206 protein-coding genes, 1 tRNA gene, 2 rRNA genes and 2 pseudogenes (1 of these 211 running past the window's edge) are annotated in these 229,952 nt (G+C 60.6%); 115 read left to right on the top strand and 96 right to left on the bottom strand.

Annotated features, from left to right (window positions below; translation table 11 throughout):
* Positions 1-493 precede the first annotated feature (493 nt).
* The 3 genes from FFM53_RS17680 to FFM53_RS17690 all read left to right on the top strand — a co-directional run bounded on the left by FFM53_RS17680 (position 494) and on the right by FFM53_RS17690 (position 3,817).
* A 23S ribosomal RNA gene (locus FFM53_RS17680) occupies positions 494-3,308 on the top strand.
* A gap of 184 nt (positions 3,309-3,492) precedes the next feature.
* Positions 3,493-3,607, top strand: a 5S ribosomal RNA gene (gene rrf, locus FFM53_RS17685).
* A 133-nt stretch (positions 3,608-3,740) separates the two neighbouring features.
* A tRNA-Met gene (locus FFM53_RS17690) sits at positions 3,741-3,817 on the top strand.
* Positions 3,818-4,038: 221 nt separating this feature from the next.
* Here FFM53_RS17690 and FFM53_RS17695 read toward each other — a convergent pair.
* The 4 genes from FFM53_RS17695 to FFM53_RS17710 form a co-directional block, all read right to left on the bottom strand.
* Positions 4,039-5,238, bottom strand: coding sequence for a mandelate racemase/muconate lactonizing enzyme family protein (locus FFM53_RS17695; RefSeq protein WP_138386728.1), 1,200 nt, complete (start codon positions 5,236-5,238; stop codon positions 4,039-4,041).
* A gap of 17 nt (positions 5,239-5,255) precedes the next feature.
* On the bottom strand, positions 5,256-6,617 hold the full coding sequence (locus tag FFM53_RS17700) for a mandelate racemase/muconate lactonizing enzyme family protein (RefSeq protein WP_138386729.1): 1,362 nt from the start codon (positions 6,615-6,617) through the stop codon (positions 5,256-5,258).
* Positions 6,618-6,685: 68 nt separating this feature from the next.
* Positions 6,686-7,852 carry a mandelate racemase/muconate lactonizing enzyme family protein gene (locus tag FFM53_RS17705; RefSeq protein ID WP_138386730.1) on the bottom strand — a complete coding sequence of 389 codons (1,167 nt, stop codon included), beginning with the start codon at positions 7,850-7,852 and terminating at the stop codon, positions 6,686-6,688.
* 54 nt (positions 7,853-7,906) lie between these two features.
* On the bottom strand, positions 7,907-8,617 hold the full coding sequence (locus FFM53_RS17710) for a GntR family transcriptional regulator (RefSeq protein WP_138330096.1): 711 nt from the start codon (positions 8,615-8,617) through the stop codon (positions 7,907-7,909).
* 206 nt (positions 8,618-8,823) lie between these two features.
* Here FFM53_RS17710 and FFM53_RS17715 point away from each other — a divergent pair, with 206 nt between their 5' ends.
* From FFM53_RS17715 to FFM53_RS17750, 8 genes are all read left to right on the top strand, one after another.
* Complete coding sequence (locus FFM53_RS17715) at positions 8,824-10,302, top strand: ABC transporter substrate-binding protein (protein WP_138330097.1); 1,479 nt, start codon at positions 8,824-8,826, stop codon at positions 10,300-10,302.
* A gap of 73 nt (positions 10,303-10,375) precedes the next feature.
* A complete protein-coding gene (locus FFM53_RS17720; protein ID WP_138330099.1) occupies positions 10,376-11,335 on the top strand; it encodes a carbohydrate ABC transporter permease in 960 nt (319 codons plus the stop codon).
* Positions 11,332-12,222 (top strand): carbohydrate ABC transporter permease, encoded by an 891-nt coding sequence (locus FFM53_RS17725; protein ID WP_138330101.1) that lies wholly within the window; start codon positions 11,332-11,334, stop codon positions 12,220-12,222. Before FFM53_RS17720 ends, FFM53_RS17725 begins: the two co-directional genes overlap by 4 nt.
* An 11-nt stretch (positions 12,223-12,233) precedes the next feature.
* A complete protein-coding gene (locus FFM53_RS17730; protein WP_138386731.1) occupies positions 12,234-13,331 on the top strand; it encodes an ABC transporter ATP-binding protein in 1,098 nt (365 codons plus the stop codon).
* 33 nt (positions 13,332-13,364) lie between these two features.
* On the top strand, positions 13,365-14,528 hold the full coding sequence (locus FFM53_RS17735) for a mandelate racemase/muconate lactonizing enzyme family protein (protein ID WP_138386732.1): 1,164 nt from the start codon (positions 13,365-13,367) through the stop codon (positions 14,526-14,528).
* Positions 14,529-14,548: 20 nt separating this feature from the next.
* Entirely contained in the window at positions 14,549-15,298 is a 750-nt protein-coding gene (locus FFM53_RS17740) for a ribonuclease activity regulator RraA (RefSeq protein ID WP_138330107.1), read from the top strand.
* 258 nt (positions 15,299-15,556) lie between these two features.
* On the top strand, positions 15,557-16,360 hold the full coding sequence (locus FFM53_RS17745) for an SDR family NAD(P)-dependent oxidoreductase (RefSeq protein WP_138386733.1): 804 nt from the start codon (positions 15,557-15,559) through the stop codon (positions 16,358-16,360).
* Positions 16,361-16,380: 20 nt separating this feature from the next.
* Entirely contained in the window at positions 16,381-17,775 is a 1,395-nt protein-coding gene (locus tag FFM53_RS17750; protein ID WP_138386734.1) for an FAD-dependent oxidoreductase, read from the top strand.
* A gap of 41 nt (positions 17,776-17,816) precedes the next feature.
* Here the strand turns inward: FFM53_RS17750 and FFM53_RS17755 are convergent, their stop codons facing one another.
* The 3 genes from FFM53_RS17755 to FFM53_RS17765 are packed head-to-tail and all read right to left on the bottom strand — an operon-like array spanning position 17,817 to position 20,222.
* Entirely contained in the window at positions 17,817-18,152 is a 336-nt protein-coding gene (locus FFM53_RS17755; RefSeq protein WP_138386735.1) for a hypothetical protein, read from the bottom strand.
* Positions 18,152-19,018 (bottom strand): DUF6772 family protein, encoded by an 867-nt coding sequence (locus FFM53_RS17760; protein WP_138330663.1) that lies wholly within the window; start codon positions 19,016-19,018, stop codon positions 18,152-18,154. Before FFM53_RS17760 ends, FFM53_RS17755 begins: the two co-directional genes overlap by 1 nt.
* A gap of 58 nt (positions 19,019-19,076) precedes the next feature.
* On the bottom strand, positions 19,077-20,222 hold the full coding sequence (locus tag FFM53_RS17765; protein ID WP_138386736.1) for a mandelate racemase/muconate lactonizing enzyme family protein: 1,146 nt from the start codon (positions 20,220-20,222) through the stop codon (positions 19,077-19,079).
* A gap of 160 nt (positions 20,223-20,382) precedes the next feature.
* Here FFM53_RS17765 and FFM53_RS17770 point away from each other — a divergent pair, with 160 nt between their 5' ends.
* The 6 genes from FFM53_RS17770 to FFM53_RS17795 all read left to right on the top strand — a co-directional run bounded on the left by FFM53_RS17770 (position 20,383) and on the right by FFM53_RS17795 (position 26,144).
* The gene (locus FFM53_RS17770) at positions 20,383-21,141 is read left to right on the top strand and encodes a FadR/GntR family transcriptional regulator (protein ID WP_138386737.1); all 759 of its coding nucleotides are present in this window, start codon (positions 20,383-20,385) and stop codon (positions 21,139-21,141) included.
* A complete protein-coding gene (locus FFM53_RS17775) occupies positions 21,138-21,929 on the top strand; it encodes an SDR family NAD(P)-dependent oxidoreductase (protein ID WP_138330119.1) in 792 nt (263 codons plus the stop codon). The genes FFM53_RS17770 and FFM53_RS17775 overlap by 4 nt, the downstream gene beginning before the upstream one ends.
* 133 nt (positions 21,930-22,062) lie before the next feature.
* Positions 22,063-23,310 (top strand): ABC transporter substrate-binding protein, encoded by a 1,248-nt coding sequence (locus tag FFM53_RS17780; protein WP_138330121.1) that lies wholly within the window; start codon positions 22,063-22,065, stop codon positions 23,308-23,310.
* Positions 23,311-23,318: 8 nt separating this feature from the next.
* On the top strand, positions 23,319-24,242 hold the full coding sequence (locus FFM53_RS17785; RefSeq protein ID WP_138330122.1) for a carbohydrate ABC transporter permease: 924 nt from the start codon (positions 23,319-23,321) through the stop codon (positions 24,240-24,242).
* Positions 24,239-25,081: a carbohydrate ABC transporter permease gene (locus FFM53_RS17790; protein WP_138330124.1), complete on the top strand. Its 843-nt coding sequence runs from the start codon at positions 24,239-24,241 to the stop codon at positions 25,079-25,081. The genes FFM53_RS17785 and FFM53_RS17790 overlap by 4 nt, the downstream gene beginning before the upstream one ends.
* A 13-nt stretch (positions 25,082-25,094) precedes the next feature.
* Positions 25,095-26,144 (top strand): ABC transporter ATP-binding protein, encoded by a 1,050-nt coding sequence (locus FFM53_RS17795; RefSeq protein ID WP_138386738.1) that lies wholly within the window; start codon positions 25,095-25,097, stop codon positions 26,142-26,144.
* A gap of 60 nt (positions 26,145-26,204) precedes the next feature.
* On the opposite strand, the gene FFM53_RS17800 is transcribed toward FFM53_RS17795, so the two are convergent.
* A complete protein-coding gene (locus FFM53_RS17800; protein ID WP_017961842.1) occupies positions 26,205-27,203 on the bottom strand; it encodes an ABC transporter permease in 999 nt (332 codons plus the stop codon).
* Positions 27,204-27,243: 40 nt separating this feature from the next.
* On the bottom strand, positions 27,244-27,984 hold the full coding sequence (locus FFM53_RS17805) for an ATP-binding cassette domain-containing protein (RefSeq protein ID WP_012758785.1): 741 nt from the start codon (positions 27,982-27,984) through the stop codon (positions 27,244-27,246).
* 259 nt (positions 27,985-28,243) lie between these two features.
* Between FFM53_RS17805 and FFM53_RS17810 the strand changes: the two genes are divergently transcribed.
* The 5 genes from FFM53_RS17810 to FFM53_RS17830 all read left to right on the top strand — a co-directional run bounded on the left by FFM53_RS17810 (position 28,244) and on the right by FFM53_RS17830 (position 32,519).
* A complete protein-coding gene (locus tag FFM53_RS17810; protein WP_138386739.1) occupies positions 28,244-29,224 on the top strand; it encodes an NAD-dependent epimerase/dehydratase family protein in 981 nt (326 codons plus the stop codon).
* A gap of 48 nt (positions 29,225-29,272) precedes the next feature.
* Positions 29,273-30,259 (top strand): substrate-binding domain-containing protein, encoded by a 987-nt coding sequence (locus FFM53_RS17815; RefSeq protein WP_012758783.1) that lies wholly within the window; start codon positions 29,273-29,275, stop codon positions 30,257-30,259.
* Between the two features lie 194 nt (positions 30,260-30,453).
* Positions 30,454-31,236, top strand: a complete 783-nt coding sequence (locus tag FFM53_RS17820; RefSeq protein WP_138330129.1) for a FadR/GntR family transcriptional regulator — start codon at positions 30,454-30,456, stop codon at positions 31,234-31,236.
* Between the two features lie 133 nt (positions 31,237-31,369).
* Entirely contained in the window at positions 31,370-31,963 is a 594-nt protein-coding gene (locus FFM53_RS17825) for an ankyrin repeat domain-containing protein (protein ID WP_138386740.1), read from the top strand.
* Positions 31,964-31,976: 13 nt separating this feature from the next.
* Positions 31,977-32,519: a YHS domain-containing (seleno)protein gene (locus tag FFM53_RS17830; RefSeq protein ID WP_138386741.1), complete on the top strand. Its 543-nt coding sequence runs from the start codon at positions 31,977-31,979 to the stop codon at positions 32,517-32,519.
* Here FFM53_RS17830 and FFM53_RS17835 read toward each other — a convergent pair.
* From FFM53_RS17835 to FFM53_RS17845, 3 genes are all read right to left on the bottom strand, one after another.
* Entirely contained in the window at positions 32,498-34,669 is a 2,172-nt protein-coding gene (locus tag FFM53_RS17835; RefSeq protein WP_138386742.1) for an adenylate/guanylate cyclase domain-containing protein, read from the bottom strand. The two genes, FFM53_RS17830 and FFM53_RS17835, sit on opposite strands and share 22 nt — an antisense overlap.
* A gap of 195 nt (positions 34,670-34,864) precedes the next feature.
* Positions 34,865-36,652 (bottom strand): adenylate/guanylate cyclase domain-containing protein, encoded by a 1,788-nt coding sequence (locus tag FFM53_RS17840; protein ID WP_138386743.1) that lies wholly within the window; start codon positions 36,650-36,652, stop codon positions 34,865-34,867.
* A gap of 147 nt (positions 36,653-36,799) precedes the next feature.
* Positions 36,800-39,118 (bottom strand): membrane-bound PQQ-dependent dehydrogenase, glucose/quinate/shikimate family, encoded by a 2,319-nt coding sequence (locus FFM53_RS17845; RefSeq protein ID WP_138386744.1) that lies wholly within the window; start codon positions 39,116-39,118, stop codon positions 36,800-36,802.
* Between the two features lie 254 nt (positions 39,119-39,372).
* Between FFM53_RS17845 and FFM53_RS17850 the strand changes: the two genes are divergently transcribed.
* Both FFM53_RS17850 and FFM53_RS17855 read left to right on the top strand, forming a co-directional pair.
* Complete coding sequence (locus FFM53_RS17850) at positions 39,373-40,482, top strand: acyltransferase family protein (protein WP_138386745.1); 1,110 nt, start codon at positions 39,373-39,375, stop codon at positions 40,480-40,482.
* 519 nt (positions 40,483-41,001) lie between these two features.
* Positions 41,002-41,298 (top strand): hypothetical protein, encoded by a 297-nt coding sequence (locus FFM53_RS17855; RefSeq protein ID WP_138330138.1) that lies wholly within the window; start codon positions 41,002-41,004, stop codon positions 41,296-41,298.
* Between the two features lie 149 nt (positions 41,299-41,447).
* Here the strand turns inward: FFM53_RS17855 and FFM53_RS17860 are convergent, their stop codons facing one another.
* Positions 41,448-42,104: a sugar transferase gene (locus tag FFM53_RS17860; protein ID WP_138386746.1), complete on the bottom strand. Its 657-nt coding sequence runs from the start codon at positions 42,102-42,104 to the stop codon at positions 41,448-41,450.
* A gap of 452 nt (positions 42,105-42,556) precedes the next feature.
* Here FFM53_RS17860 and FFM53_RS17865 point away from each other — a divergent pair, with 452 nt between their 5' ends.
* Entirely contained in the window at positions 42,557-43,306 is a 750-nt protein-coding gene (locus tag FFM53_RS17865; RefSeq protein ID WP_138386747.1) for a Crp/Fnr family transcriptional regulator, read from the top strand.
* Between the two features lie 286 nt (positions 43,307-43,592).
* Here FFM53_RS17865 and FFM53_RS17870 read toward each other — a convergent pair whose 3' ends face one another.
* Together FFM53_RS17870 and FFM53_RS17875 are read right to left on the bottom strand one after the other, a co-directional pair.
* Positions 43,593-44,615, bottom strand: a complete 1,023-nt coding sequence (locus tag FFM53_RS17870) for a glycosyltransferase family 2 protein (protein WP_138386748.1) — start codon at positions 44,613-44,615, stop codon at positions 43,593-43,595.
* A 133-nt stretch (positions 44,616-44,748) separates the two neighbouring features.
* Positions 44,749-45,660, bottom strand: a complete 912-nt coding sequence (locus FFM53_RS17875; protein WP_138386749.1) for a glycosyltransferase family 8 protein — start codon at positions 45,658-45,660, stop codon at positions 44,749-44,751.
* 308 nt (positions 45,661-45,968) lie between these two features.
* Here FFM53_RS17875 and FFM53_RS17880 point away from each other — a divergent pair, with 308 nt between their 5' ends.
* Positions 45,969-46,268, top strand: coding sequence for a hypothetical protein (locus FFM53_RS17880; protein WP_138386750.1), 300 nt, complete (start codon positions 45,969-45,971; stop codon positions 46,266-46,268).
* A 188-nt stretch (positions 46,269-46,456) separates the two neighbouring features.
* Here FFM53_RS17880 and FFM53_RS17885 read toward each other — a convergent pair whose 3' ends face one another.
* The 5 genes from FFM53_RS17885 to FFM53_RS17905 all read right to left on the bottom strand — a co-directional run bounded on the left by FFM53_RS17885 (position 46,457) and on the right by FFM53_RS17905 (position 53,044).
* Entirely contained in the window at positions 46,457-47,923 is a 1,467-nt protein-coding gene (locus FFM53_RS17885) for a hypothetical protein (protein WP_138386751.1), read from the bottom strand.
* A gap of 123 nt (positions 47,924-48,046) precedes the next feature.
* Positions 48,047-49,432 carry a polysaccharide biosynthesis/export family protein gene (locus FFM53_RS17890; protein ID WP_138386752.1) on the bottom strand — a complete coding sequence of 462 codons (1,386 nt, stop codon included), beginning with the start codon at positions 49,430-49,432 and terminating at the stop codon, positions 48,047-48,049.
* A 6-nt stretch (positions 49,433-49,438) separates the two neighbouring features.
* A complete protein-coding gene (locus FFM53_RS17895) occupies positions 49,439-50,461 on the bottom strand; it encodes a glycosyltransferase family 2 protein (RefSeq protein ID WP_173883603.1) in 1,023 nt (340 codons plus the stop codon).
* Complete coding sequence (locus tag FFM53_RS17900; protein WP_138386753.1) at positions 50,458-52,224, bottom strand: GNVR domain-containing protein; 1,767 nt, start codon at positions 52,222-52,224, stop codon at positions 50,458-50,460. Before FFM53_RS17900 ends, FFM53_RS17895 begins: the two co-directional genes overlap by 4 nt.
* 118 nt (positions 52,225-52,342) lie before the next feature.
* On the bottom strand, positions 52,343-53,044 hold the full coding sequence (locus tag FFM53_RS17905; RefSeq protein WP_011653258.1) for a sugar transferase: 702 nt from the start codon (positions 53,042-53,044) through the stop codon (positions 52,343-52,345).
* A 467-nt stretch (positions 53,045-53,511) separates the two neighbouring features.
* On the opposite strand from FFM53_RS17905, the gene FFM53_RS17910 reads away from it, so the two are divergent.
* The 5 genes from FFM53_RS17910 (at position 53,512) to FFM53_RS17930 (ending at position 59,265) form a co-directional block, all read left to right on the top strand.
* A complete protein-coding gene (locus tag FFM53_RS17910; RefSeq protein WP_138386754.1) occupies positions 53,512-54,249 on the top strand; it encodes a Crp/Fnr family transcriptional regulator in 738 nt (245 codons plus the stop codon).
* A complete protein-coding gene (locus FFM53_RS17915) occupies positions 54,246-55,595 on the top strand; it encodes a glycosyltransferase family 4 protein (RefSeq protein ID WP_173883604.1) in 1,350 nt (449 codons plus the stop codon). Before FFM53_RS17910 ends, FFM53_RS17915 begins: the two co-directional genes overlap by 4 nt.
* Positions 55,592-56,836 (top strand): glycosyltransferase family 4 protein, encoded by a 1,245-nt coding sequence (locus tag FFM53_RS17920; RefSeq protein WP_138386756.1) that lies wholly within the window; start codon positions 55,592-55,594, stop codon positions 56,834-56,836. The genes FFM53_RS17915 and FFM53_RS17920 overlap by 4 nt, the downstream gene beginning before the upstream one ends.
* Positions 56,837-56,905: 69 nt before the next feature.
* Positions 56,906-58,387 (top strand): lipopolysaccharide biosynthesis protein, encoded by a 1,482-nt coding sequence (locus FFM53_RS17925; RefSeq protein WP_138386757.1) that lies wholly within the window; start codon positions 56,906-56,908, stop codon positions 58,385-58,387.
* Positions 58,388-58,437: 50 nt separating this feature from the next.
* Positions 58,438-59,265, top strand: coding sequence for a glycoside hydrolase family 16 protein (locus FFM53_RS17930; RefSeq protein ID WP_138330151.1), 828 nt, complete (start codon positions 58,438-58,440; stop codon positions 59,263-59,265).
* 244 nt (positions 59,266-59,509) lie between these two features.
* Here FFM53_RS17930 and FFM53_RS17935 read toward each other — a convergent pair whose 3' ends face one another.
* From FFM53_RS17935 to FFM53_RS17960, 6 genes are all read right to left on the bottom strand, one after another.
* Positions 59,510-60,583 carry an ABC transporter ATP-binding protein gene (locus tag FFM53_RS17935; RefSeq protein ID WP_138386758.1) on the bottom strand — a complete coding sequence of 358 codons (1,074 nt, stop codon included), beginning with the start codon at positions 60,581-60,583 and terminating at the stop codon, positions 59,510-59,512.
* Positions 60,580-61,509: a PfkB family carbohydrate kinase gene (locus FFM53_RS17940; protein ID WP_138386759.1), complete on the bottom strand. Its 930-nt coding sequence runs from the start codon at positions 61,507-61,509 to the stop codon at positions 60,580-60,582. The genes FFM53_RS17935 and FFM53_RS17940 overlap by 4 nt, the downstream gene beginning before the upstream one ends.
* Positions 61,510-62,532 (bottom strand): SIS domain-containing protein, encoded by a 1,023-nt coding sequence (locus FFM53_RS17945; RefSeq protein WP_138386760.1) that lies wholly within the window; start codon positions 62,530-62,532, stop codon positions 61,510-61,512.
* On the bottom strand, positions 62,529-63,374 hold the full coding sequence (locus tag FFM53_RS17950) for a carbohydrate ABC transporter permease (protein WP_138386761.1): 846 nt from the start codon (positions 63,372-63,374) through the stop codon (positions 62,529-62,531). The genes FFM53_RS17945 and FFM53_RS17950 overlap by 4 nt, the downstream gene beginning before the upstream one ends.
* A complete protein-coding gene (locus tag FFM53_RS17955; protein WP_138330156.1) occupies positions 63,374-64,258 on the bottom strand; it encodes a carbohydrate ABC transporter permease in 885 nt (294 codons plus the stop codon). Before FFM53_RS17955 ends, FFM53_RS17950 begins: the two co-directional genes overlap by 1 nt.
* Positions 64,259-64,330: 72 nt before the next feature.
* On the bottom strand, positions 64,331-65,569 hold the full coding sequence (locus tag FFM53_RS17960; RefSeq protein WP_138386762.1) for an extracellular solute-binding protein: 1,239 nt from the start codon (positions 65,567-65,569) through the stop codon (positions 64,331-64,333).
* A gap of 223 nt (positions 65,570-65,792) precedes the next feature.
* Between FFM53_RS17960 and FFM53_RS17965 the strand changes: the two genes are divergently transcribed.
* From FFM53_RS17965 to FFM53_RS17985, 5 genes are all read left to right on the top strand, one after another.
* Complete coding sequence (locus FFM53_RS17965; protein WP_062942759.1) at positions 65,793-66,998, top strand: ROK family transcriptional regulator; 1,206 nt, start codon at positions 65,793-65,795, stop codon at positions 66,996-66,998.
* Between the two features lie 362 nt (positions 66,999-67,360).
* Positions 67,361-68,716 carry an extracellular solute-binding protein gene (locus FFM53_RS17970; RefSeq protein WP_138386763.1) on the top strand — a complete coding sequence of 452 codons (1,356 nt, stop codon included), beginning with the start codon at positions 67,361-67,363 and terminating at the stop codon, positions 68,714-68,716.
* A gap of 232 nt (positions 68,717-68,948) precedes the next feature.
* Positions 68,949-69,833 carry a carbohydrate ABC transporter permease gene (locus FFM53_RS17975; protein ID WP_003542466.1) on the top strand — a complete coding sequence of 295 codons (885 nt, stop codon included), beginning with the start codon at positions 68,949-68,951 and terminating at the stop codon, positions 69,831-69,833.
* A gap of 10 nt (positions 69,834-69,843) precedes the next feature.
* Complete coding sequence (locus FFM53_RS17980; protein ID WP_138386764.1) at positions 69,844-70,758, top strand: ABC transporter permease subunit; 915 nt, start codon at positions 69,844-69,846, stop codon at positions 70,756-70,758.
* A 12-nt stretch (positions 70,759-70,770) separates the two neighbouring features.
* Positions 70,771-71,880 (top strand): sn-glycerol-3-phosphate import ATP-binding protein UgpC, encoded by a 1,110-nt coding sequence (locus FFM53_RS17985; RefSeq protein ID WP_064652204.1) that lies wholly within the window; start codon positions 70,771-70,773, stop codon positions 71,878-71,880.
* 86 nt (positions 71,881-71,966) lie between these two features.
* On the opposite strand, the gene FFM53_RS17990 is transcribed toward FFM53_RS17985, so the two are convergent.
* Positions 71,967-72,440, bottom strand: coding sequence for a cupin domain-containing protein (locus FFM53_RS17990; protein ID WP_027683319.1), 474 nt, complete (start codon positions 72,438-72,440; stop codon positions 71,967-71,969).
* A 129-nt stretch (positions 72,441-72,569) separates the two neighbouring features.
* Here FFM53_RS17990 and FFM53_RS17995 point away from each other — a divergent pair, with 129 nt between their 5' ends.
* A complete protein-coding gene (locus FFM53_RS17995) occupies positions 72,570-73,112 on the top strand; it encodes a carboxymuconolactone decarboxylase family protein (RefSeq protein WP_138386765.1) in 543 nt (180 codons plus the stop codon).
* Positions 73,113-73,116: 4 nt separating this feature from the next.
* On the opposite strand, the gene FFM53_RS18000 is transcribed toward FFM53_RS17995, so the two are convergent.
* From FFM53_RS18000 to FFM53_RS18035, 8 genes are all read right to left on the bottom strand, one after another.
* Positions 73,117-75,219 carry a beta-galactosidase gene (locus FFM53_RS18000; protein WP_138386766.1) on the bottom strand — a complete coding sequence of 701 codons (2,103 nt, stop codon included), beginning with the start codon at positions 75,217-75,219 and terminating at the stop codon, positions 73,117-73,119.
* Positions 75,220-75,327: 108 nt separating this feature from the next.
* Entirely contained in the window at positions 75,328-76,203 is an 876-nt protein-coding gene (locus FFM53_RS18005) for a 2-hydroxy-3-oxopropionate reductase (RefSeq protein WP_138386767.1), read from the bottom strand.
* Complete coding sequence (otnI, locus tag FFM53_RS18010) at positions 76,200-76,994, bottom strand: 2-oxo-tetronate isomerase (RefSeq protein WP_138386768.1); 795 nt, start codon at positions 76,992-76,994, stop codon at positions 76,200-76,202. Before otnI ends, FFM53_RS18005 begins: the two co-directional genes overlap by 4 nt.
* A 10-nt stretch (positions 76,995-77,004) precedes the next feature.
* A complete protein-coding gene (locus FFM53_RS18015) occupies positions 77,005-78,732 on the bottom strand; it encodes an ABC transporter ATP-binding protein (protein WP_138386769.1) in 1,728 nt (575 codons plus the stop codon).
* 10 nt (positions 78,733-78,742) lie between these two features.
* The gene (locus tag FFM53_RS18020) at positions 78,743-79,933 is read right to left on the bottom strand and encodes an ABC transporter permease (RefSeq protein WP_138386770.1); all 1,191 of its coding nucleotides are present in this window, start codon (positions 79,931-79,933) and stop codon (positions 78,743-78,745) included.
* Positions 79,934-79,943: 10 nt separating this feature from the next.
* The gene (locus tag FFM53_RS18025) at positions 79,944-80,930 is read right to left on the bottom strand and encodes an ABC transporter permease (RefSeq protein ID WP_072637375.1); all 987 of its coding nucleotides are present in this window, start codon (positions 80,928-80,930) and stop codon (positions 79,944-79,946) included.
* A gap of 104 nt (positions 80,931-81,034) precedes the next feature.
* Positions 81,035-83,143 (bottom strand): alpha-amylase family protein, encoded by a 2,109-nt coding sequence (locus tag FFM53_RS18030; RefSeq protein WP_138386771.1) that lies wholly within the window; start codon positions 83,141-83,143, stop codon positions 81,035-81,037.
* Positions 83,144-83,229: 86 nt separating this feature from the next.
* On the bottom strand, positions 83,230-85,155 hold the full coding sequence (locus FFM53_RS18035; protein WP_138330167.1) for an ABC transporter substrate-binding protein: 1,926 nt from the start codon (positions 85,153-85,155) through the stop codon (positions 83,230-83,232).
* Positions 85,156-85,332: 177 nt separating this feature from the next.
* Between FFM53_RS18035 and FFM53_RS18040 the strand changes: the two genes are divergently transcribed.
* The gene (locus FFM53_RS18040) at positions 85,333-86,352 is read left to right on the top strand and encodes a LacI family DNA-binding transcriptional regulator (RefSeq protein WP_138386772.1); all 1,020 of its coding nucleotides are present in this window, start codon (positions 85,333-85,335) and stop codon (positions 86,350-86,352) included.
* Here FFM53_RS18040 and FFM53_RS18045 read toward each other — a convergent pair.
* Entirely contained in the window at positions 86,349-87,119 is a 771-nt protein-coding gene (locus tag FFM53_RS18045) for a TIM barrel protein (RefSeq protein WP_138330169.1), read from the bottom strand. The two genes, FFM53_RS18040 and FFM53_RS18045, sit on opposite strands and share 4 nt — an antisense overlap.
* A gap of 142 nt (positions 87,120-87,261) precedes the next feature.
* Here FFM53_RS18045 and FFM53_RS18050 point away from each other — a divergent pair, with 142 nt between their 5' ends.
* The gene (locus FFM53_RS18050) at positions 87,262-88,050 is read left to right on the top strand and encodes an SDR family NAD(P)-dependent oxidoreductase (protein ID WP_025395731.1); all 789 of its coding nucleotides are present in this window, start codon (positions 87,262-87,264) and stop codon (positions 88,048-88,050) included.
* A 176-nt stretch (positions 88,051-88,226) separates the two neighbouring features.
* Positions 88,227-88,691, top strand: coding sequence for an RrF2 family transcriptional regulator (locus FFM53_RS18055; RefSeq protein WP_033180647.1), 465 nt, complete (start codon positions 88,227-88,229; stop codon positions 88,689-88,691).
* Between the two features lies 1 nt (position 88,692).
* On the opposite strand, the gene FFM53_RS18060 is transcribed toward FFM53_RS18055, so the two are convergent.
* A complete protein-coding gene (locus tag FFM53_RS18060) occupies positions 88,693-89,820 on the bottom strand; it encodes a monooxygenase (RefSeq protein WP_138386773.1) in 1,128 nt (375 codons plus the stop codon).
* Positions 89,821-89,984: 164 nt separating this feature from the next.
* Between FFM53_RS18060 and FFM53_RS18065 the strand changes: the two genes are divergently transcribed.
* Positions 89,985-90,761 carry a metallophosphoesterase family protein gene (locus FFM53_RS18065; RefSeq protein WP_173883605.1) on the top strand — a complete coding sequence of 259 codons (777 nt, stop codon included), beginning with the start codon at positions 89,985-89,987 and terminating at the stop codon, positions 90,759-90,761.
* A gap of 30 nt (positions 90,762-90,791) precedes the next feature.
* Here FFM53_RS18065 and FFM53_RS18070 read toward each other — a convergent pair whose 3' ends face one another.
* The 3 genes from FFM53_RS18070 to FFM53_RS18080 all read right to left on the bottom strand — a co-directional run bounded on the left by FFM53_RS18070 (position 90,792) and on the right by FFM53_RS18080 (position 96,960).
* Entirely contained in the window at positions 90,792-93,980 is a 3,189-nt protein-coding gene (locus FFM53_RS18070) for an efflux RND transporter permease subunit (RefSeq protein WP_138330171.1), read from the bottom strand.
* On the bottom strand, positions 93,977-95,152 hold the full coding sequence (locus FFM53_RS18075; protein ID WP_138330172.1) for an efflux RND transporter periplasmic adaptor subunit: 1,176 nt from the start codon (positions 95,150-95,152) through the stop codon (positions 93,977-93,979). Before FFM53_RS18075 ends, FFM53_RS18070 begins: the two co-directional genes overlap by 4 nt.
* 263 nt (positions 95,153-95,415) lie before the next feature.
* The gene (locus FFM53_RS18080; RefSeq protein ID WP_138330173.1) at positions 95,416-96,960 is read right to left on the bottom strand and encodes a cation:proton antiporter; all 1,545 of its coding nucleotides are present in this window, start codon (positions 96,958-96,960) and stop codon (positions 95,416-95,418) included.
* A 244-nt stretch (positions 96,961-97,204) separates the two neighbouring features.
* On the opposite strand from FFM53_RS18080, the gene FFM53_RS18085 reads away from it, so the two are divergent.
* The 3 genes from FFM53_RS18085 to FFM53_RS18095 are packed head-to-tail and all read left to right on the top strand — an operon-like array spanning position 97,205 to position 100,425.
* Entirely contained in the window at positions 97,205-97,669 is a 465-nt protein-coding gene (locus tag FFM53_RS18085) for a MarR family winged helix-turn-helix transcriptional regulator (protein ID WP_003562008.1), read from the top strand.
* The gene (locus FFM53_RS18090; protein ID WP_138330174.1) at positions 97,662-98,891 is read left to right on the top strand and encodes an HlyD family secretion protein; all 1,230 of its coding nucleotides are present in this window, start codon (positions 97,662-97,664) and stop codon (positions 98,889-98,891) included. The genes FFM53_RS18085 and FFM53_RS18090 overlap by 8 nt, the downstream gene beginning before the upstream one ends.
* Positions 98,884-100,425 (top strand): DHA2 family efflux MFS transporter permease subunit, encoded by a 1,542-nt coding sequence (locus FFM53_RS18095; RefSeq protein ID WP_138386774.1) that lies wholly within the window; start codon positions 98,884-98,886, stop codon positions 100,423-100,425. Before FFM53_RS18090 ends, FFM53_RS18095 begins: the two co-directional genes overlap by 8 nt.
* On the opposite strand, the gene FFM53_RS18100 is transcribed toward FFM53_RS18095, so the two are convergent.
* The 3 genes from FFM53_RS18100 to FFM53_RS18110 are packed head-to-tail and all read right to left on the bottom strand — an operon-like array spanning position 100,426 to position 102,359.
* Complete coding sequence (locus tag FFM53_RS18100; RefSeq protein ID WP_138330176.1) at positions 100,426-101,043, bottom strand: DNA-3-methyladenine glycosylase; 618 nt, start codon at positions 101,041-101,043, stop codon at positions 100,426-100,428.
* Between the two features lie 53 nt (positions 101,044-101,096).
* Positions 101,097-101,411, bottom strand: coding sequence for a hypothetical protein (locus FFM53_RS18105; protein ID WP_012758722.1), 315 nt, complete (start codon positions 101,409-101,411; stop codon positions 101,097-101,099).
* Between the two features lie 39 nt (positions 101,412-101,450).
* Positions 101,451-102,359, bottom strand: a complete 909-nt coding sequence (locus tag FFM53_RS18110; RefSeq protein WP_138386775.1) for a LysR family transcriptional regulator — start codon at positions 102,357-102,359, stop codon at positions 101,451-101,453.
* A 119-nt stretch (positions 102,360-102,478) separates the two neighbouring features.
* Between FFM53_RS18110 and FFM53_RS18115 the strand changes: the two genes are divergently transcribed.
* Both FFM53_RS18115 and FFM53_RS18120 read left to right on the top strand, forming a co-directional pair.
* A complete protein-coding gene (locus tag FFM53_RS18115; protein WP_138386776.1) occupies positions 102,479-103,222 on the top strand; it encodes an SDR family oxidoreductase in 744 nt (247 codons plus the stop codon).
* 87 nt (positions 103,223-103,309) lie between these two features.
* Positions 103,310-104,212 carry an SDR family oxidoreductase gene (locus FFM53_RS18120; RefSeq protein ID WP_138386777.1) on the top strand — a complete coding sequence of 301 codons (903 nt, stop codon included), beginning with the start codon at positions 103,310-103,312 and terminating at the stop codon, positions 104,210-104,212.
* 279 nt (positions 104,213-104,491) lie between these two features.
* Here the strand turns inward: FFM53_RS18120 and FFM53_RS18125 are convergent, their stop codons facing one another.
* On the bottom strand, positions 104,492-105,403 hold the full coding sequence (locus tag FFM53_RS18125) for a LysR family transcriptional regulator (RefSeq protein ID WP_138386778.1): 912 nt from the start codon (positions 105,401-105,403) through the stop codon (positions 104,492-104,494).
* A 164-nt stretch (positions 105,404-105,567) separates the two neighbouring features.
* Between FFM53_RS18125 and FFM53_RS18130 the strand changes: the two genes are divergently transcribed.
* From FFM53_RS18130 to FFM53_RS18160, 7 genes are all read left to right on the top strand, one after another.
* Positions 105,568-106,380 (top strand): alpha/beta hydrolase fold domain-containing protein, encoded by an 813-nt coding sequence (locus FFM53_RS18130; protein WP_138386779.1) that lies wholly within the window; start codon positions 105,568-105,570, stop codon positions 106,378-106,380.
* Between the two features lie 46 nt (positions 106,381-106,426).
* Positions 106,427-107,617: an efflux RND transporter periplasmic adaptor subunit gene (locus FFM53_RS18135; RefSeq protein ID WP_138386780.1), complete on the top strand. Its 1,191-nt coding sequence runs from the start codon at positions 106,427-106,429 to the stop codon at positions 107,615-107,617.
* A gap of 119 nt (positions 107,618-107,736) precedes the next feature.
* Positions 107,737-110,937, top strand: coding sequence for an efflux RND transporter permease subunit (locus FFM53_RS18140; protein WP_027663841.1), 3,201 nt, complete (start codon positions 107,737-107,739; stop codon positions 110,935-110,937).
* 161 nt (positions 110,938-111,098) lie between these two features.
* Positions 111,099-112,010 carry an NAD(P)-dependent oxidoreductase gene (locus FFM53_RS18145; RefSeq protein WP_138386781.1) on the top strand — a complete coding sequence of 304 codons (912 nt, stop codon included), beginning with the start codon at positions 111,099-111,101 and terminating at the stop codon, positions 112,008-112,010.
* Entirely contained in the window at positions 112,007-113,791 is a 1,785-nt protein-coding gene (locus tag FFM53_RS18150; protein ID WP_138386782.1) for an IlvD/Edd family dehydratase, read from the top strand. The genes FFM53_RS18145 and FFM53_RS18150 overlap by 4 nt, the downstream gene beginning before the upstream one ends.
* A 131-nt stretch (positions 113,792-113,922) precedes the next feature.
* Positions 113,923-115,746 carry a putative bifunctional diguanylate cyclase/phosphodiesterase gene (locus FFM53_RS18155; RefSeq protein WP_138386783.1) on the top strand — a complete coding sequence of 608 codons (1,824 nt, stop codon included), beginning with the start codon at positions 113,923-113,925 and terminating at the stop codon, positions 115,744-115,746.
* Between the two features lie 359 nt (positions 115,747-116,105).
* Positions 116,106-116,954, top strand: coding sequence for a GNAT family N-acetyltransferase (locus FFM53_RS18160; protein WP_138386784.1), 849 nt, complete (start codon positions 116,106-116,108; stop codon positions 116,952-116,954).
* A 25-nt stretch (positions 116,955-116,979) separates the two neighbouring features.
* Here the strand turns inward: FFM53_RS18160 and FFM53_RS18165 are convergent, their stop codons facing one another.
* Positions 116,980-117,897: a DMT family transporter gene (locus FFM53_RS18165; RefSeq protein WP_138386785.1), complete on the bottom strand. Its 918-nt coding sequence runs from the start codon at positions 117,895-117,897 to the stop codon at positions 116,980-116,982.
* A 191-nt stretch (positions 117,898-118,088) separates the two neighbouring features.
* Here FFM53_RS18165 and FFM53_RS18170 point away from each other — a divergent pair, with 191 nt between their 5' ends.
* Both FFM53_RS18170 and FFM53_RS18175 read left to right on the top strand, forming a co-directional pair.
* Positions 118,089-119,387, top strand: coding sequence for an adenylosuccinate synthase (locus FFM53_RS18170; RefSeq protein ID WP_138386786.1), 1,299 nt, complete (start codon positions 118,089-118,091; stop codon positions 119,385-119,387).
* A 60-nt stretch (positions 119,388-119,447) separates the two neighbouring features.
* Positions 119,448-122,015, top strand: a complete 2,568-nt coding sequence (locus tag FFM53_RS18175; protein ID WP_138386787.1) for a hypothetical protein — start codon at positions 119,448-119,450, stop codon at positions 122,013-122,015.
* Positions 122,016-122,121: 106 nt separating this feature from the next.
* Here FFM53_RS18175 and rpoH read toward each other — a convergent pair whose 3' ends face one another.
* The gene (rpoH, locus tag FFM53_RS18180; RefSeq protein WP_003542378.1) at positions 122,122-123,030 is read right to left on the bottom strand and encodes an RNA polymerase sigma factor RpoH; all 909 of its coding nucleotides are present in this window, start codon (positions 123,028-123,030) and stop codon (positions 122,122-122,124) included.
* Positions 123,031-123,220: 190 nt separating this feature from the next.
* The gene (locus FFM53_RS18185; RefSeq protein ID WP_138386788.1) at positions 123,221-124,246 is read right to left on the bottom strand and encodes an RluA family pseudouridine synthase; all 1,026 of its coding nucleotides are present in this window, start codon (positions 124,244-124,246) and stop codon (positions 123,221-123,223) included.
* A 42-nt stretch (positions 124,247-124,288) separates the two neighbouring features.
* On the opposite strand from FFM53_RS18185, the gene FFM53_RS18190 reads away from it, so the two are divergent.
* Together FFM53_RS18190 and FFM53_RS18195 are read left to right on the top strand one after the other, a co-directional pair.
* A complete protein-coding gene (locus FFM53_RS18190) occupies positions 124,289-124,675 on the top strand; it encodes a hypothetical protein (RefSeq protein WP_003542374.1) in 387 nt (128 codons plus the stop codon).
* Positions 124,676-124,682: 7 nt separating this feature from the next.
* Positions 124,683-125,507, top strand: a complete 825-nt coding sequence (locus FFM53_RS18195; protein WP_138330190.1) for a TrmH family RNA methyltransferase — start codon at positions 124,683-124,685, stop codon at positions 125,505-125,507.
* Between the two features lie 74 nt (positions 125,508-125,581).
* On the opposite strand, the gene FFM53_RS18200 is transcribed toward FFM53_RS18195, so the two are convergent.
* Together FFM53_RS18200 and FFM53_RS18205 are read right to left on the bottom strand one after the other, a co-directional pair.
* Positions 125,582-126,745 (bottom strand): coiled-coil domain-containing protein, encoded by a 1,164-nt coding sequence (locus FFM53_RS18200; RefSeq protein ID WP_138330191.1) that lies wholly within the window; start codon positions 126,743-126,745, stop codon positions 125,582-125,584.
* Between the two features lie 116 nt (positions 126,746-126,861).
* Positions 126,862-127,449: a DUF1134 domain-containing protein gene (locus tag FFM53_RS18205; RefSeq protein WP_003542368.1), complete on the bottom strand. Its 588-nt coding sequence runs from the start codon at positions 127,447-127,449 to the stop codon at positions 126,862-126,864.
* 194 nt (positions 127,450-127,643) lie between these two features.
* Here FFM53_RS18205 and chpT point away from each other — a divergent pair, with 194 nt between their 5' ends.
* Together chpT and FFM53_RS18215 are read left to right on the top strand one after the other, a co-directional pair.
* Positions 127,644-128,291, top strand: coding sequence for a histidine phosphotransferase ChpT (gene chpT / locus FFM53_RS18210; RefSeq protein ID WP_003542366.1), 648 nt, complete (start codon positions 127,644-127,646; stop codon positions 128,289-128,291).
* Positions 128,292-128,412: 121 nt separating this feature from the next.
* Positions 128,413-128,775: a response regulator gene (locus FFM53_RS18215; RefSeq protein WP_003542364.1), complete on the top strand. Its 363-nt coding sequence runs from the start codon at positions 128,413-128,415 to the stop codon at positions 128,773-128,775.
* A 221-nt stretch (positions 128,776-128,996) separates the two neighbouring features.
* Here FFM53_RS18215 and ctrA read toward each other — a convergent pair whose 3' ends face one another.
* Positions 128,997-129,698, bottom strand: a complete 702-nt coding sequence (ctrA, locus tag FFM53_RS18220) for a response regulator transcription factor CtrA (RefSeq protein ID WP_003542362.1) — start codon at positions 129,696-129,698, stop codon at positions 128,997-128,999.
* Between the two features lie 436 nt (positions 129,699-130,134).
* Between ctrA and FFM53_RS18225 the strand changes: the two genes are divergently transcribed.
* Positions 130,135-130,485, top strand: coding sequence for a hypothetical protein (locus tag FFM53_RS18225; protein WP_003542353.1), 351 nt, complete (start codon positions 130,135-130,137; stop codon positions 130,483-130,485).
* Between the two features lie 206 nt (positions 130,486-130,691).
* Here FFM53_RS18225 and FFM53_RS18230 read toward each other — a convergent pair whose 3' ends face one another.
* Positions 130,692-130,970, bottom strand: a complete 279-nt coding sequence (locus FFM53_RS18230; protein WP_138386789.1) for a GNAT family N-acetyltransferase — start codon at positions 130,968-130,970, stop codon at positions 130,692-130,694.
* Positions 130,971-131,025: 55 nt separating this feature from the next.
* Between FFM53_RS18230 and FFM53_RS18235 the strand changes: the two genes are divergently transcribed.
* Positions 131,026-131,592 carry a paraquat-inducible protein A gene (locus FFM53_RS18235; protein ID WP_017961758.1) on the top strand — a complete coding sequence of 189 codons (567 nt, stop codon included), beginning with the start codon at positions 131,026-131,028 and terminating at the stop codon, positions 131,590-131,592.
* A 23-nt stretch (positions 131,593-131,615) separates the two neighbouring features.
* On the opposite strand, the gene sciP is transcribed toward FFM53_RS18235, so the two are convergent.
* On the bottom strand, positions 131,616-131,891 hold the full coding sequence (gene sciP, locus FFM53_RS18240; protein WP_007533628.1) for a CtrA inhibitor SciP: 276 nt from the start codon (positions 131,889-131,891) through the stop codon (positions 131,616-131,618).
* A gap of 398 nt (positions 131,892-132,289) precedes the next feature.
* On the opposite strand from sciP, the pseudogene FFM53_RS18245 reads away from it, so the two are divergent.
* Positions 132,290-133,135, top strand: a pseudogene (locus tag FFM53_RS18245) (LuxR C-terminal-related transcriptional regulator).
* 215 nt (positions 133,136-133,350) lie between these two features.
* Here FFM53_RS18245 and FFM53_RS18255 read toward each other — a convergent pair.
* Together FFM53_RS18255 and cysQ are read right to left on the bottom strand one after the other, a co-directional pair.
* Positions 133,351-134,076, bottom strand: coding sequence for a sugar transferase (locus FFM53_RS18255; protein WP_026158830.1), 726 nt, complete (start codon positions 134,074-134,076; stop codon positions 133,351-133,353).
* Between the two features lie 651 nt (positions 134,077-134,727).
* Positions 134,728-135,525, bottom strand: coding sequence for a 3'(2'),5'-bisphosphate nucleotidase CysQ (gene cysQ / locus FFM53_RS18260; protein WP_138386791.1), 798 nt, complete (start codon positions 135,523-135,525; stop codon positions 134,728-134,730).
* A gap of 544 nt (positions 135,526-136,069) precedes the next feature.
* Between cysQ and FFM53_RS18265 the strand changes: the two genes are divergently transcribed.
* The 6 genes from FFM53_RS18265 to FFM53_RS18290 all read left to right on the top strand — a co-directional run bounded on the left by FFM53_RS18265 (position 136,070) and on the right by FFM53_RS18290 (position 141,601).
* Positions 136,070-136,972, top strand: coding sequence for a branched-chain amino acid ABC transporter permease (locus tag FFM53_RS18265; protein ID WP_003542342.1), 903 nt, complete (start codon positions 136,070-136,072; stop codon positions 136,970-136,972).
* Positions 136,973-136,976: 4 nt separating this feature from the next.
* The gene (gene livM, locus FFM53_RS18270) at positions 136,977-138,368 is read left to right on the top strand and encodes a high-affinity branched-chain amino acid ABC transporter permease LivM (protein ID WP_138386792.1); all 1,392 of its coding nucleotides are present in this window, start codon (positions 136,977-136,979) and stop codon (positions 138,366-138,368) included.
* Positions 138,368-139,243 carry an ABC transporter ATP-binding protein gene (locus FFM53_RS18275; protein WP_012758697.1) on the top strand — a complete coding sequence of 292 codons (876 nt, stop codon included), beginning with the start codon at positions 138,368-138,370 and terminating at the stop codon, positions 139,241-139,243. Before livM ends, FFM53_RS18275 begins: the two co-directional genes overlap by 1 nt.
* Complete coding sequence (locus FFM53_RS18280; RefSeq protein WP_003542336.1) at positions 139,243-139,986, top strand: ABC transporter ATP-binding protein; 744 nt, start codon at positions 139,243-139,245, stop codon at positions 139,984-139,986. The genes FFM53_RS18275 and FFM53_RS18280 overlap by 1 nt, the downstream gene beginning before the upstream one ends.
* Before the next feature lie 19 nt (positions 139,987-140,005).
* Positions 140,006-140,359: a DUF6867 family protein gene (locus FFM53_RS18285; RefSeq protein ID WP_138330195.1), complete on the top strand. Its 354-nt coding sequence runs from the start codon at positions 140,006-140,008 to the stop codon at positions 140,357-140,359.
* Positions 140,360-140,479: 120 nt separating this feature from the next.
* On the top strand, positions 140,480-141,601 hold the full coding sequence (locus FFM53_RS18290; RefSeq protein ID WP_138330196.1) for a branched-chain amino acid ABC transporter substrate-binding protein: 1,122 nt from the start codon (positions 140,480-140,482) through the stop codon (positions 141,599-141,601).
* Between the two features lie 316 nt (positions 141,602-141,917).
* Here FFM53_RS18290 and FFM53_RS18295 read toward each other — a convergent pair whose 3' ends face one another.
* Entirely contained in the window at positions 141,918-142,835 is a 918-nt protein-coding gene (locus FFM53_RS18295; protein ID WP_138330197.1) for a response regulator transcription factor, read from the bottom strand.
* Positions 142,828-146,214 carry a hybrid sensor histidine kinase/response regulator gene (locus FFM53_RS18300; RefSeq protein ID WP_138330198.1) on the bottom strand — a complete coding sequence of 1,129 codons (3,387 nt, stop codon included), beginning with the start codon at positions 146,212-146,214 and terminating at the stop codon, positions 142,828-142,830. The genes FFM53_RS18295 and FFM53_RS18300 overlap by 8 nt, the downstream gene beginning before the upstream one ends.
* A 179-nt stretch (positions 146,215-146,393) precedes the next feature.
* On the opposite strand from FFM53_RS18300, the gene FFM53_RS18305 reads away from it, so the two are divergent.
* The 19 genes from FFM53_RS18305 (at position 146,394) to ureG (ending at position 163,424) form a co-directional block, all read left to right on the top strand.
* Positions 146,394-148,298: an acid phosphatase gene (locus FFM53_RS18305; RefSeq protein ID WP_138386793.1), complete on the top strand. Its 1,905-nt coding sequence runs from the start codon at positions 146,394-146,396 to the stop codon at positions 148,296-148,298.
* Positions 148,299-148,483: 185 nt separating this feature from the next.
* Complete coding sequence (urtA, locus tag FFM53_RS18310) at positions 148,484-149,776, top strand: urea ABC transporter substrate-binding protein (protein WP_017961750.1); 1,293 nt, start codon at positions 148,484-148,486, stop codon at positions 149,774-149,776.
* Between the two features lie 114 nt (positions 149,777-149,890).
* Complete coding sequence (gene urtB / locus FFM53_RS18315; RefSeq protein ID WP_138386794.1) at positions 149,891-151,513, top strand: urea ABC transporter permease subunit UrtB; 1,623 nt, start codon at positions 149,891-149,893, stop codon at positions 151,511-151,513.
* Positions 151,510-152,673 (top strand): urea ABC transporter permease subunit UrtC, encoded by a 1,164-nt coding sequence (urtC, locus tag FFM53_RS18320; protein ID WP_138330202.1) that lies wholly within the window; start codon positions 151,510-151,512, stop codon positions 152,671-152,673. The genes urtB and urtC overlap by 4 nt, the downstream gene beginning before the upstream one ends.
* Before the next feature lie 5 nt (positions 152,674-152,678).
* Positions 152,679-153,434, top strand: a complete 756-nt coding sequence (gene urtD / locus FFM53_RS18325; protein WP_026158829.1) for an urea ABC transporter ATP-binding protein UrtD — start codon at positions 152,679-152,681, stop codon at positions 153,432-153,434.
* 76 nt (positions 153,435-153,510) lie between these two features.
* Positions 153,511-154,029, top strand: a complete 519-nt coding sequence (locus FFM53_RS18330) for a hypothetical protein (protein ID WP_138330203.1) — start codon at positions 153,511-153,513, stop codon at positions 154,027-154,029.
* An 18-nt stretch (positions 154,030-154,047) separates the two neighbouring features.
* A complete protein-coding gene (gene urtE, locus FFM53_RS18335) occupies positions 154,048-154,743 on the top strand; it encodes an urea ABC transporter ATP-binding subunit UrtE (protein ID WP_138330204.1) in 696 nt (231 codons plus the stop codon).
* Positions 154,744-154,891: 148 nt separating this feature from the next.
* A complete protein-coding gene (locus FFM53_RS18340) occupies positions 154,892-155,713 on the top strand; it encodes an urease accessory protein UreD (protein ID WP_138387470.1) in 822 nt (273 codons plus the stop codon).
* Positions 155,714-155,746: 33 nt separating this feature from the next.
* The gene (locus FFM53_RS18345) at positions 155,747-156,049 is read left to right on the top strand and encodes an urease subunit gamma (protein WP_003542318.1); all 303 of its coding nucleotides are present in this window, start codon (positions 155,747-155,749) and stop codon (positions 156,047-156,049) included.
* Positions 156,050-156,059: 10 nt separating this feature from the next.
* Positions 156,060-156,311, top strand: coding sequence for a DUF1272 domain-containing protein (locus FFM53_RS18350; RefSeq protein WP_138386795.1), 252 nt, complete (start codon positions 156,060-156,062; stop codon positions 156,309-156,311).
* 10 nt (positions 156,312-156,321) lie between these two features.
* Complete coding sequence (locus FFM53_RS18355; protein WP_003542314.1) at positions 156,322-156,627, top strand: urease subunit beta; 306 nt, start codon at positions 156,322-156,324, stop codon at positions 156,625-156,627.
* Positions 156,628-156,649: 22 nt separating this feature from the next.
* Positions 156,650-157,057 (top strand): lysozyme inhibitor LprI family protein, encoded by a 408-nt coding sequence (locus FFM53_RS18360; protein WP_138386796.1) that lies wholly within the window; start codon positions 156,650-156,652, stop codon positions 157,055-157,057.
* Between the two features lie 16 nt (positions 157,058-157,073).
* Positions 157,074-157,697, top strand: coding sequence for a Urease operon accessory protein (locus FFM53_RS18365; RefSeq protein ID WP_138387471.1), 624 nt, complete (start codon positions 157,074-157,076; stop codon positions 157,695-157,697).
* A gap of 3 nt (positions 157,698-157,700) precedes the next feature.
* A complete protein-coding gene (gene ureC / locus FFM53_RS18370; protein WP_138386797.1) occupies positions 157,701-159,413 on the top strand; it encodes an urease subunit alpha in 1,713 nt (570 codons plus the stop codon).
* A gap of 31 nt (positions 159,414-159,444) precedes the next feature.
* Positions 159,445-160,116, top strand: coding sequence for a TIGR02117 family protein (locus FFM53_RS18375; RefSeq protein ID WP_138386798.1), 672 nt, complete (start codon positions 159,445-159,447; stop codon positions 160,114-160,116).
* Between the two features lie 331 nt (positions 160,117-160,447).
* Positions 160,448-161,311, top strand: a complete 864-nt coding sequence (locus tag FFM53_RS18380; protein ID WP_138386799.1) for a GGDEF domain-containing protein — start codon at positions 160,448-160,450, stop codon at positions 161,309-161,311.
* Between the two features lie 148 nt (positions 161,312-161,459).
* Positions 161,460-162,044: an urease accessory protein UreE gene (gene ureE, locus FFM53_RS18385; protein ID WP_138386800.1), complete on the top strand. Its 585-nt coding sequence runs from the start codon at positions 161,460-161,462 to the stop codon at positions 162,042-162,044.
* Positions 162,045-162,050: 6 nt separating this feature from the next.
* Positions 162,051-162,722: an urease accessory protein UreF gene (locus tag FFM53_RS18390; protein ID WP_138386801.1), complete on the top strand. Its 672-nt coding sequence runs from the start codon at positions 162,051-162,053 to the stop codon at positions 162,720-162,722.
* 90 nt (positions 162,723-162,812) lie between these two features.
* Positions 162,813-163,424: an urease accessory protein UreG gene (gene ureG, locus FFM53_RS18395; protein WP_138330212.1), complete on the top strand. Its 612-nt coding sequence runs from the start codon at positions 162,813-162,815 to the stop codon at positions 163,422-163,424.
* Between the two features lie 165 nt (positions 163,425-163,589).
* Here the strand turns inward: ureG and FFM53_RS18400 are convergent, their stop codons facing one another.
* From FFM53_RS18400 to FFM53_RS18430, 7 genes are all read right to left on the bottom strand, one after another.
* Entirely contained in the window at positions 163,590-164,273 is a 684-nt protein-coding gene (locus FFM53_RS18400; protein ID WP_138386802.1) for a Crp/Fnr family transcriptional regulator, read from the bottom strand.
* Between the two features lie 164 nt (positions 164,274-164,437).
* On the bottom strand, positions 164,438-167,764 hold the full coding sequence (locus FFM53_RS18405; protein ID WP_012758677.1) for an efflux RND transporter permease subunit: 3,327 nt from the start codon (positions 167,762-167,764) through the stop codon (positions 164,438-164,440).
* A 12-nt stretch (positions 167,765-167,776) separates the two neighbouring features.
* Complete coding sequence (locus FFM53_RS18410; RefSeq protein ID WP_138386803.1) at positions 167,777-168,967, bottom strand: efflux RND transporter periplasmic adaptor subunit; 1,191 nt, start codon at positions 168,965-168,967, stop codon at positions 167,777-167,779.
* 505 nt (positions 168,968-169,472) lie between these two features.
* The gene (locus FFM53_RS18415) at positions 169,473-170,444 is read right to left on the bottom strand and encodes an ABC transporter substrate-binding protein (protein WP_003542286.1); all 972 of its coding nucleotides are present in this window, start codon (positions 170,442-170,444) and stop codon (positions 169,473-169,475) included.
* A 58-nt stretch (positions 170,445-170,502) separates the two neighbouring features.
* On the bottom strand, positions 170,503-171,630 hold the full coding sequence (locus tag FFM53_RS18420; protein ID WP_138330218.1) for an ABC transporter permease: 1,128 nt from the start codon (positions 171,628-171,630) through the stop codon (positions 170,503-170,505).
* A complete protein-coding gene (locus tag FFM53_RS18425) occupies positions 171,627-172,556 on the bottom strand; it encodes an ABC transporter permease (protein WP_138386804.1) in 930 nt (309 codons plus the stop codon). The genes FFM53_RS18420 and FFM53_RS18425 overlap by 4 nt, the downstream gene beginning before the upstream one ends.
* Before the next feature lie 241 nt (positions 172,557-172,797).
* Complete coding sequence (locus FFM53_RS18430) at positions 172,798-173,574, bottom strand: ABC transporter ATP-binding protein (protein WP_003542281.1); 777 nt, start codon at positions 173,572-173,574, stop codon at positions 172,798-172,800.
* Positions 173,575-173,668: 94 nt separating this feature from the next.
* Here FFM53_RS18430 and FFM53_RS18435 point away from each other — a divergent pair, with 94 nt between their 5' ends.
* Positions 173,669-174,082 (top strand): cupin domain-containing protein, encoded by a 414-nt coding sequence (locus FFM53_RS18435; protein ID WP_138386806.1) that lies wholly within the window; start codon positions 173,669-173,671, stop codon positions 174,080-174,082.
* A 58-nt stretch (positions 174,083-174,140) separates the two neighbouring features.
* On the opposite strand, the gene hydA is transcribed toward FFM53_RS18435, so the two are convergent.
* The 3 genes from hydA to FFM53_RS18450 are packed head-to-tail and all read right to left on the bottom strand — an operon-like array spanning position 174,141 to position 177,194.
* On the bottom strand, positions 174,141-175,595 hold the full coding sequence (gene hydA, locus FFM53_RS18440; RefSeq protein WP_138386807.1) for a dihydropyrimidinase: 1,455 nt from the start codon (positions 175,593-175,595) through the stop codon (positions 174,141-174,143).
* A 25-nt stretch (positions 175,596-175,620) separates the two neighbouring features.
* Positions 175,621-175,941 carry a hypothetical protein gene (locus FFM53_RS18445; RefSeq protein WP_246412992.1) on the bottom strand — a complete coding sequence of 107 codons (321 nt, stop codon included), beginning with the start codon at positions 175,939-175,941 and terminating at the stop codon, positions 175,621-175,623.
* Positions 175,941-177,194, bottom strand: a complete 1,254-nt coding sequence (locus FFM53_RS18450) for a Zn-dependent hydrolase (RefSeq protein ID WP_138386808.1) — start codon at positions 177,192-177,194, stop codon at positions 175,941-175,943. The genes FFM53_RS18445 and FFM53_RS18450 overlap by 1 nt, the downstream gene beginning before the upstream one ends.
* Positions 177,195-177,494: 300 nt before the next feature.
* Between FFM53_RS18450 and FFM53_RS18455 the strand changes: the two genes are divergently transcribed.
* Positions 177,495-178,145 carry a TetR family transcriptional regulator C-terminal domain-containing protein gene (locus tag FFM53_RS18455; protein ID WP_138386809.1) on the top strand — a complete coding sequence of 217 codons (651 nt, stop codon included), beginning with the start codon at positions 177,495-177,497 and terminating at the stop codon, positions 178,143-178,145.
* Positions 178,146-178,150: 5 nt separating this feature from the next.
* On the opposite strand, the gene FFM53_RS18460 is transcribed toward FFM53_RS18455, so the two are convergent.
* The 3 genes from FFM53_RS18460 to FFM53_RS18470 all read right to left on the bottom strand — a co-directional run bounded on the left by FFM53_RS18460 (position 178,151) and on the right by FFM53_RS18470 (position 182,289).
* Complete coding sequence (locus tag FFM53_RS18460; protein WP_138386810.1) at positions 178,151-180,718, bottom strand: HWE histidine kinase domain-containing protein; 2,568 nt, start codon at positions 180,716-180,718, stop codon at positions 178,151-178,153.
* A complete protein-coding gene (locus tag FFM53_RS18465) occupies positions 180,715-181,251 on the bottom strand; it encodes a biliverdin-producing heme oxygenase (protein ID WP_138386811.1) in 537 nt (178 codons plus the stop codon). The genes FFM53_RS18460 and FFM53_RS18465 overlap by 4 nt, the downstream gene beginning before the upstream one ends.
* A 138-nt stretch (positions 181,252-181,389) precedes the next feature.
* Positions 181,390-182,289, bottom strand: a complete 900-nt coding sequence (locus FFM53_RS18470) for a LysR family transcriptional regulator (protein ID WP_138386812.1) — start codon at positions 182,287-182,289, stop codon at positions 181,390-181,392.
* Positions 182,290-182,391: 102 nt separating this feature from the next.
* On the opposite strand from FFM53_RS18470, the gene FFM53_RS18475 reads away from it, so the two are divergent.
* Positions 182,392-183,414, top strand: coding sequence for a zinc-dependent alcohol dehydrogenase family protein (locus FFM53_RS18475; protein ID WP_138386813.1), 1,023 nt, complete (start codon positions 182,392-182,394; stop codon positions 183,412-183,414).
* Between the two features lie 58 nt (positions 183,415-183,472).
* Here the strand turns inward: FFM53_RS18475 and FFM53_RS18480 are convergent, their stop codons facing one another.
* Positions 183,473-183,883 (bottom strand): rhodanese-like domain-containing protein, encoded by a 411-nt coding sequence (locus tag FFM53_RS18480; protein ID WP_138386814.1) that lies wholly within the window; start codon positions 183,881-183,883, stop codon positions 183,473-183,475.
* A 70-nt stretch (positions 183,884-183,953) separates the two neighbouring features.
* Here FFM53_RS18480 and ftrA point away from each other — a divergent pair, with 70 nt between their 5' ends.
* Complete coding sequence (gene ftrA / locus FFM53_RS18485; protein ID WP_138386815.1) at positions 183,954-184,955, top strand: transcriptional regulator FtrA; 1,002 nt, start codon at positions 183,954-183,956, stop codon at positions 184,953-184,955.
* A gap of 75 nt (positions 184,956-185,030) precedes the next feature.
* Here the strand turns inward: ftrA and preA are convergent, their stop codons facing one another.
* From preA to FFM53_RS18505, 4 genes are all read right to left on the bottom strand, one after another.
* Positions 185,031-186,344, bottom strand: a complete 1,314-nt coding sequence (gene preA, locus FFM53_RS18490; RefSeq protein ID WP_138330231.1) for an NAD-dependent dihydropyrimidine dehydrogenase subunit PreA — start codon at positions 186,342-186,344, stop codon at positions 185,031-185,033.
* Positions 186,345-186,359: 15 nt separating this feature from the next.
* The gene (locus FFM53_RS18495) at positions 186,360-187,721 is read right to left on the bottom strand and encodes an NAD(P)-dependent oxidoreductase (protein WP_138386816.1); all 1,362 of its coding nucleotides are present in this window, start codon (positions 187,719-187,721) and stop codon (positions 186,360-186,362) included.
* 408 nt (positions 187,722-188,129) lie between these two features.
* Positions 188,130-189,125, bottom strand: coding sequence for a sensor histidine kinase (locus FFM53_RS18500; RefSeq protein ID WP_171598589.1), 996 nt, complete (start codon positions 189,123-189,125; stop codon positions 188,130-188,132).
* Between the two features lie 193 nt (positions 189,126-189,318).
* A complete protein-coding gene (locus FFM53_RS18505; protein ID WP_003542253.1) occupies positions 189,319-190,113 on the bottom strand; it encodes a response regulator in 795 nt (264 codons plus the stop codon).
* Positions 190,114-190,370: 257 nt separating this feature from the next.
* On the opposite strand from FFM53_RS18505, the gene FFM53_RS18510 reads away from it, so the two are divergent.
* Both FFM53_RS18510 and FFM53_RS18515 read left to right on the top strand, forming a co-directional pair.
* A complete protein-coding gene (locus FFM53_RS18510) occupies positions 190,371-190,577 on the top strand; it encodes a NepR family anti-sigma factor (RefSeq protein WP_003542250.1) in 207 nt (68 codons plus the stop codon).
* A gap of 9 nt (positions 190,578-190,586) precedes the next feature.
* A complete protein-coding gene (locus FFM53_RS18515) occupies positions 190,587-191,144 on the top strand; it encodes an RNA polymerase sigma factor (RefSeq protein WP_003542247.1) in 558 nt (185 codons plus the stop codon).
* 349 nt (positions 191,145-191,493) lie between these two features.
* Here the strand turns inward: FFM53_RS18515 and FFM53_RS18520 are convergent, their stop codons facing one another.
* From FFM53_RS18520 to hemP, 7 genes are all read right to left on the bottom strand, one after another.
* Positions 191,494-191,895: a hypothetical protein gene (locus tag FFM53_RS18520; RefSeq protein WP_138386817.1), complete on the bottom strand. Its 402-nt coding sequence runs from the start codon at positions 191,893-191,895 to the stop codon at positions 191,494-191,496.
* 9 nt (positions 191,896-191,904) lie between these two features.
* Entirely contained in the window at positions 191,905-192,249 is a 345-nt protein-coding gene (locus FFM53_RS18525) for an ElaB/YgaM/YqjD family protein (RefSeq protein WP_138330234.1), read from the bottom strand.
* A gap of 148 nt (positions 192,250-192,397) precedes the next feature.
* Positions 192,398-193,192 (bottom strand): heme ABC transporter ATP-binding protein, encoded by a 795-nt coding sequence (locus tag FFM53_RS18530; RefSeq protein ID WP_138387473.1) that lies wholly within the window; start codon positions 193,190-193,192, stop codon positions 192,398-192,400.
* A gap of 36 nt (positions 193,193-193,228) precedes the next feature.
* On the bottom strand, positions 193,229-194,341 hold the full coding sequence (locus FFM53_RS18535) for a FecCD family ABC transporter permease (RefSeq protein ID WP_138386818.1): 1,113 nt from the start codon (positions 194,339-194,341) through the stop codon (positions 193,229-193,231).
* 2 nt (positions 194,342-194,343) lie between these two features.
* Entirely contained in the window at positions 194,344-195,273 is a 930-nt protein-coding gene (locus FFM53_RS18540) for a heme/hemin ABC transporter substrate-binding protein (RefSeq protein ID WP_138386819.1), read from the bottom strand.
* Positions 195,274-195,284: 11 nt separating this feature from the next.
* Positions 195,285-196,334, bottom strand: a complete 1,050-nt coding sequence (locus FFM53_RS18545) for a hemin-degrading factor (RefSeq protein ID WP_138386820.1) — start codon at positions 196,332-196,334, stop codon at positions 195,285-195,287.
* 8 nt (positions 196,335-196,342) lie between these two features.
* On the bottom strand, positions 196,343-196,525 hold the full coding sequence (hemP, locus tag FFM53_RS18550) for a hemin uptake protein HemP (protein ID WP_012758649.1): 183 nt from the start codon (positions 196,523-196,525) through the stop codon (positions 196,343-196,345).
* 177 nt (positions 196,526-196,702) lie between these two features.
* On the opposite strand from hemP, the gene FFM53_RS18555 reads away from it, so the two are divergent.
* From FFM53_RS18555 to hmuQ, 5 genes are all read left to right on the top strand, one after another.
* A complete protein-coding gene (locus tag FFM53_RS18555; protein WP_138386821.1) occupies positions 196,703-197,125 on the top strand; it encodes a hypothetical protein in 423 nt (140 codons plus the stop codon).
* Positions 197,126-197,181: 56 nt separating this feature from the next.
* On the top strand, positions 197,182-198,501 hold the full coding sequence (locus tag FFM53_RS18560) for an energy transducer TonB family protein (RefSeq protein WP_138386822.1): 1,320 nt from the start codon (positions 197,182-197,184) through the stop codon (positions 198,499-198,501).
* A gap of 107 nt (positions 198,502-198,608) precedes the next feature.
* Positions 198,609-199,016, top strand: coding sequence for a DUF2325 domain-containing protein (locus tag FFM53_RS18565; protein ID WP_138386823.1), 408 nt, complete (start codon positions 198,609-198,611; stop codon positions 199,014-199,016).
* The gene (locus FFM53_RS18570; protein WP_003542206.1) at positions 199,013-199,285 is read left to right on the top strand and encodes a hypothetical protein; all 273 of its coding nucleotides are present in this window, start codon (positions 199,013-199,015) and stop codon (positions 199,283-199,285) included. Before FFM53_RS18565 ends, FFM53_RS18570 begins: the two co-directional genes overlap by 4 nt.
* Positions 199,286-199,294: 9 nt before the next feature.
* Positions 199,295-199,609: a heme-degrading protein HmuQ gene (gene hmuQ, locus FFM53_RS18575; RefSeq protein WP_027663899.1), complete on the top strand. Its 315-nt coding sequence runs from the start codon at positions 199,295-199,297 to the stop codon at positions 199,607-199,609.
* Positions 199,610-199,883: 274 nt separating this feature from the next.
* Here the strand turns inward: hmuQ and FFM53_RS18580 are convergent, their stop codons facing one another.
* Positions 199,884-200,255, bottom strand: a complete 372-nt coding sequence (locus tag FFM53_RS18580) for a DUF423 domain-containing protein (RefSeq protein ID WP_138386824.1) — start codon at positions 200,253-200,255, stop codon at positions 199,884-199,886.
* Between the two features lie 2 nt (positions 200,256-200,257).
* The gene (locus FFM53_RS18585) at positions 200,258-200,677 is read right to left on the bottom strand and encodes a group II truncated hemoglobin (protein ID WP_138387474.1); all 420 of its coding nucleotides are present in this window, start codon (positions 200,675-200,677) and stop codon (positions 200,258-200,260) included.
* 177 nt (positions 200,678-200,854) lie between these two features.
* Between FFM53_RS18585 and FFM53_RS18590 the strand changes: the two genes are divergently transcribed.
* The 5 genes from FFM53_RS18590 to FFM53_RS18610 all read left to right on the top strand — a co-directional run bounded on the left by FFM53_RS18590 (position 200,855) and on the right by FFM53_RS18610 (position 204,375).
* Complete coding sequence (locus FFM53_RS18590) at positions 200,855-201,418, top strand: TetR/AcrR family transcriptional regulator (protein ID WP_138330243.1); 564 nt, start codon at positions 200,855-200,857, stop codon at positions 201,416-201,418.
* 18 nt (positions 201,419-201,436) lie between these two features.
* On the top strand, positions 201,437-201,778 hold the full coding sequence (locus FFM53_RS18595) for an SMR family transporter (RefSeq protein WP_138330244.1): 342 nt from the start codon (positions 201,437-201,439) through the stop codon (positions 201,776-201,778).
* Positions 201,779-201,972: 194 nt separating this feature from the next.
* A complete protein-coding gene (locus FFM53_RS18600) occupies positions 201,973-202,758 on the top strand; it encodes a ThuA domain-containing protein (RefSeq protein ID WP_138386825.1) in 786 nt (261 codons plus the stop codon).
* Positions 202,759-202,767: 9 nt separating this feature from the next.
* Positions 202,768-203,811 (top strand): Gfo/Idh/MocA family protein, encoded by a 1,044-nt coding sequence (locus FFM53_RS18605; RefSeq protein WP_138330246.1) that lies wholly within the window; start codon positions 202,768-202,770, stop codon positions 203,809-203,811.
* A 126-nt stretch (positions 203,812-203,937) separates the two neighbouring features.
* The gene (locus FFM53_RS18610) at positions 203,938-204,375 is read left to right on the top strand and encodes an EamA family transporter (RefSeq protein ID WP_138330247.1); all 438 of its coding nucleotides are present in this window, start codon (positions 203,938-203,940) and stop codon (positions 204,373-204,375) included.
* Between the two features lie 102 nt (positions 204,376-204,477).
* On the opposite strand, the gene FFM53_RS18615 is transcribed toward FFM53_RS18610, so the two are convergent.
* The 6 genes from FFM53_RS18615 to FFM53_RS18640 form a co-directional block, all read right to left on the bottom strand.
* Complete coding sequence (locus FFM53_RS18615; protein WP_003542187.1) at positions 204,478-204,873, bottom strand: DUF1236 domain-containing protein; 396 nt, start codon at positions 204,871-204,873, stop codon at positions 204,478-204,480.
* Positions 204,874-204,993: 120 nt separating this feature from the next.
* Positions 204,994-206,103 (bottom strand): ABC transporter permease, encoded by a 1,110-nt coding sequence (locus tag FFM53_RS18620; protein ID WP_138330248.1) that lies wholly within the window; start codon positions 206,101-206,103, stop codon positions 204,994-204,996.
* A 1-nt stretch (position 206,104) separates the two neighbouring features.
* A complete protein-coding gene (locus FFM53_RS18625; RefSeq protein ID WP_138386826.1) occupies positions 206,105-207,232 on the bottom strand; it encodes an ABC transporter permease in 1,128 nt (375 codons plus the stop codon).
* On the bottom strand, positions 207,229-208,974 hold the full coding sequence (locus FFM53_RS18630; RefSeq protein ID WP_138330250.1) for an ATP-binding cassette domain-containing protein: 1,746 nt from the start codon (positions 208,972-208,974) through the stop codon (positions 207,229-207,231). The genes FFM53_RS18625 and FFM53_RS18630 overlap by 4 nt, the downstream gene beginning before the upstream one ends.
* Positions 208,971-209,984, bottom strand: a complete 1,014-nt coding sequence (gene hlyD, locus FFM53_RS18635; RefSeq protein ID WP_138330251.1) for a secretion protein HlyD — start codon at positions 209,982-209,984, stop codon at positions 208,971-208,973. The genes FFM53_RS18630 and hlyD overlap by 4 nt, the downstream gene beginning before the upstream one ends.
* Positions 209,981-210,682 carry a CerR family C-terminal domain-containing protein gene (locus FFM53_RS18640; RefSeq protein WP_138330252.1) on the bottom strand — a complete coding sequence of 234 codons (702 nt, stop codon included), beginning with the start codon at positions 210,680-210,682 and terminating at the stop codon, positions 209,981-209,983. The genes hlyD and FFM53_RS18640 overlap by 4 nt, the downstream gene beginning before the upstream one ends.
* A 433-nt stretch (positions 210,683-211,115) precedes the next feature.
* On the opposite strand from FFM53_RS18640, the gene FFM53_RS18645 reads away from it, so the two are divergent.
* Together FFM53_RS18645 and FFM53_RS18650 are read left to right on the top strand one after the other, a co-directional pair.
* Complete coding sequence (locus FFM53_RS18645; protein WP_003542181.1) at positions 211,116-211,268, top strand: hypothetical protein; 153 nt, start codon at positions 211,116-211,118, stop codon at positions 211,266-211,268.
* Positions 211,269-211,449: 181 nt separating this feature from the next.
* Positions 211,450-211,836 (top strand): hypothetical protein, encoded by a 387-nt coding sequence (locus FFM53_RS18650; protein ID WP_138330253.1) that lies wholly within the window; start codon positions 211,450-211,452, stop codon positions 211,834-211,836.
* Positions 211,837-211,880: 44 nt separating this feature from the next.
* Here the strand turns inward: FFM53_RS18650 and FFM53_RS18655 are convergent, their stop codons facing one another.
* Positions 211,881-212,897, bottom strand: coding sequence for an NAD-dependent epimerase/dehydratase family protein (locus FFM53_RS18655; protein WP_138330254.1), 1,017 nt, complete (start codon positions 212,895-212,897; stop codon positions 211,881-211,883).
* A 281-nt stretch (positions 212,898-213,178) separates the two neighbouring features.
* On the opposite strand from FFM53_RS18655, the gene FFM53_RS18660 reads away from it, so the two are divergent.
* A complete protein-coding gene (locus FFM53_RS18660) occupies positions 213,179-214,135 on the top strand; it encodes an endonuclease/exonuclease/phosphatase family protein (protein ID WP_138386827.1) in 957 nt (318 codons plus the stop codon).
* Between the two features lie 36 nt (positions 214,136-214,171).
* Here FFM53_RS18660 and FFM53_RS18665 read toward each other — a convergent pair whose 3' ends face one another.
* The 3 genes from FFM53_RS18665 to FFM53_RS18675 form a co-directional block, all read right to left on the bottom strand.
* Complete coding sequence (locus FFM53_RS18665; protein WP_246412994.1) at positions 214,172-214,498, bottom strand: hypothetical protein; 327 nt, start codon at positions 214,496-214,498, stop codon at positions 214,172-214,174.
* Positions 214,499-214,595: 97 nt separating this feature from the next.
* The gene (locus FFM53_RS18670; protein ID WP_171598515.1) at positions 214,596-216,023 is read right to left on the bottom strand and encodes a mannose-1-phosphate guanylyltransferase/mannose-6-phosphate isomerase; all 1,428 of its coding nucleotides are present in this window, start codon (positions 216,021-216,023) and stop codon (positions 214,596-214,598) included.
* A 39-nt stretch (positions 216,024-216,062) separates the two neighbouring features.
* Positions 216,063-217,487, bottom strand: a complete 1,425-nt coding sequence (locus FFM53_RS18675) for a phosphomannomutase (RefSeq protein ID WP_171598514.1) — start codon at positions 217,485-217,487, stop codon at positions 216,063-216,065.
* Between the two features lie 236 nt (positions 217,488-217,723).
* Between FFM53_RS18675 and ung the strand changes: the two genes are divergently transcribed.
* The 3 genes from ung (at position 217,724) to FFM53_RS18690 (ending at position 220,110) form a co-directional block, all read left to right on the top strand.
* Positions 217,724-218,425 carry a uracil-DNA glycosylase gene (ung, locus tag FFM53_RS18680; RefSeq protein WP_138386828.1) on the top strand — a complete coding sequence of 234 codons (702 nt, stop codon included), beginning with the start codon at positions 217,724-217,726 and terminating at the stop codon, positions 218,423-218,425.
* A 135-nt stretch (positions 218,426-218,560) separates the two neighbouring features.
* Positions 218,561-219,493, top strand: a complete 933-nt coding sequence (locus tag FFM53_RS18685; RefSeq protein ID WP_138386829.1) for a VOC family protein — start codon at positions 218,561-218,563, stop codon at positions 219,491-219,493.
* Positions 219,494-219,504: 11 nt separating this feature from the next.
* Complete coding sequence (locus tag FFM53_RS18690) at positions 219,505-220,110, top strand: alpha/beta hydrolase (RefSeq protein ID WP_138330258.1); 606 nt, start codon at positions 219,505-219,507, stop codon at positions 220,108-220,110.
* Between the two features lie 104 nt (positions 220,111-220,214).
* On the opposite strand, the gene FFM53_RS18695 is transcribed toward FFM53_RS18690, so the two are convergent.
* Positions 220,215-220,457: a KTSC domain-containing protein gene (locus FFM53_RS18695; protein WP_003542164.1), complete on the bottom strand. Its 243-nt coding sequence runs from the start codon at positions 220,455-220,457 to the stop codon at positions 220,215-220,217.
* A gap of 358 nt (positions 220,458-220,815) precedes the next feature.
* Here FFM53_RS18695 and FFM53_RS18700 point away from each other — a divergent pair.
* Positions 220,816-221,130: pseudogene (locus FFM53_RS18700) on the top strand (TolC family protein); the annotation flags it as partial.
* Positions 221,131-221,922: a metallophosphoesterase family protein gene (locus FFM53_RS18705; RefSeq protein ID WP_138330260.1), complete on the top strand. Its 792-nt coding sequence runs from the start codon at positions 221,131-221,133 to the stop codon at positions 221,920-221,922.
* Between the two features lie 114 nt (positions 221,923-222,036).
* Here the strand turns inward: FFM53_RS18705 and FFM53_RS18710 are convergent, their stop codons facing one another.
* Positions 222,037-223,365 (bottom strand): UDP-glucose dehydrogenase family protein, encoded by a 1,329-nt coding sequence (locus FFM53_RS18710; protein ID WP_138330261.1) that lies wholly within the window; start codon positions 223,363-223,365, stop codon positions 222,037-222,039.
* 268 nt (positions 223,366-223,633) lie between these two features.
* Complete coding sequence (locus tag FFM53_RS18715) at positions 223,634-224,233, bottom strand: transglutaminase-like cysteine peptidase (protein ID WP_129421567.1); 600 nt, start codon at positions 224,231-224,233, stop codon at positions 223,634-223,636.
* A 309-nt stretch (positions 224,234-224,542) separates the two neighbouring features.
* Here FFM53_RS18715 and FFM53_RS18720 point away from each other — a divergent pair, with 309 nt between their 5' ends.
* The 4 genes from FFM53_RS18720 to FFM53_RS18735 form a co-directional block, all read left to right on the top strand.
* Positions 224,543-225,967, top strand: coding sequence for an O-antigen ligase family protein (locus tag FFM53_RS18720; RefSeq protein ID WP_138330676.1), 1,425 nt, complete (start codon positions 224,543-224,545; stop codon positions 225,965-225,967).
* Positions 225,968-226,256: 289 nt separating this feature from the next.
* The gene (locus FFM53_RS18725) at positions 226,257-227,468 is read left to right on the top strand and encodes a polysaccharide biosynthesis/export family protein (RefSeq protein ID WP_062943559.1); all 1,212 of its coding nucleotides are present in this window, start codon (positions 226,257-226,259) and stop codon (positions 227,466-227,468) included.
* A 78-nt stretch (positions 227,469-227,546) separates the two neighbouring features.
* A complete protein-coding gene (locus FFM53_RS18730; RefSeq protein WP_138386831.1) occupies positions 227,547-228,251 on the top strand; it encodes a sugar transporter in 705 nt (234 codons plus the stop codon).
* A gap of 51 nt (positions 228,252-228,302) precedes the next feature.
* A protein-coding gene (locus FFM53_RS18735; RefSeq protein WP_062943561.1) for a polysaccharide biosynthesis tyrosine autokinase crosses the window boundary here: on the top strand, positions 228,303-229,952 show its 5' portion. 627 nt of this gene lie beyond the right edge of the window; only the first 1,650 of its 2,277 coding nucleotides appear in the window; it begins with the start codon at positions 228,303-228,305; its stop codon lies off the right edge, out of view.

A 229,952-nucleotide genomic window follows, 5' to 3' on the forward strand; every position in this document is an offset into this window, starting at 1 on the left:
GATTGGTGTTGAAGCTGACGGCATTTGTCTTTTGAAGAAAATAAGGTTTTGCATCGGCTTATGGCCTGATGCGTGTTCTGCATACATTGTGAAGAGAAGATTGATCTGGAGGCTTCCAGGTGTTTTGGGTTTTGCCCAAGGCGTCCGAGCCCAGTTCTAGTGATCCCATGGATGGCCTAGCCGGCCGGATATGGGTGAAGGACTGGAGGTAGGAAGGAAGCTTGTCGCTCTGGGTCGTTGTTGTTTGCTGTCTTTAGGGACGGCATCTGACGGACGACTTGATTGCCGTTGCCTGACCGCGCGGTATCGGATCATATCTCGAGAAGCTGGTCTTAAGACAGGCTGCAAGTGAGCTGCTCGGCGTAGCTCCAATAAAGCAGACCTGTCGAACACGTTAATGGCATTGTTGGATTGACTGGGTTGTAAAAGGTAACCCGGTCTGTTGCCGTTCCTTGGAACGGGCAACGAGACGATGAGCATTGGCAATGAGAACGATTAAGTGTCGTAAGGGCATTTGGTGGATGCCTTGGCATGCACAGGCGATGAAGGACGTGATACGCTGCGAAAAGCCGTGGGGAGCTGCGAATGAGCTTTGATCCATGGATCTCCGAATGGGGCAACCCACCTTAAATGCTTGGAAAATCATTCTGGTTGTCTGGCCTTTGGCCCGGCAACCCGAGTGGTTTCCAAGCATTGTGATAAGGTATCTACACCTGAATACATAGGGTGTAAGAAGCGAACGCAGGGAACTGAAACATCTAAGTACCTGCAGGAAAGGACATCAACCGAGACTCCGCAAGTAGTGGCGAGCGAACGCGGACCAGGCCAGTGGCAATTGTGATTAAAGTGGAACGCTCTGGAAAGTGCGGCCGTAGTGGGTGACAGCCCCGTACGCGTAGATATCATGATTGTCCTAGAGTAGGGCGGGACACGAGAAATCCTGTCTGAACATGGGGAGACCACTCTCCAAGCCTAAGTACTCGTGCATGACCGATAGCGAACAAGTACCGTGAGGGAAAGGTGAAAAGCACCCCGACAAGGGGAGTGAAATAGAACCTGAAACCGGATGCCTACAAACAGTCGGAGCCCGCAAGGGTGACGGCGTACCTTTTGTATAATGGGTCAACGACTTAGTGTAACAAGCAAGCTTAAGCCGGTAGGTGTAGGCGAAGCGAAAGCGAGTCTGAATAGGGCGATTTAGTTTGTTGCATTAGACCCGAAACCGAGTGATCTAGCCATGAGCAGGTTGAAGGTTGGGTAACACCAACTGGAGGACCGAACCCGCATCTGTTGCAATAGATTGGGATGACTTGTGGCTAGGGGTGAAAGGCCAATCAAACTCGGAAATAGCTGGTTCTCCGCGAAATCTATTTAGGTAGAGCGTCGAGCGAATACCCCCGGGGGTAGAGCACTGGATGGGCTATGGGGACTCACCGTCTTACTGATCCTAACCAAACTCCGAATACCGGGGAGTACTACTCGGCAGACACACGGCGGGTGCTAACGTCCGTCGTGAAAAGGGCAACAACCCTAACCTCCAGCTAAGGTCCCCAAGTCATGGCTAAGTGGGAAAGGATGTGAGGATCCCAAAACAACCAGGATGTTGGCTTAGAAGCAGCCATCATTTAAAGAAAGCGTAACAGCTCACTGGTCTAAATAAGGGTCTTTGCGCCGAAAATGTAACGGGGCTGAAGCCATGCACCGAAGCTGAGGATTTGCGAGCAATCGCAAGTGGTAGCGGAGCGTTCCGTAAGCTGATGAAGGGAGACCCGTGAGGGCTCCTGGAGGTATCGGAAGTGCGAATGTTGACATGAGTAACGATAAAGAGGGTGAGAGACCCTCTCGCCGAAAGACCAAGGGTTCCTGCTTAAAGTTAATCTGAGCAGGGTTAGCCGGCCCCTAAGGCGAGGCAGAAATGCGTAGTCGATGGGAACCACGTTAATATTCGTGGGCCTGGTGGTAGTGACGGATTGCACAAGTTGTTCATTCTTATTGGATTGGATGGGCAGCGGAGCGGTTCCAGGAAATAGCTCCACCGTATAGACCGTACCCGAAACCGACACAGGTGGTCAGGTAGAGTATACCAAGGCGCTTGAGAGAACTATGTTGAAGGAACTCGGCAAATTGCACGCGTAACTTCGGAAGAAGCGTGACCCCATGCTAGGCAACTATTATGGGGTGGCACAGACCAGGGGGTAGCGACTGTTTATCAAAAACACAGGGCTCTGCGAAGTCGCAAGACGACGTATAGGGTCTGACGCCTGCCCGGTGCTGGAAGGTTAAGAGGAGAGGTGCAAGCTTTGAATCGAAGCCCCAGTAAACGGCGGCCGTAACTATAACGGTCCTAAGGTAGCGAAATTCCTTGTCGGGTAAGTTCCGACCTGCACGAATGGCGTAACGACTTCCCCGCTGTCTCCAACATAGACTCAGTGAAATTGAATTCCCCGTGAAGATGCGGGGTTCCTGCGGTCAGACGGAAAGACCCCGTGCACCTTTACTATAGCTTTACACTGGCATTCGTGTCGGCATGTGTAGGATAGGTGGTAGGCTTTGAAGCGGGGACGCCAGTTTCCGTGGAGCCATCCTTGAAATACCACCCTTATCGTCATGGATGTCTAACCGCGGCCCGTTATCCGGGTCCGGGACAGTGTATGGTGGGTAGTTTGACTGGGGCGGTCGCCTCCGAAAGAGTAACGGAGGCGCGCGATGGTGGGCTCAGACCGGTCGGAAATCGGTCGTCGAGTGCAATGGCATAAGCCCGCCTGACTGCGAGACTGACAAGTCGAGCAGAGACGAAAGTCGGTCATAGTGATCCGGTGGTCCCGCGTGGAAGGGCCATCGCTCAACGGATAAAAGGTACGCCGGGGATAACAGGCTGATGACCCCCAAGAGTCCATATCGACGGGGTTGTTTGGCACCTCGATGTCGGCTCATCGCATCCTGGGGCTGGAGCAGGTCCCAAGGGTTTGGCTGTTCGCCAATTAAAGCGGTACGTGAGCTGGGTTCAGAACGTCGTGAGACAGTTCGGTCCCTATCTGCCGTGGGTGTAGGAATATTGACAGGATCTGTCCCTAGTACGAGAGGACCGGGATGGACATATCTCTGGTGGACCTGTTGTCCTGCCAAGGGCATAGCAGGGTAGCTACATATGGACGGGATAACCGCTGAAGGCATCTAAGCGGGAAACCCACCTGAAAACGAGTATTCCCTATCAGAGCCGTGGAAGACGACCACGTTGATAGGCCGGGTGTGGAAGTGCGGCAACGCATGAAGCTTACCGGTACTAATAGCTCGATCGGCTTGATCGTTCTCATTGACTATGCTCATCTCAAGGCGACCGCAAAGCGGTCGTCCTGACAAGGCGAAGGCGCCAGCCTTTGCCCGGTCCCGGCGAACACGAAGTGTTCGTCCGGTTGGAGCTCTAAAACGTGTTCAAAAACGAAGTCATAGGACTTCACCAGCTTCTCAAAACATATAGTTGCGCTTTGCCGACCTGGTGGTTATGGCGGGGTGGCTGCACCCGTTCCCTTTCCGAACACGGCCGTGAAACGCCCCTGCGCCCATGGTACTTCGTCTTAAGACGCGGGAGAGTAGGTCGCTGCCAGGTCTGCAAAGCGCAACTTATGTAAAACAATCTTCTCATCACAAACTCTACGGCCCATAGCCGAAATAAAAGGGCCGCTCACAAAGCGGCCTTTCGTGTTAGAATACTGCAGCAAATCTCAAAGATTTGCACATGGCGCGGGGTGGAGCAGCCCGGTAGCTCGTCAGGCTCATAACCTGAAGGCCGCAGGTTCAAATCCTGCCCCCGCAACCAAATTCCAAATGGACAATACGCAAAAGCCCGCCTCGTGCGGGCTTTTTGCGTTCCAGAAGTTTGAGGCAGGCATCCAGGATTCAGTAATCGGATACCCAGTTCAATTCATTCCGGGCCAGGAATTCTGCTGCCTGTATTGTATCCAGGGCACTCGCTGTCTCCCTGAAGTAAGGCAAGGTTTCCCAGAGGCAGTGATCGCCGACGATATAGAGCGGAGAGGTTCAGTCGAAGAAGCCGACGTCCTCTTCCCTGAGATATCTCCTGGCCGCTTCGGCGTCGATATCGAGGCCCAACCCCGGCGCTTCCAGTAGGTCCACCATGCTGTCCTTGACGATCTGCGGCGGCAAGCCGATTACCAGATCCTCCCACCAGGTGTCGGAGGCGCTCGGATATTCGAAGGCGATATAATTTGCCGGCAAGGTGGCGCAGACATTGATCAACGCGCCGAGCCCCAGCAGGCCGTTAGCGGTGCCGTGCGGTGCCATCAGGATCGAGTGCATGTAGGCGTGCTCGGCGACCCATTTGAGCTCGGCAATGCCGCCAATGTCGGCTGGATCGGGGCCGATGATGCGTACCGCCTGCGTCTCGATCAGTTCCTTGAAATTGTGCCGCAGGTAGATCTGCTCACCAGTGTGGATTGGCGTCGAGGTGGAGGTTGTCAGCTCCCGATAGGCCTGCGGATTGACCCACGGCACGTAGTCGCCAGTCAGCATATCCTCGAGCCACATCAAATTGTACTTCTCGACTGCGCGAGCGAACTTGATCGCGTCGGGCAGCATCCAGCCCGGGCCGCAGTCGAGCGCCAGGCTGACTTTGTCGCCCAGCACTTCCTTCATCGCGATCACGCAGTCGAGCATGTGATTGAAACCGCGCTCGCTGATCATGCCCTGATCCATGGCGCCGTGATAGCCGGCCTTCTTCTGCGTCACGCCGTAGTGGAAGTCCTCGATGGTGTCCTTCATGTTGGAGTGGAACGAGATTCCTTGCTTGACCATGAAGAAGTTCTGCGGCTGCTCCATCATCCATTTGACGTCAGCGGCGTAGTCCTCCGGCCGGTCGCCCGTGCGTTTCTGGCGAATCGAGCCATTGTAGACGCGCACCTTGTCCCGCACCTTGCCGCCGAGCAGTTTATAGACGGGCACGCCCGCGGCCTTGCCGGCAATATCCCATAATGCATGCTCGATAGCGCTTACCGCCGCGCCGTACGGCTTGAAAGAGCCGCGTTGGCGGATCTTCAGCATCACTCTCTCGACGTCAGTAGGGTCCTCGCCGATCAGCGCCTCGCGGAAATGCAGCACAAAGGGCTTGAGGTAGGACTTGGTGAATTCGACTTCGCCCAAGCCATAGAGGCCCTCGTCCGTAACGATGCGGACGATCGGGTGTTTGCCGATAACGGCGCAGCGCAGATCGGTGATCTTCATCTTCGTTCCTTTTCGCCTCAGCTCCAGGTGCGATCCCAGGAATACTCATCGTCCCAGTGATCCGTGGGCTGCCAGATGCCGGTGACACCCGGCTGCAGATGCCGCGAGATCACCTCGTCGACGACGTCGTCAATCCCCAGGCCCGGCTTGTCCGGAACAGTGATGAAGCCGTCCTTCACCAACGGCCTGGGAAGGCCCGTGACGATATCGTCCCACCAGTCGACATCGGCGGAATGGTATTCGAGCGCCATGAAATTTTCGGTCGCGGTCGCGACATGTGCCGCGGCCATTGCGGCGATTGGACTTTCTGCCATGTGGATGGCCATGGCTACACCACTGTCCTGCGCCATATCGCCGATCTTCTTGGTCTCGAGGATGCCCCCACTGGTGAGCAGGTCCGGGTGAATAACGGAGACGCCGCCGCTCTTGAGCAGAGGCTCGAAGCCCTCCTTGAGATATATATCCTCGCCAGTGCAGATCGGTATCGTGGTAGCGTCCTGCAGTTGTCGGTATTGCTCGGTATATTGCCATGGGATCACATCCTCGAGCCAGGCTGGCACGTATTTTTCAATGCGCCTGGCAAGGCGAATGCCGTTCTGCATGGAGATATGGCCGATATGGTCGATCGCAAGCGGCACATCCATGCCGATGACCTCACGAACCTCGGCAATGTATTGCTCAAGCAGATCGAGGCCCTTGTCGGAAAAGTGCAGGCCGGTAAACGGGTGCGGGACGTTATGCAAATCGTATGCAGCGTTGCGCATACGCCGCTCTTCAATGGTCTTCAGTGGTCCGCGACTGGGACCGTCGCGGTATCCTTCCAGTGAGCCGGCAGGAAACACGACCGCACCGGGCACATCCGCGATCTGCATCAATCCCAAATCCATCTTGAGGAAGGTGAATCCGAGCTCCATGCGCTGCTTGAGGCGCTTACCGGTCTCCGTACCGCTTGGCACAGTGGCGTCGGTATCGCAGTAGACACGCACTTTATCCCGAAACCGGCCGCCCAGCATCTGGTAGATAGGGACGCCATAGGCCTTGCCGGCAAGATCCCACAACGCGATTTCAACCGCCGATACGCCGCCGCCTTGCCGGCCATGCCCGCCGAACTGCTTGATCCGGCGAAACAGGCGGTCGATGTCGCAAGGGTTTTCGCCAAGCAATCGGCTCTTCAGCATCAGCGCGTAGGTGGCGCTGGCGCCGTCGCGCACCTCGCCAAGCCCGACGATGCCCTGGTTGGTGTAGATCTTGAGCAGCACCGAGGTGAACGGCGCGCCGACAATCTCGGCCACCCGCATGTCGGTGATGCGGAGGTCGGACGGCTTGGAATGCGTGTTCACCCGATTCAGCGCCTCGTCGGCTCCATGTGCCTCTGGCATGATCTATCCTCGTTCTGATCGGCGGGGCTCGTCGTCGCGCAAGCTTGGGCGGCGTAGAGCGGTGATAGCTAGTCCAGCTCTATCTCGTGATTTTGAAGGTAGTCGCGGTTCATTTCGACGCCGAGACCAGGCTTGGGCGTAAGCTTGAGGCTGCCGTTCGAAACATCGAGTGGTTTGTCGATGAGGTGATCGTATTTGCCCAGATTCCACTCCGACGTTTCGAGTTTGTAGAAGTTAGGAACGGTCATCATCACCTGCGCTCCCGCAACCACGTTGATCGGTCCTGCAGCATCATGCGGCGAGACCGGGATGTAGTAGGCTTCGCATAGCGCAGAAATCTTTTTGAGTTCGGTGATGCCGCCGGTCCAGGTGACATCAGGCATGATGTAGTCGGCAAGCCTGTTTTCGAGCACCGGCACGAAATCCCATTTCGTGTGGCCGCGCTCGCCCCACGAGATAGCGGCACTGACCTTCTCACGGACCTGCTTGAGGGCGTTGAGGCTCTCCGGTGGACACGGCTCCTCGAACCAGTCGATCTGACCAGCTTCCTCGAGGCTCCGACAAAGGCGAATGGCGGTGGGAACGTCGAACCGGCCATGCGCATCGATGAGAATGTCGACATCAGGGCCTGCCGTTTCGCGGATCAGAGCCGTGAGTTCGGCGGCTTCGCGCTCATCCTTGCGGGTTATGCTGCCATCGAGGTAGCCGTCCCGCTGCTCGCGAGGCTGTCCATCGGCGGTACGGCCTTGGTAGGGGAAAGGATCGAACTTGAGCGCAGTGTGGCCGGACTCGACGATGTCTCGAATTTCCCGGACCACAGCCTCCTTGCTGGTGAACTTGGCTTGGTTGGGATGGGTGTAGAGCGTGATTTCATCGCGTACCGGTCCACCCAACAGCTCGTAAATTGGCTTGCCCAAAACTTTGCCTCGGATGTCCCAGAGGGCTATGTCGATGGCGCTCACGCATTCGACTGCGGCGCCGCGACTGCCCATATAGGTGAAGCTGCGGAATATCTTGTGCCACAGATACTCGATACGCGCCGGGTCCTCGCCCGTCACAGCGGCACCAATCTGCCGCAGGATCGTGCAGAGGGCGCGATTGGCGAGCCTTGTCGTGGTGGTGATCTCTCCCCAGCCGCTCACCCCCTCGTCGGTCGTCACTTCGACGAACAGAAACTCTCCCCAATAAGAAGCATCGGATCTGATGAGCCACGGCCGAACGCTGGTGATTTTCATCTCAGCTGCCTTTATCTGAAGTGGTCGGGATAACGGTATTCCAGGCCCGGTATTCTATCCTGCCCGAGCGGCATTACGCGCACGCATGTGTTCGAGGATGTGCCGGCCGGAGCCCTCGACGTGGCGTGCAATGAGTTCGGCTGCCTCGTTCGCATTTCCCGCTTTTACATGCGCAATGAGCTCGCGATGCTCGCTAAGGATCGCGGCACGCCGGGCGAGCGTGAAGTTGAACCGCCGGCTCACGGCTCGAAGCACTTCGCGATGCTTCCACCAAAGCTCGGCGGCATGGCGGTTGTAGTGCTTTTGGTACATGACGGTGTGAAAGGCGGTGTCCAGTTCGCTGTGCCTGAACGTGTCGGCGAAGTCGTTCTCTTCAATCAGGCCTTGGATGCGTTCGAGTTCAGCAATGTCCTCGACAGTGGCCATATTCACGAACCATCGCGTCAGTGCCGGCTCGATCAAGACTCCGATCTCGTAGATATCGCGAACAAAATCCTGATCTATGGGCCGTACGCGCGCTCCGCGGTTGGGAACGAAGGTGACAAAGCCCTCCCCGCGCAACAGTTGCAGAGCCTCGCGTACGGGGTTGGTCGAAGTGCCGTGGCGCCGGGCGAGATCGGTGACCACAAGCCGTTCATTGGCAGCGAGCCGCCCTTCGATGATGTCTTCCCTGATCAGTTGATAAAGCGAGGCGCCCTCGCTGGAGGCCCCGATAGCGTCGATCCCTGCGGGTGGCTGTGCTTTAAAATCGCTTGTTTCGGCCAAGGCTGCCCCCAATCAATACATATATTGTTCGGATATCACGCGATGTTTCGATAAACAATGTACGATTTCTCTTGTTGACAGGCAATCTACGATCTGAAAACGTATGATCAGGTCGAAGGGATACATTGGGTGGAAAATCCCGCGACCGGGAGGAACGACCGCTCGCCTCGACGCAGAGCGGCATGGGAGAACCTGGAGGATACCCTATGACGAGGATTTCACTCGGCTGTGCCGTCCTGCGCGGCACTGTCTCCACTGCTTTGATGGTATCGTTGATGTCCGCGTCTGCGCTGGGTGCGCCGGTCGACTTGAGCAAGTGGTCGCCGGAATATGTGCGCTCCATTGCCGGCACACAGGACTTTGACACGGCGGCCGATTGCGCCAAGGTCACCCCGCTCGACTACAAGGGGCGACTGACTTTCTGGTATCAGGGCGTGTTCGAGGGCGACCCCGACCTCCTGCGCCAGTATTACAAGGATTTCTTCGAGACCTTCCGCAAAACCTATCCAAACATCCAGCTTGAGGACCAAGCCCTCACCTATAACGACCTGCTGGACAAGTTCCGGACCGCGCTTCTTGGCAATGCAGCGCCCATGGCGGTCCGCCTGCAAATCCTGGGGGGCACCGAGTTCGCCGCAAAGGGCTATCTGGAACCGCTTAAACCCGAGGATGTAGGGTATTCGACCGAGGATTTCTGGCCCGGTGCGATGAAGGCCGTGACCTGGGAGGGGGTGACCTACGGCATCCCAACCAATAACGAGACGATGGCGTTCATCTGGAACGCCGACGTCTTCAAGCGTGCAGGCCTCGATCCTGACAAGGCTCCGGCAACCTGGGACGACGTCGTCAAATATTCCAAGCAGATCCACGACAAGCTCGGCATTGCCGGTTACGGCCTCGTGGCGCGCAAGAATGCCGGCAATACGCCATATCGCTTCATGCCGCAGCTGTGGGCCTATGGCGGCGGCGTCTTCGACGAAGCTACCGCCAACCCGACCTATAAGCAGGTCCAGCTCGATAGCCCCCAGAGCAAAGCGGCATTGCAAGCCTCCTACGATATGTATGTTCGCGACAAATCGGTTCCGGTTTCAGCGCTCACCAATCAGCAGGCGGATAACCAGCCCCTCTTCCTCGCTGGCCAGCTCGGCATGATGGTCTCGCACCCGTCCGACTACAACGTCATGCTCGACCTGCAGAAAAAGACGACGGGCAGCGACAAGGACAAAGCGCAGACCGTCATCGACAATATGCGCTACGGCCTGATTCCGACTGGCCCCGACGGCAAGCGTGCCGTCGTGTTTGGCGGCTCGAATATTCACATCCTGAAGCCCGAATATGTCGAGGGCGGCAAGGTCGACGAGCCGGCTGCAAAGGCTATCAGCTGCATGTGGGCGAGCCCCGAATGGTCGCTGAAAATGGCCTATGCAGGCTCGAACCCGGGGAACCTTAACGGCTTCAAGACCAAATGGATGAAGGAACGTCTGGACAGTATCAAGTTCCTTGATGTCACGACTTCGATGCTGCCATACGGCATCCCGTTCCCGGCACTGCCACAGTCCCCCGAGATCATGAACATCATCGTCCCGGACATGCTGCAGAATGCCCTCACCGGTGCCATGACCGTCGACCAGGCAGCGGACGACGCAGCCAAGAAGGTAAAAGACCTGACGGACGGCGGACTCTAGTCCACACCTGCCGATCTGACCGGCTGCGCCTCGATTGCAGCCGGTTTCTTCCGAAGAATAAGGGCAGGGCACAGTGACCATCTTGACTGGGAAGGCCGAGGCGCGCCGAAAACTGCAACCCGAGGGGTCTGGCGTGCTGCGAAAGATTTGGGAGCATCGCGCTGACTACGCGTACGTGCTTCCCGCGATCGCCGTGATGCTCATCGTCATAGCCTATCCGATCTACTACACGATCGAGCTGTCGTTCTTCAACACACCGCCTGGCCTGCAGCTCCGGGACAAGATCTTTATCGGCCTCGACAACTACACCGCTATCCTCACAAGTCCGGTGTTCTGGACAGTCACCTCGAACACTCTGATCTGGACATTTGGATCCACTTTGATCTCATTTGTCCTGGGGTTTGCCTGCGCCCTGGCGCTTCATCGCGACTTTGTCGGCCGCGGTATCCTGCGGGCCATCCTGATCATTCCCTGGGTCATCAGCGCGGTCGCCGCGTCCTATATCTGGAAGTGGATCTACCATTCGGACTTTGGAATTATTGGGGCGGTGCTGGTCGGCCTCGGATTGGCCGACAGGCCGCCGAATTTCATCGACAGCGTCAGCACGGTGCTGCCCTCCCTGATCGTCGTCAATATCTGGCGGGAGTTTCCGTTTGCCATGATCATGATGATGGCTGGCCTGCAGACGGTTCCCGATCAGTTGCTGCGCGCCGCAAAAGTCGACGGAGCCAATGCATGGCAGCGGTTCTGGCACGTCACCTTCCCGCATTTGAGAAACGTCTCGACCGTGACGATCCTTCTGCTGGCCGTGGCCAACTTCAATTCATTCATCATCCCCTGGATCATGACCGGCGGCGGGCCGTCGAACGCATCGCATATCTGGATCACTCACATTTATGAGCTCGCCTTCGGCCGCCAGCGCTGGGGGGTGGCATCGGCCTATTCGGTGCTGCTGTTCCTGATCCTGATGTCGTTCGGCTACTTTTACGTCCGTGCGCTGAGCGGCAACGAGCGGAAGGATGGGAGCGCATGAGCACGATTGCCGAGACTGCTCTTCGCGGTAAGGCCCGTCGCCGTATGCGCATCGACGGATGGCGGTGGGGCGGACGCATCTTCCTCGTGTTCATGATGCTTTACACCGCGTTGCCGATGATCTGGATGCTGATCACCTCGATCAAGTCCGGCTTCGCGGCCATGCAATTCCCGCCGCAATGGTGGCCCGACCAACCCACCCTTGCCAGCTACGAGAAGCTGCTCGATCCGCAAAACAGCGTCGGCCAGGACTTCCTGCGCTTCTTCTGGAACAGCCTTTTCGTCTCCACCGCCACGACCATCCTTTCGGTCATCGTGGCAGTACCTGCGGCCTACGCGTTTTCGCGCTTCACCTTCCCGGGCCGAAACTTTCTGTTCTTCGCCGTCTTGCTTCGCAACATGTTCCCGGCGGTGATCTTTCTCGTGCCGCTCTTCATCCTGATGCGCGCGATCGGGCTGGTGAACACGCATGCGTCGCTCGTCCTCACCTACCTCACATTTGGCCTGCCGCTGGCAATCTGGCTTCTCAAGGGCTTCTACGACAACATCCCGGTGCAGCTCGAGCAGGCGGCGCGCATCGACGGCGCGACGCGGTTCCAGGCCTTTGTCCTGATCGTGATGCCGCTCTCGACGCCAGGAATCATCGCCACGGCGATCTATTCCTTTATCGGCGCGTGGAATGAATACATCTACGCTTACACCTTCCTCTCCAAGAACGAGCAGTTGACACTGCCGGTCGGCATCCAGCGCTTCTTCTCGGAGAATACGACGGACTTTCCGGGCCTGATGGCGGCCAGCTTTATGATGAGCGTGCCCGTCGTGGTCCTGTTCCTCGTCCTGCAACGATACTTCGTACGCGCCCTCACGGAAGGCGCAGTCAAGCACTAGAGGAGTTGCCGGTGGCCCACGTGGTCCTTAACGATCTGGTCAAGACCTATGGCAGCTTCAAAGCTGTCAACAATGTTTCGCTGACGGTCAACGACGGCGAATTCGTTGCGCTCGTCGGCCCTTCAGGCTGCGGCAAAACAACCACGCTCAATCTTGTGGCGGGGCTCATCCCTATCACATCTGGCGACATCGTCATCGGCGACCGGGTGGTCAACGACCTCGACCCCAAGGACCGGGACATCGCAATGGTGTTCCAGAACTACGCGCTCTATCCGCAGAAATCGGTCTACAAAAACCTGGCGTTTCCGCTGCAGATGCGCAAACTGCCAAGGGACGAGATCGACAGGAAGGTCAAGGAAGCAGCGCGCGTGCTCGACATGACGCAGTTGCTCGAGCGCAAGCCACGCGAACTTTCCGGCGGGCAACAGCAGCGCGTGGCGCTCGGCCGTGCCCTCGTTCGCGATCCGGCGGTATTCCTGATGGATGAACCACTCTCCAACCTCGACGCGAAGCTGCGCGTGCAGATGCGCTCAGAGATCAAGCGTTTCCACCAGGACCTCAAGGCGACGATCATCTACGTGACCCACGACCAGCTCGAAGCGGTAACTATGGCCGACAGGATGGCGGTGATGAACGGCGGCTACCTGCAGCAATACGATTCACCGGCGCAGGTCTTCGCCCATCCGGTGAACATGTTCGTCGCCAGCTTCGTCGGCAGCCCGGCGATGAGCCTTGTTCCGCTGGAGGCATCAACGGCAAGCGGCAACACTGTGTTGACCAGCGCGGAGGGCTGGCACTTCGAGCTCTCGCCAGAAAACGCTCAGAAGGTCGCGAGGGCAACAACCAAGAAAGTCGTGCTCGGCGCACGTCACTCGGCGATCAAGTTGCACAAGAGTGCGGTGCCAGGAAGCATCCCTGCCAAGGCCTATACGGTGGAGCCGACCGGAGACGTCACCTTCGTACAGGCGTTCCTGTCTGGCGCCATCGTCAACGTCAGCGTGCCGCCGACTATTTCCGTTGCGCCCGACGAGCAGATTTGGCTCGAGTTCGACCAGGAGCGGATGCATCTGTTCGACGGCGAAACAGAAATGGCCCTCAAGGCCAACTGAGACCAAGCGGATGCGTGTGAAACGAGGGCGTGGATGACTACGAAGCTTAAAATCACGGCGATCAAGCCCTATCCAGTATGGGTAGGAACGCGCAACCAGATGCTGGTCAAGGTCGAGACTGACAACGGCATCTTCGGCTGGGGCGAGAGCGGTTTGAGCGGTCGCGAGAAGGCCGTGGCCGGCGCGATCGAGCACTATCGCGAGTTTCTCATCGGCCGCGACGCGATGCAGATTGGTCGGATCTGGCAAGAAGTCTATCGTAGCCAATACTTCGAAGGCGGGCGCGTTCTGCAGGCGGCGATTTCCGCCATCGACATTGCCCTTCACGACATCAAGGGCAAGGCGCTGGGGGTGCCGGCCTACGATCTGTTGGGCGGCAAGCAGCGCGACCGCATTCCTACCTTCGCCTCCACCGGTGACGAGGCCGAGGGCGATGTTGCCATCGAACGAGCCCGCGAACTACGCGCACAGGGGTGGCAGGCGATCCGCTTCTTCCCCATCGGGCAAAACAGCAAGGATATCTTTGAGCCGCGCGAATCGATCGGCGCTACAGCAAGCATGCTAAACAAGGCGCGCGAGGCGCTGGGCGACGACGTCGTCCTCGGCATCGACTATCATCATCGGTTGTCGGTGGCAGAGGCAGCGAGCTTCTGTAACAAGCTCGGCCGCGGCGTGCTTGATTTCCTCGAGGAGCCAATACGCGACGAGACACCGGAGGCCTACGAATCCCTGCGCACGATGACCGACATCCCGTTCGCCATCGGCGAGGAATTTGCCAGCAAGTGGCAGTTCCTGCCCTACATCGAGCGTGGCATCCATCAGTTCAACCGGCTCGATGTCTGCAATGTTGGCGGGCTCACTGAAGCGATGAAGGTGGCTGGCTGGAGCGAGGCACACTATGTGGACCTGATGCCGCACAATCCCCTCGGCCCAGTCTGCACGGCCGCGACCATCCATCTCGCCGCCGCGGTGCCGAATTTCGCCTGGCTCGAGACCAGGGCGCCCGAAGCAAAGCTCGGCTTCGACAATTCCGACTTCTTCCCCGTGCAACCACGGCTCGACGGCCCCGACTATCCGGTTAGCGATCTGCCGGGGCTCGGCGTCGAGGTCAACGAAGAGGCGGTCAAGGCGGAGAGCTTTCGGTTCTGGGAAGCACCTCACCTGAAGCGCCGCGACGGTTCTGTTACGAACTGGTAGTTCATCCACCGGAGTCTAAAATGACGCATACTCCCGACATTACGCGACCGCCCAAAGATATGATCGACGCATTGAAGGAAATCGGCGCCGCAACGGTTGCCGGCACGCTTGGCCACATGGGCTTCCGCAATCCGCACATGGTCGGTCCCGTACCGCAGAACCGCGGGAAGTCGATCGTCGGGCCGGCGCTGACGCTCCAGTTCATGCCGCAACGGCCGGACCTCTTCACCGAGGGAGAATATGCCGATCCGGAGACGCAGTTGCACCGGCACGTGCTCTATCACGCCCAGGAGGGCGATGTGGTGGTGGTCGACGCGCGCGGCGATATGAGTTCGGGCGTCTTCGGCGATATGATGTCGACCTATTTCAAAGGCAGAGGCGGCGCTGGCATCGTGATCGATGGCTGCATGCGCGATCGGCCCAATGTCGAGAAGCTGGATCTCCCCCTTTGGCTGCGCGGCTGGACGCCCAACTACCATGTGCAGACCAGCATCTACCCCAATGCCGTCAACGTTCCGATTGCCTGCGGCGGTGTCACCGTCATCCCCGGCGACATCATCGTCGCCGACGACGACGGGGTTGTGGTGCTTCCGGTCGCAATGGCCTCGAAGGTAATCGAAGAATCGCAAAGGCATCACGATTGGGAGGAGTTCTCGCGAGTGAAGCTTATGGAGGGCGGGTCGTTGCAGCGCTACTATCCGCTGCATGACGATGCCCGCGGAGAGTACGAAGAGTGGCGCAAAACAAACCGCTTGGAGAACCGAAGTTAGCCTACTGATTACCCTCGGCGGGCCGCGAACCTTCTGAGGTATTGCCGACGTCTACGCAAAAAATAGGGAGTCGAATTTCGCCGCAGCGCGATCAACGGTTTGCTCCCGCCGTCTCCCGCCGTCCTGAGTATTTGCCACGCGAAACTCTGTTTTCCAGACGGTGTATCGCCTCCACATTGCGCTTTACAACTATATAACATAGTTTCTACGTTACTAACAGAGCGCGAGCCTGCTGACTGGTTGTTGGGCCTGCCGTTAATGAAGGACGCTGCGACGATGTCTCGAGCTTACGCCACTTTTTCCGACAGTAGTTTTGCGGGCCGAAGCGTCCTTATCACGGGCGCCGCGAGCGGAATGGGTCTTGAAACTGCAAGGGCCTTCGCCAGCAAGGGCGCGGAAGTCGTCATGGCCGATCGTGATGAGGCGGGGCTGAAGCGCTACGGTGCGGAGCTGCGCAACGGCGGCGCGGCTGTTCACACCGTGACGGTGGATGTCAGCGATCAGGAGAGCATCGACAAGGCCTTCGATTATTGCGACGCCAATCTCGCGCGTCTCGATAACGTCGTGACGTGTGCGGCGATCATCACAGCCAAGCGTATATTCGAGCAGGATCGGGCGCATTGGCACCGCGTGCTCGATGTCAATCTGCTCGGCCCCTTCTTCGTCGTACAGGCGGCGGTCAAACGCATGCTCGACAATCCCGATGGCGGCAACATCGTCTGTATCGCCTCGGATGCTGGCGTGCATGGCGGCGGCGGGCTGATTGCCGATACCGCCTATGCGGCATCGAAAGCCGGGACCCTGTCGATGGTCAAGTCGGTGGCGCGGGAACTTGCGGGCAAGAAGATCCGCATCAACGCGCTGAACCCCGGGCCGACGGATTCCCCGATGCACTCCCATATCGACCAGTCACTGAAGGACCGCATCGCCGGCAATCTGCCGATGCGGCGCATGGGGCGGCCGGAGGATATGGCGGCTGCAATCATGTTCCTGTGCTCGGATGCAGCCAGCTTTACCTACGGTGCCGCGCTCGATGTCGATGGCGGATCGATGTTCCGCTAGGCCGGGGAGGGGATAAAACTATGCATCAGACAGCTCGCCGTTACGCCTATTCGGCCGATATTCCCGAACTCGATGATGTCGATGTACTCGTCATCGGGGGCGGACCATCGGGATTATCGGCCGCGGTGGCGGCGGCACGTCTTGGCGTGCGGGTACGCCTTGTGGAGCGCTACGGCTTCCTTGGTGGCAATCTCACGGCGGGCCTCGTCGGCCCCTGCATGACCTCCTATTCGCTCGACGGCAGCCAGCAACTGATCCGCGGCATCTACGAAGAATTCGTTCAGCGGATGATCGCGCTCGGCGGCGCGTTGCATCCGAGTACGATCCCGGCAGGTTCGGCCTATTGCGGCTTCATCGTCTACGGCCACGACAAGGTGACCCCTTTCCAGCCTGAGGCGGCGAAGGTCGCGGCGCAGCGCATGTGCGTCGAGGCGGGCGTGGAATTGTTGCTGCACACCATGGTCGTTGATGCCATCGTCGATGACCATGATGCGGACAATCCCCGGGTGCTCGGTGTTGTTTGCGCCGGCAAGGGTGGGCTGAGGAGCGTTCGTGCCAAGGTCGTCGTCGATTGCTCGGCTGGCGGCGATGTCGCCCATTATGCCGGCGTCCATACCCGTCAGGGGCGGGAAAGCGACGGCCTTTCCCAGCCGCAGACGCTGTTCTTCCGCGTGCAGAACGTCGATGACCAGGTGGTGGAGGATTATATTCGCGCGCATCCGCAGGATTTTCGGCCTTTCGCCTCGATCGTCGCCAAGGCGACGGCAGAGGGCCGCTTTCCCGCGCCTCGCCGCGGCATCGGCCTTTACAGGACCATGGAACCGGGCGTCTGGCGCATCAATACCGGCCGCGTGTTGCGCCGCAATGGGGCTGACGCCCTTGAGCTCTCGCTTGCCGAGGTCGAAGGCCGGGAGCAGACCGTGGCGCTGCTCGATTTCTTTCGCGGCAATCTGCCCGGCTTCGAACAGGTGGAACTGCGGGACACGGCAACCCAGATCGGCGTGCGGGAAACCCGACGGATCGACGGCGCCTACGAATTGACGCTGCAAGATTTGCATTCCGGCCGCGCCTTCGAAGATGTCGTGGCGTTGTGCGGCTATCCGCTCGATATTCACGACCCCACAGGCTCGGGCGGTGGTACCGGTGGCGCGGGGCTCGATGCCGCCAATATCTACCAGATACCTTACCGGGTCATGCTGCCGCGCGTTCATGAGGGCCTGTTGGTGTCCGGCCGCGCGGTCTCGGCGACGCATGAGGCGCTCAGCGCCATTCGCGTCATGCCGCCCTGTTTTGCGCTCGGCCAGGCGGCCGGTGTTGCCGCAGCACTTTCGGTCGGCAACAGGGCCAGCCCGCGGCATGTCGACTATGCGGATTTGCGTAGGGAACTTTTGGCCCAGGGTGCCTATCTTGGTTGACGGAAGGAGAAAGCGGGGAAGCGATACCCGCGTTTCTCAAATCAAGCCTTCAGATGAAGGGTCACCAGCACGGTGCATTCGGCGCCATCGGCAAAGTGGGTTGCAACGCGCAGCCAATTGCCGAAGGCGTTGAGCCGGGCCACGGCAACGCCGTCCTGTTCGCTGGGCATGGCGAATTCCGTTCCTTCTCGAACCCAGTGCATGCCGTCAGGCGAGATTTCCACCCAGCCCTTGGGTGCAGCGCCGACGGGGGGCTTCAATGCCCGAATAAAGAACACGGCTTCATGCGCCCAGCCGGCCTCATAGGGTTCGCTCGCGGCGTCGCCGCTCCAGCACTCATTGCGGGTTATCACCGCCGTGATGTTTTCGGGAAGCATCAAAAATCCCCTGAAATACAGATGGAATCGACGTAGAGAAACGCGCGCTTGGCGACATCTGTCTCGGCGAACAGGCAGAAGTTCAGCATGCACCAGAGATTTTTCATCGCCGGAATCCGGATCGACTCGAAGCCGGATACGTCGAAATTCCGGTCGTTGCACTGCAAGCCGGTGGCCTTCATGGAGGCGAGGTCGAAATCGAAACGCATATAGCTCCAGTTCACCTTCGTCGGGATCTCATTGTAGCAGAGCCGTTGTTCACCATCCGGCAGGTCCAGCCAGCCCTCGGGCGCCAGGTGATAGTGGCTTACGGTCTTGTCTTCCCGGCCAATGGCGGTGAAGACCGTGGTCTCACGTTTGTACTGCCATTTCTGCAGGTGCTTGCCGTCGAGTGCATTGAGAAAGCGCAGATGTGGCATAACCCGCTCGCCGTCTCCGTCCCGATCGCCGCATTGCAGGTCGAACAGGAAGCCGATCGATCGCACGTCGGTTTCCGATAGTTTCAGTTCCGTCGCCTCCGGCTTGAACGTGAAAAAAATCTCGAAACGGATCGGCCCGCGCTTGCGGAAGGTGTGACGCTTGATTGCAACGTTCTGGGCACCCGGTTTTGCCTTCGTGGCGATCTTTAGCGCATAGGACGAATCCATGCCGCCGTGGGATCCTGCATCCCAATGTCCGAGCGTTGAGAGCATGGCGCTCGAGTGCTGGGCAAAGCCCGGCAGCATGACGTCGAGGCTGTCCTCGTAATTGCCGACCAACTGTGACCAGCCGCAATGCCCGCGCGAAAAATCGTCAAAGGACAGGATACGCGGCAGAGGATCGAAACGGCTGAGCGCCGGATCCGCGCGAAGCATGCCGAGCCTCATGGCTTCCATCATGTCGGCTGTGGAAGAGGGGGCTGATGTCGTCATTGTGGCGTTGACCTCACTGTATGCGGAGCCGTTTGACGGCTTCCCAATCGATTTCGATGCCGAGACCCGGCCGTGTCGGCACGTCGAGCTGGCCATTCTTCTGGCGCAGGCAGCCTGGCGCCAGATCGGCCAGGTCGCGCTTGAAGGGGCTAAGATCGCATTCGCATTCCATCACCCGGAAATTCGGAAGGGCGGCCGCAAGATGCGCGCTGGCCGTCTCGCAGATAATGCCGGACATGCCGATATGCGGGGCGTAGGCCACATCATGAAGGGCGGCATAGTCGGCCATGCGCCGTGTTTCGGATATGCCGCCGGCACGGGCGATATCTGGCTGCAGGATTGAAAGGGTGCGGTTGGCGACGAGACGCTGCGCCTGATCGGCGGTAAAGTTGCTCTCTCCGGCTGCGAGCGGTACGCCGCAGCGCTTGCGCAGTTCTTCGTAGCCTTGCTCGATTTCCGGCGCCAGCGGCTCCTCGAACCAGAAGTAACCGTTGGCCGAAAGTGCCCTGCCGACTTCGATCGCCTGGTCCAGATCATAGGCCCAGTTGGCGTCGACACAGAGCTCGATATCGTCGCCTGCGCGTTTGCGCAGCCGTTCGATACGCCGGCAGGCTTCCTTGACGGGATTGGCCATCTTGACTTTGATGCGCGGGAATCCCTCACCGATATAGCGCTCCAATTCGCGATCCGCCTCAGCATCGTCGACCCAGTTTACGGCGGCGGCATAGACGTCGATCGTTTCCCGGCCGATGCCGCCAAGCAGCTTGGCGATCGGCATGCCCGCGGCCTTGCCCATGATGTCCCACAGCGCAATGTCGACGCCAGCGATCGCCTCGATCAGCATGCCGCCGGCCCGGCCTGACAGCGAGCGCCGCATGGATTGCCAGAGCGCGCCGATGTTGCGTGCGTCCTGTCCGATCAGCCGTGGTTTTAAAGAGGTTTCGATCAGTTCCGCATAGGCCTTGGGCGAAAACCGGGCCAGCACCTCACCGACGCCGACGATGCCGGCATCGGTGCGCACCTCGACGAGAAGCATCGAGACCTTGTGATAGGTGCCCCAGGACGTGACGGTCGGTTTGGGCAACGTCTGGTTGAGCGGATGGGCGATGACATCTGAAATGAGGATCGCCTGTCCGGCAGAATGTTGCACAGAATCCATCGGCTCTTTCGTTCCCAATGTTTTGCTCGCTGCTCTTGATTTTGCTCGCTGCTTTGGGGCGCGTCTGTTATTCCTAGCTAGATGTTGGTGACTTGGCAACTGATAAACCTAGTTGCTAAGTTGGAAACTGCATGTTAGCTTTGTGAATATGAGGATCGAAATGACCGAAATTCCCGAAAGGAAACCCGTTTTCACCTCCAAGCCGCCGAACCCTTCGCGGTTGGCGGATGGGGTGTCCGATGCGATTGCCGCCGCGCTCTTTGATGGGCGCATCTCGCCTGGCGAGCCGTTGCCGCCCGAAGGGGAGATCGCCAGGGAGTTCGGTGTCTCGAAGCCGATTGCCCGTGAGGCGCTTCGCCAGCTGACGGCAGCCGGGTTGATCTTCACCCAACAAGGCAAGGTTGCCCGCGCCAAGGCGCTTAGCGGCGACTCGATGGACAAAATCTACGGCTACGCGGTGCGTTCCAGTCTCAAGCGGCTGCGCGAAGCCAATGAAATGCGCCGCGTCGTCGAGACGGGAATTGCCCGGCTCGCCGCCGAACGTCGCGATCCGGAAGGTCTGGAGATCATGCGGCAGGGCTTGGCGGGCATGCTGGCTTCCGTGCAGGAGCCTTCCGGCTTTACCGCCGCCGATATCCTGTTTCACCTTGGCCTTGCCGTGACGACTGGCAATTACATGATCCGCGTGCACATGGAGAGCATGCGTTCCGTGCAGCGCGAGGTGTCGGAATTGTTTTCACGTCGCGCCAATCGCAGCGACGCTGACTGGCGGGCAACGATTGACCGGCATCAGGCGATCTACGACGCAATTGCAGTTGGTAATGCCGACCTCGCCGAGCAAAAAATCCGGGAGCATTTCGAAGCTGCCGACATTGCCTCGCTCGAGGTGGCCGACAAGTTGAAAGATGCCGAGCGATGAGCGCCGCGCGCTTCTCACTGAAAGGCCGGCGCGTGCTGGTAACCGGTGCCAGTTCCGGCATCGGCCGGGCTGTTGCGCTTGGCCTTGCGGAGCATGGAGCGGAACTGATCCTGCATCATTTCGGTAATGAGACGGGCGCGAGCGAGGTCGTCCGGGCGACAGGCGGCACAGCGCCGGTACTGGAAGCAGACTTCACCGACGGGCGTGCGACGCGGGCTTTTGCCGATGAAGTGCTCAAAACATACGGCCCGATCGATATCCTCATTGCCAATGCCGCCATCGAACATCGGCGGCCCTGGCAGGAATTGGATGAGGCGCATGTCAACGCCCATGTGGCATCGAATTTCTCGGCGCTGCTGACGCTGACGGCAAAGCTGGTTCCACCGATGGCCGAGCGGGGCTGGGGCAGGGTCGTCGCCACAGGCAGTGTCATGGCGGTGCGGCCGCGGGCGGAAACGGTTGTTTATGCGTCGCTCAAGGCGGCGCAGTTGACTGCGATCAGGTCGATTGCGCGCGAAACCGGCCATCGCGGCGTCACGCTGAATGTGGTTTCGCCGGGTGCGATCGAGATCGAAGCCAATGCCGCGCGCTACGGCGACCCGGCGTTCCGCGAAGCGGTTGCCGCCAAGATCCCTGTGGGCAGGCCGGGCCAGCCGCAGGACCTGGTTGGGGCGTTTGTTTTTTTGTGCAGCGATGCTGCCAGCTACATTACGGGTGCAAATATTCCGGTCGACGGAGGATGGTCGATCGGAGACGCGCCCGGGAGCCTTCCGCACGCTGCCGGGTGAGCGGCCTGCGGCAAGGTTTTCGAGATCATGCGGCGGAACCATCCGCCGCAGCTTGCAGCCAAAATTCCAGGCGAATGCCGTTTGCATTCAGTCGGTGAAGGCTGACTGCCGACGACCAAAAAGGGAGGAAACCATGAAGGCCGCATTAGCAGGTATCGCAGCATCCGCGTTGACATTGTGCATATCGACGTCTGCCGTCTTCGCGACGGATCTCCGCATGACGGTCTGGACCGGGAGCGAGGCTCATCTGAAGATGCTGAATGGCATTGCGGAGAGCTTCAAAGCCACACATCCCGACGTCAATGTGAAGTTCGAGACCGTGCCGGTCAACGACTACACGCAGAAACTGACCTTCCAGATCGCCGGCGGCAATGCTCCCGACATAGCCTGGATGATGGAGGATGCCGCGCCGGCTTTCGAAAACGCCAATCTTCTGAAGGATCTCGGCCCGACGCTCAAGGCGGCGGAAGGCTATGATTTCGACGATTTCTCGAAGCCGGCCATGGGCCTCTGGCAGAAGGACGAAACGGTGTACGGCATTCCGTTCTCCACCTCGCCTTTCATGATCTACTACAACAAGGACATGTTCGACAAAGCTGGGCTCGAAGACCCGCTGACGCTTGCCGCCAAGGGCGAATGGAACATGGACAAGTTCCAGGAAGTCTCCAAGAAGCTCGCGCAAGCCAATCCCGGCAAATGGGGCTTCGAGTTCAAGGATGGCGAAGGCTATGCCTCTCGCATGACCCATGCCCTTCTGCCGCCAATCCGCGCCTATGGTGGCGATATCTGGTCGAACAAGGAATGCGGCTTCGACAAGCCCGAAGCGGTCAAGGCGGTCAAGCAGCTGCATGACATGGTCTTCAAGGACAAGTCCATCGTTCCGCCGGGCGAACAGGGCGATTACTTCTCCGGCAATTCGGCGATGACGGTCAACCAGATTTCCCGTGCTTCGAAGATGGCGGAAGCCGGCTTCAAGTGGGGCATCGCACCATTGCCCACCGGCCCCGGTGGTGAGTCACCCGTTATCGGCCAGGCCGGTCTTGTTGTGTTCGCCCAAGGCAAGAATACGGAAATCGCCGCGGAATTCGTAGCGCATATGACCAACAAGGAAAATGTCGCCACCATGGCGCAGTTCTTCCCGCCGGCCCGCAAGAGCGTTCTGCAGGCCGATGCCTTCATCAACGGCAACAAGCTCGTGCCGCCCGAGATGATGAAGAATGTGGCTGCCGCGATAGAAAAGGGCCGGGTGGTCTCGGCCAACGAAAAAGCGCCCCAGATCCTTGCCGCCATGGCGCCTCGCGTCGATGCCCTGTGGAAGCCGGATGCCGATGTCGATGCCGCCATCAAGGGCATCTGCGCGGCAATCCAGCCGCTGCTTTGATCAGAACGATGGCCGATACCGTTCATAACTCCATTCGAACCGGCCATAAGACCTGGCTGACGTTGAAGATGAGAGAGATGATGGAGGCGTGGCTGTTCGTCAGTCCCACCTTCATCGGCTTCCTTCTCTTCTTCCTCGGTCCGCTCTGCGCAGTGGTCTATTATTCAATGACCGAATGGAACCTGCTCAGCCAGCAGGCCACCTTCGTAGGCCTTGCCAATTTTCAGAATGCGCTGCTCGAAAACCCTGACTTTTGGCTTGTGGTACGCAATTCGGTTATTTTCGCGATCGGTCTCGTGCCGCTCAACATGGCGCTCGCGCTCGCCTTGGCGCTCGCCCTTTCCCGGCCGTTCTTCGGGGTCGTGTTCTTTCGCACGGTATTTTTCGCCCCTGTCATCACCTCGGCCATCGCCTGGGCGATCGTATGGAAATTTCTGCTGCAGGGGGAAGGCGGTTTCATCAACCAGGTGCTGGCGCTGGTCGGGATCACCGGTCCAAACTGGCTGCGTGAACCGAGCTGGGCCATGGCGGCGGTCATCGTCACCCGCGTCATCAAGATGGTCGGCCTCAACATGATCCTCTACATTGCGGCGCTGCAGGCGATCCCGCGGGACTATGAAGAGGCAGCGCGCTTGGAGGGCGCCTCACGCCGGCAGATCTTCAGCATGATCACCTGGCCGTTGCTGGCGCCGACCACGCTCGTCATCATGGTCATCACGACAATCGGCTCTTTCAAGGTCTTCGATCACATATACCAGATGACCGGCGGCGGCCCGGAAAACGGCACGCTGGTGCTTGCCTTCTACATTTACCAGCAGGGCTTCAAGTTCTTCAATGTCGGCTATGCCTCGGCGCTCGCGATGATCATGTTCGTGATGATCATGGCGCTGACCCTGGTACAGGTGATGCTGCGGAGAAAGGGATCGGAGTGACCCAGCGCCAAGTCCAGATCCTCTACCGCACGTGCTGGACGATCGCACTCTTGATCGCCGCCATTCCTTTTGTTTTCCCATTCGTTTGGATGGTGTCTGCGGGCTTCAAGAGCGTGACCGAGATATTCGGCGCGCCGACGCTTATTCCGCGCGTCTGGCGCTGGCAGAATTTCGTCGAAGTGTTCACATACCAGCCGTTCGCGCGGCAGTATTTCAACTCGCTTTACATCGCGATCGTGGTGACGGCGCTCACCCTCGTCATCTCGTCCCTGGCCGGCTATGCGCTGGCGCGCATGCGGTTTGCCGGTGCCGGGCTGCTGATGCTTTTTCTGATCTCGGCGCTCATGGTGCCGGAGGAGGTGACGATCATTCCGAACTTCTTCCTGATGCGTTGGTTTGGATTGGTGGATACTCACTGGCCGCTGATCCTGCTGCCCACCTTCGGCCCTCATGGGGTGATGGCAACGTTCCTGATGCGCCAGTATTTCCTGGCCCTGCCCAAGGAACTGGAAGAAGCCGGCAAGATGGACGGGCTCTCACGCTTCGGCGTTTGGTGGAAGATAGCGCTGCCGATGGCGCGTCCGGCCCTGGCTGCGGTTTCCATCATCACCTTTCTGTTCTCGTGGAACCTGTTCCTGGAGCCGCTAATCTTTCTGAGCTCGCTCGACATGTTCACGCTGCCTTTGGCCTTGTCGAACTTCAACGACAGCTACGGCTTACCGCTGTGGAACCTCCAGCTTGCCGCTACCAGCCTTGCCGTGGTGCCGATCCTGATCGTCTATCTGATCGCCCAGCGGCAGATCATCGAAAGTTTTGCGCTATCGGGCGTGAAGGGATGAGGAATTTTCGTTCATGAGCAGTGTATCGCTTAAAGGCATCGAGAAACGCTTCGGCGCCGTCGAGGTCATCCGCGGCGTCGATCTCAGGATCGATCCGGGCGAGTTCGTCGTATTCGTCGGTCCGTCAGGCTGTGGCAAGTCCACCTTGCTGCGGCTGATTTCGGGGCTGGAATATCTCAGCGGCGGTGAACTTGCGATTGGCGGCCGGGTGGTCAACGAAGTGCCGGCTTCGAAACGTGGTGTTGCCATGGTCTTCCAATCCTATGCCCTCTATCCGCACCTGACCGTCAGGGACAATATGGGCTTCGGGCTGAAGGTCCGCAAAGTTCCGGCACAGGAGCGTCAGAAGCGCGTCGATGAAGCAAGCGCCACGCTGAAGCTCGAAGCATTGCTCGATCGCTACCCCCGTGAGCTTTCCGGCGGTCAGCGGCAGCGCGTCGCGATCGGCCGCGCCATCGTCGGAAATCCCGATGTCTTCCTGTTTGACGAACCGCTGTCGAACCTCGATGCAGAGTTGCGCGTGCACATGCGCTCTGAAATCGCCGCACTGCACAAGCGGCTCTCCACGACGATGATCTATGTAACGCATGACCAGATCGAGGCGATGACGCTCGCTGACAAGATCGTCGTTCTGCGCGATGGCCGTGTCGAGCAGGTCGGCTCCCCCCGGGAATTATACGAGCGGCCGGCAAATATCTTCGTGGCGCAATTCATCGGAAGCCCAAAAATGAATCTGCTGCCTTCGGATATCGCGCCTTTGCTGACAGGCGCAACGGCAGCGGATACCGCCGTCGAGACCATCGGGATAAGGCCGGAGCATCTGAGCGTCGTGGAGCCTCGAGAGGGGACGCTGCGCGGAACCGTCGGGCTTTGTGAATATACCGGGGCGGTAACACTGCTTCACGTCAAGCTGCCGGCTGGGCATGATTGCCTCGTCCTGCACGACGGTGGTGACATGAAGGCGGGAATCCAAATAGGGCTCACCGCCGATGGCTCGAAGGTGCACCTTTTCAATGGCAACGGGCAAACAATAAAGCGGACTGAACAAGGCCGGACTGCTTGAACGTACGGCCGCTCCTGGCGAGGGCGCGAGCCGCAGAAATCTCTTAAGAGCGGGGTTCGTCTACTCGCCCTGCCGCAAGTTGCGAAGTCGGTCGAAAAGGACGGCGAGCACGATTGCCCCACCGATAAAGCAGCCCTGCCAGAACGCGTTGATGCCAAGCAGGCCAAGACTGTTGCGGATGATTTCGATGAGTGCGGCGCCGACCAAGGCTCCAAAGGCGGTGCCGACGCCGCCGGCCAGATTGGCGCCGCCGATAACCGCAGCGGCAATGACCTGAAGTTCCATCCCGGCGCCGATATTTGTGGTGACGGCGCCGAGCCAACCGGTTTGAATGATGCCGGCAACCCCCGCCGAGAGGGCAGAAATCATATAGACGATGACCTTGATCCTCGGCACGGGAACGCCTGTCAATGTCGCGGCGTGCTCATTGCCGCCGATCGCAAAGACATAGCGGCCGAACTTGGTCCAGCGCAGCACGAAACCGGTAATGAGTGCCAGCACGACCATGTAAAGCACTGGATTGGCGATGCCAAAAACCCAGGCGCCGCCACCCAGCGCCAATAGTTTGTCGTGATCAGGTCCGAACTCAAAAACCACAGTGTTGTTCGATGCAACCATCGCAAGGCTGCGCGCAATCGACAGCATCCCGAGCGTGACGACGAAAGGTGGGAAGCCGAGATAGGCAATCAAGACGCCGTTGAAAGCTCCGACCAACAGAGCCGTACCGATCGAGGCGGCGATGCCTACTTCAATACTGTATCCCGCATGCATAACGACCGCCAGCACCATGCTGCACAGGCAAAGTACGGAGCCAACGGACAAATCGATGCCGCCGGTGATGATGACCAGCGTCATGCCCAGCGCGATAATTGCGACGAAGGTGACGTTGCGGGTGATGTTGTAGATGTTCTTCGCCGTCGCAAAGGAGTCCGTGGCCATCGACAGAAAAATGCAGGCTAGAATGACTGCAATCAGCACCCAGAATGTCTGGCCGCTCATGATCGTTGCAAGCCAGCTCCGTTGCTTCTGTCCGATCGTTTGGTCAAGTGTAATCGCCATCGTCGACCTTCTTCCTTCCTGTTGCAACGGATAGCATCGATCACACCTGTTCGATGGCGCCGGTAATCAGTCCCGTCACTTCCTCCGGCGAACTTGCCGCAATCTGCTTGTCGGCTACTTTTCTGCCTCGCCGCATCACGATCACACGGTCGGCGACCGAAAAGACGTCGGGCATGCGGTGGCTGATCAGGACAACGACAATGCCCCGGTCCCGCAATTGGCGGATAAGATTCAGAACCTCAGCGACCTGGCGCACGGAAATGGCTGCGGTCGGCTCGTCCATCAATACGATTTTCGCTTCAGACAGCATCGTGCGGCCGATCGCGACCGCTTGGCGCTGGCCACCTGACATTTGCTTGACGAGATCGCGCGCCCGCGTCTCGGATTTGAGCTCGCGAAATATCTCGCCGGCGCGCTTGTACATGGCCTTGTGGTCGAGGATGCGAAGAGGCCATACGCCGCGGCGCAATTCTCGTCCGAGGAACACGTTCGCTGCCGCCGTCAGATTGTTGCAGAGCGCCAAGTCCTGGTGAACGATCTCAATGCCATGCTGGCGCGCTTCCTTCGGCCGATGAAGCACGAGATCGGCGCCGTCGAGGCGCATGGTTCCATGGCTCGGCCGGAAGTTGCCGGCAATCATCTTCACCAGGGTGGACTTGCCAGCGCCGTTATCGCCCATCAGGCCGACAACCTGCCCGGCTTCGAGCGAAAACGAAACATCGTTGACTGCCTGGATGGCACCGAAATGTTTGGAAATATTGCTGAGCTCAAGAACCGCCACCAGCCTCCTCGCCTCCCAAAACCTGCGGGCTATCCATCGCACCGCACCCTGCATGTCTTCGATGCAAGGCTCCGGCGAATTCACTTTTCCAATACCCTCCCAGGAAAAGCGATTGGGAGCATTTACGCAAAACCCTGCGACAGCGTCAACTCATTGTCCCGGCCATTGACCTTATTGTCGCAAAAATCTGTTTTGTCAGACAAATATCATTTGACGAAAGTGGCGCCCGGATATTAGCTATCAATGGGGGAGAAAGAGCATGCTGATCCTTGTGACCGGTGCGACGGGCAAGGTCGGGCGGCGCTTCATTGCTGGGCTGCTTGACGATCCGAGATTTTCCAAAGCCCGTATTCGTGCGCTTTGTCATAATCGTTTGTACGAGGCGACCGACCGTGTCGATGTCTTCCAAGGCTCGATCGCCGATCGCGATGTCGTGGCAAAGGCGCTGGATGACGTTACCCATGTCGTGCATCTCGCCACATGCAAGGAAACGCCTGAAGACATCATGGATGTCACGGTCAAAGGTCTCTTTTGGCTGCTCGAGGAGTTCCGTAGGAGCGTCACCGCACGCCAGTTCATCCTGATCGGTGGTGATGCGGGTGTGGGACATTTCCACTATCGCCACGACGGCCCGATCACCGAGAGCGCCCGCCATTGTGCCTATCCGGGAAGCTATGCGCTCTCCAAAGTCCTGGAAGAGGTCATGCTGGAGCAGTTTGGCATTCAGTATGGCCTCAATGGCTGTTGTCTGCGCGCGCCCTGGATCATGGAAAAGGACGATTTCAAGTATTCGCTGTCTTTTGGAGACGACGTCTTTGGCGGTCCGGACTGGAAGACGCTCGTTCCGGAAGACGCGGCGCGGCGTTATGCGGCGATGGGTACGGTGCCTCTGCTGCTCGATGCTGACGGTCGTGCGCTGAAACGCAACTTCGTTCATGTCGACGACCTTGTTTCGGCAATACTGGCAGCGATCGACAACCCGCGGGCGGAGCGGCAGCTCTTCAATATCTGCATGGATCGCCCCGTCGACTATGCTGAAGTCGCCGCCTATCTCTTGCGCACGCGCAATTTCGGCTCTGTCGACATACCGAGCCGCTTCCATTCCAATTGGATGGACAACAGCAAGGCCAAATACCTGCTGGATTGGCAGCCAAACTACGATCTCGAAATGCTTATCAACTCGGCCTGGCAATACGAGCGTTCAAAGGAGGAGCCTCGCATCGTCTGGTATCCGGGTTGATTTCGTATGGCGGGCACGCGGTGTCCGTCTGTTTCAAGGGAGGAAACTATGAGGAAGGCATTACTACTTACAGCCGCAGTTTTAGCACTGACCGCCGGGCAGGCCTTGGCCAAGAAGCAACTCGTCATCGTCGTCAAGGGCCTCGACAATCCGTTCTTCGAAGCAATCAATCAAGGTTGCCAGAAATGGAACAAGGAGAACCCCACGGCGGAATACGAATGCTTCTACACCGGTCCGGCATCGACATCCGATGAAGCCGGCGAAGCGCAGATCGTTCAGGATATGTTGGGCAAGGCAGACACGGCTGCAATCGCAATCTCGCCGTCAAATGCAAAGCTCATTGCCCAGACCCTGAAGACGGCCAATCCGACGGTTCCGGTGATGACGCTTGATGCCGATCTTGCCGCCGAGGATGCAGCGTTGCGCAAGACCTATCTCGGCACCGACAACTATCTGATGGGCGCCCGCATCGGCGAATACATCAAGAAGGGCAAGCCGAAGGGCGGCAAGATCTGCACGATCGAAGGCAATCCGGGAGCGGACAATATTCTACGCCGCGCACAAGGAATGCGCGACACGCTTACTGGCCAGAAAGGCTTGACCGAGCTGAAAGGCGAGGGTGGCTGGACCGAGGTCGCCGGTTGCCCGGTGTTCACCAATGACGACGGTGCCAAGGGCGTTCAGGCAATGACCGATATCCTCGCGGCCAATCCCGATTTGGACGCATTCGGCATTATGGGTGGCTGGCCATTGTTCGGTGCACCGCAACCCTATCGCGACCTGTTCAAGCCGCTGGCCGACAAGATCGCCAGCAACGATTTCGTCATTGGTGCCGCCGACACGATCGGCGACGAGGTCGCCATTGCGAAGGAAGGACTGGTGACGGCGCTCGTTGGCCAACGACCGTTCGAGATGGGCTACAAGGCACCGTCGGTGATGATGGATCTGATTGCCGGCAAGCCGGTTGAAGATCCGGTCTTCACCGGGCTCGATGAGTGCACAAAGGATACAGTCGACACCTGCATTCAAAAGTAGGTTCACAGTTTGGCGCACCCGGTTCAAGGGTGCGCCGACTGTCTTTAAGAGACGGATCGAAAGATCCGCTGGGCTTGACGCGCCCTGAATTCCGCGCTTTGTGCCGGCGTCAATCGCAGGCGACTTCCTCGTTATTACGATTGTTTTGATCATACGTGCAGACAGTCGAAAGAATGCTGAGGCAGTAGAAATAAATGCCTGACAAAAAATCGGGAAAGCCAACGGCTGCGGTCGAGGTGGTGACGGTTGACCGCTCGGCCACCACAAGGCGCCCAAATTCTCCCCGCATGACTGGGGCGAGTGTTCATGTGTCTTTAGCAGGCGAGATCGGTCTGCGAATCGTGCGCGGCGACTATCCGCCGGGCACGATTCTGCCAAATGAGGCAAAATGGTCGGAAGTCTTTGACGTCAGCCGATCGGCGGTGCGCGAAGCGATCAAGATGCTGATGGCCAAGGGCCTGCTTTCTTCTCGCCCCAAAATCGGCAGTTGGGTCGAACCCAGGGAGCGTTGGAACCTGCTGGATCGAGATGTCTTGGGCTGGTACGCCGCATCTCCCGATCGCGAGTCGTTTCTGAGGGCCGTGCAAGAACTCAGACATATGATCGAGCCGGAAGCGACGGCACTTGCTGCGGAGCGCCGGACTGAGGAGCAGATGGATGAGATCAGTCAGGCCCTGCATGACATGGATCAGGCGACATCGCTCCAACAGCGAACAGAATCCGATACGCGATTTCACATCGCGATCTTGCGCGCCTCGGGAAATGATCTGCTGGTACCGCTCGGCGTCTTGATCGAATCGGCGCTGAACCACCTCTTCGCCCATGTGACGCGGGAGGAAGACAATTTGCGGTACGCGCTGAAACTTCATGAAAATATTGAGAAAAGCATTCGACTGCAGCGACCGAACATGGCGCGCAACGCAGTCCGCAAGGCGCTGGCAAATACCGACGAAATCATCGCCCGGTGGTCACGATAGATTTTTGCATCCTGTCCGGCTGGCGCGTTGCCGATAGCTTGATGCAGGGGAATTCAACCTCCTACAGTCCTCGATGCCTACCCAAAACCCGCGGCTTGTGCTATTTTCCTTGGCAACCTTCGGGAGCTGGGCCATGCGTGGGCTGCTTGCATCGGTGGCGTTGATTTTCACAGCGACGGTGGCCGCTGCGGGGAGCCCCTTGTTCGATGCCGTTGCCACTGGAAACACCGCCGTCGTCGAGCAGGTTCTGGCTACCGGTGCCGAAGTCGACAGCCGGACACGCGATCAGGCAACACCTCTCATCAATGCCGCGCTCGGAGCCCAGCTCGCCATAGCCGAATTGCTGATCGGCAAAGGCGCCGATGTCATGGCTCGGAATTCAGGCGGCTTTACGCCGCTTCATGCCGCGGCCTTTTCCGGCAGCTTGCCGATCAGCAAACTGCTTCTCCACCATGGCGCGACGCTCGACGACGCGGCCAATAAAGCGGGCGTGACACCGCTGATGGTCGCCGGTGAGGAAAACCACGTCGCTCTCGCCACGTTTCTTCTCGCTGAGGGGGCTGACGTCGGTCGTGCGGAGGTTCACGGCTACACGCCAATCACGCGAGCGATCTGGAAGGGCAACTCGGACATCGTGCGACTGTTCAAGCGGCATGGTGCGCCTTGCCCTCCGGCCAGCCGCATCGGCGAGAAAGAATACGCGAAGTGCATGGAAATCCACGATTGAACAGGAGGCACAGATGCATGCAGGGACCAGAAGCGGTGCGCGAGGAATTGGTCGCTCTGTGGCGGTGTTCGTTGTGGCTTTGGCAGCTGTCGGTGGATCGCGGGCTTTCGCCGACGACTCGGTTAACACGGGGTACTTCGGCGGGGTGGCAATCATGGGATATGACCCCGTCGCCTATTTCACCGAAGGCAAAGCGGTGAAGGGCTCCGAGGAATTCTCCCACGAATGGCTGGGGACGCCGTGGCTTTTTGCCAATGCCAAACACCGTGAAATGTTCATCAGCGAGCCGATCAAATATGCGCCTCAGTATGGCGGCTACTGCGCGGGCGAGGTGGCTCTCGGATCGGTGACGATCAACGTCGATCCAGAGGCATTCAAGATCATCGACGGCAAGCTTTACCTGATCTACGACAAGGGATCGGCGGAAGGGTTTGCCGCTCATGTGGCCGAAGCAGTACCGAAAGCCGATAGAAACTGGCCGAAGGTCGCAGCCGATCTCGAACGGGATCGGTATCACGCGGGTGGAGCGCGCGGCTATTTGACGGGCGAAAAATAGAAGACCTTGGTGGAGTTCACGTAAGCATAGCTGGTTTCAGCGGGCGAGTTTGCAGGTCTGTAGACCGGTCCGCAATCGGCTCGTCCAAAAGCGTTTTCGCTTTGCTCGCAGAGCATGTCGCCATTGACGAAAACCGTTCCGGTGATCATCTGCGTCGCCGAGCGGAAGGCCGCCTTGCCGTCACGTTCGATTTGCATGAGTGCAGGGCTTCCCGAGGGTTCGGTCTTGCCCCGGAGGAGTTTGCCCATGACGGCGCTTGCGATTTCGTCACCGTGCAGCCGTTCCTGCTCATTGCCCTTGAAACCGAACGGCCATTCCGGCAGGCCGGCCTCGCGTAGGGCATCGAGGATAAACGCCAAATCCTGCTCGTTGCGGAAATGGGCATTGCTGATATGCCAGCCCGCCAGGGAATCGCGCCCAGCCAGAAAGCGAAGTCCTTCGGCGACAGTCGCACGGGCGGCGTCGAGGCGACCGGCACGGGCATAGGCCATAGCGAGTGGGGTAACGAAATCGCCGTTTCCCGGAGAACCATCGCGCGCGCGTTCGAAACTGTCGATGGCCTTCGTGTAGTCGCGCTGCAAATAAAACACCAGGCCAGCCGTGTATCGATTGATGGCGGAGAGGTTCGGATCGTGCCTGAGCGCCGTCTCGACGGCCGCGCCGGCCTCGGCATGATTACCGGAGAACAGTTGAACGTATGCCAACGCCATATGAGCTTCGGCATCGGCAGACCCAAGCGACACTGCCTGCTGCGCCGAGGCAACCGCCTGCTCGTAGCGGCGGTCCACGACTTGCATGACGGCAAGAACGGCGTATGGCGATGAAAGAACCGGGTCGAGCGCCAGCGCGCGACTTGCCTTCTCGTAGGCCCTTTTTCGCGCCAACGCGCTCTGGAGAACGTCATCGTAGGCGCTTCGCCAGACATAAGCGGTCGCGTGCGCGTCGGCTGCGAAGGCCTCTGCAAAACCGGGGTCGAGCGCCTCCGCCTTGTCAAAGAGCGCCAGTGCCTCGAGCAGCCGGGAACGGCGGCCGGTGCGTGTCGCCTGCTCGGCACGAAGGTAGTAGTCGTATGCCTCGAGATTGGCGGTCGGCGGACGGGTAATCCGTTCCGCCTCGGATTGAGTGAGTTTCAAGCCGAGCGCTTCGGCGATCTGCCGACTGAGCTCATCCTGCACAGCCATGACATCTGCCGCGGCGCGGTTAAATCGATTGGCCCACAAGTGGTCGCCGCTTGCGGCATCGCTCAATTGCGCATTGACGCGGATTTGATCGCCGATCCGTTGCACGCTGCCCTCAACGACAAAACGCACGCCGAGATCGCGTCCGATGTCGGCCAAAACGAGGGGCTTGCCTTTGTATGCAAACACCGAATTATGACCGATGACGTCAAGGTCCGAAAGCATGGTCAGATCGGCAATCAGGCTGTCGGTAATGCCATCGGTGAAATAATCCTGGCCGGCGTCGCTACTCAAATTGGCGAAAGGAAGCACCGCGACAGATGGACGTTGGGGCACAAACGGCCATTGCCATGCGAAGACAATCGCAGTGGCCGCGATCAACACCGCTGCAAGCGTGGCCAGGATGATCGCCCGGCGGCGCGGCCGACGGGAGGCAACGACCTTGCCTGCCTCAGAGGGATCTAACAGAACACGATAGACGCGAACCGGATCGGCTATGTTCTTCAGTTGCTGCTCGCCGAGAGAGGAAAAACCGACTTCAGCCTTGTGTACCGTGTGATCGAATGCGGTGCCGGATATGCAAATCCCGCCGGGCTGGGCAAGGCTCTCCAGCCGCGCCGCTATGTTGACGCCGTCTCCATGAATGTCCTCTCCTTCGACAATGACATCGCCGAGATTGACGCCGATGCGAAAAAGCATCCGCTGCTCGGGCCGCAGGGCCGCATTGCGTTCCGCCTTCTGTTGCTGGATTTTGACGGCGCAACGCAAAGCATCCACCACGCTATGGAACTCAACCAGGATCCCGTCGCCCATCGTCTTGATCAGGCGGCCGTGATGCGTGGCGATCTTCGGTTCGAAGAGTTCGTGGAGGTCGTTGTGGAAGCGGATACGCGTTCCCTCTTCGTCGATCTCGCTCATGCGGCTGTAACCGACCACATCCGCAATCAGGACTGCTGCAAGACGGCGCTCCATAACAGCTCTTTCCGGGTGTCCGCTCCCCTACCTATATCTTACAGCAGGTGCCGTGCCGTTGCCATTAAAGTTGCCCAAAGCGGCATCACGTTTGCCGGTCAAAAGCTCCCGTGGAGAGGGCGTGATCTGAGAGGCTTGTCGCGCGTCCGCCCATAGAATGCGCTGTCGCCCGTATCGGCTCGATGGCAGTTTCCATCAGCATGGACCAAGATCTGCCACGGTAAGTCCTGCCTTACGTAGTCCTTCCACGCGGCGGTTAAAGTCCTCGGGGTTTCGAAATGGAAGAACCCGCCGGCGGCGCTCGACAGAAAAATCAGGATTGATCCTGAGTGCCTTTTTCCAGGCCTGCCGGCTCTCCTCCGGCCGGTCGAGGTGCCCATAACATGAGGCAAGCAGGGCGTAGGCGGTCTCCGACTGGGAGTTTTGTTGGAGCCGCTGCTCGATGGCTGCAATCGCTTGTTCATACTCGCCGAGAGAAAAGTGCGCATCGGCGCGAAATTGGAAGAGAATTTCCGGATGGTGCGGGTCAAACCGCATCGATGCATCGAGTGTTTCCAGGGCGCCGGCGGGATCGCCGGAGAATATCTGGATATGGGCCATCAGCAACAGGAGCTCGGCGGAGTTGGGCTGTAGCGCGAGGCCCTGCTGCACCTCCGCCTGCGCCCGGTCCAGTTCCCGGTTCCACATGCAAGCCATGCCCAGTGCGAAGCGGCCGTTGGGCTGTTCCTCGGCCATTTCCACGGCCTGCTGCGCGAGATCCATCCCGATCCGCAGCGAGCCTTCCGGATCGGTGCTCCAGGCGTTGACGTAGTCCAGCACGTGGGTGAAGGAAATGAGTGCCTGGGCGGCCGCATATTGCGGATCGATGGCAATGGCGTCGGCCGCCAGGCTGCGGGCGGCTCTATTTCCGGTTCGGGTATGGGCCGATGCCTGTTCCCGGCCGCGCAACAGCAACTCGTAAGCGTCGACATTGAGTGCGCGCCCTTGGGCCAATCGATCCTGGTCGCCATGCGTGAGGTTCAGCCTGAGCGCCGCCACGATCTCCTGCGTCAATTCATCCTGAACCGCAAAAATGTCGGTGAGGTCGCGATCGAAGCGGCTGGCCCAGATATGTCCGCCGTTGCTGGCGTCGATCAATTGGGCCGTGACACGCACGCGGTTGCCAGCCTTGCGAACGCTGCCCTCGAGGACATAGCGGACGCCGAGCGCCTTGGCCATCTCAGGCACGGAGGCTGTTACATTCTTGTAGACGAAGGATGAGTTGCGGGCGATCACGTGCAATTCGGACAGCTTCGAGAGATCGGTGATGATGTCCTCGCTAATACCGTCGGAGAAATACTCCTGTTCGGCATCGCCGCTCATGTTGTTGAACGCCAGTACGGCGATGGACGGCTTGTCGGGAACGGCCGGAACTGACGGCATGTCGATTGCGGGCCGCACCTGTGGTACCGGGTTCGGCCGCGGAGTTCCGATCTGAAGCGAATAGACCTGCATCGGTTCAGCGATATTCTTGAGCTCAATTTTGCCGAGATCGGTGACGGCAAGATCGAGCCGCGCTTTCACCTGGCGGTAGGCGTCTTCGGAAAGACAGATGGCGCCGGGCTTGGCAATTCCCTCCAACCGCGCGGCGATATTGACGCCGTCGCCCATCAAGTCGCCGTCGTTCTCCTCGACCACATCTCCCAGATGGATCCCCACCCGGAACTCGATGCGATTCTCGGGCGACACGCCGGTATTGCGCTCGACCATGGCGGTCTGCACTTCGATCGCACAGCGCACGGCGTCCACGACGCTGCGAAACTCGATGAGGCTTCCGTCACCGGTACGCTTGACGACCCGGCCATTGTGCACGGCAATGGTCGGATCGACCAGGTCGCTGCGCAGCGTTCTCAGCCGCGCCAGTATGCGATCCTCGTCCGCACCGGCGAGGCGGCTGTAGCCGACCACATCTGCGACCAGGATCGCCGCCAGTTTTCGCGTCACGCTCGTCAGTCCCAATTCCTCGTCGGACCAAAATAACACAGTGTGACCGGCAACGCCGCCAAATCCGATTGCCTTCGCTAAGAAGCGGTCCGGTGGCCGGCTGCTTGGACTTGAAGATAGTCGGTGAAGCTTACGCGATATCCGCGGCTAAGCTCCGTCTTTCAGAGAGAAGGCAAGGACGTAGTCGCCGACGTCTTTCGAATAGGGTGCGCCGCCAACCGATATCAGGACATATTGCTTGCCTGTTTTCGGTGAGACGTAGGTCATGGGTGTTGCGCTCGAGCCGACCGGCAGGGGGTATCTCCAGAGCTCGGCACCGTTCTCAGCGTCATAGGCACGGATATAATAGTCCTGGAAGCCGGCGAAGAAGACGACGCCGCCGGCGGTCGCAGACGTGCCGGCGTAGCTCGGCAGTCCCATCGGCATAGGCAGCTTGGTTTTGATCTTGAACGGCCCGAGTTGTTCGGCTGTCCCGGCCGGAACCTGCCATGCGATCTTGCGCGTCTTCAGATCCACTGCAGTGACGGTGCCGAAGGGCGGTTGCGTGCAGGGAACGCGGAGCCTCGATGTCCACATCTCGGTGGCCATGGCGTAAGGCGTCCCGCGCTGCGGGGCGGAGGGGCCGTGAGCAGTCGTGGTGAGGGCAAAGTCGACATACTCCTCGCGTGGGATGAGTGCAAAGAGACTGGGGACGCGGATATCGTTCATGAAGACCCTGTTGTTGGGCAGATCGACTGATACGCTTCCCCAATTGAGGCCACCCAGATTTCCCGGCTGCTGGATTGCATATTGCGTGCCGATCGGGGTGAAATCGCCGTCATAGCGCATCTTGCGGAAGGCGATGCGGCATGCCAGCTGATCGAACATCGTCAGGCCCCAGGCCGTCTGCTCCGTCACGCGCTCCGCACCGATTGTCGGCATGCCGACGGAGTAGGGCTGCGTCGGGGAGAGTTTCTCTTCGGGCACGCCGCCTTGCTGCGGCACCGGCTTCTCCTGAACTTCGGCAAGCGGTGTGCCGGTTCGGCGGTCGAGGAGAAAAAGCTGCCCGCGTTTGGTGGTCTGCAGCAGAGCAGGCACAGCGGCGCCATTGCCGTCAGGCAGGTCGACCAGGACCGGTTGGGCCGGCAGATCATAGTCCCAGATGTCGTGATGCACGGTCTGGAATTTCCATTTCTCCCGACCCGTCGTCACATCGAGCGCCACCAATGTCGCATTGTATTGATCGGCGAAGGAAGGGCGATTGACGCCGTAATAATCCGGCGTGGTATTGCCGAGCGGTGCATAGATGAGGCCAAGCTTGTCGTCGAATGCGGCCGTCGTCCACATGTTGGGCGTGCCCCGCGTATAAGTCTGGCCCTCCGGCGGAAGTTTGGTGATCCCCGGGTTGCCGAGATCCCATGCCCATTCGAGCTCGCCGGTGACGACGTTGAACGCACGGATGACGCCAGAGGGTTCGCCGACCTCCTGATTGTCCGTGACCCAGCCTCCGACGACGATCAGGTTGCGGGCAATCAGCGGCGCCGATGTCTGGAAATAATAGCCCGTCTTGACTTCGCCCATGCCCTGGGAAAGCTGCACGGTGCCATTGTCTCCGAAGTCCTTGCAGGGCGCGCCGGTCTTGCTGTCGATCTCCAGGAGACGGGCATCGATCGTCGTCTGCACCAGGCGCTCGTTGCAAAGACCATCGGCGGACTGGGCTTCCGTTGGCATCTTGTAGTAACCGAGGCCGCGGCAGCGTTGCCAATAAGGCGCCGTCGCCTTGGGATCGAAAGTCCAGCGGGGTTTGCCGGTATCTGCATCGAGCGCTGCGATCACATCTGTCGGCGTGCAGGTGTAGACCGTATCGCCGATCTGCAGAGGCGTGTTCTGATCGGCGCCATCGCCTTTTCCGGTGCGATATGTCCAGGCGAGATCGAGCTTGGAAACATTGCCGCGGTTGATCTGATCGAATGGGGAATAACGATCTCCTGCCGTGGTGCGGCCATAGGATGTCCAGTCGGAGGGAGAGTTGTCACCCTTGGCGGTTTTATAGGCGGTGATGTCGGCGGAGGGGTGGATGATCCCATGCGGCACGAAGCTGAGACCGAAACCCGCGACAAAGATGAGAGCGGTCACCACGGCGCCACCATAAAAAAGCTTCCGGTTGGCGGCCGGGGAAAGCGATGGTGCAAAGAGAAGGGCAAAGCCCGCCAGCGCGATGGGGGACATCAAGCGGGCAAACAGCGCCCAGAAATTGAGACCCGACTCCCATAGCGCCCAGGGAAGGGTGAAAACGGCGACAGCCAAGACGATCAGCCCGCCTGACGTCTTCCGGCGCCACAGCAGAAGCGCGGCAGCCAGATAGGCAAGCCCGACGATTGCGTAATAGGGCGAGCCGCCGAGGCGCAGCAGCCAGGCGCCGCCTCCGATCAGCCCCAATCCGATAAGGGCGAGAACAATACAGAACAGGGTGGCCAGAAATTTCATAGTCTCCTCATCCAATCCGCCGCCCGATCACCTGGATTCCAACTCCGACCGTCGCATGGCCCTCGGGAAGCACAGGGCCATGGGTTGATGGTCAGAGACGTGTCTTCGGGAGAGGGCTGCTCTCTCGTTCAATTTTTAACTGATGTACCTGTGGTCACTGACACGCGGCCCCGACCCGGCAATGATGCCGCCGCCGGCTCTGCGGCAACGGCTTGCCATTCCAAATCGAGTCAATACTTCTGAAAGGGGCACAGATGGTTCTCGGCGAAAAGCTTGATCTAGCGAACGGGCGACCGACAGGATTCGACTATATGCGATTACTGTTAGCCTTTTCAGTGCTTTGGATACACACCGCCCGCGTCACCTATGGCGACGACCTGTTTCTTTGGGAGTCGTCATTCCGTCCTTTTATCAAATCAGTGCTGCCCATGTTCTTTGTCCTGAGCGGGTTCCTGGTGGCTGGCAGTCTTGAACGATCGAAGACATTGATTTCCTTTCTCGGCAATCGATTTATCCGGATCTACCCCGCTCTCGCGGTAGAGGTATTGCTGGCTGCCTTTATACTCGGAGCGATCTACACTGAGTATGACCTGCGTGACTATTTCACCGATCCTCAGTTCTTTACATATCTGATGAATGTCACAGGGCACATTCACTTCAATCTCCCCGGGGTATTCCTGGATAATCCTGACGCCGCAATGGTGAACGGGCAACTCTGGACGGTGCCCTTCGAGCTTGAGTGCTATGCCGCGATCGCCGTTCTCTTCCTGCTCGGCGTGGTCAGGCGGCGGGTGATTGCCCTTATCGCCACGCCGGCATTGATCATAGCCTTCGGTATTGCAAGATATTGGAAACATGAAAGCGATTGGGCAACTATGCCGACGACCGCGTCTGGCAATCTGCTCATTTGTGCTTTTCTTGTGGGGGTGACCTTCTATCTCTACAAGGACAAGGTGCTTTGGGATATCCGAATTTTCCTCGCCTCTGTGGCAATGATATTGTGGGCCTACTGGTTCACCTCCTTTGGGGACTTCATTGCCATTCCGGCCATGGGATATGTCACGGTCTTCCTTGGTCTTACCTCGCCCCGCAAGCTCGGCGTCCTGCGTGGGGCCGACTACTCCTACGGCGTCTTCCTCTATGGCTATCCGATCCAACAGGCGTTCGTAGCGCTCGGCCCCTGGGCGCATAACTGGTGGTTGAACGGCATCGTCTGCAGCATTGTTGCCGCTGGCTTTGCCGCCTTCTCGTGGAGATTCATCGAAAAGCCGGCGTTGAAATTGAGGAAACAAGTCACCTGGCTGGAAAACCTCAGTCTCCAACGCGGCGCAAAACGGCAACTGGCCGGCGCGGTCTCGAAATAGGTTTGTCGATACCGGCCTCGATGCCGGCAATTCCATCGCAGGTGCTTAACCGGCAAGGACATCAGCAGGGCTCGCTATAGCGGCGGGCCTTGTTTCGTTATTGCGTGCCGATCACCTCAGATAAATATCCGGGTCCATCGCAGGGGCCGAGTTTTCCGTAGGCTGCTGCGCACGTAAGCCTATGGCCAAATTCATCTTTTCAGAAACAACAAATGAACATTCAGTTCGGCGAGAGAACGCCGTAGCTGCATTGCTCGCTCCTGTATAAGCCTCCGATACCTAGATCTTTCTGACTGCAACATCCAAGGATTTCTTGGGTTTAATCGGCAGAACGGCCCTGCTGGATGAATAGTCGAATATTCTCCGGCATTGTTCCGTCGACTTGTTGGGCTGCTATTAGCAATATTTTAACCGTAATAGGTAAAATACTTTGATCGGACTTCGTTTCGACTTTGGGTTTTGTCATGTCATTGAGGGCTGACGGTGGCTTGAAGGAGGTGTGAAGAGAGGATCAGAATAATGCTGAAGAGCACGCTCGTCGTGGTTGTCGTCTCTATCGCCGCCGGAGCGACCATTCGCGCCTCGGCCTTTGCAATCTTTGCATTTCTGGTGGTCACGGCCCTGGGCGGCGTGATCATGCTGAAAGGTTCCTCCTTGACGGAGGCGGTCGTTTCTTGCGTCGAAGTGCTTGTATTGATGGAGATATGCTATCTGGCGGGTCTATTCGCTTTCTCCTTGTGGCATATTCAAAAGCGCCGGAAAAAGAACTCCATTACTGAGCGCTCCCATGTCACGGGCAAGCGTCCTCATGGGTAATGACATGACCGACGGGGCAGGATGCTCGGCTGCGCTATGTCAGGGTGTAAAGCGCGTCGCGATCTTTTAGATTCGCTTGCCACGCCTTAGTCTCTGGTTTTGCGCATGTCTTTATCGCAAAACCGCACCACAGTTTTGCGCGACATGCTTTAGGAATCCGCTTTGGGCAGCAACGCGTGCCGGAAAAGCAGCGCCGACAGCGTTTTTGCCATGATCACGAAATCCAGCGTGAGCGTCCATTTGGACAAATATTCGACATCGAGGGAAATTCCATTCCGATAGCTGACGTCGTTGTGCCTGCTGGTTTGCCAATGGCCAGTCAGGCCGGGACGGAAGGCCATGTAGGCATAGGCATGTTCGCCGTAACGCGGCAGCTCTTCTTTGGTAATGGCGCGAGGCCCGACGAGGCTCATTTGACCCAGCAACACGTTAATCAATTGCGGAAGCTTGTCGAGGCTCGATCGCCTCAAAATATCGCCGACGACCGTGACGTGCGCGTCGGTCGTTGCGTCGGATCCTGTCGTCCGAAACTTGAGGCAACCAAACTCTTTTCCCCTATAACCGATCTTGCGATGAGAATTGAAAACAGGGCCCCAATCACTTAGCGTGACGATGACTGCTGCCGACAGAAGGAGCGGCGACAGAAAGAATAAGAAACTTGCCGCAATGATGATGTCCAATGCGCGCTTCAGAATTCTGCTGATCAGACGCGGTTGTGACGAATTGAATGGACGCCTTTCCTGTCGAGCCGTGGCAAAATCCCGCCAAGGTCCGGTTGGGTTGATGCCCTGATTTTTTCCCGCCACCTGCGTCTCCGTTAGACGAATTCCAGAAATCACAGCCAAAGCTTTGTTTTAATGCAAGTTTGATGTCTGTGACCGAGGTCATAATCATGAGTAAATTCTTTATACTCTAAAGAAATTCTTGCATATATTAAAATATTACCTTTGATTTTAACTATATAATAGAAATGTTATTTAGTTTTATTTTTAAATGCGGCGTTGTTGTTATACTTGTCGGATGTATTCTTGGGACGCGCAATTGTCATAAATTGTATAAAAAGCGTCATGCAGCCTCAAAGATTTGTTTGCGATAGAATTCAATATGAATTTTATGATATATAAACATGAGGATCAGTCATAATTATGTATAGTTTTAACACGAAGTTTTTATTTTATTATTGTTTGACTTTCTAATTTAACCTATTACGAATGTCGCTCAAGATAATAAATCGATTAGTCTGCGTGGAGTTGTGCGTATGGACGGGGCGATCAGCACCAGAGACAACAGACCTAGAGGAAACGCAGCGCGAACAAGCGAAGCGGTTACTTGCGGGTCTGCAGGTATTGTTTACGACGGCCGGGCGGATTTGGATCACGAGTTCCCGTTTTGCCGCTCGAGTGTTCGAAAGTTTCGCCGCGGTGAGATTATTGCCGGCGCCGGCGTCGTCCTCGACATGTTCGCCCGGGTACAGCGCGGAATGGTGAGCGCAAGCACCCCGCTTGCCGATGGGCGAGAGTTCATCGTGGAAATCGTTCCGAAAGGCGGCTTGATCGGCGAATTGGAGGTGCTCCGCAAGCAGTCTCTCAGCCTGGAATATCGGGCCTCGTCGGATTGCGAACTTCATTACTTCGACGGTCGGTTGCTGCGGGACCTGTGTGCGAACGATCCGCAATTTCAGGTGAAGATCCTGTCGAAGGCGCTGGCGCGTGTTTCCGAACTCGAACTGCGGATCATTTCCAATGCCGGATCGAGTCTAAGGCAGAGACTTGCAAGAACTCTGCTGCGTCTTTCTGCCCTCTACAGAATGGATGCGCAAAATAGCGGCGACGAGCTGATCATCTCCCAGCATGAGCTGGCCGCGACACTGCCGGCGTCGCGTGAAAAGGTCAACCAATGCCTGCGGCGCTTGCGCGAGAGCAAAGTGGTCGACGGGACACAGGGCAAAATCCGCATTCTCAATCGGAAGGCGCTGGAGGCTTATGCCGAGGGGGCGGGTCTCGCCTGAGGCGCGCCGCGATAAAAAGCGGAACGGCAGAAAGCCTCGACAAAACCCGCCGCCGGCGGGTTTTGTGTTTGATGACAGTGCGAGTTGATAGTCAGACGAAGCAGGCTGAAAGATCGGGTTGGCGTGTTGGCTCTTGTCTTCATGCGCGTCGTCCCAAAATCGCTGCGCATTTTGGCGTGGCATGCTTAGAGCGATTCAGCTTTTCATGGAAACGCAGAACCGCTCTAACTTTTTGTTTTATGCAATTCCGGACGGAAAACCGCTTCGCACTTTTCCTGGAATTGCTCTAGACGGCGCTCTCGGAAGCATTCTTCCAGTATTTCCAGCCTTCACCCTGTATGAGCCCGTGATCGGACAGGTCCTTCCAGCTTCTGTAGGTGCCCGTATCGTCGTAGACAAAGTCATCCATGTCCTTGCCTGAGGAGTATACGGTATATTCTTCCGTATGTTGGGACCGGTGTGCCGCATCGGCGACCTTGTGCACGAAGGTCGACAGGAACTTGAAATGCAGAAGGGCGCCGGATACGCCGAGCGCTCCGCGCATGTCGCCCAAATTCAGGGAGAGCGGCCAGACCTGGTGCGATGATTTGAGAAACAGACGTTCACCCGCCACATAGACGAGGGGTATCTTGTTGAGCGCGGGGCCGTCCCAGAGCCGGTCGTGGAAATAGACGCGCCCGCGAACGCCGCCCTTGATCCATATCGTCCAGTTGCGTTTGTCGAAATGCGCCACATAGCCGGAGCGGTCGAAGAGATTGCAGACCTCGAGCGGGTTGCGACCGGGTTCGCATATGTTTTCGAGAACGGGATGCGGGCTGTACATGTCGATCATGACCGAGCGGAGGGAATGGCCGCCCATGGAATCGATATAGGAAGTCAATTGATCGATCGGCCGTGTGTCGCAATGCGGATAGACCAGGAACTCGTCTGCATCGACATACAGGACCCACTTCTCCCGGCAGTGGCGGTTGATGACTTCGTTGATCCAGTCGTTTCCGAACCTCGCCGCCTTGTAGGAACCATGAGCCGAAAGAAGGGAGACATCGTCGAAGCCGGACAGCAACTCGGCCGTGCCGTCGGTCGAGCCGTTGTCGATACAGATGAAGTGCTCGAAACCGAGATCGCGATAATACTGAAGGAAGAAGGCCAACCGGTGCCCCTCGTCACGGATGACGCAGACGACGACGTGGCGCGCCTGCTTGAGCCCGTTGCGCAGCAGGTCATAGCGAACCTGCCGAGCCTTGAGCGACCGGCGCAGACGGGCTTTCACGTAATGCGAGATGCTGGCGGCGGAAGCCCTATAACTCATATTCTGTCCTGAAGATTATCCATTCCTGGAGTGAATGGATGAATACTTTGCGCTTCCGTCTGCAAATCCACGGCTCGACCGGCGACGCTGAGTTCAGTCACGCGGACATTCAAGTCGGACCAACAATACATCATCATACGGCGTAGTCGCCAACCAGCAGGCTCTGGACCCTGGGATTGGGTCCTTCTTTCTCAACTGCGTGCTCGATGCGCGCCCGTATCGACCGGTATTTATACAGCATCTTCCGATCGAAGGTTATTCCGCGATACAGCGCGTTGTAAATCGGATGTGCTTTGCGCAGGTCGACGTACACTTGGCTTTCCTTATCGGTCCACGGAAAAAAGGTTCCATGCCATGGCTTCGGATGCGCCATATAATGGACGATCGACAAGGAGGACATGTTCACCAGATGAAGGAATTGTTTGGGAAAGTTCCAGCGGTTCGATACCAGGATGAGCGATGAACCGCAGACATAATTCAATGCACCCTGATCATGTTTGCCCTCGCAGGCCTCGGGATTTCTAGCAAAAAGCTCGAGCGCCTCCTGCCCGATCCAGCCGTTTCGATGGAATTTCAGGACGCCTGCGTTGAAATAGTGGCTGTCCTTTCCGGTGTCGAGGAAGTCATGGATCGCCGTGTAATCCCGCGCCGCGAAAAACCTGCCCTCGGGCACAGTGGCACTTTCGAACGCACCGAGATCGCTGACGATCTGGGTATCCCCATCGAGGTAGATGATCTGGGTATAGTTGGAAGGCAGGATTTCGCAAAGGACCAGCTTGGCCATTGTGCTGACGCTGATGCGTCCTTGGAAATGCGAACTGTCGAGCTTGCCGAGCGAGTCCTGCAGCGCTTCGGTTGCATCGGTCAATATGACCCCACTCCTTGCGAGCAAGGCTTTCAGCTCTTCGAAATTGTCGAGATGTTCCGACATCAGAACGCAGACGTCGGTCGCAGGGCTTGCGAATTTGCGAGCCTGAAGCGCCGAGAGAATGGTCGGAAATGAATACTCGACATCCGTGACGTAGACGACGCACTGGTTGTTCATGTCATCACCTTTCCGATTGTGCGCAATACAAGTGAATCGGTATTGTCTTTGCGAGGCGAGGGACCAGTTGTGAATTGAGCCGACGGGTCTGTCATATGAAGGCCCTGTTCGGTATATATAGGCCAGCATCCAGCGCGCTGGTGTTGAATCGGTGTCTGGCTGCCGGCGGATTTTGTATGTTTCATTGTTGAGATATTCACCATGAAGAGTGCCTTGCCTGCCATAAGGCTATGTTTCGACATGTTGTTTCGCGGTACGGCGATTGGTGCCGGGACCCTTGTCGGAATGCGGAGGGAAGGGGGATTGTCATGTTGATCACCACACTCGGGGCAGCCGTGATTTCGATCGCTGCCGGGGCTTCCATCCGCGCCTGGGCTTTCGCGATTTTTGCAATCCTGGTGGCAATCGGCTTCGGCGGCGTCGCTTTCGCCGACGGGTCTTCCGTGATCGCGGCCATGCTCTCCGGTATCGCCATCCTCGTGCTCATGGAAATCGGCTATCTGGCAGGCGTGTTCCTGTCGGGGCTTTTGCGGCGCAATGCCAAGCTGCGCGAAAACAATTCCGTTGCAGATAGCGTCGCGACCACCAGCGAGCGGCCGCAAGGCTGATGTCGACATAAAACCCGCAGCATAGCCTTCTGCGACGGGCCTCGCAGGACGGTGTTTGTCGGATGGACGGCTTTTACAGGCGATCCTTGAAAGATGCAGTGCGGTCGGCCGGCTTCGGCCCAATGCGGGCACGCCGATGCCTCGACGAGATTGCCATCCCGCGCCGTGGCGGAGTTCCAAAGCGGGCGTCATCGTGTTGAAAACATCGGCGCTCTCATCAGAGATGTCGATGTCTCCAGCGGGGTTCGATTGGCGAGCGATCGGATCGCGCGCCGGGGAGAGGTATTGGTTGCCAGGCAGCCGGCCGCCAGACCTGCTGTGGTGCTGAACAGCAAGCCGAGATCCGTGCCGCTCCCCGATATCGCCGCCGAGGCGACCTGCGCGATGGATGCCATAACCGCAGCGTTTCCGATCGCCTGCGTCTCCCGATCGCCTGACATGTGCCGGCCGGAGGCCCTTGCAAGGCTGTACAGGAAGGCGGCGAAGAGAAGAGTGCCGGTCAATCCGACATTGGAGAGCAACGCAGCGATAAAACTCGAGGCCCGAACCGTGCCGAGCCCGGCGCCGAAGGTGGCGGTATCGACGAATGCGATCAATGCCAGTGTATTCCAGGCGGTGCGCTCTTCACCGGATTGCGATTGGAGCTTGTCCGACAAGGTGGTGCTCATCAGGCCGGCGATGGAATTCCACGCATCGGGGACAAGGCTGAGTGCGACGATGGCGCAGGGAATCAAAAACAGCGTGATCACCAGGAAAGTCACATGCGGGGTCTTGGCGGGGCCGCTGATCAGTCGTTTCAGGCAAAACAGAACGAACATGCAGACAACGAAAATGCCGGCAATATAAGCGGTTGTCGATGTGCAGAGGACGATCGTCGGGCCGATGAAAAGCGTTGCAAGTCCTGCCATACGGCTTTGGACGCGCTCCAGCCAGAGCAGCAGCGTGAAGGAAAAATAGGCTAATGCGACTGCGCCATAAGTGCTTGCTTCGGGGAACGGGCCGACGATGCGTTTGAAGCCGCTGATTGTCTCGGCCGTATGCATCGTATAGTTCGCGTTTCTGATGACATCGAGCAGGTAGGACTGGTCGGTCAGGAATGTTCCGATATCAATCAGTGCCAGGGTAAAACATGCGATCGAGGCGATGATTAACTGCAGTGCGATGAAACGGGCATAGCCGAGCCTGGCAAGCCCCGAGACGACGGCAAAGCAGGCGAGGTCGCCGAGCAGATAGACAGACTGGCTGAGATTGGACGAACCCGGCGACAGGGGAGCGGCCACCGTCGACATCATGCCCGTCGTGTCTCGCGCAGAGGAGTAGACGAGGGTCGCGCCTGCAAAGATGCGCGGCAAAAAGAAAGACGATGCCACCGAAAACAGGATGTAGGCGGCAAACCAGAAACCGGGACCCGGATAGGCCATGCTGGCGAGCGTCGCCTGTGTTTGAGCCGGGCGCAACAGGGCGGCCACCACGAGAAAAAGCACGAGAAGATGGCTTGGCTGGATGCTGCTGCCGCCGAGCGCGGGCAATTGGAGAGCCGCTGCCGCTCCGAGCAGCGTCGACAGGCAAAGGGTCGTGATCGCAAAACGCGCCCCGTTGACCATGCTGAGCAGGCCAAGCAGCAGAACGATGAAGCCGATCGGTTCTATCGACATGCTTCAGATCCCGATCCGGACGGAGCGGCGGCGGCATTGGGTTTGCCGAAAACCGGCATCCGCCTTCCGACGCAATGCCCGAGGCGAAAGCCGCCAGCTGTCGTTAATGGTCACGACCGCCCCCTAATTCGATCCCGTCTGGGATATCCAGCCGGGAGCCGTCTGATTGTCGCCCGCTACATCAGACAGCGGGACTGCCGAGCTTTGCTGCTGTGGCGCGGACTGCAGCTGCAGCGGAGGCGACGGCGTCTGGAGGTCCGTGCCGATGCCGATTTCGACGACATCATGCGGCCGCAAGCTGGTCGTCTCGTCCGCCTCGATATTGCGATAAGTGCCATCGTCGTTACGACGCACGATCCTGTAGTTCTTTTGTGCTCTGCCAAGACCCGGCATGTCCGTATTCATCTGGGCGAGTTGAGCGCTGTAGCCAGCCTGTTCGCCCAGAAGCTGGGCCACCTGGATGTCGATTGCCGCCCTGCCGATCGCGAGATTGACCTGGTTGAGTAGCTCCTGGTTTTCACTGTTCTGCCGGTTGACGATATTGATCTTCGAGCGATCGGCTTCGCTGAGCCCCTGGCGAGCCGTGGTCAGGGCGACCTCGAGATCGATCAGGGTGCCTTGTGCATCCGCAACGCCGCGGTCGACCGTGACCTGCCGGGAATTGCTGACCAGACCCTTGCTCACCAGGCTGTTGACATTGTCCAGTTCCTTTTGCGCAAGGTCGATCTGTCGCTTTTGCGAATTGATCTTGGCCTCCAGTGATTGGACCTGCTGGCCGTAGAGACGGGCGAGGTCGCTCGCCGCTTCGATCTGGCTTTCGATATCGACGCGTCGCAGCCACATCAGGTTCAATTCCTGCGCCTTCAGCTTGTCCACATCGGGTGTTCCGGCGAGTTCGGCAGGGATATCGAAACTCTGTTCGCCGGCGATCTCGGCGCGCAACCGCGCCTGGCGCATCAGAAGATCGCGCCGGTTGAGAATGGCCGTTCGGTAGGCGCCGGCAGCCTGGATCCGGTCGCGCTCGAAGACGGTATTCTCCTCGCGCTCCCGAAGGAAGCCGCCGGCGATGCTGACGGCCTTCATGACCGTCATATCGGCCTCAAAAGCATAGCGCCCGGGGGTCTGCACGGTCCCGGTCACGAAGATCGGCGCATGCTGGGCAATTTCCACGGCGATGAACGGCTTTCCCGGCAGTTCGGCCTTTTCGGAGAGCGCAGTGGCGATCGCATCGGAAACCTGCTCCGTCGTCTTGCCGATCGCCTGCACCTGGCCGGCGATCGGAATCGCCAGATTACCGGCATCGTCGACTGTATATGTTCCGCCGAGGGCTTCCCAACTGGCATACCGGGAATCCGACGATCGCCATTCGACGACACGCAGTCTCACCTGATCTTCCGGCACGAGGGTATAGTTTTCCGCATGGGCGACGCTCCAGCCGGTCACGCCGGAAAATACCAGCAAGGCAAGGGCGACGGAGATGAGGCGACCGGACAAGGATGTACGCTGCATTGTCTGCTATCTCCGTTTCGTTGCGATCGACGGCGAAGGCATCTCGCGCGGCGCGGGATTGCCGAATTCCAGGATGCGGGACGGAGAGACGCGGCCGACAAGAAGATCGGATAGCGCCAGCAAATTGCCGTTCAAGCGTCCCCATCGGTCGATCAAGCGGTCATTGAATAATAGGCCCCGCGTATTCGCCAGGATGTTGCGGCCGATCTGTGCGACAGCACGGCCCTTCGACATCGTGCCCTTCCGGATCAGGTAGACAGGATTGGCAACTTGCGAATAGCCGAGTCTTCGGCCGGGCTGGCGCCCGGATCGGACGCCGAGATGCACGCCGCGAGCGCCTTCGACACGCACGGACCTGCCGTGGCGGGCGATGGACCGGCTGAAATCGACATCTTCGAGCCAGCCGTAGAGCGGCAGCTTTTCGTCAAAGGTCAGCGCGTGCTCGACAACGGGTGAAAGGCGAACCGCCATGTTGCATCCGTAGGCGTTATAGACCTCCGTCACATGCCCGGCCCTTTCGCCCGCAGTTTCAAGAACCTTCAAAGCCTTTGACATGCTGAGGCCGCCATCGAGGATGCCGTCGGCCAGGACTTCGCCAGTGGCGATCGCCACGTCGGGGTTTGCTGCAAAGACAGCCGCCATCCGCGACAGGAAGGTCGCGGCGGGAATAAAGTCGTCATCCAGGAAGATCAGAATATCCGTATCGGCGGCGGCCGCCTGGATGATCCTGTTGCGCTGGGAGGTCAGGCCACGGCTGCCGACGATGACTTCCACATCGAGACGGTCGGCGAGGCCGGCGGCGTCGTCGATCACGGGCACGCAGACGATCAGCCGCTCGGCCTGGTCCGGCAGGGCGGTCAGATAATCGACGGTCTCCTTGAGTATCGAGGGGCGGCCTGCCGAAGCAATCCCCACAGCCAGTCGCAATGGGCGGCGCGCGCGGCCCGCCATGGCTTCAGCGCCGCAAGGAACAGGCGCCGGTCCGATCGGGCTGTCCTGCCTGGTTGCTTCTGCCGAAGGTGAAGTCATGACTCTATTCTTTTCGGTGCATGGTTGATGATCGCGCCGAGGATCTCCGCGCCGATATTCCGCAGGGTCTCGATGACGTGCATGGTATCGTCGATCGAGGTGTGTCCGTGCGACGTGACCACGAGGACACCGTCCAGTTCCGGCGCGATCGCATTGGCATCCGGCGAAGCAGAGAATGCGGAAATGTCGACGAATATGGCGTCGAACTCCTTTTTCAGGTCGGCGAAGCTCAACTGCGTGCGGCGGGAACTAAGGCGAATGGCCGGCGTCACCGCTTCGACTTTGCCGAGGGGTAGGAATTTCAGCGTCGGGGTGAGGGGCAATGCCGCCGTCTGGATCAGTTCGCCATTGTCGAGAACATCGACGAGGCCTGTGGAACTATGGGGTGCGATCGATTTGCTGAGCGACGATTTCTGCGCAGCGGCATCGATCAGCAGCGTCTGCGCTCCTGATATCGACGAGAGCACCGCAAGTTCGCATGCTATGGTCGATGCCCCGCTGCCGGGATTGACGGCGACGATTCCAATGACGACCCGGCGTTTGCGCCGAAGACCAACGACTGTCGCGCTCAGCTCCGCCATGCCTGGAATAATAGGATAGGCGGCTGCGGTGCCGCTGCTGCCGGTACCGGCGGCGAGGAAACGCGCAGAGGGACCATTGCGGGTCCTCGATGTCGCCAGCAAAGTGACAAAGGGCAGCCCACCGGCTTCCGCGATCTGATGGGGCCGGACGATCCGGCGATCGCCGGCGTGCCTTATCATGGCGAGTGCGAAGCCGACGCCAAGACCAACCGCCGCCGCAAAGGCGATGATGAGCGTGCTGCGTGGTCTGGCTTTCGAAAGAGGCAGGGTGGCCCGAGAGACGATCGTGGCATCCGACACCGGGTAGGTGATGCGCTGCCTGGCTTCGGTCAGCTGATTCAAGGTATTTTCATAGAGGGTGCGGCGGGCGTCAGTCGCGCTCTGCAGCTCCGCAAGCTTGAACTGATCGCGCGGATTGCTCGTGAAGCTGGCCAGGGCACTGGCAGCTTCGGCCAGTCCGCGCTGCTGCTCGCTTACGAATCTGGTCAGCCATTCGCTGTATTGCCGGGACGCATTGGCCTTCATCGCGATATTCTTCTGGATATACTGCCTGGCCAGCGTGTCGGCGATATCGACTGCCTGCTGCGGGGTCGACGCCGCAGCCGATATCTCGATGATCGTCGAACTCCCGATCCGGCGTACTCCCATCATGTTCAGCAGCGTGGCGACCGCCCGATCGTGGATCCGCCCGTCCTCGATCTGCTGTTGCGGCTGTGTGTCACGCGGTCCTGGGCCTGCCGCTTCCTGCGATGCCGTTTCCGGTTCGGAAGAAACCCCCATCAACCAGTTCTTTGCCCTATCCTGCAGCGAAGGCGTCTGATCGACAAAGTCAGGATCGGTATCGAGACCAAGTGCCGTTACCGTTCCACCGACGACATCGCTGGATTTGGCGATCTCCAACTGTCCCTCGATGAACGCGTCTTCCGCGAAAGCCCTCTGTGCTTCGGAGCCGCTGACCTGGGGGACGATCACAAGTTGCGTGTTGGCAACGAACGTCGGTTCGGCGGTCAGCACGTAGCTCCCTGCCATTACAAGGAAAGCGAAAGTCGTCGCCGCAATCCACAGCCAGCGCATTCTGAGAAAGAAGAGCATATCCCGCAAGGTGAGCGGCGAATTCCCGCCGGTGGCTGCGGCAGGCAGAGATATCGGAGAAACACCGCTGAAGATCGTGCTTGAGGTCATGTCGTCCTAATCCAAAATGGCGAGATCACGGAGTAACCGGGTAGTGGCAGCTTGGAGGGACGGGGGAGTAGCGTGTCTTCCGATTCCAGGCATGATCGGCGGCTCTCCCCATGAATGCTCAATACGAGCCACGCTGCGAAAACAGAGCGGGAATGGTCTTGGCAATGATGATGAAGTCCCGGCCGAGCGACCAATTGTTGAGATAGTGAACGTCGAGGGAAACCCGGTACTCGTAACTGACATCATTGCGCCCGCTGGTCTGCCAGTGACCGGTCAGGCCCGGGCGGACGGCCATGTAGGCCCATATATGCTCGCCGTAGCGCGGCAATTCCTCGGCCGTGATCGGCCGGGGGCCGACAAGGCTCATGTCGCCACGCACGATATTGATCAGTTGGGGAAGCTCGTCGATGCTCGACCGCCTGAGGATATCACCGACGGCCGTGATCCTCGGATCGTCCTTCAGCTTGCGTGTCTCTTCCCATTCGCTTCGCGCAGCCGGGTTGTTTTGCAGCAATTCGGCAAGCTGAGCACTTGCGTTGGTCTTCATCGTGCGAAACTTGAGGCATCCGAACGGTGCTCCGCCGACGCCGATGCGCGTATGGGAATAGAAAACCGGGCCGCGGTCGCTCATCTTCACGATCATTGCGACGATCAACAGAAGCGGCGAAAGCAGGATCAGCGCCGTGACGGCGATGACAAGGTCTAGCGCGCGCTTCGACGATCTGCCTGCCGCACGAGGCCGGGACGAATGAAGATCGGCGCCTTTCGCGGACCGTCCGACACGCGACCAAGCCTCGAAACTATGTGCTTCCCATGTCATGGGTGGTCTCCAAAATATTCCGATTAAGAACCGTTCAAAGTTTGCTGCGCCGCACTCTGGTTGTCTGTTACCAAGGTCATAATCCTTAACAAATTCTTTATGCTACTAACGGGCAATCGAGAATTCGGAATACACTTGATGGCCTTATTTTCATTTAAAACGACAATCTAATCTAATTCGTGGTGATTATCCGCTGACGCCTATTTATCAGTTTTGATATCATCACTTTGATTATTGCCGCTTTTTATTCAGTAAGCCATTTTAATAGGCAGCGATCTTCGATCGCGTGGCTGTTTTTTGGCTTCTTTGAGATTTTTGGTCCTTTTTACGGTGTATATTTTGTTTTGAAGTTAAATGTATACTTTATCTTTATGTCATATCTCCGTGATGTTATTTGACTCTCATATTAAGACAATATAAATGATGCAGTGCAGCATTGCCTATGGTTATCGAGTGGAGTTATGCGCATGGATGGGGCGACACACGCATCAGATCGCAGGGCCGGCATCGGCAAGGCGGCGATATCGGCTAACGGCGGCATTCATCTGAACAGCCGCATCGTCATCGACGACGAATTCCTTTCCTGCCGGTCGAGCGTCCGGCGTTTCCGGCGCGGCGAGATCATCGCCGGGGCCGGCGTCCTCGTCGATACGTTCGCGCGCGTTCATTCGGGGGTGGTCAGCGCAAGCACGATGCTGCCCGACGGCAGGGAATTCATTGTCGAGATCATTCCGAAATCCGGCCTCATCGGCGAGCTCGAGGTTCTGCGCAGGCAGACGTTGAGCCTCGAATACCGTGCCGGTTCCGCCTGCGAGCTGCATTTCTTCGAAGGCCGGCTGCTGCGCGACATGTATGCCAGCGATCCCTCCTTTCGCGAAAAGGTCTTCTCCAGGGCACTGGCGCGTATTTCAGAGCTTGAACTTCGGATCATTGCGAATGCGGCGTCGGGCCTGCAATCGAGGCTGGCCAGCACGCTGCTGCGGCTCTCCACTGTTTATGGAAAAGATGCGGCAAACAGCGGCGACGAACTGATCATCTCGCAAAATGATCTGGCCGCGACGCTGCCGGCGTCCCGCGAGAAGGTCAATCAATGCCTGCGGCGTCTGCGGGAAGGCAAGATCATCGACGGGGGCCAGGGCAAGATCCGCATCCTCAACCGCAAGGCGCTGGAGGCCTGTGCCAACGGCGCAGTTTCGGTGAAGTGATGCGCCCGTCGCTTCCCGAGGCCCTCCGATCCGCCGCAAACGTCGGCCGGTTTCCCGGCCCCGGCACGACAAAGATCGATCGCGTGGTCATCATCGACGACTATTCGGTCGCCAGAGGCGGTGCGACGGCGCTGGCGGTGCTGTCCGCCAAGCTTTTTCGGGGCCTCGACATCCCCGTGACCTATATTTGCGGAGATGACGCCGCCAATGCGGAGCTCGTCGCACTCGGGGTCTTGATGGTCGGGCTGAACAGCCGCGATCTGCTCAGTGCCGAGCGTGCGAAGGCTTTCGTAACCGGCATTCACAATGGCGCCGCCGTCCGTATGGTCGCGAACTGGATTGCCGCAAACGACACCGCCAATACCGTCTACCATGTGCATGGCTGGCACCAGATCCTGTCTCCGGCGATTTTCAGGGCGTTGATGCCGGTCGCCAGACGATGTGTGGTGCACGCGCATGATTTCTTCACGGCCTGCCCCAACGGCGCCTTCTTCGACTATCAGGCGCAGGAAGTCTGCCTTCGACGCCCGCTCGGCGGAGGCTGCATTGCGACGGCCTGCGACAAGAGAAGTTATTCGCACAAATTGTGGCGGGTTGCCCGCGGCTCCAATATCCTCCGACGGCTGAAGGATCAGGCCGATTTCGGCCGGATCATCCTGCTGCATGAGAAGATGGCAAGCTTCCTCGTCGGCGCCGGATATCGGCCCGAACGCCTGACGACGATCCGCAATCCCGTCGCTCCGCTCTCCATCAAACGCATCGAGGCGGAGGCGAACGAGGAGTTCGTCTTCATCGGGCGGCTGGACGAAGAGAAGGGCATAGAGGACGCGGTGGCCGCCACACGCAAAGCCGGCGTCAGGCTCTGCGTGATCGGGGACGGGCCGCTGATGCCGCTGGTTGCGGCTTCGGGAGATCACGTCAGGGCCGTCGGCTGGCAGTCGCATGCGGAGATCGGCCCGACCATCCGCAAGGCGCGTGCACTGTTGATGCCGTCTCGCTATCCCGAGCCATTCGGCCTCGTCGCTATCGAAGCGGCCAGGAGCGGTCTGCCGGTCATCATGTCGCGCAGCGCCTTTCTTGCCGAAGAAATGCAAAGAGCCGGCATGGCGATCGCCTGCGATACGGCTGACGAAAGCGCCTTTGCCGATACTTTGACGCGATTTAGCCAAATGCCGAGGGACGAGGTCCGCGCCATGAGCGAGCGGGCTTTCCGGCTGTCGCCGGATCTTGCGTCGACACACGAGGAATGGCGTGACGCGCTTCTTTCCGAATACCACAGCCTGATTTCGACGAATGCGGTTCCCGAGCTGACAGACGGTGTGGCGATACAAGGAGTATTGAGTTGACCCTTAAGGCAACAACCTCTCTTCCCGACGCGAGGGCATTTCTCGGCGATGCGCCTGTCATGGCGAAAAGACGTGTCACTGATGCCGGAAGCGTGGGCGATACCAAGCAGCTTCGCGTCGCCATCGTGCATTATTGGCTCGTCTCGATGCGCGGTGGCGAGAAGGTCGTCGAAGAGCTGTGCCGCATGTTTCCGCAGGCCGACATCTTCACCCTTGTCTGCAACCGGGATCGCATCAGCGATTTTCTGAAGACGCGGAACATTCGCACATCCTTCCTGCAGAAGATCCCCGGTGCAAAGCGGCATTATACCAAGATGTTGCCGCTGATGCCCTTCGCGCTCGAGCAGTTCGATCTGCAGGATTACGACCTCGTGCTGTCGAGCGAATCCGGACCCGCCAAGGGCATCATCACGCGCGCTGACGCCCTGCATGTCTGCTACTGCCATTCGCCGATGCGCTACATCTGGGATCAGTTCCATGTCTACCGCCATGGCCTGCCCTGGGTGGGTCGCGCAATGATGTCGATCACCGCACCCATGCTGCGCGCCTGGGATGTGACGACCTCCTCGCGGGTCGATGTGTTCGTCGCGAATTCCGATTATGTCGCAAGCCGCATCCGCCGCTTCTACGACCGGGAATCCATCGTCATCCATCCGCCGGTTGCGACCGACGATTTTGCGGTGGGGAAGGGGAAGGGCGAGTTCTATCTCTATGCAGGACAGCTGACCACCTACAAGCGGCCGGATATCGCCGTTCGCGCCTGCACCGAGGCCGGCCGGAAACTGGTCGTGATCGGCGAGGGCGATCAATTGGCCTATCTGAAGTCGATCGCCGGACCGACCGTCCAGTTTCTCGGCCATCAGCCCTTCAACGTTCTGCGCGACCACCTGTCGCGATGCCGTGCCCTATTGTTTCCGGGCACGGAGGATTTCGGCATCCTGCCGGTGGAAGCCATGGCATCAGGGCGGCCGGTTCTGGCTTTCGACGCCGGCGGCGCCAGGGAAACCGTTTCCTCGCCAAAGGTCGGGTTTCGCTTCGCGCAGCAGACCACGGAAGCTCTGTTGGAAACGATGGCGGCGTTCGAAGAGGTGGAGGACGATATCGATCCGCATGCCATCCGCGCGCACTCGCTGAAATTCTCTTCCTCCGTGTTCCGCGACCGGCTGTCCAGCCTGATCGAGCAGCAACTGACCAACCATGGCGACCGATCCGCCGAGGTCTTCAGAAGACGGCCAGGCTGAGGGCAAGGAACGGAGCTGCCTGTCTTGCCGCTGCGACCGAAACTGTCGACGAGGAATAGAAAATAGATCATGTCAAGCGTATCTCAGAGGACGGCGACGGCAAGTATCTGGACCATCAGCGGAAAGTTCCTGGCGCGACTGCTCGATTTCGTCAGCCTCCTGATCCTCGCAAGGCTGTTGAGCCCGGCGGATTTCGGCCTTGTCGCCATCGCGACCTCGGTTCTGATCATCGTCGAGACAATCCTGGACCTGCCGCTGACGCAGGCCCTGATGCGCCAACCGTCGCCCTCGGACGATATGTTTGCCACCGCCCTTACCCTCAGCCTGCTTCGAGGCGTGGCCATCAGCATGCTGATGATGATCATCTCCTGGCCGATGGCTTTGATCTATGACGATTCCCGGCTTTTCTCTCTCGTCGCCGTGCTCTCGATTGCGCCTGCCATGCGCAGTGTGATCAGCCCGCGCATGGTTCTGTTCATGCAGCGGTTCGATTTCAAACGCGAATTCGCACTCGATCTCATCACCAAGGGGTCGACACTGCTGTTCGGTGTCGGGGTGGCGGTTGCGACCGGCAGCTATTGGGGACTGGCGATCGGCGCGGTTGCAGGCCCGACCGCCGCGGCGATCACCTCCTATGTCTTTGCGCCGATGCGACCGAGGTTCAGTCTTTCCGAGTGGAAGCACTTTCAGGACATGATCAGCTGGAACACCGTCTCGCAGGTGCTGAGTTCGATCAACTGGCAACTGGACCGGCTGCTTTTGCCGCGCTTTACGGGCTTGTCGACTTTCGGCGCCTTCAGCGTCGCCGACAATATCGCCGCTATTCCATACCAGACCTTCGTCGGGCCATTGTTGCGCCCGCTGATGGCGGCATTCTCGACCGTCGATGACCGTCGCAATCTGATCGCTGCCTATCTGAAGGCGACGAACGCGATCACCTTCGTGGCAGCGCCCATCCTCATCGCGCTCGCTTTGCTTGCCGAGCCGGCCGTGCGGATCATCGTTGGCGAGAAATGGGCATCCGCCGCGCCGATTCTGCAGTGGTTGTGCATCGGCAGTCTGCTCGGTCTTCCGACGAACATGATGCCGCCATTGGCTATGGTCCTGAACAAAACCCGTTATCTCGCCCTCCGGATGTTTGCCGAGTTCGCCGTCAGGGTTCCGGTCACCATCCTGGGCATTGTCTATTTTCAGGTGGCAGGAGCACTGGGCGCGCGGATCGTGGCGGTGCTTGTCGCCTATGCCGCATCGCTGATCATCACGCGGCGGCTGATCGGCGCGACGTTTGCCGCTCAGTTGCACGCCTTTTTAAGGCCTCTGGCGGCGAGCGTGCCGATGATCGCTTTCCTGCTGTGGATGGAGCCGATGCTCGCCGCCATGCCTGTCGGCCTCAACCTGATCGTCAGCCTGGCGCTTTGCGGCGGGGCGGCAGTGGCGATCTTCTGGGCCTTCGCGCTGCTCGTGTGGCAGGTTGTCGGAAGGCCCGACGGCATCGAGACCATCGTCGTCCAAAGGCTCATGCCGCGACGAAACGGAGTTCTCATCTCATGATCGAGACAAGTGCAGCCCAACGATTGGTTTGGCGTTTTCGGAGGAGCAGAATGCGTTACGGGATATCTTCTAAGGCCCTGGGCTTGCTTATCGTTCTTGGTCTGGGGGCGTTGCCCGGCCAACCCAGCGTGGCTCAGGAACCACTCAATATCAATGCCTACCAGCTGACGTTCGAGGAGAGTTTCGACAGCCTCGACGTCTCGGCCTGGGGAGAGAAAAGCTCCCGCTGGATCGCCCATACGCCCTGGAACGGCGATTTCGGTGACGCCCGTTTCACAGACCCGGCCCCCGGCTTTCCATTTACCACCGATCAGGGAATTCTGAAGATCGAAGCGCGCAAGGAGGCCGATGGAACTTGGCGCTCGGGCCTGCTGTCGTCGGTGAACCCGAAAGGCGAAGGATTCTCGCAGCAATTCGGTTATTTCGAAGCACGGATGAAGCTGCCGCCGGGCAAGGGCGTCTGGCCAGCCTTCTGGCTTATCGGGCTCGACCGCTCGAAATACACCGCCGAGATCGACGTCCTGGAATATTATGGGCGCGCACCCTACGAATTCAGCATGGGCTTTCATATCTGGCGTCAGAGCCAAGGCGGCCAGAACACGACCGGCGGCCATTGGCAAACCGTCCAGGACGGAATTCTGAACAGCGAATATCACACCTACGGCGTCGATATCCAAGCCGACAAGACGAGCTTCTACTTCGACCGTCAGTTCATCTGGAGCTTCGACACGCCGAAGGAATTCCACATGCCGTTCTATCCGCTGGTGAACCTGGCACTCGGCTCGGGTTGGCCGATCGATGAAACGCCGAATCCTTCCATTCTGCTCGTCGACTATATTCACGTCTACCAGCGGAAGCCTACTGACGCGGCGAATTGAACAACTGTCGGGGATAGCGTTCCGTCGCTAAAGCGCGTCGCGATCTTTCAGATTCGCTCCTCGCGCTTTAGGTCCTTGTTTTTACGCATGTCGTTGTCGCAAAACCGCTGCACACTTTTGCGCGACATGCTCTAGAACAGGATGATTTTAGGCCGGGTCGGCCTAAAATCTGAATCCTGTTCTACATTATATAGTGAGAGCATGATGTCGTCCGAAAACCGATCACACTTTTCGGCATCATGCTCTAACGGCCGCAGCTGAGACCGGTTTCCGGGTCGAAGAGATGCATTGCTTCCTCGTCGAAAAAGAGGGTGAGCTTCTCGTTGTCGCGGATCGGTGTGCGTGGCGGCAGACAGGCCATCAGGCGCTGATTTCCGGCAAGGGCGGTGACGACGAGTTCCGGACCGGTCAGCTCTGCGACCTCAAGGGTTGCCTCAATCGACAGCCCTGTGCCGTCCGTGCGAAGCGCCTCGGGACGGATGCCCAGGATAAGGTCGCGGCCATTGCCGGCCGCCTGGCGGAAACGGGCGGGCAGGGGCAGGATCGCATCGGAGCCTGAAAGCGCCAGGCCACCGTCGCGCGCCGTCGCCTTCAGCAGGTTCATCGGCGGCGCGCCGACAAAGGTCGCGACATAGAGCGTTGCCGGATGGTTGTAGATCTCCTCCGGCGTGCCCAGCTGCTCGATGCGGCCGTCGCGCATGACGGCGATGCGGCTTGCAAGGGTCATCGCCTCGATCTGGTCATGGGTGACGTAGACGACCGTGGTCTTCAGCATCTGATGCAGCCGCTTGATCTCGGTGCGCATCTCCATGCGCAGCTTGGCGTCAAGGTTGGAGAGCGGCTCGTCGAAGAGGAATACCTCAGGCTTGCGCACCAGCGCGCGGCCGATCGCAACGCGCTGGCGCTGACCGCCGGAAAGCTGGCTCGGCTTGCGGTCGAGGAGGTTTTCGATCTGCAGGAGCTTGGCGGCATCGTGTACGGCCCTATCGCGCTCGGGTGCTGCCACCTTGCGCATTTCCAGGCCGAAACCGATGTTCCGGTGCACCGTCAGATTGGGATAGAGCGCGTAGGATTGAAAAACCATGGCGATGTCGCGGTCCTTCGGATGCACGCCGAGCACTGAGCGGCTGCCGATCCTGACATCGCCGCTCGTCGCCTCGGCAAGGCCGGCGATGATGTTCAGCAGCGTGGACTTGCCGCAGCCGGAGGAGCCGAGCAGCACCAGGAACTCGCCGCTTTCCAGCGAGATGTCGATGCCTTTCAGCGTCTCGACGTCGCCATAGGTCTTGCGGATGTTTTGAATTTCGAGCGCGCTCATCGCACGGGCTCCTGAAGAGATGTCGGGCCGCCATAGTTGCGGGGAAGTGTGGAGATGGCACGCGAGGCAACCTCGGTTCCAGCCTTCAGGCAGGAAACCAGCGGCCCACCGCTTGCGAGCGCGCCGAGAAAGGCGGCGTTGAAGACATCGCCGGCGCCGATCGTATCGACGACTTCGACAACGGGTGCTGCCACCGAAACCAAGCTGCCGTCCGGCCCGATCGCGAGAGCGCCGTCCGGGCCGCGTTTGACGACGATAATCGCACCCGCCGGCATATGCGACTTGATGTGACGCGCGGCCTCGATCGGATCGGCGATGCCGGCAAGTGTCGTCGATTCGACCTCGTTCAGCAGCGCGATGCCGCTCCGAGAGAGCCAGGCGCGTGTCGACGCGCAATTCTCGTCCGTCCAGCCGTCGAGCGGCCAGCCGGTATCGAGCGCGACGGTGATGTCATGACTGTCGGCCCAGTCGAAGAATTTGCCGTATTCTTTTGTCAGATCGTCGGTCAGGAACGAGCCGCAGAGAAGCGCGTAGCCGCCCTGCAGTCTTGCGCCTTCGATGGCAGCGAAGACGTCTGCCAGGCTGAAACGCGGCAGGTGGCCCCTCGTCGTGAAGAAGGTGCGCTCGCCGTCCGGATGGGTGATGCCGACGGAGAGCGTCGTTTTCTCAGGGCGTACCGGCCACTTGTCGGAACGGTGGCCGAAGGCTTCGCTTAGCCAGCGGCCGAACTGATCACTGCCGATATTGGCGGCGATCTCGAATTCGACGCCGAGCGCTTGCCAGGCGAGCGCGCTGTTGCCGGCGGCTCCGCCGACGCGCAACTCGTCATGGTCGACGATGATTTCCGTCCCGGCCTTCGGCCAGGGGGCGGCCGGGCCAAGGATCAGGTCAACATTGACGTTGCCGATGACTGCAAGCGGCCGCATTCATTCGCTCCGGGTGATTTTGGTGGATCGAACCGGCGTTCCCGCATTCTCCACGCGGGCATCGGCAAAGGCGATCATCAGCCGCTGGGCGACCGGCAGCATAGCGAAGATCGCGGCAAGACCGGTTGCAGGTGCAAAGCGGATCGTCACCGCGCCGACGACCGGCGCTTGCCCGGATGCGTCGAACAGGATGACCGGAGCGCCGGTCTCGACGGCGGACACCGCCATTGCCGTCACCAGGCCGGCGGTTTGGTCCAGGCCGCGGAACAGCACGACGCCGATTTCCGGCCCCAGCATCTCCATCGGACCGTGGCGCAGTTGGCCGCCTTCGAGCGAGAAGCAGGGACGGCGCGACAGCTCGGTCAATCCGAGCGCGAGCGCCTCGGCGATACCCTGCAGCCGGCGGCCTGACGTGACAATGGTCGCGACGTTTTCGAGCGCCGAGAGGGCGGCGGCGATGTCATGATCTTCCGGCGCCTTGAGGGCGGCAAGGGCGGTGTCAGGATTTTCGCCGAGGGCGGAAAGGATTGCCAGATGCAGGGCGAAGGTCACCGTCAGGCTGCGGGTCGCGGCGAAGGCTAGCTCGGTGCCGCCGCTGCCCACCAGCGACGGGGCGGTTCTTGCGAGGAAGGAATTGCCTTCGAGTGTCAGGCCGAAAGTCTCTTCCGTGCCGCCGGTCTGGTTGAACCAACGCACGACCTCGGCGCTTTCGCCGGATTGCGAGGTGACGAAGATCGTCCTGCCGGCGATCGGCAGCGGCTGGCCGAGCTGTTCGGACAGCGGCAAAGCGACGGCATCGATGCCGAGCGTCCTGTAGAGCGGCTCGACGGCGCGGTTGACGGCATGCGAGCCGCCCATACCGATGAGCAGCAGGCTGCCGGTCTTCTTCAGCGAAGCGGCGGCCCTCACCGCCATCGGCTGGGCCGCTTGATAGGAGGCGATGGCATCGGCATGCTGGTGCGCCATTTCGCGGTCGATCGCCGCAAGTCCGGCGGGTCGGGTTCTTTCTTCTGTCATCTTCATCCCTTGACGCCGCCGCTGGTGAGCCCCGAAATCAGGGCACGTTGCATGAGAAGACCGATCAGCACCGGGGGCAGGGCGGCGAGCACGCCTGCCGTCGCAATCAGTCCGTAATCGGAAACGCGGCCGCCGGCGAGATCGGCAATGGCGACGGTCAGCGTCTTGGCGCGCTGGTCCGAGGTGAAGAGCAGCGCATAGAAGAATTCATCCCAGGCAAGCAGGAAGGCAAAGAGGCTTGACGTCGCCACGACGGGGGCGGCCAGCGGCAGCGTGATGATCCTGAGCGTCTGGAACAGGCCGGCGCCGTCGATCATCGCGGCGGATTCGATTTCGCGCGGGATGGAATCGAAACCCGATTTCATCAACCAGGTGGTGAAGGGCGCTAGGATGGTGAGATAGACGAGCGCGAGGCCGAAGACGTTGTTCAGCATGCCGAGGTGGGAAAGCCCCATATAAAGGGGCACGGCGAGCGCCACCGGCGGCAGCATGTAGGTGGCGATCACCATCGACAGCGACCAGCCGACCGAAGGCGAGCGCGACACGGCCCAGCCGGCCGGAATGGCGAGCGCGATGGCGGCGATCGTCGCCATGCCCGCCACCTCGATGCTGTTTCGCAGCGACGAGGTGAAGGCGGCGCCGGCGCTGTTTTCGAGCGTCGAGAGCAGCATGCCGTAGCGCGAGAAGTCCGCCGTCTGCGGCCACCAGCGCAGCGGCTTTGCCGCAAGGTCGGCGGCCGGCGAGATGCTCATGATGAACAGCCAGAGGATCGGCGCCAGGATGACGGCGGCAAGCAGCAGCGCGCAGAGATGGATGAAGGCGGAAAAAAGCGGGCTCTGGCGTTCCATCAGGCAGCGCTCCCGGCGGTCTTGCGCACCAGAGCGGCGTAGCCGGCAGCAAGCAGCGTCACCAGCAGCGTGACGATCAAAGCCAGCGATGCGCCGGAGCCCGCCCGCTGGAAGGAGAAGGCTTCCTGATAGACTAGGATCGACAGCGTGCGCGTGCTGTTGGCCGGGCCGCCGCGGGTCATGACCCAGATGATGTCGAACACTTTGAAGGCCTCGATCGTGCGCAGCACCAGGGCCACCATCAATGGACCTGCGAGATAGGGTAGGATGACGAAACGGAAGCGGGCGAAAGCGCCGGCGCCGTCGACCAGCGAGGCGGCGGTGATGTCGCGCGGCACGGCCTGGAGTGCGGCCAGAGCGATCAGCGCCACCAGCGGGAAATTCTTCCAGCAATCGGCGACGATGAGGGCCGCTAGCGCCGTGCCCGGTTCGCCGAGCCAGGAGCGGTAGGCCTCCAGCAGGCCGAGTTGAGTGAGCGCGGCGTTCAGCGCGCCGTATTCCGGATTGTAGATCAGCCGCCAGAGCGTGGCGTTGACGACGGTCGGCAGCGCCCAGGGCAGGATCATCAGGGCGCGAAGCGCGGTGCGGCCGCGAAACTGCTGGTTCAGCAGCAGGGCTGCCAGAACGCCGATCACCATTTCGGCGGCGACCGAGACGATCGCGAACCATGCGGTGGTAACAAGCGTGCGCTGGAAATTCGAGCCGGAGATCATCTTCGCATAATTCTCGATGCCGACGAAGTTTCCTTCCGTGCCGACGAGCTTGGCATCGGTGAAGGAGAGGCCGACGGTATCGATCAGAGGCCAGCCAATGACTGAAATCATGACCACGAGAAGCGGCAGCATCAAAAGCCACGCGCGGGTTGTCAGCCAAGTGCCCGACATCAAGGCGACCCTTCTTCTTTATAGGTTTGGAGACCGGGCGACGGCAGACGCCGCCCGGGTCTTCATGCTTGATCAGAGGCCGCTATTGTCGGCGGCCGACTTCAGCGCGTCCTCGGGAGAGGACTGGCCGAGCAGCGATTCCTGGATCGCTTGCTGCAGCGCGGTCGAGAGCTCCTGATATTTCGGCGTCGTCGGGCGCGGATACATGGCGGCCAAGCCGATCTTGGCGGCGGAGATCAACTCTTCTTGGCCCTTGGTGACGGCTGGGTCCTCATAGGAGGAGGCCCAGATCGGCAGGCTGAGTTTGGCATAGGCATTCTGCGTCGCCTGCGAGGTCATGAAGGTAATGTATTTCCAGGCCTCATCGGGATGCTGGCTGGCCGAGGTGATGCCGAGGCCCATCGAGCCGTTGACGGCCGAAGCCTCGCTCTTGCCGGCAATACCCGGCGCCGGCACGACGCCGACCTTGCCCGCGACCTTGCTGTCCTTCGGATTGTTGGCCATGTTGTACATGTAGGTCCAGTTCAGCGCGAAGGCGGCATCGCCGTTTTCGAAGACCTTGCGGACGTCCTCTTCCAGGAATTCCTTGGAGTTCGGATTGGTGAGGCCCGAGGAATAGCTCGAAACCATGTATTTCAGCGCATCGAGGCCGCCGCCGGTCTGGAAGGCCGGCTTGCCGTCCTTGAGGAAATCGCCGCCATAGGCGCTGACGAGCGTGGTGTAATCGCAGATCGCGGCTTCGGCCTGCGACCAGCTCCAGGCGATCGGCGTGGCGAGCAGGCCCTTGTCCTTGATCGTCTTTGCCTGCTCGGTCAGCTCGTCCCAGGTTTTCGGCGGAGCCTTGATGCCGGCCTTTTCGAGGACTTCCTTGTTATAGAACAGATATTTGGTGTCGAGGATCCACGGCATGCCGTAATATTTGCCGTCATATTGCACGGTGGTCCAGGCGCCCGGCAGCACGCCCTTCTTCATCTCGTCGGTGACGCGAGAGGAGACGTCGACCAGCACCTTGTTGGTGGCGTATTCGGCCGGCCAGATGACGTCGAAGAGGACGACGTCGTAGCCGCCGCCGGAACCCTGCGCCAGCACTGTCTTGTCGTGCAGGCCTTCATAGGGAACGAATTCGAGATTGACCTTGATATCGGGGTTCGCCTTGGCGAAGGCGTCGGTCATGGCGCGCACATCGGCCTCGCTATAGGCGGCCTGCGCCATGAACAGCGCGTTCAGCGTCGTTTCGGCGAAAGCGTGCGGAGCAAAGGATGCGCCGATCAAGGCCGCACCCAGAAGCGTCTTGTTAAAGGATTTCAGCATTGCAGCCTCCAGTTTTTGACATTTACGCATTGCCGAGGGCGGTCCTCCGCCATCGGTGTTCGAGAGGGCACGCGCGGAAAGCGTGCCGGTTCGTCGTCTCGGAGCGTCGTCAGAGCCGTTGCCCGGCTCCTGCGTTCCCTGGAACTCTCCGGTTCCTTATTAAGTCAAGTGTCTTGACTTATTACTTCTTCAACATTCTATTGGAGTCAAGAGGGAATTGCACATGAATGACAGCCGCCCGATCCGGGCCAAGAGCGGCACCAATCACGAAGGCACCAGCGCGCATAACCGGCGCGTGATGATCGATGCCCTGAGGATCAACGGTGCGCTTTCACGCGCCGATCTGGCGCGGGCGACGCGGCTGACCAAACAGACGGTGTCCAATATCATCGAGGAACTCGAGCGCGACGGTCTCGTCAGTTCGCAGGAGGCGGTGAGGAGGGGCAGGGGGCAGCCGTCGACACCCTATCGTCTCGTGCCCGAAGGCGCCTTTGCGATCGGCTTGCAGATCGACCGGCATGTGACGCGGGCGGTCGCCGTCGATCTCGTCGGCAGCGTTCTCGTGCGTGATGAGGCCGGGCTACCACCCGGAGGTCCGTCGAACGGGACGAAGGTCATCCTCGATCTCGTCGCCGGCATACGCTCAAAGCTTGCCGGCGTCGTCCAGCAGTCGGAAAAGCGGCTGGTCGGCCTCGGCGCCGCCATGCCCGGGCCTTTCGGGGTTGCCGGCAGCGGCGACGATCCGTGGATGATGGAGGCCTGGCAGAAATTTCCGTTGTTGGAAACGCTGACAGCCGGCACCGGGCTCGATGTCGGCCTGCAGAACGACGCGGCCGCGGCCGCCACCGCCGAGCGCATGGTGGGAGCCGCCCACGGCATCGACCATGCCGTCTGCCTCTTCGTCGGCTATGGCATCGGCGCTGGCCTCATTCTGAACGGCGAACTCTACCGCGGCACCAACGGCAATGCCGGCGAGATCGGCATGGCGTTGTTGTTTGCCGACGGCAAAGCGACGCCGCTCGAACATCGTGCCTCGCTCGCCTCGCTCTATCAGCATCTGTCGGTCGATCCCGCCGATCCCGGCCTTTATGCACGGATCAACGACCTTGCCTTGAGAGGCGATCAAAGCATCAACGCCTGGGTCGAAGCAGCGGCAGTGGACCTGCGCTGGAGCATCCATCTCATCGAGACGCTGTTCGATCCGCAGACGGTGATCCTCTGCGGCAGCGCGCCGGAAGCGCTGGTGAACAGGTTGATTGCGGCAATCGGCCCGTTGCTGCCTTCGATCGCTGAACGTCGTGGCCGGACGCTGCCGCGCCTGCAGTCCGGCATGGCCGATCCCTGGTCTGTGGCGCTCGGGGCTGCCGCGGGACCGATCAGCCGTGCATTCGATCCGCGTTTTGCTGCAATTTTGAAGGATTCCCTCTAATTCAGGGGCTGAAACCGGGCGTTGCACAGCAGTGCAACGGCAGAAAAGACGGCCATTTTTGCAGGTTTCATGCAACGATTTCAGCGAATAAAGACGCGCCGCCGCAATATAGGCAAATATTAAAAATCCTTGAAAATTATATTTATTCGAATATAAATATAACAGTTCGGCAGTGCGCTGGAGTGTCTGGCGAGGCTTCTCTAAATATAGCCTCGGCCGTGGCAAATAACATCCGCATGACGGTTTTGTGACGGTACGATTTCGATCGTTTCATGTCATGTAATATTCATTGGCCGCGGCAATTTGAACCAGCTAATAGGGCGTGCGCTGAAAGTGCGCGTCCTTTTACGTTCGAGGTTCTCATGCAAGCCAAGCTTCTCGGCGCCGTTGGCGCCCTTCTCGCTACAGCGTTTCTTTCCGGTCCCGCTGCCGCCGCCGATAAGACCAAGATTGACTTCTGGTTCGGCAATTCCGGTGACATCGCAAAGCGTGTCCAGGAGCAGTGCGATCGCTTCAACCAGTCGCAGGCCGACTACGAAGTCGTCTGCACCAGCCAGGGCAGCTACGACGCGTCCCTGCAGAACACCATTGCTGCCTTCCGCGCCGGCAAGCAGCCGACCATCGCCCAGGTCTCCGACGCCGGCACCCTCGACATCATGCTCTCCGGCGCCTACTACCCGGCCAACAAGCTGATGACCGACATGGGCTATACCGTCGACTGGAAGGACTACTTCTCCGGTATCTCCGGCTACTACGCGACATCGAAGGGCGAGATGTACTCCTTCCCCTTCAACTCCTCGACCGCTCTTCTCTATTGGAACAAGGACGCCTTCGCCAAGATCGGCAAGGATCATGCCCCGGCGACCTGGAAGGAAGCAGGCGAGGACCTCAAGGCTCTGAAGGATGCGGGCTATGCTTGCCCGCTCGGCTTTGACATCTCCAACAACGAAGTCTGGCAGTACATCGAGCAGTTCGAAGCCGTCAACGGCGAAGCGATCGCCACGAAGAAGAACGGCTTTGAAGGTCTCGACGCCGAGCTGGTGTTCAACAAGAACCCGCTTCTCGTCAGCTACATCAAGGACCTCAAGTCCTGGTACGACGACAAGCTGGTCGTCATCAAGAACAAGGCTGTCGGCCAGACCTTCGTCGAAGCCTTTGCCGCTGGCGATTGCCAGGTCATCCTGACCTCCGTCGGCGACCACGGCAACGTTGGCCGTACCGCCAAGCAAGGCATGAACTGGGACGTTGCCATGCTGCCGACCTACGGCGACGCAACCCGTCACAGCTCTTATGTCGGCGGCGCTTCGCTCTGGGTTCTGCAGGGTCACTCCGACGCCGAATACAAGGCTGCTGCCGCGTTCTTCAACTTCATCGCAAAGCCGGAAGAAGCTCTTACCTGGTCGACCGTTACCGGCTACATCCCGGTTCGCAACTCCGGTTTCGAATATCTGAATAAGCAGGGCTTCTACGGCAAGGCGCCTTATGCCGGCCGCGAACTCGCCATTCAGAGCCTGACCGCTTCGCCGGCTGGCGACGCGGCTCCGCAGGGCATCCGCCTCGGTGGCCTGCTGCAGGTCCGCACCGAAATCGCCAATGGTCTGCAGGCAATCTTCGTCAACAATGCCGATGTCCAGGCTTCGCTCGACAGTGCCGCCGAACGCGGCAATACGCTCTTGCGTCGCTTCCAGCAGACCTACAAGAACGTTCAGCTCCCCTGATCGGCTGATATGAGCCGCACCCGGCCCGCATTTTGCGCGCCGGGTGCGTCTTTGTAAGTTCTTTAGTCGGCCGCGGATGCGAGCTCGCCGCCCGCGCCTAAAGCGCGCCGCAATCTTTCAGGTTCGCTCCTGGCGCTTTAGATCTATATTTTTACGCATGTCGCTACAGCAAAACTGCTGCACAGTTTTGCGCGACATGCTTTAAACCAAACCAGGACGAAAACGGCCACTCATGGAAAAGCGCGTCACTTTCTCCTCGACGACGATCGGACTGCTCTTCGCATTTCCGATGCTGTTGCTGATCTTCGTCTTCTTCTACTGGCCGAGTGCGCAGGCGCTCTATTGGGCGTTCACGCTCGAGCAGCCATGGGGCGGCGGTAATGCCTGGGTCGGTTTCGACAATTTCAGACAGTTGCTCACCGATCCTGTTTATTGGGACTCGATCACCCGCAGCATGATCTTCGGCTTCAGCTCGACGGCCATCGCCATGGGGCTGGCGCTGATCCTGGCGCTTTTGACGGATCGTGAACTGCGCGGCCACAAAGTCTACCGGTCGGTCTTCATCTGGCCTTACGCAATTGCCGCCCCCGCTCTCGGCCTCGCCTTCCGCTTCATCCTGGCACCGGAGGCCGGCCTTCTGTCTGTTATCAACCACGTCTGGCCCGGCCTCTGGAACCCCGCGCTCGACGGCAAGGACGCGATGATCGCGGTCGTCGTGGCCTTCTCCTGGAAATATATCGGCTACAACTTCATCTTCTTCCTCTCAGCGCTGCAAGGCATTCCGCGCTCGCTGATCGAGGCCGCCGCAATGGACGGTTCGGGGCCGATGCGCCGGATCTGGGATATCCAGCTGCCCCTGCTGACGCCAACGCTGTTCTTCCTGCTCGTCATCAACATCACCGAGAGTTTCCAGGATTCCTTCGGTATCGTCGACGTCATGACGCAGGGCGGCCCGGCGCGCGCCACCGAGCTCATGGTCTACAAGATCTATTTCGACGGCTTCAGAGGTCTCGACTATTCGGGCGCCGCAGCGCAGTCCATCATCCTGATGGTGCTCGTTGTCCTGCTCACCATCTTCCAGTTCCGCTTCATCGAGCGGCGCGTGCATTACAAGTGAGGTCGCGGACATGATCGAACGCACGCCGATATTCAACTTCATCTGCTATACGCTTCTCGCGCTCGGCATGGTGATCGCGCTTCTGCCTTTCGCCATCGTCATCATCGCCTCGACGCTTGATCTGGAGACGGTCAATCGCGTGCCGCTGCCGCTGATGCCGGGCTCGCACTTCTGGGAAAACGCTGAGACCGCCTGGGTTCGCGCCGATCTCGGCAACAAGCTGTTCCACAGCATCATCTTCGCCGCAACCGTTGGCGCCGGCAAGGTCATGCTGTCTTCCATGGCAGCCTTCTCGATCGTCTACTTCCGCTTCCGTGGCCGGTATGTGATTTTCTGGATCATCTTCATCACGCTGATGCTGCCGCTGGAAGTCCGCATCGTGCCGACCTATTCGATTGCGGCCAATGCGCTGCAGCCTTTCCAGACGATCCTCGACGTCACCGGCATAAGCTGGCTCGTCGCGCAGATCACCGGCGTCCAGATCAAGCTCGAATGGGGCCTGCTGAATTCATATCCCGGTCTCGTTCTGCCGCTGGTCGCAACCGCGACCGGCACCTTTCTATACCGGCAGTTCTACCTGACGGTTCCGGACGAGCTTGCCGAGGCCTCGAAGATGGACGGATCGGGTCCGGTCCGGTTCTTCTGGGACATTCTGCTGCCGCTTTCGCGGCCAAATATGATCGCGCTCTTCACCATCATGTTCGTCTGGGCCTGGAACCAGTATCTCTGGCCGCTGCTGATCACCACCGATCCGAATTTCGGCATCGCCGTGACGCAGCTCAAGACCCTCATCCCGTCCGAATTCGGCCTGCCCGACTGGAACGTTGCCATGGCCGGAACCCTGATCATCATGTCGCCGCCATTGATCCTCGTCATTCTGATGCAGCGCTGGTTCGTACGCGGCCTTATCTCCACCGAGAAGTGAAGGAGTACTCCCTTGGCACCGATCTCCATTCGTGGCGTGAAGAAAAACTACGGCAAGACCCCCGTCGTTCACGGCGTCGATCTCGACATTCAGTCGGGCGAGTTCATCGTCATCCTCGGCCCGTCCGGCTGCGGCAAGTCCACACTGCTGCGCATGATCGCTGGCCTCGAGGAAATCACCGGCGGTGAAATCGCCATTGACGGCCGCGTCGTCAACCAGTTGGAGCCGCGCGAGCGCGGTTGCGCTATGGTGTTCCAGAACTATGCGCTTTATCCGCATATGAGTGTTGCCGAGAATATCGGCTATGCATTGAAGGTGGCCGGCGTCTCGAAGGCGGAGCGTCAGCGGCGTATCGGCGAGGTCGCCAAGGCGCTCAGCCTCGAACCTTTCCTCGAACGCCGGCCCGCCGCTCTTTCCGGCGGTCAGCGCCAGCGCGTCGCCATGGGCCGCGCGATGATCCGCGAACCGAAGGTGTTTCTCTTCGACGAGCCGTTGTCGAACCTTGACGCCAAGCTGCGCATCGCCATGCGCGCCGAAATCCGCCGCCTGCACCGCCGCCTTGGCGCCACTTCGATCTTCGTCACGCATGACCAGACCGAAGCGATGACGCTGGCCGACCGGCTGGTGGTGATGAACGGCGGCAGGGTGGAGCAGGTCGGCACGCCCGAAGAGGTCTATCATCATCCGGTCTCGCGCTTCGTCGCGGGCTTCGTCGGCACGCCGGCGATGAACCTGCTCGAGGGCACGATCAATGACGAGGGCGTCTTCGTCTACGATCAAAGCCGCAAGGTCGCGCTGCCGCGCGAGCGCGCCGCACCGCTGAAAGGCAAACGCGTCGTGCTCGGCATGCGGGCCGAGGCCGCCCGGTTGGTGGCCCCGGATGCGCCGGGTGCCCTTGTCGCAACGGCCGATTTCATCGAAGAGCTCGGCGCAAGCCGCATCGTCCACGCCGATTTCGATGGGCTGCCCTTTGCCGTGGCGCTGACTGAGGCCGTGAAGGTGAAGTCGGGCGATCCGATCGGCATCGCGATCGATTACGACCAGATCCACCTTTATGCCGCCGATACCGGCCGGATCATCGAGAACCCTGTTATGAACAGCGCAGGCGCCGTCCACGCCTAAAGCGGTCTGCGACGATTCTTTGCGATGATCTTGGCAGAGCGTTCGGCGGCTGAGGATGTCAGCCGCTTACTCGAAGGTGAATTGCTCTAACGATGGATCGGGTCGATCCACGCGACGTCCTCCGGCTTTTCGACCGGCTCGATGTCGAGGTTGACGACGACCGGTTCCTGGCCTGAGCGGACGAGAACGCATTCCAGCGTCTCGTCGCGGCTGGCGTTGATTTCCTGATGCGGCACATAGGGCGGAACATAGATGAAGTCGCCGGGGCCAGCCTCCGCGGTATATTCCAGATGCTCGCCCCAGCGCATGCGGGCCTTGCCCTTGACCACGTAGATGATGCTTTCGAGATCGCCATGGTGATGGGCGCCGGTCTTGGCGTTGGCATGGATCGTCACCGTGCCGGCCCAGATCTTTTCGGCGCCGGCGCGCGCGTTGTTGATCGCGGTCGCGCGGTTCATGCCCGGCGTCTGCGCGGTGTTCGGATCGAGCGAATTACCGGGGATGACCTTGACGCCATGTTCCCGCCAGTCGACATGGTGATGCTCGTGATCGTCGCTCATGCCTTGCCTCCAGCTTCGATTTGATCAGTCTAGGCTTGAGCCGGGCGGCGGCCAAGCGGATTTGCCGCTACGCAGCCGCATAGCGTCTCGGCCCGATAGCTTCTGCGCACAAAGGAAAGAACGGACCCGATGAGCCACCTCCCGCAAATCGACTATGACACCGCTTCGGAAGAGGTTCGTGCGGCGCATGACGAGGAAGTCAGGCTGCGCGGCCGGATGACCAACATGAAGCGGACACTGCTGCACTCGCCGGCGGCTCACCGCATCTATGCCGAGTGGTTCACGCTGCGGGCCGAACTCGATCCCGCGATCAACGACCGGGCGATCTGGATCTTCTCGCATGCGATCTCGAAGGCGGCGAAATCGAAGATCGCCATCACCTTCTTTCGCCGGGCGCTGATCAACAAGGGTTTCAATCCCGATGCGCCGGAGTTTTCCGACGAGGAAGCGCTGCTCGACGCCTTCGGCAAGGCGATCGTCGCCGATTCCAACGCTGTTCCCGCCGAACTCTGGGCGAAGCTGAAACAGCGCTACGAGACCAAGGTGCTCGTCGATCTCGTCGCCTTCGCCGGCATCATGCTGGCCACCGCCGTCTTCAACAATGTCGTCGAGGTCGATTTCGACCCCGAGCTTGAAGCCTTTGCCGAAGGCACCAGTTCATCCGCATCCTGAAGTTTCAGCTATCGAGCGGCAGGATCAGCACATCGCGCGGCGGCACCTCGATGCCACTATTGCCGATATGGTCGATCGGCCAGACTGCCTGGCTTTGCGCAAGCGCTCCTCGGGCGAGCGTCACCTCGGTCTTCTGCGCCGTTCTCGTCGGATTGACGAGCCAGAGGAAGCTGCCTCTTTCGCCTTGGTGAACCCGGGCAAAAAGGGCGGCATTCGATAGCGTCACATGGCGCTTCTCCCCACTCCATCTCAATAGCTCCGCGAAGAAGGCGCCGTTCGCCTTCCCCTGCGTGCGATAATAGGCAACGGAGGGATTGGTGCCGATCAGCAGCGTGCGGCCTTTGCCATAGGTGTTTTCGACGACGGCAAGACGGCCGTCGGTGAAATGGCCGCGCCCGGTTCCGCCGGCCAGGCGGTAGGATTGCAGGAAGCCGCCGCCGTCGACGGCTGCACCATCCAGATCGAAATGGATGCGGTCGCCGATATCGGGCATGAATTCGACTTCCTCCTCGCGCGCGCCGAAGACCTCGTCGAGGCCCATGTTCGGCTGCACGGCGCCGACATGGCCGAGATCGCCGAAGTAGCCGGGGCATGCCTCGGCAATCAGCGTGCCGCCGTTTTCGACCCAGGCTTTCAGGCGCTTCGCCTGTTCCGATGTGAACATGATCGGATAGGGGAAATAGAGGAAATCATAGGCCGCGATATCGTCGATATGCACCCAGTCCGGCTGCATGCCATTTTCGAGGAAGGCACGATAGGCCCCCCACATGGCTTCGGGATAGGGTTTCTCCTTGCGGTCGTGGTTCAGGAGGTAATCGAATTCCTGGGTTTCGCGGACGACGAGGATGCCGACCTCGCCGCGCACGGGCTTTGCCTCCCAGAGGGGAGCCTGGGCCTTGTCATTTGCCCATTTCGCCATGGCGCTTGCCATGTCCGAGCGCGGCGTGCGCGAGCCGTCCATGCCGTAGGAGCCGAAAGCACCGAAGAGTGGACCGTCGAGCAGCGGGCGCCAGCGCAGATTGATCACGCCGCGGGCGCCGCCGGCAAGCGAGGTCATGCTCCAGAGCCGGATATCCTCGGGCTCGGCGACGCGGCCATCCTCCTTGTCGCGGCCGATCACCTGCGGCTGCAGCCAGAGCGGGCCACCCTGGCGTTCGGCATGCCAGAAGGGTTTGCCGCGGGCGGCGGCGCGGTTGATGTCGACGCCGTACCAGTTCTTCCAGGCTTCCGAGCCCTTGCGGGCCTGGATCCAGGTGAAGCCGTAAACCTCGACCTTGGAGGCGGCGAGCCAGTCGTCGCAGCCGTTGGCCGCCATGTTGGGAATTGCGCCGGATATGCCGTGGGCAACGATGGTGTTCTTCTGGTCGACGGCGCGGATCGTGTCGATGCGCCATTGCATCTGATCATAGAAATTGTCGCGTTTGAACTGCAGCCAGTCGATGCATTCGGGGTAGGGCGCCATGTGCACCGGCGGCTCGATATCGTCCCATTCGGCATAGCTGTAGCGGTACCAGGCCTTGGCCAGAACCTTCAGGCTGCCGTACTTCCTTTCCAGCCATTTGCGAAAGGCAGCCTTGGCATAGGGGCTGTAATCGACATCGGCGGAATAGTTGCACTCGTTCCAGACGTCGTAGCCATAGATCGCCGGATGATCCTTGTAGCGGGTGGCGAGCGCGGTCAGGAACTTGCCCGCGGCTTCCTTCACTTCGGGGCAGTTCAGCGTCAGGGCGCCGGCGCCGCCACCATTGTTGGAGAAGCCGCCGGTCGCCGACGACACACCCATATAGGAACCGAGTTTGGTGCCGTCGGCATTGACCTGCAATGCATGAGCGTATTTGCGCACCGCCCAGTCGGGCACGGCATGGATAAGCTCGGCGATAACGGTCTTGATGCCGTTTGCGGCGGCAAGGTCCATCTGACGGTCATATTCCTCCCAGTCGTAGACGCCGGGGGCGGTTTCGATCGCGCTCCACATGAACCAGTGGCGGAAGATGTTGAGGCCGTCTTGCCCGGCGGTCGTGTAGTCGCGCTCCCAGTCTTCGCGGGGTGGGTTCGACTTGCGGAAATAGACGGCACCGTAGGGCAGTTGGATATCTTTGTTGAGCATTGTCCTGTCCTTCTCTATCGATGTCCGGACATGGCTTCGCCGTCCGGAAAGTAGGCTCCGGCAGTCGGCAATCGAAGTGGCGTCCGGCTATTCTAAAAAAGCGTTGATCTAGCGCGGTCCTCCGGCGAGGAGTTCCAGGGTGCGGATGAGGGCGGAATGGTCGCGTTCGCCGTCGCCATTGGCGATCGCGGCATTCATCAACTGTTGCGTGGCGGCCGTGTTCGGCAGCGACAGATCGAGCGCGCGGGCGGCATCGACGGCAAGCGTCATGTCCTTGCGGTGCAGGCGGATGCGGAAGCCGGGCTCGAAGGTCTCCTTGACCATGCGCTCGCCATGCACTTCGAGGATGCGCGAAGCGGCAAAGCCGCCCATCAGTGCTGCGCGCACCTTGGCTGGATCGGCGCCGGCCTTCCTGGCAAAGAGCAGCGCTTCGGCAACCGCCTCGATCGTCAGGCCGACGATGATCTGGTTGGCGACCTTGGCTGTCTGCCCGTCGCCGCTGCCGCCGACATGGGTGATGTTCTTGCCCATCTTTTCGAAGAGCGGCTTGGCGCGTTCGAAAACCTGCTCCTTGCCTCCGACCATGATCGTCAGCGAGGCGGCCTTGGCGCCGACCTCACCGCCGGAAACGGGAGCATCGAGATAATCGCAGCCGAGCGCCTCGATGCGTTTGGCGAAAGTCTTGGTGGCGACCGGCGAGATCGAGCTCATGTCGATAACCAGCTTGCCCTGGGAAAGGCCGGAGGCGACGCCGTCTTCGCCGAACAGCACCGCCTCGACATCTGGTGTATCCGGCAGCATCAGGATGACGATGTCGGAAGCGTGCGCCACCGCCCTGGCGCTGGCGGCGGCTTTGCCGCCCTTGTCGACAAGATGCTGCGAGGTTTCCTTCACGCGGTTCAGATGCAGCGTGTGGCCGGCGTCGATCAGGTGTTCCGCCATCGGGCGGCCCATGACGCCCAGTCCGATAAATCCGATGTTCATGCTGTCCTCGCTGTCTTCAGATAGGGTTTCATCCAGCCGAGGCCTTCGCTGGTGCCGGATTTCGGCTTGTACTCGCAGCCGACCCAGCCGTCGTAGCCGAGGCGGTCGAGCTCGGAGAGGATGAAGCCGTAATTGATCTCGCCGGTGCCGGGTTCGTTGCGGCCGGGATTGTCGGCGATCTGGACATGGGCGATCTTCTCCCTCAGCCGGATGAAGGTGGGGATCAGGTCGCCCTGCATGATCTGCATGTGGTAGAAATCATACTGGATGTAGAGATTGTCCGAGCCGACCCGGTCGAGAATGCGTTCGGCATCAGCGGTGGTCGACAGGAAGAAGCCGGGAATATCGCGCAGGTTGATCGGCTCGACCAGCAGCTTGACGCCGACGTCGGCACAACGCTTTGCAGCATATTTCAGATTGTCGACCAGCACCGTTTCCAGCGTTTGGAGGTCCGCACCCTTCGGCACCAGCCCGGAGATGACATTCACCTGTGGGCAATCGAGCGCTGCGGCATAGTCGAGCGCCTGCGCGACCCCGTTGCGGAACTCCTCTACGCGGTCCGGCAGGCAGGCAATGCCGCGCTCGCCGCCGGCCCAGTCGCCTGATGGCACGTTGAAGAGCGCCTGTTTCAGGCCACTCGCTTTCAACGTCTCGGCGACCTTCTCCTTGGGCTCGGCATAGGGGCCGAGATATTCGAGGGCGCCGAAGCCGTCCTTTGCGGCTGCCGTGAAGCGGTCGAGAAAGGGCAGGTCCTGGTAGAGGAAGGAAAGGTTGGCGGAAAATTTCGGCACGGGATCGTCCTTAGATATTGGCAGGCGCGACGAAACGATGCCGGTGCAGCATGCGCTTGTCGCGGGGGTCGGGATTGGGAACGGCTGATATGAGGCTCTTGGTATAGGCCTCCTCGGGAGCGGTGCAGATCTGTTCGGCCTCGCCAAGTTCGACGATTTTGCCGCGATGCATGACGGCGACGCGATCGCAGAAATAACGCACGACCGAAATGTCGTGGGAGATGAAGATGAAGCTCAGGTTCAGTCGTTGACGGATATCGAGTAGCAGGTCGAGGATCTGGCTGCGGATCGAGACGTCGAGTGCCGACGTCGCCTCGTCGGCGATGATGATGCGCGGATCGAGCGCAAGGGCGCGGGCGATGCCGATGCGCTGGCGCTGGCCGCCGGAGAAGGCATGCGGATAACGTTCCATGGCCATCGGATCGAGGCCGACCAGGCGCATCAATTCGGCGACGCGGTCTTCCAGTGCCTTGCCCTTGGCCAGCCCGTTGACAACAAGCGGATCACCGATCACCTCTTTGACGGTCATGCGCGGATTGAGCGACGCGAAGGGATCCTGGAAGACGAGACGGACTTCACGGTGGAAGGTGCGGAGCTCGCGTTTCGTCAGCTTGGTGACGTCGATCTCACCGCCGTCCCTGCCACGATAGCTGATGGTGCCCGATGTCGGCTCGACGGTGCGCAGAATGAGCCGGCCGAGCGTCGTCTTGCCGGAGCCGCTTTCGCCGACGATGCCGAGGTTTTCGCCGGGATAAAGATCGAAGCTGGCGTCGTCGACGGCGCGCAGCGTATTTGATTTGCCGTGCCAGCCGTAGATCTTGCCAAGGTTGCGGACGGACAGGATCGGCTGCGGCGCCTGCGGCGATAGTGCCACGGCGGGCAGCCGCCCTTCGACATGTTGGGTCAGCTTGACCGTCGAGGCGAGCAGTTGGCGGGTATAGGGATGTTCGGCGGCGTGGTAGATCGCATCGACCGGTCCGCGCTCGACGATGCGGCCGAAGCGCATGACGGCGACGTCGTCGGCCACTTCCGCGACGATCCCCATGTCATGGGTGATGAGCAGCATGGCCATGCCGCGCTCGACCTGCAGGCGCTTGATGAGGTCGAGGATTTCGGCCTGGGTGGTGACGTCGAGCGCCGTCGTCGGTTCGTCGGCGATGAGAATGTCGGGATTGCCGGCGAGCGCCATGGCGATCATGGCGCGTTGGCGCATGCCGCCGGAGAATTCGAAGGTGTAGCGGTCGGCCATCTTGTCCGGGTTCGGAATTTCGACCTGACGCAGCAATTCGATGGTCCTTTCGCGGGCGGCACGCTGATCGAGATTGCTGTGGAGGCGCACGGCCTCGATGATCTGCGAACCAATGGTGTGAACCGGCGACAGCGAGCTCATCGGCTCCTGGAAGATCAGGCCGATGCGGCGGCCGCGTATGGCGCGCATCGCCCGGTCGGACGGCTTCAAGGCGGCAATGTCGATGACCCCGTTACCCCCGGTGACCCCGTCGCCGTTGTTGAGCAGGATGCGGCCGGAAACGATGCTGCCGGGGCTGTCGACGATCTGCAGCAGCGAACGGGCGGTGACGCTTTTGCCGGAGCCGCTTTCGCCGACGAGGCAGAGCGTCTCACCGCGCTTCAGCTCGAAGCTGACATTTTCGACGGCGTGCAGGATGTGGGTGCGCAGCCTGAAATCGATCGAGAGGTTTTCGACGGAGAGAACGACGTCTTTTGAAAGATCGGCCATGGTTTCCTCCTCAATTGTCGTAAGGGTCGGCGGCATCGCGCAGGCCGTCGCCGAAGAAATTGAAGGACAGGACGGCGACGACGACTGCGAGCGACGGCCAGATCAGGAGCCACGGCGCGGTGGCGACGGTGCGGATGTTCTGGGCGTCCTGCAGCAGCACGCCCCAGCTGACGACCGGCGGCTTGAGGCCGATGCCGAGGAAGGACAGCGAAGTCTCGGCGACGATCATGGTCGGCACGGCCAGCGTCACGACCGCAAGGATGTGGCTCGTCAGTGACGGCAGGATGTGGCGGAAGATCAGCCGCGCTTCGCTCGATCCGTCGAGCCGGGCGGCGACGACGAAATCCTCGCTGCGCAGTGCCAGGAACCGGCCGCGCACCTCCCGCGCCAGGCTGGTCCAGCCGAGCAGCGAGACGATGATCGTTATGACGAAATAGACATTGACCGGCGACCATGTCAGTGGGATCGCCGCCGCCAGGCCGAGCCACAGCGGGATGGTCGGCATGGCGCTGACGACCTCGATGACGCGCTGGATCAGCGTATCGACCCAGCCGCCGTAGAAGCCGGAGATCGAGCCGAGTACGACGCCCAATATCAGCGACATGGCGACGCCGACGAGGCCTATCGACATGGATACACGGGTGCCGTAGACGAGGCGCGAGAAGACGTCGCGGCCGAGCCGGTCGGCGCCGAGCAGATACATCGGGTCGTTCTGGTTGAGGGGGCCGATCAGGTGGCGGTTCATCGGGATCAGGCCCCAGAGATGGTAGGCCGCGCCTTTGACGAAGAAGCCGATTGCGACAACCTTGGTGTCGTCGACGACGAAGGTGCGGCGCAGCGCCACCTTGTCGATCTCGACCTTGTAGCCCTTCACATGGAAATTGAACTCCGAACTGCCGTCCGGTTTTTCGACGAAGAAGCTGAGGCCCTGCGGCGGGGCATAGGTATATTGCGGCCGCGAGGTCATCGGCAAAGCCGGCGCCAGGAATTCGGCGAAGAGGCCGACCAGATAGAGGAAGAGAATGATGGCGCCGGCCACCATCGCCACCTTCTGGCGGATCAGTTTGCCGGCAACCAGCCGCCAGGGGCCGATCGCGGCGGTCGAGACGGTCTTGCCCTGTTTCAGCGGGCTGATCGACGGGCCATCGGCAACAGTGTGAAGCGGACCAGCATGGTTTCCGAAGGTTTCGTGCGTGCTCATCCCGTCTTCCTCAATTGAACCGGATGCGCGGATCGAGCAGCGCCAGCAGCAGATCCGACAGCAGCATGCCGACGAGAGTCAGCGCGCTCAAAAGCAGGATGAAACTGCCGGCGAGATACATGTCCTGCGAGATCAGCGCGCGGAAAAGCAGGGGACCTGCGGTCGGAAGGTTCAGCACGATGGCGGTGATCGTCACGCCGGAGACGAGATGCGGCAGCACCCAGCCGATCGCCGAGACGAAGGGATTGAGCGCGATTCTGACCGGATATTTGAGGATCACCTTGTATTCCGGCAGTCCCTTGGCGCGGGCGGTGACGACATAGGGCTTGTGCAGTTCGTCGGTCAGGTTGGCGCGCAAGATGCGGATCATCGCTGCCGTTCCCGATGCGCCAATGATGATGATCGGGATCCAGAGATGGGCGAGGAAATCGCCGACCTTGGCGAGGCTCCAGGGCGCCTCGGCATACTCAGGCGAGATCAGCCCGCCGACGCTCTGGCCGAGATATTTATAGGCGATGTACATCAGCGTCAGCGCCAGGATGAAGTTCGGCACCGCAAGGCCGATGAAGCCGAGAAAGGTGAAGACATGATCGCCGACGGAGTGGCGGCGGACGGCGGAATAGATGCCGATCGGCAAAGCCACGATCCAGACGAAGAGCAGGCTCAAGAGCGAGATCACCAGCGTCGAGCCCATGCGGCCCCAGATCAGCCCGGAGACGGGCTGGCCCCACTCGAAGGAGTAGCCGAAGTCGCCGCGGCTGACGATGCCCCAGATCCATTTCAGGTATTGGACATAGAAGGGGTCGTCGAAGCCGTAGATTTCCTTCAGCCGCTCGATCTGCGCGGGATCGACGGTCTGGCCGCTGTCGCTCATGGTGGCGATCATCGAGGTCAAATAGTCACCCGGCGGCAGCTGGATGATCAGGAACGAGATCAGCGACATGCCAAACAAGGTCGGGATCATGTAGAGCACGCGCTTGAAGATATAGCCAAGCATCGAAACGTTTCTCCTCCCGTCGGGAACGCCGTGACGCGCTTCCCCCGGATCTTCACCCGCCTTCGGCCCTCCAGGCCGAAAGCGCTCCTTCGTCGCGTGTCATCTCATTTCCAGGTGAGATGCAGGACCTCCAGCCGATCGATACCAGGCACCTCAACCTGCGCGCGGCCATTCCCGAAGCTGAAGCTTGCGGCGCGGTCGGCAACAACGAGCCAGGCCTTCGCCACCGATCGGCCCTCCGGAATCTCCACCGAAACGGTCTGCGCTGCCAGAGGGTAATTGTCGCGGATCGGGCCTTTCATCATCATCGGATTGGTAAGGTTGAAGAGGCTGAGCGCCAGGCCCTCATCGTTTTCGCGCAACGCCAGATCGACGACGCCCTTGCCCTTGACGGTGACGCGCGGCGTCTTGCCGAGTGCCCAATGGACGGCGTTGGCGATGAGACGGGCGTGGTCGACCGCAAAGACCTCCCAGAAGATCTCGCCGATGTTCCAGGGAATATAGACCGTGCGGCCACCCTTGCCAGTCTCGCGGGCGATGACGGCAGCACCTTTCGGGTCTTCACGCGGATAGACCTCTTCCATCGGCAGATCGGGAAAGTCGGGGACGTAGAGGAAGGGCGTCTTCGCATCGGCCGACGGTTCGGCGTGGATCAGGCGGGTGCCGCCCATGATGCGTTCGGCGCCGTCGAAACCCCGATTGATCGGGTGATCGCCGGAAAGGGCGACATAGGTGTTCTTGACGATGCCGCGCGGGCCGGAGACGTATCTGGCGCCGAGCACGTCGGCCAGGCCGAAGTCGGGACGATTCTTGCCGAATTCGTCACGCAGCGAGGTCTCATAAGAGGCAATGACGCTGCCGCCACGATCGACATAGGCGCGGATCGCCGCGTTCTGCGCATCCGAAAGGCAGGAGGCGTTGGCGAGAATGATCAGCTTGAAGCGGTCGAGATTTTCCTCGGTCAGCACCTGGTCAGAGAGCAGCTCGAAGGGCAGGCGGGCTTCAACGAGGGCGTGGTAGAGACCCAGATCGTGCTTCTCGGCGGAATGCCGCTCTTCCGGCGCCCAGTGGCGCAGCGTCGTCGAGGGATCGATGACGGCGATTTCGGCGGTCGGCTTCATGCTTTCCAGCACTGGCTCCACGGCTGCCTGCAGGGCGAATGCGTCGGCCACCGGCTCGACCCAGCGTTTGTCGGGCACGACGCCGTTGAACTTGGTGAACCAGGCATAGAGGCCGTGGGCGGTGCCGTCATTGATCCAGAGCTGCATCTCCTCACCCGAGGTGACGGCATCCTTCCAGCGATATTCCTCCTCCGGGCCGATCGAGGTGATCAGCACGACCGGGCGGTCGGGGAAGGTGGCGCGGATGCGCTTGCCGTTGCGGCCAGCCGACCAGCCGAGCTCGAGGCCCTTGCGGCCCTGATGGTCGACGACGAGAAAGGGGCAGTGCCTGGCGATGACCGAGAGGTCGAATTCCATCAGCGACGCGCCGCCCATGTTCGGAATGAAGCTCGCATGCGGGCGGATCGCTTTGACGGCATCGTCCCATTGGGCGATCATGTCGGTAAGCACGCGGCGGCGCCATTGTACCCAGGCCTGCCAGGCGGGATCCTCGGCATCGGGTTTTACGGGCAGGGCGTGGCCGGACATGTCCTTGAAGCGGCGGGCGCTGTCTTCGCTATAATCGACGCCGTGGCCCTGCCAGCGATTGGCGAAGACCGCATCGATATCGTATTTGCGGACGATCTCCGTGACCACCTCAGGCATGAAGACGCTGTTGTAGTCGCCATAGGCATTGGTCACCCAGACATCGGGATAGGCCCAGTGGCGGCGCGGCGTGCCGTCGGCGTTGATCATCACCCATTCCGGATGGGCTTTGGCGGCATCGTCATGGATCGCATGCGGGTCGACGCGGGCCATGACATGCATGTCGAGTTTGCGGGCGGCGTCGACGAGCGCGCCGAAGATATCCTTGTCGCCGAGATATTTGCTCACATAGTGGTAAGGCACTTCGCTCGGATAATAGGCGATATAGCCGCCGGCACTGAGGCAGACCGCGTTCGATTTTGTGCGTTTGAAGACATCGATCCAGAAGGCCGGGTCGTATTTCTCCGGGTCGTCTTCCACGAAGGTCAGCTGGGTCCAGCGGGTCGCGGTCTTGAACCAGTCCGCCGTCCTCAGCGTGTGGGTGTTCTGTTTTCTGGCATCGAGCATCGTCTTCATCCAATCATTGGCAAAAGAAGGTCCCCGGCGCCAACCGGCGGGGCCGGCGCCTAACTAGGCTCCTGGGATAAAGGTCTTCAGACCTTGTAGAACTGCTCCGGCATGGTCGGAGCGGGCGTCGGCCAGCCGAAAGAGTTCGGCATGATCTTCGTGACGTTTTTCATGTTGTTCTTGACGACGCCGTATCCGTCGGGCGGCAGCGAGATGCCGAAGACATAAAAATTGTCGGCGGCGCCTTGCAGGATCTGCTTCATGACCTCGCGTTGGCCTGATGCGTCGGAGGTCGCCTTCAGCTTGTCGTAGAGCGCAAGCTGGTTCTTCGTGCTTTCCGGCGGTTCCTCAGCATTGGCATTGGCGCGGTCGCGATACCAGAGCTGCCAGGCCGGGGCATACATGGCGTTGGCATCGGTCGGCACGTAATAGCGCGGGTCGAGCATGGCGGCGACGCCGCCATTTGCGCCGAACTGGTGGGCGGTCGCATCGAAATCACGGCCTTGACGGACGCGCGTTTCCCAGAGCGAACGGTCCATCGAGCGCATCTGTGCATCGATGCCGACCGCCTGGAACATCGGGATCACCAGCTGGAAGAGATCGAGGAAGACGGCGCGCGCCTGGTCGATCTCGAAGATGATCGTCAGGCGGCGGCCCTTTTCGTCGAGGCGGAAGTTCTGGTCGTCGCGCTTCGGCACGAGCTGGTCGAGCATGGCATTCGCCTTGTCGACGTCATAGGCCGTGAACTGCGTGGCGAGCTGCTCGTTGTAGAGCGGGTCCTCCTTCTTGACCGACGGCTGGGCAGGCGCGCCCTGGCCGACGAGCACCGCATCGATCAGCGACTGCCGGTCGAGTGCTGTCGAGAGTGCCGCACGGAAATCCTTGTTCCGGAAGAGCTTCCGCTTGGTCTCGTCGTTGTGGTTCAGGTTGAAGATGAAATTCATCACATTGGCTTCGGTCGAAGTCAGCGTGTAGAAATCATAGCCGCCCTGCTCACGCGCATCGTAGAGAACCGACTTGTTGTTCGGCGTGGCGATATACTGGTCCATCAGGTCGACTTCGCCCTGCATGGCCTTCAGCAACAGAACCTGCGGGTCGGCGACCATCTGGTAGACGATGCGGTCCATATAGGGCAGCTGGTTGCCCTCGGTATCGACCTTCCAATAGTAGGGATTGCGCTCGGCAACGGCGCGCTCGGTGTTTTCGCCGGGCGCTATGGTGAACATCCAGGCGTGCACGCAGGGCTTCTTCGAGGAGTTCAGGAAGAAGGCGTTGTCATCCTGGAAACCGGCGGCCGCCTGGAAGGAGGCGATCCAGCTTTCGAAACCGCGTTGTTTGGCGAGTTCATCGGCCTTCGGATTGAAGTCGATGTGGAACTGCTCGAGATAATGTTTCGGTGTGCGCGTCGTCTGGTCGTTGTTTGCCCAGGCGACCTGCAGTGGGAACAGGCCGTTCGGCTTGTCGAAGGTGACCTTGAAGGTCTGCTCATCGACGATCTCCAGCTTGGCCGGCTTGCCGCCGGACTTCCAATGATCCTGGCCGACGAAGGCGACGCGCTTGTCGGTGAAAACGGTGTCGTACCAGAACTTGATGTCGGCGGTGGTGTAGGGATGGCCGTCCGACCATTTCATGCCCTTGCGCAGGCGGATCGTATAGACCTTGGAGTCGGCGTCGCCCTCGAAGGACTCAGCGACATTCAGCGTCACGCCAGACCAGTCGGGCGTATAGCGCAACAGCGGCTCGTAGGCCTGGTAGCGGAACAGCATCGACAGCGACCCGCCGCCGACCAGCGCCATGTTCCAGTCGCCGCCGTACTTGCCGACGCTTTCGACCGGTTTGACGACGAGCGGATTTTCAGGAAGCCGCTCCTTCAGACCCGGCAGGGCGCCGCTCGACACTTTCGCTTTCAGGATATCCGCTTCCTTGAAGTCAGCGGCGAAAACCGGCAGGGCCGGCAATATCAGGGCGGCCGACGTCCCGGCCAGAAACGCACGTCGTTTCAGCTTGATCATAGGAATCTCCTCCAAAAATCCGGCCCTTATCATTATTTTTGCTGTGGGCTGGGATGAGGGACAGATTACATTTGGATATTGTTAGGTAAAGCGTTATGTTTCTGTTAGTGCGAAAATTTGCCTTACCGGCGCGGTTGATATAGCCAGCGTCGCATCAATCGAACGGCGAGGTGCCACGTGGGAAGCAGGGGCCGAGTTACATTGCAGACGATCGCGCGGGAGGTCGGCCTGTCAAAATACGCCGTGTCGCGGTCGCTTGCCGGCAAGAGCGGCGTCAGCGAAGAAACGCGCGCGCTGATCCGCGAGACGGCGCAGCGCCTCGGCTATACCAAGCCCACCGGGCAGGGTACTGCCGGCGAGGTCGCGGTCGTCTTTCACGATCTCGATGCCATCAACAGTGAGCTCTATATGCAGGTGCAGAACGGTGTGCAGCGCGAGGCTCATCGGCTTGGCATGACGCTGCGCGTACGCTGGACCCATGATTCCGGCCAGTTGGAAGAGCTGGCGCGCACTTGCGACGGGCTGATGCTCGTCGGTCCGCATGCCCGTGAGGCCGTGGCGGCGGTGAGTGCCACCGGCGTTCCAATCGTGCGTTTCGGCTGGGTAGATGCGCTCGAACAGATCGACCATGTCGGCGGCACCGACCATGAGGCAGGGCAGGCGGTGCTGGAGTATCTGGTCGGGCTCGGCCATCGGTCCATCGTTTACGTCTATGGCATGCCGGGCCTGCGGGGGCGCCAGGAGCGGCATTACGGTGCCCGCGAAATCGCCGAACGTTATCCGGATGTTGCGCTTCATGTTATGCAGTTCGACGAAGAGAATGGCTTCAGTGCGGCCTTCCGAGCGCTCGTGGAAAAGGGCATCCGGCCGACGGCTTTTTTTTGCGCCCATGACGGGCTGGCACTGACCGTGGTTTCCGAGCTGCTCGGTCAGGGATACCGCATTCCCGACGATATTTCGGTCGTCGGTTTCGGCGACTACTCGCCGGCAACGCAGATCTCGCCGGCGCTGACGACGGTGAGGATGGAGGGGCAGGAATGCGGGGCGGTCGGGCTGCGGCTCTTGCTCGAGCGCATCGAGAATCCACGCCTGCCCGGCATGCCGGCGCGGCGCATCATGATTGCCTCGCGCATCATCGAGCGCCGCTCGGCCGGACCCTGCAAGGCGGCGGCGAGCGTCGATGCCGCCGAGGTTTAACCGCCGAGTGAAGCAATCGCGGCCTTGACCGCATCCGCGCCCGGCCTGGTCGGCCGGTATTCCAGACCGACGGCGCCGTCATAGCCGTTGGCGAAGATCCAGCCGAGGCGTTGAGCAAGGTCGATGCCGCCGGAACCCGGTTCGTTGCGGCCGGGGTGATCGGCGACATGGACGTGGATGATACGGTCGAGACGGCCGTTCAACACCTCCTCGGTGCGCTCGTCCATCACGGCGGAATGGTAGATGTCGTAGACGATACCGATCTCGGGGCGGGCGACGTCATCGATGATGTCGAGACCTTCGCGGGTCGAATCGAGGAAATAGCCGACATGGTCGATGCGGATGTTGAGCGGCTCGACGCCGAGGCGGACACCGCTACCCTTGAGGATATCGGCGCCGGCTCTCAGCGTTTCGGTAAGCGCCCGGCGCTGTTCTTCGCGGCTCAAGCCTGGGAGATCGTCGCCCGCCTGGGCAATCAGCACCGGCGCGCCGAGACGCTTCGCGACACTGACGGATTCGGCAAGGCCTTTCAGCCAGGCCTGCCGATTTGCGGCGTCGGTCAGCGCGATCATCGGTTCGGCGACGAGGCTGGAGACGGCAAGACCGGTTTCCTTCAGCGCCGCCTCGATCGCATCCAGATCCTTGCCGGTCCAGCGCCAGAATTCGATCGCCGTCAGGCCGGCCGCATGGGCGCGGCGGATGCGATCGGGAAAGCTGTCGCCCTCTTCGGCAAACAGCCACTCTATGCAGGCTGAATAACGTCGCATGAAAACTCCTCCCATCTGTTGATGCAGGCATGCGACAGATCGGCGCCTGCCGCAAGAGGAGTTCGGGCGCTTGACGCCCGGGTTCATTGGCGAAACACTCGGCACATCAGGCCGGGATCTCCGGCCGTTTGCGGAGGAAGACATGGATCTCGGACTGAAGGGAAAGACTGCCGTCATAACAGGTGCGTCGGTCGGCATCGGGCTGGCGATCGCCGAGGGGCTGGCGGCTGAGGGCGCCGACCTTGTGCTGGCAGCCCGTGGCGGCGAACGGCTCGAGGCGGAAGCCGCCCGTATCGCCGAGAAGTACGGCGTCAGCGCGGCCGCTGTCGCGGCCGATGTGGCGACGGTTGCTGGAACCGAGGCGATCATCGCGGCGGCGGCCGAAAAAGGTGGCGCCGATATCCTCATCAACAATGCCGGCACCGGATCGAACGAGACGGTGATGGAGGCGCCCGACGAGAAGTGGCAGGACTATTGGGACCTGCATGTGATGGCCGCCGTGCGGCTGGCGCGCGGAATCGCGCCGCAGATGAAGCAACGCGGCGGCGGGGTGATCCTGCACAATGCCTCGATCTGCGCCGTCCAGCCACTCTGGTACGAGCCGATCTACAATGTCAGCAAGTCGGCGCTGATGATGTTTTCGAAGACGCTTTCGACCGAGCTCATCAAGGACAATATCCGCGTCAACTGCGTCAATGCCGGCCTGATCCTGACGCCCGACTGGATCAAGACCGCCAAGCAATTGACGGCGGAAACCGGCGGCAATTGGGAAGGCTACCTGCAGAGCGTCGCCAACGAGCACGCCGCCTCCAAACGCTTCGGCACGCCCGAGGAGCTGGCCAACGTCTTCGTCTTCCTGAGTTCGGAGCGTGCGAGCTATTGCATCGGCTCGACCTATTTCGTCGATGGCGGCATGCTGAAGACGATCTGACCGAGACTGCCGGCAGGGCGCGCGGCGGCCGGTCTTTCTCGAGGCTGCCGGGCGTTTCTGTGGACGTTGCCGATACAAGCTATAAATAATAGCTATTTTGTTGTATGTTCACGCTTTTGACGCTATTTGCCTGCTATTGGCAGGATAAATACTGCGATTTCTACAAGGCGACGACGATGCTGACGAAAAAGGGAAAATACGGGCTGAAAGCGCTGGTCGACCTGGCGCGGCTGGCGCCGGGTGAGACCGCCTTCATCAACGACATCGCGGCCCGCAACAATATCCCGAAGAAGTTTCTCGATACGATCCTGCTCGAACTGCGGAATGTCGGCATCCTGCGCTCGAAGAAGGGGCCGGGCGGCGGCTATTCTCTGTCGCGGCCGGCAACCGAAATCCGCATCGGCCATGTCATTCGCACGCTTGACGGGCCGTTGGCGCCGATCCGCTGCGCCAGCCGTACGGCTTACGAGGCCTGCGACGACTGCGCCGATCCCGAGACCTGTCAGGTGCGGCGCTCGATGACCGATGTTCGGGACGCGATCGCCGCCATTCTCGACAATATGACCCTCGAGCAATTCGTCGCCGATGGCGGCAGCATCGACGGCGCCAAGGAAGAATTCCCGATCTCCGCCGCCAGCTGATTTAGACCCTGCCGGGCTCCGACATATATTCGCCTGCGGTATGCACCAGCTTATCCCGCGGCAGCGATAGCGCGTGAATGCGGGCGTTGCGCCAATGGCGGTCGAGATTGAGGCCGATACTGGCCGATGTTTCTCCTGCAAGTTCGAACAGCGCGTTTGCTGTGTCGAGCGCCGTTTCCCCGGCAAGGATTGCGGCCGCCGAGGCGGAAAAATGCGCGTCCGCCATCGCTGCCTCCACAGGATTGACCTGGGCAATGTCGAGTTTGCGGCCAGCCCGTTCCAAGGCTGCCGCCGTCGCTTCGATGCGGATGGCGCGTTCGCCGATCTGGGGAAGGACGGTCGTGCTGCGATCGCCAATTGCAGTCATTAGGTCGCTCCATGCGGCCCGGGCGATGCCCAGGCTGACGCCCGCCTTGAGCAGCAGGCCGAGCGAGATGCCGGTCGAATATCCGGAGGAGGGAGCAGGCGCAATCGCATCGGCATTGACATGAAGCGTTCCGACGATCGCCGTCGCCGATCCATTGGTGCGCTGGCCGAAGCCGTCCCAATCGTCGACCACCTGCACGCCTTCTTCACCGGGTGCGAGGTAGAGTGTCACCGGGCGGCTGGGCGGAGCGGTGGCGGCAGCGGCGATCCAGTCGGCGAATAGAATACCGGGCGCCTGACGCGTGCGCCCGCTCAGGCGGTAGCCCGGGCCTTCGGCGGTCAGTTCGGTCCCGTCGGTGAAGGCGGCGCCCGCGAAGCGGTCGCCGAGCAGCACACGGGCAAACAGCGATGCCTTCAAATCCTCGGCAGCCTGGGTGCGGAGCGTTTCCAGTACGCAAAAGTGATTTTCCAGCGCCTCGCCGATCGAGGCATCGCCCTCGGCGATGATTGCAACGATTTCGGCGAGCAGGGCGTTCGACACGTCGAGCCCTTCATGGTCAGGCGGAACAGTGATTGCCGTCAGCCCTGATACCGACAGCGCGTCAAGCTCGGAAAAGGGCAGGATGCGGTTGATATCACGTTCGCTCGCCTGATGCCGGAATGAGGCGGCGAGGTCGCGGGCCGTGGATATCGCCTCCTCTTCGCTTTCGATGCGATGCGCGGGAGGCCTCAGGCTCTCATGAAACTGCGATACCGTTCCCATCGGTCACTCTTTCCTCGACGGTTACAGGAGTGAGGGATTGCCCCTCGAATGATAAGGCCGGTTTTTCTACAAAAGCCGTGTGCTTTGAATTTTCTTACCAGCTTGATTGCCTTGTCCTTTACTCTACTTACGGTGAAGTGGGGCTTTCTTGATCGAGAAATATGATGAGCGACTCTCGTGCTCGCAACAGCGAGGTTTCGAAAATGGCGCGCCAGCCGAGACCGCGTCTGACGCTGGATATTGCCGCTATGCCAACCTATGCGATCGGCGACATTCACGGTCGGTACGATCTGCTTGTGAAAGCCGAGGCGGCGATCCTGCGCGATGGCGCGCAGTTGCCCGGGCGTAAGCTGATCGTCACGCTCGGCGACTATATCGACCGCGGCCCGGAATCGTCACAGGTCATCACCCATCTCATGGAGCCACCGCCTGATGGATTCGACCGCATCTGCCTTGCCGGCAATCACGAAATCGCCATGCTCGACTATATCGACGGCTGGATCTCCTATGACGATTGGATGCAGATGGGGTCGGCGGAGTCGCTCAAATCCTATGGCCTCGATCCGGAGCATCTGCCGCTGGTCTTCCCCACCGGCGCGAAGCTCGATGTCTTCATCCGCCAGTCGCTGCCGCGTACGCATATCGATTTCATGCGGGCGATGCCTGTCCTGCTGGAAACCCCAAGCGTGATTTTCGTGCATGCCGGCATCAATCCGAAACTGCCGCTCGACAGGCAGACGGACGAGGATCTGGTCCTCATCCGCCAGCGGTTTCTCGAAAGCCGGGTGCCGTTACCAAAACTCGTCGTTCACGGCCATACACCGAACGACAAACCCGACATACGGCCGAGGCGGCTCAATATCGATACGCGCGCCTATCGCAGCGGCAAACTCACCGTCGCCCGCTTGTGGCAGGGCAAGGTGCATCTGTTTTCGACCTGACTTCCGTTTCCTCAGCCGGGTGGGATCGTCTCAGACGACCCCTTCCTCGACCGGCTCTGTCCTCGCTGGTTCTACAGTGGCCGGCCGGTTACGGCGCCAGCCGCGCAGCACGACGTAGAAGACCGGCGTCAGGAACAGGCCGAAGATCGTCACACCGAGCATGCCCGAGAAGACGGCTGTGCCGAGCGACTGGCGCATTTCGGCGCCGGGGCCGGTGGCGATGGCAAGCGGCAGAACGCCGAAGATAAAGGCGAATGCCGTCATCAGGATCGGGCGCAGGCGAAGATGGCTGGCCTCGATAGCCGCCTCCACCGGCGACTTGCCCTCGTCTTCCGCTTGCCTAGCGAACTCGACGATCAGAATAGCGTTCTTGGCCGCAAGGCCGATCAGAACAATCAGGCCGATCTGCGTCAGGACATTGTTGTCCATTCCCCTCAACGAGACCCCGATCAGCGCCGCGAGCACCGCAAGCGGGACAATGAGAATGATCGCCAGGGGGAGAACCCAGCTTTCATATTGCGCCGCCAGCGCCAGGAAGACGAAGACGACGGACAGGGCGAAGATGTAGATGGCGGTGTTGCCGGTGTGGGTTTCCTGATAGGCGAGTTCCGTCCATTCGAAGGTCGTCCCCTGCGGCAGGATCTTGGCTGCTAAGGCCTCCATCTTGGCGATGGCATCGCCCGTCGACGTGCCCGGCGTCGGATTGCCCTGAAGCGGCACCGAGACATACATGTTGTAGCGCTGGACAAGCGCCGGGCCACTGGCATCCTGGATGTCCATCAAGGTTCCAAGCGGAACCAGCGCGCCGGTCGCCGACCGGACCTTCAGGGCAAGGATGTCTTCCCGGTCCATGCGGTATTGCCGGTCGGCTTGGGCTCGAACCTGGTAGACGCGGCCGAACGCATTGAAATCATTGACGTAGGAGACGCCGAGATTGATGGAAAGGGCGTTGAAGATATTGGGGATCGGCACATTCAGGAAACGTGCCTTGTCGCGGTCGATCGCCAGGAAATATTGCGGGCTTGCATCGGAGAATGTCGTAAAGACGCCGGTCAGCCCCTCGGTCGTTGCCGCCGCACCCATCATCTGCCGGGCGAGGCCGAGGACGCGCGTCATGTCGGCGTTTTCGAGATCGGAAATCTGCATCTTGAAGCCGCCGGAATTGCCGACGCCACGCACGGATGGCGGCGGGATGGCGATGATGAAGGCTTCCTGGATGCTTTGCAGCTTTCCGTAAAGTTCGCCGATGATCTTGTTGGCGTTCTCTCCGCCTTCTTCACGTTCGGCAAAGGATTTGAACGGGACGAAGACGACGCCGGCATTCGAGGCATTGGTGAATGTCGCCCCGCTGAAGCCGGCAAATTGAACGGCATTGCCGACGCCGGGCACGGTGCGGGCGATATCGCCCACCTGTTTGACGACGGCATCGGTACGCGCGAGCGAGGCGCCGTCAGGTAGCTGTATGACGATGATGGCGTAACCCTGGTCCATGGTCGGGATAAAGCCCGCGGGAACTTTCGTGCCCATATACCAGGTCGCTCCGAGCAGGCAGACGAAGGTGACCATCGCGGCTGTCAACCCTACCCAGCTGCTGACCAGATGCCGAACGGTCCATGAATAGCCGGAACTCAGCCGATCGAATCCATGATTGAAGCCGTCCGCAAGCCCTCTTCCCAGACGGGATGCGACATTCGTGCGCTTGGTTTCATGGTCATGGGTTTTCAGTAATATGCCTGCGAGCGCGGGCGACAGTGTGAGCGAATTCAATGCAGAAATTGCAGTGGTGACGGAGATCGTGACCGCGAACTGCCTGTAGAACTGGCCAGAGATGCCTGGAATGAAGGCTGTCGGCACGAACACGGCGATCAACACCAGCGAGATGGCGACGACGGCGGTTCCGACTTCGTCCATCGTGACATGGGACGCCTGCTTCGGCGTCATCCCGCGCGCCAGATTGCGCTCGACGTTTTCCACCACCACGATCGCGTCGTCGACGACGATACCGATCGCGAGGACGAGGCCGAACAGCGTGAGCATGTTGAGCGAGAAGCCGAAGGCGAGCAGGACGGCGAAGGTGCCGATCAGCGATACCGGGATGGCAATGATCGGAATGATCGCGGTTCGCCAGGATTGCAGGAAGACGAGAACGACGATTGCCACCAGGATGGCCGCTTCGGCGATGGTTCTATAGACCTCGTTGATGGAATCCGAGATGAATTCGGTCGTGTCGTAGACGATACGATATTCTAGGCCCGGCGGGAAATTCTGGGAGATGTCCTTCATGAGCGTCTGGACCTGATGCGCAGTGTCCAGGGCGTTGGTTCCCGGCCGGGCGAAGATGCCGAGAGCAACTGCGGGGTCATTGTTGAGATAACTGTTGGTGACGTAATCCTGTGCGCCGAGTTCGATACGGGCGACGTCCTGCAACTGGACGAGCCGGCCTGATGTCGTCGATTTCACGATGACATATCGGAACTCGCGCACGTCGGAGAAGCGGCCGTCCGTTCGCACCGTATATTCGAAAGCATTCTTGCCGGTGACGGGTGGGGCACCGATCTTGCCGCCCGACACCTGGACGTTCTGATCTCTCAACGCGGAGACGACGTCATCGGATGTCATCCCGTAAGCGGAGAGCTTTTCCGGATCCAGCCAGATTCGCATCGAATACTGGCGCTCGCCAAAGATCTGCACGTCGCCGACGCCGTCAAGGCGCACGAGAACGTCGCGGATGCGGTTGCGGGCGTAATTCGAGACGTAAAGCTGGTCATAGCGGTGCGATGGCGACAGTAGGTGCACCACCATCATCAGATCCGGTGAGCTTTTGTCGGTGGTCACGCCAAGCCGCTGGACTTCCTCGGGAAGACGGGGAAGGGCGATGGAAACGCGGTTCTGGACGAGCACCTGGACCTTGTCGAGATCGGTGCCTAGCTTGAAGGTGATCGTCAGCGACATGGCGCCGTCGGCGCTGGAGTAAGAAGACATGTAAAGCATGTCTTCGACGCCGTTGATCTGTTGTTCGAGCGGCGTCGAAACGGTATCGGCGATCGTCTGCGGGTCGGCACCCGGATAGGAAGTGCGCACGACGATGGTCGGCGGCGCTATCTCCGGATACTGCGATACCGGCAATTGCGTGTAGGCAATGCTGCCGACGACGAGAAAAAGGATCGAGATGACGGCCGCAAAGATCGGCCGGTCCACGAAAAAATGAGCAAATCTCATTGTCCGCTCTCCGCGCCGGCAGTTTCCGGCGGAGCGTCCTGCCGCTCCTGCGGCAGTTCGGTCATCTGAGGCGTGATCTTTGCGCCCGGCCGGGCGCGCATCAGGCCGTTGACGATGATCGTCTCGGTGCCATCAAGGCCCTCGCGTATGACGCGGTAGCCGTAGAGGCGCGGTCCGGGCCTTACGGGCTTGGTCGAAACCGTGCCGTCTTCGGCGACGACATAAACGACGCGCTCATTCTGGTCCGAGCCGATGGCCTCGTCGGGGACGAGAATGGCCTGGTAGGTGTTGGAGGCTTCGACCTGTATGCGACCGAATAGGCCGGGCTGAAGGACGAGATCAGGATTGGGGAAGCGGGCACGCAGACGAATGGTGCCACTCTCATTGTCGACCCGGTTCTCGGCGAAATCGAGCTTTCCCTTGAACGGTTTGGCACTGGGATCCGAGATCGTGACGGACACATCCAGTCCGCCACCGCCCTGCTGCAGATCCTTGCCCAGTTTGCGCGCGGTGTCGGCGAAATTCAGCAGCCGGCGCTCGTCGACGTCGAAATAGAAATCGATCGGATCGAGCGAAACGATCGTCGTCAGCACAGTCTGGTCGGTCTGCACAAGGTTGCCGGCCGAGATCAGCCGGCGGTCGATGCGGCCGCTGAGCGGCGCCTTGATCTCGGTATATTCCATGTCGAGAGAGGCGCGGTCGGCTGCGGCCTGTGCGCCGCGGACATTGGCCTCGGCCGAATCGAATTCGCGGCGGCGATCATCCAGCGTCTGGGCTGACTGGCTGCCGCTCGAAGTTAGCGATTGTGTGCGCTTATATTGCGCATCGGCAAAGACCAGGGCGGATTGCGCCGATTCGAGTGTGGCCTTTGCCTGATTGAGCGCGGTTACGAACGGCCGCTGATCGATGACGAAGAGCAGATCGCCCTGCTTGACCAATGCGCCGTCCTGGAAATGAATTTCCTGCAGGTAACCACCGACGCGCGATCGAACCGAGACCTCGTCGACCGGCTCGAAGCGGCCGATGAATTCGTCGCTGTCGACGACATCGCGAACGACCGGCTTGGCGACGGTGACGGGCGGGGGCGGCGGGGCGCTCTGGGCCAGCACGGGGAGGGGCATGAATGCGGCGATACAGCCAAGCACCACCATCTGTCGAAGCGCGTAAGTCATACCGGTCCCCCAATCTCGACGGTCGATTTCACTGCCGCCAAACCTAAGATGAAGTGATGCTGTACATGTCTTGCTGCTTTGACCGAGGGTCTCTGCCCCCGTGATTTCCCCGGCGTTCAATCCCTTGGAAAAGGAAGGCCGGCACGCAATGCACATCCGAAAAATCGTAACCCTATGGAATTGGACTATAAACGGCAGCGGCGAAAAATTGCAAATGCCAATTGGTAACGATTCCGGAATCCATCAAAACGTCACAGAGGGTATCAGCTCTCGACGATTTCGTCTTTGCCGGGCGGCAGGGCGGCGAGTTCGGCCCAGTCGAGCTCCTGTTCCAGCATGTGAAAAACATCGTCGTCGATCTCGTCGGCGCGCCGCATCGCCGCCAGTCTGCGGCGTTTGGCGACGATGACGTTGCGGCGCTGCTTGTCGAGCCTGCTGACCTCGCGCGGGTGTTTCCCATCAGCGGTGATTTCGCGCTCGGAGGTGTAGACGTCGCGCAGGATGCGGGTGGATTTGTCCTCGCCGCCGGCGAGTTCGGCAAGGGCCGCATCGATCAACGTGACGCGGGCCTTGGCGAGGTCGCGATCCAGGGAGGTGTCCGGGTCGAATTTCAGGAAACGGATCAGCGGCCCGAGCGTCAGCCCCTGGACGATGAGCGTGCCGAGAACGACGGCCAGCGCGCTGAGCAGGATGATATCGCGATCGGGGAAGTCGATCGGCAGAGCGAGCGCGGTCGCCAGCGTGACGAGGCCGCGCATGCCGCACCAGCCGGCAAGCAGGCTGGTCGCGAAAGTCGGAACGGCTTGTGTCGTGCGTCCGCGCGCGGCGAGAAAGTTGATGACGCGGTTATAGATGAGCACCCAGGCCAGGCGGACGACGATGACGGTGACGAAGACCATGGCGGCGAAGGTGATCGCGAAATTCAGGCGGCCGGGATCGAGGTCGAGGACAATCTGACGGGCCTGCAGACCCATCAGCAGGAAAGCGAGCACGTTGAGCAGAAAGACCGCGGCTTCCCAGACCGAATAGGAATGAATGCGGTGGCGGGCCGTCTGCCGCTCGGGCATGTAGCGGGCGATCACCATCGCATAGACGACGATGGCCAGAATTGCCGAAAGGTGCAGCCGCTCGGCGATGATCCAGGTGCCGAAGGTGGCGACGAATTCGAGCAGGGTGCCGCCGAGCGTGCCGGCAAGCCTCGGGCCGACGACCATATAGAGACGGCCCATGAGATAGCCGAGGATGAGGCCGCCAGGCACGGCGAGCGCCAACTCCGCCAGGGCGCCGGCGAAGAAGGCGGGACTTGCGGCGGCTGCCACCGCAGCGCTGAAGATCAGCAGCGCGACTGCGTCGTTCAGGAGGCTTTCACCCTTCAGGATCACATAGGTCTGGCGCGGCAGGGTGAAGCGGTCGAGCATGGCGGTCGCGGCTGCCGCATCCGGCGGTGCGACGATGGCGCCGAGTGCCACGGCTGCGGCAAGCGGGAGGCCGGCCATCGTCACGCTGACGGTGGCGACGGCTGCGGCCGTCAGGATCACGGCGATCGCGGCGAGAGAGAACAGCGGCAGCCAGTTGCGTCTCAACGTCCTCGGCGGCAGATCGTAGGCGGCGTCGAAAAGCACGGGCGCAATCAGCAGCGCCAGCGCAAGCTCGGGATCGATCGCGACCTCGGGCGCCCAGGGCACAGCCGCGACGATGACGCCGGCGATCGCCAGCATTGTCGGATAAGGGATCCGGAACTTCCTGGAAAATTGCAGAAAGACGATCGCCACCAGCAGCAGCGTCAGCATGCTTTCGAAGAACGCCATCGAGCTCCCCAATGCGCGCCTCCGGCGGAGGCTGTTCCTGCCGCAGAATTAGGGCGGAGCTGGGCTGCGACTACTGGCTGGTGCTTGTAAACGGCGAAAGGAGAAACTGTAGGATATGTTTGGCCCGGTCTGCGGCATTTTAGCCGCCATTGCTGAATATGCCGTCCATGCCCTTGTGCAGTGCACATGCTCAATATATCTACCGATATTATAAGGATGCTTATAAATAACGGTCACAGGTTTCATGAACGCCACTCCGACCCTCGGTTTCCTTCTCCACGACGTCGCACGGCTGCTGCGCAAGCGGTTCGAGCAGCGCGCGAAGTGCCTTGGGCTGACACGGTCGCAATGGCAGACGCTTGCCTATCTCTCGAATAACGAAGGTATCCATCAGGGCGGCCTTGCCGAAATCCTGGAAGTCGAGCCGATCACGCTGGTGCGCATTCTCGACAAGCTCGCCGAACGCGGGCTGATCGAGCGCCGCCAGCACCCGACCGACCGGCGCATCTGGCTGCTCTATATGCGCGACGAGGCGCACCCGTTGCTCGCCGAAATGCGCGAGCTCGGCGACACCACCCGCGCAGAAGCGTTGCAAGGCGTTTCGCCAGAGCAGCGCGAGCTGCTTTTCCACATCCTATCCGTAATGAAGACGAACCTGGTTCAGGCATGCCGGAGCCCGGTTGACGAGAATGAGACGAACGATGGCTGATCAATCCCCCCTCCGCGTCGTTGCCGACGCCAATGCCAAGACCAAGACTCCTGTCGAAGACAATGAAGCGAAACAGCAGGAAACGGTAGCCGAAGCGCCTTCATCCAATTCAGCGCCGGCTGCCGCCGTGGCTGCGCCTGGCGGCAACAAGGTCCGCCGCCGGCGCAGTCTCACGCGGCCGATCCTGTTTGCCCTGCTGCCGGTGGCGCTCGTCGTCGGCGGTTATTATTACGTCAATGGCGGCCAGGTGATGTCGACCGACAACGCCTATATCCAGGCCGACATGGTCGGACTTACCACGGACGTCTCGGGCATCGTCGACCAGATCAACGTGCATGAGAACGAGGCCGTCAAGGCGGGGCAGGTGCTCTTCAGCCTGCGGTCGGATTCTTTCAAGATCGCGCTTGATGGCGCCAAGGCGCAGCTCGGCGCGCAGCGCAACCAGATCATGAATCTCAAGGCCAGCTATCAGCAGTCGCTTGCCGAGATCACGCAGGCGCAAGCCGATCTGCCTTATTATCAGGATCAGTTTGACCGGCAGCAAAACCTCGTCAACAACGGTAGCGCGACGCAATCGGCCTATGACGAAGCCAAGCACAATCTGGAAGCCGCGCAGCAGAAGGTGACCGTCGCCAAGGCGGAAGCCGCAACGACGCTCGCCCAGCTCGGCGGCAATGCCGACCAGCCGGTGGAGGAAAACCCGCTCTATCTGCAGGCCAAGTCGCAGGTCGACAATGCCCAGCGCGAACTCGACCACAGCGTCGTCAAGGCACCGTTCGACGGCATCGTCACCAATGTCAACGCGCTGCAGGTCGGCTCCTACCTGCAGGCTTCGCAACAGGCCTTCTCGCTTGTTGCCACCGACCATCTGTGGATCGCCGCCAGCCCGAAGGAAACCGAGCTTACCTATGTCAAGCCCGGCCAGACGGCCGATATCTATGTCGACACCTATCCCGGCGTGACATGGAAGGGCAAGATCGAGAGCATCAGCCCGGCCTCCGGCTCCAGCTTCTCGCTGCTGCCGGCGCAAAATACTACGGGCAACTGGGTGAAGGTCGTCCAGCGTATTCCGATGCGCGTCAGCATCGAGGACACCGACGGCAAGCCGCCGCTACGTGTCGGCATGAGCACGGTGGTCGATGTCGAGACCGGTCATGCCCGCGGCCTGCCTGATTTCGTCAACAAGCTTCTGGGCCGGCCTCAGGGCAAGGATCATGAGTAACGCTGCCGCTTCTCCGGCGACGCCGATTGCCAATCGCGGCGCGATCACGGCCTGCGTCATTCTCGCCGTCATCATGCAGGCGCTGGACACGACGATCGCCAACGTGGCGCTGCCCTATATCCAGGGCAGCGTGTCGGCCTCTGCCGACCAGATCAACTGGGTGCTGACCTCCTATATCGTCGCGGCGGCAATCATGACGCCGCCGTCGGGCTTCCTTGCCGCCAAGTTTGGCCGCAAACGCGTGCTGCTCGTTGCCATTGCCGGCTTCGTGGCGGCCTCCGTTCTCTGCGGCCTGGCGCCATCGCTGAACCAGATCGTCGCATTCCGCCTGCTGCAAGGCCTGTTCGGCGCATCGCTGGTGCCGCTTTCCCAGGGCATCCTCCTCGATATTTATACGGTCGAGGAGCGCGGCTCGGCCATGGCCCTTTTCGGCGTCTCGGTCATGGTCGGGCCGGTGCTTGGGCCTGTCATCGGCGGCTGGCTGACCGACAATATCAGCTGGCGCTGGGTGTTTTATATCAATGTGCCGATCGGCGCGCTGGCCTTCATGGGCATTGTCGTCTACGTCACCGAGACCAAGAGGGATCTGCTCGCCAAACTGGACTGGTTCGGCTTCGGGATGATGAGCCTCGGCATCGCCGCGCTGCAGCTCTTCCTCGACCGCGGCGAGCAGCTCGACTGGTTCTCTTCCGGTGAGATCATGCTCGAGGCGTTGATCTGCGCCTCAGCCTTCTATCTGCTGATCGTGCACACGCTGACGGCGGAGAAATCCTTCGTGAACCCGAAGCTGTTCCTCGATCAAAATTTCTCGATCAGCATGATCTTCATCTTCGTGGTCGGCATTACCTATCTCGCCTCACTGGCACTGATGACACCCTATCTGCAGACGCTGATGGGCTATCCCGTCATCACCGCGGGCATCGTCATGGGGCCGCGCGGGCTCGGCACCATGCTCTGCATGTTCATCGTCGGGCGGCTGGTCGGCAAGGTCGATACGCGCGCGTTGCTGGCGCTCGGCTTGGGGCTCACCGCATGGGCGATGTACGACATGACCGGCTGGACACCCGACGTCTCGCAATGGACGATCGTCTCGGTCGGCTTCATCCAGGGCGCCGGCCTCGGCTTTCTGTTCGTGCCGCTGACGACGATCGCTTTTTCCACGCTGCCCGCCCATATGCGCGGCGACGGCACCGGTCTCTACAATCTGTCGCGAAACATCGGCTCGGCGGTCGGCATCTCGATCGTCTCGGCGCTGATCGTCGAAAACACGCAGAGCAATCATGAATCGATCGCCGCCTATGTGACGCCGTTTAACCACGCCTTTAATGCGGTGGCTGCGCAGGGGCTCAGCCCGGTGACGGCGGCCGGCCGTGCTTCGCTCAACGAGATCATCACGCTGCAAGCGACGATCATCGCCTATATGGACGATTTCAAGCTGCTGATGCTGATGTCGCTTGCGGTCATTCCGCTGGTTCTGCTGTTGCGCAAGCCGAAGGCAGCACCCGCCGTCGACCACAGCGCCGTCATGGAATGATCAGCGGAACGGCTTGCTGAGATAACGCGATCCCTGAATGCCGAAGCGCCATGGTGCTTCGGCATTTTTCGTGATGCCGATGCGTTTTCCCGAGACGATCGGCACCGGGGCCGACGGCGCGATCGCATAGGGCGGGCGATCGAGCAGCCTGTCATTGATCTCGATGTCGATGCCGAGCGCCTGGCAGAGCTTGCCGGGGCCGCTGCAGAGCGACGTCAGCATATCGGTGCCGCGCCGCTCCATCATTAGAGGGATTCCCGTTTCCGGCTCCAGGGCGCGGATGAGTGCAGCCGAGCCAGGATGGCAGACGAAATTCAGGCACCAGTACATGCCGTAGATGCGGTAGATATAGACATTGCCCGGCTTGCCATACATGGCGCCGTTGCGCTTGGTCGGGCCGCGGAAGCTGTGCGAGGCCTCGTCATCGGGGAAATAGGCTTCGGTCTCGGTGATGCGCCCGCCGACGCCGTCCACGGTCAGATGGCAGCCGAGCAGGTCGCGGGAGACGGCGATCGCATCGCGCTCGAAAAATTCCCTGAGGCTTTCGCCGGTGAGCGTGCCGGCGCCGATCGCGCCTGATATCGTTCCACCATCGGTCATATCAGACGCAGATAACATTCAGCGCGCTCGCCGTCATCCCGAAACCGCTTCATGTTTTTCGGCCAGAGACATCAGCGGCCCGCATTCGGATCGCGCATCGGGATCGAGGATGATGTGACCGAGACCGGGTCGCTCGCCGGGAAGGAATCTTCCAGGCCCTCTTCCAGCTCTTCTTCGAGCAAAGCAGGATCCTTGCTGCGCGCGCCGTCGCCATGGGCAGGTTCGATTGCTGCGGCAAGCAGGGCCTTGGCCCGCAAGACGGCATTTTCCGACGTTAGCTCAGGCGTGCTGCGCAGCGTCACGGCAATGCTGTCTTCGCCTTCGCCGCCGAATTCGACGACGAAGCCGTCTTCCGTCTGGTAGACGGTGATATCGTTGAGTGCCATGGCCGTTCTCCGAGGGCGCTCATATTAGCAAGGCGCAATTTAGTGAAGCGCGTTTTCGGAATTTTGTCGAGCGAAGACCTTTACCAGCCAGTCGATGAAGACGCGCACGCGCGGCGAAAGCTGGCGGTTGCGGGGGTAAAGCAAGGAAACCGGTGTCGGGGTCAGCGGAAAGTCCTGCAGTATCTGGACCAGCGTTCCCGCGGCAAGATCTCCTTCGGCGTGATAGCGTGGGATCTGGATCATGCCGAGGCCCATCCTCGCCGCTGAGATATAGCTTTCGGCGGCGTTGACCGCGATGGTGGCGGGAATGGTGATGTTACGCACCGTGCCGTCGACGGTGAATTCGAGCGGCAGCAGGCTGCCGGTGCCGCTGGAGTGGAAGCCGACCATGCGATGGCCGGCAAGCCGATCGGGATGCTGCGGCAGGCCGTTGCGGGCAATGTAGGCAGGAGAGGCGAGTGTCACCTCATCGAGCATGGCGACGCGCCGGGCGACCATGTCGCTGTCTTGCGGCGTGCCGACGCGCAACACGCAATCGATGCCCTCACGCACCAGATCGATCAGCCGATCGCCCTCACTCATGTAGAATTCGATCTCCGGATAGGTCTCCAGGAAGGACGGCAGGCTCGGCAGTACGAAATGGCGGGCGAGCGTGCCGTGCACGTCGACACGCAGCATGCCCTTCGGCTTGGCGCCGGCAAAGGCTCCTTCGGCTTCCTCGATATCGGCAAGGATCGACAGGCAGCGTTGGTAATAGGCTTCGCCATCAAGCGTCGGACTGACGTGGCGCGTCGTGCGCTGGAGCAGGCGCACGCCGAGGCGGGCTTCCAGCCCCTTGACCGCATCGGTGACAGTCGAGCGTGGCAGACCGGTGTCATCGGCGGCAAGCGTGAAGCTGCGGCGTTCCACGATACGGCAAAACACGCGCATGGCGTCAAATCTGTCCATCTGTTTGTTCGTTATTCTCGGATAGTGATGCCGAAGAATGCCAGATTATCCGCAAAAGGAAAAGGCGCATCTTCTCCTCATCGAAAACGCGCTGCGGCGCAGAATGAAGGAGAAGGACAATGGCTTCCCACGAAAACAGCAAGGTCGCACTGGTGACCGGCGCTTCCCGCGGCATCGGCGCAGCAGTCGCCGAGCGCCTCGCCAAGGACGGTTTCACCGTCGTCATCAATTACTCCGGCAATGCCGCTCCGGCCGAGGAACTGGCAAAGAAGATCGAGCAGGCCGGCGGCAAGGCGCTGACGGCGAAGGCCGATGTCAGCGATGCGGAAGCCGTCCGCCGCATGTTCGATGCCGCGGAAACCGCTTTCGGCGGCGTCGACGTGCTCGTCAACAATGCCGGCATCATGATGCTCTCTTCGCTTGCCGAGGCCGATGACGCCAATTTCGATCGCCAGATCAGTGTCAACCTCAAGGGCACCTTCAATACGCTGCGCGAGGCAGCCAGGCGTCTGCGCGACGGCGGCCGGGTCGTCAACTTCTCGACATCCGTCGTCGGCCTGAAGCTCGAAACCTACGGCGTCTATGCCGCTACCAAGGCTGCGGTGGAAACGCTGACGGCGATCATGGCCAAGGAGATGCGTGGCCGCAACATCACCGTCAACGCCGTCGCGCCCGGTCCTGTCGCCACCGAGCTTTTCCTTAACGGCAAGTCGGACGAACTCATCGCCCGCACGGCGAAAATGAACCCGCTGGAACGCCTCGGCACACCGGAAGACATCGCTTCTGCGGTTGCCTTCCTCGCCGGCCCGGACGGCGGCTGGATCAACGGACAGACGCTGCGCGCCAATGGCGGCGTGATCTGACGAAAGACCGGCGGCGGTCTCCAGGCTGCCGCCAACTCAAAGTTTCCACTTCAAGCAATCCCAATCGAACCCAGAAGGAATAGGATCATGAGCAAGCAAGTCATCGTCATAACAGGCGCTTCCAGTGGTTTCGGCGCGCTTACCGCCCGCGCTCTCGCTAAGGCCGGCCACACCGTCTATGCCGGCATGCGCGCCACGGAAAGCCGCAACGCTCCCGCCGTCGCCGATGCGGCTGAATTCGCCAAGGAGAACAATGTCGATCTGCGCTCGGTCGAACTCGATGTCGCCTCCGACGCGTCGGTTGTATCAGGTATCGCCAGGATCATCGCCGATGCGGGTCGCCTTGATGTCATCATCCACAATGCCGGCCATATGTCCTTCGGCCCGGCCGAAGCCTTCACGCCGGAACAGTTCGCCGAACTCTTCGACATCAACGTGCTCTCCACCCAGCGCGTCAACCGCGCGGCACTCCCCTATCTGCGCAAGCAGGGCAAGGGCCTGGTGGTCTGGGTATCGTCGTCGAGCAGCCGCGGCGGCACGCCTCCCTACCTCTCGCCCTATTTCGCAGCCAAGGCGGCGATGGATTCACTTGCCGTCTCCTATGCCGGCGAGCTTACCCGCTGGGGCATCGAGACCTCGATCATCGTGCCCGGCGCCTTCACCAAGGGCACCAACCATTTCGCCCATTCCGGCTCGCCCGCCGATACGGCCCGCGCCGCCGAATACAATGAAGGGCCCTACAAGGGCGTGCCGGAACAGGCGCTGCAGGGCCTGGCAGCGCTCGAACCTGCCGACGCCGATGCCGGCGCGGTTGCCACGGCCATCGTCGATGTCGTCGGCAAGCCGTTTGGCACCCGGCCATTCCGCGTCCATATCGATCCTTCCGAGGACGGCGCGGAGATCGTCAACGGCGTCGCCGACCGTGTGCGGGCGGAACTGTTCCGCCGCATCGGCCTCGAGGACTTGCTGAAGCCGGCCGTCGGGATTTGAAACCCAATTCGCCACCGCGCGCGGGGACCGCGCGGGAACATAGGAGCCAAGCCGTCATCGCAAATATGTGAACGCGATTGCGGAATTTTCCCTTATAATCCTGCGGGGAGTGCGTATATCTGCTTTATCGCGAGAGAGTGGAATTCCCTGCCGTTCTCTTTGCGAACCTCCAGAGCCTGCCGCGCCCTTGCTACGGTGCGACAGGCTTGATGTTCAAAGTTGCAGATTGCGGCCCGTCGAAGGTTTCCCCTGCCTTCCGGGCCGTATTTGTCTTAGCGCTCAGACGTCGTTCAGTTTCGCCTCGACCAGAAGTTTCACCAGCCAGTCGACGAAGACGCGGACCTTGTTGCTGAGATGGCGGTTCGGCGGATAGACGACATAGAGCGGCAGCGGATCGCGACGCCAGTCCGGCAGCACGCGGACAAGTTCGCCCTTTGCCATCGGCTCGCGCGCCATGAAGATCGGTACCTGCGCGATGCCGAGGCCCGTCAGCGCAGCCGTAAGATAGGTGCGGCTATCGTTGACCGAGGCGATGTAACGCGGACTGGTCTCGATCACCTCGTTGTGCCGGCGGAATTCGAAGGGCAGCGTCCGGTTGTTCTGGGCGCGGAAATAGTTGACGGTGTAATGATCCGCCTCCAGATCCTCCGGCCGCTCGGGCATGCCGAATTTCTGGATGTAGCTCGGCGAAGCACAGGTGATCATCTCGACTTCGGAGACACGCCGCGCAATCAGCGACTGGTCGGCCGGCGTGCCGGCCCGCAGCGCGCAATCGACATTTTCTGCAAGATAATCGACCGTGCGGTCGCCGACACCGAGGTCGATACGGATATCGGGATAACGCTGATAGAAATCGCAAAGTGCCGGAACCACGATCCAATCGGCGAAAGCGCCGGCCATCTCGACACGCAGCCGTCCGCTCGGCAGGCTCTGCGAATTGGAAAGGCTGCCATCGAGCTCCTCCAGTTCCGAAATAATCTGGGCGGCGCGTTCGTAATAAAGCGCGCCGTCCGTGGTCACCATGACCCGGCGTGTGGTCCGATTCAAAAGCTTGGTGCGCAGATGCGCTTCCAGGCCCTGGATGAGATTGGTCACCGTCGCCTTGGGCATGGCGAGCATGTCGGCGGCGCGGGTGAAATTGCCCGTCTCCACGACGCGAATGAAGACGCGCATTGCCGAGAGCTGATCCATCGGTTTCAAATCCGCAGTTTGCGTTGCACCATTGTTCGAGATCTGGAACAGTGTTATCGCGTTATAGCTTCTTATTCCTTGGTTGGAATAACAATATCTTTTTTGTACAAAATGCAAGCGGCAGGCGTTGTCTGCTGGTCGCCGACATAGAAGAGACCGGAAGCATGACGGTGGAATGGAAAGATATGATGCTGGATAAGGTGGCCATCGGCCCCGTTTCCGCACGCATCTACCAGGGCGCCGATTATGGCAAGGGTCCGCCGATCGTGCTCTACCTGCATGGCGGCGCGTTTTTGGATAGCGACAAGAATGTTGACCGGCCGGTGGCGATGAGCCTCGCCAAGGCCGGAGCCATCGTCGTTGCCGCCGATTACAGCAGCCTTTCCGGCAATCTATTTCCGAAGGCGCTGGAAGTCTCCTTCTCCGTTTTCACCTATCTCGCCAACAAACGCGCCGGTCTCGGCGACCGCAAGTCGCTGCTCTTCGTCGCCGGCGAGGAGGCGGGCGGCAATGTCGCCGCCGGCGTGGCGCTGAAGGCGCGCGACCAGATGCCGGACGCGCTCGACGGCCAGGTCCTGATTTCGCCGCTGCTCGATCCCTTCATGGGCACCTCTTCGATCCGCAAGGCTGAAGCCATCGGCATGCGCCAGCGCTGGACGGAAGGTTGGAGCCACTATCTGAGCGGCGGCGGTTGCCACCCTTATGCGGCGCCTTGCCTCTGTTCGCGTATATCCGGCGTTGCGCCGGCGCTGATATTTACCGCGGAGGACGATCCTCTGCACGACGAAACGATTGGTTACGGTGTCCGCCTGAAACAGGCCGGCGTCGGTGTGCGCCAGCATGTCCTTCCCGCCGGGACGGGCTGGCCCTCGATTTATGGTGGGAAATCCGACGGAGCGCCCGACTGGCAGGAAAACGTCAGCCGCCATTTCGGAAGCTTCCTTCGGGAGGTAAGCGTCCAACCGCAATTGCATTGAAGAAGACCTGATATTTCGGCGGCCTAGAGCCGCAAGGAGAGTACTAATGACGTCCAGAAGTAAGCGCTGGGCCCTGATGGGCGCCGGCATAGGCCTTGTTGCGTCCATTTCCGGCGCTGCATTGTTTTTCGAATTGCCGATGAGCACGACCGCTACGGCTGCTTCCGCCCCCGCGCAGGCTCCCGCAGTGCCGGTGACGGTTGCCGTCGTCGCGGCGCGCGACGTGACGGCCTGGGAAAGTTTCTCCGGCCGTCTCGAAGCGGTCGACCGGGTGCAGGTGCGTTCCCGTGTCGCCGGCGCCATCCTTTCGGTGGCGTTCCGCGAAGGGGCGCTGGTCAAGCAGGGCGACCTGCTCTTCACCATCGACCCGGCTCCCTACCAGGCGAGCGTGGCGCAGGCGCAAGGCCAGGTCGCTTCGGCCGAAGCCAAGGTCAGCCTGGCGCAGACCGAACTCGATCGTGGCCGCAGGCTTTCCGACAACCGCACCATCTCCCAGAGCGATCTCGATCAGCGCCAGAGTTCGCTGGCTGAGGCTCAGGCGGGGCTGCGTTCGGCGCAGGCTGCCCTGCAGTCTGCGCAGCTCGATCTCGATTACACTCAAGTGCGGGCTCCGGTTTCCGGCCGCATCGGCAAGATCGAGGTGACTGCCGGTAACCTCGTCGCGGCCGGTTCGACCTCGCCGGCGCTGACGACGCTCGTTTCGGTCGATCCGATCTATGCGAGCTTCAATGCCAGCGAAGAGATGGTGACGCGGGCGCTCGCCCAGCTTCCGCAGACGGACAGCGCCCTGCCTCCCGTCGAGCAGATCCCGGTCGAAGTCGGCACGCTGACCGACAGCGGCACGCCGATCAAGGGCAAGCTGCAACTGATCGACAACGAGGTCGATGCATCAAGCGGCACGATCGGCGTTCGCGCCGTCTTCGATAATCCGGGCGGGCGTCTCATCCCCGGCCAGTTCGTGCGGGTGCGCATGGGCCAGCCGAAGGCCGAGAACAAGATCGTCATCAGTGACCGCGCCGTCGGCACGGACCAGGACAAGAAGTTCGTCTTCGTCGTCGATGGCGAGAACAAGGTCGCCTATCGGCAGGTCCAGCTCGGCACAGTGGCTGACGGTCAGCGGGTGGTCGAAGGCGGCCTGAACGTCGGCGAGAAGATCGTCGTCAACGGTCTGCAGCGCATCCGTCCAGGCGCAGTCGTCGCGCCTCAGATGGAAGAGAAGGTCGCGACCGCGCAGTAAAGACTTTCGCCTTCCCCTGAGGGGGAGGGCCAATACTCGAAATGATACGACCCGCCGGCGGCTCCCAAACCGCCGGAGAGGGACTTTGCATCCATGTTCACCCCGGAGAGGGCTTTGATATGAACATCTCCAGATTCTTTGTCGACCGCCCGGTCTTTGCCGGCGTTCTTTCGGTCCTCATCCTGGTTGCCGGCCTGATCGGCCTGCGCGCGCTGCCGATTTCCGAATATCCAGAGGTCGTACCGCCGTCGATCGTCGTGCGCGCTACCTATCCCGGCGCCAACCCAAGCGTCATCGCCGAAACGGTGGCAACGCCGCTCGAAGAGCAGATCAACGGTGTCGAAGGCATGCTCTATATGGCCAGCCAGGCGACATCGGACGGCGTGCTCAACGTCACCGTTACCTTCAAGCTCGGCACCGACCCCGACAAGGCGCAGCAGCTCGTGCAGAACCGCGTTTCACAGGCCGAACCGCGCCTGCCGGCGGAAGTCCGTTCGCTCGGCATCACGACAGTCAAGAGCTCACCCAACTTCATCATGGTCGTCAACCTCGTCTCCGACGGGAACAATCACGACATCACCTATCTTCGCAATTACGCGACCCTCAACGTCAAGGATCGGCTCGCCCGCATCGCAGGCGTCGGTCAGGTGCAGGTTTTCGGCGCCGGCGACTATTCCATGCGTGTCTGGATCGACCCGCAGAAGGCCGCCGAGCACAATCTTGCCGCCAGCGACATCAGCAGCGCGATCAGTTCCCAGAACATCCAGGCCGCCGCCGGTATCATCGGCGCATCGCCGAGCCAGCCCGGTGTGGACCTGCAGCTCAACGTCAATGCCCAGGGCCGCCTGCGCACGCCCGAGGAGTTCGGCAACATCATCGTCAAGACGGGCGCCAATGGCGAGATCACCCGCCTTCGCGATGTCGCCCGCATCGAGCTCGGTGCTGCGGACTACACGCTGCGTTCGCTGCTCGACGGTAAGCCGGCCGTCGCCGTCGCCGTTCTTCAGGCGCCGGGTTCGAACGCGATCGAGATTGCGGACAATGTGAACGCGACCATGGATCAGTTGCAGCTCGCCATGCCTGAGGGCGTCAAATACGAGATCGTCTACGATACGACGAAATTCGTGCGGGCCTCGATCGAGAAGGTCATCGACACGCTGCTCGAAGCCATCGCGCTCGTCGTCCTCGTCGTCATCCTGTTCCTGCAGACGTGGCGCGCCTCGATCATCCCGCTGATCGCCGTTCCTGTCTCGATCATCGGCACTTTCGCGGTCATGTATGTCTTCGGCTTCTCGATCAACGCGCTCAGTCTGTTCGGACTGGTGCTTGCGATCGGTATCGTCGTCGACGACGCGATCGTGGTGGTCGAAAACGTCGAGCGCAATATCGAGGAAGGCCTGTCGCCGCGGGCTGCCACCTACAAGGCGATGAGGGAAGTCTCCGGTCCGATCGTCGCGATCGCGCTGGTGCTCGTCGCGGTGTTCGTGCCGCTTGCTTTCATCTCCGGTCTGTCGGGTCAGTTCTACCGCCAGTTCGCGCTGACGATCGCGATTTCGACCGTGATCTCGGCCTTCAACTCGCTCACGCTGTCTCCGGCGCTGGCAGCTCTTCTCCTGAAGAGCCATGATCAGCCGAAGGACTGGCTGACGCGGTTCATGGACGCTATCTTCGGCTGGTTCTTCCGCGGCTTCAATCGTGTCTTCGGAGCGGGCTCGAATGCCTACGGCAAGGGCGTTGGCGGGCTGTTGTCGCGCAAGAGCATCGTCATGGTGATCTACCTGGCGCTGGTCGGTGCGACCTACAGCCTGTTCAGCACGGTCCCCGGCGGCTTCGTGCCGTCGCAGGACAAGCAGTATCTGATCGGCTTCGCCCAGTTGCCGGATGCCGCAAGCCTGGACCGCACGGAAGACGTCATCAAGCGCATGACCGACATCGCGCTGGCACAGCCGGGCGTTGCCAATGCGATTGCCTTTCCGGGCCTGTCGATCAACGGCTTCACCAACTCCTCGAATGCCGGCATCGTCTTCGTGACGCTGAAGGACTTCGAAGAGCGCAAGACGCCTGATCTCTCGGGCGGTGCAATCGCCATGGCGCTGAACCAGAAGTTCGGCGTCATCCAGGATGCCTTCATCGCCATGTTCCCGCCGCCGCCGGTCAATGGTCTCGGCACGACGGGCGGTTTCAAGCTGCAGATCGAGGATCGTGCCGGCCTCGGCAACCAGGCGCTCGACGAGGCGACCAAGGCCGTGCTTGCAAAAGCCTACCAGGCGCCTGAGCTCGCCGGGCTGTTCTCCAGCTTCCAGATCAACGTGCCGCAGCTCTATGCCGATCTCGACCGTGCCAAGGCCGAGCAGCTCGGGGTTTCCGTCACCGACGTCTTCCAGACGCTGCAGATCTATCTCGGTTCGCTCTACGTGAACGACTTCAACGCCTTCGGCCGCACCTACAGCGTCCGTGTGCAGGCCGATGCGAAATTCCGCGCCCAGCCGGAAGATATCGGCCAGTTGAAGGTCCGGTCGGCATCGGGTGAGATGATCCCGCTTTCTGCCCTCTTGAAGGTGGAACCGAGCACCGGTCCGGAACGCGCGAACCGCTACAACGGCTTCCTTGCCGCCGATATCAACGGCGGTCCGGCACCGGGCTTCTCGTCGGGTCAGGCGCAGGCGGCAATCGAGAAGATCCTTCACGAGACCCTGCCTGCGGGCATCGACTTCGAATGGACGGATCTGACCTATCAGCAGATCCTGGCCGGCAATTCGAGCATCGTCGTCTTCCCCCTGGCACTGTTGCTCGTCTTCCTGGTGCTGGCCGCCCAGTATGAAAGCCTGACGCTGCCGCTTGCGATCATCATGATCGTGCCGATGGGCGTGCTGGCCGCGCTGACCGGCGTCTGGCTCACCGGTGGAGACAACAACATCTTCACCCAGATCGGTCTTGTGGTGCTTGTCGGTCTATCGGCGAAGAACGCGATCCTTATCGTGGAATTCGCCCGCGAACTGGAGTTCGAGGGAAGAACGCCGCGGGAGGCCGCGATCGAGGCCAGCCGCCTTCGCCTTCGCCCGATCCTCATGACCTCCCTCGCCTTCATCATGGGCGTCGTGCCGCTCGTCGTCTCCACAGGCGCCGGCGCGGAAATGCGTGCGGCCATGGGTGTCGCGGTCTTCTCGGGCATGATCGGCGTGACCTTCTTCGGCATCTTCATGACGCCGGTGTTCTATGTGCTGCTGCGGCGGCTGACGGGCAACCGTCCGCTCATCCAGCACAAGCCGGACGAACACAAGGAAGAAGAGGCGGAGGTCATCCGGCTCGCGGCGGAATAAACGGAATTCAACCTTCCTTTGTCGAGTAAATCGGGCGGGAACTTCGGTTCTCGCCCGTATCGTTTTCAGGGTGTTCCACAAAAATGCGTTACGTCGGTCAAAACGGTTTGCAACGATGGGCGGGGGGACTATCAAAGACGGACAAGAGTTGGGAGGACTGAATGACGAGTTCGAGAGAAGGTCATGACGGCAGGCGGATCGCCTTTCTCGGCACCGGCCTGATGGGCGCGCCGATGGCTCGCCGGCTGCTTGGCGCGGGCTTTGCCGTCACCGTCTGGAATCGCGATGCCGGCAAGGCCGAGGCGCTTGCGGGAGACGGCGCGATCTGCGCTAAAACACCGGTGGATGCCGTTTCGGGTGCCGACGTCGTCATCACTATGCTCACCAACGCCGAGGCGGTGAAGGACGTGTTGTTCGACCGCGGAGCGGCCGATGCGATGACGCCTGGCACAACCGTCATCGACATGAGTTCGATCGCCCCGCATTTCGCCCGCGACCATTCGGCGAGGCTTGCCGACCGCGACATCCATCATGTCGATGCGCCGGTATCAGGCGGTGTCGTCGGGGCGGCAGCGGGTACGCTTGCGATCATGGCGGGCGGTGACAAGGACGTGGTCGACGGGCTTGCAGATGTCTTTGCGCCGATGGGGCGCGTGACCCGCGTCGGTCCAAGCGGGGCGGGCCAGCTCGCCAAGCTTGCCAACCAGCAGATCGTTGCGGTGACGATCGGCGCCGTCGCCGAAGCGATGATGCTGATCGAAGCGGGCGGCGGCTCGCAGGCGGCCTTCCGGGACGCCATTCGCGGCGGCTTTGCAGAGAGCCGTATCCTTGAACTGCACGGCAAGCGCATGGTCGAGCGGCAGTTTACGCCAGGCGGTTCGTCCAGCAACCAGTTGAAGGATCTGAACGCCGCCATGGAGACAGCCAATACCCTGTCGTTGACACTGCCGCTGACTGCGGCGGTGCATGCCGAATTCAGCGAATTCGTCGCCAATGGCAATGGCGAAAAGGATCATAGCGGCCTGCTCCTCCATCTCGAAGAGAAGAATGCCCGGCCGGGAGGAAAGAAGTGACGGACAACCATTCGCCGAAGCGGCGCCTGCGTTCGCAGGACTGGTTCGACAATCCCGATCATATCGACATGGCAGCGCTCTATCTCGAGCGCTTCATGAATTACGGCATCACGCCGGAAGAGCTGCGCTCCGGCAAGCCGATCATCGGAATTGCCCAGAGCGGCAGCGATCTTACGCCCTGCAACAGGGTGCATGTCGAGCTTGCCAAGCGCGTGCGGGACGGCATTCGCGATGCCGGCGGCATTCCGATCGAGTTTCCGACACATCCGATCTTCGAGAATTGCAAACGCCCGACAGCCGCACTCGACCGCAATCTCGCCTATCTCGGCCTCGTCGAAATCCTCTACGGCTATCCACTTGACGGCGTCGTGCTGACCACCGGCTGCGACAAGACCACGCCTTCGGCGATCATGGCGGCTTCGACGGTCGATATCCCGGCGATCGTGCTCTCCGGCGGCCCGATGCTCGACGGCTGGCACGAGGGGGAGCTGGCGGGCTCCGGCACGGTGATCTGGCGGATGCGGCGGAAATATGCAGCAGGCGAGATCGATCGGGAGGAATTCCTGCAGGCGGCGCTCGATTCTGCGCCTTCCGTCGGCCACTGCAATACGATGGGCACCGCTTCGACGATGAATGCGCTGGCCGAGGCACTCGGCCTTTCGCTGACCGGCTGTGGCGCCATTCCGGCCGCTTACCGCGAACGCGGCCAGATGGCCTACCGCACCGGGCGACGCGCCGTCGAAATCGTGTTCGAGGATCTGAAGCCGTCGGATATCCTGACGCGCGAGGCTTTCCTGAATGCGATCCGCACCAATTCGGCGATCGGCGGCTCGACCAACGCGCAGCCGCATCTGGCCGCGATGGCGAAGCACGCTGGCGTCGAACTCTATCCCGACGACTGGCAGGTGCATGGCTTCGATATCCCGCTGCTGGCCAATGTCCAGCCGGCGGGCGCCTATCTCGGCGAGCGCTTTCATCGTGCCGGCGGCACGCCGGCGATCATGTGGGAACTGCTGCAGGCCGGAAAGCTCGACGGCAACTGTCGCACGGTGACGGGCAGGACGATGGCCGAGAACCTAGAGGGCAAGGAAGCGCGCGACCGCGAGGTTATCAAGCCGTTCGCCGAGCCGCTGAAAGAGCGGGCGGGCTTCCTCGTTCTCAAAGGCAATCTCTTCGATTTCGCGATCATGAAGATGAGCGTGGTCTCGGAGGATTTTCGCCGGCGCTACCTTGAGGAACCCGGGCACGAAGGTGTCTTCGAGGGCAAAGCGGTGGTTTTCGACGGTTCCGAGGACTATCACAAGCGCATCAACGATCCCGAACTCGGTATCGACGAAAATACCATCCTCGCCATCCGCGGCGCCGGGCCGATCGGCTGGCCGGGTTCGGCTGAGGTCGTCAACATGCAGCCGCCGGATCATCTCCTGAAGCGCGGCATCCGCAGCCTGCCGACGATCGGCGACGGCCGCCAGTCGGGCACGGCGGACAGTCCCTCGATCCTCAATGCCTCGCCGGAAAGTGCCGCCGGAGGCGGCCTCGCCTGGCTTCGTACCGGCGATATCATCCGCATCGACTTCAACCACGGGCGCTGCGACATGCTGGTCGAGGACGCCGAGATCGAACGGCGCAAGGGCGACGGCATCCCGCCAGTGCCGGCGGATGCGACGCCATGGCAGCAGATCTACCGCCGCTCGGTGACGCAATTGTCGGACGGAGCGGTGCTGGAGGGAGCGGCGGAATTCCGCCAGATCGCAAAAACCCCGCCGCGGCACAACCACTGATCTTGAAGGTGCTGCAGACTGCAAGTCCTTTGATCCAAAAGGGGAAAGTCGTAACGAACAGTTCACCTAGTCATTAGTTCGGTCGTCAGGACAAGGCTTCATTAATGCCGGCTTGAGACCATATTGCCGTAATGCAAGCTTCTAAGGCTGGGACCGCGTTGCCAGAGAAAAAAGCCACACGATCCGAACACGAGTTTCAGGATCTTCTGCGTCGGCTCGAACTCGCTCTCGATGCATCCCGGATCGGTGTCTGGGAGCACAGCATCGAGCAGGACGGGATCTTGTGGGATGCGCAGATGCATCGTCTCTACGAGACCGGCGAAACCTGCCGGCTGGTGCCGGCATCGCTTTGGTCGAATGCCATCCATCCCGATGATCGCGAGCGGGCCGAACGCGACTTCGAGCAGGCGATAACGACACGCGGCGCCTATAATTCACAATTTCGGATCGTGCTGCCGAGCGGTGAAATCCGCCATTTGCGTTCGCGCGCGCATTTCTATGTCGATGCGGAGGGTCTGCCCTCCTTCATCGGCGCCGAATGGGATGTGACGGCCGACGTCCTGCTCAACGCGGAACTCGCGCGGCAAAAGGTGGTGGCCGAGGCGAGGGCGCTGGCGCTGGAAGAAAGCAATGCTCGCATCGAGCATGTCGCCGATCATGACTATCTCACCGGCTTGCCGAACCGGCGCCTTCTCGACAAGCGGCTGGCGGAGTTGCCGGCCGACAAGAGCATCACGACGCTTGGCGTGCTGCATCTCGACCTCGACCAGTTCAAGCAGATCAACGACAGCCACGGTCATGCGGCAGGCGACGCCGTTCTCAGGGCCGCAGCACTTCGAATCACCGCCGCCATTCCTGCAAATGGCGTGGTCGCCCGCGTCGGTGGCGATGAATTCGTCATCGTGCTGGTCAATTTCACCGATCTCACTGAGCTGAAGCTGATCACCGAAGACCTCCAGCGTCGGCTGCGGAAGAAGATCCGCTTCGGCCAGGAGATGCTGCAATCCGGCGCCTCGATCGGCGTTTCCTGGAGCGGCGATCGGCGGGCGCGCAACCTGCTTGCCGAATCCGATTTGGCGCTTTACCAGGCCAAGAAGCTCGGGCGCAGCCGTGTCGAATTCTTCACGCGGCAATTGCAGGAGGATCTGCGCTCCAAGCGTCGCCTCGCCGAAGAGCTGAAGCTCGGGCTGGAGCGCGGTGAGATACTTCCCTATTATCAGGTGCAGCTCGACGCCCGGACCCGGGAGGTCATCGGCTTCGAGGCGCTGGCGCGCTGGAAACACCCCGAAAAGGGCGTGCTTGCTCCGGGGGTATTCCTGAAGATCGCCGACGAGCACGGGCTTGCGGCGGAGATCGACGCGGCGATCCTCAAAAGCGTTCTCGAAGACCGGTTGTTCTGGCTGTTGCGCGGCCTTGCGGTTCCGCGCATCGCCGTCAATATCTCGGCGTCCCGCCTTGCCGATCCGGCGTTGCTCGACAAGCTGAGGAAACTCGATATCCCGCCCGGCGCGATCGTCTTCGAACTGGTTGAGACGATTTTCCTCGACGACAGCGACGAAAAACTGCTCGATCATATCGGCGATATCAAACAGATGGGCATCGACATCGAGATCGACGACTTCGGATCGGGCCATGCTTCGCTCATCGGTCTCGTCAAGCTGCGGCCGAAGCGGCTGAAGATCGACCGGCAGCTCGTCACCGAGGTCGTCAGCTCCGCCGAGCAGCGGCGCGTGGTGGGGTCGATCGTGGAAATCGCCAAGGCACTCGATGTCGAGGTGATCGCCGAGGGCATCGAGACCGAGGCGCATGCCGTCGTGCTGGCGCAGCTCGGCTGCGACGGTCTGCAGGGTTATGCGTTCGGTTATCCCGCACCGGCGGCCGAGACAGAGCGTCTTTTCTCATCGCCGACGAGCCGAATCGAAAAGCAGAAGACCGCGATGCTGAACGGCCGGTGATCCTTCCGCGGGCGACGGTCGTCGCTCCCGGTTTTTTGCCGCGTTGCGGAGGTGATTTCGGACGAATGCTTCTCTCGTCTTTCAAATTGGCAGGCGGTATCTTTTCGACGCGGCTTTTTATTCGCACCGGCTGGAAGATAATTGAGGCGCAAGTAATTTTCTTGAGCTTGCAACGGCATTGTTTCATGGTAATGCGGAAACGAAGGCTTTCTGTATTGCATCGAAAAATGATTATACGCGTCGTCAAGTCGATGAGCGCGGCTCTCCATCGTTCGCAGGTGCAATCGGGGGCTGGGGCCTGACAATTGCTTTGCCGTTGCCGGGATGGACTTGCGGGACATTCAATCTGGGAAAGTTGCATGAATTCGGAATTTGCCGTTCGTTCGATGCGGCCCGGCGAACTGGAACTCGTGCTCGAATGGGCGCGTCAGGAAGGCTGGAACCCTGGTCTCGACGATTCGCTTGCATTCAACGAGGCCGATCCGTCGGGATTTTTCGTCGGCTCCATCGGTGAAGTCCCCGTCGGCTCGATCTCGGTCGTCAAATATGGCGATATGTTCGCCTTCCTGGGCCTCTACATCGTCCATCCCGATTTTCGCGGCAAGGGTTACGGCAAGGCGATCTGGGCGGCGGGCATCGCCAGCGTGGGAGATCGCACCATCGGTCTCGATGGCGTCGCCGCGCAGCAGGACAACTACCGCAAGGCCGGCTTCGAACCCGCCTATTCCACCATTCGTTACGGCGGTGTCGCTACTTCCTTGCCGGTCTCGACGCTTGTCGCGCAGCCGGTGCTGGATTCACGCCTCGAAGGCCTGCAGCGATATGATTCGGCGATCTTTCCGCAGTCGCGGGATGCCTTTCTCGCTGCCTGGTGCACCGCCCGCAAGGGCCGTCGTTCGGCGGTGGTGCGCAAGAGCCACAAGATCCGCGGTTACGGCACGATCCGCCGCTGCTACGAGGGCTACAAGATCGGCCCGCTTTTTGCCAACGATGCCGACAGCGCCGCGGCGCTGCTTGCCGAATTGATCCCCGAGGCAAAAGGGGCCGCGGTCTTCATCGACATTCCCGCAGAGAACCACGAGGCGGTCGCGCTTGCCGAAGGTATCGGCCTTCAACCGGTATTCGAGACGACACGCATGTATCGCGGGCCGGCGCCGGCCATTCCGCTGAAGCACGTCTTCGGCGTGACGACGCTGGAGCTTGGTTAAAGCCTTTCCTGACCAGGAAAAGGTTTTAATCCACGGGTGAGGCGGGCACGGTCGGCGACGAAGCTTTCGGACGGCCCTTTTCGGCGATCGCGATGCCGCCCAAGGTCAGCACCAGTGCGATCACATGGAAGGACTGCAGTCTCTCGCCGATCAGGGCGACGGAAAGCAGCGTTCCGAACACCGGCACGAGATTGATGAAGAGGCCGGCGCGGTTGGCGCCGATTGCCACGACGCCTTTGATATAGAGGATTTGCGCCACCAGCGACGGGAAGATCGCCGTGTAGAGAGTGATGACCCAGCCTGCCTGGTCCGGCCACTGCGCGGCACCCCGGCCGGCCTCCCAGAGGAGCAGCGGCAGCGAGGTCAGCATGGCGCCGAGCGCCGGGACCGCCATCAGCGTGCGCCAGTCGAGCGGCGGCTTCCAGCGCAGGAAGATCGTGTAGACCGAATAGGCGGCAATGGCGATCAGCATCAGCCCGTCGCCGCGGTTGAGGCTGAGTTGCAGCAGCGTTGCGAGGTCGCCATGAGCGGCCGTCAGGGCGACGCCGATCAGCGTCATGCCGAAACCGAGACATTGCGCCAGCGAGATGCCGGTACGGAAGAACATGAAATTCAGCAGGAAGATCAGCATCGGAATGCCGGCCTGCTCGATGGCGACGTTGATCGCCGTCGTATATTGCACGGCCGAGTAAAGCATAGCGTTGAAAAGGGTGTAGCCGATGACGCCATAGAAGAGGAGCAGCGGCAGGTTCTTCCTGACTACCGGCCAGTCCTTCCGCAACTGCGGTACTGAAATTACGGCGATCATTGCCACGGCGAGGAACCAGCGCAGGAAGGTCAGCATCATCGGACTGATATGCCCGAGCGCGAGTTTGCCGGCGACGGAGTTGCCGCCCCAGCAGAGGGTGGCGATAACGAGACAGATATAGGCCGTGGCTTGCAAGAGCGTTCTTCCCGTCTTTCCGCGATCGCCGAGCGGCGTTTTGTGACGGGAAATAGCCTGTCGGCTGCTGATTTGTCACGTAAAAAGCCCAATCTGCTGTGACAACAGGGTCGCTTTCCAAAAAACAAAGCTTTATAGATGCGCGGGTTTGAGCAGGTGCGCGGTTCCGCGCCGGTAACAGGAAGAGTTGGATGACGAACGTAGTCGTGGTCGGTTCGCAATGGGGTGACGAAGGCAAGGGCAAGATTGTCGACTGGCTTTCGGAGCGTGCGGATATCGTTGTGCGCTATCAGGGCGGACACAATGCCGGCCATACGCTCGTCATCGACGGCACGAGCTATAAGCTCTCGCTGCTGCCGTCCGGCGTCGTGCGCCCGGGCAAGATGGCCGTCATCGGCAACGGTGTCGTCGTCGATCCGCATGCGCTGATCGCCGAGATCGGCCGGCTGGAGGCGCAGGGCGTGACGGTCACGCCTGACAATCTGCGCATTGCAGACAATGCGACGCTCATTCTTTCTCTGCACCGCGAGCTCGACGCGATGCGCGAGGATGCGGCGTCGAACAGCGGCACCAAGATCGGCACGACGCGCCGCGGCATTGGCCCGGCCTATGAAGACAAGGTCGGCCGCCGCGCCATCCGCGTCATGGATCTTGCCGATCTCGAGAGTCTTTCCGGCAAGGTCGACCGTATTCTGACGCATCACAATGCGCTTCGCCGCGGCCTCGGCGTTGCCGAAGTCAGCCACCAGACGATCATGGACGAGCTGACCTCGATCGCCGACCGCGTGCTGCCCTTCCGCGATACGGTCTGGCTTTTCCTCGACAAGGAGCGCCGCAAGGGCGCCCGCATCCTTTTCGAAGGTGCGCAGGGCAGCCTGCTCGATATCGATCACGGCACCTATCCCTTCGTGACCTCGTCCAACACAGTCGCCGGCCAGGCCGCTGCCGGTTCGGGCATGGGTCCGGGTTCTCTCGGCTATATCCTGGGCATTACCAAGGCCTATACGACGCGTGTCGGCGAAGGCCCGTTCCCGACCGAACTAACGGATGAAATCGGTCAGTTCCTCGGCGAGAAGGGTCATGAATTCGGCACGGTGACGGGCCGTAAGCGCCGTTGCGGCTGGTTCGACGCGGCACTCGTACGCCAGTCGGTCGCCACCAACGGCATCACGGGCATCGCGCTCACCAAGCTCGACGTGCTCGACGGTCTCGAGGAATTGAAGATCTGCGTCGGCTATATGCTCGACGGCGAACAGATTGATCATCTTCCCGCAAGCCAGGGAGCGCAAGCTAGGGTCGAACCGATCTACGTCACCCTGGAGGGATGGAAGGAATCGACCGTCGGAGCCCGCAGTTGGGCGGATCTGCCGGCACAGGCGATCAAATATGTTCGCCAGGTCGAAGAGCTGATCGGGGCACCAGTCGCGCTCCTTTCCACCAGCCCGGAGCGGGATGACACGATACTTGTGACCGATCCGTTTGAGGATTAAGCTCACGGGTCACTGTGGAGGATGGTTCGGTAGAGTGCCGGACTTCTTGAGAAAGTACTGATGGCGGATTTTATTGCAGTCATTCGGCGGGCCGTCGACGGCCTGGCTGAAAATACCCCCGAGATGCGGGTGAAAGTCTACGAACGTGCCCGCGGCGCAGTGCAGCGGCAGCTCGAGAACATGAAGCCGCGTCCGCCGGAAGCCATGCTGCAACGCCAGCTCGAAAAGCTCGAGGCTGCCATCCGCGAAGTGGAAGGCGAACACTCCGAGGCGATGCCGCTCGATGAGCCGGTTGCGGCCGTCGCCGCGGCGGAATCCTTCGAAGAACAAGCGGTTCCCGACGAAAGCGAACCGGCGCCAGCGGCGGAGACGGCTGTCGAGGAACCGGTTTACGAAGCCTATGCGGAACCGCAGGCCGCTGAGGCCGCCGACGAGCCCGATCACGTGGAAGCCGCCGCGCCGGAGGAAGCTGAGGAAGAGGTCGCTTCCGAGGAGCCTCTTTCCCAGGAAACGATCGTTTCCGCGGAAAACCCTGTTCCCGCGGAAACCCCTGTTCCGGCGGAAACCCCTGTTCCCGCGGAGACACCGGTTTCGCCGGAAACATCCGGTCCGGCCGAGACATACTGGCATCCCTCGCATGAGGAGGAAGCGCCAGCCGAGGAATGGCATGCCAGCGAGGCGCGCGACGTCGCTGCCGAAGACGTGCCGGCCGAATATGATGGCTGGGAAGCGCCAGCCTCCGAGCATCGCGACGAGCAAGCCGCCGAAGACCGTGCCGACGAGCAGCATCCCCTGGAAGCCGACGAGGTCGCGGACGAACCTGCGGCCGTGGAAAGCGAGGAGCCGGAGGCCGAGGAGGCCTACGAGCCCGTCGAGCCGTTGCAGCCGATCACCCGCGGCATAGACCACGCATCCAACCGCCTGGTGGAGCCGGTCGCCGATTTCGATCGTCCGCAGGAGTTCGTCGAGCACAGCCGCGAGGAGCCGTTGCAGGCCGAAGCTGCGGCGCATTTCGACCCCGTCTGGACCGAGCCCGTTGCCGAAACGCCGGCTCCGGCGCCCAAGGATGCGGAGACCGAATGGGCGGAAGAGGAACTCCGGCAATATTCGGAGACGGCGCAGGCGCCGATTACTGCCGACGCCTCGGCGCGCGCCTTCGAGGAGGTGATATCGAGCCTCGAAAAAGTGGCACCCGCCGCCGTCATGCCGGCTGCCAAGGAAAGTTTTTCCTGGGAGACGGCTGCCTTCGACGATCTGCCGCCGATCGAGGCCGGCAACAATAAGAAGACGCCGGTTGCCTCTCATTTCGACGATGTAGATATCTTCGCGGAAGTGCACAACGGCAAGCCAGCGCCTGCTAGCGGCGCGCCGAGCGAGGACTGGCGAGAGGCGAAGGCGCTGCGCGGCTACGACCGCCGCGGCTCTGTCGCCGCTGATGACGATGACGCCAATCCGTCGATGGATATCGATCAGATTGTCGCCTCCAAGTTGCAGGGCAAGAGCTTCCGTATGGAGCCGAAGCGCCGCCGCTTCGGCATCGGCACCGTGATCACGCTCATCTTCGCACTCATCCTGATCGGTGGCGGCGCCTATGCCGGCTGGACGAACAGAGAGGCACTGGTGGCGATGGTCGACGGGCTCGTCAGCTCGGCACCGTCGCAGGCGACCAGGAACGAGGCGGCAACCCCACCGGACGGCTCGACGACGACGCCTGCCCAGCCGAGCGCGGTGACGCCAGCCCAGCCAACCACACCAGGAGCGCAGAATACTCCAGCGGCGCCGGCGCAGCCGAACCCGAACCCGAACCCGCAAGTAGCGTCAGTGAACAATGACGGCGCTGCGGCCAATTCGAAATTCACCCAGCGGCTGCTGACCGATGGAACCGAGGTCGACAGCGGACCGGCGACGGTGCCGGGAACGCCGACCGCGGAAGGAAAATCGGTCGCCGAACAGAATGTTGCGGCAGCCGATACGCCGCCTGCCAGCGCGCAGGGCGATGCGGCACCCGCCGACACGCGGACGCCGAACGGCCCGGTGGCATCGCCGCCGCAGACCGCGCCCGTCGGTTCGTCGCAAAAGATGTTCCTCTATGAGGAGCGCATCGGCCAGAGCTCGCCGACGGCGATCGAGGGATCAGTCGTCTGGAGCGTGCAGCACGAGGCCGGCCAGGATGGCCGGCAGGAGGCGACGGTGCAGGGCAATGTCACGGTTCCCGAGCGCAATCTCTCGGCTCTCGTGACCTTCAAGCGCAATTCCGATCCGTCGCTGCCGGCAAGCCATCTCGTCGAGATCGTCTTCTCAGTGCCGCCGAATTTCGAAGGCGGCAGCATCGACAGCGTCCAGCGCATCTCGATGAAGCGCACGGAGCAGGACCGCGGTGACGCGCTGATCGCGGTTCCGGCCAAGATCACCGACGATTTCCACATGATCGCGCTCAACGACTACCCCGATGCGCGCAAGGCCAATCTCGACCTGATGTCGACCCGCAACTGGATCGATATACCGATCACCTACCGCAACGGCCGCCGCGCGCTGCTGACGATGGAAAAGGGCGGTACGGGAACGGACGCCTTTAATACCGCGATCAAGGAATGGACTGCGCTCGGAGATGTGTCGACGAGCCAGTGACGGTTTCCCGATCTTGGCGCGGTGCCGAGGCTGCAGACAAAGATGAATGAAAAACAAAAGGCGGGCCGCAAGGACCCGCCTTCTTCAATTGTATCACGCGAGGGGTTTATGCCGTGGCTTCGACGACCCGGACGGCCTTCGCGCGTTCCAGGGCTTCCTTGCGGACGGCGTCCTGCACCTTTTCGAAGGCGCGGACCTCGATCTGGCGAACGCGTTCGCGGCTGATATCGAATTCAGTCGAAAGGTCTTCCAGGGTCACTGGATCCTCGGCAAGGCGGCGAGCCTCGAAGATGCGACGTTCGCGCTCGTTCAGCACGCTCATCGCTTTCGCCAGCATGCGCCGGCGGGTGTCGAGCTCGTCCTGTTCGATCAGCACGTCTTCCTGGCTGTCATGGTCATCCACCAGCCAATCCTGCCATTGGCCGCCGTCACCTTCGGCTGCCTTGATCGGCGCGTTCAGCGAGGCGTCGCCGGAGAGGCGGCGGTTCATCGAAATGACCTCCTCCTCCGAGACGTTCAGCTTGGTGGCGATCTCCGAGACGTGCTCCGGCTTCAGGTCGCCGTCATCGATTGCCTGGATGCGGCCTTTCAGCCGGCGCAGGTTGAAGAACAGCCGCTTCTGGTTGGCGGTCGTGCCCATCTTCACCAGCGACCACGAACGCAGGATATATTCCTGGATCGAGGCCTTGATCCACCACATGGCGTAGGTTGCGAGACGGAAGCCGCGCTCGGCATCGAACTTCTTGACGGCCTGCATCAGGCCGACATTGCCTTCGGAGACGACTTCGCCGATCGGCAGGCCGTAGCCGCGATAACCCATCGCGATCTTCGCTACGAGGCGAAGGTGGCTGGTGACGAGCTTGTGGGCGGCATCGCGGTCACCATGCTCGGCATAACGCTTGGCGAGCATGTATTCCTGCTGCGGCTCCAGCATCGGGAACTTGCGGATTTCGTCGAGGTAACGATTGAGACCGGCTTCACCGGCGGTAATGGACGGCAAGGTATTTCGGGCCATAGTGCACCCTCCTAAAGTGAATTCCGGTTCCCGATGGAAACGCATCCTCGCGTTAAAAAAGGCAAACCGGGACGTGCGGCTCTACTGCGAGCCCGCACTAAGTCAATATACAGATAAGTGTGGCGAAACGGCGGTTCAAGGTGCCGCTCACGCAGGTGTGAGTTGGGTAGGCGGCATTCGGAGCCCGGCTTTATCGCCGCAGCGCATCGACCAGTTCGACCATATCATCCGGCAGCGGCACCTCGAAATGCATGATTTCGCCGGTGCGAGGATGCTCGAATTGCAGCATGAAGGCATGCAGCGCCTGCCGGCCGAAACCGTTGACGACATTGCGGATCTCTTCGGGGAGGAGATTGGCCTTGGTCTTGAAGCCGGCGCCGTAAACCGTGTCGCCGAGCAGCGGATGGCCGATATGGGCCATGTGGACACGGATCTGGTGGGTGCGCCCGGTTTCGAGGTGGCACTCGACCAGCGAGGCGAACGCGGTCGCGTCCGGCTTCTCATGGAAGCGCTCGATCACCTGGTAGTGCGTGATCGCCTCGTCGGCGTCCTGACTGTCGGGGCGTTTGACGGCGCGGCGCGTGCGGTCGCCGGTGGCGCGGCCAAGCGGCGCGTCGACCGTGCCCGACAGCGTGCGGGGCCGGCCCCAGACGATTGCCTGATAGGCCCGCTCCAGCGGCGTGGTGCGGCCATGGTCGGCAAATTGCAGCGACAGGTGGCGATGGGCAATGTCGTTCTTGGCGACGACCATGACGCCCGTCGTATCCTTGTCGAGACGGTGGACGATGCCGGGGCGGCGCACGCCGCCGATGCCGGAGAGCGTATCGCTGCAATGGTGGATCAGCGCGTTGACCAGCGTCCCCGTCCAGTTGCCGGCGCCGGGATGGACGACGAGACCGGAAGGCTTGGAGATAACGATGACGTCGTCGTCCTCATGGAGGATATCCAGCGGGATATCCTCGCCCTGCGGCGTCGGGTCTTCCGGCTCGGGCAGCGTGAGTTCGAAACTGTCGCCGGTGCGCACCTTGCGCTGCGGGTCGGTGACGGGTTCGCCGCGCAGAAAAACCTGGCCGTCCTTGATCAGCGCCTTGATGCGGCTGCGCGAAAATTCCTCGCCGACCTGCGCCGTCAGCCAGGAGTCCAGCCGGCCTTCGGCAGTTTCATCGGCGGTCAGGACTTTTCTATTGCCGGCTGCTTGTTTAAAGGGGTCGCTCAAGACGCTTCTTCTCCGACGTATTTTTTAGAACGGGACGCACAGATGACAGCAATCGAGCCAGACGACCAGGAAGAGAAGCCCCTTGATCCGGCGATGGAAAGTGTCCGGCGCAAGATGGTCCGCCTGCAGATCGTCTCCGGCGCCATCATGTTCGTGAGCCTTATGGCGGTCTTCGGCGCGGTTGTCTACAAGGTGATGCACAGCGAGCCGAAGGAGACGGCGTCCGCTGTTACCGCCTCCGGCGTACCTTCGGATGCGCCGCTTGCGGCAACCGTTTCCCTGCCGCTCGGCTTCAAGGTGCAGTCCACTTCGTTTTCAGCTGGGCAGCTTCTGTTCTACGGCGAAACGGTCGAGGGCAAGAACAAGGCGCTGGTCTACGATCTCAGGACCGGCCGCACCGTCGCCGACGTCACTGTTACGGGCAATTGAGGCCGGCATGGCCGCCGTCCCGATCGACATCGACAGCGCCGACGATCCGCGCGTCGCTGAATTCCGCGAGATCCGCGAGCGCGACCTGACGGGGCGAGAGAGCCGCTTCATCGCCGAGGGCACCGTCGTGCTGCGCATGCTCGCCGAGGCGCATGCGGCAGGCCGCGGCTTTTTCGCCGAGAAGATCCTGCTGCTGCGCAACCGCGTCGAGGGCGTGCTGCCCATCCTGGAGCGGTTTCCGGCCGATGTGCCGGTCTATGTCGCCGGGGCGGATGTGCTCGACGGCGTCGTCGGTTTCCATCTGCATCGCGGCGTTCTCGCGCTTGGCCGGCGACAGGATCGCGGGGAGGCGGCACTTCTCGACGCACTGCCGGAACGGGCGCTGGTGCTCGTCGGCTGCGGCATTTCCAATCATGACAATGCCGGCTCGATGTTCCGCAATGCGGCCGCCTTCCGGGCGGATGCAGTGCTGCTCGACGAAACCTCCTGTGATCCACTCTACCGCAAGGCGCTGCGCGTCTCGGTCGGTTCGGTGCTGAGCGTTCCGCACCGCCGCGGCGGCAAGGCGCTGGATGTGCTCCTGGCGCTTGCCGAACGGAGCTTTGCCATCTGGACGCTTTCACCGCACGGCAAGACCGATATCCGCGCCATTCCGGCCTCGACGCGCATGGCGCTCGTCGTCGGGACCGAGGGCGAGGGGTTGCCGGAGGCGCTGCTTGCGCGATTCCAGAGCGCGCGCATTCCACAGTCGGAGGAACTCGACAGCCTCAATGCTGCGACGGCGACGGGGATCGCGCTGTTTTCCATGGCCTCGGCGATGGGCCGGGTCTAACGCATATCCCTCTCAAATCGGAATCGATTTTCTAGGTTCTGTGTCAATTCAAACATAATGGCGCGCCGCGCGTCCTATCGGACGCTCGGGGGATCGGCGAGGATCGCGGTTGCCCTGTCGGCAAGGCTGACACGATCGTTCGGGTTCTTTTCCGCAGCTTCGACGAGGAGCGTGCGGATCGGCGAGGAGGGACCCTCGTTCAGGGCGGTCAGCGCCACCATATTGGCGGCGATCGAGGCGATCTCCTCGCGGATCGCACCATCGCGTCCGGCTACGGCCTTTGCCTTTTGCAGGCGCTCGGCCAGGGCGGCGCTGCGTTTGCGGACATCCTCGCCCATCTCAGCCGTGACGACAGCGGTGTCGAGCGCGGACGCGGTCGTGTCTTCCGTAATTTCCGCCGGCAGCTCCGCGGCCATCCCGGCAAGGCCGGCGTCGCGCAGCACCCGGTTGACCTTACGGATCTCGGCGTTGGCGGCCTTCAACTGCTCCTTCAACCTGGCGATCTCCTGCTGGCGGCGAGCGACCAGGTTTTCCTTTTCGGTGGCGGAAGCGCTATCGCGAGCGGCCTTGTCCTCCAGGCGGATCACCATATGCTGCTGCTGCGTCAGTTTCTGTTCGGCATCCTTGGCGCGCTTCTGCAGCAGGCTGACGTCCTGGCGCAGCGTGTCGCGTTCGTCGCGCAGCGCGTTGACGCGGAATTTCAGGCTCTCCGCCTCGGTCTCGCGTGCGGCCAGGTCTATTCTCAGCCCATCGGCCTGTTCACCGAGCTTGCTCAGCCGCGTCCGCATCGTCGCCAGTTCGCTCTCCTTGTTGGCAGCGGACTGCTCGGCAATATGCAGATTGGTCTTCAACTGGCTGATATAGTTCTCGTCCTTGCGCAGATGCGAGCGCTGGTCGGCCGCCTCGACATGCATCTCGCCGATCTGGGCCTGCAATTCGCCGATCTCGGCGGCAAGCCTGCCGGCATCGACGGCGAGGGCGTCGTGGCGAAGCTGGAACGACAGGGATTTCTCGCGCTCACGCAGAAGGTCCTGGGTGGTGCGGGCGTTTTCGGCGGCATAGAGCGCGCGCACCATGTCTTTCTGGGCGCGGACCTCCTGCGGGCTCAGCGGCATCGTCGCTTTCAGCCGGTTCTCGGTATACCAGACGATGCGGCGGTGAACGGCGGGCGAGACCAGAAAGACGAGGAAGGCCGCGGTCAGGAAGCCCAATCCGAACAAGAGAGCATATTCGATCACGGCGCGGCCATCGGTAAGAAGGTTGATACGAGGTCAGCCGCGATGATTAAGCACGCGTGACGCGCATGGCAAGGCCGCCGGTGGGGACGGCGGCAGATTCCAGCGGCTTTGAGGCCTCAGAAGGGGTTCCAGGTCGGCGCCTGGGTGATCTTGAGATAGCCGACATTGACGCCGAGGCGAGCACCGACGCCGGTGCGGATCGGCACGACCAGCACGTCGTTGTTCTTGAGCAGCGTCATGCCGAAGCCGGCGATCACATAGGCCGAGCCGCTGACACCGCCGAAGCGGGCATAGATGCCGTTGACGGAGGGCAGGTCGTAGACCAGCATCATCACGCGCGAGCCCTGGCCGCCGTAATCGAGGCCGAGCGAGGGGCCTTGCCAGTAGAGATTATGTTCGCCGGCGTTCTTGGTGTTCAGCTGGCCTTCGCCATAGGTAAGGCCGGCGATGAAGGCGCCGCCGCCTTCCTGTCCGAGGATATAGCCGTTCGGCAGGCCGTATTTCTGGAAGGCACTCTCGACCACTTTGGCAAGTCCGCCGCTGGCGGAGCCGAAGAAGGAGTGGCCGGCGTCGACGATTTCCTGCATCGTGTACTGGCCGTTGTCCTGGGCGGCAGCCGGCCCGGCAACCATCAGCGAGGAGAAGATGAGGGCCGAAAGTAACCTGCAGAAGCCGATGAATCGGTGCGGAAATTGAGGGCGCATGGTGTCATCCGTTCGTCGTTTGGCTAAGAGCGGGCAACCGCTCGCGGCGATTGGTGCATTTTGCGCCGATGATCTTAACAATCGGTTTACCAAATATGGTGTCATTATGGCACCGAGTACGATCGCAAACTTCGCGCAATTTTGATGAAGCATATTCCGGGCGCAATGAAATTGCCGCCCATCAGGAGACAATGATGTCCAAGAACCCCAATCTCACCCTGTCCGGCCCGGATCTGGCCGCGCTTCTTTGCAGCCGCGTTTGCCACGATGTCATCTCGCCGGTCGGCGCGATCAATAACGGGCTGGAGCTCCTGGATGAAGGCGGCGCCGATGCCGATGCGATGGACCTGATCCGCACCAGCGCGCTCAATGCTTCCGTCCGCCTGAAATTCGCACGTCTCGCCTTCGGCGCGTCGGGCTCCGTCGGCGCCTCGATCGACACCGGCGAGGCCGAGCGTGCAGCCAAGGATTTCGCCGTCGCCGAAAAAAAGACCGAGGTGATCTGGAACGGACCGCGCGCCATCGTCGCCAAGAACCGTGTCAAGCTGCTGCTCAACCTCTTCCTCGTTGCCTATTCCGCCATTCCGCGCGGCGGCGTGCTCGAGGTAACGCTCGAAAATCCCGAGTTCGATGCGAAGTTCAAGCTCACGTCCAAAGGCAAACTGATGCGCCTGCCGCCGAAGTTCGTCGAGATATCGACCGGCACTATCGAGGAGGCGATCGACGCCCATTCGATCCAGCCCTATTACACCGTGCTTCTGGCGCAGGAGTGCGGAATGACGCTTGATCACAGCGCCAGCGCCGACGAACTGGTGTTCACGGCAGTGGCTGCGGCAGCCTGATTTCGGGGCGCGGACCTGTGTCGGCGCCCCGTCCGGTAACGATTCTTTAGCCTGATGGACCTATTCTCCAGGGTTGTAAGAGGCCTCTTGCTGCGACGAATGCGGGGGCAAAGGAGCGACCATGCAAAGGTTCATGATCACCGATAATTCGGACATCGTCCGCAAGGTTGGCAAGCGCATTCTCTCCGAACTCGACTTTCTCGTCAGCGAGGCCTCCAACGCCGGCGAGGCGCTGCAGCGCTGCCAGGCGGAGCTGCCGGAATATCTGATCGTCGATTCCGGCATGGAAGGCGCCCTCGACCTCATCGCTGCCATCCGTGCCATGGAGGGCGGCAAAGAGGTCAAGATCTATTACTGCGTCGTCGAGGCGGATCTGAAGAAACTGATGGCAGGCAAACGGGCCGGTGCCACCGACTTCCTGCTGAAGCCGTTCGATCGCAAGATCCTGACTGCCGTTTTCGGAAATCGCGCGATCGCCGCCTGACGGGCAGATCTCTTTCCACCGATATCGGCACCACCGGAGCATGATGCCGCGTGCAAGCGGTTTCGGCCGCCCCACGCTATTTCCTAGATCGAAAGAACAGCGGATTTCAGGTCGATCCGGCCTGAGGTGAGGGCGGATTCTTATTGCGCAGGCAGAAACGAAAAATCCCGCCGAAAAGGCGGGATCTTCGTTTATCCGATAAGGGGGATCGGAAAAAAATATCAGGCGGTTTCGGCGTATTCGGCACCGTCCGGCTCGCGAAGAACGTAACCACGGCCCCAGACGGTCTCGATGTAGTTGGCGCCGCCGGCAGCGTTGGCGAGCTTCTTGCGGAGCTTGCAGATGAAGACGTCGATGATCTTCAGTTCCGGCTCGTCCATGCCGCCATAGAGGTGGTTCAGGAACATTTCCTTGGTGAGGGTGGTGCCCTTGCGGAGCGAAAGCAGCTCCAGCATCTGATATTCCTTGCCCGTCAGGTGGACGCGCTGGCCGCCGACTTCGACCGTCTTGGCATCGAGGTTGACGATCAACTCGCCGGTCATGATGACCGACTGGGCGTGTCCCTTGGAGCGGCGGACGATGGCGTGGATGCGGGCGACGAGCTCGTCCTTGTGGAACGGCTTGGTCATGTAGTCGTCAGCGCCGAAACCGAGGCCGCGAACCTTGTCTTCGATGCCGGCCATGCCCGACAGAATAAGGATGGGCGTCTTGACCTTGGACAGCCGGAGAGTGCGAAGCACTTCATATCCGGACATGTCGGGCAGGTTCAGATCGAGAAGGATGATATCATAATCATACAGCTTGCCCAGATCGACGCCTTCTTCACCGAGATCGGTGGTATAAACATTAAAACTCTCTGATTTAAGCATCAACTCGATGCTCTGCGCTGTCGCGCTGTCATCCTCGATTAGAAGTACCCGCATAATTATCCCCTTTACCGCCGCCGAAAGGTGGTCTGGCCCCCTACACGATACCGAACACGCTACGTGATTTGAAAGCTGCCACGAAATGGTTAACAAATTCTAATTCACTCTGGCAAGGAGTATCGAATTTATTAAACAATTTTTCCATTTCTCTGTTTTCCAATAAGAATCTCAAAAAGGTGCTCCTCAACTTTAACATTAGGAAACAGCGCTAAGTGATTCATCCGACTCGCCAATGAAAAGGTTCGAACTTCATGCCTCGGCATTTACCGACCCTTAAATCATCGGGCCTATCATTAACGATGCCCGTAAACGAAAGGTTACCAGCGGTAGGTATTTGTTAATATCGCGGGAAATTTTTTAGCAAACCGTGTCAAAGCGGCGCGCAGGGCAGTTTCAAGTTGAGCCGGGGTCTCGCATCACGGGAGTAATGCGTATGAAGTCGCGAGAAAGTCTCGTTCGCCTGAAGGAATTTCAGGTGAACGAAAAACGACGTCAGTTGCAGCAGTTGCAGATGATGATGTCCGAATTCGAACGGATGACGAAGGATCTGGAGAGCCAGATCGTCGTCGAGGAAAAGAAGTCCGGTATTTCCGACCCGAATCACTTTGCTTATCCGACCTTCGCCAAGGCCGCGCGTCAGCGGGCCGACAACCTGCAGGTTTCGATCAAGGAACTGAAGATGCAGGAAGAGACGCTGGAAATGGCGCTCGAGGAGATGCAGGCGGAATATGCAAGGGCCACAGCGCTGGAAGAGCGTGACGGCGGCGCCAGAGCAAGGGCGTAACAGAAACGGCTGGGTGCCGGCTTCGGCGCCCTGGGATCGCCACTGAGAAGCCATGTATGATGGGCGCGCTGTCCGTTATACATGGCTTTTGGTGTTTGCCTTATGGCGTCGCTCCCATGCGAAACGAGATTCGTCCCCCGCGGGGACGATTTGTCTTATGCATGTCCTTGTCCCAAAACCCGCTGTGCGTTTTTGGGCGACATGCATTAATTCACGACATCCTTCCATTCCGGATGGCGTTGCGCCTGCGCCTTGAAAAATGGGCAGAGCGGGAAGATCTTCCGGCCGCCGGTGCGGGCTGCCTCTACGGCGTGGAGCGCCAGTGCCTGGCCGACACCTTTGCCGCGCAGCGCATCGGGAACGGCCGTGTGATCGATGATGACCAGCTTCGGCGATGTGCGTGAATAGGTCATCTCCGCCTCGTGCCCTTCGACCTCGGCCGCATAGCGGCCGCCGGAGACGCCTTCCTCACTTCGAATGTCCATTGTCTTTCCTCATAACCGATATTGTCGTAGCGGACCGTGACATGGCGGCGCGGTCGTGCCAAGCCGTGGAGGCAATACGGGCAGGAGACAGAGTGTTCATGCAAAATGTCGGATCGATGAGAGGTTCAGGGCAATGAGTGCGCTTTCGATGGCTCGCCCCGTGCTTCTCGTGGCTGCGCCGTTCTTCCTGGCGCTCGGCCTCGTCTTGCCGCTGGTCCGTTTCGAGACGCTGTATTTCTTCGACGAAACGCCGTCGCTCATCGAAATCATCGTCTCGCTTTGGCAAGGCGGGGACGGGCTGCTGGCGGCAATCGTCGCCCTGGTTTCGATCCTGCTCCCGTTTCTGAAGATGATCGGCATCACCGTGGAGGCGATGGGGATCACCGCAGAAGCGACGGCCGCCGGGGGTGGGGCCGGCAGCCTGTTCTATCGTCGCGTCGTACCGCATCTGTCCAAGTGGTCGATGATGGATGTGCTGCTCGTCGCGATCGTCATTGCGGCGGCGAAGACGACGGGGCTGGCGGATGCCTTCACGCAGCCCGGCCTCTGGTGCTACGCGGCCTCGTCAATGATTTCGGGCCTTCTTCATTCCCTCATGGGAGATGCGTCCGGCCCGAAATAAATGTCGTCAATGCTGGGGTGTGATCAGTGACGATATTGCTGAATGCGCGTGGTGCGCAGGCCGGCAAGACCGTGGCTGTTGATCGACGACTGCCAGGACAGGAATTCTTCGACCGTGAGCGTGTAACGCTCGCAGGCCTCTTCCAAGCTCAACAAGCCACCGCGGACAGCCGCGACAACCTCTGCCTTCCGGCGAATCACCCAGCGCCGCGTATTGGGCGGCGGAAGATCCGCGATCGTCAGGGGGCTGCCATCGGGGCCGATGACATATTTTACTCGGGGACGTATCATTTCGGTCATTGGACTCTCTACACAACGCAAGACCACGAGCCCCACTCTAGCCTGCCACATTTAAAAATTGCCTAAACCCATCGTAAGACTTTGATAACAAATTTAGACGCCCGCCCTGGCCGGTGATGGGGGCGGCTGCCTGCCGCTACGTCAATTTGTAGCGCCTGCATGGGAGCCATGGGGAATAAATATTAGCTGATTTCCTGGGACGATTTTATAAGGGCTGCAACATAAGAATGAGCGCAAGACTTCGTCTCCGTTCTTCCCGCTGTATCAGTCCAGTCCGTGTTTTTGATGCTTCGTATCCTCGGGATGCGGGCAGAAACCGTCTTTGCTGATGCCCCGGCGCGAACGTTTCGCCGCCCGCAGCGAGGCCGAGCCGAAGCTGGCCATACGAGGATATGAAGTTGAAAAGACGTGAGCGCGCAGTCGGCGACTGCGCTGAGGATGCTGCATTTTCGCCTTCGCAGGCCGATGGCACCGGGGTTTCGGCCGACGACGGCAAGGAACGGCTCGACGCGATGGCGAAGCTTGCGGGCTTCGATTTCTATCTACTCTCGGCTTTCCCGCGGGGCGACCGCATGGCTTTCACCGAAAACCGGTTGATCAGCAATTGGCCGCAAAGCCTTGTCGGCTTTTACGAGGCTGCCGATCTCTTCTATTGCAGCAGACTGGTGACCGCGATGAAGCGGACGATCGTGCCGATCTTCTGCGAGGAGGGGTGGTTTGCGGGCAGCGCCGCCAATCAGGAAAACCGCAAACTCAACGTGCTCTTTCAGATGCATGGGCTGAAGAATAGCTTCGCCTTCACGCTGCACGACGCTGACCTGAAACAATACATCTTCGCCTTCTCTGGCGGCTGTCCTATGCCCACTCGAGAGCAGGCGATGGCGCTGCTCTACGGCTGCATGGAGCTTCGGGACAAGGTTTCGCGTAGCAGGAGCGTGGAGGATGGCCCGTTGGAGACGCTCACCCGGCGCGAAACCGAATGCCTGCGACGCTGCCCGATTCCTTAAATCGGAATCGATTTAAGGAATCGGGCAGCAATTCAAAGTGCTACAGCCTCCTTTGCGCGTCTAAAAAGACCCGCGGCGCTGTAGTCCGCGGCCGGCAAAAGCAGCGACGAGATCGCGATCATTCTCGATCTCTCGTCGCATACGGTGGCGGGTTATCTGAAGAGCGCGATGCGCAAGCTCGATTCGGTCAGCCGCCTGCAGGCGGTCGCCAGAGCATTCCGGTACCGGCTGCTCTAAAGCGCGTCGCATCGCGCTTTAGGTCTTTGTTTTATGCATGTCGGTTTCCCAAAACCGCTGCACACTTTTGGGCGACATGCATAGGGCAGCCGGCCCTTTCTCACAAAGCTAAAGCTGGGAAGCATGTCGCACAAAATGTGCATCGCTTTTTGTGCGACATGCGCAAAAACAAAGACTAAAGCGCGAGGAGCGAATCTGAAAGATCGCGACGCGCTTTAGAAGCCTTTTCCGCGGGTCAGCTCCGACACGACGGTTCCGAAAATGATGCGCATGTCCATCAAGATCGAAAAATTCCCGACGTAGTAGAGATCGCTGGCGATGCGGGCGCGCGCCTTGGCCGGACGATCGGTCGGACCGCGCAGGCCGCGCATCTGGGCAAGACCCGTCATGCCGGGGCGCATCGCATGGCGCTGATGGTATTCCGGTACGAGCTCTTCGTAGAGCACGCCGCCGGCGCGCATGCCGATCGCATGGCAGCGCGGGCCGACGACCGACATGTGGCCCAGCAGTACGTTCAGCAGCTGCGGCAACTCATCGACATTCGTGCGGCGCAGAATGGCACCGACGCGAGTGACGCGCGGATCATTCATCACCGTCTGGGCAACGCCGGAGACGTCGCAGAGGTCGGTGCGCATGGAACGGAACTTGTAGACCTTGATGGCCTTGCAGTTCTTGCCCCAGCGGGTCTGCTTGAAGAGCACCGGCCCTGGGCTGTCGATCTTGATCAGCAGGGCGACGAACAGAAGGAAAGGGGCGAGGACGAGGAGGGCGCTCAACGACGAAACAATGTCGAACGCCCGCTTCAGGACCAGATCCACCAACGGCGCCTGCGGCGCATCGCTGTGGATAACAGGGGTCTGGATCTTCAGGCTCGGCTGCTGGCGGCGGCTCGGCCGGAAGGACTCTGTCGAAATGCTGTTGTTTAATTCCGTGATGCTCAAGGATCGTACTCTGTTGTCTTCGAGGGGGCGCGGCGGCAATAGGCGATCAATGGTTAACCCTGTCACCAGGGCTGCACTTAGGTCTTGGTAACCCTACTAAAACGGAAAAATGCGACAATTGTGTAATGGTGTCCAGAGAAATATCGCATCGCAGCAAATCTTTCGCATTTGCGTTAAGTTGAGGCAAGCTCATGATATTTCGTTAATAATTGAAATTTTGTCAAAGTTTCTAGGCCTTTGGAGGGGTTCGCCGGGGGCTGGCGACGTACCGTTTCGACACTTGGCCCATGGCTCTCAAGCGTATTTCTTAACGGCAGACGAGGCGAAATTTTTCTGATGAAGATATCGATCGGTGTCGAAGCCGTGTCAGAATGTGACAAAATCAAGGCGAGTTGGGTGGCGGTATAGCGTCCGGAAACGATGCAGAGCGACGAGTTTCCGGCCAGAATCACTTGGTGAGGCCCGATCGCGCGAATCACTCACAGCGGGAAATGGGATCGTGGACACGCTTCCGGACCCGCAGGGGGGAGGATGTTCGTGGGTAAGGGGGCGGCCGGAGGTCGATCGCGGATCGTCGCGGCACGCCTGGACGCGTGGCGGCGATGCAAAGGATTGTGCCGCCTGCCGGTATTCAGCGATTCCCGCGGGGGATCACGCCGGTTCGAGGACGCGTTTCCTGCCGCCCCAGGAGATGAAGTTCGGGTTGGCGAAGTCGAAATCGGCGGCCGTTCCCGTCTTGCCGTAGGTCAGCGGCGTTCCGTCCAGCGTCACCGTCGAACCGCCAGCGGCGCGCAGCACCGCATCGCCAGCCGCTGTGTCCCATTCCATCGTGCGGGTGAAACGCGGATAGACGTCCGCCTTGCCTTCGGCGAGCAGGCAGAACTTCAGAGAGGAACCGATATTGGTGCATTTGAAGATCGCGTGGTCGGCGAGGAAGCTTCCGGTCTCCGGGCTGTTGTGACGAAGGCTTGCAAGCGCCAGCCTGTCGTCCGGCTGTTCGCGCACCGTGATTGCGCTGCGTGCGCCAACCGTGAAATCGTCCATGACGACGAGCCTTTCGGCCTGGCCGCGTTCTCCCGAGAAGGCAAGCCCCAGCGCCGGCGCATAAACGATGCCGGCCACCGGGGCGCCGTTCTCGATATAGGCGATGTTGACGGTGAATTCCTGTCGTCCGTCGACGAATTCACGGGTGCCGTCGAGAGGGTCGACCAGGAAGAAGCCTCGCCCGGCAATGTCGGGCACTCTTCCGGCGGCGACCGATTCTTCCGCCACCACCGGTATTTCGGGATAATCTCTGGCGAGATGAGCGAGGATGATGCGTTCGGCCTCCTCGTCGGCGATCGTGACCGGACTTGCATCCGCCTTCATGGCGACGGGGAAGCCTTCGCGCAAGACCGTGATGATGGCCTTGCCGGCTTCGAGCGCCGCCTTTTCAAATGTCCTCAGCATTGTCCTTTTGCCGTTCGCCACGCGGCGAGCACCCCGCTGTCGCTCGTCCGCAAACCATCCCTGTCACAACCAGATACGCAAGTTTATATGGTGTTCCCCGTCATGCTCCGCATCCCTCAATACAAAGCCTGATGATGCTACCATAAGTTTTCAGCCTTGTCAGACGAAGAAGCGGGCATCGCTCGTGAAATGGCATTCGTCAAAGAGGCTGCCTTGGGGTCTGAATTTGCTCCATCGCCCAATTCTGTGGAATAGCTTACGCAGCAAGCGGCGCAAGAAATCGACGGCGATATCTCCGGATGGTTAACCCAGTGGCGGTTTCTGGCTAAAAATAGGCCCCGCTCTGCCGTTTTTCTGTGGATTTTGGTTCAAAACGCGCCATTTAGGCCTGTTCAGACAAGAATCTGTCGAAGTAAATCCTTTTTGTCTTCACATTTCCAACGAAACCGCTATGCATTCGGCCTATGAGGTTCTCTGAAACGGAGAACTGAAGAACCAAAAAGAGATGCAGCATTTTCGGCTCGCATCCAGGGGAAAACGACATATGGAGTATTTCGTCCAGCAGCTCTTAAACGGGCTGACGCTCGGATCCATCTATGGCCTCGTGGCTATTGGCTATACGATGGTTTACGGCATTATCGGCATGATCAATTTCGCCCATGGCGACATCTTCATGCTTGGTGGTTTCGCCGCTCTTATCGTCTTCCTCGTCCTCACATCCATCTTCGCAGGTCTCCCGGTGGCCGTTCTGCTGCTGGTGATGCTTGTCGTTGCGATGCTGATGACGAGTTTGTGGAATTGGACGATCGAGCGCGTCGCATACCGGCCCCTGCGCGGGTCCTTCCGCCTGGCGCCGCTGATTACCGCGATCGGCATGTCGATCACGCTGTCCAACTTCATCCAGGTGACGCAGGGTCCACGCAACAAGCCGATCCCGCCGATGGTGAGCTCGGTCTACCAGTTCGGCAACATCTCGGTGTCGCTGAAGCAGATCATCATCATCGTGATCACCGCAGTGCTGCTGACGATCTTCTGGTACATCGTCAATCGTACGGCACTCGGCCGCGCCCAGCGCGCCACTGAGCAGGATCGCAAGATGGCAGCGCTGCTCGGCGTCAACGTCGACCAGACGATCTCGATCACTTTCGTTATGGGTGCGGCACTCGCGGCCGTGGCCGGCACGATGTACCTGATGTATTATGGCGTCGCCTCGTTTAACGACGGCTTCACGCCTGGTGTGAAGGCCTTCACGGCAGCCGTTCTCGGCGGTATCGGTTCGTTGCCCGGCGCCGTCTTCGGCGGCCTCCTTATCGGCCTTATCGAGTCGCTGTGGTCCGCATACTTCACCATCGCCTACAAGGACGTCGCGACCTTTGCGATCCTGGCTTTCGTGTTGATCTTCAAGCCGACCGGCATCCTCGGGCGGCCGGAAGTCGAGAAGGTATAACGTCATGGCAAACATCGAAAATTCTGCAGGCAAGCCCGATGCCGGACTTGTCCGCAAAGGCCTTACCGAAGCTCTTTTCGCCGCCGTCCTGTCGTTCGGCATGTTCGTTCTCTATGTCGGCCTCAAGACCGACCAGAACATCAGCAACGAGTTGATCATTGTCCAGCGCTGGGGCCTGCTTGCGATCTTCGTCGCGGTCGCCGCCATCGGCCGCTTCGCCATGGTCGTTTTCATCAGGCCGAATATCGACCGCCGCAAGCTCAGCAAGGCGCGCGAGGGCGAGCTCGCCATCTCGACCGAGAAGAGCTTCTTCCACCGGCATTTCCTGAAGATCGCGCTGATCGCGCTGCTGCTTTATCCCATGGTGGTGGTGGCGATCAGAGGCCCTCAGGGCTCGCTGACATATGTCGACAATTTCGGCATCCAGATCCTGATCTATGTGATGCTCGCCTGGGGGCTGAACATCGTCGTCGGCCTCGCCGGCCTGCTCGACCTCGGCTATGTCGCCTTCTATGCCGTCGGCGCTTATTCCTACGCGCTGCTTTCGAGCTATTTCGGCCTGTCCTTCTGGGTGCTGCTGCCGCTTTCGGGCATCTTCGCGGCACTCTGGGGCGTCATTCTCGGCTTCCCGGTGCTGCGCCTGCGCGGCGATTACCTTGCCATCGTGACGCTCGCCTTCGGTGAGATTATTCGTCTCGTCCTCATCAACTGGACTGAAGTGACGAAAGGCACCTTCGGTATCTCGAGCATCCCGAAGGCAACACTCTTCGGCATTCCCTTCGATGCGACGGCCGGCGGCTTTGCCAAGCTCTTTAACCTGCCGATCTCCTCGGCCTACTACAAAATCTTCCTGTTCTATTTGATCCTGGCGCTCTGCATGCTGACGGCCTATGTCACCATCCGGCTGCGCCGCATGCCGATTGGACGCGCCTGGGAAGCTTTGCGTGAAGACGAGATCGCCTGCCGTTCGCTCGGCATCAACACGGTGACGACCAAGCTCACCGCTTTTGCGACGGGCGCGATGTTTGCCGGTTTCGCCGGCTCGTTCTTCGCCGCCCGCCAGGGCTTCGTCTCGCCGGAATCCTTCGTCTTCCTGGAATCGGCCGTCATTCTCGCCATTGTTGTCCTTGGCGGCATGGGGTCGTTGACCGGCATCGCGATCGCCGCCATCGTCATGGTCGGCGGCACCGAGTTGCTGCGCGAGATGAGCTTCCTAAAACTCATCTTCGGACCAGATTTTACGCCGGAACTATACCGCATGTTGATCTTCGGCCTCGCCATGGTCGTCGTCATGCTGTTCAAGCCGCGCGGCTTCGTCGGCTCGCGTGAGCCGACAGCCTTCCTCAGAGAGCGCAAGGCGATATCCGGAAGCTTCATCAAGGAGGGCCATGGTTGATGAGCCCCGTAACGAATACGATGTCTGACGACACTCTTCTCAAGGTCGAACACCTGTCGATGAAGTTCGGCGGCCTGATGGCCATCAACGACTTCTCCTTCGAAGCCAAGCGTGGCGATATCACCGCGCTGATCGGGCCGAACGGCGCCGGCAAGACCACTGTCTTCAACTGCATCACCGGCTTCTACAAGCCGACGATGGGCATGATCACGTTCAACCAGAAGAGTGGCAAGCAATACCTGCTGGAGCGCCTGCCGGACTTTCGCATCACCAGGGAAGCCAAGGTCGCACGCACCTTCCAGAACATCCGGCTGTTCTCCGGCCTGACCGTTCTCGAAAACCTGCTGGTTGCCCAGCACAACAAGCTGATGAAGGCATCGGGTTATACGATCCTCGGCCTTATCGGTGTCGGCCCCTATAGGCGGGAAGCGGCTGCTGCAATCGAGCTCGCCCGTTTCTGGCTCGAGAAGGCCGACCTGATCGACCGCGCCGACGACCCCGCCGGCGACCTGCCCTACGGCGCCCAGCGGCGTCTCGAAATCGCCCGCGCCATGTGCACCGGCCCGGAGCTGCTTTGCCTGGATGAACCGGCTGCCGGCCTCAACCCACGGGAATCGGCAACGCTCAACGCGCTGCTGAAGAGCATTCGCGCCGAAACCGGAACGTCGATCCTCCTGATCGAGCACGACATGTCTGTGGTCATGGAAATCTCCGACCACGTCGTCGTCCTCGAATATGGTCAGAAGATTTCCGATGGCACACCGGATCACGTGAAGAACGATCCGCGGGTCATCGCGGCCTATCTTGGCGTCGAGGATGAAGAAGTGGAAGAGGTGATCGCAGCCGTCGAGCAGCTCGAAGGAGGCGCAAACTGATGGGCGATGAAGTAATGACGGGTCAACCGCTCCTTCAGGTGAATGGCGTCGAAACCTATTACGGCAATATCCGGGCGCTGGCCGGCGTCGATGTCCACGTCAACAAGGGCGAGATCGTCAGCCTGATCGGCGCCAACGGCGCCGGCAAGTCGACACTGATGATGACGATCTGCGGCAGCCCGCAGGCCCGCACCGGTTCGGTGGTCTTTGAGGGCCGCGACATCACCCGCATGCCGACGCATGAAATCGCCCGTCTGCGCATTGCGCAGTCGCCGGAAGGCCGCCGCATCTTCCCGCGCATGACGGTTCTGGAAAATCTTCAGATGGGCGCTGGCCTCGATAATCTGAAACACTTCGCCGAAGACGTCGAGAAGATCTTCACGCTCTTCCCGCGTCTCAAGGAACGTCACGCCCAGCGGGGTGGAACACTTTCGGGCGGCGAGCAGCAGATGCTGTCGATCGGCCGCGCGCTGATGGCGCGCCCGAAGCTGCTGCTTCTCGACGAACCCTCGCTCGGTCTTGCGCCGCTGATCGTCAAGGGCATCTTCGAGGCGATCAGGAAGCTCAACGAGGCGGAGGGGCTGACCGTTTTCCTCGTCGAGCAGAACGCGTTCGCTGCCCTCAGGCTTTCTCACCGCGCCTACGTGATGGTGAACGGCAAGGTGACGATGAGCGGCTCCGGCAAGGAGCTTCTTGCTAATCCCGAGGTCCGCGCCGCCTATCTCGAAGGCGGAAGACACTAGGTCGAAAGGAGAGTTTGACATGCAGGGACTTTTCTTCGAAGCGGATGCCGGCCCCCTTGTGGCGATCCGTGTCATCGTCTTGCTCTTAGGCTTCTGGACGGCCTGGCGCGCCGGCAAAGCGGTTGCCGAGGGCTGGAGCGACTATCCGCTGGTCATCGTCTATACATTTCTGCTCGCCTGGGCGATGCAGTTCCTGCATCATGCCCTGTTCAACGGGCCGATGCTCAACACCTTCTACTATATCCTCGACTTCGTGACGCTGCTGGTGTTCTCGACGGCCGGCTTCCGCTACCGCCGCACCAATCAGATGGTTAACAACTATTACTGGCTGTACGAAAAAACTTCCGCGTTTTCGTGGAAGGACAAACATTGACAGTCCGTTGAAACTAGGCATGAATTGCCTTCCGAGTGGAACAGCTTTCCTGGCGCAGTCAATGGTGGGTAGTGCGCTGGGCCTTGGACCGGAACCCGCCCAAAAATTGGGAGTAATAATATGAAGAAGTCTCTTCTGTCGGCAGTGGCTCTGACGGCGATGGTCGCCTTCAGCGGCAACGCGTGGGCCGACGTTCTCATCGCTGTCGCTGGTCCACTGACTGGCCCGAACGCCGCGTTCGGCGCTCAGCTCCAGAAGGGTGCCGAACAGGCAGCCGCCGACATCAACGCGGCTGGCGGCATCAACGGTGAGCAGATCAAGATCGAGCTCGGCGACGACGTCTCCGACCCGAAGCAGGGCATTTCGGTCGCAAACAAGTTCGCTGCTGACGGCGTCAAGTTTGTCATCGGCCACTTCAACTCGGGCGTTTCGATCCCGGCTTCGGAAGTCTATGCCGAAAACGGCATCCTCGAAATCACCCCGGCCGCGACGAACCCGACCTTCACGGAGCGGGGCCTCTGGAACACGTTCCGCACCTGCGGCCGTGACGACCAGCAGGGTGCCATCGCCGGCAAATATCTTGCCGATCATTTCAAGGACGCCAAGATCGCTGTCGTTCACGACAAGACCCCCTACGGTCAGGGCCTTGCCGACGAAACCAAGAAGGCTATGAATGCCGCTGGCGTCACGGAAGTCATTTACGAAGGCATCAACGTCGGCGACAAGGACTTCTCGGCCCTCATCGCCAAGATGAAGGAAGCCGGCGTCTCGATCATCTATTGGGGTGGTCTGCACACCGAAGCCGGTCTCATTATCCGCCAGGCGGCCGACCAGGGCCTGAAGGCGACGCTGGTTTCGGGTGACGGTATCGTTTCGAACGAACTGGCCTCGATCGCTGGCGACGCCGTCGCCGGTACGCTGAACACCTTCGGCCCCGATCCGGCGGCGAACCCTGCGAACAAGGAACTCGTCGAAAAGTTCAAGGCCGCTGGTTTCAATCCGGAAGCCTACACGCTCTATTCCTACGCTGCGATGCAGACGATCGCTGGGGCCGCCAAGGCTGCCGGTTCGCTGGATCCTGAGGCCGTTGCCAAGGCCATGAAGGAAAAGGGCCCGTTCCCGACCGTTCTCGGCGACATTTCGTTCGACGAAAAGGGCGACCCGAAGATTCCTGGCTACATCATGTACGAATGGAAGAAGGGTCCGGACGGCAAGTACAGCTACTTCCCGCAGGGCATGTAAGCCTCGCTTCCCTTTATGGGACACGATTATCGAAGCCCGGTTCCGACCGGGCTTCTTTCTTTTGGCGGGTGTTTCAATTCCGGCCTGGCTACCGTGCCGCAATCGCTCATCGATCGATCCCACGAAGACGGCGCGTTATGGCGCCCGGCAGCTCGCTTCACTGGGGGGTTGCTGACGGCGAAAAACGGTACGATCCGGGGGGTGGGCTTGACGTTTACGAGGCGGAACCTGATGTGCCGAGGCGCTTCGGCGAATGGAGACCGTCATGGTCCCACGGCATCTCGGCAGCGCCACGGAACCAGCCTCCATCACCCTCTTACATCTCGTACAGCACGTGCGTGGCTTTCACGGCGGCCGAGGCGCGGTTCTCGACGCCGAGCTTCACGTAAATCTGTTCGAGGTGTTTGTTCACCGTCCGCGCTGACAATCCCAATATTTCACCGATGTCGCGGTTGGCCTTGCCCTTGGCGATCCAGAGCAGCACTTCGGATTCGCGCTGGGTGAGCGAGAAGCGCTGGCGCAGCACCTCGTCGTCGCTCCGCTGATTGGCGGCGGTGAGGCGGAAGAGATATTCGTCAGGGCCGATTGCGCCGAGGAAGGCGAGCTGCAGCGCCGCCTGGCCGGCATGGGCGATCGAGATGATGCCGTCGCGCACCGCGGCGACGCGGTCGCGCATCCAGCCGGCGATATGGCGGACGACGATTTCCATGCCGTCATCGCTGCCCATGGCGGCATTGACCAGGCGTGTCGCTTGCGGCGTTGACCAGTGGATGGCGCCGTCGCCCTTGACTGCCAGCAGATGGCGGCCGGCTGCGTCGAGCGCCACGCGGGCGCTCTGGGCCGAGCGGGCATTGCGCAGATGGACGCGGATGCGGGCGCGCAGTTCGTCGATATTGATCGGCTTGCTGAGATAATCGACGCCGCCCGATTCCAGCGCGTGCACGACATGCTCGGTCTCGGTCAGGCCGGTCATGAAGATGACGGGCACCTGCGCCACCGCGGCATTCGCCTTCAGCCGGCGGCAGGTCTCGAAGCCGTCCATGCTGGGCATGACGGCGTCGAGCAGGATGAGATCGGGCGTGATGCGCTCGACGATACCAAGTGCCGCCGTGCCCGATGTGGCGATCAGCACGGAGAAGCCGGATTGTTCGAGCGCGTCGGTCATGAAGCCGAGTGCTTCGGCCGAGTCGTCGACGAGCAGAACGATGTCGCGGGGGAGGGCCGGCTCAGCCAATGGATTCCACCTTTTCGTCGAAGTCGTGCAGGAAGGTCATGAAGCCGGCGAGATCGAAGGCGGCGACATAGGCGCGAAGTTCCTCCGTGAATGGCTGATTTGCCTCCACCTTGGCAAGGTCCGAAAGCTTGGCTTCGATGCCTCTGATATAGCCGATCTCGCCGAGCCGCAGCAATTCCTGCACATGGGCAGCACCTGGGCTCAGCATCGGCGCTTCGATCTTGACAGGAACGGCTGGCGTGGCATCGGCATAGATCCATGTCAGGCCAAGATGCAGGGCGAGCTTGTCGCGCAGCTGGCGGATGTCGACCGGCTTGCCGATCGCATCATTGTGGCTGTCGTCACTGTCGCTGAGAACGGCCGCGTCACCGATATTGGCCGAGAGCATCAGCACCGGTGCCGTCTGGCCGGCCTCGCGCAGACGCGAGACGAGCTGCCAGCCGTTCATGCCGGGCATCAGGATATCGACGAGGAAAAGGTCCGGCATGATGCCCTCGATCAGCGTCAGGCATTCGCCGCCGCCTGCCGCCGTCAACACGATGAAATCGAGCGGCGCCAGGATCTCGCGCATCATCTCGCGGTGGTCCTCGTTGTCGTCGACGACGACGACCGTGCGGCGCGGGCCGTCATAACCGACGATGCGCTTCTCCTGCGGCGCTGCGGCCACGGCGCGCGTGACGGCAGACAGCATCAGCCGGACGCGGAAGGTCGAGCCTTCGTCCTTCGCGCTTGAAACCGAGATCTCGCCCCCGAGCGTATTGGTCAGAAGCCGGGTGATGGTGAGGCCGAGGCCGAGCCCCGGCATCGGCCGCACGCTTTCGGCTTCACCGCGCTGGAAGGGTTCGTAAATACGGGGCAGGTCTTTCTCCGTGATGCCTCGGCCGGTATCGGCAACGGTAAAGGTCGCGACCTGGCTGCGATAGCCGACATCGAAGGTGACGCTGCCTTCGTCAGTGAACTTGATGGCATTGGAGAGCAGGTTGACGAGGATCTGGCGCAGGCGCTTTTCGTCGGTGCGGACGAATTGCGGCAAGGCCGGCGCGCGCTCATGGATGAAGGCAAGCCCCTTTGCCTGCGCCTGCGGGCGGAACATATCGACGATCTGGTCGAGAAAATCCTGGATGTTGATCTCGTTGGAATAGACCTGCAGGCGGCCGGCCTCGATCTTCGAAATATCCAGCAGGCCGTCGATCAGGCCGGAGAGGTGTTCGGCGCTACGGCGGATGACCTTGATCGAGGATTGGCGCGGCGCCGGGATGGTCTCGTCGCGTTCGAGGATCTGGGCGTAGCCGAGCACGGCGTTCAGCGGCGTGCGTAATTCATGGCTGAGCCCGACGACGTAGCGGCTCTTGGCGCGGTTGGCGGCCTCGGCCGTCTCCTTGGCGTTTTGCAGGGCGGCGTCGGTCTTCTTGTGGGCGGCGATTTCCTTCAGCAGCAGCGTGTTCTGGCGTGAGGATTCCTCCTCGGCAACGACGCGGCTGTCATGGGCGAGCACATAGAACCAGCAGACGACGCCTGAGATCACCGAGAAGACGAAGAAGACGATGAGGATGGTGCGATTGACGACCTCACCCGTCTCGGGCGAGGCGGAGGCGACCTGATGGGCGATCATCGCCAGGATTGCGCCGATGGCGGTCAATGCCAGCACGACGGCGATGCCGTAGCGGCCAAGGCGCGTCGCCAGCTTCCCCAGAATGGCTTCCGGCAGCAACGCCTTGGCGACGGTGCCGACCTGCGCGTTGAAACGGGCAGCCGGCTTGCACATGTCGTGGCAGCGACTGTCGAGCGAGCAGCAGAGCGAGCAGATCGGCGCGGCATAGGCCGGGCACCAGGCCATGTCCTCCGGCTCGAACGGATGCTCGCAGACCGAGCAGGTGATGTTCGCCAGGTTCTTCCAGCTCTGGCGCGGCTTGCGGGCGAGATAGAACTTGCCTTTCGTTGCCCAGGCGATGACAGGCGAGGCGACCAGCGCAATGACCAGCGTAATATAGGGAGCGAGCGAGGCGGCGATCTCCCCGAAGGCGCCGAAATGGGCAATCAGCGACACCGTCGCCGACAGCGTCATGGCGCCGAGGCCGACCGGGTTGATGTCGTAGAGGTGGGCACGCTTGAACTCGATGCCGGGAGGAGCCAGCCCCAGCGGCTTGTTGATGAAGAGATCGGCGGAGATCGTGCAGAGCCAGGCCATGGCGATGATCGAGAAGATGCCGAGCGTCTCCTCCAGCAGCCGGTAGATGCCGAGTTCCATCAAAAGCAGGGCGATTGCGACGTTGAAGACCAGCCAGATGACGCGGCCGGGATGGCTGTGGGTCAGCCGCGAGAAGAAGTTCGACCAGGCGAGCGAACCGGCATAGGCGTTCATCACATTGATCTTCAGCTGCGAGACGACGACGAAGGCGGCCATCAACAGCAGCGCGCCATTATGCCAGGGGACCATGTAGCCGAAGGCGGTCAGATACATCTGCGCCGGGTCGGCGGCGCGATCGAGGGGGACGCCCGAGGTGAAGGTCAGCACGACCAGGAAGGAGCCGGCAAGCAACTTCGGCGCGCCGATGATGACCCAGCCGGGCCCGGCGAGAAAGATCGCCAGGCGGTGGCGCCACTTGCGCTGCGGGTCCGGCGGCAGGAAGCGCAGGAAGTCGGCCTGTTCGCCGATCTGCGACATCAGCGCCAGGATGACGGCGGAGGCCGCGCCGAACTCCACCAGATCGAATTCGGCGATGGTGCCGGGCGGACCGGAGGCATGGCGGATGCCGGCGAAGGCGCGCCAGAGATCGAATTTTTCCCAGTCCAACAGGGCGATGAAGATGAAGGGCAGGATATTCAGCACGATCCAGAAGGGCTGGGTCATCAGCTGGAACTTGCTGATCAGCCGTACGCCGTGCGTCACCAGCGGGATCACCATGACGGCGCTGATGATGTAGCCGATCCAGAGCGGGATGCCGAGGGTGAGCTCCAGCGCCCCGGACATGATCGATGCCTCGATCGCAAACAGCATGAAGGTGAAGCTCGCATAGATCAGCGAGGTGATGGTCGAGCCGATATAGCCGAAGCCCGCGCCACGCGTCAGAAGATCGATGTCGACGCCGTGGCGGATGGCGTAGCGGCTGATCGGCAGGCCGATCGCCAGCATGGCGATCGAGGCGACGATGATGGCGTAAAAGGCGTTGGTGGTGCCGTAGGAGAGGGTGATTGCGCCGCCGATCGCCTCCAGCGCCAGGAAGGAGATCGCGCCGATCGCGGTCTGCGAGATGCGCTGCGAGGAGAAATGCCGGGCGCTCTTGGCAGTGAAGCGCAGCGCGTAATCTTCCAGCGTCTGGTTGGCGACCCAGCGATTATATTCGCGTCTTACCGGAATGATGCGTTGGCGCGCTGCCATGTCTTCCTTTCCGGCATTCCGGTTGGGCTCATCGTCTCTCCGGCAGTTTTGGCGGGATGGTTGGGAAAGGCAAGAGGCAGGCACCGGCTGGTTCACAGAATGGCAATATTTTTGCAATTGAACTGTCACATAAGAACTCTAACTCTCCCGGCGTTCGTTCAACCATTTCGGGTATCACCATGTCTGTTTTAAGCCTTTGCCGTCTGAGCACTGCCCTCGTCTGCCTTCTTTCGATCGTGCCATCGCTTGCCAGCGCCGAGCAGGTAACAGTGGCGAAAGCTGCTTATGCGGAAGCCGGAAACACCAACAAGCGCGGTGACGCCTGCTTCTCGACGGTGGACACCAACGCCGCCGTTCACCTCCTCTCCGGCTTCCTCGAAATCTGGACCCCGCGCACGCCTTTCGTCGATGCGGGTGTCGAAGCCCCGGCCAAGGATAATTGCCCGGCGGTCACCAAGACGGATTGGGATGGTATTCCCGCCAGCAAGACCGACGGCCATATCGTCAACCAGGCCGTCCATGACGCCAACATCGGCTATGTCGTCAATGCGACACGGGCGCGGACGGCCGATCAGGCGGTCGCTGCCTATCTCGATGATCGGCGGGGCAAGAATGCCAGCATCGTCGATGGCCTCGGTCCGCTGACGGATGCCTGGAAGGCCGGCTCCAAGCAGACCACTACGATCACCGAGGTGGCGGCCGACGCGACGACGGTCAAATATGACGACAAGGGCAACAATCGCGGTGCCGGCAGCAAGCCGGACGCGGAAAACAAGACCGATGCCAACCCCGACATGGGCCTTGCAATCGACTTCATCATTGCTGCAAGCGGTGACGGCTCGACGGAGCCTGCCAAGCGCTATTTCAAATATGGCCGTCCCTACCGCTGGAGCCAGGACGTGTCGGTGGTGCCGACGCTGCAGCCCGCCAAGAGCGGCAAGCCGGTCGAGGACGGCGGTTTCCCGAGCGGGCATACGGCGGAAGCCTGGCGGGATGCGCTCGCCATGGCGTATCTCGTGCCGCAGCGCTTTCAGGAAATGATCACGCGCGCCAGCGAGCTGGGTGAAGACCGCATCCTCGCCGGCATGCATTCTCCTCTCGACGTGATGGGCGGTCGGATGCTCGGAACGGCCACGGTCGTTTACAATCTGAACAAGGCCGACAATGCCGCGCTGAAGAGCGATGCCTACGCCCAAGCGCAGTCATGGCTCGTCGCCAAATCAGGCGTTGCGGATGCGGGCGCGCTCGAGGTTGCCGCCCAGGCGGCACCGCTGGCTACAGACCGTTTCGCCGATCATGACGCCAATCGCACCTACGTGCTGCAGCGCCTGAGCTATGGCCTGCCGACGATCCATGCGACCGATCAGCCGGCGCGCGTGCCGCAGGGCGCTGAAGCGCTTCTCGAAACGCGTCTGCCCTATCTGGACGGCGAGCAGCGCCGCGCCGTGTTGAAGACGACGGAGATCGCCTCCGGCTACCCGCTCCTTGACGATGCGGAAGGTTACGGCCGTCTTAATCTGTTTGCCGCCGCCGACGGTTACGGTGCGTTCGAACAGGACGTGACCGTGACGATGGACGCGGCAAAGGGCGGCTTCAATTCGATCGATACCTGGCGGAACGACATCACTGGCAAGGGCAGGCTGGTGAAGCGCGGCCAAGGCATCCTCGGGCTGTCAGGCGCAAACAGCTATGCCGGTGGCACCGTTCTGGAAGAGGGCGCGCTGGTGGCCGGCTCACCCTCGGCCTTCGGTACCGGCGGGCTGACGGTTAACGGTGGTTCGCTCGTTCTGGCGGCCGAAAAACCGTTGACCGTGAGTGGTGATTATCAGCAGTTCGCCAATGCCACGACGAAGCCGGCGCTGGGCGAAAACGGCGCGGGCACGCTGGTCGTCGAGGGCAAGGCGGCGCTGGCCGGCGACCTCGAGGTGACGCTTGCCGATGGTTATGCCCCGACGCCCGGAACCAAGATCGAAATCCTGAAGGCGAGTGCCGTGACCGGCACCTTCGGCAAGGTCACGGTCTCCGGCCACAAGGCGAGCCTCTCCTACGGCCCGACGTCAGTCACTTTAACGATCGACGGATAATTTCCGCCATCGACACGGGGCATCCTGCTGCAGGGATGCCCTTCCTTCTCTGGCCTGCCTGTTTGACCCCCGCGCCTACGTCAATCGACGTATGTGTTTTCGCGCTGCAGCACCCGATAGTCCCTTAAGCAACAGTTAATCTCCGTTTCCGGCCTGTTGCGGAACAAGAAGAGGGGCTCAACCAGATGAATCTCAGAACTACTATTGCGGGCGCTGCACTCGGCGCCGTCATGGCGGCCTCGGCTGCCTTCAGCGGTGCGGTTGCCGCCGATGATACGATCAAGGTCGGCATTCTGCACTCGCTCTCCGGCACCATGGCCATCTCCGAGACCACGCTCAAGGACGCCATGCTGATGCTCATCGACGAGCAGAACAAGAAGGGCGGCCTTCTCGGCAAGAAGCTCGAGGCCGTCGTCGTCGACCCGGCTTCCGACTGGCCGCTGTTTGCCGAAAAGGCACGTGAGCTGATCCAGAAGGACAAGGTTGCCGCCGTATTCGGTTGCTGGACGTCCTCGTCGCGCAAGTCCGTTCTGCCGGTTTTCGAAGAGACCAACTCGATCCTCTTCTACCCGGTCCAGTATGAAGGCGAAGAGTCCTCGCGCAACATCTTCTACACCGGTGCTGCTCCGAACCAGCAGGCTATTCCTGCTGTCGACTACCTGATGGAAAAAGAAGGCGTCAAGCGCTTCGTTCTCGAAGGTACGGACTACGTCTATCCGCGCACGACCAACAAGATTCTCGAGGCATACCTGATTTCGAAGGGTATTCCGAAAGAAGACATCATGACCAACTACACGCCGTTCGGCTTCTCCGATTGGCAGACCGAAGTTTCCAAGATCAAGGAATTCGGTTCGGCTGGCAAGAAGACCGCCGTCGTCTCTACGATCAACGGCGATGCCAACGTTCCGTTCTACAAGGAACTGGGTAACAAGGGCATCAAGGCAACCGACATCCCCGTCGTCGCCTTCTCGGTTGGCGAAGAAGAGCTTGCCGGCCTCGACACCAAGCCGCTCGTCGGCCATCTCGCTGCCTGGAACTACTTCGAATCGGTCGAAAGCTCGGCCAACAAGAAGTTCATCAAGGACTGGCACGCTTTCACCAAGAACGACAAGCGCGTGACGAACGACCCGATGGAAGCTGCGTATATCGGCTTCAACGCATGGGTTAAGGCCGTCCAGGCTGCCGGCACGACCGATACCGACAAGGTTCTCGACACCATCATCGGCGTTAGCGTTCCGAACCTCTCCGGCGGTTATGCGACCGTGATGCCGAACCACCACATCACCAAGCCGGTGCTGATCGGTGAAATCCAGGCCGACGGCCAGTTCGAAATCGTCCAGCAGACACCTGCCGTCGTCGGCGACGAATGGTCAGATTTCCTGCCTGACTCCAAGGATCTGATCTCCGATTGGCGCAAGCCGATGTCCTGCGGCAACTTCAACGTCGCTACGGGCAAGTGCGGTGGCAAGGGCTCCTGAGCACGCCTCGATCCGATGATTGCATGAAGGCTTCCGTCCGGGTTTGATCCCGGGCGGAAGCTCCGTCCCAGCGATTGCGCCGCGAGGCCAACACTATCAAGGGCGAGAAAGCCGATGTATCGCGCCATAAAGATTTTCCTCATCACGGTTTGCCTGACATTTTCGGGCGTGATGATCTCGAGCGAAGTCCAGGCCCAGGACGATATCCACGTGCTCATCGACGCGCTCGGCGTCGGCGATTTCCCGGAACGCGAAGTGGCCATCAAGGCGCTGGTCGCTTCCAAGGACCAGCATGTCAGCCAGATCCTGCAGCAGTTGAGCGACGGCCTTCTCTACGTCAATTCAGATGGCGGCCCGGTTCTCCTCCAGGGTGGTACCGATGACGAACCAACCTATTCCGATCCGATCACCGGCGAAGCCGCTGCCGATGTCGATCCGGATCTGATGACGAAGGTCAAGATCAACAACGCGCTACGCGGCGTCATCGGCGCCGCCACGAGCCAGCTGACGCTGATGAGCCCGGACCGTTCCGCGCGACTTGCCGCGGCGCAGGGCCTTCTGAAAGATGCCGATCCCGACAATCTCGACCTGCTGAACACGGCGCTTGCGGCCGAAAAAGACGCTGAGATCAAGAATACGATGGAAGCGGCGCGCGCAGTGCTGCTGCTCAAGACGGATGCGAGCGTCGAAGACAAGAAGGCTGCGATCGATACGATCGCGGCGCGCGGCAATCGCGATGCGCTGACCATCCTCACGACCACACTCGAAACCGCGCCGGACGACCTGAAGCCGGCGATCCAGGCGGATATCAGCTCCATCAATCGCAGCCTGGCGCTGTGGGATATCGTCCAGAACATCTGGTACGGATTGTCTCTCGGCTCGGTACTGCTGCTTGCCGCGATCGGCCTTGCCATCACCTTCGGCGTCATGGGCGTCATCAACATGGCGCATGGCGAAATGGTGATGATCGGCGCCTACACCACCTATGTGGTGCAGGAATACATTACCTCCGCCTTTCCTGAACTTGCCGATTATTCGCTGGCCTTTGCCGTGCCTGCGGCCTTCGTCTTTACCGGCTTCGTCGGTCTGGTGATCGAGCGCGCCGTCATCCGCTATCTCTACGGCCGGCCGCTCGAAACGCTGCTCGCCACCTGGGGCGTGTCGCTCATCCTGCAGCAGGCGGTGCGCAGCATCTTCGGCCCGACCAACCGCGAGGTCCGCAATCCGACCTGGATGTCCGGCGTCTTCGATCTCGGCGGGCTCTCCATCACCTGGAACCGACTGTGGATCATCGTCTTTTCGATGGTGGTCTTTGTGGCGCTGCTCCTGCTGCTCAAGCGGTCCGCCTTCGGCCTGCAGATGCGTGCCGTTACGCAGAACCGGCGCATGGCGTCGTCGATGGGCATCCGCACCGGCTGGGTCGATGCCTTCACCTTCGCGCTCGGCTCGGGCATTGCCGGCATCGCCGGCGTGGCGCTCAGCCAGATCGACAATGTCTCGCCGAACCTCGGTCAATCCTACATCATCGACAGCTTCATGGTCGTCGTCTTCGGCGGTGTCGGCAATCTCTGGGGTACACTGGTCGGTGCACTGTCGCTCGGCGTCGTCAACAAGTTCCTCGAGCCCTTCGCCGGCGCCGTGCTCGGCAAGATCCTGGTGCTCGTCCTCATCATTCTCTTCATCCAGAAGCGTCCCCGCGGGCTCTTCGCACTCAAAGGAAGGGCGGTGGAAGCATGATAACGGCCTTCCTTCTCCGATCACTCGATCGCAAGATCGTCATTGCCATCGCCCTCCTGCTTCTGGTCGCCGTCCTTGTGCCGGTCCTGAACCTGATGACGGGGCCGACCAATCCGCTGCACGTGCCGACTTATATCATGTCGCTGTTCGGCAAGTATCTGACCTATGCGCTGCTGGCGCTGGCGCTCGATCTCGTCTGGGGCTTCTGCGGCATCCTCTCGCTCGGCCACGGTGCCTTCTTTGCGCTCGGCGGCTATGCGATGGGCATGTATCTGATGCGCCAGATCGGCACGCGTGGCAGCTATGGAGACCCTGTTCTGCCCGACTTCATGGTGTTTCTGAACTGGAAGGATTTGCCCTGGTTCTGGTACGGCTTCAACCATTTCTGGTTTGCGGCGCTGATGGTGCTCGTCGTGCCCGGCCTGCTGGCCTTCGTCTTCGGCTGGTTTGCCTTCCGCTCACGCGTCAACGGCGTCTATCTCTCGATCATCACCCAGGCGATGACCTACGCGCTGCTACTGGCCTTCTTCCGCAACGACATGGGCTTCGGCGGCAATAACGGCCTTACCGATTTCAAGGACATTATCGGTTTCAACGTCCAGGCTGACGGCACGCGTGCAGTCCTCTTTGCGGCAACTGCGATCTTCCTTGCTCTATCGCTGCTGCTCGCCTCGGCGATCGTGCGCTCGAAGTTCGGCAAGGTACTGGTCGGCGTGCGCGATGCGGAAAGCCGCACACGCTTCCTCGGTTACCGCGTCGAGCACTTCAAGCTCTTCACCTTCGTCGTCTCGGCGATGATGGCTGGTATTGCCGGTGCGCTCTACGTGCCGCAGGTCGGCATTATCAATCCCGGCGAATTCGCGCCTGCCAATTCGATCGAAGTCGTCATCTGGACGGCGGTGGGCGGGCGGGCGACGCTGATCGGCCCGATCATCGGCGCGATCCTCGTCAACGGCGGCAAGACGATCTTCACCGGCCTCTTCCCGGAGTTCTGGCTGTTTGCGCTGGGCGGTCTCTTCGTCGCCGTCACGCTGTTCCTGCCCAAGGGTGTCGTCGGCACGATTGCGCAATATCTCGGCAAGCGGAAGGTCGTTTCCAAGGCTGCTCCGCCGGCAGCTGAGGAAGACGGTATCCAGCCGAAAATCCAGGCAGCGGAGTGAGCGCCATGATCCCCGACGTCAAACCCACCAGCGTGCTTTATCTCAACGGCGTCTCGGTTTCCTTCGATGGCTTCAAGGCACTGAATTCGCTGTCGATTGTCATCGAACCCGGCGAACTTCGCGCCATCATCGGCCCGAACGGCGCCGGCAAGACGACGATGATGGATATCATCACCGGCAAGACCAGGCCCGATGAGGGCGAGGTGTTCTTCAACGGCACGATCGATCTCACCAAGAAGGATGAAGCCGATATCGCCCAGCTCGGCATCGGCCGCAAATTCCAGAAGCCGACCGTCTTCGAAAGCCATACGGTGTGGGACAATCTGGAGCTGGCGCTGAACCGTCGTCGCGGCGTGTTCTCGACGCTGTTCTACCGGCTTTCGGGCGAGGACAAGGCGCGCATCGAGGAGATCCTCGAAACGGTGCGGCTGACGCATCGCCGTGACGAATTCGCTGCCAATCTCTCGCACGGGCAGAAGCAATGGCTGGAGATCGGCATGCTCTTGGCGCAGGAGCCGAAGCTGCTGCTGGTCGACGAACCGGTGGCCGGCATGACGGATGCGGAGACGGCGGAAACGGCGATCCTGCTCAAGGATATCGCCAAGACGCGCTCGGTCGTCGTCGTGGAACATGACATGGGCTTCATCCGAGACCTCGGCGTCAAGGTGACCTGCCTTGCTGAGGGATCGGTGCTGGCCGAAGGGTCGATCGATTTTGTGAGTTCGGATCCGAAGGTCATCGAGAACTATTTGGGGCGGTGATGAATGCAACTTACAGGCTTGAACCTGACAAAAGAACGAGCTCTAAAACGAGCGGGTTTTATTGTGGGGTTTCATCATGGCTTTTCTCGGTATTCTGGTCGTGGCGATCAGCGGCGCGGTCGTCTGGTATTGGCGTTTGAAAATGGTGCGTGAGGCGGGAAACGAGATCATCGATTCCGTCGAGCGTATGCGGGGCGCTTATAAGCGCGGAAAGTTCCGCAAGCAGGCCGAGGCAGCGCCGCTGGCCTCGATCGCCGATCCGGCGATTGCGGCGGTGGCCTTCCTCTTCTGCCTTGCCAAGGAAAAGCCGATCTATTTCGACGCTGCGAAGGATGTCGTTCGCAATCGCATGAAGGGCATCATCCGGCCGGGCGATATGCAAGAGGTGCTGGTTTTCGGCGAGTGGGCGTCTAAGAACGTCACCAGTCCCGAAGATCCGATCCGACGGTTCCGGCCTCTTTGGATAGAGGCGCTCGACATGCAAGAGCGTCAGCAATTGATCGGCATTGCCGAGGAAGTGGCCGAGGTCGGTGGTGAGAGAACGAAGGAACAGGAGCACGCCCTGCAAATGCTGAGGCGCATGCTGATGAACTGATGGGGAATGGGTGAACGCATGCTGACAGTCGAAAACGCAAACCTGCATTATGGTGCCGCTCAGGCGCTGCGCGGCATCTCGATCACAGCGGAGATGGGCAAGATCACCTGCGTGCTGGGGCGTAACGGCGTGGGGAAGAGTTCTCTTCTGCGCGCCGTTACCGGCCAGCATCCGCTGTCGGCGGGTACCGTCACCTTCAACGATACAAAGCTCAACGGCCTGCCGCCCTTTGCCCGTGCCAAGCAGGGCATCGGCTATGTGCCGCAGGGGCGCGAAATCTTCCCGCTACTGACAGTCAAGGAAAATCTCGAAACCGGCTTTGCTCCGCTTGGCCGCCGCGACCGCAACATTCCCGATGACATCTTCAGTCTCTTCCCGGTGCTGAAGTCGATGTTGTCACGTCGCGGCGGCGATCTTTCCGGCGGGCAGCAGCAGCAACTGGCGATCGGGCGCGCCATGGTGACGCGGCCGAGGATTCTCGTGCTCGACGAGCCGACCGAGGGCATTCAGCCATCGATTATCAAGGATATCGGCCGGGCGATCCGCTATCTGCGTGACTCCACAGGCATGGCGATCCTGCTCGTCGAGCAATATCTCGATTTCTGCCGCGAGCTTGCCGACTATGTCTACATCATGGACCGCGGTGAAATCGTGCATGAAGGGCTTGCCGAGACGCTGGATACGCCGGAGGCCCGCCGCCACCTGACTGTCTGACCGGCAGATGCCGCATTTTGCAGCAGAGGGCGCGGCGCCTGGAAAACCTTCCGCCGCCAAAGGCCTGCTCGGAGCGGCATAGGAATTGCTTGCTTTCCGCTATCTGCGCGCTTGAATGAAAACCAAGGGCGCGACCGAAAGGGACGATATGACGATTGCGGCGGCAGGCACGAGACCGCAAAGAGCGGAAGGGCGCGGGCATCTGGCGGCAAAGCTGTTCGATGGCCGCACGCGCATCCGTGAACTCTATCAGGAGGGGGCAGCGAAGATCCGCCTGCCCGATACCTTCGACGCCTCCATGGAAGCCGTCATCATCAATACCGCTGGCGGTTTGACAGGCGGCGATCGGATGGATTGGAGCGTTGATGCCGGCGCCGGCACGCGCATCGACGTCACCACTCAGGCTTGCGAGAAGATCTACAAGGCATCGGCCGGCATCGCCGAGGTGGCGACCAGCATCAAGGTCGGAGCCCAAGCCCGCGTCGACTGGCTGCCGCAGGAAACGATCCTCTTCGACCGGGCTGCACTTTTTCGCCGGCTGGATGTCGATCTTGACGAGAGCGCCCAACTTCTAGCTGTCGAAGCCGTGCTGCTCGGCCGCAAGGCGATGGGTGAGGCGGTGGTATCAGGGCTGTTCCGCGATCGTTGGCGCATCCGCCGCTCGGGTCAACTGATCCACGCCGAAGAACTCAGGCTTTCCGAAGGTGTGGCGGCACTGGCGGCGCGGCAGGCCGTGCTCGGCGGACAGGTGGCCTTTGCGACGTTGCTTTATGCCGGACCGCTTTCAGAAGCCTATCTTGGCAAAGTCCGGCCGCTCGTCGAAGGATCGATGGGCGGCGCGAGCGCTTGGAATGGCAAGCTCGTCGTCCGCCTTGCAGCAGCCGACGGCTTCTCACTCAGAAAAATCCTGATCCCCGTCATTTCCGCCTTGCGCAATGGTGCGCCTGTGCCGAAAGTCTGGAATCTATGAACGTAAGCATTCGGTCAAGCAGATGGACAAGCGATGAACCTCACTCCGAGAGAAAAAGACAAGCTGTTGATTTCGATGGCAGCGATGGTGGCGCGGCGGCGGTTGGAGCGCGGCGTCAAGCTGAACTATCCCGAAGCGATCGCGCTGATCAGCGACTTCGTCGTCGAAGGCGCCCGCGACGGCCGCCCGGTTGCCGAGTTGATGGAAGCCGGCGCCCATGTGATCGGCCGCTCCCAGGTGATGGAGGGCATTGCCGAGATGATCCACGACGTGCAGGTGGAGGCGACGTTTCCTGATGGAACCAAGCTCGTCACCGTGCACGAGCCGATCAGGTGAGGAGATAGGAATGCTCGAGCTCAGGCCCAACTGCGAATGCTGCGACAAGGATCTGCCGCCTGATAGCACCGAGGCACGGATCTGCACCTATGAATGCACCTTCTGCACCGATTGCGTGGACGGCGTGCTGAAGGGTGTCTGCCCGAACTGCGGCGGCAATCTCGTCGCAAGACCCATTCGGCCGGCAGCCATGCTCGCCAAAAATCCGGCGTCGACGAAGCGTGTGCTGAAAGCCGAGGGCTGCGCGCCCAAGGCGGCTTAAGGAGGACAAGATGATTCCAGGCGAGATCATTGCCGCAAGCGGCGACATCGAACTGAATGCCGGCGCGCCGACAGTGACGCTGGAGGTTTCCAATACGGGCGATCGGCCGGTGCAGGTCGGCAGCCACTATCATTTCGCCGAGACCAATGCAGGGCTTTCCTTCGATCGTGCGGCGGCGCATGGCAAGCGGCTCGATATCCCGGCGGGGACGGCGGTGCGCTTCGAACCGGGGCAGACGCGCTCCGTGACGCTGATCCCGCTTTCCGGCAAGCGCGAGGTCTACGGCTTCCGCCAGTTGGTGATGGGCAAGCTTTAAGAACAATAGTCTGGAGAAACGCATGCGCTTGAATATCTGCCTCGTCGGGGCGGCGATGCTGCTGACGGCAGGTGCTGCCTCTGCTGAGGATATCGATTGCAACAGTCCCAAGACGCAATCGGACATGACCGGCTGCGAGGCAGCGCGCCACGAGACTGCCGACAAGGCTTTGAATGCGCAATACAAGAAGACCCGCGCCGCCCTGGCAGCGATCGACAAGGACCTGGATGGCGACATGAAGGGCGCGGAGCAGGCGCTGGTCAAAGCGCAGCGCGCCTGGATCGATTATCGCGACGCCGAATGCGACGCCTTCGGCTTTCAGGCCCGCGGCGGCACGATGGAGCCGATGCTGGTCGCCGGATGCCTCGCCAACATTACAGACAAACGCACGAAAGAGCTGAAAGAGCTCGAAGATACGATGGGCAACTAAGGTGATCAGGACAATCATGATCCTCGGCAATGGCGACGTCGGAGAGGCAGAGGCGGGTGTCATCGATGCCGCCGATTTCGTCATCCGCTTCAATGATTGCCGCTCCTATGGCGCCGGCGGCAGCCGCACGGATGCCGTTGCGGTCTGCAACACCGGCAGGCCGGCAAAGGCGATGCTCGGTTCGCGTGAGTGGCGCGCCCATCCGGGTGTGGTGTCGGCCGGTGAAATCTGGAGCGTGCGCGACCCGGAAAAATTCGCTGCGATGCGGGCGCCGCTTGCCGTCTCGCATCCGGAACTCGACGATTTCTGCGACGACTATACCGCTGAGTTCAGCGCCTTCTGCGCAGACACCGGCAAAAGGCACGTCGTCATCGACAAGGCGGTTCACGAGGCCGTCGATGCCTCGCTTTCGGCCTTTGCTCCTTCGCCCTATGTCGTGCCGAGCAGCGGTATGGTCGTCATTGCCGAGGTGCTGAACAGATATGCCGAGGCCGAGGTGACGCTTGCCGGCTTCGGCCACGTCGGCTGGGAATGGCACCCGTTTTCAGCCGAACGACAGCTTGTCGATAGCTATATTGCCGCTGGCCGCCTCAAGCGGCTCGGCGGAAAAACACTTGTCTCTTCCTCCCAAGGAGCCTGATAGATGCCCTACAAGATCTCGCGCGCCGCCTATGCCGGCATGTTCGGACCGACCACAGGTGACAAGGTGCGCCTTGCCGATACGGAGCTCTTCATCGAGATCGAGAAGGATTTCACCACCTATGGCGAGGAGGTGAAGTTCGGCGGCGGCAAGGTGATCCGCGACGGCATGGGCCAGAGCCAGGTGACGCGGGCGGATGGTGCGGTCGATACGGTCATCACCAACGCGGTGATCGTCGATCATTCGGGCATCTACAAGGCCGATATCGGCCTCAAGGATGGGCGCATCGTCGCGATCGGCAAGGCCGGCAATCCCGACATGCAGCCGGGTGTCAACATCATCGTCGGCCCGGGCACGGAGGCGATCGCCGCCGAAGGCAAGATCGTCACCGCTGGCGGTATGGACAGCCATATCCATTTCATCGCGCCGCAGCAGATCGAGGAGGCGCTGATGAGCGGCATGACCTGCATGCTCGGCGGTGGCACGGGTCCTGCACACGGCACGCTCGCCACCACCTGCACGCCTGGTCCCTGGCATCTCGCGCGGATGATCGAAGCTGCCGACGCCTTTCCGATGAACCTCGCCTTTGCCGGCAAGGGCAATGCCTCGCTGCCGGGCGCGCTGACCGAAATGGTGCTCGCCGGCGCCACTTCGCTGAAGCTGCACGAGGATTGGGGCACGACGCCCGGCGCCATCGACTGCTGCCTGTCGGTTGCCGACGAATATGACGTGCAGGTGATGATCCACACCGATACGCTGAACGAAAGCGGCTTCGTCGAGGATACGATCGGCGCCATCAAGGGCCGCACCATCCATGCTTTCCACACGGAAGGAGCAGGCGGCGGGCACGCGCCTGACATCATCAAGATCTGCGGCCAGCCGAACGTCATCCCCTCGTCGACCAATCCGACGCGTCCCTATACGGTCAATACCATCGCCGAGCATCTCGACATGCTGATGGTCTGCCACCATCTGTCGCCGTCGATCCCCGAGGATATCGCCTTTGCCGAAAGCCGGATCCGGAGGGAGACGATCGCCGCCGAAGACATCCTGCACGATATCGGCGCCTTCTCGATCATCTCGTCCGACAGCCAGGCCATGGGCCGCGTCGGCGAGGTGGCGATCCGCACCTGGCAGACAGCCGACAAGATGAAGCGTCAGCGCGGCCGGCTGAAGGAGGAAAAGGGCGACAACGACAATTTCCGCGTCCGCCGCTATATCGCCAAATATACGATCAACCCGGCAATCGCCCATGGTCTCAGCCCTGAGATCGGCTCGGTCGAAGTCGGCAAGCGCGCCGACCTCGTGCTGTGGAACCCGGCCTTCTTCGGCGTTAAGCCCGATATGGTGCTGCTCGGTGGATCGATCGCCGCCGCCCCGATGGGCGATCCGAACGCCTCGATCCCGACGCCACAGCCGGTTCACTACCGGCCGATGTTTGCCTCCTATGGAAAGAGCCTCACCAATTCCTCCGTCACCTTCGTCAGCCAGGCCTCGCTCGATGCCGGCCTGAAGGGCCGGCTCGGCGTTGCCAAGGAGCTGGTCGCGGTGAAGAATACACGCGGCGGCATCTCCAAGGCATCGATGATCCACAACGACCTGACACCCGAGATCGAGGTCGATCCGGAGACCTATGAGGTCAGGGCGAACGGCGAACTGTTGACTTGCGAGCCGGCAACGGTGCTGCCGATGGCGCAGCGCTATTTCCTGTTCTAGGCCCACGTCCGATGTGTGATGGACGGCTGCGATGAGGACAGGCATCCGCTGGTTGTTGCGGATCGTATTTCTGCTCGTGCTTTCGGCGGCCTGCGGAACCTTCATTCCCCGGCCGCTGATTGCGCCGGTCAAGGCGTCGTCTACCGTAGTGACGCATCGGATTCTGCTGCTGTCGGGCACGATCCATACCGATATTGCCATTCCGCTCGACGCGGAAACGCGGGCTGCCTTTTCCTTCCTCGACGATACCGATTTTCCGCTCGGCCATCCGAACGCGGAGTGGCTCATTATCGGCTGGGGCGGTCGTGCCTTCTATCTGGAAACGCCCACATGGGCGGAGCTGAAGCCGCTGCCGGTGTTGCGCGCTCTGACGATCGACCGTTCGGTGCTGCACGTGGACCTTGCCGGTCCTATCACCGAGCCGCAGTCCAGCGTTACAGCATTCGATGTCAGTGAGGATCAATTGGCGCAGCTGCGCGCTTTTATCTCGGACAGCTTCGTCCGTGACGCTGGCGCGGTGGTGCTGATTCCAGATGCGGGTTACGGCGAGATCGACCGTTTCTTCGAGGCCAGGGGATACTTCAACGCTCTCTTCGGCTGCAACACCTGGAGCGCCGCCGCCCTGCGCTCGGCTGGGCTTCGAACCGGCTTATGGAGCCCGATTCCACAAGCATTGCGATTGTCCGTTTCTGTCTACAATTAAAGCAGCCGTAGAGCCAGTCCGCTCTTAAAGTGAATTGTGAATTGCACTCTCCATATGGTTGTAAAAATCGGTGGAAAAACCGATGTTTTCCCCAGCTAAACCATTCTGGAACAGCTGCCTCGCACGGATCAATTAATCTCTTTTATATCAGTAATTTAAGCGTCTCTCTGCGCTGTTCGATTCAGGGATTGGAAAACTGCATCCCCTGCTAGAAAAGTTCTATCCACCGAATCGTCCGAAACCGTTCGAATCTTAACGAGTCGATTAAGACACCCGCAGCAATTGGCCTCTTATCAATGCCTGGAAACGCCGAGCAGGAAGGTTGATTCTCATGAGAAACTGGATTTCGCTGCAGGCCGATTTCGGCGATCTTCAATACCGCAAGAACGTCTATGTCTTCGCCCTGAAGATGGCTTTTCTCGCCGTTATTCTCTCGGGAGTCATTATCGCATTGACGATGCCGTCGCTTGATCTTCTCGGGCTCCTGCCGGTGACGCTCGCCCATGCAATCGGCTTCAGCGCGATCTTTTCGTGGCTGATCGGCGGTACGGTTTCCGGCATGCTGTCGCTGTTTGCCGGCTTTGCCATGCGCGACCTCGCGCTCTCGCGGGCGGAGTTCGAAAAACTCAGCCGCACGGATACGCTTTCCGGACTGCTCAACCGGCGCGCTTTTACCGAGGCGCTTGAGAATGCCGATGGCAACGCGTCCCTGGTGATTTTTGACGTCGACCGTTTCAAGACGATCAATGACCGCTTCGGCCATGGGTGTGGCGATGCCGTTATCATTGCCGTTTCGGCCATGCTCACATCCGCCTTCGATGAGATGTCCGTCGTCGCACGGCTGGGTGGGGAGGAGTTCGGCGTCATCGTCTCCGGGGAGCCGCTGGAGGCGCGGATGGAGCGCATCGAAAGCGTCCGAGCCCGGATCGCCGGCGGCGCCATCAGGGCCGAGGGGCACGATATCCGCATCACCGTTTCCGGCGGCGTTGCCGATCTGGTCGCCGAGCGCAACAAGCAGGCGGTCTATGCCTCCGCCGACCGGGCGCTCTATCTCGCCAAGGCGCTCGGGCGCAATCGCGTCGTACACGAACGGGAAGGTCTGCATCACGCCTGGCACGGGCTCGTCGATAACGGCGTCGATGGCGAGAACAGAGGACCGGAGAGCGACGATGTGATGCAGGCTTACGGAATATAAAAGCCAGGTCTGGAGCATGATGCCGAAAAGTGTTTGCTGTTTTCGGACGACATCATGCTCTATTTTTTGATTTAGACAAAAGGCCATTGGTGCTTGCATCGGGAAGAGCTATTTTGCATGGTCGTCCTCTGAGCAAAACGGACATGTCATGCAGCGCGTCACTTCCTATCTTCCCGCCGGAACCCCTTCCTCCCACCCGATCGCCCAGGTCAAGCTGCCGCATGATCTGCGCCATCTGCGCCGCAAGCTGCTGCATCTGGAAAATGGCGAGATGGTCATGCTCGATCTCAAGGATCCGGTGCTTTTCGCCAATGGCGACCTTTTGGTGCGCGACGACGGCGAACTGATCGAGATCCTCGCCGCCAACGAGAAGCTCTTCGAGGTTCGCGGACGCGACCGCGCGCATCTGGTAGAGCTCGCCTGGCATCTCGGCAACCGGCATCTTGCCGCACAGATCGAGGAAGACCGAATCGTCATCCTCCGCGACCATGTCATCCGCACCATGCTGCAGGGCCTCGGCGCCGTCGTCCTCGAGATCGACGAGCCGTTCCAGCCGGCGCGCGGCGCCTATCATTCCCAAGGTGGGCATTCGCATGGGCATGATCACGATCACAATCATGACCACGGGCATGATCATAATCACGGCCATGACCATGATCACGAACATGGCTACGAGCATGAGCATGAGCACCGCCATGATCGCGGTCATGATCATGACCACAAGCACGACTGAGCCTTGATGACCAGGGATCGCGAGCTGCAGGCATTGCTGCGCCTGATGGCATGGCTGTCACCAGCCTTTCCAATCGGCGGCTTTGCCTATTCGGGCGGGCTGGAGCGGGCGGTTGCCGACGGGCTCGTTACGGATGCGGCCTCGCTTGCGGCCTGGATCGGCACGCTGATCGGCAATGGTTCGGCCTGGAACGATGCGGTGCTTCTGGCCGAAAGCCACAGGCAACAGGCAGAACCCGCATGCCTTGCCGAAGTCGCTGCACTCGCCGAGGTGCTGGCCGGATCACGCGAGCGGCATCAGGAAACGATGTTGCTCGGCGAGGCTTTCCTCGCAGCCGCGCGGGCCTGGCCGGACGGGGTGTTCGAGCGGCTGCCTGACAGGGTCGCGTATCCCATTGCGGTCGGAGCAGTGACGGGCGCCCATGGCATAGGGCCCGAGAAGGCGCTCGCCGCCTTCCTGCATGCCTATGTCTCACAAGCGGTTTCATCAGGCATCCGCCTCGGTGTCGCCGGGCAAAGGGATGGAGTCGCCGTTCTTGCCGGTCTGGAAGACCGTATCGCGGAGGTTGCCCGGCGGGCGGCAGCCTCGACGCTTGACGATCTGGGCTCGGCGTCGGTGCAGGCCGATATTGCCACCCTGCGCCACGAGACGCAGGCGACGCGGCTGTTCCGCTCGTGATTGTCCGAAATTATCGCGGTGGCTGCGTTATTTGACGGTGGCGCGGGCGGGCGGCTTCGTTATCATCGGGGTTCGATTGGAGTAAGGCATATGAAATCAAGAAACGGACCTTTGCGTGTCGGCATCGGCGGGCCGGTCGGCTCGGGCAAGACGGCGCTGACCGAAAAGCTCTGCAAGGCGATGCGCGACGACTATTCCGTCGCCGTCGTCACCAACGATATCTACACGACGGAGGATGCCGAGGCGCTGGTGCGGATGCAGGCATTGACTTCGGACCGCATCGTCGGCGTTGAAACGGGTGGCTGCCCCCATACCGCCATCCGCGAGGATGCGACGATCAATTTGCAGGCGATCGCCGGCCTCAACCAGCGGATCCCCGATCTCGACGTCGTCTTCATCGAATCCGGCGGCGACAATCTGGCAGCGACCTTTTCGCCCGATCTTGCCGATATCACCATCTATGTCATCTCCGTCTGCCAGGGCGAGGAAATCCCGCGCAAGGGCGGCCCCGGCATCACCCGGTCTGACCTGCTCGTCATCAATAAGAAGGATCTGGCGCCCTATGTCGGCGCCGATCTCGAGGTGATGGACCGGGATGCGGCGCGCATGCGTGCGAGCCGCCCCTTCGTCTTCTCCGACATGAAGCGCGGCGACGGCGTCAGCTCGATCGTCAGCTTCCTCAGGGAGCAGGGCGGACTCTAGAGCGGTTCAGCTTTTCATGGAAACGCAGAACCGCTCTAAGTTTTGTTTTTACGCAATTCCGTACGGAAAACCGCTTTACACTTTTCCTGGAATTGCTCTAAAGCGCGTCACGAAACCGCTGCACAGTTTAGCGCGACAGAGCCTTTCGGCATCATGCTCTGACGGTCAGATCTGCCGCAGCACTTTGATGTCGCTGATGGCGATCACCCGGCCACGCACCGTGACACCTCTCGTCTTCAGCGTCGAGAAGGCGCGCGAAAGCGCCTCCGGCGCGAGACCGAGCTTCCGGGCGAGCAGATTTTTCGGAAAGGGTAGCCGCAGCGAAGCGGTCGCGCCGTTCTCAACGCAATGGGTCAGCAGATAGTGCGCCACGCGCTGCGGCGCCGTCTGCATGCGGTCGCTTGCCAGGCATTCCATCGTCGAGATCAGATGCAGTGACAGGCTGCGCATGATCGCCTTGCCGATCCGCGGCCGTTCCTCGAGCAACAGACGAACCTTGGGAATGTGGAAGCATGCCAGCACGGCATGATCCATCGCCTGAGCGCCGGTGCGATAGGTTTCGTCGGCGTGGATCAGGCATTCGGCGAAGCCGTCACCGGGCTCGCAGATGCGGATATCAGCCTGCCTGCCGTCGCCGTTGCGACGATAGAGCCTGACGTAACCGCTGAGCACGCAATAGAAATAGGTGGCCTGATCGCCCTCCTCGAAGAGAACGTCGTGCGGGTCGCAGAGGAGAACGGTGCCGCAGGCGCGCAGGGCTTGGGCCTCGTTGTGGTCGAGCCAGGCCATGAAGGCGGCCTTGGCGAGCACAGCGGCCTCATGGCCGTTGAATGTCAGCGTTCTGTTCATCTCCCGGTCTCCTGATCTGGCCGGTCTTTTCAATTCCTTATGCTGCCGGGCAAAATACGGGAGGGAGACGGCGGCGGAATTGATTTTGGTCAACCGTCAGACATGACCAAAAAAATGAAACGGGCCGGGAGATCGCTCCCGGCCCGTTCATTTCCTGGGTTTGCTTATTCCGCCGCGAAGGGCGGCAGGCGCAGCACGTTGGTGTCGTTGCCTTTGGCGCTCTTGCGTTTGCCTTCCGGCTTTTCGATTGCGGTCAGGCGCTCCTCCAGCGAGTCGATCTCGCTGCGGTTCTCCCGGGTGACACGGGTGAGATCCTCGCGCGACAGCGGCAGCTCCTCCTCGTCCTTCCTGCCGACCAGGCGGCCGAAAGCCCAGCCGAGCAGGCGGGACAGGTCGTCCATGATCAGGAAGAAGGAGGGCACGACGACGAGCGAGAGCACAGTCGAGACGATAATGCCGCCGATCACCGCGATCGCCATCGGCGCGCGGAACGAGCCGCCTTCGCCGACACCGAGCGCGGAAGGCAGCATGCCCGCCGACATGGCGATCGAGGTCATGATGATCGGCCGGGCGCGCTTGCGGCCGGCTTCGACCATGGCCTCGACGCGAGGCATGCCTTGATGGCGCATCTCGATTGCGAAATCGACGAGCAGGATGGCGTTCTTGGTGACGACACCCATCAGCATCAGGATGCCGATCATGACAGGCATCGACAGCGGATTGCTGGTGAGGATCAGGCCGGCTGCGACGCCGCCAATGGCGAGCGGCAGTGAGAACAGGATGGTGAAGGGCTGGATCACGTCCTTGAAGAGCAGGATCAGCACCGTCAGCACCAGCAGCAGGCCCATCAACATGGCGTTGACGAAACTCTGCTGCATCTCGCTCTGCACCTTGGTGTCGCCGCTTTCGGCAAGGTGCACCGTGGCCGGGATATTGGCGTCATTGACGATCTGACGGAAGCGGGCCGAAGCCGTGTCGAGTGCTACGCCCTGCGGCAGGTCGGAACCGATCGAGACGACGCGGTAGCGGTTGTTGCGCTTGATCGAGCTTACCCCTTCCGAATAGTCGATATTGGCGACGCTCGCGAGCGGAACGGTGCCGCCGCTGGCGGTCTGGATCTTCAATGTCCGGATGGCCGCGAGATCGCGACGCATGTCGAGTGCGGCCTGAACGCGGATCGGGATCTGGCGATCGTCGAGCGAGATCTTGGCAAGGGCGGCATCGACATCGCCGATGGTGGCGACGCGGATCGTCTCGGAGATCTGCTGCGGCGTAATGCCGAGGCGGGCCGCCTCATCCATGCGCGGGTGAACCTGCAGTTCCGGGCGGGGAAGGGAGCCGTCGGCGCTGACATTGGCAAGCAACGGATCGGCGCGCAGCTTGGATTCCAGAATGCCGACAGCGTCGTTCAGGTCCTTGTCGTTCTTGGAAAGGAAGTTGAAGGAGAGGTCGCGTTCGCCGCGGTCATTGAGCTTCAGGATCCGGACGTCGGGAATATCGCGCAGCTTGGCGAAGACTTCCTTTTCGATATCCCACTGCGGGCGTTCTCGGCCGTGGACCTCCACCTTCGGCAGTTTCGGGCCAATGACGGGGATACGGCCGATCACGTCGTTGACCATCTTCTTGACCAGCGATTGGTCGAGCTTATCGAGTGCCAGCGTGATGGTCGCACGGCGCAGTTCGAGATCGCCCTTCGGCGATGCGCCACCGAGGACGAAGACGCTATCGACGCCGTTGATGTCCTTGACCCTGTCATAGATCGCATCCGTCGTCTTCTCGGTGTCGTCAAGGCGTGCATTGGGCGGCAGCTCGACGGAAAGAACGATGCGTGAGGCATCTTCCGGCGGCAGGAAGCTGCCGGGAACCTGCATCAGCAACAAAACGGAGCCGACCAGAAAAGCGAACGCGACAATCAGCGTCGCATAACGCGTGTACCAGCGTCCAGTCGTGCCACGTATGAGACGGGTGTAGCCGCGCATCAGCAGGCCGTCATTGTCGTGATGGTCTTCCATGGCGTCTTCGGCGCGCATCAGATAGGCGGCCATCATCGGGGTGATCAGGCGCGCCACCATCAGCGAGAAGAAGACAGAGAAGGCGACGGTCAGACCGAACTGGATGAAGTACTGGCCCGGAATGCCCGGCATGAAGGAAACGGGCACGAAAACGGCGATGATGGTGAAGGTGGTGGCGATGACGGCAAGGCCGATTTCATCAGCCGCCTCGATCGCCGCTCGATAGGGCGTCTTGCCCATCTTGATGTGGCGGGCGATGTTTTCGATTTCGACGATCGCATCGTCGACAAGGATACCGGTGGCGAGCGTCAGAGCGAGGAAGCTGACGAGGTTCAGTGAGAAACCCATCATGTCCATGATCCAGAAGGTCGGGATCGCGGACAAGGGTAGGGCGATTGCCGAAATCAGCGTCGCGCGCCAGTTCCTCAGGAACAGGAAGACGACGATGACGGCGAGCAGCGCGCCTTCGAGGAGCGTATGGATGGCGGCTTCGTAGTTGCCGTAGGTGAAATAGACCGAATCGTCGATCAGTTCGATCTTCACATTCGGATTTTCGGTCCGCACCTTGTCGAGGTTCTGCGCCACGGTTTCGGCGACGCTGACCTCGCTGGCGCCCTTGGAGCGGAAAACGCCGAAGGTAACGACTGGCGTATCGTTGAAGCGCGAGAAGGATTTCGGCTCCTCATAGGTGTCCTTGATGACGCCGAGATCGGATAGTTTGACGAAGCGGCCGTTCGGCAGGCCGATCGTCGTGTTGGCGAGGTCGGCGACGTTGCGGGCGTCGCCGAGAACACGGATCGCCTGTTCGCTTCCCGCCACTTGGCCGCGGCCTGAGCCGAGGTCGATGTTGGTGCCGCGCAGCTGCTGGTTCACGCTCGCGGCGGTGATGCCGTAGGCATTGAGCTTGTCAGGGGTAAGTTCGATGCGCACTTCGCGCTCGGCGCCGCCGTAACGGTCGACACGGCCGATGCCGGCCTGGCCCTGCAGCGAACGCTTGATCGTATCGTCGACGAACCACGAAAGTTCTTCCAGCGACATGGCAGGCGAGGAAACGGCGAAGGTCTGGATCGCCTGTCCCTCGACATCGACCTTGGAGACGATTGGTGCTTCGGCCGTAGTCGGCAGATCGCTGCGGATGCGGTCGATTGCATCCTTGGTGTCCTGCACGGCCTGTTCGGTCGGCACTTCCATCCGGAACATGACGACGGTCTGCGAGCTGCCGTCGGTCACCGTCGACTGGATTTCGTCGATGCCGGTGATGGAGGCCACCGCGTCTTCGATCTCCTTCGTCACCTGCATTTCGAGCTCGGCCGGCGAAGCGCCGCTCTGCGTCACGTTGATCGAAACGAGCGGCACGTCGATGTTCGGAAAGCGCGTGATCGGCAGCGCGTTGAAGGACTGCATGCCGATGAACACCAGCAGGCAGAAGGCCAGCAGTGGTGCAATGGGATTTCGGATGGACCAGGCTGAAAAATTCATCGGATGGTCTCTTTAGTTGGAAGCCGGGGGCTGTTCACGCACCGGCGTGATGTGGTCGCCGTCGCGGACGTAAGCGCCCGCCTTGGCCACGACCTCGTCGCCGGTCTTCAATCCATCGATGACCTCGACATAGGCGCCGTCCTGAATGCCGGTCTCTATCTTGGCGAATTTCACCACGCCGTCCTCGACCTTGCGGGCGGAGGAGCCTTCGTTGCCGGTGAGGACTGCGGTCAAGGGAAGCGCTACGCCTTCAGTCTCGCGCACGATGATCTCGGCGCTGCCATACATGCCTGAACGCGCCTTGCTGTCATCATCGATGGAGATATGGACGAGGCCAAGGCGTGTGACCGGATCGACGGTCGGCGAAACCAGGCGTACGGCGCCGGAAAGCTTCTCACGGCTGCCGGAAAGCGAAATCGTCGCCTTTTGGCCGGCCATGATCCTGACGACATCGCTTTCGGCGACCTCAGCGACAAGCTCGATATCACCGTCGCGGATGATGGTGAACAGCGGATCGCCGTTGCCGGCGGCAATGGCGCCGACCTTGGCGTTCTTCGCCGAGACCGTGCCGGCGACTGGCGTCTTCACGTCGGTGCGCGCCAGCTTCAAATCCGCATCGGCGATCTGGCTGTCGAAGACCTTGAGATCGGCTTCGGAGACCTCGATCGCCTGTTCGGCGGAGACGACGCGGGCATTGGCTGCGGCGGCGGTCGCATCGGCCTGTTCGACCTGGGCGGTGGAAACCGTGCCCTTCTTGACCATTTCCTGAGCGCGGGCCTGCTGCTGCCTTGCCTGTTCGGCATTGGCCTGCGCCTCGATGAGCTGGGCGCGCAGCTGGGCGAGGCTTGCCTCGCCCTTGGCCTTTGTCGCCATCATCTGGCTCTTTTCCAGGACCACTGCGTCATCGTTGAGCGTCGCCAACGTGCTTTCGGCCTGAACCTTGTCGCCGATATCGGCTTTCAGCGTGCGGATCGAGAGGCCTTCGACCTGCGGCTGGATATAGACTTCTTCGACGGGCTTGACCGTTCCGGTGCCGATGACACGGTCGACGAGGGTGCGGTTCACCGCCGTGGTGACGACGATCGCCGGCAGGTTCTGCTGCGGTTTTGTGACCGGCGCTTCCTGCGAAAATGCGGTGGATGCAGCAAGTGCCGCTGCAAAAAGAGTAGAGGCGCCTAGAATTCCAGTCGGCTTGCGTGCCATGCGTCTTCGTCCAATCTTATGATAAGGTTGGCCGAACTCGAGCGTCTGCCACTCAGCGCGCGATCAGGCCACTGCCCTTCCTGCATTCTCAGAGGTATCCGCCGATCCTTTGCCGTCTTCATCCCTCGCCGGCAAATTCGGCTTGTAGGTGGTATCGATTTGCTCGATCTACAAGTCCGGCAGAAAACAATTCCCCATTAGGCGATAATAGTTACCATTCCGACGTCAATCAATCACCGCAAGGTTATGTCAACATTACGAAGATTGATCGCGCCTCATCCCTAAGACGTTTGACGCCCGATAAATGCGACAGTTGCAAGGCATTTTTTTCGGTTGCTGGATGCAGATGATTTAGGCCGACTGACCGGAAACCTGAATCAGCATCCAAATCAGATAGATAGAGAATGTCGTCCGAATACCGCGGACAGTTTTTGGCATCATGCTCCAGAAAATGACGAAACGCGCGGAAATCTCCCGCGCGTTTCGCTTCGCAACCCTGCCGAAACTACTTGGAAGCGGCGTCGGTGATGTCGTGCGTCCAGGCGCCCGACGGCTCCTTGCTGATGATCTTCTGGTCGAGCAGTGCCTTTGCCGTGCGAGCATAGAGCGCCTCGTCCAGCTTGCCGGAGCTGTCGCCGACCAGCTTGGCGACTTCGCCCATCATGCGCTTCTGATGGTTGTCGTCCTGGCCACCATTGTCCATGACGATCTCGGCGGCTTCGTCGGGATTCTCGGTGGCATATTTCCAGCCCTTCATCGAAGCGCGGACGAACTTGACCATCTTCTCCTTGAAGGCCGGGTCTTTCAGCTTGTCTTCCATCGCATAGAGGCCGTCTTCGAGAAGGTCGTTGCCCATTTCAGTGTAGTTGAAGACCGTCAGTTCTTCCGGCTTGAAGCCGGCATCGATCGCCTGCCAGTATTCGTTATAGGTCATGACGGAGATGCAGTCGGCCTGTTTCTGGACGAGCGGCTGCACGTCGAAGCTCTGCTTCAGCACGGTGACGCCGTTCGGACCGCCTTCTGTGGATAGGCCGAGCTTGTTCATCCAGGCGAAGAAGGGATACTCGTTGCCGAAGAACCAGACGCCGAGCGTGTGGCCCTTGAAGTCGGCTTCGGTCTTGATCGGACCGTCCTTGCGGCAGACCATTTCCAAGCCCGCCTTCTGGTAGGGCTGGGCGATGTTGACGAGCGGAACGCCCTTTTCGCGGGCAACCAGGGCGCCACCCATCCAGTCGACGATGACATCGGCGCCGCCGCCGGCGATCACCTGCTCGGGGGCGATATCGGGGCCGCCCGGCTTGATCTCGACGTCGAGGCCTTCTTCCTTATAGAAGCCCTTGTCCTTGGCGACGTAATAACCGCCGAACTGGCTCTGCGTGACCCATTTCAGCTGCAGCACCACCTTGTCGGCGGCCATCGCATGGGCCGATGCAAGCGACATCGCGCTCGCCATCATTGCAACCATCAACTTTCTCATTTTCTTATCCTTACCCTCTGAAGTTATGCCCGGACCCGTTTCTGGAGCCCGCGCGCGTCTAGCCACCACGGATAGACGGATGCCAGAACGTCACCGCCCGTTCGGTCAGGGCGATGATGCCATAGAAGATCGAGCCGGCCAGCGCCGCGACGGCGATTTCCGCCCAGACCATGTCGACATTCATGCGGCCGATCTCGGTGGAGATGCGGAAGCCCATGCCGACGATCGGCGTCCCGAAGAATTCCGCAACGATGGCACCAATCAGCGCCAGCGTCGAGTTGATCTTCAGTGCGTTGAAAATGAAGGGCATTGCCGCGGGAAGCCTGAGTTTCAGCAGCGTCTGCCAATAGCCGGAGGCATAGGTGCGCATCAGGTCGCGCTCCATGCTGCCGGAGGCGGCAAGGCCGGCGACGGTATTCACCAGCATCGGGAAGAAGGTCATGATGATGACGACGGCGGCCTTCGACGGCCAGTCGAAGCCGAACCACATGACCATGACAGGGGCGACGCCGATGATTGGCAGGGCCGAAACCATGTTGCCGATCGGCAGAAGGCCGCGGCGCAGGAAGGCGATGCGGTCGGCGAGCACCGCGACGACGAAGCCACTGAGGCAGCCGACGGTATAACCGATCAGCACCGCCTTGAAGATCGTCTGCCTGACGTCCGCGCCGAGGATGGGCAGCGACGCCATGAACCGCGCGCCGATGGCGCTCGGCGGCGGCAGCAGGATGAAGGGGACGCCAGCGCCGCGCGTGACCGCTTCCCAGAGAATGAGGATCCAGGCGCCGAAGATCGCCGGGATCAGGAGCTGGAGTACCGACTTGCCGAAAGTCGTGACGGGCTGCAGTTTCGACAGTTCGCTGACGCATCGCCAGGCAAGCAGCCAGCAGGCAAAGAGCAGCAGGAAGAAAGCCCGCGTCGCCGTGCCCTCGTTGCCGGAAAGAGCCGAAAGCAGCATCCAGGCGGCGCCATGCGCGCCGATAAACAGCACGGTGGCCCGATAGGCCGGCGGCTGCGGTGCGAATGACAGCAGGGCAGCCGCGATGACGATGGTGAAAATGAGGCTTGCCGTGCCGTCGGTGAGGGCGCGCGCCGCGCCCTCGGCCAGGAGCGGCAGGGCCGTCAGCGCCCCGACGCAGAGGAGGAGGGCGACCACACCTTGCCAGGAGAAGGTCAGATGTCTCATGCCGGCCTCCCGCCCATGGCGCGATCGACGATCTTCGCCGCAACGCCGACGATCGCAACCAGGATGCCCGCCAGCAGCGATCCGGCGACGAGGGCGGCCCAGATATCGATAGTCTGGCTGTAATAGGAGCCGGCGAGTAGCTTCGAGCCGATGCCGGCGACAGCACCCGTCGGCAGCTCGCCGACGATGGCGCCGACAAGGCTGGCTGCGATCGCGACCTTCATCGAGGTGAAGAGGAAAGGGATCGAGGCTGGAACGCGCAGCTTCCAGAACGTCTGCATCGAGCTGGCATAATAGGTGCGCATCAGGTCGAGATGCATGATTTCGGGCGAACGCAGCCCCTTCACCATGCCGACGGCGACCGGAAAGAAGGAGAGGTAGGTGGAGATCAGCGCCTTGGAGACGAGGCGGGAGGCGTCGGAATCGAGGTTCAACAGATGCGCAACGGCATTGTCGCCGGTCAGTACGTTGTAGGAGATGATGACGATCATCGGCGCGATGGCGAGGATCGGTATGGTCTGGCTCGCCACCAGCCAGGGCATCAGCGAGCGGTCCATGGCGCGGTTGTGGACGATCAGCACGGCGAGGAGGATGCCGAGCAGCATACCGAAGCCGAAGCCGAGCAGGGTGGAGGAGAGCGTTACCCAGCTGTGATAGACGAGGCTGCGATTGCTCGAAAGGCTGCGCAGAAAGGTGTTCTCGTAGACGTTCTGCGCCACCTGATGCGGCGCCGGCAGGATAGGCTTCGGCTGCGCCAGCGTCTTGCCGATGAATTCGAGGGTCGTAGGTGTGGCGCCCGCGCGGCCGTCCATGTCGCGCTGGAACGGCGCGTTCATCAGGATGGCGGCGACATACCAGATGACGACGAGGGCGAGCAGGATTGTGGTGACGGGGACGATCTTGTCCTTGAATGTGTCGGGTTTCACAGCAACTGCCCCCATTTGTTGGCGTCGAACGCGCAGCCACCCCCCTCTGCCCTGCCGGGCATCTCCCCCACAAGGGGGGAGATCGGCAGGAGGATAGCGCGTCGGTCCCCGTTGGCTCTATAGCGAACGGAACGGCGATCCTTGTTTGGGGAAGCCGGTGCAGCATATCGATCTCCCCCCTTGTGGGGGAGATGCCCGGCAGGGCAGAGGGGGGTGACCCCAGGGCGCACGCTCCCGCTCCTCATGCGTGCCCCGTCCTCAGCCCTTCGCGGACGCGATGGGCGATTTCCAGGAACTCGGGGGTTTCGCGGATGTCGAGCGGGCGTTCGGCCGGCAGGGTCGAGTCGATCACATCGGTCACGCGGCCCGGGCGGGGAGACATCACCACGATCTTGGTCGAGAGGTAGACTGCCTCGGGGATGGAATGGGTGACGAAGCAGATCGTCTTGTTGGTGCGGGTCCAGAGTTTCAGCAGCTCTTCGTTCAGATGGTCGCGGACGATCTCGTCCAGGGCGCCGAAGGGCTCATCCATCAGCAGCAGGTCGGCGTCGAAGGCGAGCGCACGGGCGATCGAGGCGCGCTGCTGCATGCCGCCGGAAAGCTGCCAGGGGAATTTCTTCTCGAAGCCCGAAAGACTGACGAGATCGAGCGCTTCGGCGATGCGCCGCGTCCGCTCGGCGCCGGAATAGCCCATGATCTCCAAGGGCAGGGCGATGTTGTTTTCGATGGTGCGCCAGGGATAGAGCGCCGGCGCCTGGAAGACATAGCCGTAGGCGCGGGCCTTGCGAGCCTCTTCCGGTGTCATGCCATTGATCGAGATCTCGCCTGAGGTGCTCTTCTCGAGATCGGCGATGACACGCAGGAAAGTGGTCTTGCCGCAGCCCGACGGGCCGATGAAAGAGACGAAATCGCCCTTGCGGACATCGAGATTGACATTGCTCAGTGCACTCACCGGGCCGTCATTCGCCTGGTAGGTGAGACAGAGATCCTTGGCGGATACGACGGAGGGTGCTTGCATCAATGCGACCAGTCTTGTTTTCGCCGCGGGAACGCGGTTTGCGTGCTATCATTACCGCCGGTTTTATCGACGACACACTCCATGGAGGATGAGGATGGACGTGACATCAAAGCCCACCTGCCACATCGTTCGCCCCAATCATGCCTATAGCGGCAAGCAGGGGCTCAGCTATTTCGAAGGGGTCGCGGCCGAGACGGTCGGCGCCAAGGGCATCTGCATGCACCTCCTGACGATCCCGCCGGGCGTACGCGCCAAGGCGCATCTGCACGAGGCGCACGAGACGGCGATCTACATGCTCTCCGGGGAGGCTCATACCTGGTACGGAGACCGGCTCGAGCATCACGTCATCGTCCATGCCGGCGAACTTTTCTATATCCCGGCCGGCGTGCCGCACCTGCCGGCGAACCTCAGCAGCACGCCGTGCACGGCGATCATCGCCCGCACCGATCCGAACGAGCAGGAAAGCGTCGTGCTTCTGCCGGAGTTGGACGCTTTGGTACCGGCGTGAGGTCATTGGCATAGAGGCAGCGGTCCCCGGTTGATGGCCGTATCGTCATGCGCCATCGTCATACGCCGCTTGCCGGAATGCCGCTCCGCGTCACCTTGCGCGGCGCGGTGATGTCCTTCCACTGGGAAAGCGCCTTGCTGACAGCCGTGACCGGCTCGCGCCTGACAAACTCGCCGTGGCCCTCGCGCGTCTTGATCGCGCCTTCCTCGATTGCCACGACGCCGCGCGTCAGCGTATAGCGCGGCAGGCCGGTCACTTCCTTGCCTTCGAAGACGTTGTAGTCGATCGCCGACTGTTGGGCCTTGAACGAGATGGTCTTGGAACGTTGCGGGTCCCACACGACGATGTCGGCATCGGCGCCGACAAGGATCGCGCCCTTCTTCGGATAGATGTTGAGGATCTTGGCGATGTTGGTCGAGGTGACGGCGACGAATTCGTTCATCGTCAGTCGGCCAGTGTTGACGCCATGCGTCCAGAGCATCGGCATGCGGTCTTCGAGGCCGCCGGTGCCGTTCGGGATCTTGGTGAAGTCGCCGACGCCAAAACGCTTCTGCGCCGTGGTGAAGGCGCAATGGTCGGTGGCGACGACCTGCAGCGAGCCGGAGGCAAGCCCCGCCCAGAGTGAATCCTGATGCTGCTTGTTGCGGAAGGGCGGCGACATCACCCGGCGCGCCGCATGATCCCAGTCGGGGTTGGAATATTCGCTCTCGTCGAGCGTCAGGTGCTGGATCAGCGGTTCGCCATAGACGCGCATGCCTTTGGCACGGGCGCGGCGGATCGCCTCGTGCGCCTGTTCGCAGGAGGTGTGGACGATATAGACCGGGCAGCCGGCCATGTCGGCGATCATGATGGCGCGGTTGGTGGCTTCACCTTCCACTTCGGCGGGCCGGGAATAAGCATGCGCCTCGGGGCCGTTATTGCCCTCGGCGAGCAGCTTGGCCGACATCGAGGCGACGACGTCGCCGTTTTCGGCGTGCACCAGCGGCAGCGCGCCGAGTTCGGCGCAGCGTTGGAACGAGGCGAACATCTCGTCATCGTCGACCATCAGCGCGCCCTTATAGGCCATGAAGTGCTTGAAGGTGTTGATGCCCTTGTCTCGGACGATGGTCTCCATCTCCTTGAAGACCTGCTCGCTCCACCAGGTGACCGCCATGTGGAAGGAATAATCGCAATTGGCGCGGGTCGATTTGTTGTCCCACATGGTCAGTGCTTCGAGCAGTGACTGGCCGGGGGCGGGGAGCGCAAAATCGACCACCATCGTCGTGCCGCCGGAAAGGGCGGCGCGTGTGCCGCTCTCGAAATCGTCAGAGGAATAGGTACCCATGAAGGGCATTTCGAGATGGGTGTGCGGGTCGATGCCGCCCGGCATGACATAACAGCCGGTCGCATCCAGCGTTTCGTCGCCCGAGAGGTTCGGACCAATCTCGATGATCTTGCCGCCGTCGATTTTCACGTCTGCCTTATAGGTCAGGTCGGCGGTGACGATGGTGCCGTTCTTGATGACTGTGGTCATGGCTGTTCCCTATTCTGAAATAAACCTACCTTGGAGTATAGCCATTCAACTGCAATCGCCGTTTGGCTTTGGCAATTTCGTCGGGGCTAAATAGCGAATGCCACCGTGCATCCTCGATGACCATTGCCTCAACTGTCAGATCGAGCCTGCCTGCTAAGTGAAGCGCCGTAAAACCATCTGATTGTTTGTCCGCATTGATCAGAAATTTTGCGGTCTCTAAGCCACCTCTGTCGTTCAGCATTTTGAGAAAAACAGCCGCATTGTATTTTGCTTCTGATTTTGCTCGGCGATAGATATCGAACATGGCAGCATCAAATCTCTTGCCCATGGCGGCATCACTAGCCATCACCCCACAATCTCCGCCGTCTCGACCACCGCATGAAACAGCACATCGGCTCCCGCCATCGCCCATTCCTTGGAGATTTCCTCAGCCTCGTTGTGCGAGAGCCCGCCGACACAGGGGCACATGACCATCGTTGCAGGTGCGACCTTGGCGGCCCAGCAGGCGTCGTGGCCGGCGCCGGAGATGATGTTCATGTGGCTGTAGCCGAGCCGCTCGGCAGCGTCGCGCACCGACGTGACCAGTTTCGGATCGAAGGTGATCGGCTCGAAGTGGCCGATCGCCTCGATGGAACAGCCGACGCCGAGTGCATCGGTGATCTCAGGCGCTTTCGCCTCGATCTTTGCCCGCATGCGGTCGAGCTTCTCCTTGTCGGGCGAGCGGATGTCGACGGTGAAGACAACCTTGCCCGGCAGCACGTTGCGGGAGTTTGGCGAGAAGAACACCTGGCCGACGCCGCCGACGGCGCCCGGCTGTTCGCTCATCGCCACGCCCTGGACCATCTCCAGGATGCGGGCCATGGCGAGGCCGGCATTGACGCGCAGGTTCATCGGCGTCGAGCCGGTATGGGCTTCCTTGCCGGTCAGCGTGAATTCCAGCCACCAGAGGCCCTGGCAATGGGTGACGACGCCGATCTGCTTTTCCTCGGCTTCGAGGATCGGTCCCTGCTCGATGTGATATTCGAAATAGGCGTGCATCTTGCGGGCGCCGACTTCTTCGTCGCCGACCCAGCCGATACGTTTCAGTTCGTCGCCGAACAGATTGCCCTCGGGGTCCCTGCGATTATAGGCGAAGTCCAGGCTGTGCACGCCGGCGAAGACGCCTGACGCCAGCATGGCGGGGGCAAAACGCGCGCCTTCCTCGTTGGTCCAGTTGGTCACGACGATCGGATGTTTGGTCTTGATGCCGAGATCGTTCATGGTGCGCACGACTTCGAGAGCCGCAAGCACGCCGAGCACACCGTCATATTTGCCGCCGGTCGGCTGAGTGTCGAGATGGGAGCCGACATAGACGGGCAGAGCATCGGGATCGGTGCCGGGGCGGGTGGCGAACATCGTGCCCATCCGGTCGACACTCATGGTCAAACCGGCATCGTCACACCATTTTTTGAAAAGGCTGCGGCCCTGCGCATCGGCATCCGTCAGCGTCTGGCGATTGTTGCCGCCTGCTATGCCGGGGCCGATCTTCGCCATCTCCATGAGACTGTCCCAGAGACGGTCGCCATTGACGCGCATGTTCTCGCCTGGTGCTGCCACCATTTTGTATGCCCTCACCTGTTTGCGGCAGTCATGCAAAGGGCATGCCCGCCTGTTCCCGTGGTCCTTCCCTGCGCCCCTTATTGGTTTTGTCGAGCGCCGGAAAATCGCCAGTTGCCTTTGTTTTGCATCTGACGGATAATTTGACCGATTGGTAAACATTACAACTTCCACCGCCGGGCTCAAGACGAAAATCACGAAAATTGCCGATAAAAATACGGGCAGTTGCTCAAGAAAGCGGCGGGAACGTTTCCGGTCTAAACTTGAGCGAAGAAGTTGAATTTCAAGGGGAAATAACAGCCTGTGACCATACCGAGAGCAGCGAAAACCCTGAGGCGGACGCGAATCCAGGAAGAGAAGGAAGAGCAGATCCTGGAAGCGGCGCTCGACGTGTTTTCGGCAAGCGGCTTTCGCGGCTCGACCATCGACCAGATTGCCGAAGTGGCCGGCATGTCGAAACCCAACCTGCTCTATTATTTCCGCACCAAGGAAGCCATGCACCGGGCGCTGATCGACCGAGTTCTCTACACTTGGCTGGAGCCGCTGCGGGCCTTCGACGCCGAAGGCAATCCAGAGACGGAAATCCGCAGCTACATCCGCCGCAAGCTGGAGATGGCCCGCGATTTTCCGCGCGAGAGCCGGCTTTTCGCCAACGAGGTGCTGCAGGGCGCGCCGCATATCGAGGACGAGTTGAAGGGGCCGCTGAAGGAACTGGTCGACGAGAAGGCGGAGGTCATCCGCGCCTGGGCGAAGTCAGGCAAGATCGTCAAATGCGATCCCTACCACCTGATCTTCTCCATCTGGTCGACGACGCAGCATTACGCCGATTTCGACGTTCAGGTGCGTGCCGTGCTGGGGCAGGAACATTCGGGCGAAGGGCGCTTCGAGGATGCGGCGCGGTTTCTGGAACAGCTCTTCATCGGCGGGCTGCGACCGGATCTCCTTGGGGGGTAAGCGTTTTACCCTCTCTTCGGGAGCGGCACCCGGGCAAGAATATCCGTCACGCCTTCCATCGTATAAGGCTTCTGCAGCACGGGCGCGTCCGAGTGGCTGTTTGCCTGGGCGATGCCCTCCCCATAGCCCGTGGCAAAAACGAAGGGCACGCCGTCGGCTGCCAGCCGGTCGGCAATCCCGAAACTCGTCTCATCGCCAAGATTGACATCGAGAAGCGCCAGATCGAAGGACTGGCCAGCCAGAATTTCCATCGCCTCAGTGACACTTGGCGCCGTTGCCACCTCGGCGCCCAGACGGCGCAGGATGTCCTCGCCATCCATGGCGATGATCAGGTTGTTTTCCACCAGCAGCACGTTCAGGCCGGAGAGTGGCTGATCGTCGGCAATCGTCTTGCGACCGGCCGCTCCGACCGGAGCCGGCTTTGACGGTTCGCTCGTCGGGCCGACGACATGTCGCGCCGGAATACAGAAATCGGCCTCGAGCCCATCCTTGACGTAGCGGACCTCGGCTTTGCCGCCGAGGTCATACGGGATAGAGCGGCGGATGATCGTCGAACCGAAGCCATGGCGTTTGGGTTCGACGACGGGTGGACCATCCTTTTCGCGCCAGCCAATGCGCAGATTGCCCTCGTCGTCGCGATGCCAGCCGAGTTGAACGGTGCCACTGCCGGTGCCGGAAAGGCTGCCATATTTGGCGCTGTTGGTCATCAGCTCATGGAAAACAAGGGCGGCGGTGGAAAAGGCCTGCGGTTCCAGCAGCACGTCCTCGCCGCTCATCTGGATGCGTTGCGCATTTTTCCCGAGATAGGCGGCTGTCTCTGCCAGTAGCAATTGCCGGAGCGAAGCGGGCGCCCAGTGATCGCGGGTGATCTGGTCATGGGCGCGGGCGAGCGACTGAATGCGGCCCTCGAGCTGGCGGATGTAGTCGCCAAAGCCGACCGACGTTGCCTGTGACTGCCGGATAATGCCGGTGATCAGGCTCAATATGTTGCGGACGCGGTGGTTCAGCTCGGCGATCAGCAGTTCCTGGCGCTCGTTGGCCGTCTGGCGGGCCATGCTGACCTCGTCGGTGAGACGCAATACCACTTCGATCAATGTGACACGGATCGTTTCGGCGACACGGCGCTCGGCTTCCGTGAAGGGCAGCGAGCGGCCGCGCACCAGTTCCGACCAGGCCTCGAAACTCTTGCGCGGCGTCAGCCGCGGGCCGTTCGGGCCATACTCCACCGGCTTGTGCGGGTCGCCGCCCCAGCGGACGGTGCGCACCAATTCTTGACGGAAAAGCACGACATAATCGCGCGGCGAACGCGAGATCGGGATGGCGAGCATGCCTGCCACCGCATCGTCGACCTCAAGATCCGGATAGGCTTCCGCGAGCCGGTCCACGGCATAGATGCGGCCGGCGGCGTTGCGGTTGAGGTGGCGGACGAGGGCTGCGAAGCCTCGCTCATTCGGCCCGATGCCGGCAAGGGCCAAGCGGCCGTTGATCCACACGCCGATCCCGTCGGCAGGAATGGCGTCGGCGAGCGCCTCGATCAGCCAGGCCGGATCGTCGAGCAGGCTCGCATTGTCTGCGACGGAGGTGAGAAGCCGGTCGGCAATGCGACGCGCCTTTGTCTCGTAGTCGAGAGCCAGTCGCCGTTCGCGGCTTTCAAGGCGCGACGCAAACATCTGACCGAAGAGTTCGGCAGTCGAGCGGCTTTGGGCCGAAGGCAGACGCGGGCCGTAGTGGTGGCAGGCAAACAGGCCCCAGAGCTTGCCGTCTACGACGATCGAAATGGAGAGCGAAGCGCCAACGCCCATGTTTTTCAGATATTCGATGTGGATCGGCGAGACCGAACGCAATACCGACATGGAGAGGTCGAGCGGCCGGCCGTGCTCGTCGAGCTGCGGCAGGATCGGGACCGGGACGGCGTCGACATCGGCAATGATGCGGAACAGGTTGCGCAGATAAAGTGCGCGCGCCTGTACCGGAATGTCGGAAGCCGGATAGTGCAGCCCGAGGAACGAGCCGATGCCGGCCCGGGCGGCTTCCGCCACCACTTCGCCGGAACCGCCTTCGTCGAAACGATAGACCATGACCCGATCGAAACCGGTGAGCGCCCGCGCTTGTCTTGCACCTTCACGGAAGAAGGCTTCCAATGTTTCCGTGTGGTCGAGGCGCGACATCATGCTGCGCATTGAGAGCGAGGCGGCGTCGTGCCTGTCTTCCTGGCAGCGCTCGCCTTCGATGATGACCTCACCGCCGTTCAGGTGCACGGCAAGGTCGAACCTGTTTTGATCGGACGTCAGGGCAATGCCGAAAATGCGCTCGACGACGTCGGAACCACGCAGCGTGGTAAGCTTGTTGCGGATTGTGTGGAGTGCTTCGGGTGTAATCACAGAGAGAACGGGACGGCCGATCGCGTTGGTCTCTGTCACTCCGAGAAACTCCGCTAGGTTTGCGGAGGCGCGCATGACAATCCAGTCTGAGGACACCGCCAACAGAAAGCCGAAGGGCTGAACCGAGCCGAGCTGGTGGATCGGCTCACGGTCGCAATTGGTAAGATCGACGGGTTCGTGCGTGCCGTTCATGGGACGGCTTCCAGTTCGGCTTGCCCGGCTTTGAGGAAGAGATCGAAAACATCGCGGGCTGCGGCGACAGCCGCATCGGGATCCTCCACCATGGTCGCGTCAAGACGATCCATGAAGAGCCGCATGGCGCCCTTCAGGCCTTGCAGGCTCAGATAGCTGTTGGGCAAGTGGTCGGGCACGGCCTTGGCGAGCAGCAGGCCGCCGAGTTTGGAGCCTTCGAGGACATAGGCGGCACCCCAGATCGCTGCTTCGCTGAGCAATGCCGGTTGCGGAAGCAATACCGGCAATCGATCATCGAGTTCCCGGATGTCGGCAGCCAATAGATGCGCGCGCCTTCGGTCCGGCCAATCCGGCAGCAAACGGCCGATTCCTCCATTCTCTAGCGCATATTCGACTGATGGTACGACCCGGGCATGCGCGCGCAAGAAAGCCCTATAATCCTGGATGCGTGAGAGGTTGAAACTGCCGAAGAGGGTGTCGACCGCGGCGTGGCAATCTGCAGTTTGTGCGCGGAGGGCGCTGCGAAGTGACATGCTGACGTTTTTCCGAGTGATATGGCGGCCGCCCAAAAGAGACGACGAACTAGCGGATATACTGCGGCATCGGGTTATTTCCAGAGAAACGCCTAGGAATAACATGGGTTTCTCGTCGCTCGATGCGCGGCGAGCGCTTCAGCCCATCATTGCCGGCAGTCCGGCGGCGAGCGTATCGATCGCGAGCCGCACCTTCGGCAGCATGACCGGGGAGCGCAGCCAAACGGCATGGGCGTCGAAGACATTGGCCGGTTCGTGCTTCAGCACCTGAATGAGCCGGCCTGCCAGCACCTCTTCGCGGACCAGCCAGCAGGGCAGCCAGGCAAGACCGCGCCCGGCGACGGCCGCATCGGAAATCGAAGCGAGGTCGTCGAGCCGCAGTCGCGCCTTTGGCGGCATCCGCCGCCCGGGATCGGCTGCAGTCGGAAAGATCCAACCCTTGTCATCATCGCCCCGCCTGTAGACGATGCCTTCATGCTGCGGGATATCGAACACCGTCTGCGGCGCACCATGTTTTTCCAGATAGGCGGGCGATGCGCAGACTGTCATGCGCTGGCGGGCTATCGCCCGGGCCATCAGATCCGGATTGTCCTTCAGCGGTCCGTTGCGGATGACAAGATCGAACCCGTCCTCCAGCAGGTCGACGACACGGTCGTTGAAGGAAAGGTCGAGTTCGAGGTCCGGATGTTCATCGAGCAGGCGTGCCAGGATCGGCGCGACGCAGTGGCGGCCGAAAAGCACCGGCATCGAGATGCGCAGCCGGCCGCGCACGTCACGCCGGCCGGATTCCAGCATGGCTTCCCCGAGGCGAATTTCCTCGACCGCCCGCAGGCAGCGCTCGTAGAAGAAGCGGCCTTCCTCGGTGAGGCTCTGCATGCGTGTCGTACGGTTGAAGAGGCGCACGCCGAGACGCTGTTCCAGACGTGCGATGGTCTTGCCGACCGCCGAACGCGTGAGATGGAGCCGCTCGGCGGCAGCCGAAAAGCCACCTGCCTCGACAGCTTCGACAAAGATCGAGATACCTTTCAGTTGCTCCATTTGTTTCCTCTTTGGAACCATTCTGGAGAATTAATATCGCAACTGGTGCGAAATATTCAACGATATGTTTTGTGCTCCCTGCAATGGACAAGGAGCAATACAATGCAGACAACACGGCAATGGCAGATCGACGCGGTAGGTCCGGAGCGCCAGCTGACGATCGGCGAGCGGAGGCTCGAACCGGTTTCGGGAAACAGAGTTCTGGTGCGGACGGAAGCCGTCTCGCTCAATTTCCGCGATCGGTTGGTGATGGAGAGCGGCATGGGGTTGCCGCTGCAATTTCCTTTCGTGCCGGCTTCCGACATGGCAGGGGTCGTCGAGTCAGTCGGACCCGATGTCAGCCGTTTCAAGCCGGGAGATCGAGTCATCTCGACCTTTTCGCCCGACTGGATCGACGGACGCGGCTTGGGCGATGCGCGCACCCCACCTTACAAGACGCGCGGCGGCTTCTATCCCGGTGTCCTCTCCCAATACACCGTGCTGTCCGAGGAATGGTATTCACGCGCGCCTGATACGCTCGATGCGGCGCAGGCGAGCACCTTGCCCTGTGCCGGGCTGACTGCCTGGTTCGCACTGATCGAACGCGGCGGCCTGAAAGCCGGCGACAAGGTGCTGGTGCAAGGCACCGGCGGTGTGGCGCTCTTCGGTCTGCAGATCGCCAAGGCGCATGGCGCGGAGGTGTTCCTCACATCAGGTAGCGCCGAGAAGCTCGGACGCGCCGTTGCTCTCGGCGCCGATCATGCGATCAACCGCCATGAGGGTGACTGGGTTGAGCAACTCTATCAGTTGACCGGCGGCTATGGCGCCGATCACGTGCTTGAGATCGTCGGTGGCCCGCATCTCGGTCAGGCGCTGAAGGCGGTGGCGATCAATGGCCGCATTTCCGTCATCGGCGTGTTCGAGGGGTTCGAGGTTTCCGGCCCGGCCGGCCCGCTGCTGCTCAAGGCGCCCGTTGTGCAGGGCATTTCCGTCGGCCACCGCCGTGCGCTTGAAGATCTGGTGCGGGCAATCGACCAGACCGGACTGAAGCCTGTGATCGACAAGCGTTATGCCTTCGGCGAGTTCCCTGAGGCGCTCGATCATCTCTATCGCGGGCCTTTCGGCAAGGTGGTCGTCGAGTTCTGATGATCGCGATTCAAAGTGTTGAAGCACCGCGCGTCTAAAAAGACGCGCGGTGCTGTCGTCAGGCGGCAGTGGAAACGCCCTGCTCGAAGGAGAAGCCTTCATCGGCCCAACCGGTCATGCCGCCGATCATCAGCTTCACGGACAGGCCGAGACGGGAGAGGCGAAGTGCGGCCTTGTCCGCCCCGTTGCAATGCGGGCCGGCGCAATAGACGACGAACAGCGTGTCGGAGGGCCAGGCCGACATGCGATGCGCGGTCATCTTGCCATGCGGCAGGTTGAGGGCGCCAGGAACGCGGGACTGTGCGAAGAGCGTCGGTGAGCGCGCGTCGAGAAGAACGAAATCGACCTTGCCCGACGCAAAGGCGGCGTGAACATCGGAGCAATCGGTCTCGAAGGCAAGCTTGGCTGCGTAATGGGCAGCGGCGATATCAGCGGCTGCGGCGGGGATTTCTGCGACGGGGCTTGGCATTTGCGATTTCCTTTTTTCTGAAGTTGCCGCCTGGTATCGCCGATGCTAGAGCTGTGCGAAATTGGCCATCATGACCGACAGCGTAAAGATCATGCCAAACTCATCGCCGCAACAGACCAAAGGACCGCTGGTCGCCGCACTTGCCTATGACGGGCTCTGCACCTTCGAATTCGGCATCGCCTACGAGGTCTTCGGCCTGCCGCGGCCGGAAATGGGCGAAGGCTGGTATCGCTTCTCGGTCTGCGGCATCGAACCGGGTCCGCTTCGCGCTGCGGGAGGGCTGACGGTCGCAGTCGACAAGGGACTGGAAGTGCTTGACGAAGCGGACCTGATCGTCGTGCCCGGCTGGCGGGCGATCGATGCCGCCGTTCCCGAGCCGCTGGTGTCAGCGCTCAAGGCAGCGCATGAACGCGGCGCACGGATCATGTCGCTTTGCTCGGGTGTTGCCGTTCTTGCCGGATCGGGGCTGCTTGCCAACCGCAGGGCGACGACGCATTGGCGCTATGTCGCCTCGATCGCCGCGCGTTATTCTGATATCGCACTCGATGCCGACGTTCTCTACATGGACGAAGGCAGCCTGCTGACGGCGGCAGGCAGTGCCGCCGGCATCGATCTCTGCCTTCATGTGGTGCGCGGCGATTTCGGTTCGGAAGCCGCAAACAGCGTGGCAAGACGTCTCGTCGTGCCGCCGCACCGCGAAGGCGGACAGGCGCAGTTCATTCACGCGCCTGTTCCCGAGGAACGCGAGGGCATCCGCCTGGGGCCGCTGATCGAATGGATGCGCGAACGCCTTTCCGAGGAGCAGCCGATCAGCCTGCTTGCGAAAAGAGCGGGCATGAGCATGCGCACCTTCCAGCGGCGCTTCGAAGCGACGACGGGCCTCAGCGTCGGCGAATGGCTGCTGAAGGAGCGGCTGCGGCATGCCCGCGATCTGCTGGAAAAGGAACTTGCGGCTTCGCTCGACGATATCGCCGCCGCCAGCGGCTTTGGAACATTGGCGACGATGCGGCATCATTTCCGCAGGCGCCTCGGAACGAGCCCGAGTGCCTATCGGAAGTCATTCGGTGATTAGACTGACTTGGCACTTCGAACGTTGCCGGCAGGATGCGACGCCGCGAATTGATCTTCTCCGCGGCGTTGCGAATTCTTACTCCGCCGCTTGGCGGGCCATCGGGTTGTTCGGGTGCGTCGTCCAGTTGGCGTAGTTGGGGTCAACGACGCGGCCAGTGCGTTTGTCGAGGGTGCCGGCGGGAAGCTGCTCCATGGTGATGCAGTTCTCGACCGGGCAGACGCTGACGCAGAGATTGCAGCCGACGCATTCCTCGTCCATCACCTCGAAATGGCGAACGCCATCGACGAAGTTGGTGATCGCCTGGTGCGAGGTGTCCTCGCAGGCGATGTAGCAGCGGCCGCATTTGATGCAGGCGTCCTGGTCGATCTTCGCCTTGGCGATATAGTTGAGGTTCAGATATTGCCAGTCGGTGACGTTGGGCACGGCGCGGCCGGTGATATCTTCGAGGCTGCGATGGCCCTTTTCGTCCATCCAGTCGGAGAGGCCAGTGATCATCTCCTGGACGATCTTGAAACCGTAGGTCATCGCCGCCGTGCAGACCTGGACGTTGCCGGCGCCGAGCACGAGGAATTCGGCCGCGTCGCGCCAGGTGGTGATGCCGCCGATGCCCGAGATCGGCAGGCCATAGGTTTCAGGATCGCGGGCGATCTCGGCCACCATGTTGAGCGCGATCGGCTTTACCGCCGGGCCGCAATAACCGCCATGGCTGCCCTTGCCGCCGACCGTCGGGTTGGGGGCGAAGTTGTCGAGATCGACGGAGACGATCGAATTGATCGTGTTGATCAGCGAGACGGCATCGGTGCCGCCGGCCTTGGCGGCGCGGGCGGGGCGGCGGATATCGCTAATGTTGGGCGTCAGCTTGGTGATGACGGGCATGCGGGTGTACTGCTTGCACCAGCGCACGACCATCTCGATATACTCAGGCACCTGGCCGACCGCGGAACCCATGCCGCGCTCCGACATGCCGTGCGGACAGCCGAAATTAAGCTCGATGCCGTCGGCGCCGGTCTCTTCAACCAACGGCAGGATCGCCTTCCAGGCCTCTTCCTCGCAGGGCACCATGATCGAGGCGATCAGCGCCCGGTCCGGCCAGTTCATCTTCACCTGCTTCATTTCCCGCAGGTTGGTATAGAGGTCGCGGTCGGTGATGAGCTCGATGTTGTTCAAACCGAGCAGGCGGCGGTCGGCGCCCCAGATCGCGCCGTAGCGCGGGCCGTTGACGTTGACGACGGGCGGGCCTTCCTCGCCCAGCGTCTTCCAGACCACGCCGCCCCAGCCGGCCTTGAAGGCGCGCTCGACGTTGTAGGCCTTGTCGGTCGGCGGCGCAGACGCCAGCCAGAACGGGTTCGGGGATTTGATGCCGACGAAATTATTGCGGAGATCAGCCATTGTTCATTCTCCCCTTCAAGCAACCGCGACAGCCGGAGCGGCTGCTGCGGTGAGGCCACGATGGATGGATTCAGCCGCGTCGCGCCCGTGGGCGACGGCCGAAACCGTGAGATCGTCTCCGCCGAAGACGCAGTCGCCGCCGGCCCAGACGCCGTCGAGCGAGGTATGGCCTTCGCCATCGACGGCGATGCGGCCGGATTCCATGCGCAGCGAACCGAGACCAGAGGCGTCAAAGCTCTGACCGATCGCCTTGAAGATCTGGTCGGCGGCAATGACACCGGTTTCGCCGGTGCCGACGAGGCGGCCTTCGAGAAGCGTCGTATATTCCACCTCGATAGCGGCGACTTTGCCGTCCTGCGACAGGATCGATTTCGGCGCCAGCCAGTGCCGGATGATGACGCCCTTGGAGCTTGCCAGATCCTGCTCGAATTCGGAGGCGTTCATCTGTTCCTTGCCACGACGGTAACAGATCGTCACCTCCTCGGCGCCGAGCAGCTTTGCCTGCACGGCAGCGTCGATCGCCGTCATGCCGCCGCCAAGGACGACGACGCGGCGGCCAATGGCGATTTCGCTTTTGTCTTCGGCCTGGCGAAGGGCCGTGATGAAATCGACGGCATCGTCGACGCCCGCAAGGTTTTCGCCCTCGATGCGCAGCGCGTTGACGCCGGCAAGACCGATACCGAGGAAGACGCCGTCATATTGCGCCTGCAGATCGGAAAGCGAAAAATCGAGGCCGAGACGCTGCCCATGCCGAACCTCGATGCCGCCGATCGAGAGGACGTAATCGACTTCCTTCTGGGCGAAGTCGTCGACCGTCTTGTAGGTGGCGATACCGTATTCGTTGAGGCCGCCGGATTTTTCCCTGGCATCATAGATGACGACGGAATGGCCGTTCACGGCCAAACGATGGGCGGCAGCAAGGCCGGCCGGGCCTGCGCCGACAACGGCGATGGTCTTTCCGCTCGGTTCAGCCCTGGCATAGAACTGCCGCCCGGCATGCATGGCGGCATCGGTCGCATAACGCTGCAGGCGGCCGATCTCGACGGGCCGCTCTTCAGCCGTGTTGCGCACACAGGCCTGTTCGCAGAGTTCTTCGGTGGGACAGACGCGGGCGCACATGCCGCCAAGGATGTTCTGGTCGAAGATCGTCTTTGCCGAGCCGATCGGATTGCCGGTCGAAATCTGGCGGATGAACAGCGGAATGTCGATCGAGGTGGGACAGGCCGTCATGCATGGCGCGTCATAACAGAAATAACAGCGGTCAGCGGCGACCAGCGCCTCGTGATTGTCGAGGCGCGGATGAAGATCGGAAAAATTAGCCTCATACTCGGCGGGCGAAAGCCGGCCGGCATGAATCCCGGTTTCCAGTCGTTCCATTGAAGTTCCCTCATTATTGGTAAACGGCCTGTGAGGGAAAGCGTAACTCAGGTTTAAAAATTTATCAAACGGTAAAATTTTTACGATTTTCTCTTGTGGCCTCCCAAGTAATGCACTGTTTTCGTTAGGAGAATTTACCCGACGGTGATGGGTGAAATGACTGGGTGTTCGACACGAGAAAGGCATCCGAAAAAAGATTCAAAAAAGTCGAATTTTTTGTTGGCGGCAGGGAACCAAAGTTTGATGTCGTCGTTATTGCGATATCCGGATGGTGATCGCATCGACCCAACATGCGCGCCCCCAACCCACTATCCGGACGTACTCACGGTCCCCTCCCGGTGAGTGAAGACAGCTGGTGCGCCGCCCTCGCACCGGCTGTTTTTCTGTTTTCGGCTGCCTCCCGGCTTTTCACACGCGCTTGAAGATCTCGAATTCGCTTTCCGGAATGGTCAAACGATATTCGATGCGACCGGGAATGAGGTTCAACTCCGCTTTGCCATTGACCGACGAGGGCACGACACGCTCCAGCACGGTACGTCCGAAGCTGTTGTCGCTGAATTCGTGGATTTCCGACTGATCATGCAGCACTTCCGCCCAGGCGATTTCGATCGCCTTCCTGTCGTTGATCATGGCTTCGCGGCAATTCAGCGTGATGGAGGCGGCGCCGCCTGATATCGCGCCAAAGGAGGCGGAGTTGACGATGAGTTCGTGGAGGGCGAGCCCGAGATGTACGGCGGCATTCGGTGTCAGGTGAGCGTTGATCCCGTAGATCGGCATGGAGCCGGCCGTTTCCGGCCAATAGGGGGCAAACTGCTTTTCGGCGAGTTCGAAGAGGTAGGCGCCGCGCCAGCTCGAATCCGTGATCAGGTCCTGCGAATTGGACAGCGATTGCAGCCGTCCGCGGAACTTAAGGAGGAAGCTGTCGAGAGAGAGCGTGTTGCGCGCCGTCTGCGTGGCAATGCCCTGGATGATGGCGAGAAGGTTCTTCGAGCGGTGTGAGAGTTCGCGCAGCAACGACTTCAGAACTTTTTCGCGATGCCGGCTTTCGGTGACTTCAGCCATGACGGAAAGAAGTCCATATGCGCCGCGTTCGCCGGTGCGCTGGATCTTCAGTTCATAAGTGCGCGTTTCGCCGTCAACGTCGATCTCGACCTCGGCATTGTTAGGGATGCCGGTTTCCAGCACCTTGTGTTTCAGCGCAGTCAGATATTGCCCATGGGCGTCGCCAAAAAGGGCGGCGTCGCTGCCGCCGGGCATAAAGAGCGACGCGAAATGCGGCGGCAGATTTTCGGCGTAGAAGATCGACAGTCGGGCGTCCTGGCAGAGGATCGAAATCCCGGCGCTGCCGAGCGCGCGTTCCATCATTGCGGCTTTGCCTTCAAAGGTGAAAGGCATGCCGGACAATGGTTCAGTCGTATTCACTCGGCCGCCTTTCCTTGTGACATCTTGAACGTCGCTGAAGGGAGCGCCCTTCCAGACACCGCCTGCCAACTTTAGAACAAAGCGCTGCAAAAAACCGTTAAAGCCACCGGAGCGTCCCGGTAGCACCGGAACGCCTGCTTTGGCGATTTGGTTCCGAAGGCCGGAAAATTGCGTCTCAGGCGGCTACTCTGGTCGATTCATTGAAGAAAAGAGCCTGACTGATCAGTGCCTTGACCATGTCGGGATTGAAGGGCTTGGTGACAAGGAAAGTCGGTTCCGGGCGCTCGCCGGTCAGAAGCCGTTCCGGGAAAGCGGTGATGAAGATCACCGGTACGCTCGACGTCTTGAGGATGTCGTTGACTGCGTCGATGCCGGAGCTGCCGTCGGCAAGCTGGATGTCGGCCAGCACCATGCTCGGCTTGGTCTTATTGTAAAGCGCCACGGCCTCGGCATGCGTACGGGCAATGCCGGTGACGCGATGGCCGAGGCTCTCGACCATCTGCTCGATATCCATGGCGATCAGCGGTTCGTCCTCGATGATCATGATATCGGTTGCGACCTGACGGGAAATCTCCTGCGACGCGACGTCGAGCAGATGCATGACATCCTGTTCCTCGGTTTCCAGAATTTCGGCGATTTCGGCGACGCGGAAATTCTCCACGGATGCGAGCAGGAAGGCCTGACGGGCGCGCGGCGAAACCTTGGAAAGGTTCAGCGTGGCGCGCTGCTCCCAGGCATAGGGCGAGGTCGGCTCTGGAATCTGGACTGCGGTGGAACCAAACAGTTGCGTGAACAGTTTGTAGAGTGCGACCCGGTCATTCGCCGTATCCGGAAAAATCGACAGATCGGCGATGATGGCTTCGAGAACGGCGGCGACGTAAGCGTCGCCCGAAGTCTGTGTGCCGGTAAGGGCGCGGGAATAGCGGCGCAGATAAGGAAGGTGCGGCGCAATCCGAGTAGAAAGTGTCATTAATGGGCTCCTGCATACAGGCCGGCATTGGCTTCAATGAGCGGTTAACGCCGCCTTGATAAAAAAGTTCCGGAACGGCAGGAACTTTTTTCGTTGCGCCGCATTATTCCAGCCGACGAAGAAAGGGCGTAGCGTTTTGACCCATGCAACGGCAAATGCCAGCGACATCGACAATGGAACGTTCGATGTCGATGGTTGAAATCGTTTTTGATCCCATCCACGCTCCTCGAACAGACAACCGGCGAGAAGACGAATTGATGACTACACGCAAGAAAGAAGCAGCCGATCAGCGAAAGCTGGAGCTGCGGGCAAGCGACATCCTGGACCCGAACAACCAGATCGGCGTCAGGCTGCGGTCGCTCTATTCGGCCGCTCAGGATGAGGCGATTCCCGATCGTTTTCTCGACCTTCTCGAAAAGCTCGACCATGCTGAAATGATGGCTTCTGCCAAGATGGCCGAATAGGATCGCCGCATGGAAGACAAATCGCAACCCAGCTTCAAGCGGGAACTGCTGGCGGCACTCCCAAGCCTTCGCGCCTTCGCGATCTCGCTCATCGGGCGGCACGACCGTGCCGACGATCTCGTCCAGGACACCATCATGAAAGCCTGGGCCAAGCAGGATCATTTCGAGATGGGCACCAATATGAAGGCCTGGCTCTTTACGATCCTGCGCAACGAACTCTATAGCCAGATGCGCAAGAGCGGCCGCGAAGTGCAGGACAGCGACGGGCTGTTTACCGAATCGATGGCGATGCACCCCTCGCAATATGGTGCGCTCGATCTGCAGGACTTCAAGAAGGCGCTCGACCAGCTGCCGCCGGATCAACGCGAGGCGATCATCCTCGTCGGCGCCTCGGGTTTTTCCTACGAGGAGGCGGCCGAAATCTGCGGCTGCGCCGTGGGTACCATCAAAAGCCGCGTCAACCGGGCCCGTCAGCGGCTGCAGGAGTTGCTGCAGATATCAGGCGAGGCTGATTTCGGCCCCGACGCCACCTCGGCGCCGCTGACATCGAAGGCTTTCGCGTTCTGACAGGAGTTGTATTTGGGAGGAAAGCCGGCCGCCTTCGGGCGCCGGCTTTTTTGTGTTTGGCGGTGTGTGAAGGACGCGTTCCACGGGATGGACGGCCATTCGAAGCACTACCTCTCCACCCTCATTCCTGTGCTTGTCACAGGAATCCAGTGCGCCAAGTCCTTGGGCGCGAAAGACTCTTTCCACTTGGTATTGGTTTATTCACGGCGCGGACGCGCCGTGGCTGGATTCCTGTGACAAGCACAGGAATGAGGGAGGGGTCGGCGTCGTAGCCCAATCCTCTGCTGGGATGCAAACCTGCTTCTCCTCGTCCTTTTTCTTAGAACGATCAGGGGAGCCAGTCCCCCCATCAATCCTCGCGCTTCGAGCCCACCAGATTGGCCGCGACGATTGCTGCCAGAACACCGGCAGTCAGGAGCGGCTGGGCGCGGATAAGACCGAGCCCGACCGTTGCCAGCGATTCCACCGCCGCACGGCGTTCACGGGCGCGGCGTGCTTCCCTGGCGTTGATGATCGACATCGCCACCAGGGCGATGATGGCGATAAGCAGCGCGCAGGCGGCCAGGAAAAGGGCAGCGCCGACCGGGCCGTAGATGCCGGCGAGCCAGATGGCGCCGGCGGTGACGGTCAGCGCGTAGGCGGTGAGGAGGAAAAGCACGGCAAGCGCAATGAAGATGCTATTGCGCTTGGCGCGCGCAACGGTCCGGTGCACGCTTGCGCCCGTCAGCAGGCTGAGGATCGAAAACAGCATCGCGCTTCCTCAGCGCCGGGCGAGGAAGGCGATGGCAAGGCCGAAAACGGCCGCGGCGCCGATGGTTGCCAGCGGATGCTTGCGCACGGTATCGCGCATTTCCGTCGCGCCGCGCTCATAGCCTTGCTGCAATTCGCGCAGCAGATCCTCGCTGCGGCCGAGCAGTTCTTCATAGCCGGCACCGGCCTGGCTGCGGAATTTTTCGCCCTGATGGCGCGAACTCTTGCCGACAAGGCGTGTCAGTTCCGCGAGTTCGTCGCGAAGCGCCTCGACCTGCTCCTCGATGCCGGATTCCAAATTGTGGAAGGTACCGTTGCGGCGACTGCGGCCGGACTGGAAGATAGAATAGCTCATGGCTGTCTCCATTGGCTGGGGCGCGCGCAAGCCCGCCTATTTCGCACGAGGGTCACCACCGTCCGTTGCATGAATGATATCGCCCGGCATTGACCCAGATCACTGCCGACAACGTGCCGGACGATCAAAAGTTCCGCCCGCGCAGTGCTCAGGGGTGGGAAACGGCGCTGTGGGCGAGCACGAAGGGCGTGCCGTCTGATGGTACCTGGTTTATCCGCAGCGCGCAGCCGAACACCGAGAGCATCGTTTCGTTCGTCAGCACTTCACCGATGCTGCCGGCGGCGGCGAGGCGGCCGGATTTCATCAGCACGATGCGGTCGGCAAAGAGTGCGGTCAGATTGAGATCGTGCATAACGGCGATGACGCCGCCGCCGCGTTCGCAGAAATTGCGGGCGAGCGTCATGATGGTCAGCTGGTGGCTGATATCGAGGCTCGAGACCGGCTCGTCGAGCAGCAGCCAACAGGGTCTGCCGTCGACGACGGGCTCGGCGATCTGGCAGAGCACGCGGGCAAGCTGCACACGCTGCTGCTCGCCGCCGGAGAGCTCCTGATAGAAACGACCTTCGAAGCCGGTCAAGTCGACGGACGCAAGCGCTGCCGCCGCCGTCCGCTCGGCCTTGTCGGGATGCAGGTTGAGGCCTGATGTCAGGCCCATGCGGACGATCTCGCGCACGGTAAAGGGAAAGGAGATGGTGCTTGCCTGCGGCAGCACCCCACGAATGGCGGCAAGCTGCCAGGGTTTCAGCGCCTTCACCTCGTCGTCGCCGATGCGTACCGAGCCGCCATAGGCAAGTTCGCCGGAGATGGCTTTCATCGTCGTCGTCTTGCCGGAGCCGTTCGGCCCGGCAATCGCCGTCAGCTCGCCGGCCTTTGCCGTGAAGGCGACGTCGCTGATGATGGTCTTGCCGGAAAGGCGCACGGAGACGCCGGAAACTTCGATCATCGCAATGTCACTCACGGGGGTCACTCACGACATCACTCACAGGGCAAGGCGCGAACGCTGCCTCAGCAGGATCCACAGGAAGAACGGGCCGCCGACCGCCGCGGTGATGATACCGATCGGCAGCTCGGCCGGGGCGACCAGGGTGCGGGCCAGGACATCCGCGAAGATCAGCAGGGAGCCGCCGAGCAGCGCTGCGGCCGGCAGCAGGAAACGATGGTCGGGGCCGATCGCCATGCGCAGGATATGCGGTACGACGATCCCGACGAAACCGATGCCGCCGCTGACGGCGACGGACGCGCCGGTCGCCGCGGCGACGCCGACGATCGCGACATTCTTCAGCCGCTGCACCGGCACACCCATATGAAAGGCGGCCGCCTCGCCGAGCGTGATGGCATTGAGGCCGCGGGCCATGAAGGGCAGGGCGGTGAAGGACAACAGGATGATCGGGCTGGCGGCGGCGATCTTCGTCCACGTGGCGCCGGCAAGCGAACCCATGCTCCAGAAGGTCAGGTCGCGTAGCTGCTGGTCGTTGGCCATGTAGATCAGCAAGCCTGTTATGGCGAGGGCGAGCGCGCCGAGCGCGATGCCGGCAAGCAGCATCGTCGCCACCGAGGTCTGGCCATGACGGGTGGCGATCCTGTAGAGCAGGAGCGTCGTGACGAGGCCGCCGCCGAAAGCGGCTGTCGGCAGAGCGTAGATGCCGAGAAGCGCCTCGATCGGCGCTGCGAGACCGCCACCGAGGACGATCATCGCAACCGCGCCAAAACTTGCGCCGGAGGAGACGCCGACGAGGCCGGGATCGGCCAGCGGATTGCGGAACAGGCCCTGCATCACCGTGCCGGAAACGGCCAGCGAGGCGCCGATCAGGAAACCGAGGATCGCCCTGGGCAAGCGGATATCGAAGATGATGATCCGGTCACGCGTGCTGAGCGCCGCCTCGGAGCCGGCCATGTTGCTGATGACGTCGAGGATCGAGGCATCCGAGGCGCCTGTCGTCACCGAAAACAGCATCGAAAAGACCGAGCCGACGACGAGCAGCGCGATCGCCAGCAAGGCGAGCCGCGTCCTGTCGCCCGCCTGCCTGATTTCGCGGATGTCCGCCATTGGGAATCGTCGCCTTTGTTCCATCATGGCTTGCGGCAGGGCCATGATCAGCCCCCGTAGATCGCCGTGTTGAGCTCACGCGCTGCGGCTGCGGTGCGCGGGCCGAAGCCGAGCAGGTAGACGCCGTCCATTCGGATGATCGCTTTTTTCTCACCTGCCGGCGTCAGTGCGATCGCCGGCTGAGCCAGCAGGTCCTCGTTCTTGGTGCCTGCGCCATCGCCGCGGTTCATCATCAGGATGATGTCGGGCTTGGCTTCGATGATCGCCTCGTCCGTCAGCGGCTTGTAGCCCGGGAATGCGCCGACGGCATTGATGGCGCCGGCGAGCTTGACGATGCCATCGGCGGCCGTGCCGGTGCCCGATGCCATGATCCGGCCGTTCTGGGCGCTGAGGATGAAGAGAACGCGCTTGCGCTCGGCCTCCGGGCGCTTTTCGGCATCGGCGATCGCCGCGTCGAGATCGGCTGCGACTTTTTCTTCAAGCGCCTTCGCCTTGTCGGGCACGCCCAGCAGCGTGCCGACACGGTCGATCTTGGCGATGATGCCGTCGCGGGTAAAGGCGCTCGGCACGGACTCGAAGGGCACGCTGGCATTTTTCAGCACGGCCAGCGCTTCCTGCGGGCCCGAACCTTCGACGGCGATGATCGCCGTCGGATTCATGGCGAGGATGCCTTCCGGCGAGAGCGCGCGCATGTAACCGACATTGGGCAGCTTCAGCGCCGCCTCCGGATAGATGCTCGTCGTGTCGCGGGCGATCAGCCGGTTTTCTTCGCCGAGCGCATAGACGATCTCGGTGATGTCGCCACCGACCGAAACCAGGCGCGACGTGTCGAACTTCTTTTCTTCGGCGTGGGCGGCGCGGACGAAGGCGAAGCCGTCGACCGTCCGCGCCGTCGGGATCAGCGGCAGCGCCATGACGGCCGCCGTCAGGGCCAGTTCCCAAGTGCGGATCCGGCGCAGATTGTTACGCATCGTCATCGTAGCGATCCTTATGCGGCCACGCTTGCTGCCCGCGGCAGGTTTTCGATGATCTCGCGCCACTCGGCACGTTCGTCGGAACCTTCCTGCCGCTTGCCGAAGAACTGGATGATCATCTCGCCTTCGGCATTGTAAGCTTCCAGCGAGGTGACATGGCCGTCCGTGGTCGGCTTGCGCACGGCCCAGGTCTCGGCGATGTGATCCTGGCGCAGATGCAGGTGGAAGGTCGGATCCATGATATTGATCCACGGCCCCATCGGCTGCACGTTGAAGATCGGGCCGGAATGGATCTGGACGATGCCGTCATTGGCGACAAAGCACATGATCGGCAGGCCAGATTTCACCGAGGCATGCATCATCTCTGCCGTCGCGCTGTTGTCGAGCTTCCAGGCATAGTCGTCGCCGACTGTGCGCACGGCCGCCTGGCGGCCGATCTTCAGGCGCTTCAGCATGCCGAAGAACTGATGCGTATCGGTGAGCTTGCTCCAGTTGTCGCGCAGTTCGTCGCGGCTGACGTCGGCGATCTCATCGGCGGCGTTCGAGGTTTCAGCCTCGACAAATTCCTGCGACTGGTCGGCCAGCTTCAACTCGGCGACGATCGCGTGATAGGCCTCGACATTCGAGCTCGGGCGCAGGTGCACCTTGTGCACGGCGTTGCCGGCCTTGTCGAAATATTGCAGGCTGAGGCGCTCCTGATCGCCATCCTTCTTGGATACGGCGAAACCATGCTCCCAGCGGCTCGGGAAGATGCGCAGGTCGATATTCTCGCCGAGAACGATCGCGGCCTGCGCGCCGCTCTTGATGTTTTCGTAGACGCCGATCTTCTCGTGCACGGCACTTTCGTTGCGCGACAGCGCCATCACTTCGCCGAGGCCGGCCACGCGTTCGAGAAGCTTCAGTGCGCTGCCATGGATGCGGGTAACGCTGATGCCGGTTTCGGCGGCAACGAGGGCTGCCTCGGAAATCTTCAATTGGGCGGCGATATCGCGCTCGCGCATTTTCGGATTCTCGGCGCGAAACGCACGGATATCGGCTGGCGCCGGTCTTGTCTGTTCGGTCATGTCCTACCCTACTTATTGAGAATGAGCTTGCCCTGACGGGTGATCTTCAGGCGATAGACCAAGCCGTCGTGTCTAATCATGATCTCGTTCGTGCCGCGGAAAAGATCCGCGCTTTCGACGATCCGGTGCTGCGCCGCAGGCTCGCTCTGCAGCGGCACGTGCTTAAAGTTATCTGGCTTTTCAACCATCATTTCGGTTGGCAATTCCGTGAGGCCGGTGATCAGGGTCCCCGGTTGTGATGACAATTATCTTGACTTTCTTACTCATAGTTTTTTAAAGACGCAATAGGAGACTAATACAGTCAAGTTTTTGAGATTGCTGATATGAGGCTGCCTGGCGGCGGTTCGCGACAATGTGCGGAGAAGATGATGACGGTTAGGTTTGCGGCTGTTGCAGCGGGCATGGTGATGGCGGTTTCAGGCGTATGCCAGGCGCAGGATGCGGCAACCGCCAAGCTGGATGTTGAACTCAACGCTCTGGCGCCGTCGCAAAAGGGCTGCATGATGACCTTCGTCGCTGAGAACAATCTTCAGGCGCCGATCAATAAGATCTCCTTCGAGCTCGCTTTCTTCAACGACAAGAATGCCGTCGACCGCATCACCGTGCTCGATTTCCGCGATCTGCCGCAGGGCAAGAAGCGCGTGCGCCAGTTCGATATGCCGAACGTGAAGTGCGAGACGGTCACGCGCATCATCATCAACGACACGCCGGTCTGCGACGGCCCGGCGGCGGGCGAATGCATGAAGGGTCTCGTCACCCGTTCACAGATTTCCGTTCCCTTCGAGGGCTAAGGATACGCCGGGAATGATTCCCGGCGGACATGTTTCAGGCTGTCCGAGGCATACAAATGGCAATTTCAGCGAAGACCAGATCGAGACAGGTGCTCATCGGGGAGCCGGACGCTGACGGCGGTCTGAACGACAACCACATACATCCCGGCCACGAACTTTCCGACCTGCGCAATGTGCAGCGGCAGCCGGCCGGTGAGGCGGTGGTCCACTATGCGCGTTTCGCGCAGATACCCTCCTTTCCCGATCATCCGGAAGCCGAGCCGATAGCCTCCGTTCCTGCGCCGCCGATGGATGCGGCGGTGGAAAAGGCGGAGGATGAAAAGGCGCCGGTGCGGCGGCGGGTGGTGCTGACCTGCGTTTGTTCGCTGATTTTCCATATGACCTTGGCTGCGGTGTTGCTCATTGCCTTCCCAAATGCTCCGGAAGAGGCGATCGAGGAAGCGGGCGAAGCCGTGAGCGTGGTGATGTACGGCAACTCGGATGTCGACCAGACTGCTGCCGGCGAGACCGAAGTCACGGTGCAGGAAGAAATCATTCCGGAGGCCGTCGAGCCGGATAAGATCCAGCCGACCGAAGCGGCGGAACTTCAACCGGAAACCGTTCAGCCGACCGAAGTCGCGCCGGCTGAGACCCAGGATACCGTCCAGCAGGCTCTTCCTCCCGAGGTGACGCGCGTCTCGCCCGAAACCGTCACCGCTGCGGAGCCGGAGATTCTCGTTTCCGAAATACCGGCTGAAACTGCTGTCGCCCAACCGATGTCGACCGTCGTTCCGGAAGAGCAGAAACCTGCTGAAGAGATCCCCCCGGAAGTTCAGCCATCGGAGGTGCCGCCTGTCGCTGCTGCCGAGCCGGAAGAGGTGAAGCCCGCCGAAACGGCGGAAATCCAGCCGGAGCCGGAGGTGCCGCAGGAGATCGTGACGCCTACGCAGAAGCCGAAGGTGGTGGCGCAGGAAAAGCCAAAGCCGGTCGAGAAGAAGCGCCCGCCGAAAAAGGCTGCCGGTTCGGAGGGTGAGGCGCGGCAGGATTCTGAACGAGGTGTCGCCGAAGGTAACGCGACGGCTCAATCGGATAGCAATTCGCGTTCGGCCGGCAATAACGACGGGATCGGAACTGCAGCCAATGCCAATTACGACGGAAAGGTTCGTAGTCGCATTCGTCGTTCAATCAGAACACCTCGTGGCGTCGAGGGAACCGTGGTCGTCTCGTTTTCAGTGAATGGCAGCGGCGGCTTGACTTCAGTTCGCGTCACACGCGGTTCCGGCGTGCCTGAAATCGACCAACTCGCCGTTGAGGCTGTTCGGCGCGCCGCACCATTTGGCCCGACGCCCGGTGGGAACGGGAGGAACTTCACCTCCTTGCCAATCACAGTGAATTAATATGATAAAAACAATCAACTTTATACTTTACTCTAAAAATCAAGTTTAATAAGGTCCACCCGCACACGCAGGAATCGTGTGACGATCAACGAGCGAACGGGTGGCATATGGCTCGCAAGGGCAAGAAGGGTTCGAACCGGGAGGTCCGCGACAGCGCGGGCGAGGACGCTGATCAGGCATCCCTCGGACGGTCCAAACTGGATGGCCGCAGTTTCCTCTATGTCGGTGGCCGTGACTGCCAGGTGGCGCATCTTCGCCAGATCTGCAGCAATTTCGGCGCCGAGCTCATTCATCATGACGGCGGGTTGCGCGAAGCGGTTTCCCGCATCGATACCGTCCTTCCCTCGGTCGACTGCGTGTTCTGCCCGATCGACTGTATCAGCCACGATGCCTGCCTGCGTGTGAAGACTGGCTGCAAGAAATTCGGCAAGACCTTCATCCCGCTTCGCAACGGCAGCAAGTCCAGCCTGGAGCGTGCGCTGCAGACGATGAACGAACGAGACAATTCCCGATGAACGACCAGCGCCCCGACGGCTTCACCATGATCGGCCTGCATAAGCTCGCCGCGCAGACAGGCGAGGGCCTCGTGCCCGAACTCTACGAACTTTTCCAGCAGCATGCCGAACGCCAGCAGATCTACCAGAATGTGACCCTGTTCCCGACCTGGGAAGCGCGCATGCCCGGGGAAGCGACAACAAGACCGCTTGGCCCAGCAGCGGCAAACGGCGATAATGTTCTCGCCTTTCCCTTGCGTTCTGCAAGGGCGGGCAAGAGGAAAGCGTAGGGAGATTCCATGTATATCGCAATGAACCGCTTCAAGGTTGCAACCGGCAGCGAAGGTGATTTCGAGACGGTCTGGCGCAATCGCGATTCCAGCCTGCCCGAGGTGCCCGGTTTCGTCGAATTCCGCCTGCTGCGCGGCAAGGCCAACGAAGAGGAGGGCTATACGCTCTATTCCTCGCATACGGTCTGGAAAAGCGAAGCGGATTTTCAGAACTGGACGAAGTCCGAGAGCTTTCGCGCGGCGCACCGCAATGCCGGCGATCACAAGGCGATCTACAAGGGGCCGCCGGTCTTCGAGGGTTTCAACGTGGTCGACGGCATTTGATTGCGATTGAATCAGCCCTCACTCTTCTGTTCGTATGAGACTTGGCTCCTTCTTCTCCCCAGCGGGGAGAAGGTGGCCCGCAGGGTCGGATGAGGGGCCACACGCGGTACACCATTCATTGCCCTTCGCTTGCGCTCAGGGCATCCGCGGCTTTGCCGCTCACCCCCTCATCTGCCTGCCGGCATCTTCTCCCCGCTGGGGAGAAGCGGACTCGTGGCAGCGCCGTGCGTCTCCTCAGCCGGCGATGAATTGGTCGTGAGCTTGCTACGTGTGTTCAAGTCCTGACGCGCAGAACCGCGCCTGCCGCAATGGCCAGCCAGCCAAGCATCATCGCCCAGCCGCCGGTCGGCGCGGCGTAGGGGAAGAGGCCGGAGCCGGAAAAGCGTAGGGTGACGAGATCGCCCGCAAAAAGCAGCGTTCCGACAATCATCAGCAAACCGGCCAGCCAGGCGGTTCTGAGCCTAACGTTGCCGAGAGCCAATGCCAGCAGGGCAGGGGCGTGGGCAAGGCACATGGCAGATGCGGATGCCGCAAGATTGGCCTCGCCGCCGCCATGGGCAGCAAGGGCGGCAAGCGCCACGCCGGCTACGCCAAACAGGCCGGCAAAGAGATAGAGCACCGGCTCCAGACGCGCGTTCAAGATCATGGTCAATCCTTATCGTCAGGGGCCTTGTCGTCGGGGGCCTTGTTCTGCATGTGATAGGCGAGCCGTTCCACCGGCGCCCAGATGAGATCGCGCAACGCCTGGCTTGATATCGTCTCGTCCATGGCGCGGCGGAAGCAGAGCAGCCATTCGTCGCGCTCGACAGGGCCGATCTCGGCGACGAAATGGCGGCTGCGCAGGCGCGGATGGCCGCGCTTGTCGGTATAGAGCGGCGGGCCGCCGAGATAACCGCTCATATATTCGTAGAATTTCTCTTCGCTGCCCGTAAGGCTCGGCGGATGCACGGCGCGCACGTTTCTCGCCTCCGGCAGCGTGTCCATCAACTCGTAGAAACGGCGGGTGAGCGCCCGTACGACAGGATCGCCGCCGATCGCCTCATAGAGTGTGGTGACCTTCTCCGTCACGAAACCATCCCCGATCCCATCGCCATTACTCGACATTCCCCGGCCTCTTCATGCACCGGGCGGAAAATGATCGCAACTGTCATCAAGGTGCCGCGGCATTTCGCGCATAATGCCGGACAGCGGGGGTTGCGGCCGATTCTTCTTGACAAAACCGTCCGGACGGTATCTTTTACCCGAATGTCGAACGCTCATCATCGCAAGAAACAGCCCGTGCTCGTGCGCCAGCAGTTGCTGGAGGTTGCCGCGCGCCTTGCTGCCAGCGACGGCATGGCGGCCGTCACGCTCGATGCGGTTTCTGCCGCGTCCAGCGTCAGCAAGGGCGGGCTGCTGCATCACTTCCCAACGAAGAATGCGTTGCTCGATGCCCTGTTCGAGAGCTTGCTCGAAAAGTTCGACGCCGATATAGAGGAACTGATGCGCGGCGATCCGTTGCCGCAGGGCCGCTTCACCCGCGCCTATCTGAGAGCGGTATCCGGTCTCAACGAGCGTCCCGACGATTCCAGGAGTTGGACCCAGGTGACGATCGCGCTTCTTGCCGAACCTCGACTGCGTCTTCGCTGGCGCCAATGGGTGCAGGCGCGGGCCGAGGAATATATCGGCACCGATTCCTCCCTCGATGCACAGGTCGTGCGTTTCGCCGCCGACGGTCTTTGGTTCGCAGATACGTTGGAAAGCCATGATATAAACGGCGTTCTGAGGCGGGATCTTATCGATCGCCTTGTCGAACTGACCGGCAAGTAATTCGAAAAGGAATTCGCCATGAGCCAGGCCGCCGTCTACGGGCTGCTGTTTGCAGCCATCGTGCTTGAGGTCATCGGCACGACCGCGCTGCAGCTGTCGCAGCAGTTCACCCGCATCGGGCCGACGGCACTCGTTATCGCCTGTTATGCGGCTGCCTTCTATTGCCTGTCGCTGACCCTGAAAAGTATCCCCGTCGGTATCGCCTATGCGATTTGGAGCGCTTTGGGAATCGTGTTGATTTCCTCGGTCGGCCTGGTGTTCTTCAAGCAGCGCCTCGACCTGCCGGCAATCGTCGGGCTCGGGCTAATCATATCCGGCGTTTTGGTCGTCAATCTATTTTCTAAATCGGTTTCGCATTGATATTGCTGCGATATTGCCAGGCGGTTTTTCTGTCTTCGGCCGGTAAATTTTCCCCTTTGTCAAAATACTGACAAAGGTCTATGTGTTCCTTGGACGTGGAGGAGACGAGGCGCAGCCGGCGCCGTTTTCCAAAGCGCTTTGAATTCTTCTGCTTTCCCGCCTATCGATACTTCCAGGTTCTACAGGAGCACATCATGGCCATTCGCACCGTCGTCTGGGGAGAGAATATCCACGAGAATACCAACGAAATCGTCCGGAGGATCTATCCCGAGGGCATGCACACGACGATCGCCAATGCGCTGAACACAGATCCCGCTATCTCGGCGACGACAGCGACGCTGCAGGAGCCGGAGCACGGCCTTAGCGAAGCCCGCCTTACCGAGACCGACGTCTTGACCTGGTGGGGCCACAAGGATCACGGCGCGGTCTCCGACGTCGTTGTCGAGCGTGTCGCCAAACGCGTCTGGGAAGGCATGGGCCTGCTCGTGCTGCATTCCGGTCATTTCTCCAAGATCTTCAAGCGGCTGATGGGCACACCCTGCGCGCTGAAATGGCGCGAGGCGGGCGAGCGCGAGCGTCTGTGGACAATCAATCAGCGCCATCCGATCGCTGCCGGCATCGGCGAGCATTTCGAGCTTGAGAACGAGGAAATGTACGGCGAGCAGTTTTCGGTGCCTGAACCGCTCGAAACGGTGTTCATCTCCTGGTTCCAGGGCGGCGAAGTGTTCCGCTCGGGCCTGACCTGGCGGCGCGGCGCCGGTAACATCTTCTATTTCCGTCCCGGCCACGAAACCTATCCGACCTATCACGACGTCAATGTCCAGAAGGTGCTGATCAACGGTGTGAAGTGGGCCTATAATCCCGAGGGTGCATTGAAGAGCATTACCGATGCCCCAAATGTGCCGGTAGAAAAAGCACTGGAGCCGATCGTCGAACGCGGCCCGAGACTGCACCAGGCCGGCGAAGCCGGTTACCGCTGAGGAGCATCCATGCGACTACTCGTTCTTGGCACGGGGGTGATGGCGAAAAACCAGCTCGCCCGCTTCCCCCTCATCGACGGCGTGACGGTGGTCGGCGCCGTCGACACCGATCCCGAGCGGCTTTCGGCCTTCGCCGACAAGTTCAACATCGAAAAGCGGTTTCTTTCGCTGGAAGAGGCGATCGCCTGGGGTGAATTCGATGCGGCGACGAACGTCACGCCCGACCGGATCCATCACCCGACGACGATGGCGTTGATTGCCGCGGGCAAGCATGTGTTCTGCGAAAAGCCGCTGGCGGAGAACTATGCGAAGGCGCTTGAGATGACGGAGGCGGCCGAAAAGGCCGGCGTCATCAACATGGTGAACCTGACCTATCGCAACGTCGCGCCGCTGCAGCGCGCACGTGAGATGGTGCTCGCCGGCGAACTCGGCACGATCAGGCACGTGGAAGCTTCCTATCTCCAGAGCTGGCTGGTGTCGCGTGCCTGGGGCGATTGGCGCACGGAATCGACCTGGCTGTGGCGGCTTTCCACCGGCCACGGCTCGAACGGCGTGCTCGGCGACGTCGGCATCCATATCCTCGATTTTGCCGCCTATGGCGCGGCGACCGACATCGACCACGTCTTTGCGCGGCTGAAGACCTTCAACAAGGCGCCGGGCGGCCAGATCGGCGAATATCTGCTCGATGCCAATGATAGCTTCACCATGTCCGTCGATTTCGCCAATGGCGCGCTCGGCGTCATCCACGCCAGCCGCTGGGCGACAGGGCATCTGAACGAGCTGAAGCTGCGCATCTATGGCGAGAGGGGCAGCCTCGAGGTCATCCATCGTCCCAGCGGTTCCGAGCTGCATGGCTGCCTCGGCGAGGGTGTCGAAACTGCCACCTGGACGCAGATCGAAGTTGAACCGGTGGCGACCAATTACGAGCGTTTTGCCGAGGCCGTGGCAAGCGGCATCCAGCCGGACCCGAACTTCCGCCACGCCGCCAACCTGCAGAAGGTGCTCGACCTTGCGATGGTGACCGAGCGCGAGCGGCGCGAACTGAAGGTCTGACGAGATATCGAACCGCTCACGATAGGAACGTCGTGAGCGGTTTCCTCGCCGCATATCTTCGTAAGGCAGTCTATATTCTTGTTTTTCCTGCCTCTGGTAGGTTTGAGGCATAACAGGGCAAGCCGCATGAAAAGCCTTCTGACAAGCTGGCCGCTTTGGGCGCTTCTTTCCGCCGGCTTTGCTGCGCTCACGGCGATTTTTGCCAAAGTCGGCGTCGAGAACGTGAATTCCGATTTCGCGACCTTCATTCGCACCATCGTCATCCTGCTGGCGGCGGGAATGATGGTCCATATCTCAGGCAGCTGGCAGGAGCCGTCCTCGGTGTCGAGCAGGAGCTGGCTCTTCCTGGTGCTCTCCGGCCTTGCCACCGGCGCATCCTGGATTTGCTATTTTCGAGCCCTGAAGCTCGGCGATGCCGCCCGCGTCGCGCCGATAGACAAGCTGTCCGTTGTCTTCGTGTCCGTCTTTGCGGTGCTGTTCCTCGGCGAACGCCTAACGCTTCCGAACTGGCTTGGCGTCATTCTGATTGCGGGAGGCGCCGTACTCGTCGCCTACAGGGCTTAACCGGCGACAAGCACAATGGGTTTTCGCAAAGGCACGAAAAACGGCCCCGCCGAAGCGGGACCGGAAGTTGCCGAGCCGCAACAGGCGGCTTCGGTTGCCTGATTATTCTATCACCTGCACCACGCGGTGGGTGCGGGGTTCGACAATCACGTGTTGATTGTTGATGACCGTATAGGCATATTTCGGATTGTCGGGCACCGGCGTCACGACGACGTCTGCCGGAAGCGGCTTGCCGACGACAATTGGTTCCTGGACGACCACGGAGGCGGTCGGGGCCGGCTGCTGCTGGACATAGGTGACGACCTCGCGCGGCGGCGGATCAACGACGGCACCGGCGACACCGCCGGCCACGCCGCCAATGGCAGCACCCACGGGGCCGCCGACGATTGCGCCGGTGATGGCGCCACCGGCTGCACCGGTCACGGCTCCGTCAGCCAGCGCATTGGTGGCGAGCGACGACAGCGCAAGGGCGCTGGAGACAAGTAGGATCTTGTACATTTTGCTTCTCCTTTGCTGGGGTTGCGCTTGGGCAACGACCGCGCCAATCCGAGGTTCCGGCAGGAGAGAGTCACGCTTTGGAAGGCCGGTTCACATTCTGTGAGGCGGCCGAAGCATTGATTATTCCAGCCGCCGGCGGAAGAGCCAGGCGGCGGCGCTGAGGGTGACGGCAGCAATCAGCGCCAGCGGGATCGTCTGGTTCACCACCTCGCTCAACGGGATATCCTTGAGGAAAACGCCTTTGACGATCACCAGGAAATAGCGCAGCGGATTAACGAGCGTTACCGGCTGCAGCCAGCCCGGCATGTTCTCGATCGGTGTCGCGAAGCCGGAGAGCAGCATGGCTGGGACCATGAACAGAAAGGCGCCGAGGATCGCCTGCTGCTGTGTCATCGACAGCGCCGAGATGAACAGGCCGAGGCCGGCGACCGAGCCCAAATAGAAGATTGCGCTGCCGTATAGCAGGAAGAGCGAGCCACGCAGCGGCACGTCGAAGAGGAAGACGGCGGCCAGGATATAGACGGTGATGTGGAAGAGGCCGATCATCATCGGCGGGATCAGTTTGCCGATCAGGATCTCGTGGATGCGCAGCGGCGAGACCATCAACTGGTCGAAGGTGCCGAGCTCGCGCTCGCGAGCGATCGACAGCGCCGTGACGATGAGGCCGATCAGCAGCGCGATGCTAGCGATCAGGTTCGGCACCATGAACCATTGATAGGTGAGGTTCGGGTTGAACCAGTTGCGCGGCACTGTCGAGACGATGTCGGCACCGGCGCGTTTGCCGGCCGGCGTCTCGGCGGCGAGGGCGGCGCCGATCTGCGAGAGATAGCCCGCGACGATCTGCGAGGCGTTGGAGCGGCGGCCGTCGAGCACCACCTGCAGGTCGGCCGGCGCTCCCGCCTCAATATTGCGCGAAAAGTCCGGGCCGATCTCAACGGCGGCAATGGCCGTCTGGTTGTCGATCGCCACCCGGACCTCCGCCTGGCTTCCTGCAATCTCGATTTTCCGGAAGGTCGGCGAGCCATCGATGCGCTCGATCAGTTCCTGGCCCCAGTGACCGCTGTCGCGGTTGAGGATCATCACGTCGACATTGCGGACTTCGAGCGTCGCCGCATAGGAGAAGACGAGAAGCTGGACGATCGGTGGGCCGATCAGGATGGCGCGGCCCTTGGGATCACGCAGGACGGCGAGCAGCTCCTTGACGATCAGGGCGTAGAGCCTTGTCCACATCTCAGCCGATCCTCTTTCTGGTGCTGCGGGCCGCCAGCACGAACATGATGGCGCCGATCGTCAGCATCACGCCGATTGCCTGCAGAAACATCGGCCAGATGTCGCCGGCGAGGAACACCGTCTGCAGGCTGGGGATCAGGTAGCGTGCCGGCACGATGAAGGTGATCCACTGGATCACGGTCGGCATGGAATTGATCTCGAAGAGGAAGCCAGACAGCAGGAAAGCAGGGAGAAAGGCCGAGATCAGCGCCAGCTGCGAGGCGAGGAACTGGTTCTTCGTGGCCGTCGAGATCAACAGGCCCTGGCCGAGGGCCGGGATCAGGAAAGCGGCCGACAGTGCGTAAAGAGCGGCGACGGAGCCGCGAAACGGCACGCCGAAGAGAAAGACCGCAAGCAGCACGCAGAGCGTCATCGAGGTGAGGCCGAGCAGGAAATAGGGCAGGATCTTGCCGGCGAGCAGTTCGACCGCCGTCACCGGTGTCGCCATCATCGCCTCCATTGTGCCCCGCTCCCATTCGCGGGCGACGACGAGCGAGGTCAGAAGCGTGCCGACCAGCGTCATGACGATGGCGATCGAGCCGGGCACGAGGAAATTGCGGCTGGTAAGTTCGGGGTTGAACCAGAAGCGCTGCTCGACCGAAATGGCGGGACTGTGGGAGGCGACGTCCGCCTGCCTCTGCCGCTCCCAGTTGGCAACAGTGCCTTGGGCATAATTCTGCACAAAATTCGCCGTGTTCGGTTCGGAGCCATCGACGATCACCTGGATACCGGGCCGGTTGCCGGCGGTGTAGCGCGTGGTGAAATCGGCGGGGATGACGACGATGCCGCGCAGCTTGCCGAGCACGAGGTCTTCCTCGAACAGACGCCGGTCGCGGCCGATGGCCACATCGAAATAGCGCGAGGCCTGGAAACTGGCCGACAGATCCTGCGTCAGCGGCGTCATCTCCTCGGTCACGAGGCCGATGCGGGTGCGGGTGGTATCGAGCGAGACGCCGTAGCCGAAGAGAAATAGCAGGATCAGCGGCAGCACGAAGGCGATGAGGATACTGCTCGGATCGCGGATCGCCTGGAAGCTTTCCTTGCGCACCAGAGCTGAAAGACGCCGAAGTTGACCGGAGGAGGCGCTCATGCGGCATCCTCCGCTTCCGATTGCTGTACGAGGGCGATGAAGGCGTCCTCCATCGTCGGGTCCGGCAGCTCCTTGGTCGCGACGCGGGCCTTCAATTCATCGGGCGAGCCGAGCGCGATCGAGCGGCCGCGATAGATCAGCGAGATGCGGTCGCAATATTCCGCCTCGTCCATGAAGTGGGTGGTGACGAGCACCGTGACGCCCTTTTCGACCAGCGCGTTGATATGCGTCCAGAATTCGCGTCGGGTGATCGGATCGACGCCGGAGGTCGGCTCGTCGAGGAAGAGGGCGCGCGGCTCGTGCATGACGGCGCAGGCGAGCGCCAACCGCTGTTTCAGGCCGAGTGGCAGGTCCTTGGCCGGCTGGCTGACATGGCGACCGAAATCGAAGATACTGGCCATGAGATCGATGCGCTCGCGCCGGTGTTTTCCGCGAAGGCCATAGACGCCGGAGAAGAATTCAAGGTTCTGCATGACGGTCAGATCGCCGTAGAGCGAGAATTTCTGCGCCATATAGCCGAGCTGGTTGCGGGCCTCGGCGGCATCGCGGCGAAGGTCGAAACCGGCAACGCGGCCTTCGCCGCCGGTCGGCTTCAGCAGGCCGCAGAGCATCTTGAAGGTGGTGGATTTGCCGGCGCCGTTCGGGCCGAGTAGGCCGAAGATTTCGCCGCGGCGGATATCGAAGCTGATATTGTCGGCAGCGGTGAAATCGCCGAAGCGCTTGGTCAGCCCCTTGGCCTCAATCACCGGCCGGTCGTCATCGCCCTTCGTCGGTTCTTGCGCCTCGGCCAGCCTCGAGCGGCCGCCAGGACCACCACCCAGCATGTCGATAAAAGCATCTTCGAAGCGCGGCGGGGCAGGGGCGAGCGTTGCACCATCGCCGGCCGAGCCGATATCCGGTTTCTTGTCCTTGGCGGCGACGAGGCGGATCGCTTCGCCCTGGATCACGCCGTCGATGACGCCATCGGCCTGCAGAAGCCCGGCAAGCACCTGCCGGCGGCGCCCTGTCATGCCCGAGACGCGAAAAACCCGGTCGCTGACGCGGCCGGTCATGTCATCAGGTTTTCCCGAAAACAGCAGCTTTCCCTGGTTCAAGAGCAGCACATGGTCGCAGGCTTCAGCCTCGTCGAGATAGGCGGTCGACCAAAGGACGCCGATGCCTTCCTTCGTCAGGTTCTCGACCATCTTCCAGAGATCGCGGCGCGAGATCGGATCGACGCCGACGCCCGGCTCGTCGAGTAGCAGCAGCCGCGGCTTCTTCAGAAGCGCGCAGGCAAGGCCAAGCTTTTGCTTCATGCCGCCGGAGAGCTTGCCCGCCAGCCTGCCGGTGAAACGCTTGAGATCGGTGAAGGTCAGCAGCTCGTCGAAGGCGCTTGCGCGTTCGCTCTTCGGCAGGCCGCGGAGATCGGCATAGAGATCGAGGTTTTCCTGCACCGAAAGGTCCTCATAGAGACCGAAGCGCTGCGGCATGTAGCCGATCGCCGCCTGGATGCCGGCGGGGTTCTTGCGCGTGTCGAAGCCGAGAACCTCCATCGTTCCCGTGTCGGGCAGCATCAGGCCGGTCATCAGGCGGATCAGCGTCGTCTTGCCGGCGCCGTCAGGCCCGACGAGACCGGTGATTGCGCCGCCGCCGATCATGCCGGAGACGGCGTCAAGGGCGGCTGGCGCATCGCCGAAGCGCTTGGTGACGCCGTCGATCCGGACGAGCGGCTTGTCGCCCCGGCCGGTCTCGGCGGCGGTCATTGTCCACCCGCCGTCGGCGTGGGAAAACGCACGGTGACCGGCATGCCCTGGCGCAGATCCGGGCCGGGCTTGTCGATGACGATCCTGAGGCGATAGACGAGGTCTGTCCTCAGCTCCGGCGTTTCCACCGATTTCGGAGTGAATTCGGCAACCGGCGAGATGAAGCCGATCGTGCCTTCATAGGGTTTGTCGGGCGCCGTATCGGAGGTGGCCGCAACCTTCATGCCGGGATGGATGCGGCCGAGATCGGGCTCGGCGACATAGGTGCGCACCCAGACGGGTTCTGTCAGCGACAACACGAAGACGGTGTCGGCGGGGGAAACGATGGCGCCGTTCTCCCGCACACGGGAGAGCATGACGCCGTCGTTTGGCGCGCGCAATTGGGTATCCTCCAGCGAGGTGCGGGCCGAGGCGAGTGTAGCCTGCGCCGCCTTCAATTGGGCGTCGGCAGCGGCGATATCCTCGACACGGGAGCCTTCCAGGAGCAGTTTCAACGCCTCGTTGGCGGAGTCGGAGCGTGCGGCGGCCATGGCCCGCGCAGCGGTCGCCTGATCAAGGCTTGCCTCGGAGATCGTGCCCTGCGGGCGCAACTGGCGGGCGCGATCATAGGCGAGGTTGGCATTGCGGAGATCGGCGATACTTTCGTCATAGGCGGCGCGCGCCTGGGCAATCTCTGTCGGTCGCGGACCGGCCTTCAGCTTGTCGAGCGTTGCCTGGAGGGCTGCGACATTGGCTTCGCCCGAGCGGACCGCAAATTCATAGGGTGCTGCATCGAGCTTTGCGAGAACGTCTCCGCTCTTGATGACGTCGCCTTCGTCGGCGTGGAGTTCAGCGAGACGGCCGCTGACACGGAAACCGAGCGAGACCTGACGGATATCGACATTGCCGTAAAGGACGAATTCACGGCTGGCCTCGGGCAACCAGCCGAGCTTTTGGGGCAGGGCGTACCACCAGGCGGCGGCACCTGCCGCAACGAGAAGAAGGATGGCGAGGGGAAGGATGCGTTTCATGCTGCACTTCCTTTCGATGCGCCGATGGCATCGACCAGTTCTGCAGCCAGGCCGCGCACGGTTTCCACCTGTTCCGGGCCGACGCCGTCCCACTGCATCTGGGCGAGCACGGCTGCATGGGCGACGCGAAAGACGAGGATGCTGCCGAGAAGTGTGAAGGTGCGCAGGCGCACATGTTCCGAGGCGGGATCCTCATGAAGGATGGCGCCGATCAGCCGCCGGCCCATCTCGATCATCGGCCGCATGAGGCCCTGATAGATCCGTGTGAAGGCTTCTGTCGGCTCCATCTGCTCGCGGATCAGGAAGCGCGCCCAGGATTCGGATTCCTTGCCGACGAACAGCGTCACCATGGTCTGCAAAATCTCGGTCAGGAAATGGCGAGCCTCCGCTTCACCAAGCGGTTTGCCGGCAGCGTCGAGCGCCAGCAGATGCGCGCCGACGCGCGCCCTCATGTCACCGACATGCGTATTGATCCGCATCATCAGATATTCGGCGGTGGCGATGTAGAGACCTTCCTTGCTGCCGAAATAATAGGGGATTGCCTGCAGGTTGACGCCGGCCGCTTCCGTGAGCTGGCGCGTCGAGGCGCCGTCGAAGCCATAGCGGCCGAAGACGTCGAGGGCGGCGGATAGCATCTTCTGACGCGCGATCTCGGCACGGGCGGAGGCCGGTGACTGGTTGTCGTGTTCTTGGGTCATGACAGTTTTATAACATTGACAAGCAAATAAGTCAATCGATTGATATATTTTTGGAGCGGATGCCTTCGCTGATGCAATGGCAAGAAACGTAACATCTCGCATGGCTGGATGCGTGGCCTGATTGGGGATCGAGATGTGCCGTTCAGCGGTTCAGCGTCAATTCGGATCAGGGCGATCTCAGCTGCTCTGGAAAACGTTCGGAAACAAGGCAAAGAGACCCGTGGGAACGGGTCTCTCAGGGTTCTCGGGGTGGGAAGAGGAACCAAGCCTCGGGGTCGGCTGCTAACAGGTAGCGCTACAATATCGCTAATTTTCACGACACTAATATGTCTGGTGTCGACCGGCTGCAAAACAAAAAGCCCGCCACTTTTCGTGATCCCTGTGGCTATGTTTTGACACAAAACTGCCTTGCTCTTTCCGTATCGCCGGTACGATGCGTATTCAGATTTATATTATCGCGCTGCTGCTCAGTGCCATCATGTGGTCGATCTCATTCGATGCGGCGCGCGAATCCTATCATGCCGCGCAAAGCGCGGGCGTGATGCCGAACCTGCATATCAACAAGAAGCTGGATCGCATTTTGTAGACTGCGATACAGCATCCAGGTCATTGCCGATGTTGCGCACTCGGACGCGGGCCGGGACCTCATTTTTTGTGCGTCTCAAGCCCTTCCGGACAGAAAATCAAATTTCGTAAAATTTGACCGATCCGCTTAAAAGCCCTGAAAATACTGATGTGTAGAGTGGTCTCATGAAAGCGACCGAAGCGTGGACAGACGCATCGATCGTTTGGAGCCGGGCAAACCGAAAGCCCGCCGATCCGCAAACGGGGACTTCAGCATGCACAGAACTCTTGCCGCCATCGCCTTGACCCTGACCATCACTGCCGCCGCCGAGCCGGCATTCGCCGTCGGCCCAGCAAGCCTTGCCCGCGACCTGATGTACACCTCCGCCATCGGCCATTCGCCCGAGATTCCGTTGACGACCCGCGCCGGTTTCGTGCGCCCTGGCGTTCCGTTCGTCCTGCGCAGCCCGGCCGAGATCGAAGGCGAGGGTTACCGGCTCAAGACCTATTCGCAGAGCCTGACCGTTGTCGTCGACTACGTGTTTTCGACGGCGGTCGAGGCCGTACAAGCGGTTGCGTTTCTCCGCTGACACTGGCCAGATTCTAGGTCGATCCGGCCTAGAATCATCCTGATCTAGGCGTCGAGTTCGCCGCGCACATCGAGATACCAGTCGACGAAGGCCTTGACGCCGACCTCCAGGGTCGTATCCGGCTTGTAGCCCGTCAGCGCAACGAGCAGATCGGGGGCCGCGAAGGTGCGCGGCACGTCCCCCTTCTGCATCGCCAGCATCTTGCGAATGGCAGGACGGCCGAGCGCTTTTTCCACGGTTTCGACGAAATCCATCAGGCTGACCGGCTGGCCTCCGCCAATATTGACGACACGGAAGGGCGCCTGGCGCGAGAGCGTTTCGACAGTCGTGTTTTCGAGGCGATTTTCCTCGGATGGGACGACCGCCGATAGCCTGACGATCGCCTCGATGAGATCGTCGATATAGGTGAAGTCACGGCTCATCTTGCCTTCGCCGTAGATCTCGATCGGCTGGCCTTCAAGCATGTTCTTGGTGAATTTGAACAGCGCCATGTCGGGCCGGCCCCATGGACCATATACGGTGAAGAAACGAAATGCCGTGGTCGGAATCTTGTGAAGATGGGCATAGCTATGCGCCATCAGCTCCATCGATTTCTTCGTCGCCGCATAGATGGTCAGCGGCTCGTCGGCGCGATCGGTCTCGCGAAAGGGGACGGTCGCATTGGCGCCGTAGATCGATGATGTCGAGGCCAGCATCAGATGGCGAATTTCGACGCGCCGCGCGATTTCCATGATGTTCCACGAGCCTTCGACGTTCGAACGAAGATAGGCCTCTGGATTTTCCAGGCTGTAGCGCACGCCGGCCTGTGCAGCGAGGTGGATCAGAATGTCGGGCTTGGCTTCCAGAACCGCCGCTTCCAGCGCTGGGCGGTCCTCAAGCATCGCGATGACGGGTTTGAAGGCAGGAAACTGGGAGAGTGCCGCATGGCGCATCTCCTTGAGCTTGACATTGTAATAGGGAGTGAGGCCATCGAAGCCTGTGACGTCATGCCCTTCTTGCAGCAGGCGCCTGGCCAGATGAAAACCGATAAAGCCGGCAGTCCCTGTAATGAAGTAGCGCATTCCCACCTTTTCTCGGCTCCCTGCCGACGGCAAAGAGCCGATTCCGTATCAAGTGACCCCACTTACAAGATAAAAAGAGGCCGAGTCGATAGGTCTTTGAAAGAGAAGGTCACAGCGCTGTCTCTACTGTCGGCGGCCTGTCCGGCGCTGCCTTGCTGGATGAGGGCGAGACCATCGATATCGTCTGCCGATCAGCCGCGGCTCTCGGCTGCTATGCTGCATTGCAACATGATTGCTTGCATGTTATGGCCGGCCGGTCGTCTGCAAGCAGGTCAGGATCGATGAGAGATATAATTTATTGGATTCTCTGCGCGTTTCTGACCGTTGCCATCGCGATCGTGTCGTTACGCTATGTCACGAACTTCTGGCTTCTGTCCTTCGTCTACAGCTTTCAGGTTCACCTCGGTATCGTGTTTGTCGCCGCCAGCCTCATCATTCTGGCCATCAAGAGACAGATTTACGGCTTCATCCTTCTGCTTGCTTCGCTTCTTCTCGTCGCTCACGGCGTCATCATGCTGCGCGAGTTCTCGCAGGGCGACAGAGGTACCGACAGGCCGCCGCTTTTTCGTCTGATGTCGTTCAACATCGCGATCGACAACTGGAAAAACTCGACTGAAATCACCGACATGGTGATCGCGTCGAATGCCGACGTCGTCAATCTGCTCGAAGCCAAGCCGCTGACGTTCCACCTGCAGCAATTGTTCAAGGCCTATCCCTACCATATCGGTTGCGATGCCGGGAAGGATACATGCGATACGCTGGTGCTCTCCAAACGCCCATTCGTCAGCCGGCAGGTCGCAAGCATGGGCAGTCTTCGAAAAAACAGGCTTGTTATAGCAAGCGTCGACTTCGGCGGCGAGACCATCAATCTGGTTTCGGCGCACCTGACCAAACCATATTTCGACGATTTCCAGATGGCTGAATTGGAAGATCTCGGGAAAGCGCTTGGCTCGATCGACGGGCCTCTGGTGCTGTCAGGTGATTTCAACTCCTCGGCGATCGCCCCGAGCATCCAGGGTTTCCTGCGCGAGCAGAAGCTGAAAACGATCACGCCAGAACCGGCAACATGGCCGATCGGCGCCGGCGCGCTCGGGATCGCCATCGACCACATATTTGCGCGGGCGCCGATTCATCTGACATCGCTGAAACGTCTCGACGACAATCTCGGCTCGAACCATTCGGGCCTGGTCGCCGACTTCGTTCTCGACAAGGACGGCGAAACTTCACCGGCAAAATGATTTTGCCTGGGCAAGGAAATCTCGCGGGGCTACAACTCAGAATCTGGTTCGGCCGCCTTTTTTGTCGATCATCTGAAACCTCTTGCCGTCGGTCTTCACGTTGACGCAATCGGTCTTCTTGCTGGGGAACAGGACGCACACCTGGCCATTGGTTATCTTGTAGCCATTCTTATTGCCGTCGCGATATTCGTAGCCGTTCTTGGCTTCTTTCAGTTCGGACGTACCGGGCAGGTGCTGGCGAATTTCCGACTCGTTTGCGGTTCGCATGCTTGCCGTTTCGGCAAACGCCATTCCCGGCACCAAGATTGCAAGGAATCCGGCGAGGACGGGCAAGGTACGCATCAGGGGGATATCTCCGGTCATGTCTGTCGGTACATCCATTCTACGAGAACCCCAAGAGGAAATTCAACAGTGAGGATGGTCGCGCCGGAAAAGGCCCGACCATCGCTCCGGCTGCGATTTACGTTCTTCCAAACTCATCGACGATACGGATGATGTCGTCCTCGCCGAGATAGGAGCCCGTCTGAACCTCGATGAGCTCGAGAAGAATCTTGCCGGGGTTGGCGAGGCGGTGGACTTCGCCGAGCGGGATGTAGACGCTTTCGTTCTCGCGCAGCATCCGCACGTTCTCGCCGACCGTCACCTCAGCCGTTCCCTTGACGACGATCCAGTGTTCGGAACGATGGTGGTGTTTTTGCAGCGAGAGCTTCTTGCCCGGCGTGACGAAGATACGCTTCACTTGGAAGCGGTCGCCGTTGAAGATGGAGGTATAGCCGCCCCAGGGGCGATAAGATGTCGGATGGGTTTCGGTGAATTTCGCGGTAGTGGAAGAAGACGCCAGCATCTTGACCAATTGTCCGACATTCTGGCTGTCTTTGAGCGGTCCGACATAGACGGCGTCCTCGCTGGCGATGACGGCGACATCCTCCATGCCCTGGACGGCAAGATGCACACCACGGGTCATGACGAGCGAATTGCGGGTATTGACGACGGTGGTGTTTGCGGCGGCAACATTGCCGTTGTCGTCGCGCGCGCCTGATTTCCAGACTGAATCCCAGCTGCCCATGTCCGACCATTTGAACGGCGAGGGGACGACGGCTGCCTTGGAGGTCTTTTCCATGATCGCATAATCGATGGAGATATCGGGGCTCTTGGCGAAATGGTCGGCGTCGAGACGGGTGAAATCAAGGTCGCGGCTCGCCTTCGAAACGGCCTTGCTGGCCGCCTTCAGCACATCGGGTGCATATTCCTGCAGTTCGGCGATAAGTTCTGTCACCGGGAACATGAAGATGCCCGAGTTCCAGTAGAAGCCGCCGTCGGCGAGCATCTGCTCGGCCTTCTCAAGTGCCGGCTTTTCGACAAAGCGCTTGACCTTGTGCGCACCGTTTTTGAGGGCATCGCCGATCTCGATATAGCCGTAGCCTATCGCCGGCTCAGTCGGGTTGATGCCGAAAGTGACGAGGCTGCCATCGGCAGCAGCATCGCGGGCGATGCGGATGCAATCGAAATAGCTCTTGTCGGCGAGAATTTCGTGATCCGAGGCGAGCATCTGGATGATGGTGCCCTTGCCGAACAGCTCGCCAGCGAGCGTTGCAGCGGCGGCCACTGCTGCGGCTGTGTTGCGGGCGACCGGTTCGAGCAGGACGGCAGCGAGCGGGATGGCAAGCTCGCGTGCCTGCTCGGCGACCAGGAAGCGGAATTCCTCATTGGTGACGACGATCGGGGCTTCATAGAGCTCGGGATCGGAAACGCGTTCAAGAGTTTCCTGAAACAACGTCTTGTCGCCGACGAACTGGATGAATTGTTTCGGTGCGGTGGCACGGGAAAGCGGCCAGAGCCGCGTGCCTTTGCCGCCGGCCATGATCACGGGAACGATTTTCTGCGTCATAGGCGGGTTCCTTGAAGTAGACGGCTTGTTGGTCGCATGTTACCGGGCGCCTGCCCAGTCTGTTATTCGATTGAGCCCTGTATTCAGCAGCTCCAGGGCTGCAGCTTCGCTGCCGGCCTCCGTGTAGCAGCGCATTTCCGGGGCATTGCCGGACGGGCGGAAATGAATGATGCCGCCATCTCTCAGCGTCACCCGAAGTCCGTCGATGTCGGATTTCGTCGCTACCTCGCCGATCGGCTGCAGGAAAGCCGAGAGATTTTCGTCCGAAGCACGCAGATGCTCCATCAGCGCGGCACTCGTCTCCAGCGGAAAATTCTCCAGGCGGTCGGCGGCGGCAAAGGGCAGCTGATAGGAGGCGGCAACGGCCGAAAGCGGCTGCTTGCGGATGGCTGCGAGCGACAGGATCGCGAGCATCGGGATAAAACAATCGCGTGTCGGCAAGGCACGCACGTTCCGGCCGTTGATATCAAAGGCGGTTGCGGTCAGTAGCCCGCCATTGGCTTCAAAGCCCATGACATGATCCTTGCCAGCCGCCACGGCCTCTTCCATGCCTGAAATGACGAAGGGTGAGCCGACGCGGGTGCGCCGGACGGCGAAAGAGCCCGCGGCCTCGATGCCGGAATTGGAGGTAACCGGTGTCACCACCGTGCCGGCGCCGAGGAAATTGGCTGCCACAAGGCCGAGAAGGTCACCGCGCAACGGCGTGCCGGTTTCGTCTGCGACCAGCGGACGGTCGCCGTCGCCATCGGTCGAGACGATCGCATCGAACTTGTGCTCGGACACCCAGCGCTTCATCAGCGTGATCGTCTCGTCTGAAACGGCTTCGGTGTCGACGGGAATGAAACTCTCCGAACGTCCAAGAGCGGTGATCTCGGCGCCGTAATGGGCGAGAACATCAACCAGCAGGTCGCGGGCGACGCTGCTGTGCTGGTAGACACCGATCTTCATGTCGGACAGCGCGCCCTGCGGAAGCAGGGCTGCATTGCGTTCGAAAAAGAGCTGCCGGCAGATCGCTTCATGCTCCTCCGTCTCGGCTGGCGCCTGCGCCACCGTTTCACCGGTTCGCTCGATCTCGGCCGCCAATGCGGTGATAGCAGCCTCGTCCGATTTGTCGATCTCACCATCCGGGCGATAGAATTTGATGCCGTTGCGGTCCGCCGGAATATGCGAGCCCGTAACCATCAGGCAGGCGGCCTTGCTGTCGAGGCAATAGAGGGCAAGGGCGGGCGTGGGGACATTGCCGCAGTCGAAGATCCGGAAGCCGAGCGCGGCAAGCGCACCGGCACAATTTCCCGAGATTTCAGGGCTCGAATCGCGAAAATCGCGGCCGATCAGAATGACGTCGCCGGTCCGCGCCTTGCCTGTCTGCAGCAGATATTTGCCGAACGCGGTGGCGTAGAGGGCGGAGGCGCGTCCCTTGAGGTCGACTGAAAGTCCGCGAAGGCCGCTCGTGCCGAATTTCATGGGAAGACATGGCTCCGATTTCACCATCAAAGTTCTACTCAGGCCGCCTGCCGGCGTAAATACCAAAGCCATCATATAGTTAAATACGGACGACGATGCCTCGGACAGCCTCGCAATCTTCTCTCACCGAATTCTGAAGGTGTAGACCATTGCCGAGCCGACAGGCATTGCAGCGTTGATTGATTTTGTTAGAACCGTGTGTCCGTTGTTTCGTCCTATGCGAAGGATTTTCCTAGATGAGCGATACATCCGTCAGTCTCGAGGAGAGCTGGAAAGCCGCGCTGGAGGGGGAGTTTTCAAGCCCCTACATGCAACAGCTCAAATCCTTCCTCGTCGCGCAGAAAGAGGTCGGCAAGCGGATTTTCCCCAAGGGCAGCGAATATTTCCGCGCTCTTGATCTGACGCCGATCTCCAACGTCAAGGCCGTGATCCTCGGCCAGGACCCGTATCATGGAGTCGGGCAAGCCCATGGGCTGTGTTTCAGTGTCCGGCCGGGCGTGCGCACACCGCCCTCCCTGGTCAATATCTACAAGGAGATGGAGACGGATCTTGGTATAACGCCGGCACGTCACGGTTTTCTAGAACATTGGGCAAAGCAGGGCGTACTCCTGCTGAACAGCGTGCTGACCGTCGAGGAAGGGCAGGCGGCTGCTCATCAGGGAAAGGGGTGGGAACGCTTCACCGACGCCGTCATCCGCAAGGTCAACGATGAATGCGAATCCGTAGTCTTCATGCTGTGGGGTTCCTATGCCCAACGCAAGGCCGCCTTTGTCGATACGACGCGGCATCTCGTGCTCCGGGCCCCGCATCCTTCGCCGCTTTCGGCCCATAACGGGTTCTTTGGCTGCGGGCATTTTTCGAAGGCGAATGCCTTCCTGCAGTCGCGCGGACGTGCGCCGATCGACTGGCAATTGCCGGCCGATCCCCATGGGGTGTAGGTGTGAACGGACTTTGTCGTTCGTTCACTAAAAGAAGACAATGCGTTTTGGTCTACGGGTCTATTCGACGGGAGTTTCAACGCGCATCTTAGCCTCATCGAAAGCCCGCAACGGCGGGTATGAAAGGGGTTTGACATGCTCGATCAGATCAAGGGTCTGCACCACGTCACGTCGATGGCGCAGGATGCCCGCACCAACAACCAGTTTTTTACCAATGCGCTCGGCCTGCGACGCGTCAAGAAGACGGTGAATTTCGACGCGCCGGATGTCTATCACCTCTATTATGGTGACGAGACCGGTGCGCCCGGCACGGTCATGACCTATTTTCCGTTCCCGAAGATGGCGCAGGGCCGTCCCGGTACCGGCGAAGTTGGCACGACGGTGTTTTCCGTCCCGCAAGGCTCGCTCGGCTTCTGGAGCGATCGCTTTGCCGCGCTTGGTGTCAACGGCCTTAAGGCTGAGGAAAGTTTCGGCGAAAAACGGCTGAACTTCTCCGGCCCCGATGGCGATGGCTTCGCGCTCGTCGAAGTCAAGGATGACGCCCGCCAGCCCTGGATACATGGCGGCATCAACGAAGACCATGCCATTTACGGCTTCCACTCCGTCGCCATGCGGCTGAGGGACGAAGGTGCTACGGCCGAACTCCTGAAGTTCATGGGTTACGAGGTCGCCGAGGAAAGGGACGGCGTCAAGCGGCTGATCAAGCCCTCCGGCAATGGCGCACATCTCATCGATCTCGAGACCATGCCGAACATTGCGCGCGCCCTTCCGGGCGCCGGCTCCGTCCACCATGTCGCCTTCGCCGTCGAAAACCGTGAGAAGCAACTCGAAGTGCGCAAAGCGCTGGTGGACACCGGTTATCAGGTCACGCCGGTGATCGACCGCGATTATTTCTGGGCGATCTATTTCCGCACGCCGGGCGGCGTGCTGTTCGAGGTCGCGACCAATGAGCCCGGCTTCGACCGCGACGAGGATACGGCCCATCTTGGCGAAGCCCTGAAACTGCCGCAACAGCACGCCCATCTTCGCGCGCTGCTCGAGCAGCATCTGCAGCCGCTCGAAGTGTGAGGATAGGCGATATGACCGAAACCGGATATGTGCACCGGCTGCATGCCGGTGCACCTGATAAACCCATCTTGCTGGTGCTGCACGGCACCGGCGGCGACGAGAACCAGTTCTTCGACTTCGGCCGGCGCCTGCTACCTGAAGCGACGATTCTCTCGCCGCGCGGCGATGTTTCCGAACACGGCGCGGCGCGCTTCTTTCGCCGCACCGGGGAGGGGGTCTACGACATGCCCGATCTCTCACGAGCGACGGAGAAGATGGCCGCCTACGTCAAGGCATTCGCTGACGAGTACCAGGCTTCCCATATTCTCGGCCTGGGTTTTTCGAACGGCGCAAATATTCTTGCCAATGTCCTGATCGAGAAGGGTATCTTCGATGCCGCGGTTCTGATGCACCCGCTCATTCCGTTTCAACCCGAAGCCCAGTCGAAGCTCGCGGGAAGAAAGGTGCTGATGACGGCCGGGCAGCGAGACCCGATCGCGCCCGTCTCCATGACAGAGGCGCTGTCCGAACATCTGAAAAACCGAGGGGCGGAGATCACGGTGGTCTGGCATCCCGGCGGTCACGAGATCGCGCCGCTCGAGATCAATGCGGTCCGCGATTTTCTCGGCGGTTATTGACGGCGTGCACCGTCGGTCGGCTGGAAACTGGTTTGCGGGACCGGCGAATGCCGGTCCCGCATCTTTGCTGAAACAAGGATTCTATCGTCGTGATCGATAGGACATTAGGGGCGAGGAGGATATTTGCCCCTGATTGCCTTCATGTAGAAATTTCCCGGTGATTCCGCCATCGTCAACCCGACGACGACGCCCTTGGGAACGCCTTCATATTCTCGCCTCTGACCGTTGGTCAGATAGACCCGTAGATGCCGGCTGTCTTCGTCGTAGGTGATCGCCTCGATAAGTTTCGAATCAACCGCAGTTTCCACTTTGCACCCCGCAATTTTGGATCTGAGATTCCTGATCAAGAAATGTCATTCACACTCGCAACGCGCCATCATTATGCTGCGCCGCGGGGGCGTCAAGCATCATCTTCTTTAACGTTCATTTTTTCCTGATGGCTATCGTTATGGTTGATTTTTACAGCTTTTTCGAAGGTGTGGCCTGTGGAAATCCGATACCTGTGGCTCCTCCATTTGGGGAATATTAGCCGATAACGTCGCGAGAAACGCAATAATCGCCGGTTTAACGCCGGATTAACCATCATATAGCAAATTATAGCGTAATATTAACCGCGGCACCCTCCCAAGTATGAATGATTACATCCGCAAGGCGGGGCGTGACCTCGCCGCTGCAAGGGCCAATATCGGCGTTGCCGAGTCGCGGGCGCTGCAGGCTCAGGTGAAGACCACGCAGGAGACTCTTGCGCTTTCAATCGGGAGCTACAAGGATGGGCAATCCTCCTTGCTTGATGTGCTGGATGCGCAGCGTTCGGTCGCGACCAGTCAGGCGAAGCTGGCGCAGGCGGTGCAGCAAATGGCGAGGGACTATGTCACTCTGAATGTGGCAATTGGTTCGGGCATAACTTCGGTGGGGCCGCGATCAGGCCAAATTCTTATGGACACTGAGCCTGATGCCGTTGCAGCGATGGATAAGAGATGGATTGTTTCCGACAACCCGCCATTCGGTCGGGTCTCATAAATGGGTTCCATGTTTGACTATCTAGCGCCGTGGCGACAACAGATACCGATACTGGCTGGCAACCGTAAAAGACGCGCTCGGCTGACGTTTGCCGAAGGCGAATTCGCTGCGGTCTACGCGATGAGCGATGTTCACGGATGTTACAAAGAACTCGTCGAGGCACATCGCCGCATCGAGGAGGATGCCGCGCGCATTCCGGGGCCGAAGCTCATCGTCACGCTCGGCGATTATGTCGATCGCGGGCCGGATTCGAGCGCTGTGCTGGAATTCCTGAGCAGGACCCCGCCGCCGGGGTTTCAACGTTTCGTCCTGTGCGGCAATCATGACGCGGAGCTGGTGAATCTCTATCGCAAACCGGCGCGCATTCTTGAATGGCTCGGCTTTGCCGGAACGGAGACGCTGCACTCATACGGTATCGATATCGAGCATCTGCTGCAGTCGGCGGCCGGAAGCGAAACAATCGCCCGCGTCATTCGCAATATGATACCCGAGCGGCATATCCAATTTCTCGAATCGCTGCCGGTCATGCTGCGGATGGGAAGGATCCTCTTCGTTCATGCGGGCATCAGGCCGGGCATCGACCTCAAGAGGCAGAAAGACAGCGACCTCATGTGGATCCGTCAGCCCTTCCTGGATGAAGGGCCGCAGCTTCCTGTCCTGGTGATCCACGGCCATACCCCGGCGCGAATCCCGACATTCGGTCCGCAACGCATCGGCATCGACACTGCGGTTTCGGCGACCGGCCGGCTGACCGTGCTGACGATAAAGGGAACGCGGGTCGGAATTCTTTAATTCGGCGAGCATGGTGTCGTCCGAAACGCTTGCACTTTCGGCATCATGCTCAAAACCAAACGCCGCGGATTATGCTCCGCGGCGTCAGGACGATCAGATGTTCAGGAGGCTATCTCAGGCGCCGGTCGTTTCCTGATAAAGGTTGGTGCCGATGCCGGTATAGGTAAAGCCGTGTTTGCGGACTTCGTCGCTGCGGTAGATATTGCGCAGATCGACCAGGATCGGAGCGCGCATCGACTGCTTCAGGCGACTGAAATCGAGCGCGCGGAACTGGTTCCATTCGGTGACGATGACAAGCGCATCCGCACCAGCAGCCGCTTCATAGGGACCGCTCGCATATTCGATGTTGTCGATTACTTTGCGGGCGTTCTCCATGCCCTCGGGATCGTAGCCGACCACTTGCGCGCCGGCGTCCTGCAGGGTCTGGATGACTGCGATCGCCGGGCTGTCGCGCATATCGTCGGTGTTCGGCTTGAAGGTCAGGCCGAGGATCGCGATCTTCTTGCCGCGAATGTCTCCGCCGACGGCCGAAATGACTTTGCGTCCCATCGCCCGCTTGCGGTTGTCGTTGATCGAGATCGTCGTCTCGATGAGACGCATCGGCGCGTCGTAATCCTGCGCCGTCTTGGCAAGGGCAAGCGTATCCTTGGGGAAGCACGAACCGCCGTAGCCTGGGCCGGCATGCAGGAACTTGGAGCCGATACGGCCGTCGAGACCGATTCCGCGCGAAACGTCCTGGACGTTTGCGTCGACCCGTTCGCAGAGATCGGCGATCTCGTTGATGAAGGTGATCTTCATCGCGAGGAAGGCATTGGCCGCATATTTGATCAGTTCGGAGGTGCGGCGGGTGGTGAAGACCAAGGGGGCCTGGTTGAGATAGAGCGGGCGGTAGACCTCGGTCATGGTTTCGCGCGCCCGGTCGTCGTTCAGGCCGACGACGATACGGTCGGGACGCTTGAAGTCTTCGATCGCCGCACCTTCACGCAGGAATTCCGGATTGGAAACGACGGCGACATCCGCCGCAGGATTGGTTTCGCGCATGATGCGCTCGACCTCGTCTCCTGTGCCAACCGGCACCGTCGACTTGGTGACGATAACGGTGAAGCCTTCCACATAGGTGGCAATCTCGCGTGCAGCGGCGTAGACATAGGAAAGGTCTGCGTGGCCGTCGCCGCGCCGGGACGGCGTGCCGACTGCGATGAACACGACATCGGCGCTGCGGACACTTTCGCCGACATCCGTCGAAAACGACAGCCGGCCGGTGCTGGTATTTTCGGCGACCAATTGCTCCAGACCCGGCTCGTAGATCGGAATGCGGCCTTCGCGAAGGGCTTCGATCTTACTCAGATCCTTGTCGACGCAGATGACGTCGTGGCCGAAATCCGCAAAGCAAACGCCTGAAACGAGGCCGACATAGCCTGATCCAATCATCGTGATGCGCATATTTCCCTCAAATCATTAGAGTAGAACGTCATGCTGCGTCGCAGCATGAGTTCGTCATAGTTAATCTGGACGAAAAGACAATACCGAAGATCGCCTGGTACCCATATCGGAAATCGAACTCCGGGCACCGCAACTTGTTGCGCGCTGCCCCGTCGATAGCCAAAACATAGGTTTGTGTGGGCGATATGACAAGTCGAGCGGCTCGTCAGAGCAGGCTCGACTTCAATCCGGAAACAGGATCAATCAGTCTATGTCGCTGCCTCGGCTGCTATAGCCGGTACCAGACGTAAGGGTCTGTTCCCGATTGAATCTTGTCCCAGCGCAGATCGGTATCGCGCCAGTTCTTGATGCTGCTTTTCCTGTTGTCGAGGACGAGATCGCCCTTGTCGGTTCTGACGACGAGGACCGCATGTCCTTCACCGGAGGGCGTATATGCCGTCGCGATCCGCAAAGCGCGCGACGACCAGCCCATCGCGATCAGCCGGCTGCGCTTGGTCAAAGCGAAATCTTCGCAGTCGCCGCTGCGCACATTCACCTTCCAGACGTCGCCATTCAGTTCGTTGCGGGAGTCGTTCCGGCCGATCATCGTACGATTGACGGCGGTGTTGACGTCCTTCAGTTGCAGCATTTGCTTGTCCGTCAGCGCAACGACCGCCAAACCATTGTTGTCGCGGCATTCGGACGGGTTCTGGGCGCAGAACAGCACCTGGGCGAAAGGCGGAATGATCTTGCCTTTTTCAGAGATATAACTGACCGCCGAATTACCAGTCAGGCCGCGGGCAAAACCCGCGGGACCGGCGGCAAATGCCGAGCATGCATTGCCTGCTGTAAAGGCCAGTGCCAGAAGTGTAACGACTGTTTTCTTCATCTCTTAAATCCCCGTTACGGGCAACCGATTGAGATCAGGCTTGCCTTTTTTCTCGGTCAATGGCATGGCGATCTGATGATCTGCCAAGTATTGGGCGCAGAATATCTGTCCCGTTTCTGCTGCTTGGAAGGAGCATAGCCGGGCCTTGTCTCGATTGGCTTAAACCTTTCGCGACAATTTTAAACGATGTGGAATTCTGTTACACTTTAGCACGCAAGCGCTTGATGTTCAACTTATGTTAGTACGAGTAAATTAATCTCTTCGGTTGTAATGGCTTTGGTCGCCGCCTACTCTGGTAAACGAATTCACATGTTCTCCAACCTCATCAATAAGCAGGTCTTGCGAGAGGTTTTGCTTTTTGCCTTCATCGGCCTCGTTATATTGACGCTCATACCGTTCGGGAGCGTTACACCCTTTCCCTTCGCCTTCGCCGCGATCGGGATGTTTGCCCTCGCCATCATTTCGGGATTGCTGTTTAGAGAGCCGAGACAAAGCAGATGGGTTTTCAGTATCGCTTTGTTTCTACTCGTCGTCCTGGCGGGCTGGGCGTTCATCCAAACCATCGAACTGCCCGCCAATCGGTTGGCAAATCCCGCCTGGAATGCTGCGCGTGACCTTGCAGGTGCCCGGTCCGCGGCGATCTCGGTCGAACCGGCCGACACGCTCGCGTCGATCCTCTGGGTCGCGCTGCCTTTCGTCACGTTCCTGACCGGGCTTCTCTTATGCGATACCGATCAGCGCGCTAGGAAAGTGCTCACCGGGCTCGGGCTTGCGGCGGGTATCATCGCTGTTTTCGGCCTGATCCAGTTTTTGCTGTTTCCCAAAATTTTGATCGTCGTCGAAAAACACGCCTACCTCGACAGCCTGACTGCGGTCTTCGTCAACCGCAATACTGCTGCGACCTTCCTCGGGCTTGGAACGCTGTTGATGCTGACCCTGGTCAGGGACATTACCCGAGCCTATTCGAAGTATCCGCCCGGCGAGCCGGGCCGAAACGCTCTTCTCTTGAGATCGTGGATCTATATCCTGTTCTTATGCGCATGCTTCACCGCGCTGATGCTGAGCCGCTCCCGCGCCGGGATATTTGCGACCTTTGTTGCCGCTCTCGTCTATTTTCCATGGCTTGTCATCAATTGGAACGGCTCGAGGCGTCATCTGAGACCGGCGCCAAGATGGCGTTCGATGCTGAAGCTCCTCTCGGCGATTGGTTTCGTCGTATTGTTGCTGACCGTGTTTGCGGGCCAGGCGATTTTGCGTGCGCAAGAGCGGCGACTCGAGGATGATGATCGGTTTTGCATTCTGCCGGGCATATGGCGTGCCATCTCGGATCATTGGTTGACGGGAACGGGGCTCGGAACCTTCCGGACCGTGTTTTCCGCCTACCGCGATCCGGCTTGCGGTATTTTCGGAGTCTTCGACCGTGCGCATAATTTCTATCTCGAAGGATTTCTGGGCCTCGGAATATTGTTCCCCATTGCGACAGTCCTTGCATTCTCGGTGCTTGCCAGAGTGTTCTGGCACGGGCTGGCCCAAAGACGGCGTCTCCGGCACTATGTTCTTCTTGGCCTAGCGGCGACCGTTTTGGTCGCCCTTCATGCGGCGGTCGATTTTTCGCTGCAGATACCGGGTTTTGCCGTGTTTTACTCCGCCTTCCTGAGTGCGGTTGTCGCGATATGCCTCGGCCGTAGCAACGGAGAGGCGGACATGGCATATGAGCGGCCGTTAACCACGTAAAGTTTAAATGGATGGATTTTAATAAGATTTTCGGAAAAGATCGATTGTGCAGGTGCGAACGGTTGACTCAGAAACCCAAGAAATTTTATAGCGGGTGCAGCCTTCGGATTGTTGCGACGCAAGAAAAGTCGGACCGAAGTCGTTTTTCGCTTCCTAAGGGGCTCGGCGTTGCCAGCCTGCCACAGTTAGGGGAATGTTAATCGGCTTTCAGTGTTATTGATCGGGGATTGTCTTGTATTTTGTCAGATCGCGGGGCAGTAGCTTCAGGGGCGTAAACGCAGGGTATTCTATGGGTTGTTCTCGTATCGGTAGTACACGCGTCGCCATTGTTGTAGCGCTAACGACTATATTGGCAAGCTGCACCTCGTTGCCAAGATCCGGTCCCGATCACAAAGACGTTGATCGAGATGCGGCGGTGAAAGTGACAACGAAGGAACGTCGTGTCGGTATCGACTACGCCCTGGTTGATCTCAGCAAGAACGTCCTGTCGTATTTTACCGCTCCCCAGCCGACCTCGTTCAAAGGGTTTGGTGGTGGTCGAGGCGGAGCGCCCGAAATTCCGCTCGGTTACGGCGATGTCGTTTCGGTTGCCATCTTCGAAGCTCAGTCCGGCGGCCTCTTCATTCCGTCCGATGCAGGTAGCCGACCCGGCAATTACATCTCGCTGCCAGAGCAGACCATCGATAGAAACGGAACGATCACAATTCCCTATGCGGGTCGGGTTCCGGCTGCCGGTCGCCTGAAGGAGACCGTAGAGCAGGACGTTGAGGATCGCCTGGCGAGCCGCGCGATCGAACCGCAGGTGGTTATTACAACAACGACAAGCCGCTCTAGCCAGGTTGCCATCCTCGGCGATGTCAACAATCCCCAGCGCGTTGAGATCAGCCCAGCGGGTGAGCGTGTTCTCGATGTCATTTCCGCCGCGGGCGGTTTGACGACCAACAATATCGAAACGAATGTGACGCTGCAGCGCCGCGGCAAGACGGCAACCGTCGCCTACACTACGCTGTTGAAGAACCCGGCCGAAAATATCTATGTCGCACCGGATGATACGATCTCGATCGATCATGAGCGCCGTACCTTTCTTATGCTCGGCGCCGCAGGCACCAGTGGCCGCTTCGATTTCGAAGAGTCCAACCTGACCCTTGGAGAGGCAATCGCTAAGGCGGGCGGCCTGCGCGACGACCGCGCCGATCCCGCTCAGGTCTTGCTCTATCGTCTTGTCCCGAAGAAAACGGTTCAAGCGATGCACGTGGACACGACGAGATTTGCGGGTGAAATGGTTCCGGTGATCATCCGTGCGAATATGCGCGACCCGGCAACCTTGTTTGCTGTTCAGCAGTTCAAGATGGAAGACAAGGATATTATCTATATTTCCAATTCGGACTCTGTTGAACTGGTCAAGTTCCTTGACATCGTGAACTCGGTATCATCCACTGTTTCCGGAGTGACCGACGATGCGAATGATACCCGTAACGCGGTACAGGATCTTGGAAATTGATTGAAATAGGTCGCCGGCATCGGTCTGAATGATCGATGCCGGAGGCTTATAGCGGATTTGATGAAGGAAATTGTGGTTATGGCAAGATCGGCTGTTTATCGTAAGCTTGCATATAGCGGAATTGCCGTCGCGATGTATGTCGGCATGAATTCAAGCGCCTTTGCGGCAGCCTGCCTAGGACCGGCAAATCTGACTTCCGTCGATGTCAGCGGATTTACGGCTAGCCCCGCCGTCCTGCTCGACATGTCCGATCCGTTGGTTCTGTCCTCGCGTGTTCGCGCGCTGGTCGGAAGCAGCAATGACGCGCTGTCGCCGGTGATCGACCAGGCCAAGAAGGCCAGTGCCTCACAGATGGCGGCGATCGGCTCCGGTCTCGGGCGGGCTGCAAACAGCTGCCAGGTGACGGATCCGCAATACAAGCTAGCGATCGAAAAGGCTGTTGCCGAGGCGGCGAGCGCCGATCCGAACCTGGCGCCGCTGCTTGCAGCCTTTGCAAAGGTCCTTGCCGAAGGCGGGACCGCGGCGCTCGGCCCGGGTGCAAGTGCCGCCGCCGCTTCCGGCATCGGCAATGACGGGCAAGTTGGACAAACGGGGCCTGGAGCGGACGATGGTACGCCGTTCGACGGCGCTGCGACGACTGCGGGTACGCTGAAGGTTTCGAATGCCGGCTCGGATGATTCATCGTCGACTTCAACGACGACGATCGTCAGCGCCGGAGCGGGAGGGCAGTCGTCTACCGATCCGACGGAGTCGACGAGTCAGAGTGTCCCGGTCATACAATAGCTGGAATTGCCCTTAGATCTTAGCGCTTGACGCCTTTGTTGGAGATCGAAATTGCTATCGCCAGATAAACTTACGCCGCGTATCGACCCCTCCCGCGATACCGGAAATGATGCTGATTTCATCGATTTCGACAAGCTCATCGCAATCGCCCGCCGACAGTGGCGGATGGTTGCGGCTTGCGGTTTCGCCTTTGCCATTCTCGGCATTGTGTATGTGTTGACTTCGGTGCCTGTCTACACCGCCGACACTAGCGTGCTGATCGACCGCAGCGATAGTCAGGTGATCAACCAGCTGGCGGCTTTCGGCCAGATGGACGATGACGAAGGCACTGTCCTCAGTCAGGTCGAGCTGTTGAAGTCCGACACCATCGCCTATGCTGTTGTCGACAAGCTGAAACTCGTCGACAATCCGGAGTTCATGGGACCGAAAAGCTCGCTTTTTTCTGTCTCAACGTTGAAATCCTTTATGAATTTTCGGTCGTGGTTTGCCGATGACGCAGCCGTAGCACCTAATCCGGAAATGAGGCGGCGAGGCGCTGCCGAGACTGTCGCAGGCAATATCGATGTCGAACGCGTCGGCCGCTCCTACGTCCTCGATGTCAGTTATACCGCGCAGTCGCCCGACCTAGCGCGTGATATCGCGGCTGGGATCGCCGACGTCTATCTGGTCGACAAGCTCAATTCGAAATACGAGGCGACGCGCCGGGCCGGCCAATGGCTGCAGGAGCGCATCGAAGAGCTCCGGCAGCAGGCGCTGGACACCGACCTTGCGGTTCAGAAATTCCGCGGCGAGCATGGGCTTGTCGAGGCCGGATCTGGTACGCTGATCAGCGAGCAGCAGCTTTCCGAGATCAATACCCAATTGATCAATGCGCAGGCCGAGACGGCAAAGGCCGAGGCAAGATATGCGCGCGTCAAGTCGATCATCGACGCCAAGCAGACCGATGCGATCGTCACGGACGTGCTCGACAGCTCCATTTCGAACGACCTGCGCAAGAAATATCTGGAGGCTTCCAAGCTCGAGACCGAAATCGAGGCGCGGCTCGGTCCCGATCACGTCCAGGCGGTTCGGCTTCGTGCGGAAATGGAAGAATATAAAAGGCTCATGTTCGATGAGTTGAACCGCATCGCCGAGAGCTACCAAAGCGAGCTGCAGGTCGCGAAATCGCGGGAAAACTCTTTGCGCGACAGTGTTACACAGGCGACGGGCGTGGCCGCAACGGCTGGCGAGACGCAGGTGCAGCTTCGCGAGCTCGAGCGCACGCGCGATACCTACAAGAATCTCTATCAGAGCTTCTTGACGCGCTACCAGGAAGCAATTCAACAGCAGAGCTTTCCGATTACCGCTGCGCGCATCATCACGACGGCGGAGACGCCGACGAAGCCGAGCGCTCCGAGGAGAGCTCTCGTCGTTGCTTTCGCGATGTTCGTGGGATGTGCATTTGGAAGTGGTATAGCTGCTTTCCGCGAATTCCGGGATCGGTTCTTCCGCACCGGCGATGATGTCCGGGACGTGCTCGATGTCGAGTCTCTCGGTGTCATGCCGCTGATTGAAAATAACGTCGACGATCCGACGCTTGTTGATCCCAGCAATCCGCGAAGCATCGCCAGGGGCGGGAAGACCACGACCTATGTCGAGGAGCATCCGCTTTCGGCCTTTGCCGAGACGCTTCGAAGCGCCAAGATTGCCATCGACCTCAGT

The organism is Rhizobium indicum, assembly GCF_005862305.2.
GTDB classification, from domain to species: domain Bacteria; phylum Pseudomonadota; class Alphaproteobacteria; order Rhizobiales; family Rhizobiaceae; genus Rhizobium; species Rhizobium indicum.

Excerpts from the sequence above, each read along its gene's own strand:
- FFM53_RS18525 (WP_138330234.1), bottom strand. The coding sequence starts at position 192,249 with ATGAGCTATTCTATCTTCCAGTCCGGCCGCAGTCGCCGCAACGGTACC.
- FFM53_RS18275 (WP_012758697.1), top strand. The coding sequence starts at position 138,368 with ATGAGCCCCGTAACGAATACGATGTCTGACGACACTCTTCTCAAGGTC.
- FFM53_RS18640 (WP_138330252.1), bottom strand. The coding sequence starts at position 210,682 with ATGACCCAAGAACACGACAACCAGTCACCGGCCTCCGCCCGTGCCGAG.
- FFM53_RS18105 (WP_012758722.1), bottom strand. The coding sequence starts at position 101,411 with ATGGCACTCAACGATATCACCGTCTACCAGACGGAAGACGGCTTCGTC.
- FFM53_RS17845 (WP_138386744.1), bottom strand. The coding sequence starts at position 39,118 with ATGAAATTTCTGGCCACCCTGTTCTGTATTGTTCTCGCCCTTATCGGA.
- hydA (WP_138386807.1), bottom strand. The coding sequence starts at position 175,595 with ATGACCACAGTCATCAAGAACGGCACCATCGTCACCGCCGACCTGACC.
- FFM53_RS18615 (WP_003542187.1), bottom strand. The coding sequence starts at position 204,873 with ATGTACAAGATCCTACTTGTCTCCAGCGCCCTTGCGCTGTCGTCGCTC.
- FFM53_RS18605 (WP_138330246.1), top strand. The coding sequence starts at position 202,768 with ATGCGACTACTCGTTCTTGGCACGGGGGTGATGGCGAAAAACCAGCTC.
- hlyD (WP_138330251.1), bottom strand. The coding sequence starts at position 209,984 with ATGAAACGCATCCTTCCCCTCGCCATCCTTCTTCTCGTTGCGGCAGGT.
- chpT (WP_003542366.1), top strand. The coding sequence starts at position 127,644 with ATGTCCAAGAACCCCAATCTCACCCTGTCCGGCCCGGATCTGGCCGCG.
- FFM53_RS17725 (WP_138330101.1), top strand. The coding sequence starts at position 11,332 with ATGAGCACGATTGCCGAGACTGCTCTTCGCGGTAAGGCCCGTCGCCGT.
- FFM53_RS18015 (WP_138386769.1), bottom strand. The coding sequence starts at position 78,732 with ATGGCCGATCTTTCAAAAGACGTCGTTCTCTCCGTCGAAAACCTCTCG.
- FFM53_RS17795 (WP_138386738.1), top strand. The coding sequence starts at position 25,095 with ATGAGCAGTGTATCGCTTAAAGGCATCGAGAAACGCTTCGGCGCCGTC.
- urtC (WP_138330202.1), top strand. The coding sequence starts at position 151,510 with ATGATAACGGCCTTCCTTCTCCGATCACTCGATCGCAAGATCGTCATT.
- FFM53_RS18460 (WP_138386810.1), bottom strand. The coding sequence starts at position 180,718 with ATGAACGGCACGCACGAACCCGTCGATCTTACCAATTGCGACCGTGAG.
- FFM53_RS17835 (WP_138386742.1), bottom strand. The coding sequence starts at position 34,669 with ATGGAGCGCCGTCTTGCAGCAGTCCTGATTGCGGATGTGGTCGGTTAC.
- FFM53_RS18075 (WP_138330172.1), bottom strand. The coding sequence starts at position 95,152 with ATGACTTACGCGCTTCGACAGATGGTGGTGCTTGGCTGTATCGCCGCA.
- FFM53_RS18540 (WP_138386819.1), bottom strand. The coding sequence starts at position 195,273 with ATGACGATGCGTAACAATCTGCGCCGGATCCGCACTTGGGAACTGGCC.
- FFM53_RS17775 (WP_138330119.1), top strand. The coding sequence starts at position 21,138 with ATGAGCGCCGCGCGCTTCTCACTGAAAGGCCGGCGCGTGCTGGTAACC.
- FFM53_RS17995 (WP_138386765.1), top strand. The coding sequence starts at position 72,570 with ATGAGCCACCTCCCGCAAATCGACTATGACACCGCTTCGGAAGAGGTT.
- FFM53_RS17700 (WP_138386729.1), bottom strand. The coding sequence starts at position 6,617 with ATGCCAGAGGCACATGGAGCCGACGAGGCGCTGAATCGGGTGAACACG.
- FFM53_RS18475 (WP_138386813.1), top strand. The coding sequence starts at position 182,392 with ATGCAGACAACACGGCAATGGCAGATCGACGCGGTAGGTCCGGAGCGC.
- FFM53_RS17945 (WP_138386760.1), bottom strand. The coding sequence starts at position 62,532 with ATGAAGATGACAGAAGAAAGAACCCGACCCGCCGGACTTGCGGCGATC.
- FFM53_RS17890 (WP_138386752.1), bottom strand. The coding sequence starts at position 49,432 with ATGCAGCGTACATCCTTGTCCGGTCGCCTCATCTCCGTCGCCCTTGCC.
- FFM53_RS17830 (WP_138386741.1), top strand. The coding sequence starts at position 31,977 with ATGCATGCAGGGACCAGAAGCGGTGCGCGAGGAATTGGTCGCTCTGTG.
- FFM53_RS18035 (WP_138330167.1), bottom strand. The coding sequence starts at position 85,155 with ATGATCAAGCTGAAACGACGTGCGTTTCTGGCCGGGACGTCGGCCGCC.
- FFM53_RS18095 (WP_138386774.1), top strand. The coding sequence starts at position 98,884 with ATGAGTAACGCTGCCGCTTCTCCGGCGACGCCGATTGCCAATCGCGGC.
- FFM53_RS17810 (WP_138386739.1), top strand. The coding sequence starts at position 28,244 with ATGCTGATCCTTGTGACCGGTGCGACGGGCAAGGTCGGGCGGCGCTTC.
- FFM53_RS18720 (WP_138330676.1), top strand. The coding sequence starts at position 224,543 with ATGTTCTCCAACCTCATCAATAAGCAGGTCTTGCGAGAGGTTTTGCTT.
- FFM53_RS17740 (WP_138330107.1), top strand. The coding sequence starts at position 14,549 with ATGACGCATACTCCCGACATTACGCGACCGCCCAAAGATATGATCGAC.
- FFM53_RS18170 (WP_138386786.1), top strand. The coding sequence starts at position 118,089 with ATGACGAACGTAGTCGTGGTCGGTTCGCAATGGGGTGACGAAGGCAAG.
- FFM53_RS18670 (WP_171598515.1), bottom strand. The coding sequence starts at position 216,023 with ATGACGCAGAAAATCGTTCCCGTGATCATGGCCGGCGGCAAAGGCACG.
- FFM53_RS18115 (WP_138386776.1), top strand. The coding sequence starts at position 102,479 with ATGGCTTCCCACGAAAACAGCAAGGTCGCACTGGTGACCGGCGCTTCC.
- FFM53_RS17980 (WP_138386764.1), top strand. The coding sequence starts at position 69,844 with ATGATCGAACGCACGCCGATATTCAACTTCATCTGCTATACGCTTCTC.
- FFM53_RS18565 (WP_138386823.1), top strand. The coding sequence starts at position 198,609 with ATGGCTCGCAAGGGCAAGAAGGGTTCGAACCGGGAGGTCCGCGACAGC.
- ung (WP_138386828.1), top strand. The coding sequence starts at position 217,724 with ATGAGCGATACATCCGTCAGTCTCGAGGAGAGCTGGAAAGCCGCGCTG.
- FFM53_RS17780 (WP_138330121.1), top strand. The coding sequence starts at position 22,063 with ATGAAGGCCGCATTAGCAGGTATCGCAGCATCCGCGTTGACATTGTGC.
- FFM53_RS18560 (WP_138386822.1), top strand. The coding sequence starts at position 197,182 with ATGGCAATTTCAGCGAAGACCAGATCGAGACAGGTGCTCATCGGGGAG.
- FFM53_RS17930 (WP_138330151.1), top strand. The coding sequence starts at position 58,438 with ATGCGTTACGGGATATCTTCTAAGGCCCTGGGCTTGCTTATCGTTCTT.
- FFM53_RS17850 (WP_138386745.1), top strand. The coding sequence starts at position 39,373 with ATGGTTCTCGGCGAAAAGCTTGATCTAGCGAACGGGCGACCGACAGGA.
- FFM53_RS18510 (WP_003542250.1), top strand. The coding sequence starts at position 190,371 with ATGACTACACGCAAGAAAGAAGCAGCCGATCAGCGAAAGCTGGAGCTG.
- FFM53_RS17815 (WP_012758783.1), top strand. The coding sequence starts at position 29,273 with ATGAGGAAGGCATTACTACTTACAGCCGCAGTTTTAGCACTGACCGCC.
- FFM53_RS18480 (WP_138386814.1), bottom strand. The coding sequence starts at position 183,883 with ATGCCAAGCCCCGTCGCAGAAATCCCCGCCGCAGCCGCTGATATCGCC.
- FFM53_RS18645 (WP_003542181.1), top strand. The coding sequence starts at position 211,116 with ATGCGTATTCAGATTTATATTATCGCGCTGCTGCTCAGTGCCATCATG.
- FFM53_RS18450 (WP_138386808.1), bottom strand. The coding sequence starts at position 177,194 with ATGGTGGCAGCACCAGGCGAGAACATGCGCGTCAATGGCGACCGTCTC.
- FFM53_RS18445 (WP_246412992.1), bottom strand. The coding sequence starts at position 175,941 with ATGGCTAGTGATGCCGCCATGGGCAAGAGATTTGATGCTGCCATGTTC.
- FFM53_RS17885 (WP_138386751.1), bottom strand. The coding sequence starts at position 47,923 with ATGTCGATAGAACCGATCGGCTTCATCGTTCTGCTGCTTGGCCTGCTC.
- FFM53_RS18710 (WP_138330261.1), bottom strand. The coding sequence starts at position 223,365 with ATGCGCATCACGATGATTGGATCAGGCTATGTCGGCCTCGTTTCAGGC.
- FFM53_RS18190 (WP_003542374.1), top strand. The coding sequence starts at position 124,289 with ATGACAGCAATCGAGCCAGACGACCAGGAAGAGAAGCCCCTTGATCCG.
- FFM53_RS18675 (WP_171598514.1), bottom strand. The coding sequence starts at position 217,487 with ATGAAATTCGGCACGAGCGGCCTTCGCGGACTTTCAGTCGACCTCAAG.
- FFM53_RS18195 (WP_138330190.1), top strand. The coding sequence starts at position 124,683 with ATGGCCGCCGTCCCGATCGACATCGACAGCGCCGACGATCCGCGCGTC.
- FFM53_RS18705 (WP_138330260.1), top strand. The coding sequence starts at position 221,131 with ATGGGTTCCATGTTTGACTATCTAGCGCCGTGGCGACAACAGATACCG.
- FFM53_RS18090 (WP_138330174.1), top strand. The coding sequence starts at position 97,662 with ATGGCTGATCAATCCCCCCTCCGCGTCGTTGCCGACGCCAATGCCAAG.
- FFM53_RS17745 (WP_138386733.1), top strand. The coding sequence starts at position 15,557 with ATGAAGGACGCTGCGACGATGTCTCGAGCTTACGCCACTTTTTCCGAC.
- FFM53_RS18660 (WP_138386827.1), top strand. The coding sequence starts at position 213,179 with ATGAGAGATATAATTTATTGGATTCTCTGCGCGTTTCTGACCGTTGCC.
- FFM53_RS18285 (WP_138330195.1), top strand. The coding sequence starts at position 140,006 with ATGCAGGGACTTTTCTTCGAAGCGGATGCCGGCCCCCTTGTGGCGATC.
- FFM53_RS18625 (WP_138386826.1), bottom strand. The coding sequence starts at position 207,232 with ATGAGCGCCTCCTCCGGTCAACTTCGGCGTCTTTCAGCTCTGGTGCGC.
- FFM53_RS17870 (WP_138386748.1), bottom strand. The coding sequence starts at position 44,615 with ATGAGTTATAGGGCTTCCGCCGCCAGCATCTCGCATTACGTGAAAGCC.
- FFM53_RS18725 (WP_062943559.1), top strand. The coding sequence starts at position 226,257 with ATGGGTTGTTCTCGTATCGGTAGTACACGCGTCGCCATTGTTGTAGCG.
- FFM53_RS17770 (WP_138386737.1), top strand. The coding sequence starts at position 20,383 with ATGACCGAAATTCCCGAAAGGAAACCCGTTTTCACCTCCAAGCCGCCG.
- FFM53_RS18685 (WP_138386829.1), top strand. The coding sequence starts at position 218,561 with ATGCTCGATCAGATCAAGGGTCTGCACCACGTCACGTCGATGGCGCAG.
- ureG (WP_138330212.1), top strand. The coding sequence starts at position 162,813 with ATGAAATCAAGAAACGGACCTTTGCGTGTCGGCATCGGCGGGCCGGTC.
- FFM53_RS18140 (WP_027663841.1), top strand. The coding sequence starts at position 107,737 with ATGAACATCTCCAGATTCTTTGTCGACCGCCCGGTCTTTGCCGGCGTT.
- FFM53_RS18545 (WP_138386820.1), bottom strand. The coding sequence starts at position 196,334 with ATGACCGAACAGACAAGACCGGCGCCAGCCGATATCCGTGCGTTTCGC.
- FFM53_RS18265 (WP_003542342.1), top strand. The coding sequence starts at position 136,070 with ATGGAGTATTTCGTCCAGCAGCTCTTAAACGGGCTGACGCTCGGATCC.
- FFM53_RS17875 (WP_138386749.1), bottom strand. The coding sequence starts at position 45,660 with ATGAACAACCAGTGCGTCGTCTACGTCACGGATGTCGAGTATTCATTT.
- FFM53_RS18570 (WP_003542206.1), top strand. The coding sequence starts at position 199,013 with ATGAACGACCAGCGCCCCGACGGCTTCACCATGATCGGCCTGCATAAG.
- ctrA (WP_003542362.1), bottom strand. The coding sequence starts at position 129,698 with ATGCGGGTACTTCTAATCGAGGATGACAGCGCGACAGCGCAGAGCATC.
- FFM53_RS18345 (WP_003542318.1), top strand. The coding sequence starts at position 155,747 with ATGAACCTCACTCCGAGAGAAAAAGACAAGCTGTTGATTTCGATGGCA.
- preA (WP_138330231.1), bottom strand. The coding sequence starts at position 186,344 with ATGGCTGATCTCCGCAATAATTTCGTCGGCATCAAATCCCCGAACCCG.
- FFM53_RS18155 (WP_138386783.1), top strand. The coding sequence starts at position 113,923 with ATGCAAGCTTCTAAGGCTGGGACCGCGTTGCCAGAGAAAAAAGCCACA.
- FFM53_RS18430 (WP_003542281.1), bottom strand. The coding sequence starts at position 173,574 with ATGCAAGCACCCTCCGTCGTATCCGCCAAGGATCTCTGTCTCACCTAC.
- FFM53_RS17695 (WP_138386728.1), bottom strand. The coding sequence starts at position 5,238 with ATGAAGATCACCGATCTGCGCTGCGCCGTTATCGGCAAACACCCGATC.
- FFM53_RS18520 (WP_138386817.1), bottom strand. The coding sequence starts at position 191,895 with ATGCTGTTTTCGATCCTCAGCCTGCTGACGGGCGCAAGCGTGCACCGG.
- FFM53_RS18420 (WP_138330218.1), bottom strand. The coding sequence starts at position 171,630 with ATGAGACATCTGACCTTCTCCTGGCAAGGTGTGGTCGCCCTCCTCCTC.
- FFM53_RS18690 (WP_138330258.1), top strand. The coding sequence starts at position 219,505 with ATGACCGAAACCGGATATGTGCACCGGCTGCATGCCGGTGCACCTGAT.
- FFM53_RS18530 (WP_138387473.1), bottom strand. The coding sequence starts at position 193,192 with ATGATCGAAGTTTCCGGCGTCTCCGTGCGCCTTTCCGGCAAGACCATC.
- FFM53_RS18555 (WP_138386821.1), top strand. The coding sequence starts at position 196,703 with ATGACGGTTAGGTTTGCGGCTGTTGCAGCGGGCATGGTGATGGCGGTT.
- FFM53_RS17950 (WP_138386761.1), bottom strand. The coding sequence starts at position 63,374 with ATGGAACGCCAGAGCCCGCTTTTTTCCGCCTTCATCCATCTCTGCGCG.
- FFM53_RS18020 (WP_138386770.1), bottom strand. The coding sequence starts at position 79,933 with ATGAGCACGCACGAAACCTTCGGAAACCATGCTGGTCCGCTTCACACT.
- FFM53_RS18230 (WP_138386789.1), bottom strand. The coding sequence starts at position 130,970 with ATGGACATTCGAAGTGAGGAAGGCGTCTCCGGCGGCCGCTATGCGGCC.
- FFM53_RS18470 (WP_138386812.1), bottom strand. The coding sequence starts at position 182,289 with ATGGAGCAACTGAAAGGTATCTCGATCTTTGTCGAAGCTGTCGAGGCA.
- FFM53_RS18005 (WP_138386767.1), bottom strand. The coding sequence starts at position 76,203 with ATGAACATCGGATTTATCGGACTGGGCGTCATGGGCCGCCCGATGGCG.
- FFM53_RS18290 (WP_138330196.1), top strand. The coding sequence starts at position 140,480 with ATGAAGAAGTCTCTTCTGTCGGCAGTGGCTCTGACGGCGATGGTCGCC.
- sciP (WP_007533628.1), bottom strand. The coding sequence starts at position 131,891 with ATGACCGAAATGATACGTCCCCGAGTAAAATATGTCATCGGCCCCGAT.
- FFM53_RS18125 (WP_138386778.1), bottom strand. The coding sequence starts at position 105,403 with ATGGATCAGCTCTCGGCAATGCGCGTCTTCATTCGCGTCGTGGAGACG.
- FFM53_RS17715 (WP_138330097.1), top strand. The coding sequence starts at position 8,824 with ATGACGAGGATTTCACTCGGCTGTGCCGTCCTGCGCGGCACTGTCTCC.
- FFM53_RS18535 (WP_138386818.1), bottom strand. The coding sequence starts at position 194,341 with ATGGCCCTGCCGCAAGCCATGATGGAACAAAGGCGACGATTCCCAATG.
- FFM53_RS17990 (WP_027683319.1), bottom strand. The coding sequence starts at position 72,440 with ATGAGCGACGATCACGAGCATCACCATGTCGACTGGCGGGAACATGGC.
- FFM53_RS18130 (WP_138386779.1), top strand. The coding sequence starts at position 105,568 with ATGACGGTGGAATGGAAAGATATGATGCTGGATAAGGTGGCCATCGGC.
- FFM53_RS18355 (WP_003542314.1), top strand. The coding sequence starts at position 156,322 with ATGATTCCAGGCGAGATCATTGCCGCAAGCGGCGACATCGAACTGAAT.
- FFM53_RS18610 (WP_138330247.1), top strand. The coding sequence starts at position 203,938 with ATGAAAAGCCTTCTGACAAGCTGGCCGCTTTGGGCGCTTCTTTCCGCC.
- FFM53_RS17905 (WP_011653258.1), bottom strand. The coding sequence starts at position 53,044 with ATGACATGGGAAGCACATAGTTTCGAGGCTTGGTCGCGTGTCGGACGG.
- FFM53_RS18715 (WP_129421567.1), bottom strand. The coding sequence starts at position 224,233 with ATGAAGAAAACAGTCGTTACACTTCTGGCACTGGCCTTTACAGCAGGC.
- FFM53_RS17910 (WP_138386754.1), top strand. The coding sequence starts at position 53,512 with ATGGATGGGGCGACACACGCATCAGATCGCAGGGCCGGCATCGGCAAG.
- FFM53_RS18050 (WP_025395731.1), top strand. The coding sequence starts at position 87,262 with ATGGATCTCGGACTGAAGGGAAAGACTGCCGTCATAACAGGTGCGTCG.
- rpoH (WP_003542378.1), bottom strand. The coding sequence starts at position 123,030 with ATGGCCCGAAATACCTTGCCGTCCATTACCGCCGGTGAAGCCGGTCTC.
- FFM53_RS17865 (WP_138386747.1), top strand. The coding sequence starts at position 42,557 with ATGGACGGGGCGATCAGCACCAGAGACAACAGACCTAGAGGAAACGCA.
- FFM53_RS18330 (WP_138330203.1), top strand. The coding sequence starts at position 153,511 with ATGGCTTTTCTCGGTATTCTGGTCGTGGCGATCAGCGGCGCGGTCGTC.
- FFM53_RS17735 (WP_138386732.1), top strand. The coding sequence starts at position 13,365 with ATGACTACGAAGCTTAAAATCACGGCGATCAAGCCCTATCCAGTATGG.
- FFM53_RS17755 (WP_138386735.1), bottom strand. The coding sequence starts at position 18,152 with ATGCTTCCCGAAAACATCACGGCGGTGATAACCCGCAATGAGTGCTGG.
- FFM53_RS18595 (WP_138330244.1), top strand. The coding sequence starts at position 201,437 with ATGAGCCAGGCCGCCGTCTACGGGCTGCTGTTTGCAGCCATCGTGCTT.
- urtD (WP_026158829.1), top strand. The coding sequence starts at position 152,679 with ATGATCCCCGACGTCAAACCCACCAGCGTGCTTTATCTCAACGGCGTC.
- FFM53_RS18135 (WP_138386780.1), top strand. The coding sequence starts at position 106,427 with ATGACGTCCAGAAGTAAGCGCTGGGCCCTGATGGGCGCCGGCATAGGC.
- FFM53_RS18465 (WP_138386811.1), bottom strand. The coding sequence starts at position 181,251 with ATGTCACTTCGCAGCGCCCTCCGCGCACAAACTGCAGATTGCCACGCC.
- FFM53_RS18380 (WP_138386799.1), top strand. The coding sequence starts at position 160,448 with ATGAGAAACTGGATTTCGCTGCAGGCCGATTTCGGCGATCTTCAATAC.
- FFM53_RS17955 (WP_138330156.1), bottom strand. The coding sequence starts at position 64,258 with ATGTCGGGCACTTGGCTGACAACCCGCGCGTGGCTTTTGATGCTGCCG.
- FFM53_RS18110 (WP_138386775.1), bottom strand. The coding sequence starts at position 102,359 with ATGGACAGATTTGACGCCATGCGCGTGTTTTGCCGTATCGTGGAACGC.
- FFM53_RS17855 (WP_138330138.1), top strand. The coding sequence starts at position 41,002 with ATGCTGAAGAGCACGCTCGTCGTGGTTGTCGTCTCTATCGCCGCCGGA.
- FFM53_RS17960 (WP_138386762.1), bottom strand. The coding sequence starts at position 65,569 with ATGCTGAAATCCTTTAACAAGACGCTTCTGGGTGCGGCCTTGATCGGC.
- FFM53_RS18085 (WP_003562008.1), top strand. The coding sequence starts at position 97,205 with ATGAACGCCACTCCGACCCTCGGTTTCCTTCTCCACGACGTCGCACGG.
- FFM53_RS18060 (WP_138386773.1), bottom strand. The coding sequence starts at position 89,820 with ATGGGAACGGTATCGCAGTTTCATGAGAGCCTGAGGCCTCCCGCGCAT.
- FFM53_RS17825 (WP_138386740.1), top strand. The coding sequence starts at position 31,370 with ATGCGTGGGCTGCTTGCATCGGTGGCGTTGATTTTCACAGCGACGGTG.
- FFM53_RS17785 (WP_138330122.1), top strand. The coding sequence starts at position 23,319 with ATGGCCGATACCGTTCATAACTCCATTCGAACCGGCCATAAGACCTGG.
- FFM53_RS18225 (WP_003542353.1), top strand. The coding sequence starts at position 130,135 with ATGAAGTCGCGAGAAAGTCTCGTTCGCCTGAAGGAATTTCAGGTGAAC.
- FFM53_RS17900 (WP_138386753.1), bottom strand. The coding sequence starts at position 52,224 with ATGACCTCAAGCACGATCTTCAGCGGTGTTTCTCCGATATCTCTGCCT.
- urtE (WP_138330204.1), top strand. The coding sequence starts at position 154,048 with ATGCTGACAGTCGAAAACGCAAACCTGCATTATGGTGCCGCTCAGGCG.
- FFM53_RS18280 (WP_003542336.1), top strand. The coding sequence starts at position 139,243 with ATGGGCGATGAAGTAATGACGGGTCAACCGCTCCTTCAGGTGAATGGC.
- FFM53_RS18580 (WP_138386824.1), bottom strand. The coding sequence starts at position 200,255 with ATGATCTTGAACGCGCGTCTGGAGCCGGTGCTCTATCTCTTTGCCGGC.
- FFM53_RS18120 (WP_138386777.1), top strand. The coding sequence starts at position 103,310 with ATGAGCAAGCAAGTCATCGTCATAACAGGCGCTTCCAGTGGTTTCGGC.
- FFM53_RS17970 (WP_138386763.1), top strand. The coding sequence starts at position 67,361 with ATGCAAGCCAAGCTTCTCGGCGCCGTTGGCGCCCTTCTCGCTACAGCG.
- FFM53_RS17925 (WP_138386757.1), top strand. The coding sequence starts at position 56,906 with ATGTCAAGCGTATCTCAGAGGACGGCGACGGCAAGTATCTGGACCATC.
- FFM53_RS17800 (WP_017961842.1), bottom strand. The coding sequence starts at position 27,203 with ATGGCGATTACACTTGACCAAACGATCGGACAGAAGCAACGGAGCTGG.
- FFM53_RS17935 (WP_138386758.1), bottom strand. The coding sequence starts at position 60,583 with ATGAGCGCGCTCGAAATTCAAAACATCCGCAAGACCTATGGCGACGTC.
- FFM53_RS18030 (WP_138386771.1), bottom strand. The coding sequence starts at position 83,143 with ATGCTCGATGCCAGAAAACAGAACACCCACACGCTGAGGACGGCGGAC.
- livM (WP_138386792.1), top strand. The coding sequence starts at position 136,977 with ATGGCAAACATCGAAAATTCTGCAGGCAAGCCCGATGCCGGACTTGTC.
- FFM53_RS18630 (WP_138330250.1), bottom strand. The coding sequence starts at position 208,974 with ATGACCGCCGCCGAGACCGGCCGGGGCGACAAGCCGCTCGTCCGGATC.
- ureE (WP_138386800.1), top strand. The coding sequence starts at position 161,460 with ATGCAGCGCGTCACTTCCTATCTTCCCGCCGGAACCCCTTCCTCCCAC.
- FFM53_RS18070 (WP_138330171.1), bottom strand. The coding sequence starts at position 93,980 with ATGAGATTTGCTCATTTTTTCGTGGACCGGCCGATCTTTGCGGCCGTC.
- hemP (WP_012758649.1), bottom strand. The coding sequence starts at position 196,525 with ATGATGGTTGAAAAGCCAGATAACTTTAAGCACGTGCCGCTGCAGAGC.
- FFM53_RS18080 (WP_138330173.1), bottom strand. The coding sequence starts at position 96,960 with ATGGCGTTCTTCGAAAGCATGCTGACGCTGCTGCTGGTGGCGATCGTC.
- FFM53_RS18045 (WP_138330169.1), bottom strand. The coding sequence starts at position 87,119 with ATGCGACGTTATTCAGCCTGCATAGAGTGGCTGTTTGCCGAAGAGGGC.
- FFM53_RS18505 (WP_003542253.1), bottom strand. The coding sequence starts at position 190,113 with ATGACACTTTCTACTCGGATTGCGCCGCACCTTCCTTATCTGCGCCGC.
- FFM53_RS17760 (WP_138330663.1), bottom strand. The coding sequence starts at position 19,018 with ATGAGGCTCGGCATGCTTCGCGCGGATCCGGCGCTCAGCCGTTTCGAT.
- ftrA (WP_138386815.1), top strand. The coding sequence starts at position 183,954 with ATGACCGACAGCGTAAAGATCATGCCAAACTCATCGCCGCAACAGACC.
- FFM53_RS18340 (WP_138387470.1), top strand. The coding sequence starts at position 154,892 with ATGACGATTGCGGCGGCAGGCACGAGACCGCAAAGAGCGGAAGGGCGC.
- FFM53_RS17940 (WP_138386759.1), bottom strand. The coding sequence starts at position 61,509 with ATGCGGCCGCTTGCAGTCATCGGCAACGTCAATGTTGACCTGATCCTT.
- urtA (WP_017961750.1), top strand. The coding sequence starts at position 148,484 with ATGAATCTCAGAACTACTATTGCGGGCGCTGCACTCGGCGCCGTCATG.
- FFM53_RS18405 (WP_012758677.1), bottom strand. The coding sequence starts at position 167,764 with ATGAATTTTTCAGCCTGGTCCATCCGAAATCCCATTGCACCACTGCTG.
- FFM53_RS18360 (WP_138386796.1), top strand. The coding sequence starts at position 156,650 with ATGCGCTTGAATATCTGCCTCGTCGGGGCGGCGATGCTGCTGACGGCA.
- hmuQ (WP_027663899.1), top strand. The coding sequence starts at position 199,295 with ATGTATATCGCAATGAACCGCTTCAAGGTTGCAACCGGCAGCGAAGGT.
- FFM53_RS17880 (WP_138386750.1), top strand. The coding sequence starts at position 45,969 with ATGTTGATCACCACACTCGGGGCAGCCGTGATTTCGATCGCTGCCGGG.
- FFM53_RS18300 (WP_138330198.1), bottom strand. The coding sequence starts at position 146,214 with ATGGCAGCGCGCCAACGCATCATTCCGGTAAGACGCGAATATAATCGC.
- FFM53_RS18590 (WP_138330243.1), top strand. The coding sequence starts at position 200,855 with ATGTCGAACGCTCATCATCGCAAGAAACAGCCCGTGCTCGTGCGCCAG.
- ureC (WP_138386797.1), top strand. The coding sequence starts at position 157,701 with ATGCCCTACAAGATCTCGCGCGCCGCCTATGCCGGCATGTTCGGACCG.
- FFM53_RS18515 (WP_003542247.1), top strand. The coding sequence starts at position 190,587 with ATGGAAGACAAATCGCAACCCAGCTTCAAGCGGGAACTGCTGGCGGCA.
- FFM53_RS18055 (WP_033180647.1), top strand. The coding sequence starts at position 88,227 with ATGCTGACGAAAAAGGGAAAATACGGGCTGAAAGCGCTGGTCGACCTG.
- FFM53_RS18025 (WP_072637375.1), bottom strand. The coding sequence starts at position 80,930 with ATGCTTGGCTATATCTTCAAGCGCGTGCTCTACATGATCCCGACCTTG.
- urtB (WP_138386794.1), top strand. The coding sequence starts at position 149,891 with ATGTATCGCGCCATAAAGATTTTCCTCATCACGGTTTGCCTGACATTT.
- FFM53_RS17750 (WP_138386734.1), top strand. The coding sequence starts at position 16,381 with ATGCATCAGACAGCTCGCCGTTACGCCTATTCGGCCGATATTCCCGAA.
- FFM53_RS18495 (WP_138386816.1), bottom strand. The coding sequence starts at position 187,721 with ATGGAACGACTGGAAACCGGGATTCATGCCGGCCGGCTTTCGCCCGCC.
- FFM53_RS18205 (WP_003542368.1), bottom strand. The coding sequence starts at position 127,449 with ATGCGCCCTCAATTTCCGCACCGATTCATCGGCTTCTGCAGGTTACTT.
- FFM53_RS17975 (WP_003542466.1), top strand. The coding sequence starts at position 68,949 with ATGGAAAAGCGCGTCACTTTCTCCTCGACGACGATCGGACTGCTCTTC.
- FFM53_RS18665 (WP_246412994.1), bottom strand. The coding sequence starts at position 214,498 with ATGACCGGAGATATCCCCCTGATGCGTACCTTGCCCGTCCTCGCCGGA.
- cysQ (WP_138386791.1), bottom strand. The coding sequence starts at position 135,525 with ATGCTGAGGACATTTGAAAAGGCGGCGCTCGAAGCCGGCAAGGCCATC.
- FFM53_RS18655 (WP_138330254.1), bottom strand. The coding sequence starts at position 212,897 with ATGCGCTACTTCATTACAGGGACTGCCGGCTTTATCGGTTTTCATCTG.
- FFM53_RS18160 (WP_138386784.1), top strand. The coding sequence starts at position 116,106 with ATGAATTCGGAATTTGCCGTTCGTTCGATGCGGCCCGGCGAACTGGAA.
- FFM53_RS18400 (WP_138386802.1), bottom strand. The coding sequence starts at position 164,273 with ATGAACAGAACGCTGACATTCAACGGCCATGAGGCCGCTGTGCTCGCC.
- FFM53_RS18175 (WP_138386787.1), top strand. The coding sequence starts at position 119,448 with ATGGCGGATTTTATTGCAGTCATTCGGCGGGCCGTCGACGGCCTGGCT.
- FFM53_RS18600 (WP_138386825.1), top strand. The coding sequence starts at position 201,973 with ATGGCCATTCGCACCGTCGTCTGGGGAGAGAATATCCACGAGAATACC.
- FFM53_RS18350 (WP_138386795.1), top strand. The coding sequence starts at position 156,060 with ATGCTCGAGCTCAGGCCCAACTGCGAATGCTGCGACAAGGATCTGCCG.
- FFM53_RS18730 (WP_138386831.1), top strand. The coding sequence starts at position 227,547 with ATGGCAAGATCGGCTGTTTATCGTAAGCTTGCATATAGCGGAATTGCC.
- FFM53_RS18065 (WP_173883605.1), top strand. The coding sequence starts at position 89,985 with ATGAGCGACTCTCGTGCTCGCAACAGCGAGGTTTCGAAAATGGCGCGC.
- FFM53_RS17895 (WP_173883603.1), bottom strand. The coding sequence starts at position 50,461 with ATGACTTCACCTTCGGCAGAAGCAACCAGGCAGGACAGCCCGATCGGA.
- FFM53_RS17965 (WP_062942759.1), top strand. The coding sequence starts at position 65,793 with ATGAATGACAGCCGCCCGATCCGGGCCAAGAGCGGCACCAATCACGAA.
- FFM53_RS18365 (WP_138387471.1), top strand. The coding sequence starts at position 157,074 with ATGATCCTCGGCAATGGCGACGTCGGAGAGGCAGAGGCGGGTGTCATC.
- FFM53_RS18620 (WP_138330248.1), bottom strand. The coding sequence starts at position 206,103 with ATGTGGACAAGGCTCTACGCCCTGATCGTCAAGGAGCTGCTCGCCGTC.
- FFM53_RS18100 (WP_138330176.1), bottom strand. The coding sequence starts at position 101,043 with ATGTTATCTGCGTCTGATATGACCGATGGTGGAACGATATCAGGCGCG.
- FFM53_RS18390 (WP_138386801.1), top strand. The coding sequence starts at position 162,051 with ATGACCAGGGATCGCGAGCTGCAGGCATTGCTGCGCCTGATGGCATGG.
- FFM53_RS18415 (WP_003542286.1), bottom strand. The coding sequence starts at position 170,444 with ATGAGAAAGTTGATGGTTGCAATGATGGCGAGCGCGATGTCGCTTGCA.
- FFM53_RS18410 (WP_138386803.1), bottom strand. The coding sequence starts at position 168,967 with ATGGCACGCAAGCCGACTGGAATTCTAGGCGCCTCTACTCTTTTTGCA.
- FFM53_RS18435 (WP_138386806.1), top strand. The coding sequence starts at position 173,669 with ATGGACGTGACATCAAAGCCCACCTGCCACATCGTTCGCCCCAATCAT.
- FFM53_RS18145 (WP_138386781.1), top strand. The coding sequence starts at position 111,099 with ATGACGAGTTCGAGAGAAGGTCATGACGGCAGGCGGATCGCCTTTCTC.
- FFM53_RS18215 (WP_003542364.1), top strand. The coding sequence starts at position 128,413 with ATGCAAAGGTTCATGATCACCGATAATTCGGACATCGTCCGCAAGGTT.
- FFM53_RS18000 (WP_138386766.1), bottom strand. The coding sequence starts at position 75,219 with ATGCTCAACAAAGATATCCAACTGCCCTACGGTGCCGTCTATTTCCGC.
- FFM53_RS17705 (WP_138386730.1), bottom strand. The coding sequence starts at position 7,852 with ATGAAAATCACCAGCGTTCGGCCGTGGCTCATCAGATCCGATGCTTCT.
- FFM53_RS18305 (WP_138386793.1), top strand. The coding sequence starts at position 146,394 with ATGTCTGTTTTAAGCCTTTGCCGTCTGAGCACTGCCCTCGTCTGCCTT.
- FFM53_RS18375 (WP_138386798.1), top strand. The coding sequence starts at position 159,445 with ATGAGGACAGGCATCCGCTGGTTGTTGCGGATCGTATTTCTGCTCGTG.
- FFM53_RS17765 (WP_138386736.1), bottom strand. The coding sequence starts at position 20,222 with ATGGATTCTGTGCAACATTCTGCCGGACAGGCGATCCTCATTTCAGAT.
- FFM53_RS17820 (WP_138330129.1), top strand. The coding sequence starts at position 30,454 with ATGCCTGACAAAAAATCGGGAAAGCCAACGGCTGCGGTCGAGGTGGTG.